This is a genomic window from Streptomyces sp. NBC_01707, assembly GCF_041438805.1.
GTDB lineage: Bacteria > Actinomycetota > Actinomycetes > Streptomycetales > Streptomycetaceae > Streptomyces.
This window is the reverse complement of record NZ_CP109190.1, coordinates 3,102,623-3,333,308: the sequence shown is the minus strand read 5'-3', so window position 1 is coordinate 3,333,308 and position 230,686 is coordinate 3,102,623. Positions and strand designations below refer to the sequence as shown.

The window sequence follows — 230,686 nt, the reverse complement described above, 5'->3', positions numbered from 1 at the left end:
TGCCGGGGCGTTCGCGCAGCTCATCGGAGAAGCGTGTGGCCCAGAGTGGGGTGGTCTTGTGCTGAGCGAGCATCTGATCCATGTCGACCGGCACGAACATGGCGAAGTCCGTGTGCTCGGCCAGCTCCGCGACGCGGAGCTGCTGGTCGGCGGTGAGCTTGGTGATGACCTCATCGGTGGTTCCCGATAGGCCTCGGAGGAAGCTCGCACGTGCCTCGCTCGGCTTTGCGAGAGTCTGCCGAAGAGAACGGGCGATCGCGGGAGCTACGAACACGTACTGCGTCGGCAGGATGAAGTGTCCCAGGACAACCCCGGCGAACATCTTCCGCATCTCCGCCGAGGCGGTACTCCAGCTCAGGGCACTCTTGTAGCGCTTGCACTGGTAGTTGTCCCACGGCCCTTCCAGGCCCTGCGGTGTACGGTAGCCGGCCACGTCGATCCCGTGGTCCCCGCTGCCGCCATGCCGCTCCACCCGCACGTACAGCGGGTTCAGCGCAGGAATCCACTCCTTGACAAACTCCTCGAACTCGTCCGGGTCATAGCCGAAGACGATCTTCTTGGGGCTAGGCATGGAGGGGAACTGCATGGCCGGACCCTTCAGTACCAGCGGCGGCTCTGAGGGACCGCCCTGTGGCGCGCGCTCCCGATCCGACATGCTTTCCCCTATATCCCCCGACGATCGCCGATCTAACGGCTGTGCCAACGGATATCACCATTGGGTCCCGCGCAAAAGAGCCCCATGCCGCCGGGCTCGCTGCCTCCGCGCTCAACCCCTGCGCCGCGGACCGCTGCGCCGGACACTGGCCCGACAACAGTGCCCAAGTCCCGCACTCGGGTGCCGGACCGCTCCTCGATCAGGCATGACACGAGGGATGGGTCGCGATGGCCGCAGCCGTCCCTGCCACCGCCACCGACCGCTAGGCAGCAGGCCGAAACCTGGCGGCGGCCGGTAAGGGATGGCGATGAGTAGGCCGTTCGCGAATTCCTGACCGGGTGTCGTTGCCCGGTGGGATGCTGTGGCGGTGAACATCGACACGATCGCGAAGATGCTGTTCTTCGCCACTGTTCGAATAGAGAACCACGGCGCGAAGAGTGCCAGCGTCGGCACGGGCTTCATCATGACCGCCAGCCTGGAGAACGGCGATCAGTGCCCAATGCTCGTGACCAACAAGCACGTCCTCGCCGGTGCGCAGCAGCTGGTGGCGCACTTCATCCCCAGGAAGCCGGAAGCGAATGTGCCGGATCTGGGTCAGGCCGTAGCTGTCGATCTGCCGCCGACCATGTACGTCGGGCACCCCGACCCCACGGTCGACATTGCGGTCATGCCCCTCGCCCCGACCCTCCTGCTGCTCGCAAACAAACTGTTCATCCAGGCCCTGCCCCTGTCCCTCCTCGCGACGGAGCTACCCGACCTCTACACCGACGCGATCGAGGAAATCACGTTCGTCGGATACCCCAACGGACACCGCGACCCCATGAACTTCACCCCCATCGCGCGGCGCGGCATCACCGCAACGCCCCTCCAACTGGACTTCGGCGGCAAGCCCATGTTCCTCGTCGACGGATCGGTCTTCGGGGGAAGTAGCGGCAGCCCCGTGTTCCTGTTCAACCAAGGGACCTACCGTTCGGGCCCGAATGTGATCACCGCTGGCAGCCGAATCGCACTGGTCGGAATCATCGCCCAGACGATGCTCCGGAACGCACAACTCCCGGTCGCCGAGGAGGTTGCAGCGACTGCGCACGTCAAGTTCGCCCAAGAGCTCAACATCGGTATCGCTTTCAATGCGAAGGCCATCAAGGAGTCCATCGAGCTCATGGTGTCGTCCGCTGGCCAGCATCTCGCCACGGCAGCAACCGGAGACGGAGTAACGGAACTGTCGCCCGCTTAGCCGTTTGGCCACCTGGCGAACCCGGCCCCACTTGACCACGGGTAGCACGCTCCCGCGCACGGTTGGAGCCCGTACCGCTGGGCAGCGTCCACGCCGCCCAGCCACGCAATCCCGCAGGGGCCGAGCGCTACCGAAGTCAGGCGAACACACCGCTACCCCGACCAGGTACCTCGACGACAACGAGCCCGTTAGCCCCGATCTGCCGCCGCGACCCGACGTTGAACTCCTCCTGCAAAGCTTTCTTACGGGCGTCCTTGGTGAACCGTGAGAGATTCCGGGGCCACGAACTCGACCACGAACGCGTTCTCCCCAAGGTCCGGCCTCTGCGTCGTGCACCGCTGGTGTATTGCCGCGTTGTACTCAGCCAACTCTTCGAGCCTGCGAGGCATCGGAGCAGTACGACTCATCTATCTCTCCCGTGTATGGCACCGGGTGCGATTGCGGCCGCCGACCTTGCTAGTGAACTGTGAGGAAGGTCACTAGAGACTCGGGAACCTTGTTAGTCGATCTTGCCTTGGCTTGCTCCGGTTGTGGATCTTTTCCTCCTCGCTATGTTCACGTCAAGATCACAGATGTGATGCCGTTGAATGTGTAGGAGTGCGAAAGACATGACGGTTCGTAGACCCGTGCGAAGACGGCGCGGACGACAGCGGTTCGGGAGGAGCCTGCCCTTCATAACGGGCAGTCTCGCCGTAGCCCTGACTGTCACACTGCTCGACGGTTCTTCTCCCGTGTTGGCCGCCGATCGAGGCAAGTCAGTCCCGTCCGCGACGAAGAAGCCGACGGCCACTCAAGCGGCGGACGTCCTGTCTGCCCGCGTGGCGGCGCGATTGTCGGGGAAGCGTGTCGAGGCGCTGTCGGAGCGCACCGAGACTTCGACGACGTGGGTGAACAAGGACGGTTCGCTCACGACCGAGCTGACGGCGGGACCGGTCCGGTTCCGGGACGAGGCAACCGGCGACTGGCGTGACGTCGACCTGGACCTGTTCAGCCATGCCGATGGCACGGTCGAGCCTAAGGCTCACCCCCGTGGTCTGAGGCTGGCAGGGAAGACTGGGGCCCCGGCTGCTTCCCTGAAGGCCGCTCAGGCAACCAAGGCCACCGATCTGGTGACGCTGGGTGAGGGTGATCGGCAGATCACCTTGCAGTGGAAGGGCGGCTTGCCCGCGCCGAAGCTTGACGGCACTCGTGCCGAATATGTGAACGCTGTCCCCGGCGCGGACGTGGTCGTCGAGGCGACCCGTACCGGGTTCGAGCAGTTCGTCGAAATCAAGCAGAAGCCTGTCATCGACGGCTACACCTATACGCTGCCGCTGAGGACCAAGGGTCTTAAAGTGGCGCAACAGGCGAACGGCAGCCTGCTCTTCACCGACAAGAAGAGCAAGAAGCAGGCCGTCATGCCAGCTCCGGTGATGTGGGACGCCTCGGTCGACAAGGTGTCCGGTGAGCACACCAACCGGGCCAAGGTCGCCATGAAGGCCGTCAAGGCCAAGGGCGGGGTCGACCTCGTCATCACGCCGGACGCGGGCTTCCTGGCTGATCCGAAGACGAAGTATCCGGTGACAGTGGATCCTTCCACCTCTTCGCTGGGCAACGTCTTCGACACCTATGTTCAGCAGGGCGAAACCGTCGACTGGTCAACCGACGTCGAGCTGGACCTCGGCAACCCGGGAACGGTCAACGGCGACGGGACTCCGCGTATCGCGCAGTCCTTCATCTCCTGGGACACCGCACCGATCCAGGACGCGCTGATCCTGGACGCGAAACTGAGCCTGTGGAACTTCCACTCCGGCAATGTGGACTGCACGGCGCAGCCGTGGGAGGTCTGGTCCTCGCCCGCGGCGACGACCGCTAGCCGGTGGACGAACCGGCCGGTCATGACGGCGAAGAAGGCCACATCCACCGAGACCAAGGGCAATCCCGCCTGCACCTCGGCCCCGGACGGCTGGATCAATGCCGACGTCGACACCTTGGTGCAGGAATGGGCATCGGCCAAGGCCACCCGTGGGCACATGGGCCTACGCGCCACCAGCGAGACGCCCACCGCGCAGTGGAAACGAGTGAATTCCGCCAACGCCGCGTCCAACCCGCCCAAGCTGGTCGTCACCTACAACTACCGGCCCCGCACGGGCACAAAGCAGGAGGCCGGCCCGCCGTATTTCTCCTACAGCGGCTCGTATGTGGTCAACACGCTGAGGCCGACGCTGCGGGATACCTTCGTCGACGCCAATGGTGACAAGGTCAATGGCACCTTCCAGATCTTCGACAGTGCCACTGACACCCAGGTCGGCGACGTCATCGTCTCGCCGTACGTCCCCTCTGGCCAGGTCGCCTCGGTGACCGTCCCGGCCGGGGTGCTGACCAACGGCAAGACGTACAAGTTCCGCACCTCGCCCTACGACGGTGCGCACTACAACCTCGGCTGGTCGGCCTGGAAGACCTTCATGGTCGACACGACGGCGCCGTCCGCCCCGACCGCGGTCACATCGACGGACTACCCGTCGAACGCGTGGGTCAAGGGTGCAGGTCAGGCTGGCGTGTTCAACGTGACTCCGCCGACCGGCGGTGATCACAACTGGCTTGAGTGGTCCCTGGACGGGACGACCTGGACCAAGGTCGCCACCGGTGGTGCTTCTGGAGCGAAGGCGATATCCATCGCCCCACCCAAGGACGGCACCCATACCCTGCAGGTCCGCGCGGTCGACAAGGCGGACAACAAGTCCGAGGCCATCGACTACACCTTCCACGCGGGCCCCGGCGGATTCGTCCAGCCGAGCGAGGGTGAGATCTCGGCGCGGCGGCTTCCGCTCGTTGCGGAGGCCGATGGATCCAAGTACGACAAGGTTTCCTTTTCCTGGCGCCGCTCCGAGGCTGACGCCTGGACCGTGATCCCTGCTGGGGACGTCACCTCCGGCGGTACGCCACTGACGAACTGGCCTGTCCCGCTCACGGCCGGCAAGAACGCTGCACTGGTCTGGAACGCCACTGACACCGTAGACCCCGACGGCACAGTCGAGATCAAGGCCGACTTCACCGGTCCCAATAGCGCCGCGGGCAGCACCCAGCCGCTCACCGCGGTCATCGACCGCAACGCGGAAGGGGCCGACACGGATGAAATCGGGCCCGGCTCGCTCAACCTGCTGACCGGCGACTACGCCCTCTCCGGCGACGACGTCTCGGCCTTGGGTCTGTCGGTCTCCCGTACGGCCTCCTCCCGTACCCCCGGACAGGGGTCCGAGCAGGAGGGCCAGGCGGCCATCTTCGGCAAGGAGTGGGTCTCCGGAGTCACCGCGGAGCGGGTCGAGTCCGACTACACCTACGTCCGCAGGGTCTCCGACACCGCGGTCGATGTAGTGACGGCTGGAGGCGACTCGGTCCACTTCACTGCGAATGCCGCCAAGACCGGCTGGATTTCCGAACCGGGAGCGGAGCAACTCGTGCTCACCGGCAGTGTCGCCGGGTCCTTCACGCTCACCGACAACCAGGGCACGGTCACTTCCTTCACCAAAACCGACCCAGACGTCGCCACCTGGCAGGTCTCCAGCATCGTGCAGGACGGCCTGACCAACTCCACGACGACCACGCTCTCCGAGACCATCGTCGTCGGCAGCGAGACGTATGCGCGTCCCAAGCGCATCACATCGCCGACCTCGGCGGCGAGCGCCGGCTCCTGCACGTCGGATCCGGCCACAAAGGGCTGCCGGGTGCTGGAGTACGTCTACGCGAACTCCACCACCGCGACCAGTCTCGTCTTCGGCGACTTCACCGGCCAGGTGAAGGAGATCCGGCTGTGGTCCACCGAGCCCGGCGCGGCCACGGCTACCTCCAAGACGGTGCAGACCTACGCTTACGATATCGATGGCCGTCTGCGCCAGGCTTGGAACCCGCAGATCAGCCCTGCTCTGAAGACCGAGTACAGCTACGACACGGAGGGCCGGGTCACCGGGTTCACCCCAGCGGGCGAGCTCCCCTGGACCTTCACCTACGGCAAGGCGGGCAACTCCGCCACAGCCGGTGAAGGCATGCTGCTCAAGGCATCGCGTTCCGGCCTCAAGCAAGGCACCGCGAATGTCGAGGAAGGCACCGCTACCACCGCTGTCGTCTACGACGTGCCGCTGACCGGCGCGAAGGCCCCGTACGCCATGGGTGCAGCGGATGTCCGTACCTGGGGTCAGCTGGAGGAACCCACTGACGCCACTGCTGTCTTCCCTCCCGATAGCGTCCCTTCGGCGCACTCGGGCGACGCCCTCACCGCGACCGCCTACGACCGTGCCGGGGTGCACTATCTTGGAGTGTCCGGCCAAAAGGTGAACACGGCCGCCCCCGGCGGCCACGTCACCAGCATGGAGGAGGACCAGTTCGGCAACACCGTGCGCGAGCTGACCGCGGCCAACCGTTCGCTGGCCCTCGGCCTGACCGCCTCGGACCGCACCAAGCAGGCCGAGCTGGGCATTGCTCAGCTTCCGGCCGCTGAGCGCGCGGACCTGCTGTCCACCGCCACGGTGTTCGACAGCAGCGGTACCCGTGCCCTTGAGGTATTCGGCCCGCTGCACCGGATCGACCTCTCGGCCGACCTGAAGTCCGGCTCGACTGTCCTGGTCCCCGCCGGTACCTCCGTCACCGCCCGCTCCTGGACGGTCAACGAGTACGACGCGGGCCGCCCCACCGACGGCACCGCCAAGGTCAAGGACCAGATCACCAAGGTCACCACGGGCGCCCAGGTGCGTGAGCACCCGACCGTCCAAGGAGAGACCAAGGTGACGCAGACGGTCTACGACTGGGCCAAGGGTCTGCCCACCCAGAGAATCAAGGACCCGGCCGGACTGGCCATCACCGAAAAGACTGAGTACGACGCCCAGGGCCGTACTACCAAGCAGCTGCTGCCTGGCGCTTCGGGTACGGACGCTGCGACCCGGGTGACAACCTATTGGTCCGCGACCGGCACCGGCACCTGCCAGGGCCGCCCCGAGTGGGCCGACCAAGTCTGTTCGACCGGCCCGGGCGGTGCCATCACCGGCGGCGGTTCCAACCCGTCACAGCTGCCCACGACCACCACCGAGTACAACTGGTGGGGCACCCCGGCCAAGGTCACCGAGACCGCCAACGGGACAACCCGCACCACCACCACCGCCTACGACGAGGCGGGACGACCGACCAAGGTCACGATCACTGCCGGGATCGGCCAGGTCGTACCCGAGGCGACCACCGAGTACGACGCATCCACCGGCCGCCCTGTGAAGACCACATCCTCGACCGGGGGCACGCTGACCCGAACCTACGACAAACTGGGCCGCCAGATCTCCTACACCGATGCCGACGGCGGCATCACCACGACGGACTACGACCTGCTCGGCCTGCCGGTCAAGATCACCGACAACACGCCGTCAACCACCACTCTCACCTACGACCACGCGGCCGAGCCTCGCGGCATGGCCACGGCAACCAGCGACTCCGTCGCCGGCGCCTCCCAGGTGACCTACGACGCGGATGGTCTAGTCAGCACTGAGAAGCTACCCGGCGGGTACACCCTCAGCATCGGCACAGACCCCACCGGTGCCACCGCAGCCCGTACCTACACACGGGACAGCGACGGCACGACCGTCTACACGGACGTCGTGACCCAGACGGCAGACGGCCAGGTCGCCGCCCACGCGGGCTGGTCCGACCAGTCCTACGGCTACGACGCGGCCGGCCGCCTGCAGAGGGTCGACGACACCGCCGACACGGTCTGCACCCGGAGGACGTACGGCTTCGACAGCCGGAGCAACCGCAAGACGCTCACCAGCGCGGTCGCCGCCCCCGGCACCGATTGCCCGACAACGGGAGGCACCACCGCCACATCCACGTACGACAGCGCTGACCGCATCGTCAACGCCGGCTACACGTACGACAACCTGGGCCGCACCACGGTCGCCCCGGGCAGCACCACCGCCTACTACGCCAACGATCTCGCCTACCAGCAGACGGCCGGCACCCAGCGCCAGACCTGGCAGCTGGACTCCGCTCTGCGCTACCGCTCGTGGAAAACTGAAACCGGCAGCGGCACCAGCTGGACCCAGACCGGCTCCAAGGTCAACCACTACAGCGGTGACGGCGACAGCCCGCGCTGGATCACGGAGGACACCGCCGGCACGGTGACCCGCAACATCACCTCCGCGACGGGGACACTGGCGGCCACCACAAGCAAGACCGGTAACGTGGTTCTCCAGCTCACCAACATCCACGGCGATGTGGCAATGCTGCTCCCGCTCGACACATCCAAGGCACCGGTGGCCCTGGACGCCGACGAGTTCGGAAACCCGCGCACCGGTCAGCAGTCCGCGCGCTACGGGTGGCTCGGCGGCCAAGAGCGCTCCTCGGAGACAGTGTCCGGCACCATGCTGATGGGCGCTCGGATGTACAACCCTGCCACGGGGCGCTTCCTCACCTCGGACCCGGTGTACGGCGGTTCGGCGACGGCGTACGACTACGCGAACCAGGATCCGGGCAACCAATTCGACCCCTCCGGTCGGGCAGCGTACGTACGCAAGTGCGGTACCAACTGGGGGTGGAGCGGCTACACGTTCTCGTGCAAGTTCTACGTCACCCGCTTCCACACCAAGATCCTCAAGGAAGACATCGGCACGATGGGTGGAGCTGGTGTGGCACTCGCCGAGGCGTTCCTGTGCAGCCGGCTCACCCACCCCGTTGCGATCGGCGTGTGCGTCGTGCTCGCCTGGGCCTACACATGGTGGGCAATCCACCATGTCAACGCCGCGGCGGAGCGGGGCGGGTGCTTCACCTGGCAGATGGGTGCCACCGTCGGCTGGGGTGGCGTCTGGGGCTGGGCACGGCCCGGCAACGTGAGTAAGAGAAACCGCAACTGCAAGAGATAACTGAATAGGACGTGGGGGTGGTCCCGGTCGGGACCACCCCCACGTCCTACCGCCCCGAGGAAGGATGTGATGCCGCGTGCGGCACACGGATGAAACCATCGATTTCCGGCTGAGTTCAGCGCAGGTCGCTGTCCCAGTCCTCCTGGGGATGGCCTTGGCAACGGGCCTGCTCTACCTGGGGCTGCGGTGGACCGCCGACCCCATGACGGCCGGGGAACTGCGCACATGCGCCTATGCGGTTGGCGCGGGTGTCATCGGCGTTCTGATCCTGCCACGCAGCAGGGGCGCGCGGCTTACCCCAGAGTGCCTGGTGACCTTTTCGCCGTTCGCTCAACGAGAGCGCCGCATCCCATGGGCGGACATATCGAGCATCGACGTTCGGCGCAGCGTCGGAGTGCGCCGGGTGAGTATCTCGCTGGTGACGGGCGGACGCCTGCCCCTGGCGGCCCCCATGTCGTTCCTCGACCGTCACTTCGATGCTCGTGTCGAGGAGTTGACCGGGTGGTGGGACACCCACGGTCGTTGAACCGTTGCCACATGTACTGACGGGATCGGGCTCTTCGGATTGCCGCAGGCCTGCGAGGACCAGCCTCAGCTGAGTGCGCCGACACGGCTGGCAAGAAGCCTCAGGCACAGCGCCTTCGAGCATGAATCCCTGCACACCGCGCGGCAGCTGTAGGGCACCCGTCCGCCTGCTCCGCGACGTGATCGAATCGCGCATCCGCAGCCTGATCACGGAGATCGTCTCCACGTCGTAAGGGCCTCATGCCCACGGCGCGGGGGAGTTGGTGATCAGGCTCATGGCTCGCCCCAGAAGTCTGACCGCTCGCCGACACGGTGAGCGGTCAGAGACGTTCGACGGGAGCCCGAAGTACAGGATGAGCCGGTGGGCTGGCACAAGCGCCTGACCCATCCGGTGCGCCGCGCTCCGCAGCTCGACCAGGACCCGCAGTACAACTGGGCCCGCTGCGTCCATGTCCCGTACATCGAAGAGGGCTGCCGAACCGTGAACTGCCCCGAAGCGCCCCGGGGGAAGCCCACCCACCCGGCCGGCTACGCCCCGGCAGCCGCGTCGTGATCGTCCCGGACAGCATCCGGACATGTCCACGGACACGCTGCCCGCCCGGGCCGAGGTTGTCCGGACACCCCGACTGACCGGCGCGGACACCGTCCGGACAGCCCCGGACACGGACAGCCTGACACGTCCGGACACCCGCAGGAGGGACCCGAGCCTATGACGCCCGAGGAGGCCAGCGCACGTGCCGCGCTGCTGCTCATCGCCCGCCTCGTCGAGCGCCACGAGATGACCCCACAGGAGGCGTCCGTCGCCGTTGAACAGGCCCGGCGGAAAGAGACCGGCCCGCGCACCCACCTCGTCACCCTGGAAGCGATGCAGGTCCTCCGCGAAGCGACCGCCCCGATCCGCGCGACCCTCGAAGCGCTCCGCCCCAGCGCTGAGGCCGCCGCCGCGATGGCCGAACTTGCCCGCGCGCTCGCGCCCGTCGCCCAGCAGACCACCGCGGCGCGCCGCGACCGCCCGGCCTGGGCCATCCCGTACTGGCCACCGCCACGCCGCCGATAACGGACAACGCCCGTGACCAGCCCGGACACCGTCCGGACATGGTCAGCCGGACGCGGCGGACAGGATCACGTCCACAAGCCTGTCCGCCGCATCCGGTCGCCCGTACCCCCGGGCCCGCTTCGCCATCACGTCCCGCCGACCGGGGTCCGTGAGGAGCGGGCCCACCGCGTCACGCAGGCTCGCCCCGGTGACCTCGCCGAGCAGAGCCACAGCGGCCCCGGCCGCCTCCAAGTGACGGGCGTTGTGCGCCTGCTCGCCCCCGGCCGAGGAGGCGAGCGGAATGAACACCGCCGGTTTACCAAGGGCGGTGAGCTCGGCGATCGTGCCCGCGCCGCTCCGGGAGACCACGACATCGGCAAGAGCCAGCACGTCGGGGAGCTCCGGGCCAACAAACCCGGTGAGGTAGTACCGTCCGGCCAACTCCGAAGGCATGACCGTCGCGAGCTGTTGCAGGGCTCCGACGTTCGACGGGCCGCACTGATGGATCACGTTCGCGTTGCTCAGCAGCCACGGCAGCGAGTCACGAACAACGTCGTTGATCTGCTGGGAACCCTGGGCGCCGCCGGTGACGTACACGGTCGGGAGGCGCCGGTCGAAGCCGCGCAACCCAAGCACCTCGACCGCCTTGTCCGCGTGCCCCGCCAGCACCTCCGGGCGGACCGGATTACCAGTGACGACGGCGGCACCCCGCACCGACTCCGGCAGAAGCGGCACCGACGACTCCGACGACACCGCGATCTTCGTCGCCGAGCTCGCCAACTTCCGGTTGGCCAGGCCCAGGCGCACAGTCTGCTCGTGGAGAACCAGCGGGCGCCGGCACAGGCGGGCGGCCAGCCCCGCAGGGACAGCGACGTACCCGCCGGTGGCGAGAACGACGTCCGGCCGGAAATCGGCGATGATCTTCCGAGCCTGCGCCACACCAAGCGGCACCCGGGCCATGTCCCGCACGTTCGCCGGACTGACCATCTTCAGCGGGTTGCTGGAACGGCGGATCTTGCCCGTAGCGACCGTGGTGAACGCGATGCCCTCAGCTGGGGCGACCCGCGCCTCCAGGCCATCCGCCGTGCCGATCCACAGCACATCGAGCGTTCTGCCCTCGGCGGCCAGCCTGCCCCGCAACGTCCGGATCGCAGTCAGGGCGGGGTATGTGTGACCGCCGGTCCCACCCCCCGTGACGATCAAGCGGAAGGTGCGCGAGAGAGGGGAAGCACTATTCATTCGGCGCACGCTACTGGCTGCCAAGAGCCCAGACGCACACATCCGGCCGCTCATCGGCGTGACGTCACAGAGCTACGCTGACCCACAGAAAGCCGCGAGGCCCTTCCCGTAGTTCGAGCACGGGAAGGGCCTCGCGGCGTTTCAGGCCGCCGTCACAGACCGCGAGCCCTGTTCCAGCGGCTCACGTGCATCGCGTACAGAACGTTGCCGATACCCACGGTGAACATGAACAGCCAGAAGTGCGCCCAGAACGACTGACGCCGACGCCCCAGCCGGCCATAGCCCCCGACGACCGCCGCGGCCGACGCCGAAGCGGAAGAGCTGGAAGTGTTGTTGATGATGATCGTCGGAGGCTGCCCGACCTGGGCAGGCTGCTGATCCGGTGCTGTCGTCATGACGCGTCGGCCCCTCTGTGTGGTGTGCAAGAGCGGGCCGCACCATAGGGGCACATACCTGATCACCGAGGCTGAATCCGACGCACGTCACCCGGACGTGGGCGCGGCGGCCAGGTAGGCTCCCGCGCGAAATGCGGGCGTGAGATCCCGGGCCGGGCGGCCGTCCACGCCGCCCGGCCGCACGCTGGGAAGGTGCCGGACGCTACCGAGGCAAGGCGATACCGCGCCTACTCGGCTGCGTCTCCGTTATTGGCCTTCTTCCTGGTCGACTTGGGGCGGTCCTTGCCCGACCCGGAGTAGCCGCTCTCGATGGCCTGCACGGTAGCGAGCGACACGCCCAGCGCATCAGCGATCTTCCGATAGGGGACTTTGGCGGCTCGCTGGGCTTTGACGTAGTCCTGGCGGATCTTCTTGAGCCGCTTGTTCCGATCCGGTTGGTCCTTCAATACCCGTGTGATCGCTCGGGCTTGAGCCTCCGGATCGTCCATCGTCACGAGCTCATCCAGTGCCTCAAACACCCGTCGAGCCTCCTCCTGTACCGCCTCTTCTTCGGCCATCCCGTCCCTTTTCTCCGGGTTGCCGGTTGCCTGAATGTATGGGATCCCGTACATTCAGGCAAGCAACCCCAGTTGCTCAACAGAAAGCCCCAACCGCCGTGGTTGCACACGCGGTCGGGGCTGCTGAAAGCGGCGGTGCCCGGTGGTTGCACACCGGGCACCGCCTCAACCCCGATCCGTGGTTGCACACGGGCCGGGACGCCAGACACCTGCCACTAACAGGAGCTGACGCAGTGAACTCTACTGACCGGGCCGCGGGGAGTACCCCCGCCCAGGCCGAAGACCCGAGGGTGACGGCCGGCCGCGTGCTGGCCATGGTCGCCGCTCACTTCACCACCAAGGACCCGTCCGACGTCCTGGAGCCGCATTCGCTCCTGGTGTGCGTCAGCGCGGAGGCGTACAAGCTGTCCGACCGTCCGATGTTCGTTGGGGCGGCCCAGATGTCCCGGGCTGCGCTCGCCGAAGCGCCGGAGGCCCCGGCAGGGATCACCCGTGGCGAGTTCGCGCTGCTGCTGCTGAAGGCCGCCACGGCCTGCGGCTTCGACTGGCGCAGCGAGGACAGCGAGCAGACGCGCGCGCTTCAGGCGGGGGGACACGCCTGATGGCGAACGAGACCGCTGCCGAACTCCTCGCCCAGGCGAAGAAGGACTACGGCACCCCGACCGAGCGTGCTGAGCGCGCCTCGGATGCCCGGATCGCCACCGGCTTGGCGAAGGCCCGCGGCAACGAGGCCGCCGGAGCTCCGAGGGGGCGACGCGCATGAAGGGCTTCGGATGGCTCACCGGCGGCAACGACCGCCAGCTCGCGGAGACGAGGTACGCGGGTCGCGAGTCCGCCAGCGAAAAGGCGGACCGCAAGAAGAAGGACAAAGACCGGGCGTCCCGAGCCCGTGATGTCCGCAAGGCCGCCCGCGCCGGTCAGGCGTGGGAGGACGAAGATCGCCGTCGCGAGCGTGCCCGGCACGGCTGACGGCGGCACACCGGCCGGCCCGCCCCCTTGTCCTCGGGGGCGGGTCCGCCATCCCTGTATCGCCCCACAGAGAGGCAAGTGCGATGGACGAGGCCACCGAGCAGCCGCGCACCCCAGGAGTGAAGTACCGCAAGGTCACCCGCCATCGGGAGGAGACGACCGTCATTGACGGTGTCCCCTCGACCCGGAACGTGGCCTACGACGCGTGGGAGCCGGTACCGCCCCGTGAGTGGGACGAGATGATCCTGCGCGGCGCGACCGGCGTGATCGTCGGCGTCACCGGAATGGCCATCGTGGCGACGACCGCCAGCCTCGGAGGGCTGCTCTCCGCGATCGTGCCTGACGTCGTCGCGTACGGCGCGGGCGGCCTATTCACCGCGGCTTGGGTCACCGCGATGGCCTTCGAATGGCTTGACCGCATCGACCCGGAGCGCGGCAAAGCCGCCCGGATCGCCGGATGGTTCTTCCTCTTGCTCAGCATGGGTGCCGTCTTCACGTACGGCTTCACGCTGAACCAGCCGTGGGCCGGTGGCTTCGGCGCCTGCATCGATCTGCTGTCCAAGGGCCTGTGGGCGCTGCTGATCCGGCACCACGCCGTCCCGCTCGACGAGGGTGTCGCGCACTGGGTCACCCAGCAGGAGCAGAAGCTGGCCAGCCGCGAGCTGTTGTCCGGCCGTCTGCTGCGCCTCAACCGTCGGGCCGCGTACCAGCGGGCGGTTGGGGGCGTCGAGTACCAGGCTGCCGGGGCGATCCTGGCCAGCGCCCAGACGACGAGTCTCCCTCCGGCCGAGCAGGCGCCCGAGCCCGCCCCGTCCGCTCCGGTCCCCCCCGCGGCCGGCCAGGGCGGCGACGAGCAGAAGGCGCCCGTCCCGACGGTCACGGAGATCGACCGCCAGTCGATCGCCGCGATCGTCCGCGAGGTCATCGCCCACAACCCGAAGGTCAGCGACGCCGACCTCGTCACCGCGGTCAAGGAGGCGGGTCACCCCGACCGGCCGAACCTCGCCGACACCGTGCGGCGCACCGCGCTGCGCGTCGACCCGTCCCGGAAGGCATCGTGACTCTCGCTCACGTCGTCGTCGTGGCCGCTGCCGTCGCCTGGTACCTCCAGCACTTACGGCGGCGGCCCGGCGCCGGGTCCTCAGCCGCAGCCCGAGCCCGCCGCCTCCGCAGTCCACTGGTCCGCCTCGCCGACCTGATCGGCATCCAGACCGCACGCGGTCGACAGGCGAACCAGTGGGCCGCCGGGGCGGCAGGGGAGAAAGCCACCGCGGCCCGCCTCAAGCCGCTCGCCCGCGAGGGCTGGACGGTCCTCCACGACCGCGCACTGCCGACCGGCAACGCGAACGTCGACCACCTGCTGGTGAGCCCGCACGGTGTCGTGATCGTCCTCGACAGCAAGAAGTGGTCGGCCCGTTGGCCGCTCAAGGTCGAGTCCGGCCGGCTCATGCACGGCAACCGCGACGTCACCCGGCGGCTGAACGGCATCCGCCACGAAGCCCGGACCGTCGCCCGCGTCCTCGGCTGCCCCGTGATCCCCCTCGTCTCCATGGACGGCGCCCCGCTCGTCGGCGGCGAGCTGGTGCTCGACGGCATCCGCATCGTCCCCGCCGACCGCACGGTGCCCGTCCTGCGCTCCCTGGCCCGCCGTCACCGCGCAGTGGGGGAGCACCCCGGCCAGCGCGCCGCCCACCTCTTCCCAAGGAAGTGACCCGATGGACCTCCGCCCCCGCGCCCTGATCCAGCGGCTCAACAGCTCGACGACCGTGACCGAACCCGACGACACCGACGAGACCGGCACAGGCCCGGTGGTGACCATCCCGGCCCAGCCGGTACGCGGTGGCGGACGGCTGCCGAACTGGTGGGAGCCGAAGCGCGACGTCGTCGACCTGGACAAGCAGGCCCCCGAAGAGGAGCCGTGCGAGCACCCGCACGCGGTCCACGCCAGCCTCACCGGCCAGCTCGTCGCCTATTGGTGCGAGGACTGCGACACGCAGCTCCCCGTGCCTGAGGACATGGAAGACGACGAGGACGACGAGGAAGAGGAAGACGAGACGGGCGGAGGCAAGGTCCCGGCCCGGATCCGGCGCGGCTGGAGCATGAGCGGCTCCGGCAAAAGGGTCTACAGCCGCCCGACGTACAACCGCGGCAAGTCGCCCAAGAAGTCGTTGGCCGAGGCGTGGAATGGGATGTCACCGCCGACCCGTCACGGCCTCTACAACGGCAGCGCCTTGGCCCTCGGGTTCGGGCTCGGCATCCCGCAGTTCTTCACCGCAGAGACCGCCTACTTGGCGGCGACGTACGACTCGTGGACCGATTTCTACGTGTGCGTCTGGTACGGAGTCGCCGTCGCCATCTGGTGCTTCGACCAACGCACCCGCAACTGGCTGCCGCCCCTCGCGCTTGCCGCCCGGGTGCCGCTGGTCTCAGTGATCGTCGGCGTCCTGCTGCATGGCAACCCGGCCTGACCGCCACCCCGATCCCGGAAAGGAACGCGAAGCATGGACTTCCTCCCCGCCCTCGGCGCCGTCGGACTCGCCGGTGCCCTGACCGCACTCCTGTGGTTCGGCACCAGCAGCGGCGGCAAGATGAAGCCCCTCGGCTGGGGTGTCTGCCTGGTCCTGTCGATGATCGCCGGGGCCGCCTACAACGCGGCTGGCCCGCCCTTCGACATGGTGTCGAGCCTCGTGCGCGATGGGATCGGCATGTTCACCAGCGTGTTCCCTGGCTACACCATGGCGAGCCTCGCACTCACGCTGCTGATCATCATCCTCTACAAGAAGCTGACCACCCGTGGCGTGTCCATGCTCGGCATCGTGTTCTGGTACGTCGCGTCCGGTGCGGGCGGCGGGTTCGCCATCGTCGCCACGAAGATCGCCGTGATCATGCGAGGGCTCGCATGAGCGCCGCCCCCCTCCGCTCGGTCCCCGACCCCGCCGACGGCGACGGGCTCGAGGCTCCTCTCGTCGACGGTGGCGAGGGGGTCGAGGCCGACAAGACCGAGGAGGAGGTCGGCCTCCTCGGCGCGCTGTTCACGGGCGTGTGCGGGCCGGCCAGATGGCTCACTGACCGCGCTGGCTGGAAGGCGCCTTGGGTGGTCCACGGGATCACGCTGTACGCCGCCATCCACTACGGCGGCTGGGCAGCCGTAGTGATCGCCGTGGCGTGGGCGACAGCGGTCGCCCTGTTCATCCCCCGCGAGTACCTCGAACGCGTTGCCCGGAGGATCGAGCAGCGTGACGCCCCCGAGCGCGCCGAACCGGACCACGATCAGCCGCCCGCAGCCACCCCCGAGGAGGTGTACGCGGCCACCATCGACTGGATACGCAGTCGGATCGCCGACAGTAACGGTGTTCACCTCTCCGATCTCCTCGCCCACGCGCACGCTCACGGCTTCCATACAGACCTCGATGTGGGGGCCTTCCGGGCGGTGCTGGAGAGGTGGGGTATTCCGGTCCGTCAGCAGCTGAAAGTGGGGGGTCGTAACCGGCCCGGAATCCACCGCATCGACCTGCCGATCCGGCAGCCCGCAGACGCCGCTCCCCTGAAGAACGCAGAAGCGTCTACCTCGCTGAACTACCTGCCCTGACCTGCGCATCTACCTCGCCTGCTACCTCACCTACCTGGACAACTACCGTGGCTACCAAGTGCTTCGTCTACCGCCTGTCCGACCCCCGAGACGGGACCGTCCGGTACGTCGGTCAGACCACCAAGAGCCTCCAAGAGCGGCTCGTCGGCCACCTCGCGTCACCGACCAACCCGGCCATGCGAGCGTGGATCAGCCTGCTTGGGAAGCAGGGCCTGATCCCCGCGATCACCGTGGTGGCCACTGTCGACAAAGCGCAGCTCGACGCCGAGGAGAAGCGACACATCGAGGAGCACATCAGGAAAGGGCACCGGCTGTTCAACGCCCCGCACTACCACCAGCATCTGAGAGATCTCGCCGTGGTCCGTACAGGGAGAGAAGACCGCTTCGGCGCGTTCATGCGGCGGCAGTTCGAGCCGATCGCAACAGCGCACCTCGCAGGCCGAATGTCCTGGAGGTCCGCAGCATGGCGAGTAGCCGTCAAGTCGGTCCTGATCGCCCTGTACCTGCCGTGGAGTTTTCGAGCAGTGCGGTTCCTGGCCGTCGCCAGCGCGGCTAGCTGGTACCTGTGGGACATCGGCTTCGACGACCTCGTGCGCAGCGTGGTCCTGCCCCACATCTCAGCCGCCGAGCTGGCGGTCCTCTGGCACGCCTACCTCGCGGATCCGCTGGTGAGCGTGGCCCTGCACTTCGGCGTGACTGTTCCGCCACTGGCGGCGCTTGCCTACTTCGGTGTGCGGAACAACGTGCTGACGCGGCAATAGCGAACGCTACGCTCGGCTTGCGGCCCGGTGCATTCCGTAGTCAAAGGACCGGAAAGTCCGCCATGATGGGAAGTGATCTGAAATGAAGGAGGGGGCAGGGATGTACGCCTACCGGTGCGAGCAGTGCCGCACGACCTCGCCGGCTGTCGTCACGCGCCACGGCCTGAACGAGGAGCGGGCCAAGCACCGGCACCTCTTCCACGGCGGGCACGTCCCGGACGGCGAGCAGGTCATGGAGCCGGACAAGTTCAACGTCTTCGACGTCCCCCGGGAGCAGTGGATCGTCGGCACCCTGATGATCGGCGTCATCGTGGTCGGCCTCCTGGCCCGCTTCCTGTAGACCCCGCCGTCACGCCGCCTCATACCGGTGGGCCCGCCTGTCGCGCCACTCGACCCAGTGCGCGTCGTCGAGGAGATCCCAGGCGCCGTCGAGGCCGGCCCGCCTCAGGAATTCGACGAGGTCACGGTCGTCGTGGGCGAGCCCGACGATCTGCCCGTTGATGGTGACCGTCCGGGGAGTCTCCCGGTGCTGACGGCATTGATCAGGGCTTGGAGTTGGGTGGGAGGGGGCTCCATCGACCAGGCTCGCCAAGCCCCGGACGGCCTGGATGGCTCGGGACCGGCAGGCCGGCTGGGGCTGGTGGGACGCCGGAATGCCCCCACACGCGCCGTCGCACCTTCTCCAGTGCCACCAGGACGTCATAGGTTCTGTGTCGGGGTGCCGGCGCGCTCTGCAGCGCTCTCCGCGATCTCGATCCTGGTCGCCCGAGCCCTGAGAGTTCGGACGCCTAAGATCGCAGATGGCTCGCGCTTGACTCCGGATCCAGTAGATGCGCCGCCACGGTGCGGGAAAACCGCTCCGGCTTGACGCGCCTGTCGACCGGAGCGCTGACCGCCACCGCCCATCGCCTTAGATACCCGGCGCGAACGTGCCCGATGATCTCCTTCAGCCGTTGACGGGAAGGACTGAGGTCGGGTAGTGGCTGCTCCAGCAGGGTCGTGAGTTCCTGGCGTAGCTTACGGTTCGCCATCCCCCGTGCCGACACCAGAACCCACCAGCCTGCGTTGCCTCTGTCGGCAAGAAGCACGGACGTCAGCGGGCGACGAGCAGGGCAAGGCCCAGGACGCAGGTCACCACGCCCAGGCCGGCTGTGACGGCCGACAGACAGCGCCTTCTGAGAAGTCGATAGCGAGTGGCGTAGTCGATGGCGATTTCGGCCGACCGAGCGGAGACCCGGGCGTCGATCGCCCGCGAAGCAGCTGCCCAGTCGGCGGCAAAGGCACGCTCGACGTCGGCCCGCTGAGCAGCCGTCAGCCAGGGCAACTCTTCGGCGAAGTGAACGGCTCGGCGGCGTGCCTCCTCGTCCTGCGCACTCGACAGGAGGAGGTTGTCGAGCCCGGCGAACAGGCCATCTTCGTCCATATCAGCCCCTACGAACACGCTGTTCTCCGGCACGTGTCCTCACTCCTGTTTGTCTCCCGGTGCCGCTGCCACCGAGGCGACCGGACGTCTGTCGATCTCCTCGATGGTGCTGATCTCGGGGTGATGGAGGTCGAACGCCGGGGATTCGGAGCGGATCCGCGGCAGGGTGAGGAAGTTGTGCCGCGGCGGCGGGCAAGAGGTCGCCCACTCCAGCGAACGGCCGTACCCCCAGGGGTCGTCGACCTCGATCTTCTTGCCGTATTTGGCGGTTTTCCACATGTTGTAGAAGAACGGCAGCATCGATAGGCCGAGCAGGAACGAGGAGATCGTCGAGATCGTGTTGAGCGCGGTGAAGCCGTCGGCGGCGAGGTAGTCCGCGTAACGGCGCGGCATGCCCTCGGCGCCGAGCCAGTGCTGCACCAGGAACGTGCCGTGGAAGCCCACGAACAGCGTCCAGAACGTCATCTTGCCGAGTCGTTCGTCCAGCATCTTGCCGGTGAACTTCGGCCACCAGAAGTGGAATCCCGCGAACATCGCGAAGACCACGGTGCCGAAGACGACGTAATGGAAATGTGCGACGACGAAGTACGAGTCCGAGACATGGAAGTCCAGCGGGGGTGAGGCCAGGATGACGCCGGTCAGACCACCGAAGAGGAACGTCACCAGAAAGCCGATGGACCAGAGCATCGGTGTCTCGAAGGACAGCGAAGCTCCCCACATCGTGCCGATCCAGTTGAAGAACTTCACACCGGTCGGCACCGCGATCAGGAACGTCATGAACGAGAAGAACGGCAAAAGCACACCGCCCGTGACGTACATGTGGTGCGCCCACACAGTCACCGACAAACCGGCAATGGCGATCGTCGCGGAAATCAGACCGACGTAACCGAAGATCGGCTTGCGACTGAAGACGGGGAGGATTTCGGAAACGATCCCGAAGAACGGCAACGCGATGATGTACACCTCCGGATGGCCGAAGAACCAGAAGAGGTGCTGCCAGAGCAGCGGGCCGCCATTGGCCGCGTCGAAGACGTGTGCACCGAACTTGCGATCCACTTCCAGCGTCAGAAGCGCCGCGGCGAGGACCGGAAATGCAAGAAGCACCAGAAGCGATGTAAGCAATGCATTCCATGTGAAAATCGGCATCCGGAACATAGTCATTCCGGGTGCGCGCATGCAGATGATCGTAGTGATGAAATTGACTGAACCGAGGATCGTACCGAAGCCTTGAAAGGCCAGGCCCATGATCCACAGGTCGCCGCCGACCCCCGGCGAGCGGACCGCGTCGGTCAGCGGGGAGTAGGCGAACCAGCCGAAGTCCGCGGCCCCCGCCGGGGTTAGGAAGCCTGACACAGCGATGATCGAGCCGAAGAGGTACAACCAGTACGCGAACATGTTGAGCCGCGGAAACGCCACGTCGGGCGCACCGATTTGTAGCGGCATGATCCAGTTCGTGAACCCGACGAACAGTGGCGTCGCGAACATCAGCAACATGATCGTGCCGTGCATCGTGAACAACTGGTTGAACTGCTCGTTCGACATGATCTGCGTGCCGGGACGAGCCAGCTCGGCGCGCATGAAGAGCGCCAGCAGACCGCCGATGCAGAAGAACGCGAATGACGTACACAAGTACATCGTGCCGATGGTCTTATGATCGGTGGTACTCGCCCATTTTACGACGATGCTGCCCGGCCGCTTCCGCTTCGCCGGCAGTTCGTCCTCGTATGACTCGTCGGAATCAAGCGGCCCGACGGCGACCTTGTTCACCACTTCAACGCTCCTTCGGCCGGTGGCATACCGGCCACGCGCACTGTAGGTGAGAGGGTCCGGGCTAACGAAGTGAGCCACTGGACATTCGGCCGATCGGAGCAAAGGCCAGGGACGCGCCCGGGGTGACTGCAATTTCATATGACATCACCCGCGCCATGGAGCAGGCCTTCGAGGTCCTCTACGCGAAAGCCAAAACGCCCTCTTACTGATACCTCATACGGGTGGCGCGGTCGACCGCGGCCGTTCGAGGGCGGATGCTGAACGACAAGCTCAAGAGCGCGCCCTGTCACAGGTCACCGCCCCCAAGCCGGCTCCGACGAGGTCAAGATCTGGCCCGCCACGCAGTCGACCAAGAACGGAACGTAACCAGAAGCGAGCGTCGTCGTTCCTAGGAGGTGGTGAAGCAGTCGGCGAGGTCGGTACGGCGAGCAACGGCGGCGACCCGTTTTCTCCATCCGGCGCAGTTGATCACGGGCGGGTTCGCGGCTGCCGTGGCGGTGGGCACGGGCTTGCTTTCGCTGCCGTTCGCCACAGCGTCCGGCGAGCGGGCAGACCCGTTCGTCGCCCTGTTCACCGCCACTTCTGCCGTCTGCCTCACCGGCCTGACAACAGTGGACACCGGCAGCTACTGGTCGATGTCCGGCGAGATTGTCATCCTTCTGCTGATCCAGGTCGGCGGCCTGGGCATCATGACGCTGGCGACGCTCTTCGCTGTGCTGTTCTCCCACCGGCTGGGCCTGCGCGCCCGCCTGCTGGTGCAGGCCGAGACGAAGGCCCTGACCCTGCGGGGCCTGCGCCGGGTCGTTCGCAACATTGCCCTTTTCAGCCTCGCCGGCGAGGCGATCACGGCCGTAATGCTGACGGTGGCGCTCGGCATCGCCCACGATCGCCCATGGGGCAACGCAGCCTTCGAAGGGATCTTCCACGCCGTCTCGGCCTTCAACAACGCCGGCCTTTCCCCTTACGCCAACAACCTCCACCCGTACGTCGGTGATCCGTGGGTGTGCCTGCCTGTCACAGCGGCCGTGATCGTGGGCGGGCTCGGCTTTCCCGTCGTCTTCGAACTGGGCCGCGCCTGGCGGCGCCCGCGCACCTGGTCGGTGCTGACACGGATCACCCTCGTCCTGACCGTGACGCTTCTCGCTGTAGGTACGGTCGCGCTCACCGCGGCCGAGTACGGCAATCCACGGACGTTGGGCCCCCTGAGCGGACCGGACAAGTGGCTAGCGGGCTTCTTCGCCTCCGTCGTGTCTCGCACCGCAGGGTTCAGCACTGTCGAGACCGGGGGCCTGAGACCGGAGAGCGTGCTGGTCATGGAAGTCCTGATGTTCATCGGCGGGGGAAGCGCGAGCACGGCCGGCGGCATCAAGGTCACCACGTTCGGGCTGCTGGCCTTCGTGATGTGGGCGGAGGTCCGCGGCAAGCCCAGCGTGGAGGTGGGGCGCCGGCAGGTGCCGGTCACCAACCAGCGTCAGGCGCTGTCGATCTCGCTGATGAGCATCGGCGTCGTGGTGGTCGCCGCTTTCCTCCTGCTAGCCCTGAGCGACCATCGGCTGCACGAGGCGCTGTTCGAGGCTGTCTCGGCCTTCTCGACGGTCGGACTGACGACCGGGATCACCGGCGACCTATCCACCGCGGCACAGGTGGTGCTGCTCGTGGTGATGTTCACAGGTCGTGTCGGGCCGCTCACCCTCGCTTACGCACTGGCGCTTCGGGAGCGGACACGCCGCTACGAATTGCCCGAGGAGAGGATCATCGTTGGCTGAGCACAGGGACCGCGGGGACAGCAGAGGCCAGCCTGTTCTGGTAATCGGTCTGGGACGCTTCGGCAGCTCGGTGGCGCTGGGACTCACCAGCCGGGGCACCGAGGTTCTCGCCATCGACAACCGGGCCAAAGTAGTGCAAAGCCTAGCTGGACAGCTCACCCACACCGTCATCGCCGACGCCACCGACATCGAGGCCCTTCGCCAACTCGGTGCCGATGAGTTCTCCCGCGCTGTCGTCGCCATCGGCAACGACCTCGAATCGAGCATCCTGACCACCTCGCTCTTGGTCGAGCTGGAGATCGATGACATCTGGGCAAAGACGAGCAGCCTGCAGCACGGCCGCATCCTGGAGCGGGTCGGCGCCCACCATGTCATCTTCCCCGAACACGACATAGGCGAGCGCGTGGCGCACTTGGTCTCCGGCCGCATGCTCGACTTCTTCGAGGTCGACCACAACCATGCGATCATCAAGGTCAGGCCGCCGAGGCAGTTCATCGGCAAACCGATGCGCGAGACGCGTATCCGCGCCCGCTTCGGCCTGACCGTTGTCGCGGTCAAACCAGCCGGCGGCGACGTCACTTACGCCACCCCGGACACCGCCCTCGCCGAACACGATGTCGTGTTCGTCCTCGGTAAGATCAGCGACATCGAGCGCTTTGTCGAAAACTGGTGAGCTGAGGCGCATGACCAGCGCGATCGTCCAAAGCGAGCCCTCGAATGAGGACCCGATTGAGTAGGGGTGCTGGAGTCTGCCGCCCGCAAACTGACCCGCCGGTGGCCGAATGCGGGGCGGGGGCGGAGCACCGGCCACTTGGCAGCCTCCAGGGCCAACAGTGTGGCGAGCGAGCCGAAGCCACCCAGGACAACGATGGAACGTCGGCTACAGCAAGCGCAGTTCCCGCTCCAGCCATGGTCGGCAGGTGGACCGCTCGAGGGTTGCGGGCTGGTTGACCGGAGGGTCGCCGTGCACGGGGTTCGCCGAGTTGTATGGAGTCGGCTGGGAGGGCAGACGGAGTGAGGGCGGCGGACGTCTCCGGAGCGGTCGCCGGTGACTATCCGGCCGGTTCTGGGCGGGAGTCCATGGCGGCAATCGAGGGCAGCGTCCGAGAGCCCGAACCCGGGCGACCTCAGTACTCCCACTCTCGAAACACGTTTCGCTCGGTCTGGTCTCCGCCTGCCCTACTACGCGGTCTTCGTCGCCATCGGTACCGAACAGGGCGTGAATGCGGCCGAAGACGCATCCCGGGCACCAGCTACAGCGCCCCTCATATCGCGCTGCTCGAAGCACCCGGCTTCCTCATGCTCAACTACGGGCTCGGCACACCCGCGGTCACGCTCGCCGCACACGCCAGGCTGAGGACCTGTGGCCGCGCCTCTCAGGGACCCGTGGCACGTTTCCTGCGGGTAGGACACGGTCCCGGTAGCGTGGAAACCGACCGCCCAAAGAACCCTCGTGTCGCAGTCGAAGGCGGAAGGGGCCCTCATGGCCTACCCACATGAAGCGGCGTCCTCCGGCCCGCACCCTGCGCAGCTTCCACCGGATTCGGAGATGACCGGTAGCGGACCGGATGTACGCGGGCCCCGGCTGGCCTCGGTCGTGGTGTTTGTCCGCGACCACGACGCCTCGGCGGACTTCTACGAGGAGCTGCTGAATATGGAGGTCACTGTACGCACCGCCACTGCCGCGCTACTCGTGAGCCGCAGCGGCTTCCAGGTGTACCTACGCGCCGTGGGACCGAGAGCCTTCCACCCGTCGGGCCATGTCGGTGCCCAATACGTGATCTGGACGGCGGACGGCCCTGACGACTTCCAGCGGTGCGAGCGCGTGCTCAGAGCCCGCTCCGACCGCGTGGACATTAGGGAAAGTGAGGGCTTCACCCTCATCGAGGGCCGGGATCCCAGCGGCCTGCCGGTCCTGGTGGCCTATCCCGGACCAGACGAGGTGGCGCGGCTCGAGATTATCTCTCGCTACTACGTATGACGCGGGCAGAAGCGGAGTACTCCCCGGAGATCCCTCCATGGCCAAGCGAACAGTGCACGTTCGTGCGTCTACGACACACCCGCGCACACCGACGGCACAAGAGGGCTGGTCGACCGCATCTGGCCCCGGCCACGGACCAACACACCATGCTTGAAGGGGCCGAGAGCCCGGTGGTCTTGCCGGTGCAAAGCCGTTCACGGTGTTCGGCCAGCAGCTTCGCGAAGGTCTCGGCGGTGGCCGTGTCGACATCGAGCACGCCGGTGTAGATGACCCCGAGGACAACGAGTTCTGTGTCCTACGCAACCTGTACCGCAGAACTGGGCCGCGAGCGGGCAGCGAGAGGACCTCACCGTGCGAGGGGGGATCTGCCCTGGGGTAGGCGATCACACGTTGTGTAGGCACCGTGGTGGAACCGGCTTCAGTCAACCCGGACCCGCCTGCTGGATCTGTACCGGCCAGCCGGCAATGGGTCGAAACACTGACGGGTAACTCAGTGTGCCGACGCAGGACACGTTGTGAACTCGCTCAGCGTTCCCTCGCATAGAGCGCGATAATGGATGAATCGGCTCCGCGAGATGTTCGTCGCGTCTTGAGGCTGCATATGAACGAGCAATTCACGCAGATGTATGGTCCCCCGCCCGTCGTGGGAATGGTGGGCGAACGGCTTGTACCCCTCACCGATGAGGCGGAGTGGGCGGCCGTGTCTCCGCGGGAGATCACGCCCGAAGAGTGGCAGCGGTTCGAGGGCTACATGAGGGAGATCTTCGGTGCGCTGGGCCTGGCCGTTGGGTCAGAGGCCACGGTGGACACTCCCCGCCGCTTCCTGCGTGCGATCTTCGACGCGACCAGCGGCTACGAAGGCGACGAGAAGCTGGTCACCGCGTTCCAGACCGAATGCCGTGGCGGGTCGGACTGCCGGATCAGCCAGATCGTCGAAGGGCCGATCCCGTTCTTCGCCCTCTGTGAGCACCACGGCCTGCCGTTCTTCGGGAAGGCGTACATCGGCTACATCGCGCATGAGCACATCCTCGGGCTGTCCAAACTGACGAGGCTGGTGCGGCTGTTCGCCCGCCGGTTCTCGATGCAGGAGCGCATCGGCCGCCAACTCGCCGAATCGTTGCAGCAGATCCTGCTGCCACACGGCGTCGCGGTCCACTTGGAAGCGGTGCATCTGTGCACGCAGATGCGCGGAGTGCGGGAGATCGAGTCAAGCACCCGCACCACCCACTGGCGAGGCACCTACGACGAGGATCCGCAACTGCGTGGCGAATTCTTCACGCTGTGCGGCCAACGGGGCCTGGCCGGACATGGCTGAGGACAGCGCCGCCCACCCCCTTAGCGGGAGACAGACAGGCTCGTTGGAACCCCTGGATCTGCTGTACGAGGAGGCCGGGCAGCCCGGCTCTGGTCTGCCGCCGGCACTCGCCACCGTCTACGGCGGCGATCTGGGTTTCACCCCACCGTGTGTGTACGCGAACTTTGTCACTTCCATCGACGGCGTTGCAGCCCTCGGCCCCGAATTCCTCTCCTCCGGCTCGGCGATCAGTGGTCGCAATCCCGCGGACCGATTCGTCATGGGACTGCTGCGTGCATGCGCCGACGCCGTACTCATCGGAGCCGGCACACTCCGAGCCACACCCAGCCACAAGTGGACACCCGACCACGTCTGCCCACAAGCAGCCCCCGACTTCGGTGAGCTACGACGCAGCCTGGGCCGCGCTACCCAACCGGAACTAGTCGTGGTCACCGCGAGCGGAGACCTCCCGACAGAACACCCAGCCCTGCAGTCGGGCGCGCTCGTGGCCACCACCATGGACGGCACCCGCCGACTGGACGGACGCCTGCCGCCAGCGTGCACCGTACTCCCCACAAGGGAAGGCTCGACCGTCCGTATGGCCGACATACTCGCGGCTCTACACGCTCACGGACATACCACGGTGCTCACTGAGGGCGGGCCGCACCTCATCGGCAACCTGCTCGGTGAGGGCTTGCTGGATGAACTGTTCCTCACGACATCCCCGGTACTCGCCGGCCGTGCCGATACCCCCCGCCCCGGGTTGATCGCCGGACTCGAACTGTTGCCAGAGCAACCGGCATGGATGGATCTGATCAGCGCCCGGCGACGGGATTCGTATCTGTTCCTTCGCTACCGACTTCACCTCTCAAACTCGCGCGTCGGCCTGCGCTCCGCGGTGGCCATCTGATGTGCGCCGATTCGGGCAACCAAGTCGTCGGCTGGCTTGCTGTTATGTAACGCCCATGTGCCCCACACCCTTAGCGAGGCAGCACGTGCTACGACCCCAGACCTCCGTCGAGAGCCCTGACCATGTGCTCGGCCTCTCCGTAACCGTGACCCACGAACGTCGTCGGCGGGATACGACTACCGCGAGACCACCTCCCCCACTTTCTGCCTCCAGCCTCGCGCGATGACCGGTGCCCCCGTGCTCTCTTCAGCTCCACGCGGGTGAGCGTCCTTCCCTCCGCAGACAGCGCCTGAGCTGCGCTAACTGCGCCGCGATGACGTCGACAGGATGCTCGCGATTTACGGCGACGCCCGCGCCACCGAGCTGTGAGCGGCCATGCTGGCAGGAGGTGGTCGCCGACCGAACTTTTCCCACTTGAGTCGCTGACCAGGCGTTGAGTTGATCGCCGTGCGGGTGTGCGGCTGTCCGAAGACGTGAAGAGGGATGGCAATGCGAACCAACATCATCCGGGACGAGCACGTGACCGTGAGTTACGACGTGGTGAACGGCTGGACCGTCGTTGAGGTCGACGGCGATGTGGACCTCCGTACCTCTCCCATGATCCGCGAGGCAGTGATCAGGCTTCTCGGTGAGGGACACCGTCACTTCGTTCTGGACCTGTGCTTCGTTCCCTTCATGGACTCGATGGGACTGGGCATGGTCGTGGCGATCACGAAACGCATCCGTGAACACGGTGGCTCACTGCGTATCACGTACACCCCTGGCCCGATAGTCAGGGTCTTCGAGATCAGCGGCCTGCACGCGACTTACCAGATCTACCACTCACCGGAGGAGGCAACGCAACGTACTCCATCGCCCGACGGCCTGGCGGACTGGCCACATTCTCCGTCTGTGAAAAAAGGGTCTTAAGAGCTCGCGCGGATAGGCGGCGTGGGGCCCCACAAGGTGGCACAGGCCCCGGTGATCATGGATTTGCAATGCTCTGTGACCCCTGGGGGAGAGCTGTGCCCGTCCTTCCATCATGCGCGACCCGCTACCCAAGCGCCCTACGGTCGATCGGCCCACCCGTTGGATTGCCACCGTAGCCGTATCAGCGACTGGATCAAGTGGATCCGGCTCGGCGTCTTCGCCCGGCTCAAACTGATCGCGCACGTGTGGCAGAACGCCTTCCACCGGCTCCGATCGGGTGGTCTCGAAAGGTAGGCATGCTTCACCGAGCCCGGCGGCGTGGGCGGGGCGGAGACAGGAGCCCCGCCGTGCGGGGCGGGCTTTTGGTGTCAGCGGCCGTGTTGTTGAGGCTGGATGAGGAGCAGGGCGATGTCGTCGTTGCGGGGGGCGACCCGTTGGGCGTGGTGGATGAGGGTGTCGGCGAGGGCGTCGAGGGTCTGGTCCCGGGCTTGTGCGAGTTGGTCGGCGAGGTCGGCGGTGGCGTCATCGATGTCGATGCCGGGGGTTTCGACGAGTCCATCGGTGTACAGGGCGAGCACAGCTCCGGGCGGTAGGGGGATGTTGGTCTCTGGGTATTCGGCGTCGGGGTCGATGCCGAGCAGGAGTCCGGGTATCAGCGGGAGGATCTCAGTGTGTAGGTCGGGGTGGCGCAGGAGTGGGGGCGGGTGGCCGGCGGTGGCCAGGCAGACGCGGTGGCGTGCCAGGTCGAGCTGGACGTAGAGGCAGCTGGTGAACAGGCCGGGGTCGAGGTCGGTGAGCAGGCGGTTGGTGCGGGCGAGGACTTGGCCGGGCGATGCGCCAGCGGTGGCGTGGACGGCGGTGCGGACCTGCCCCATGAGGACGGCGGCGTTCACGTTGTGGCCTTGGACGTCGCCGATTGTTGCGGCGGCGAGGTCGGTGTCGAGATGCATGAGGTCGTAGAAGTCGCCGCCGACGTCCATGCCGTGAGCGGTGGGGAGGTAGCGGGTGGCCACGTCCAGGCCGGGGATGCGGGGCAGCGCTTGAGGCAGCAGGCTGGCTTGCAGACTGTGGGCGAGAGCCTGATTGGCGTCGTAGAGGCGGGCGCGGTCCAGAGCCTGGGCGATCAGTCCGGCGGTCGCGGTGAGGACAGCTCGTTCCTCGGGCGTGAAGGGATGCGGCCGGTCGTACGCGAGGACCAGCGAACCGACGGGGCGGCCGGAGGCGATCAGGGGCAGGAAGGCCCAGGCGGCCTTGCCGTCCTGCAGGACGGCGGGGGGATAAGCGCGCTTGAGGTCCGTGAAGGTGGCGTAGAAGCTGGGGAGGCCGCTGTTCAGGACATCCACGGCAGGGGTGTCCGAGGTCAGGGGGATGCCGTCGAAGCGGTCCATGAGTGCGGCGGTGTAGCCGCGGTATCCGATGATCCGTAGCCGGCCCTCCTCGGCGATCATCAGGGCGAGGGCTTGGGCATGGAAGGCGGTCGGGATCAGGTCAGCGATCCGGTCGATCACGTCCGTGACCCCGGCGGCGTCGGTCAGCGTGGTGGCGAGGTGCATCAGGTGGTGGTGGGCGGTCGACCGGCCTGGTGCGGCCGGCGGTGCGGGGTGCAGAACTTCTGACGTCTCCGAGGCAGGGGCCGGCGAGGCCGGGGCGATGCGGACGCTGATGCCGAAGACGTCCGGGTAGAGGTGGAAGGACAGCCACTGGTCTGGTGGGCGCAGGGCGGTGAAGGAGGTTGGCTCGTGGCTGAGTACCGCGGCCCGGTAGCGGTCTTCGACGACTGGGTCGTCCAGCCATGGCAGGACCTGCCTGGGCAGGACGCCCAGCAGGTCGACGGCGCTGGCGCCGAGGAGGTCGGCGGCGGTGGTTGTGATGAAGGTGATCCGGCCGTCAAGGTCCAAGGTGCAGCATCCTCCGGGCAGGCGTTCGGCGAAGTCCGCCGCTGCCGCCTGTTGGATTGGCCCGCGAGCGCGGGCACGCAGGGGGGGCAGGACCTGCGGCTCGGACCCGGGCAGCAGCGGGTGGCCGCTGTCGGCGGCCTGCCGCAGGAGAAGGCCCAGGCGGCGGCAGGACGTATGGATCGCGTTGCGTTCGTGTCGGGTCAGCTGCGATGGGTGCGAGCTGGGCCACCGCACCACCAGGGCGCCCCAGACGGTGGTGCCGGTGGTGATCGGGGCAGCGGCTGCCGAGAAGGGGTAGGGCAGCGCGAGCGCCATCTGCGGGTAGTGTCGCGCCATCTCTTCCTGGCTGCCTATCCACACCAAGCGCCGCTCGCGCACGGCGTCGGTCGCCGGGGTGCGGGCCGCCAGCGGCACCTGAGTCCAGTGCGCGGCGATCTGCCGGGGAACCCCCGCGAGCACCGTCAGCCGGAGCACCCGCTCGCCCGGCTGCAGCAGGTACACCAGACCCCCGGAGGCGCCTGCATCCCGCATGAACTGGTCCAAAGCGGCGTCGAGTAGATGCGTGCCGGAGCCTGTGCCAGTGCCGAAGCCGGCAAGGTCCTTCGTGCTCTCACCCTTCCGAGCGGCACCAGGCAGGGAACCCTCCAGGCGCCTGAAGCGATGTCTGGCCGCCTCCGCGCTGATGCCCAGGCCAGCACCGATCTGCGCCCAGCTGGCCCCGGTTCGTCGGTCCGCCAACACGGCCCAGCGCACCAGCTGATCGGCCAGCCCGGGCACCTCCGCCACGGCGGCAACATGGCAGACCTCCGCTCCTCGCCCCGGGCGCGAGTCGCTCGCCTGCGGGGTTGCGGCCTGCACCTGCGTCAGGAGATCCGCTTGCGCGAACTCCAGCGCCTGCCGCGCCTCTGCCGCCGCCTGCCAGCGACGCCTGGCTCGCCAGGCCGCCTGCCGATGCGCCTGATGGCAATACCGCCGACCCGGGCCTGCCGACTCCGGCAGTGGAGCTTCGCACCAGGCACACCGATCGTCGCCCATATACCGATCGTCGCCCATATAGGGAAAATACGCACTGCTGCCGTGACGGCCTGCTAGACACGTCCGCGGGGCGATGGCGGCTGTACCTATAGGCATACGTACCGATCATGTCGGCATTCAACACACCAGACGTTCCGGAAATAGGCACGCGCTCAGGGGCGACGGTTCGGGTGGTTGCCCCAGCAGTGGGTCGTCCACGCCTTGCGGAGCAGGCTACGGACAGTGATCGTCTTGGCGAGGTCGAGAAGGCGTCGATGACCGCGACGCAGCGTTCGTAGCATCGGGCGAGCCGGTGGAGGCGTTGTGCCACGCGTGGGTGCGCTCGACGTGCGAGCGCTGGCCCGGCTGGATCGGCACCTTCTCACCCTTGTGCGCGATGCGACCGTGCAGACTGCGCGCGGCGAGTTCGGCACGGGTCTTGGCCGAGTCGAAGCCGGCGTCCAGGCGCACGGTGACGCCGCCTATCTGCGCGAGCTCCAAGCGACTTCGTCACGCCGCAGTTGACAGCGAGTCGGGTGTGCGCAGGGCGAGCAACGCAACATCGTCGTCGAATACTTGGTCCTGCCCTGCGACGAGGTCGGCGCACAGCTGGGGCAGGGGTGCCGTGGCCAGGCGGGCGGCGTGGCCGGCCAGGGCGGCAAGGCCCGTGTCGATGTCCTGGTTGCGGCGCTCCACCAGCCCGTCGGTGAACAGCAGCAAGGTGCTGCCGGGCGGGAGCGGGTGCTCGTGGGTGAACCGGGGGATGGAGGGATCGATGCCCACCGGAATGCCGTGCTGGGTGGGAGCGAGGTAGCCGGTGTCACCGTCCGCGCCGATCAGCAGGGGCGGGAGGTGTCCGGCGTTGCTCCAGCGGAAGGTGTACCCGTCACGGCCCTCCTCGATGCGACCGCAGACCAGCGTGGCCGTGGGGGGATCATCGAACATGGTCAGGGCGTGGTCGAGTCTCGATACGATCAGGCTGGGCGGCCCGCCGTGGTCGTAGGCGAGGGCGCGCAGCATGTTGCGGATCTGGCCCATCAGGGGGGCGGCTTCGACGTCGTGGCCGGTGACATCTCCGATCACGACGCACGTGGCGCCATCCGGCAGGAGCAGGGCGTCGTACCAGTCCCCGCCGAGCCGGGGGAGGTCGGAGGCCGGTTGGTAGGCGCCTTCGACGGCGAGGGGGCCCAGGTCGGGCAGGGTGGGCAGCAGGCGGCGCTGGAAGTTTTCGGTGCTGCGTCGGAGGCGCTCGTACAGGCGGGCATTTTCGATGCTGACGCTCGCGGCACTGGCCAGCGCGGTCAGCAGCGCCTGGTCTTCCTCGCTGAACGGTGTGCCGTCGTGTTTGTCTGCGAGGTAGAGGGTGCCGTAGAGGGTGTCGCGGACAGTCAGTGGGACACCCAGGAGTGTTGTCATCACCGGGTGGTCGGGCGGGAAGCCGGCCGAGCGGGGGTCGGCGGCGATCTCGTCGACCCGCAAGGGCTGGCATTCAGCGATCAGGCCGCGCAGCAGACCGTGCCCTTGTGGGAGACCGGAGGCGGCCCTGAGCTTCTCGTCGTCCACCCCGACGGTGATCAGGTCGACGATGTCTCCGCTGTCCCCGAGCACCCCCAGCGCGCCGTAACGGGCGGCGATGAGATCGGCGGCGGTTTCCACGATGTGCTGGAGTACGGCACGGGGGTCCATGTCGGCGCTGATGGCCACCACCGCGTCCAGCAGGCGTCGCAGCAGGCGCTGATCCATGGTCAACTGTCGTACCTGGGTGTTCAGTTCCTCGGAGGACTGCTTGTCGGGCAGTCGGCCGCTCTCCTCCAATGCGGCGGTGACGTGCCCGGCTGCCTCTTCCGGTGGCTCTGGATCAATCGACATGGGGCACCTCCCGGCGGGTCGGGAGCCGATAGGGCTGTGGCCGCCTTCCCTGCATGGCCACCGTACTGCGAGCGCCAGACAGGTGCGCGTCGCGCTACGAGGATCTCGCCTCCCACCGCTGGGCTGCCATTGGCCCGGATCGGATCACGGGACCACGATGAGAGGGAAGTGGGCGGTCCCGGGCCATTCGTGCGGGCACCGAGCCGATCAGACGGTGCAAGCGGTGCTCTGGGCCGCCAAGTACGAGTGCGTCGGCTTGATGCTCTCAGGCGCGTCGGCCTGCGGGGCTGCAGGGGCCGGAACTGTGAATCCTGGGTAGTTGAGGGGAGGGAAGCGGGCTGATGTAGGCGACCAGCAGGGGCATTCCGGCAGCCCAGGCCAGGCGCCGCTGGCCATGGGGTCGTCGTAGCCCACCAACCAGGTGGAGCGGGCGAGCGCTGCGCTTGCTGGACCTCAGCATGTGTCATGACGGTGTCGCAAGCTCGATGGCGGCATACTCGGCAGGCTTTGCAGGAACCCTGGTCAGGCCGTCGGCATTTGGGCCTGGGGCGCAAAGAGTCGGACTTCGTCGATGACCACCGCAGCGCTTGTCGAGCACCTGCGTCACGCGGCACTGCCCGGACTCCGGCCTCAGCTTCATCTGCGCGCAAATGAACCCGCAGGCGCAGGATGGGGTGGAGGGAGACGGTGGGAGGTGCCGAATGAGCGTCGAAGAGGCGTCGAGCGCACGCATCGTGGTGGGTATCGATGGTTCCGAACCGTCGAAGGTTGCCCTGCGGTGGGCGGTCAGGCAAGCGGAGTTGACAGCGGCGTCAGTGGAGGCGGTTACCGTCTGGGAAATGCCCTTCACCTGGTACGGAATCCCTTTTGCGCCGGATCGGACCCCGTACATAGAGCGGGCTGGCACGCTTTTGCACGAAGCCATCGACGCAGCCATCGGACCGGAGCACCCGGTCGAGATCCGATGCCGCGTGCTCGAAGGGAATCCCGCGGGCGCGTTGGTGGACACCTCGCGGTCGGCGGAAATTCTGGTCGTGGGGAACCGAGGGCATGGTGGATTCTCCGAGGCGCTGCTGGGATCCGTGGGGCAGCATTGTGTTCACTACGCGACCTGCCCTGTGGTCGTCGTTCGCGGCCCGAAGGCGGCTGAGATGACGGTAGGTATTTCACCGCCTGGTCGGATCGTGGTCGGAGTCGATGGCTCGCATTCGTCCAAGGCCGCCTTGCGGTGGGCCGTGGACCAGGCTCGGCTCCGGCGGGGCATTGTGGACGTGGTGATCGCCTGGCAGTACCCGCCGGCCTACGGGATGAGCGACGCACTGGTCACCGGCGACTTCGACAGGCTGGCTGCCCAGGTGCTGCGTGAGAGCATCGACGAAGTCGTGGGGCCCGAGCCGCCGGTCGAGATCCGTGAGAGCAAGCAGTTCGGTAACACCGTTCAAGTTTTGCTGGACAAGGCGCAAGGGGCGGAACTGCTCGTTGTCGGAAACCGTGGGCACGGGGGATTCGCCGAGGCGCTGCTCGGCTCGGTGAGCCAGCACTGCGTCCACCACGCGACCTGCCCGGTGGTCATCCTCCGTGACGACGTGAACAGCAGACCACCCGTCACCGTCGAGCCCAATGGACCGTAGTCCTTGGCCGGGCAGTTGCAACTGGCTGGAGGCCGGGCATCCCGTTTCGTGTACTCAAGCCCGGAGGGGTCATGAACGCGCTTTCTCCGGGGTGAGCACGGCGACCGGTTGCCGGCTTCGGGGCGCCGCGGCTTGAGTGGTGAGTGAACGCCACGTCGCCAGCAGTTTGCCGGGGTGGACGGACTGCGAGACCCTGAATAGTATGTTTTGTCGGCGTATGTCGCTACGCGCACCCCGTCCGCCGCTTGCACCGCGTGCCGGGCGCGTGGACGAACTGTGTGACACAGGCACCGTCAAGGCCCCGATGGTATATGTGGTCGTATTGACCGTTCCGATAGTGCTGCTGGAACTGGTAATCGATGACCAGACGGTGCGGCTCGCCCCCCTCCTGGTCCTACTGCCCGCTTTCCCGGCGGTGATCGGCACGGTGCGTCAGACTGCCTACGCAGTCGGCTGGATGTTGATCTGCATCACAGGTGTGCTGATCTACCGGCCGCTTCCCTCCTGGTACGACTCCGTGATCGTCATGGTGTTGGCCGTCGTCCTCGGTGTGTTTTTTGTCCTGATTTGCTGCAGACGGGTCCGGCGCGAGCGGGCTCTGCGTCGGGTCCGATCTACGGCTGTCGCCTTGCAACGGCAGGTGCTACGCCCCCTCCCAATAATCACCGACCAGGTGGTGGTTGACGGGCTGTACCTGCCGGTGGAGGAGGACCGGCTGGTTGGAGGAGACATTTACGAGGTGGTGGCCTCGCCTTTCGGTACGCGTCTACTCCTCGGTGACGTCCAGGGTAAGGGGCTACCTGCGATAGGAGCTGCTTTCGCCACGCTCGGAGCGTTCCGCGAGGCCGCCCTACAAGAACCGACGCTCACCGCCGTCGTGGAGTCCCTGGAAAGCGCCGTCGCCCGACACAACGCCTTCGCCCAACAGATGGGCGAACCTGAGCGGTTCGTCACCGCCCTCGTTCTGGGAGTCGACGCTTCGACTGAAACACAAGCCGTCAACTGCGGCCACCTCCCGCCCTATGTGCTGAACGAGGGACCAGTCACCCCCGTGCTGCTCGGGGACCCCGGCGTGCCACTCGGTCTTGCGGACCTTGCCCTGGAACCGCGGACCGTCGTGTGGTTCCCGTTCCCACTCGGCGCCACCCTTCTTGCCTGCAGCGACGGAGTTACACAGGCCCGCAGCAGCACCGGGGCGTTCTATCCGCTCGAGGAACGCCTACAGGGCTGGACGGATGTCTCTCCCTGGGAGGTCGTCGACTGCCTAGCAAACGACCTGAGCCGACACTCCGAAAGGAAACAGCGGGACGACATCACCGCGCTCGTAGTCCGCAGGTCACCAGGCACTTTCGGTTGAGGGAGCAGAGGAGGGAGACGGTGGATGGGGGACGCTCTGCGCTTGACCTGGGAGACCCTCCATGCGCCAACCAGCCGTGGACAGGCTCGGCAGTGACCCTGACTTCCATCCTAGTGACGGCGCGCATCCGCGGGCCGTCACCGCCGGGACGTTCGGATCCTCCGGCGTGGGCGGCGGTGCCTCAACCGCCGCCAGGATGGCTGACCTGAATGCTCTCGTCCGTCTCGCCGAATGCTCGCGGGAACCGCTCGGTCGGCCTACGACCGGCCCTGACGGTCAACCCTCGATAAAATGGGTGAAGAAAGGCCACCGAATGCCTTGCGGCGTAGTGGCCGGAAACTGACCGACGGTCGCGTGAACTCGGACGACCCGTCCCGAAGAGGTGTGGTCATGGCCAAGCAGATCACCTACCGCAGAGTCTATGAGGAGACCTCCGCCAAGGACGGCACGCGGGTACTCGTCGATCGTGTTTGGCCGCGGGGCATGCGCAAGGAGGATGCGCATCTGGACGAATGGCTGCGTGACGTTGCTCCCTCCACCGAACTGCGCAAGTGGTACGGCCACGAGCCCAGCCGCTACGTCGAGTTCCGCCGCCGCTACCTCGCCGAGTTGCGTGACCCCAGACACCAGCAGGCTGTGGGACATCTGCGTGACCTGGCTGACCAGGACAAACTCACACTGCTGACCGCCACCAAAGACGTGGACCACAGCCAGGCTGCCGTCCTCGCCCAGTGGCTGACCGGCGCCAGGCCTTCGAAGGTCTGAACCGCCTCCATCCCGGCAATAGGGAGACGCAGATCCTGGCGGCCACGCACCGGGGGACCCGGCGGCTGCCGCGTCAATCCAGGCATCCGACACCGGTACGCACGGCGTTTTCGACGTGAGTTGGTCGAACTCGCAGGCCGCGTCACGAGATGGCGACGAATAGGAGTAAAGGCAGCTTGGACCGCACCTGTCGTCGCTGTCTGGAACCAGCTCGCGGTAGGACTCCGGGCTATCGGTAACCCCCTTGACAGGCATCGGCCTGGCCAGCCTGCACCTGCACCCGCCGACCCTTCCTGAGGAGACGCTTCCATGTCGCTGAACAGCTTTGCCGCCCGCGGCACACTCGACGCGGCCGGGACCGAGTACTCCATCTATCGGCTCAACGTGCTCGCCGATACACAACGGCTGCCGTACAGCCTCAAAGTGCTGTTGGAAAACCTGCTGCGACGGGAGGACGGCCGCTCGGTGACCGCCGACCAGATCACTGCGGTGGCTGAGTGGGACCCGCAAGCCGAACCCGTCACCGAGGTCCAGTTCACCCCGGCGCGCGTGCTGATGCAGGACTTTACCGGGGTGCCATGCATCGTGGACCTGGTGGCGATGCGCGAGGCGATGGCCGTGCTCGGCGCCGACCCGACCCAGATCGACGCTTCGAGGCCGGTGGAACTGGTGATCGATCATTCTGTGATCGCCGACCACTACGGGACTTCGGACGCGTTCGAACGGAACGTGGAACTGGAATATCGGCGCAATCGGGAGCGGTATCAGTTCCTGCGCTGGGGGCAGAGTGCGTTGAGGAACCTTCGCGTCGTACCGCCGGGGACCGGGATTTGCCACCAAGTCAACCTGGAACATCTGGCCCGCGTGGTGTTCACCGAGGACGGCACGGCCTTCCCCGACACCCTGGTCGGCACGGACTCCCACACCCCGATGGTCAACGGGCTCGGTGTACTCGGCTGGGGAGTGGGCGGCATTGAGGCGGAAGCCGCGATGCTCGGCCGACCGGTGAGCATGCTCATCCCACGAGTCGTCGGCGTGAAGCTCACCGGTGTGCTCCCTGAGGGCAGCACCGCCACCGACCTGGTCCTGACCATCACAGAGCGGCTGCGTGCCCGGGGCGTGGTGGGGGCCTTCGTGGAGTTCTACGGCCCGGGCGTGGCCAACGTGCCGCTGGCGAACCGGGCCACCATCGGCAATATGAGCCCGGAGTACGGCGCAACGTGCGCGATCTTCCCGATCGATGAGGAGACATTGTCCTACTTGCGGCTTACGGGCAGGGGCGACGACCAGGTCGCGCTGGTGGAGGCGTACGCCAAGGAACAGGGCCTGTGGCACGATCCCGAGCACGTACCTGACTACTCCGAGACCCTCGAGGTGGACCTGTCGGCTGTCGTCCCCTCGATCGCGGGGCCCAAGCGTCCGCAGGACCGCGTTCCCCTGGCCACCGCGCCGAGCAGCGTTCTCGCCTCGCTAGACGGCGATGTGACGGGTGGCGCGGTGCCCGGCGGGCTGGACGAGGGCCTTGAGGAATCTTTCCCTGCTTCCGACCCCGTAGCTATCGCCAGTGGCTGCTGCCCCACCAGTGACCGGCCGGTCTCCTACGAAGTGGCCGCGCCGGCTGGGGAGCGGAAGCTCAGGTCCGTCCCGGTGGCTGGGGAGGACGGCACATCCTACGAACTCAGTGACGGAGCCGTCGTGATCGCCGCGATCACCTCCTGCACCAACACCTCCAACCCGCAAGTCATGGTCGGCGCCGCGCTGCTGGCCAAGAAGGCCGTCGAAAGAGGACTACGGTCCAAGCCGTGGGTGAAGACCACCCTGGCGCCCGGATCGGCGGTGGTCATGGACTACCTCCGACGCGCCGGCCTCGTCCCCTACCTGGACGCCCTCGGCTTCGATCTGGTGGGCTACGGCTGCACCACCTGCATCGGCAACTCCGGCCCACTGATCGGCTCGGTCTCCCAGGCTGTCGAGGATGGCGACCTTACGGTGGCATCCGTGTTGTCCGGCAACCGCAACTTCGAAGGACGCATTCATCCAGAGACGAAGCTCAACTACTTGGCCTCCCCACCGTTGGTGGTCGCCTACGCCCTGGCCGGGTCGATGACCGTCGATCTCACCCGAGACGCGTTGGGCACCGACAACGACGGCAGGCCCGTTTACCTGCGCGACGTCTGGCCCAGCCAGCAGGAGATCGAGCAGGTAATCTCCTCCAGTCTGCAGCCGGAGATGTTCACCAGGCGCTACGCCGACGTGTTCGCCGGAGACAAGCGCTGGCAGGCACTATCCACCCCCGTGAGTGATCTCTTCGCCTGGGACCCGGCCTCCACGTACGTCCGCCGACCGCCCTACTTTCAGGACATGCCCCGTGACCCGCGACCTCCGGGCGACATCGAGGGAGCCCGAGTACTGGCGCTGCTCGGAGACTCGGTAACCACCGACCACATCTCCCCAGCAGGAGCGATCAGATCCAACTCCCCAGCGGGGGAGTACCTTCGCGCCCACGGCGTGGAACCGGAAGACTTCAACTCCTACGGTTCGCGCCGAGGGAACCATGAAGTAATGATCCGCGGCACCTTCGCCAACATCCGGTTGCGCAACCTGCTGGCTCCCGGTACTGAGGGCGGCTTCACCCGGCACCTTCCCGGCGGCGAGCAGACCACCATCTACGAAGCGGCCATGCAGTACGCCGCCGACGGCGTCCCGTTGCTGATCATCGCAGGTAAGGAGTACGGCGCCGGATCATCACGGGACTGGGCGGCCAAAGGAACGGCACTGCTTGGCGTCCAGGCAGTCCTGGCCGAGTCCTTCGAGCGCATCCACCGATCCAACCTCATCGGAATGGGGGTCCTGCCACTGCAGTTCGCACCCGGCCAGAACCCCCAGTCGCTCGGCCTGACCGGCGAGGAGACCTTCTCGGTCGGGGGCCTGTCCACTCCGACGGGCGTACCTCGGGAGGTCACTGTGACGGCCGACGGGCCCGACGGCCCCAAGCGGTTCACCACGCTGGTACGCCTCGACACTCCCACTGAAGCCGACTACTACCGTCACGGCGGCATCCTGCCCTACGCCCTGCGTGCCTTGCTCCCCACGTGATGAGCATGCGGTGAACGAGCCGCTCCGTTGGAGCCACCGGGATCCGCCGTCCGCCCGTGCCTCACCGGCGAGACGACGGCCGCCGCCTAGTTAGAGGAGACCGCCCGTCGCGCCCGCATGTCGCCGAACTACCTGGCATACCTGGAGGACAATCCTGCCGACCCGAATGTGGCGACGGTCATCAGGCTGGCCGACGCGCTGGGAATTACCGTCGCGGCCCTGCGCGGGGGAGGCGTTGATCTGGCCCCCGTGCCGGGGCCACGCGCTGCTGCATCCTCAGCTGCGGGACCGTCTTCCCCTCAGCCCCGCCCAGTGAGCGGCCTACCTCGCCACAGCGTTCGCCGTGGTAATGGCCGGGCATGTCTGGAGTGGCGGGCGGGCAGGGTTTGGGCCACGGGGCGGGTGTGAGCCAGAGGGACTGACCCTGCGCGGCACCACCCAGGCGCCCATCGCAGGACCGAACAGCCTGGGGGTGGCACCGTGGCCCCATGAACGGCTATTGGATGGACCTCGTGCTCATCGCCGTGCTGATCGTTCTCAACGCGCTGTTCGCCGGCAGCGAGATCGCACTGATCTCCTTGCGCGAGAGCCAGTTGCGCCGCCTGCGCCGCGGGGCGGGAGCCTCCGCGATCCGGCTGGTACGTCTCGTTCAGGAGCCCAACCGATTCCTGGCCACCGTCCAGATCGGCATCACCCTGGCCGGATTCCTGGCCTCGGCCACAGCTGCGGTGTCCCTGGCCGAGCCCCTGGTGCCCGTGCTGGACTTCGCAGGCCAGGCCGCCAGGCCGCTGGCCATCGCCCTGGTGACTCTGACGCTGACCTTCGTCATCCTGGTGGTAGGCGAACTCGCACCCAAGCGCCTGGCCATGCAGTACGCGGAGCGGTGGGCCCTGCTGGCGGCTACCCCCCTCGACATCCTCGCGACCATCTCCCGTCCCGCCGTGTGGACACTCAGCCAGGCCACGGACCTGACCATCCGCCTATTCGGTGGCAACCCGCGAGAAGCCCGGCGGCCTCCCAGTCCCGAAGAGCTGCGCGACATGGTCATCAGCCATCGCGGCCTGACCGCCGAACAGCGCACCATCATCTCCAGCGCCCTGGAAATCCACGAGCGCTCCTTGCGCGCCGTCCTCGTCCCGCGCCGCGCGGTATTCACCCTGCCCGACGGAATGCCGGCCGCCCAGGCCCGCCTTGCCCTGGCTCGTTCCGGCCACTCCCGTGCCCCGGTCCTCCGCGCCGGTCACCTCGACGAGGTTCTCGGCATCGTTCACCTGCGCGACCTGACCACCGCCGAGGACACCGCCTCCGTCACCGAGGTCGCCCGCCCCGCTTCCTTCCTCCCCGACTTCATTACGGTCTCCGACGCACTGCGGCGCCTGATGGCCACCCATCAACAGTTCGCCCTCGTCGTCGACGAATACGGCTCGGCCGAGGGCATCGTCACCATCGACGACCTCCTGGAGGAGATCGTCGGTGAGATTTACGACGAGACCGACCCGGACACACTGACTGTGCAACCCCAGGCGGACGGCTCGCTGCTCCTGCCCGGCACCTTCCCCGTCCGTGACCTGTCCGGTCTCGGAGTCGACCTCGGCGACCTTGCCGACGGCCCCTACACGACCATCGCCGGCCTCGCCCTGGCCCAGCTGGGCCACATGCCACAGTGCCCCGGAGAGAGCATCCAACTCCCGGGGGGCACTATAGAGATCACCGGCATCCACCGACATGCCATCACGACCGTCCGTCTCCGACCACAGCGGCGACGATAGCCAGGCAGCGCCGCCCGGCACTCCTGGGACAAGCCCACCCCCGGCTCTACGCGAACCGGGTCGGCTCGACCAACGACGCCACCGCCCTGGCCGCCGCCATGTCCGTCGTGGGCCCGGCAAGGACCAGCTCCCCGCTCTCACGGTCATCTGCACCTACGACTCCCTCGACAAGTCGAGGCGGCCACCCAGCACACCGACCTGGACGAGGCACACCGCATGTCCGCGCCCAGTGATCATGTGTGTTTGGTAGCTGTCTGAGCTGGGGTGTTCAGATAGCTGGTTGTCGCTACGGGAGTTGCGTGTTGAGGGACGGTTGCGGGCATGAAGGCGGAGTAGTGGCTTGGACATGGGGCTTCGTGCTGTTTGTGGCTGGTGCTCAGCTCTTTTGGTTGCTGCTCACTTTGGATGGGTCGCTGATGGGCGCTCGTTCGTGAGGTTGAGGCCGGCGGAGGTCAGGAGCGTGCGTTGGTCGGGGTGGAGCGTGTGCCAGTTGGTGTGCTGAGTGGTGAGCCAGCGGCGTTGGCTTGTTGACGGGTGCTGGTCTTCGGTGAGGGAGCGGAGACCGGTGTAGGTGTGTTGCCAGCTGATTCTCCAGGGCGGGTTCCACCAGGGGTCGAGTGCTGCGAGTGCGTGTTCGTGGGGCCAGGGTTGGCCGGTGCGGCGCACGTGGGCGTTGGCGCGTTTGCGTTGCTCGTACATCACCAACAGCGAACGGCGGGCGAATTCCAGGGGGCGCGGCGCCAGTCCGCCGGACGTGCGGGGCCAAGATCGCCGCGCTGACTCCCTGGACTGAGGACACCTTGCGCGGCATCGCCCGCGAGCCGCGTCGCCCCGACGCGGAGGCCGACCGTCCGATCCATCAACAGCCGCTGGTCCTGAGCGGCCCGCTGGGCATCATCATGGTCGGGTGTAGCGCAGGCCGTGGATTGGCAGACCGTGTCGAGGGGCGCTCCTGGGCCCGGTGTGCGAATCTGCGGGGGAGGTGATGTACACGGCGAAGCCAGCCCGGCCCATGGCCGTCTTGCCAGGCTCGGCCGCTCCGGACCCCACCAGGAAGGCACCCTCATGGAGACTGATGTCCTGACTTCCGACATGCTGCGTGACCTGCGGGCTGCCAGGCCCTACCCGGCAGTCTCTCTGACGATGTCGACGCACCGGCGTGAGCCGGATAACGCCCACGACGCGGTGCAGCTACGCAATCTCCTTGCGGAAGCCGAGCGCCGGATCGATACCGACCCGCAGGCATCGCGCCAGGACCGCATCGACCTGCACGCCCAGCTGGAGCGAGCGGTGGCCGACGTGGATCTGCGCCACGTAATGGACGGCCTGGTGCTCTACGCCACCACTGAGGAGCACCAGATCTGGACCGTGCCGCGTCCCGTCCCAGAGCGGGTCGTCCTCAGCGACACCTTCCTGACCCGCAACCTGGTCGCTGCAAAAGCCCAGGCCCACCCCTACTGGGTGCTGATCGTCGCCGCCGACAGGGCAACCCTGTGGAGCGGCTCAGGTGACACCCTCCACCAGCACGAGGGGAACGGATTCCCCGCCGTGCCACCCGAAGGCGAGTGGGACGTCCAGCACAAGGAACGCGTCGGCGACCAGCCGAGCACTTTCAGCGATGAGCACACCCGCCACTTCATGCGCACCGTCGACACCTCGCTCGCCGCGATACTGACAGCCGAGCCCCGCCCACTGCTTCTCGTCGGACTCGCCGAGGCCGTGGCCCTTCTGCAGGAAGTCGGCACCGCAGCCGGCGCCCCGGCCTCCACCATCATCAAGGGCGGCCTCACCGAGGGCCCCGAAAGCGTCCTTCTCCAGGAACTCGAACCCGCCCGCGCCGCACTGGCAGCCCAAGAGACCAACCGGGTCGACACGGCACTGGACGACGCCCGCAGTCGGCGAACCTTCGCCGCCGGGCTTGACGAGGTCTGGGAAGCTGCCAACGCCGGGCGCGCCGCGATGATCGCCGTCGAGGAGCACTTCCAACCCACCGTACGGCTGACCAATGGCCACCTCGCCCCACTGAACGGCGAACCAAAGGGCGGCTGGGAGGACGGCGTTCGCGAGGACATCGTCGACGAACTTGTCGAGACCGCCCTGAACCACGGCACCGAAGTGGTCTTCCTCCCCGACGACCGCCTCACCGAACACAACCGGATCGCCGCAGTGCTGCGCTACTGAACCCCACAGAGCAAGCCGAGCCGCGGGCACTGCGGGTCTACAGCCGCCGCGCGACGCAGGCAGCGGAGCGCATACAGGAACGCCACCTCTTGCCATGCGCGATCGGCCGGGGTGACGTCGCCTAGTCCATCCACCGCAGCGCCTCGCCCGACGGTTTGACCCCCTGGGCGGGGCAGCTTCCGGGGCGTGCAAGGCCTGCCACAGTGGTCGCATGGGCATCACCATGAATCTCGGGAGTACGCGTGTGACCGTCGATGACCGGCAGTCGACGCACCTTGTGTTCACTCATGGTGTGGAGACGCCGGCAGTGCGAGTGTGTTCGCGGGCCGGGCACAAGCCGCCTTCAGTGGGACGGTACCCGTCCGGGCCCACGGTGTTGCGACGCGCCCGGCACGCTGGACGCCGCCGTCTGGGAGATCAGCGAACGGCGAGGTGTGGCTGCCGGAATGTGGGCTGACATGCGGCGCTACGCGGAACAGGCCTCCACGGAGGCGGCCGGCAGGTGGTCACGGTGGCGTGCGACCTCGGTTGACTCCTTCGGGCATCTGCCGCGGTGGAGCAATCGCACGAGCGCCTGTGACCGGCGGCCCGGCCCCGTCTGGACCTCCCGGACTGCGCGTACGGTGCGGTCGGCGTGAGGCTGGAGGCCGAGCCCAGTGGCGGCGGACCGCGGGCCCGTACGGTCTTCCTCCGCCATCGAGCAGAGGAGGAACCGTGGCTGACCAGCGCGAGGAGACAGGCCGCATCGTGGTCGGGGTGGACGGATCGGACTCATCGAAGCAGGCTCTTCGCTGGGCCGTGCGCCAGGCGCAGCTCACCGGCGGTGTGGTGGAGGCGGTGACTGCTTGGGACTTTCCGCAGTTCCATGGTGCCCTCGGCTGGTTGCCCCCGTCGAGCAGCGACGAAGCAGCTGTGGAGGGCCGGGCACGCAGAGAACTCGCGGAAGCCATTGAGGAGACCGTGGGATCGCAGCCGCCGGTGGAGGTGCGTACGGAGGTGCGCTACGGCACCGCCGCCGGCGTGCTGCTCGACGCGGCCCGCGGCGCGTCCATGCTGGTGGTCGGGAGCCGCGGTCTCGGGGGCTTCTCAGGGCTGCTGTTGGGATCGGTGGCGCAGCACTGCACTCAGCACGCTGCTTGCCCGGTCGTCGTGATGCGTGACGGGGGCCGGTGAGCCCGCGGCGAGCCGCACCCATTTCCGTGCCGGCTGGTACGGGGCCCGAGAGCGCGGAGCGTCAGCTGGCTCAGGCACTCGCCGGCCGCGCGGAGAGCTATCCGGACGTCATGGTCAGGCACGACGTGTTGAGCGGCGAAACCCGCGAGACAGCGATCGAGGCGAGCGAGACAGCCCAGCTCATGGTCGTCGGAGCCAGGGGACGCGGCGGTTTTGGTGGCCTGCTCTTGGGTCGGTGAGCCAGGCACTGCTGCACCACGCGCACTGCCCCGTCATCGTCGTCCGCGGCAAGGCATGACCAGACCCACGGCGTGGTGAGGGATGCCCGTCGCGCCCACCGTCAGACGAAGACAACGTTATGCGCGGTCAAATCGCGGGCCGGCGGAGCCCTTGAGACAGTGGCAGGAGTGAGCGGATGGTAGCGGCCGCCCAACACCAGGGGTCGATTGGGCCGGCCTGCCGTTGTTGCGTCCTGGAGGAAGGACAGCAGGTGAAGGCATTCGTGATGAGGGAGATTGGGCGGGTGGGTTTCATGGAGAAGCCCGTACCGCAGGCAGGTCCGGGCGACGCTGTCGTACAGACGATCAGGGCCCTCATCTGCACGTCCGATTCCCACACCGTCCAAGGTGGCATCGGTCCGCGGGAGAACCTGACGCTGGGCCACAAAGCGGTGGGCGTCGTGCATGCCGTGGCAAGCGAGGTGAAGGACTTCCGGCCCGGCGACCGTGTGCTGGTCGGTGCCATCACTCCCGAATGGGGTGACCGGGCATCTCAGAACGGGCTCCCATCGCAGTCAGGAGCACCGCTCGTAGGCTTTAAGTTCGTAAACTCCAAGGACGGGGTCTTTGTCGATTACTTCCACGTGAACGAGGCCGACGCCAACCTCGCGAAAATCCCCGACGCCATCAGTGATGAATGGCGGTCTACCGCGCAGACATGCTCTCGACCAGCTTCATGGGGGCGGAGAAGGGGAACATCCCGATTGGCGGAACCGTGGCTGTCCTCGCCCAGGGCCCGGTGGGACTGATGGCGACCGTAGGAGCCAGGCTCCGGGGCGTCGGCCTGGTCATCGGAGTCGAATCCGTTCCCGATCGGCAGAAACTCGCGCACACATACGGTGCGGGCGAGATCGTCGACTTCACCAGCGAGGATGTTGTTGAGCGGATCCTTGACCTGACTCGGGGCGCGGGAGTCGACACCGCCATCGAGGCCCTTGGCGCGGATGTGACGTTCCAGACCGCGGTCAAGATCACAAAGCCCGGGGCACGGTCTCCAACATCGGCTATTTCGGCGAGGGAGAATTCGTGCGCATCCCCGGGTCGAGTGGGGCGTAGGAATGGCCGACAAGGCGATCGCGATAGGCCTGTGCTCTGGCGCCAGGCTACGCATGGAGCGACTGCTACGGGTGCTGGAAACACAGCTTGTCGACCCCTCGCAAATGACGACTCATGAGTTTCGTTTCGACGACATGGAGCGGGCCTTCGAGGCCTCCGACAAGAAGCTGGACAACGTCGTTAAAGTAATGATCGCCTTCTAGCTGAAATTTCGGTGGCGGGCTGATGGCGCTGTGGGAAGAGAGACGGCATGCACGATCCAGATCCCCCTTTCCGGCCGGTTCGCAGTCGGGAGGGCTACTTGCCGCTTGAGGATTTCGGCCTCATCGGGGACGGTGCGACGGCTGCACTGGTCGGCCTGGACGGTTCCATTCCGTGGATGTGCCTTCCCCGGTTCGATGCGGAGCCTCTGTTCTGCGGCTTGTTGGATCGCGCACGGGGCGGGCATTTCACCCTGGCTCCAGAGGACCTGGTCGAGGCGCGGCAGCGATACGAACCTGACACCGGCGTGCTGACAACCGAGTTGCGCAGCGCCACCGGTCTGGTCCGTGTCACCGATGCGATGATCCTGCGCTCTGGGGCCGATCTCACCGATGACGCCCCTGCTGACCGAGGCGAGCTCGTCCGTTCGGCTGTGGTCTTGGGCGGGGACGTACGCCTGCGGGTGGGCTTGGAGCCGAGGGGCGGCGGGCAGGCGCAGGCGTTGTTCAGCGGGCTGGAGGTACGACCGTCCCGGCGGCCGGACCTGCGGCTCCACCTGCGGTCCAACCTCCCCCTGACCGGCCTGAACAGCACTCATGACCTCCGGCGGGGCGAACGGCTCGATCTCGTGCTGTCCTGGGGCCGCTTCCATCGTCACCATCGGTTCGACACTGACGCGATGCTGCGGGACACTGCCGATGCGTGGCGCCGCTGGATGCATAATTTCCAGTACCACGGTCCGGAGGGGCCCCTGGTCGGACGCGCGGCGATCACACTGAAGCTGTGCGACGACTGGGCCAACGGCTCACTCGTCGCGGCCCCCACATCCTCCCTGCCTGCACCGATCGGCGGGAGCCGCAACTGGGATTACCGCTACGCCTGGATCCGGGACGCGGCCTTCGCCGTGTTCGCGCTGCGTCGCGTCGGCTTCGGGGGTGAGGCCGACGCCTTCCTCGGATGGGTCCTCGACGCCTTCGAGTACAGCCGGAGGCCCAGGATCATGTACGCCCTCGACGGCAGCCCGGTGCCGGACGAGGTGGAGGGCGCCGAGCTGGAGGGCTATCAGCGCTCTGCTCCGGTGCGATGGGGCAACGGCGCGGCCGACCAGCGCCAGCATGACCTCTACGGCGAAATCCTTGACTGCGCCGACCAGTGGCTCCGCTCCGGCGGGGACATCGAGCCGCCACTGTGGGCCAGCCTGGCGGGGCTGGCCGACGCCGCAGGACAGGCGTGGCGACAGCCGGACCAGGGGATCTGGGAGGTGCGCAATGAGGGCCGGGTGTTCACGTACTCGGCCGGGATGTGTCAGGTGGCCCTGGACCGGGCTGCGACGATCGGTGCGCGGCTCGGCCTGCCCGGAAATGTCGCCATGTGGCGAGCCTCGGCCGACGAGCTGCGCCGGATCATCCTGGACAGGGCCTGGGACGAGGAGGCACAGACCCTGAGCGCGCATCTCGACGGCGGCGGCGCCCTCGACGCCAGCCTGCTCGCGCTTCCGCTGCGCCAGGTCGTCCCTGCTGACCACCCGCGGATGGTGGCCACCGCCACGGCCGTCGCCGAGCGCCTGTCGGCCGGCAACGGGCTGCTCTACCGCTACCTGCACAAGGAGTCACCCGACGGTCTGCCCGGCGACGAGGGTGCCTTCGTGCTGTGCAGTTTCTGGATGGTCGACAACCTCGTCGGCCAGGGCCGGATCGAAGAGGCTGAGGAGCTGTACGCCTCGCTGTGTGCCCGCGCGAGCCCACTAGGGCTTTTGTCGGAGCAGATCGACCCGACCACAGGAGAGTTCATGGGCAACTTCCCTCAGGCATTCAGCCACATCGGGATCATCGCCAGCGGTGTGAACCTCACCCGAGCGAAAGCAGGCGTCAACGCATGATCAACCGGCTCGTGATCTTCGGGGCGACAGGTGACCTCAGCGCCCGCTACCTGCTGCCGGCACTGGCCGCGCTGAGGGCTGCAGGAGAGCTCGGCGACCACTTCCAGCTGACCGGCGCGAGTCGGGGAGAGTGGGACAGCGAACGGTATCGGGATTGGGTGACCGCCCAGATCGACCGCCATGGTGGGCATTATCCAGCCGACGCCAAGGCGGCGATCGCGGACGCGGCCCGCTATCAACGGGCCGATGTCACCAACCCCGCTGACATCGCTTCGGCCATCGCCGGTGAGGGTCCCGTCGCCGTCTACCTCGCCCTGCCCCCGGCACTCTTCCCCGTCGTGGTCACCGCGCTGCACCAGACCGGCCTTCCCGCAGGCAGCCGAATCGTGCTGGAGAAGCCCTTCGGCGAAGACCTGGCCAGCGCGCAGGAGCTGAACCGGCTCCTGGCCGACCTCGTCCCCGAGCAGGCCGTGTTCCGCGTCGACCACTTCCTGGCCATGACGACCGTCCAGAACGTGTTCGGCAGCCGACTCGCCAACCGCGTGCTGGAGCCCATCTGGAACAGCACCCACATCGCCGAAGTGGACATCGTCTGGCACGAGACCCTCGCACTCGAAGGCAGGGCCGGCTACTACGACACCGTCGGAGCGCTCAAGGACATGGTGCAAAACCACCTCATGCAGTTGCTCTGCCTGGTGGCCATGGAACCGCCCATCACCCTCGGCGAGCGCGACCTGCGCGACCGGAAGGTCGACGTGCTGCGGTCCGTACGGCTCCTCACTGAAGACGACGTCGTATGCCGCACACGCCGCGCACGCTACCTGGGCGGCCGGATCGGAGACCATGACATTCCCGCCTATGCCGACGAGGAAGGCGTCAACCCGCAGCGCCGTATCGAGACGTACGCCGAGGTGGAGCTGGAACTGGACAGTTGGCGCTGGTCGGGAACGACCTTCCGGCTCCGCAGCGGCAAAGCACTCCGTGCGGACCGCAAGGAGGTCGCCGTACATTTCCGGTCGGTGCCCCACCTGCCCTTCGGCCATAGCGGAGCAGCCCTTCCCAACGTGCTCCGCTTCGGGCTCGAACCGGAAGTCCTGACCTTCGACCTCACAGGCATCGGCTCCCACACCAACAGCCTCGCCCCACTGTCCCTGACCGCGCAGATGGAACCGCCCCACCTCCCGGCCCACGGCCGGGTCCTGCTGGACGTCCTGAACGGCGATCCCGCCATGTCCATCCGCGGCGACGAGGCCGAAGAGGCCTGGCGGGTCCTGACGCCGGTACTCTCCGCCTGGGAAAGGGATCTGGTTCCACTGGAGGAGTACCCGGCCGGCTCCGACGGGCCGGCTCTCCGGCTGAATGGAGGCGGACAGCAGCAGTGTGGTGACCTGCTGCACACTGAACCTGCGCCCCCGGGTGTCGCGCCCTGACACCCGGGGCACGACCTGCCAGCGAGCCGTGGAGCTGCTGCCGTGGCCGCTCTTAGGGAGGAAGGCACTGCGATGCCCCTCAGCGCTGTGCGTCGATCCCCGTGCATCGTGGTCACAGGTGTTGCCGGGATCGGCAGGACCACGGTGGCTCGCCTGCTCAAAGACTGAGCCTCCCCTTGGCGGAGGGAGACGACTTCCACTCCCCGGCCGAGATCGCCAAGATGTCCGCCGGCACTCCGCTCGATGACGCCGACCGTCAGCCTTGACTGGAAAGCATTGGCCGCTGGCTGCACGAGCGCGACGCAGCGGGCAACGGCGGCGTGGTGAGCTGCTCCGCGCTGAAACGACGTTTTACCGGGACACACTGCGAGCGGCCCGTCCAGGCGTCTTCTTCTTGCACCTGACAGCCAGCCGCGAGTTGCTGGCAGACCGATCAGCCGGTGCACCGACCACTTCATACCGACGTCGCCTCGACTTGCAGCTTGCCACGCTCGAACCGTTCGGACCCGACGAGCAGGGGGCCTCGCTGGACGCCGGCTCGGATCCTCACACCGTTGCCAACACGGGCGGACCTACTGCCGTGGCCAGCCCACGGCAAACCCGATTGATCCTGTGGACAAGACCGGTCCGACATGTTGGCGGATCTCGTGGAATGGCGCCAGGACGGCCTGCCACCGGCCCCACCCCGCGAGGCCATCGCGGAGTTCCGGCTGACTGCCGGCAGTGCAGTGCAGTGCAGTGCAGTGCATAGGCCCGCCGACTCAGGGCCCAAAGCGATCCAGCAGGCGCGTCCGCACGGACAGAAGCCGGTTCCCGACCACCTCGGCCACGCCGCGGGTGAGCGCTTGACCCAGCACCGGGTCCTCCTCGCACAGTGTGCGCACGGCCGCCGCGTCGAATTCCAGTGCCCGCACTGGGCTTTGCGCCTCAGCACCGAGCTGCCAGGCGTGCGGCGGGATCAGCCACGACCAGCCGAGCAGTTCGCCGTGGCCAATCGTGTCGACTACGGTCGCGGGGCGGCCGGGAACGTGCACGTCTAGGGTGACCGATCCGGTATGGATGATCCAGAACCGGTCAGCCTTGCTGCCTTCCTCGAAGATGCGGGCGCCCGCAGGAAAGGACACCTCGGTCGCGAATTCCAACAGCCGGTCACGGTGAGCGGCTGAGAGAATGCCGAGTGGGTTCGTCCTCGTGGTCATGACGGTCCTCCAACCTTCTGTGCGGAGCGGCGACCGAACCCCTGAGCGTCTGGCAGGCGCCGCCGAATTCTGCGAATACTCGGGATCGCGTGTGTCATACGCCCGGATTCGTACACCGTCCCGCGAGCGTGGGCGGCCGGGGCTCTCAGCCCAGTCACGCGATAGACGCCGGCCGTGGCGCCTTAGGTGAGGTGCTTTCCACCCTCCATCATCAAGACCACCTGCAGTTGATTTTCCGTACAGGGACTAGAGCGCGCGAATCAGCCATTTCTGCCTGGTTCCTCTCCGCTACAAGGCCTGTCGTCGCTGCCTCGCGCGTCGGCGGACAATAATCAGTAGATCGGCCGCCGTCATCACGGCCAGCGCGGCGCAGACGACGACAAGAACGAGCAGCAGTGAGGTATCAGGCGTGCTGCGGGGGCCGGACGCCGCCCATACGGTGAATAGGACCGCTCCTGCCACGAAGACGGGTAGCGCGATCACACACAGTGCGAGACGTAGTCCCAGCGCGGACTGTGCAGTAGCGGGCTCCGTCCCGGTCCGTTTCATTCGCCCCCTGGACAGGCGTGGTGTTGATCGCGCCCGGGAGTCGGCCGAACCGTTCGGATGCTGTTGTCCGTGCATTTGTGCCTCCAGCCGGTGCTTTCCTGGTCGTTTGCCCCCTGCGTCTCGTATCGGTGATCAGGATTTGCGTAAAGGTCATCAAGTGCCGTAGATATCAAATTCACGCTTTAATGACGTCTGGAGCGCTTCTGCACCCCAAGGCGCCGCGTGCCGTCCCCGTGGGCGAACACATGGGTTGGGATATTCGCGCCTGCTTGCAGCGGGCTGCGGTGGCACGCTCGCGCATTCAGTCCATGCGACATTCACCGGCCGCGCAAGCCCTGCAGGCTGCAAGTACTTATGGTCAGGTGCCGGGTACCGGGGGTGGTACGACGGTGACGGGGAGGTGGGCGTGGTGGACGACCTCAGTGCTGGTCGACCCGAGCGCGAGCCGCCCCCAAATGCCCGCGCCCCGACTGCCGACCACTAGGAGGCAGGCTCCATCGCTCGCCGCCAAAAGGACCTCCGCCGGACGCCCCTGCTCGGCAAGGATCTTCACCTCTACATTAGACCCCCCGAGTTTCTGTCCCAACTCCTCGACCATGTCGGCCATTCCCTGCATGGCGGTATCGCGCAGCTGTTCGTAGAGGGTGCCGTCGGTCTCCATCAGAGCCATATATCGGTAGTCGAGGTATCGGCCTGCAGTTGAAAAGAGGTCGTAGGCGCAGACGACCCGCAAACTAGTCTGGCGTAGTTGTGCTTCGCGAAGGGCAAAGAGCATGGCACGCCGAGCGTGAGGGGAGCCGTCCGAGCCTACGACGACCGGGCCGGTCGGATTGTATGAGGGGACGGTGTCACCCATCGGGTTCATCTCCTTTAAGTCTGCTCACCGTTTGGTTGCTTAACCGGCACGGTGTCTGTACCGGCCGAGCCGAGACGCAGCCGTGGCCTGTCTCAATGACATTAGGATGCAGGGATAGGGCTGCCACCCACCAGGCGCCAGCGGAGGCTTCACTTCACCTCATCGAGGTGTCCAGTGCTGACATCGAAAACGAACCCGCGCACCGCCTCGTTGTGCAGGATGTAATTACTCGACTTGACGCGGCTGATGGAGCGGCGCAGATCGATGGTGACGTCATGGAAGGACTCCTCTGGCCATAGGGGCTTCAGGTTGTCCTTCCCTCGGATTGGGTCCTTGAGTGAATAACCTGGAAAAGTCAACATACGACAGTCGGTGTGATGAATGAGAATTATTTCACGGGTTCCCAGCAGTTGCTGACTTACGGCCAGTGAACGGATGACGTCATCGGTGATTACGCCGCCAGCGTTTCGTATCACGCTCGCCTCACCCTCCTTGAGGCCAAGGATCGCATAAATATTCAGTCGTGCATCCATACAAGCCACGACAGCAACATGCTCGGATGGTTCCATCGGCTTCTGCTCGGCGAAATGAGAAGCGTAGAAATCATTATTCCGAATGTAGCGATCCGTAGCTGACATTGCTAGGTCTTCCTTTCGTGGCGGCCGCGCGTACGCAGTCGCAGTACGGGTTGTCGCCGCAAATCGCTCGACCGACGGTGATCGAGCGGCAGATGACACTTTGCATCGTCGTGCGCCCGTGACCGTTTCTTCATCTACTGTGACCGCTCCAGCCTGGCCCTTTCTCAGTCCATTCACGCTCCCACTCACGCATGTGGAGCCGGAAGAATGCCCTTTGGATTGTGAACCGGACGAGGAGGAACAGCAGGCCAACTCCCAAGGCAGCCCCAATGCCGCCCTCGATGGCGGTGACCGTCCCCTGCGTCGGGCTTGGCGGCCGGGACACGAGCCGGGTAGCGTGATCTCCAACCCACACCCTGATGGTTCCGCTGCCCCCCGGTTTCCAATCGAAGCGAGCGGTACCGGTGTGCATTGAACCGTCCTCCGCTTTCCAACGTACCGACACTCTGCCCAAGGCGGTGTCCTGTTCCGGGACGACTGACTGCAGCACCGCCGTGACGCGGTACGCCGCCGCTCGCTTACGCGCCGCAGATTCCTGGAGGCTATGCGCCGTGATTAGGCTTCCTACCGTAGCGGCTACTGCGAATATGAGAGAGGCCAGCATCAATACGCACAGTTGCACGACGTCCGAGCGGCGCCTTAGCGGACTGTGCTTCAAACGCTGCGGGCTGGCAACGGGCCACAGGTGCATCACTGCCCCCTCCGCCGAGTCGACGGCGTCACCATTGCGGACGCATCCTAGGGGTGAATGAGTCACCGCCCCTGCGGTGGGCGCCACCTCGTCAGGTTTTCCTCGGCCACCGCGGGAGCAACGTGCCGTGAAAGCTGCTGCCTGGCTGTGCTAGACGCCTCGGTGGCGCTGAGCAGTGTCACCCAGCCTTTACCCGGCGAGTTCGTTTGAGATGGAACGCCTCCTGCGTGCTTGGCATCGCCAAGGTTCTCCAAAGTGGCGCCGGAACTTTTTTGTGCGCTCAATAACGTGGCCGCGCCCGGTGGCGAAGCTCCGTGGGCAGTACAATGCAGCCATTCGTTGAGGTGAGCGCCGGGGTTGCCACACCGCGCGCCGCGGCCCGGTCGACAAGATGCGACCCGTCCTCGGAGAACACGTCATAGAACCGGTGGTAGATGCGTCCTTTCTCACATGCCCTTTGCGTGCAAACAATCAGCTGCATCCGACAACTGCCTTGCATCCCGGGTAGTGCGAGCGCCTCTATCCACAGTAGGCCCCCCCTTGCTGAGATGCCTGGCGAGGCTTCAGGCGTCGTGTGTGCCGCTGTGTGACAGCGGAGGCAGGAAGCAGTGCAGGGGATGGCACGAATGCCCGGGCGTTTATGTGGCAGTCACGTACAGCGATCAAGCCGTGGGATGCCGGCCGGCCCTTCTACCGCTTCCGAGAGCTGACGGCCCGGACTATTTGGTGCGGCGTGGCCTGGCTCGCGGGCTCTTGAGAAGAAGCCGGGCTTAAGACGGTGTCCTATGTGGTGAGTTTGAGGAAGCGTTTGTAGCAACAGAGGACTGCGGCGAGGCCGAGAAAGGCCAGGTAGTTGCGGGGATCGCGTTCATAGCGGTGGTTGAGTCTGCGGTAGCCGGTCAGCCAGGACGCATGGTCCGCTCGATGACCCATCGTCGGCGTCCTAATCGTTCGCTGGACTCGATGCCTTTGCGGGCGATGCGCACTCCAATGCGTTTGCCCCGCAGCGATTTTCGCAGGTGGGGGATGTCGTAAGACTTGTTCGCGTGCAAGCGCTGGGGCTTGAAGTACCTGCCGCGGTGGGGGTCGTGTCTCCTTACGTTGTTGCTGGGTTGATTCCGGTCACTCGTAGGATCGGAAGGCCCAGGGATGCTGGGTGTGGCTGCGTGTCTCCAGCCCAGTGGTGGCTTCAAACGATTGGCCGCCTGGCATCCCGCGACGACTCGACCACTCATTGGGATGCGCGCGACAGGATCGCTCGGTAAGGACATGCTGGCGAAGTCGTCTGCTGGGGCAAATACAGGCAACGATTTCGGAGGTGGCCGTGCCCGAGCTGTGGGCCGGTACGGACGCGGGCGAGGCCGAGCATCACTGTGTGGTGATCGACACCGACGCCGAGCGGAAGCTGTCGCGGCGGGTGGCCAACGACGAGGCCGCACTGCTCGAACTGATCGCGGACGTTCTCGCGTTGAGCGTGGCGAGCCGGTGACCTGGGCGATCGATCTCAACGCCGGCGGGGCCGCTCTGATCATCGCGCTGCTCACCGACAACGGACAGCGGGTCCTGTACATTCCCGGCCGTACTGTCCACCACGCAGCAGGCTCCTATCGCGGTGAGGGGAAGACCGACGCGAAGGATGCATTCGTCATCGCGGACCAAGCCCGCATGCGTCGTGACCTGAAGATGATGCGCCGTGGTGACGAAGTCGCGGTGGACCTGCGCATTCTCACCTCGCGCCGCCTGGATCTGGCCGCTGACCGCACGGGGGCGATCAAGCGGATGCGGGCCCAGATGCTGGAGTACTTCCCCGCCCTGGAACGCGCTGAAGGCCGAATCCGTCTAGCAGCGCACATGGCCCCACGTAGATCGTCCGTGTGGGCCGACGGCACGGACGGGAGCGCTGTCAGGCCCGTGGGAGGGGCAGTCGGACCTGCTGTCGGGGAATGTTCTGAAGTCGCGGCGTGCGCCGTCCTGAGCTAGCTCGTCGGGTGACACTCAGCGTTGTGCAGGAGCGATTCGATGGGCACCTGTGGGTCGGCGAGTTTGCCGATGTCAACCTGTTGGCCGGAGCGTACGAGGGCCTGGATCGGTTCGGTGACGTCCCAGATGTTGACATTCATGCCCGCCAGCACCCGGCCGCGTGCGAGCCAGAACGCGACGAACTCGCGCGCGCCGATATCGCCGCGGAAGAGGACCTGGTCGTAGCCGCCGGGCTCAGCGTATCCGGCGTACTCCATGCCCAGGTCGTACTGGTCGGTGAAGAAGTACGGCACCCGGTCGTAGGCCCCTTCACGGCCGAGCATCGCCTTGGCGGCGGTCTGTGGCTGGTGCAGCGCGTTGGCCCAGTGCTCCACGCGGATGCGCCGGTGCAGCAAGGGGTGGAATGCGTTGGCGACATCACCCGCGGCGTAAATGCCGGGCGAGGAGGTGCCTAGACGCTCGTCGGTGAGAATGCCGTTATCGACCTGGAGACCCGCGGCCTGCGCGAGCCCGGTGTTGGGCACAATGCCGATGCCGACGATGACCGCATCGGCGTCGATGCGGGTACCGTCGGACAGCCGCACGCCGTCAACGGTACCCGCGCTGCCGGTGATCTCGGCGACCTGCACGCCGAAACGCAGGTCCACCCCGTGGTCGCGGTGCAGGTCGGCAAAGACCTGTGCGACCTCGCGGCCAACGACGCGGAGCAACGGCAGCTCAGCCCTCGCCAGCAGGGTGACGTCCACACCGGCGGCGCGAGCCGCGGCAGCAGTCTCCAGGCCGATCCAGCCTGCCCCCACGATCGCCACCCGTGACGCGGAGGAGAAGGCGTCCTTGATCCGGTCGCTGTCCTCGACCGTGCGCAGGTACAGCACCCCGTCCAGGTCCGTGCCCGGCACTGGCAGGCGGCGCGGCGAGGAGCCCGTGGCCAGCAACAGTTGGGCGTACCCGAGGCGGCTGCCGTCTGCGAGCGTCACCTCGTGCGGGGCCGGGTCAAGCGCGGTGACGGCTGTCCCCAGGCGCAGTTCGACGTCGTGCTCGGCGTACCACTGGGGCGGATGGACGTAGATCTGCTCCCGCGCGTCCTTGCCCATCAGGTAGCCCTTGGACAGCGGCGGGCGCTCGTAGGGCCGCTCACTCTCGTCCCCGATCAGGATCAGCGGGCCGTCGAAGCCCTCCTCGCGCAGCGCCTGCGCGGCCTTCGCCCCGGCCAGACTGGCTCCGATGATCACATACGCGCTGTTGTCAGTCATGATCAGCCCCTGGTCCGCACTGGGCGCGCGGTGCTGAGAGTGTCGGCGAGCTGTTCGGCGAGCTTCTCCCAGCTGGCGTCGAACTGCGACACGCCCTCGTCCTCAAGGGCCTGGACGAGGTCGACGTAGTCCACACCGACTGTTCGCAACTCGAGGAGTACCCGCTGAGCGTCGTCGTAGTGGGCGCGTACCGAGTCGGCTGGCACTTGGCCGTGGTCGGCGACCGCGCGCAAGGTGGCCACCGGCATGGTGTTGACCACGCCGGGTGCGACCAGTTCGGTCACGTAGCGGGTGTCGGGGTAGGCGGGATCCTTCACAGAGGTTGAAGCCCAGAGCGGACGCTGCGGGCGGGCCCCGGCCTTCTCCAGGGCCTGCCAGCGGTGCGAGGAGATCACCCGCTCGTAGTGCTGGTAGGCCAGCCGTGCGTTGGCGATCGCCAACCGGCCGCGCAGCTCGGCCGCCTGCGCGGTGCCGGTCTGGTCCAGGCGTGCGTCCGCCTCGGTGTCGACCCGGGAGACGAAGAACGAGGCCACCGAGCCGATCCCGGACAGTTCCCGGCCCGCATCGCGCGCGCGTTCCATCCCATCGAGGAAGGCGACCATAACCTCGTCATAGCGGGCGAGCGAGAAGATCAACGTGATGTTGATGCTGATCCCCTCGGCCAGGCACGCGGCGATCGCCGGCAGGCCCTGCCGGGCGGCCGGGATCTTCACGAATAGGTTGGGCCGGTCGACCAGCCACCACAGCGCCCGCGCCTCCGCAATCGTTGCCGCGGTGTCGTGCGCGAGCCGGGGGTCGACCTCGATGGAGACCCGCCCGTCGACGCCTTCCGTGGCGTCGTAGACCGGGCGCAGCACATCGCACGCCCATCGAACGTCGAACGTGGTCAGCGCCCGCAGCGCCTCACCGACCCCGACTCCGCGGGCAGCCAAGTCAGAGATCTGTGCGTCGTACGCGTCGCCGCTTGTGATCGCCTTGGCGAAAATCGACGGATTGGTGGTCACCCCAACTACCCGGTCCCGCGCAACGAGTGCCGCCAGGCTCCCGGACACCAGCATTTCTCGGCCCAGGTCGTCCAGCCAGATCGACACTCCAGCTTCGCTCAGTGCGGACAACGGATTCATGAAACTCCCGCTCCTCTCCGCCATGCGGCCGAGGCTGTGCATCCGACGTGTGCTCGGCTCGACGCTGGGCGGGGGCGCGGGCATACACCAGGCCCGTCACGGGGCCTGCGCTCCTCATCGAGACCATGTCCCCCTACCAGGTTGGACTGGGGCGAGCCCGTCCGCCACTGGTGGACCAAGCAACCCATCGCACGGCCGCTGCGCGGCTGCTCCGCGTCCCAGCCGGGCGCCGAAGTTCAGTTCCGGAGCAGGCCAGCGAGGACTTCGGCTCCGCTGGCCTCGGGCCAACTGATCGTGGTGAGCAGCATCAGCGTCCGGCACTTTGCCGGCTCGCGCAGGTCCGCAAGCGCCTCAGGCTTCGGGGCCTCCGGCTCGCTGCGCTATCACCAGGGGCATGCGGTATCCACAAGGGGGCGGGCTGGCCGCCGAATGCCAGTAGTTTCGCGAGTGGTTACGGCTCCAGACGGCTGAGCGGTTCGCGCAGGACGAGGCGAGTGCGGTGTCCGGCAGGACACACGCAGCGTGTTCAGCAGGAGGGTGGGAGAACGCCTCGATGTTCGTCGCCTTTGCCGCCGTGATCGTGCTGCTCGTCGTCATCGTCGAGATGACGGACGCCTGCACGGCTTCTTCACCACGACTAACCTGACCGCCAGTCAGTGCCTCGTATGCGCAGCCGTCGGCTCGACCGTCCTGTGCGGCGGCGAGCTGGTCAAGTCGGTGCTCCGGTCTCGTATCCGCCGCCGCACACGCTCACGGACCACGCAGCCGCCCATTTCGGCATCGTGGACTGCTCAGCCATTGGCCGCGGGTGGGCACGCGGCCCGTGCGATCACAGGGTTCGCGGCGTATCGACCTGCTCAGTGCTCGTCGTACACCAGCAGGCCGTCGTCACGCAGCCGAGCACCAACCGTCGGCCGGTGTTCGGTGAGCCGCCCGTCATGGGACAGGTGCAGCACCGGGGTTCTGCGCGCGAGCACCGCGAAATCGGCGATGATCCGTCGGTGACAGCGCCACCACACCGCCTCCGCGCACATGACCGTGGTGCGTACGGCCGCGGCTTGCATGAGCAGTTCGTCCATTGCTGCCACGAACTGCGGGTCCCGCGTGTACCCCGCGTATCCGCGGAACGAGGCGTTCTGCCAGAACGTGTCGGGTGAGTCCGGCGCGGTCTTGCGGAAGCCCCCGAGTCGGGGTTCCCACCGGTAGGCGATCCCTTGACGCGGCATCCACTGCTCCAGTACTTCTCGGTTTGCGTCCGGGTTGTGGCGGCTGCCCGGAGCGGTACGGACGTCGATCACGGCCAGCACGTCGGCGTCGTTGAGGAGGGTGGCCATTTGTTCTCTGGTGGCGGTGCTGTGCCCGAAGGTGAGCAGCTGCCTGCTCCCCTTATCTGTGTGGTTCACCGGTCAGCCGTCTTTGGCGACGGTGAGGAGCACCGCCGCGTCGTCGATCGCCTGGAGGCTGTTGCGGGGTGGGGGATGACGATCAGGTCGCCGCGGTGTCCCTCCCAGGTAGTGGTGTCGCTGGTGAGGCGTACGCGTCTGCGCCGTACCAGCAGGGTTGCCTCCCCGGGGTTCTCGTGCCGGCCAGCGAACTGCCGACGGTCAGGGCGAGGATGCTCTGGCGCAGTGTGTGCTCGTGGCCGCTGTAGATGGCTGGCGCTGCGCCCGCTGGAGGTGGGGGCGGCGCGTTCCAGTTGCTCGCGAGCCTGAGCGGCTAGGGAGATCTTCTGCATGTGTGCGGTCTCCGGGGATGTGTGGTGGCACGCGCTGGTGCGCCGTTCGGACAGTGGTCAGTAGCGGGCGCAGGCTGTGCGGCAGCAGTTGTGAGTCGGGCAGGCGTCGAGCCGGTGGAGCGAGTAGGAGGTGCCTTCGGCGTCGAGTGTGCCGCAGGCTGCGAAGCTGGCCAGGGACATGTGAGTGCCGCCTCAGTACGGATCGGCGGCGGACGAAACGCTGGCCGGGGCGGCCACGCGTACAGGCGCAGGGTCCGTGCCCGGATCGGCCGGGCGGAACTAATAATGATCAAATGATGCAAAACGGGAACCCGGGGCAGGGGTGCGGAGGCTGCCTAGGCTCATCCCGCCTGCGCGCGGAGCAGAGGGGTGATAGGACGGATCGGGGACCTCGTTCGTATTTGACCGGAATCGGTGGGAAGGAGGCGCCGTATGGCGAAGATCGCGATCAACGGGCTCGGACGCATCGGACGGGCCGCCTTCAAGATTCTCCACGACCTCGACGGGGTTGAGGTGGCTGCGGTCAACGACCTGGTCACCGCCGAGAACCTGGCCTACTTGCTCACCCACGACACCGTCTACGGACGCTACGGGAAGACCGTCACTGCTGCCGGTGACGCGCTGGTCGTCGACGGACGCACCGTCCCCCTGTACAGCTGCCGCGACCCGGCCGAGCTGCCGTGGCAGGAATTGGGAATCGACCTCGTCCTGGAGTGCACGGGTGCCTTCCGGCGCAAGGAGGAGCTGACCCGGCACCTGTCGGCGGGCGCACGGTTCGTGATCCTCTCGGCGCCCGCCCGCACTGAGACGATGGCCACCGTGGTCCACGGCGTGAACATCGCCCCAGCCGGGCAGCAGATCGTCTCCTGCGCGAGCTGCACGACCAATTGCATCACCCCGGTGATGGAGGTAATGGACCGCAGAATCGGCGTGGAGCGGGCTGTGATGACTACGATCCACGCCTACACCTCCACTCAGCAGCTCATCGACGGGCCCAGCAAGGACTTCCGGCGCGGCCGGGCCGGAGCCGCCAACATGCTTCCCGCCTCCACCGGCGCCGCGCTCGCAACCACCAAGGCACTCCCAGAGCTGGCCGGACGCTTCGACGGCGTGGCCGTCCGGATCCCGATCACGGTCGGATCGCTCGCGGATATCGTGCTCGTCACCGCCCGCCCGACGTCCCCCGAGGAAGTGAACGACCTCTTCCGTGCGGAGGTCACCACCGACCGCTACCGCGGCATCCTCGGCGTGTCGGACGAGCCGCTCGTCTCCAGCGACATCGTCGGTGACTCCCGGGCCTCGATCGTCGACGCGGCGATGACCCGGGTCGTGGACGGCACCCTGGTCAAGATCATGAGCTGGTACGACAACGAATGGGGCTTCACGCACCAGATGATCCGCGAGGCCCTTTCCGTGCTCGGCATCGCTCAACCGCGGTGAGACGCCCCACCGCAGTCGGGCGGACCGGCCGTTGCACCCACCGACGGGCACCGAATCAGCGCCGTGCCGGTCTTGGACACCGCCAGCGCGGTGGTCGGCTTGGTCAGGCTCACGCCCTGGCCGACAATGCCCGCGCCGGCCGCCTGGCGTTGGAGGACATCAGCGGCGGCACCTTCACCATCAGCAACCTGGGCACCTACGGCGTCGAACACTTCACCGCCGTCATCAACCCGCCCCAGGCCGCGATCCTTGCCGTTGGCGCCGCGCAATCCCAACCCGTCATCCGCGACGGCGAACTCAGCGTCGGCACCACCATGGCGCTGACCTTGTCCATCGACCACCGCGTCCTGGACGGCGCCAGCGCAGCAGCCTTCCTCGCCGACCTCCAGGAACGCCTCGAGTACCCCCTGGGCATCGTGCTGTAGCCGATGACGCTGCTGCCCGCTCAGTGTCCGGACGTCGCCTGTGCCGCCGACCTGCGTCGCCCGCTGGCCGTGCGACTACGGCATCGCCGCACCACGCGGACAGATACGCCAGTACAGCGAGGAACGCGACGGGCCCGACCACCGCTGCCCCCAGGCCTTCTGCACCGTCCACGCTGTCCAGCCAGCCTCTCCCGGCGCGCCGCAACAGACCAGCGGCAGTCGGGGCAAGCGGCCCGATCGTCCGCGACTGTCATCGAGTGCCGGAGGCCCGACATGATCACCCATCCTGCGTACACCGTCGAACCGTGGTGCCTGCGCGAGAGCGAACTCGACATGGACGTGCTTGAGCAGAGCGAGTCGGTGTTCGCACTGGCCAACGGTCATATCGGCTGGCGCGGCAACCTGGACGAGGGCGAGCCGCACGGGCTACCGGGGACGTACCTCAATGGCGTGTTCGAGTTCCGTCAACTGCCGCACGTGGAGGCCGGCTACGGATACCCGGAGTCCGGACAGACGATCATCAACGTGACCAACGGCAAGGTGATACGGCTGCTGGTGGACGACGAGCCGTTCGACCTGCGCTACGGACGACTGCACCGCCACGAGCGGGTGCTGGACTTCCGCGCTGGGGTACTGCACCGCACGGTCGAGTGGACGACCCCCTCAGGGCGCACGGTGCGCATCCGCTCGACCCGGCTGGTCTCGCTCACCCAGCGGGCGATCGCCGCGATCGCCTACGAGGTCGAGGCGGTGGACGAGGAGGTGCGAATCGTTCTCCAGTCCGAACTAGTCGCCAATGAACAGCTTCCGAAGCGTGAGGGCGATCCTCGGGCCTCGGCCTCCTTGGACTCGGTCCTGCAGGCCGAGGAGGACTTCGCGCAGGACAACATGCTGCGACTTGTGCACCGCACGGCCCGAAGCGGGCTACGAGTCGCGGCTGTGGCCGACCACCTGATCGCGGGCCCTCACGGCACCACCGCCTCCGCGGAGAGCGGCCAGGATCTCAGCCGGCTGACGGTGACCTCGCTGTTGCGGCCGGGCCAGCGACTACGGGTCGAGAAGACGGTCGCCTACGGATGGTCGGGTGCCAGGTCGCTGCCCGCCGTCCGCGACCAGGTCGACGCCGCGCTGGCCGGGGCGGCCAGTACCGGCTGGGAGGCCCTGCTTGCCGAACAGCGCGGGTACCTGGACGCCTTCTGGGCTCGGGCGGATGTCGAGCTGGAAGGCGACACCGAGATCCAGCAGGCCGTCCGGTTCGCGCTGTTCCACGTGCTCCAGGCAGCGACCCGCGCCGAGGAGCGGGCCATCCCCGCCAAGGGCCTGACCGGCCCGGGCTACAACGGCCACTGCTTCTGGGACACCGAGACGTATGTGCTGCCGATGCTCACTTACACGGCACCGCACGCGGTGGGGCCCGCGCTGCACTGGCGGCACACCACGCTGCCCGCTGCACTGGGACGGGCCCGCCAGCTCGGCCTGGCGGGGGCCGCGTTTCCCTGGCGGACCATCAACGGCGACGAGTGCTCCGCCTACTGGCCGGCCGGTACCGCGGCGTTCCACATCAACGCGGACATCGCGGATGCGGTGGTGTGCTACACCGCTGCCACCGGTGATCTGGTCTTCGAACGGGAGACCGGACTGGAACTGCTGGTGCACACCGCCCGGCTGTGGCTCTCGCTCGGCCACCACGACCCGCACGGAGTGTTCCACCTGGACGGCGTCACCGGGCCTGACGAGTACAGCGCGATCGCCGACGACAACAGCTACACCAATGTGATGGCCCAGCAGAATCTGCGCGCGGCCGCTGACGCGGCCGAACGCCACCCAGACCTGGCCGCCTCGCTCGGCGTGGAAGATGAGGAGACCGCGGCCTGGCGCGACGCTGCCCGGCGGATCGTGCTGCCGTTCAACAAGGAGCTCGGTGTGCATGAACAGTCCGCGGGCTTCACCTCCCACCAGGTGTGGGATTTCGCCGGCACACCGGCAGACCGCTACCCGCTGCTGCTGCATTTCCCGTACTTCGACTTGTACCGCAAGCAGGTGGTCAAGCAGGCCGACCTGGTCCTGGCCATGCACTTGCGCGGCGACGCGTTCACCAAGGAGGAGAAGGCCCGCAACTTTGACTACTACGAGCGTCTCACTGTCCGGGACTCCTCGCTGTCCGCCGGCAGTCAGGCCGTGATGGCCGCCGAGGTTGGCCAGCTGCGCCTGGCATACGACTATCTCGGCGAGGCCGCGATGATGGACTTGGCTAACCTGGAGCGCAACACTCGCGACGGCCTGCATATCGCCTCGCTGGCCGGGACCTGGACCGCGCTGGTAGCGGGCTTCGGCGGGATGAGACACCTCGGCGACGCCCTGTCCTTCGCCCCGCGGCTGCCCGAGCAGATCAGTCGGCTGGCTTTCGCCGTGCAGTTCCGCCAGCGTTGCGTGCGCGTGGACATCTCCCACCAACAGGCCACGTACACTTTGCTAGCGGGCAGTGAGCTCGAGATCCACCACCATGGCAGCCCGTTGAAGGTGACCAGGGATATCGCTTGCAGCGGGCCGCTACCCGATGTCCCCGATCTGCCGGAGCCACAGCAGCCTCCCAGCCGTGGTCCGGCCCGCCGCAGATGAGCAGGGCCCAGCGACTGAGTCTACGTCCGGGCAGCATCGAGATCAGGGCATCGAGATCGCAACGACGCGTCGCACCCGCAGCCCCACACAGACAGACGGCATGCCGTAGTCGTCTTGGATGCGTCAGGACGGGATGCCGCTTCGGCTGGCACGACGATGGGCAGCTGAGCCTGGTGCACGACTCGCTGCTGGTCGATCCGAGCGTGAGGCACCCGAACCGCGGGTGCCGACCACCAGCAGACATGAGTCCTTGCTCGCGTACAGCAGCACCTGTGCCGGTGTCCCGCTTCGGCGATGATCTTCACCTCGACATAGGGCCCGCCGACCTGCTGCCGTAGTTCGTGAGCCGTGTCGGTCACCGCCCGCTGGGCGACATTGTGGAGCTGTTCGTACAGGCCGCGGTCGCCCTCCAGCACGGCTATCCATCCATAGCCCGTGTAGGGATGTAGGCGTAGGCACAGAACGTCCGCAGAACGGAGGACGGTTCACCTCTGCCCGTGACCTGACGTTCGTCCGCCCGCGGGCAGACCTGCCGCACGCGCGGCCTCGACGAGCACCTCGCGCAGCATGGCCGGAGTGAGCCGACCGGTGAAGACGTTGTGCTGGCTGACGTGATAGCAGCCGAACACCGTCACCAGGGCGCCCGACTCGTCCACGGCTGGCAGAGTTGCCTGTACCCCGTGGCTGAACGCCGGGCGCGGCCGGGGCACACTCCATCCCGCTGCTTCCAGGGCCGGCATCGCGGCCTGCCAGCCGAAGGCGCCCAGGACGACGACGGAACGCACCGTCGGCCGCAACAGCCGCAGTTCCTGAACCAGCCACGGGCGGCAGGCGTCCCGCTCACCCGGCGTTGGCCGGTTGTCCGGCGGCGCGCAGCGCACGGGCGCGGTGACCCTGACCCCGTTCAGCTCCAGCCCGTCGTGCCGCCGCGTCGAAGCCGCCTGGGATGCGAGCCCGAGCCCGTGCAGCGTCGCGTACAGCAGGTCGCCGGCCCGGTCGCCGGTGAACATCCGGCCCGTCCGGTTGGCGCCGTGTGCCGCGGGTGCCAGCCCCGTGATCACCATGGCAGCGTCCGCGGGACCGAAGCCGGGCACCGGCCGCCCCCAGTACTCCCAGTCCCGAAATGCCGGACGCTTGACCCGGGCGGCCTCCTCCCGCCACGCAACCAACCGCGGGCACGCCCGACATCGCACCAGCTGCCCGTCCAGTCCCGCCAAAGTGCGCGCCCGGGCGGCTGCGCGGAGCGGGAAAGCCTCGGCATCAGGCATGATCCACCCGCTTTCACTCTCCAACGCTTGGTCCAGGCGGCGCACCACCTTGTCCGGCGGGCCAGGATGGTTGAGGACGAGGGCGGGGCGCACGTGTCGCAACTGGCTCGTCCGGACAGTGGCCCGCAGGACACCGGCCACGTCACCCAGGCTAAACCAAGGTCCCCTCCCGATGCGTATAGCGTCATACCAGTCGACACCCAGCTTCGCGTACGTGCGAGCCGGGGTACCGGGCGTCGAGATGAAACGGTGGGCATCAAGCAGAGTGTCCGGCAGCAGAGAGCGCTGAGATGTCGCGTCGCTGAGCGTACAGACGCGCGTTGTCCACCACGAGCCTGCCCTTATGCGCGAGGCTTTCGATCAACGGGACCTGAGCTTCGGTGAAGGGACGACATGCGCTTCGGCGCGGGGGGGGACGACGCTGATCCCCCGAAGACGCGCCCACCGACTTCCAGCGGGCGAGCGCGGTAGTCGCGCCCAACCCGCCAACAACTCCAGTTGTGGGCGTTCCCAAAGGACCGCTGTTTGTTTCAGGTGACGGCACGTCGGGTCAGCACCGCGGTGTGTTCGGCGCAGGGCCTGGGCCAGCGGTGCGGCAGAGTCCTGTGGCCCCGACGGAGCACCGATTGCCTGCCGCCACCGGCGGCCCAGATAGGTGCCAGGCCAGTCCTGCGGCGGGACGGTCCCAGCCGGGCTGAGCCCGGAACGTCCGGGGAAGGGCGTCCCCTGTTGGCGGGCCTGCCAGGCAGGAGAGGTGGTCCAGCAGGCGGCGGTCCGGCCTAGGCTGTGGCCCAGAGGTTGTGCCGCCCTAGTCTGCGGCTGGCGTAGCCATACGCGGCGGCGCCGATCAGGGGGACCGTCATAGCGGGACGGACGGTGCAGCCCATGGAGCGGTTGCGGACCTGCTCAGTGGTGAGAGGCGGCTCGATGATCTTTCCTGCCGCGCTTACCGAAATGCGGACGGTCCTGTCGGCGGGAGAGCTGCGGGTGCTGACGCGGGGCCGCCTCGGCGGAAGGAGCCCGGCCAGGATGCGCTGCACGATGACACCGGTCGTCCCGTACTCGGTGACGCCGACGGCCGGACGACCAGGTCACGCGCGGTGTGCAAGGCAGTGGTGAAGCCGCAGCGGTCCGGATCGGTGCCCGGCCGCGACTCGGCGGCCTCCACCATGACCGTTCGCAGGGCTTGGTAGAGCGCGAGTTGAGCCCACAGCTCCTGCTCGACACCGGCGGGGTCGGCCGAACGCAGCATCCGGCCCCGCAGGAGGGTGTGCCGCAGCGCGTAGTAGGTCGATTCATGCTCCCACCGCTGGTGATAGAGCGCGATCAGTGCCCCGGCCGGGTAGCGGCGAGCGTCGGTCAAGGTGGTGGCGAGGCGGTAGGAGCCGGTGAACGAGGTGCCGTCCTTGCAGGTCACGACGATCTGCGCCTCGACGATGCGGACCGGGACGGAGCCGAGGACGGACAGATGGGAGCCGTCCGCGAGACGGACAAGGACGGGGGTGCGGCGGTTGGCGCGGATCCGGCCCAGGAACTGGGCGCCGGTGCCGGCCACGGCGGCGAGGAAGGCGTTGGCGTCGAAGCCCTTGTCCCATAGGACCAGCATGTCCGGGCGCAGGTGGTGCAGCAGCCGGCGGGCATAGTTGGTCTCGCCCTCTCTGGTCGGGCCGAACACCGCGCCGATCAGGGCCCGGGTCCCGGTCTCCACCAGGGTCATTACTCCAGCATCGGGTAGCCGCCGCGGCTTTGCGGTCCGAAGCGGTCGGTGTTGCGGCTGCTGTCGGGGATCTTGATGGAGCTGCAGCCGTCGAAGGAAACCGTGCGGAGCGGCCCGAACCTCACCCCGCGTGTCGACGGCTGGGCCAGCGTCCCGGCGAACACCTCGAACAAGCGCTGCAGTGGCGTGGCGCCGACCCGGCGGCGCAGGTCTGGCAGGGCTTTCGTGCTGGGCCTTGCCACGTCGACGTCGATCAGGCCTGTGATCAGTTTCTGCCACACCAGCCGGTAACCGACCTCGGGGAACAGGCACATCGCGAGCATGAAGTACACCCCGACGCGGGAGGGCAGGTCCCGCAGCCTGCGCTGCACACTCCGGGTCTCTTCCAGAACCGCGTCGACCAGCTCGAACGGCAGAACCTGGGGCAACTCGCCCAGATGACCGGGAGCGAGGCGGCCCCCGGCCACCGTGAGGCTTCGGGCCACGGTCGCCAGACGGGGCGGCAGGACACAATGGCGTGCAGGCAACGGAGCTCCGTAACGGCAGAAGTCATGGCGGACTACCTGCTCCAACGGGACTCCGTTGCCCTTGTTCCCCGCTCCGTCACGGAACACCCGCCAACTCGCTTGCCACCCGCGTGAATCCGTTAACTACCCGGCCTTGGATCAAGCCCAGCCCGGGACAGCAAGCGCATGACACTCCCGAATGGAGGCATCCCTCAAGCCTCGTGGATGCCACGCTATAGAGGTTGTCAGACACACATGACCGCTATCCGGAGGAGTGTCACAGTGACAACATGGGGCAGTGCCGGAGCAACCGCACCCGAAGCCGAGCGCCGTCCCGACCGGAAACGGGGCGGCAAGGCCGTGGTTGCATGGCTCACCACCACCGATCATAAGACGATCGGCTCGCTGTACCTGATCACATCCTTCACGTTCTTCATCATCGGCGGAGCGCTGGCGCTGCTCATGCGTGCCGAATTGGCCCGCCCGGGCACGCAGATCCTGTCGAACGAGCAGTTCAATCAGGCGTTCACGATGCACGGCACGATCATGCTGCTGATGTTCGCGACGCCGCTGTTCGCGGGCTTCACGAACTGGATCATGCCGCTGCAGATCGGTGCGCCCGACGTGGCGTTCCCACGGCTGAACATGTTGGCCTACTGGCTGTACCTGTTCGGTTCGCTCATCGCGGTCGGAGGCTTCCTCACCCCGCAGGGCGCGGCCGACTTCGGTTGGTTCGCCTACGCGCCCCTGAACGATGCCATCCACTCACCGGGCATCGGCGGCGACATGTGGATCATGGGCCTGGCCTTCTCCGGCTTCGGTACCATCCTCGGTGCGGTCAATTTCATCACCACGATCATCTGCATGCGCGCGCCGGGCATGACGATGTTCCGCGTGCCGATCTTCACCTGGAACGTTCTGCTCACCGCGGTGTTGGTGCTCCTGGCGTTCCCTGTGCTGGCCGCCGCACTGCTGTGTCTGGAGGCAGACCGGAAATTCGGGGCGCACGTCTTCGACGCCGCCAACGGCGGACCGTTGTTGTGGCAACACCTGTTCTGGTTCTTCGGGCACCCGGAGGTGTACATCATTGCGCTGCCGTTCTTCGGCATCGTCACCGAGATCATCCCGGTCTTCAGCCGCAAGCCGATCTTCGGCTACGTTGGCCTGATCGGCGCCACCATCGCGATCGCTGGCCTCTCGGCGACGGTGTGGGCACACCACATGTTCGCCACCGGTGGCGTCCTGCTGCCGTTCTTCTCCTTCATGTCCTACCTCATCGCCGTCCCAACAGGCGTGAAGTTCTTCAACTGGATCGGCACCATGTGGAAGGGGTCCCTGAGCTTCGAGACTCCGATGCTGTGGGCGGTGGGCTTCCTAGTCACGTTTCTCTTCGGCGGCCTGACCGGTGTTCTGCTAGCCTCCCCACCACTGGATTTCCACGTCACGGACTCGTACTTCGTCGTTGCCCACTTCCACTACGTCGTCTTCGGTACAGTCGTCTTCGCCATGTTCTCCGGCTTCCACTTCTGGTGGCCGAAGATGACGGGCAAGATGCTCGACGAACGCCTAGGCAAGATCACCTTCTGGACGCTGTTCACCGGCTTCCACGGCACCTTCCTCGTCCAGCACTGGCTGGGCGCAGAAGGAATGCCGCGCCGGTACGCGGACTACCTGGCAACGGACGGCTTCACCGCGCTGAACACTATCTCCACGATCAGCTCCTTCCTCCTGGGCCTGTCGGTGCTGCCGTTCTTCTACAACGTGTGGAAGACGGCCAAATGCGGCAAGAAGGTCGAAGTCGACGATCCGTGGGGCTACGGCCGATCCCTCGAATGGGCGACGTCGTGCCCACCCCCGCGCCACAACTTCCTTACCCTGCCGCGGATCCGCAGTGAATCGCCGGCCTTCGACCTGCACCACCCGGACATCGCCGCGATCGATAAATCGCGGGACCGCTCTGCGGCGCAAGCACCCCTGGGACACGGCAGGGTCGCTGAACGGTGAGCGGCGCGGCCTGAACGAGCTGGAGGGCTCTCCAGTGGCTCAGGCCGAAGTGACCAACGCACTCAAAAGCGCCGAGGCCTTCGCCGCGCAGATGCACTGGCTGACGACCGCTCAACGCTACGAAAAGGTCGTCCGCCTCTACACCACCGACCGGCTCCAACATCGCAGTCGATGAGCAGGGTGCCGTAGTGCTGTCCGCGGCGGGTGGCGAAATCATCGACGCACAGAACTTTCGGAACGGTGCAGGCGGGATCGGGCAGGGCCATAACCACCCGCAATAGTGGCGTCCGGCTCACCCGCGTGTGCAGGACGGCGACAAGGCGGCCTCCTGCCCTGCCGACGAGCGTGACGGCGACAGCCTCCAGAACCCGCCGGGACATAATGAACCCGACCAGCGCGTCGACCAGCACACCGCGAAGATCAGCGAGGAGTCCATGGGCTCACCCGACGCCGCAGTGATCGCGCCGGTTGTGAGGAAGACGTAGATCAGCGGATGGGGGAAATGGCGCAGGATCCGCCACCACAGCCCCGCCTGCTGTGGTGGGCAGCACGTTGGCACCGAAGCGCTCCAGACCCCGCGCCACCTCGTCGCCGCTCAGCCCACGCCTGTCGGTCGCCACGAGCAGCAGGACCTCATGAGCGGACGATCCATGGTGCGCACTGACCGCGAGGGCCGCCCTGGGTGCCCCGGCACGCGGGGCGGCCTCACGGCCGGGAATCAGAGCCCCGTACAACAGCGACAGGACAGTGCGCATGGTGCAGCAGGGCCTGGCTGACCGATCCGAGCAGCAAGCCGGCAAATCCACCGCGGCCCCGGGCGCCGAGAACGAGCAGCCCGGCCTCCCTGCTCGCGTCGATGAGCACTTCACGGGTTGCGCCCCGCACCACTTTGTGCTCGACGGCGACGCTTGGATACCTCTCGCTGTGACCTGCAAGTGCCTCTGTCACCAGTCGCTCCTCACCGTCTGCGAGCATGCCCGGTTCATATGAGTACGGCATCGCCGGATCCTGCGGAGGAGGTGCTGTTGTATTCCAGGGGGTCCATGCGCGCAAGGCGACAATGCCGACACCGTGCAGGGCGGCTTCCGCGAAAGCGAACTGGACCGCCCCATCGCCGGCCGGCGAGCCGTCGACACCCAGGAGGAATTGACGGGCGGGACGTACCTGCTTCCGCACCACAAGGACCGGGCACTGGCCGTGCGCGGCCAGATGCACTGCCGTCGACCCCAGCAGCAACCCTACGAAGCCTCCCATGCCCCGGCTACCGACCACGACCAGCTCGGCCTTTCGCGACTGGGCCTCCAGCACCGTCAGCGGCTCACCTGTGACCACAGCATTGGTGATCTCCAACTCCGGCTCGGCGGAACGCGCACGCTCCACCGCCTCGGCCACCATCCGGTTGGCTATGTTGCGCAGCCCACCCTCTGGCGGGCCCAGCGACGACGGGCCGAGCGGCACGTGCATCATCGGCCAGATGAATGCGTGCACCACCTTCAACCCACACCCGCGCAAACGCGCCTCACGGGCCGCAAGATCCACCGCGTCCAGACTCGACGCCGAACCATCCACACCCACCACCACAGGCACACTCATGGCGAACCTCCGATCCCCGCCGTCGCGCCCGACAAGCAGAAGTCGCAGCTGGCAACCTTCCGCTCTCACGCCGTCGCGAAGGGGAACGCTGCGGCGCCACAGTCAGGGTTCTGGCGGTCAGCACCTATCCAGCTTCCTTCCACCACAGTTGCCCAGACTCGCTCGTCACACCAACGGGCAGTCACCCCCCGAGGTTGCTATATCGTGTCAAGCTGCTTGAGCAAATTCCTTGATGCTCCCGATCTTGGTTTGGTCGGTCCGTTCGAGGATCTTGAAGATCTGGCGACAGATCGCGCGCTCGAGTCATCGCTGCGCGTCGCGGGAGGTCTTCCCTTCGGTGATTCTGCGGGCGACGTACGCCTTCGTGGTGGGGTCAAAGCGGCATAGGCCAATGAATCACACATCCAGCGTCCGCAGGCCACGGGCAAATTCCGGGCACACGCGGCTTGTAAGCACCACCTCCATTCGTCCGGCCCACATCGGCTACCTCGCCGGACAGTGCCTTCTGGGCCTGTCGAAACTCGCCCGCGTCCCACGCCGGGGGGTCGAATAGCCTCTTCTTCTCTGGCGTCTACGTCTTCGGGCCTGCCGTAAATGGGTGCTGCCGCCGATGGTGTTCCGTGACCGGGCCGAGCAGTGTGGGAGCCATGGACCACACGGCTGCTCCGACGCCCCGGCCGCGGGCAGCCGTGGCCCGCAGCCCGCCGCCACGACAGACATCGCCCGGCCGCTCCCGAACACCGACCTCTGAAAGGACTGCATCCCCATGTCGCCCGATGCCGCCCGACCCGAATCCCGCCCCAACCGTGTCATGGGGCATGAGGCCCGCCAGCGTCGTGCGCATGACTCGCGGCTTCTCCAGCTCGCTCGCGCGAGGCATGAAGAAGTGGACAGGTAGGCCATCGGCGTCGACAACGCGGGTCTGAGCCCTGGGAACGTTGCCGCGTTGCGCGAGAGCCTGCAGGAGCAGCGCCTCTTCCGTCAGGGGCAGCTGCAGCAGATCGGAGAGGTCTCGCAGGCGCGGGCAGACAAGGTGCGCGGGCAGCAGTGCGCTTCGCAGATTGAGGTCCACATCAAGCTCGCCGCGTCCGCGCGCATGGTCCTCGCCGATGTGGAGGCGGCATTGCAGCGCATCGATCAAGGCCGGTACGGCAGGTGCCAACTGTGTACACGGCCCATCGTTCTGGACCGGCTTCGCATCGTGCCGCAAGCCCGCCACTGCACCCGCTGTCAGCAGGTCAGAGAAGTAGGACGGTGACCAGCATGGATACGAGGACCCGCCTCCGTGCGCCGCTCCAAGGTATAGACGGCAGGCGGGCTGCGCGCGGGAAGTGGGCAGCTCTAGCCGGCCCTGGACCGGCCCGCGAATCATCCTCGACGTTCCCACCGCGATTTTTTCGGGTACCGGAGCCGCCTACCCGGCAGTGAAGACCCGCCCGGGCCCGCCAGGACTGGCTCGCTTTTGACGCGTGGTTACGCAGGCAGTTTCGCGGTACCGACTGACCCACCGGGACACGCCAGGCACGGAGTACCGCGCTGCCGGGAGGTGGCGATCGCGTCGGCCTCGGGCGCTTCAGCGGGGCTTCGTTCACCCCCTATGGGGCGGGGGATCACATCTCAGTCGCGGGTACATCACCCATGGTGGGACCGAGTTGGACGCAGCATTCCCCCGGGCGGGGTGCCAGGACGGCCTCCATACCGCTGACCTCCAGGCCCTGCAGGTAGCCGGCGATGAAGGCGTGGTTCATGCCGCACACCAGATCGGGGGCCTTGGCTGCCAGGGGGTGGAAGGGGCAGTTGTGCAGCCGTAGCTGGGTGGGGGTTTCACGGAAGGGCTCGAAGCCGTGCTGGTCGAGCATCCGCTCGCAGACGCTCAGTCCGCGTTCTGCGCCGAGCCGGCCGGGGCGTGTCTGCTCCCGTTCACTCTCGCCCAGTTCCCGGCCGCGCTGGCCGGCCGTTCGCACGGCGGCGTGAGTCGCGGATTCCCCCTCATTCTCGGTCAGCACGGCCTCCAGTAGGAGGTCGGCCAGTAGCTCGTGGCGGCGGTCGGGGATGCTGACGCGGATCTCGCTGTCAGTGGGCTCGTAGACCTTGGGCTGGCGGCCGACCTTTCGGATCCCGCCGGGTGAGCCGTACCGGGCACGCAGAAGACCGGCATCCACAAGCTTGTCGAGGTGGAAGGCGGCGAGCTTGCGCGAGATGCCAACGCTGGCCGCCGCCTCGTCCCGGGTCACGGGACGACGCTGACTTCGGATGAACGCGAACATCTGCCGTCGGGAGTCCTCGCTGAGGACGCTGACGGACTCGATCGCGGCGTCACCTGCGGGAGTCTGCGGCGTTGCATCGGAGGTCACCTTTCCACAGTAACGCGCACGCCAATAGGTGCAACCAGCGAATCCTCGTTCAGATCGGCGTGTGGCCAGGTCTCTTGACGCCCCAGCTGAATAAGACCAAGATTCGTTAGTGAAACTGGAGGTGGTCGGCATGATGGATCCATCGCACGAGCGGGCCAAGCAGCCGGTGAGTGCTGCGCTGGCCGGACCGTACGGGCACCCCTTCCATCCGATCCTGGTCACTGTCCCGATCGGGGCATGGGCGGGCAGCTTGGTCTTCGATATCGCCTCGCACCTCGTACATGACCCGGCGTTCCTGGCCCAGGGAGCGATGTGGCTGATCGCCCTCGGGGTGCTCGGCGCTCTGGCCGCAGGGGTGGTCGGCTTCCTGGACCTGTTCGCGATTCCGCCGGGCACCCGGGCGTTCCGCGTCGGCCTCGTCCACATGACGCTGAACCTGCTGGTGACGGTCGCCTACGCCGCCAACTTCCTGTGGCGGCACGCCGGCCACGCACCTGGTGCCGGCGTGGGAGGCGGGATGCTGACGCTGAACGCCGTGAGCTTCGTGGTCCTGGGCGTCTCGGGATACCTGGGCGGGAAGCTCGCCTACCGCTACGGCGTACGGGTCGCCGATGAGGCCACCCAGGCCGAGGGCTTTGTCTCCACCCACCGCCCCCCTGGCCCCACCGACTGATCACATCCAACAGCGTGGTCGCGCACAGTTGTGGCCGCGGTGGTACGCATTTCACTTCGAGGAGTTCTCATGGACATCGCCGCACTGATCACTTGGGTGATCACCGCTCTCGGCGGCTTCTACATGCTCGGAATCTGGCTCTCACGCGGTGGCGCACGAGGCGGCGGCGGCCGGCTGCCCGTCCCCGTCGTCTTCGGGCACTTCGCCCTCGCAGCGATCGGCCTGGTCGTCTGGATCATCTACGTGATCGCCGACAAGGATGCACTGGCCTGGACCGCCTTCGGCCTGCTCGTGCCCGTCGCCCTGCTCGGCTTTACGATGCTGGCCCGCTGGCTCCCTGTGTACCGAGCTGGTCAGGCCACCCCGGCCGCCGCAGGAGAGCAGTCCGAGCCTGCCGAGCGGTACTTCCCCGTGCCAGTGGTCGCCGGACACGGGCTCTTCGCCGTCGTCACCGTCGTCCTGGTGCTACTCACCGCCCTCGGTATCGGTGGCAGCTGACATGACTCAGCATCCCCACACCGCCTTGCATCTGACACCGGGCGAGCCGGAGATACGCACACCTGCCCCGGTGGCACTGCGCGTCGTCCATGAAACCGACAGCATCGACCTGGTCGCCGCCAAACGCGCTGCCGAACAGTTCCTGCAGGCTCTCGGCATCAGCACCGACACCGAGAGCCTGCGCGGCACCCCCTGGCGCATGGCACGCGCCTACGCCGAACTGTTCAGCCCCCGCCCATTCGACCTGACCACGTTCCCGAACGACGAAGGCTACGACGAACTCGTACTGGCCCGCGGCATTCCTGTGCGTTCGGTGTGCGAGCACCATCTACTGCCCTTCGTCGGCATTGCCCACGTCGGCTACCTGCCCGGTCACCGGATCCTCGGCCTCTCGAAACTGGCCCGGGTCGTCGAGCACTTCGCCTGTCGGCCTCAACTCCAGGAGCGTCTCACCAAGCAGGTCGCCGACTGGCTGCAGACCCAATTGGAGCCCAAGGGGGTCGGCGTCGTCATCGAGGCCGAGCACACCTGCATGACGCTGCGCGGCGTCCAGGCCACCGGGGCGAGCACGTTGACCTCCACGCTCCTCGGCACGCTGCGCAGCGACGCCCGCTCGCGCAGCGAATTCCTCGCCCTCGCCGGCCTGACTACCTGACGCGTCCGGGCGGGGCGCTCCGACCCCACGGAACCGAACGATCGAAAGTCCGAGAGAGATCATGGAAATCTGGATCAACCCTGCCTGCTCCAAGTGCCGGTCCGCGCTGTCGCTGCTGGACGCGGAGGATCAAGAACGCGGGGAGCAGACGGGCAACCCTCATGGCGGTGGGGTCCATGTTGGCGGCGATGGTGGGCAGCATGAGGCGTCACTTCCTCCGGTGGGCGGACAACGATGAGGCAATCGGCCTGCGTCCTGGGATGCGCAGCCTCCGGTGGGAGGAGGTGTGCTAGGCACCGCTGCGTGGACTTTGCCCAAGTTGCTGAGTGACGTGACGCGGGGAGTGCTCGGCTGGGAGTGAACGAATAGGTCGCTGAGCTTGTCCTATTGCTGCGTTACCAATCGAATTATGTATGAATTTTCAGGTTTGTCTTGGCTTTCCCTCAGGAGGGCTGGGTAAACACCCAGCTCGCTTATCGGTCCGTCCCGAAGGGGGAAGTCAGTGGATCGTCGGCGGCATCATGATGCGCGTCATCGTCTTCGGCCTGCTCTACCGCTTCGGGTAGATCACGCCGCTTCGTACCGGTGGGCCCGCCCACCGCGCCATTCGATCCAGTGCGCGTCGTCGAGGAGATCCCAGGCGTCGTCGAGACCGGCCCGCCTCAGGAATTCGACGAGGTCGTTGTCCGTGTGGGCGAGCCCGACGATCTGCCCGTTGATGGTGACCCTCCGCCCGCCGGTGGGGGAGAGGCCTTGGACGACTATCGGCGTGCTCATCCCTCAAGCGTGGCCCGGGGTGATGGCGGGCGCATCCGGCTGGCCGGGGTGCGCAGGGCCCGGTCCGGCGTAAGGATCGCTGTACGGGCGGTGGCCCAGATCTCTCTCTGCCGCGGCCTGGACTGCTGCCCGACCGGTTCGCAGGGGGGTCCTGGAGGTATGCATGCCGTCGACGATTTGGAGCGGGGCCATCAGCTTTGGCCTGGTCACGATCCCTATCAAGGTGGTCGGTGCCACCGAGGATCACTCGATCCGCTTCCACCAGGTCCACCTGGAAGACATGGGCAGAGTCCGTACCCGGAAGGTGTGCGAGATCGACGGCGAGGTCGTACCGCAGGAGGAGATCGGCAAGGGCTACGAGCTCACCAAGGACGAAACGATCCCGATCACGGACGCAGAGCTCGACCAGATGCCCCTGCCCACAGCCAAGGCGATCGAGATCGTGGCGTTCGTGGATGCCGACACGATCGACCCAGTGCGAATCGGTGACAGCTACTACCTGGCAGCCGACGGGCAGGTAGCCGCGAAGCCGTACATCCTGCTTCGCAAGGCGCTGGAGCGCTCCGACAAAGTCGCCATCGCGAAGTTCGCCTGGCACAACCGCGAACGGCTCGGCCTGCTGCGGGTCCGCGACAACGCCATCGTGCTCCACGCGATGCGATGGCCGGACGAGATCCGCGACCCGGCGGAGCTGGCCCCGAAGAAGACCGAGTTGGACGAGGGTGAGATCGAGCAAGCCGTGCAGCTCGCCGAGAGCATGACCGTCGACGACATCTCGGGTTTCCGCGACGCGTACCGGGACGCCCTGGAAGAGCTGATCGAGGCGAAGAGCGAAGGCAAGGAACCAGCCCAGCCGGCCGAGGGCGAAGCGCAGCAGCCCGGGCAGATCGTCGACCTGATGGCAGCCCTGAACGCCAGCGTGCAAAGGGCGAAGGAGTCCCGCGGCGAGACGGACGAGCACGCCACGGTCCACGAGATGAAGCCCCGCAAGAAGACGGCCGCAAAGAAGACAGCGAAGAAGGCACCTGCCAAGAAGGCCGCAGCGAAGAAGACCACGGCAAAGAAGACTTCCAGCCGGAAGCCACGCAGCGCCTGACTACCCGAGGACCCCGAGCTCGGTATCGGGCCGGCAGTGGATGCAGGCCCGGATCCCATCGGCGAGTGCGGCGAGCGCCTGCTCGCGAGTGATGGCGCGGCGCCGCTTCCCGGCGGCGTGGCACCCGCCGACGTGGACCTCGATGGGCCGGGAGCCGACACCGATGCCGAGCTCCATGATCCAGTCCGGAGTGGGCGGCCGGGCCCGCTCGCCCTGCTCGCGCTCGGCCTCGCGGCGCTCCTCGTCGGCGATCCAGCGGTCGATCTGCTCGACCTGCTGCACGGCGATGCGGCGAGCGAAGCGCAACATGGCCAGGCGCGACGGACTATCGGACATGTGTTCGGGTCTACGCCGGGTGCTGAGTACCATCGGGCGGCGTAGGTTCCCGGAAGCCGAGGAGGAGGAGCTGCATGAACGACGCTGACCTGCTGCGATCCCTCGGCATCGACCCGGCGGATCTGGACCCCGCCCCGCCGTGGGCGCCACGCCAGAGCGCAGGCGTCGAGCGGCTCGACGGCAGTCATCCGTGCGTGCGCTGCGGCGATCCCGCGAGGGTGACCGGGGTCGTCGACGTGCCCGGGCATGGCCGCCGCTGGCTGGACCGCTGCATGCCCTGCCTCCTCGCCACCACTCCCCGCGGCGGGCCTCGTGCACCACTGGCGGACACGCTGGCCGTGCTGCGCGAAGCGGCCCGCGAGGCGGGGGTTGCCCTGACGATCGTGGCCGACGGGTCGTAGCCTGCCGTCGTGGGCACCCTGCGATTTCACCTGACCCTGTTGACCGGCGACAGGCCCGTCATGCACGGCTGGTGGTCCGACCTGCCGACGGCCGAGAAGAAGTACACGCGGTGGATCGGCGAGCGCGGAAGCCGCGCCGGTGCCCGCATCACGCTCACCGACGAGGCGGACGGCGGCCGACTGCTGAAGTCATGGCCGGACGGGGGTGCCTGATACCGCCCGCGCCGTCGGTTCCGTGAGGGTATGCTCCCCGGCCGGTGAATTCGGAAGGTGGCGGCATGGCGGGTACGACAGCGTTCGTGTGGGTGCTCCTCGGTGGCTGCGGTGTCGCAGTCGTCACGGTCGTCGCCCGGGCCAAGGTGGACATCGCCCGCATTCAGGCAAAGGTCGGCGGCCGCGAATCGGCCCGGCGGAGCTGACCGGCGTCAGTCCTTGATGGAGCGCACGGTCGGCTTCCGCTTCGGGGCGACGCCGTGCTCGCGGGCGATGCCGCGCACGGTCTCCTCGGTCCACGGCGTCAGCGCGGCGATCTTGGCGTGAGACAGGCCAGAGGCTCGCAGTTCGTCGGCGACGGCCTTGCGTGCGGCCTGCCTCTTCTCCTCCAGTAGCGCCTCGGCCTTGGCCAGCTCATCGAGGGCGTCGGTGAGGTTCTGGCTGGGCTCGTGAGGCTCGGCGTTCTTTCGCGTGGTCATGGGGCCGAGTCTTCCACAAGGAGGGTTGGGCAAACCCGTTAGCCGTGTCCGGTTGGTGTTTTCCGCACTCGCCCCTCCCCGCGTGCTCGCCAGGTCGGCCGTCGGGCCCGTCCGCACGTGGTCCGGACGTCGCTGGAAGCCCCGCTCTCCGCTGGTGGAGGGCGGGGCTTCTTGCTGTCCGGACGCGCCCCGATCACGTCTCTGACCTGCACACTTTGCCAATACTTTGCGAACCCTCTTTACCCAAACTCGGTTACCCAAGTCGATTTGGGAAAGAATGGTGGATGTAACCACAAACCACCAAGAAAGAGGCGGACATGAGCACACCGGCCAGCGCGACCCACCCCGTCCGGTGCCTCAAATGCCGCAGGATCCTCCGCCGACCCAGCCCGGACGGCTACGGCCCCAAATGTCGACTGGCGATCCGCCGCGAAGCGCCCGCCCGACTCCCGGACTTCAAGCCGTACCAGGTCGCCAAGGCCGTCGAACTCCTGGAGCTCGGCGGCCTGGTGCCCCTCCGTCAGAACCGCATCTTCCTCGCCGTCTCCGACGACGGCAGCGAGGTCTACCGGACGGCCGCGACCGGACAGTGCAACTGCCCGGCCGGCCTGCGCTCCTCGGCCTGTTACCACGCGGCTGCCGCCCGCCTCGTCTGCGCCGCCTGACCGCCCCGAAGGGATCCCCGACATGAACACGCACGCGAACGCCGCCACCCGCGCCCAGCTCCTCGCCGAGATCGTCCGAGGCCGCGCCCAGGACCACCCCGAGGCCAACGCGCTCCGCACCATCGCCCGGAACCTGAAGCGCGCAGCCACAGAGCTCCGCAAGGCGACCGGCACCGACCGCCTCCCCGACGAGGCCGACCAAGCCCTGTGGCGCGCCCGCATGGCCGCCGCCCGAGCGGAGACGGGCATCCCGGCCGCGGTCATCGACCACGTCTCGGCGCTCGCCACCGGATACGCGCCCGACCTGCCCGACCTGCTCCCCGCCGACCCCGAGCACGTCCGCCAGGAGAACGAGCTGCGCGCCCGCTTCCTCGACCTCTCCCGGCACCTCGACGCCCGCGACGAAGACGTAGCCAACGCCGTGCTCGTCGCCCTCATCCGCCTGCACAGCGACTACGACCGCCTGGCCGCCGAGGTCGCCGTCCACGGCCGCGCCGACCAGGCCCCGACGACCTACCGGCCGCACGAGGGCTCGCGCACGGCCGCCCACCTGCCGGGCCACCTGACCGTGTTCGACGGCGGCCTGATCCTCACCGAGCTTGCCGTCCCCTTCGACATCACCCCCGGCGAGATCTGGCAGCTCATCAAGACCGCCCAGCCCGCCCGCGGCACGGCCGCCGCGTTCATCGCCGACCTCGGCGCCGAGCTCGCAGCCGCCTGACCCACAGCCCGTCCGGACACGTCCGGACGTGCGCCGACCTGCATGAGCGCCAGCAATCGGACACCGGCCGGACAGCCATCCGGACAGTGTCCGGACAGAGAGGACCGAGACGATGAGCGCCACTGCAACCCCCCAGCCCGTCGAGGCCAAGTTCACCGGAGCGCCGCTGTACGACCTGCCCTACGACTACCGGCAGACCGTGCGCGCCTTCACCGTGGCCGTCGCCGGACCCGGCAGGCACATTGGAGAGCTGCCCCACCTGTTCGTGGTCGAGAGCTACAGCACCGAGAGCGCGTGGGCCAAGGTGCTGTCCTGGTACATGGTCGAGCACGAGACGGTCGACGCGCTCGTGGTCGCGGGGGAGTCCTTCGAAGGCACCCCGCCCAAGGTGGGCCCCTACTGGCACGACCTGCGCCCGGAGTACGCACGACAGGAAACGCTCGACGACCTCGCCGACCAGGCGGCGGAGATGGTCGCCGGGTTCAACGAGGGGACCCGGGACCTGGCCGACCAGCCCGCAGAGCACGAGAGGGCGATCGGCGACGCGGCGTTCTCGGCCTGGCCGCTCGTGCTCCAGCTCGCCGAGAACGACGGCCGGGACTGACCCCCGGACAGGCGGCCGGACACTGTCCGGCCGCCCCCCGGACACTGTCCGGACGGGCCTCTGACCTGCACTTTTCTTGTCCGGACCCCGGAACCTCAGCGTGTCCTCAGCGTTAGTCATAGTGAGTACCCACTACGAACCTCCCTCGACCACCGAGAGGCAGCCATGAGTCCCACCGCGCCCCCAAGACCCCGACCGTGACCATCGCGCGCATCCTGCGCGGCCTCGGCCTCGCCCAAGGCGATGACTTCCGCGTGACTGGCGACTACCGCAACGGTGAGCGGATCGGCACGTTCGTCCTGCCCCTCACCCGGCACGCGGACGAGACGATCGCCGCCAACGCCGACGAGATCGAGCGCCTCGCCGATGAGGGCCCGTACGCGTTCCGCGTCTCGGTCCGCTACCCGAGCGGTGACCGCCCGATGACCGGCGTCGCGAACTACGGCTCGCGAGTCCGCGAAGACCCGCCCACGCCCGAGCCCGTCGAGCCCCCGGCGGCCGAGCCCCAGCCGGAGCCCGCGCCCGAGCTGCCCCCGGCCGGCTCCGTCGCGAGCAGGTTCCTCGAGGGAGCCCGCGAGCGGGCGTGGCAGTCACAGCAGGTGCGAGCGCTCGGCTGGTCGACCGGACAGGCTGAGCTGATGGCCGCCGCGGCTGCCGTGCAACTCCTCTTCGACCGGGACGGCGTCCTACGCCACTACCCGCGGCCGGGATGGGCCGGGCAAGCAGTCGCGGACGGCCGCCTCGCCCCGCTGGTGAACGCCGGGTTCCTCGTCATCACCGAGCCGCACGGCCCCGGCAGCAAGCGCGTCAGCGTCACCACCGACGGCCGGGACGCACTCCTCCTCTGGCGACGCTTGCAGCCCGCACCAGTCGTGAAGAACCGTCAGGAGGACCGCGAACCGCTCCGGCCGCTCCTCGGCGGAGCGCAACGGGAGGTGCTCTACGCGGCCATCGATGAGCTGCACGCCTGGGAGGACCGGGACGACCGGCTGTGGGCCGCGTGGGCGAAGGTGCAGGACATCACGCACCGCCTCGGCCGTCAGCGCCCCATCGGGTGGGTGCCCACCGAGGAGGAGATCGAGGCGCACCGCCTGGACCCGGAGGTCGTCGCCGAGCTCCGCGCGGAAGCCGGATGCCCCCAGCTCCGGCCGGTACTGCCCAAGGGGTCTCAGCTCCGACTGATGGAGCTGCCACCGCTCGCGGCCGCGCCGGACACGGTGGTCCAGCTCGGCCTGTTCGACGAAGCGGACGGGTCAGGCGGCCGGCTTGGTGCGCTTGGCCTTGGAACGGCCGTGGCCGCTGGCAATGTCGGCGACCCGCTGCGGGCTGATCTCCAGGCGCGGGGCCAGGTCTTCCTTGGTGAGCGGGCCGTCAAGGAGGGCGCGGAGGGTGAGCTGCCTCTGCTCACGGAGCCAGGCTTGGAGGTCGGGCACGGCCTTGAGCGCGCGACCGAGGGCCTGCGCCCGCTCGATGGTGGGCTCGCCCGCCAGGTCGGCGAGGTCGGCGAAGGGCGCGGGGAGTTCGAGGCGATCCATGCACGCAGTGTAGGGGGTACCCACTACGAGGCGCGTGTCACCTCGTACGCCTGTTGACCCCGCAGGGCTCTGACCTGCAATCTTTCTCGATTTCTTCCCGATACCCCGGTACCCCAAGGAGTGTCCGGCGTTAGTCATAGTGTCTACCCACTAAACACATCACCCCACAAGGAGCCAGCCATGGACGCCAGCACCGCCCTCAAGCACCTCATCACCCGCGCGGACCGCGTCTTCGAGGAAGCCGCCGCGACCCGCGCGAGCCTGACCGACGCGCTCGCGATCCAGGGCGCCCAGTTCGATCACCTCATGGACGCCGTCCTGGTCGCCGAGGGCAAGGCCAAGCCCTGGATGCACCTCATGAAGCGCATCGACCGCCACGGCGTCCGCGCGGGCCTGGCCAAGCAGCGCGAAGAGTGCATGGAGGCCCTGCTCATGTACGGGTTCTCGATGAGCACGAGCCTGGTCACCAATGCGGCCCGGTTCGCCGAGCAGGACGGCCTGCGCCGCTTCCTGGACGCCACGGACACCCTGGAGATCGAAGAGGAGTCGGCCGAGCCCGCGCCCACCGTGGTGGCCATCCCGGAGACGACGCAGGAGCAGAGGAACGCACTGCGGACCATCCGGGACACCTTCGTGAAGCGCCAGGGCTTCAAGGCCCGTGAGGGCTGGAAGTACGTCACCAGCGTGGATGGCGCCCGACTGGACACGGAGCTGGGTGACTTCCTGATCGGCCACGGATGGGCGCAGGTCGACACCGAGGCCACGCTCACCGAGGGCCAGCCGGTGTCCCTGACCGCGACTGGCCGCCACATCCTGGCCGCCTGACAGCCAACCGGGCGGGGCCAGCCGGCCCCGCCCTCCGGTCGACCGCGCGAGTGGCGAAGGCCGGACGGCAGGGCCCTGACCTGCAAACTTTCCCGATCTCTCCCCGTCACCCCGGTACCCCCAGGAGAGATCAGCGTTAGTCATAGTGTCGACCCACTAAACCACCCCCATGGGAGAGCGACATGCGCATCGAGACCCTGATCGAGGACATCACCCTGGTCGCCGAAGCCGGAGACGCCGAGGACGCCCTCGACCTCTCCCGGCAGCTCATCCGCGAGGGCAACACCAAGCGCGCGATCGACGTCCGGCGCACGGTCGTGCGAGGCGTGCTCGACAGGGACGCCCTCCGCAAGCTCGCCGTGACCGTCGCCGAGGACGCCGCGAAGCACCAGCGGTGGGTGCAGGCCGAGTGGAGCTCGCTCGCTCGCGAGGCCCGCTCCCTCAACCTGCCCGCCCAGCTGACGGCCGCAATCGGCCAGATCGCGCGCACCGCCTGACCGCCCACCCGAGCCACGCACCCCAGAAGGAGGTTCGCCAGATGGCGGACGTCACGATCACCGAAGGCGACCTGCTGCGCGCCGCACTCGCGAAGGCCGGACGGCAAGCCTTCCTCGCCGGAGAGGGCGGCATGAGCTACCTGATCCTGGCCGTCGCCCCGACCGGCCAGGACAGCGAGCAGCGTGCCTACGGCGGCCCGCACCTCCTCATGTACGCCGGTGAGCAGGCCGACCGACCGGCGGCCGAGCACCGCGAGCCCTGGTCGGCCCACCTGCACGGCGCCTACGGCGACTACGTCGCCACCGTCTTCGACGGCTCACCCGTCCCGCTCGACGCGGCGGCCGACGCCGAGCTGTGCGCCACCAAGGTGCTCGCCTGGCTCGGCAAGCACCTGGGCGACGTCACTTCCCGCCCCGAGCACGCCTGACCACCCGACGAAGGAGTCAACAGATGGCAGACATCACGATCACCCACACGCGGGCGGAAGGCACGCTCCTCGAAGGCTCCCAGAAGGGAGACGGTGCTTTCGAGCTGGTGCGTTCTTTCGGCTTTTGGTTCTCGCGGTCGCTGGACGGCTTGTACATCCGGCACTCGCGCGACAAGGAAGCGCAGCACTGGCGGATCAACGGTGCGGCGACCGCGCTGCGCGAGGCCGGTCACGACGTCACGATCGGGATCGACGAGGACACGCGGCGCACCTTCGCGGAGGCAGAGGCCGACCGCGAGGAGCGGGCCGACGACCGGGCCGAGCGGTTCAGCGACCGCGCGGACCGGGCCGTCGCCTCGGCTGACGTCCGGCGGGCGACCGCAGACCAGATCTCGAAGCGGTTCGAGTTCGGGCAGCCGATCTTGGTCGGCCACCACAGCGAGGGCCGCGCCCGCCGCGACGCCGCGCGGATCGACTCGAACATGCGGAAGTCGTTCGAGGACCGCGACAGGGCCGGGTACTGGGCAGACCGGACCCGGGCGTCCGAGAACTACACGGCGCACCGGAACAACCCGCAGCGCACCCTGCGGCGACTGGAGCGGCTGCGCGCCGACCTGCGCCAGCAGGAAAGGGCCCACGCCAACGCGGTCGAGAAGGGCTGGGTCTCGGTCGGCAGGCACGCCCGGCTCATCCAGGACCTGACGGAGGAGATCGCCCACTGGGAGCAGATCGTCGAGAAGGCCAAGGCCGACGGCGTCAAGCTGTGGGGCCCGGACGACTTCGCGCCCGGCGACTACGCGCTGTACGCCGGCTCCTGGTACGGAGTGGCCCGGGTCAACCCCAAGACGCTGTCCATCGCCTGGAACCTGCGGCTGGCCCCCAAGCAGGTCATGAGCCTGGAAGACGCCACGCTCAACGGGCGGGTCTCGACGCACCCGGCCGACTACACCCAGGTACAGGGCCGATGCCCCGGAGAGGCGATGAACGCCTTCCTCGCCGACGGGAAGGTCCCCGGCAAGAAGTCGGCCCGCGAGGCCTCGGAGGCGGCACCGGCCGACGCCATCCGCGAGGCACAAGCCAAGGCCAAGGCGAAGGCGCCGAAGAAGCGCACCGACCCGAAGATCCCGAAGCGCGTCAAGGTCGAATGCCGGTGGGACGCCACCGAGGCGACGCTCACGTGGCTCAACGGCAACAACCAGCCGCACAAGGGCCACCCGCCCGTGACGATCACCGCGCCGGACGGGGTGAAGTTCACCGAGTCCGTGTGGTCGGAGTCGCTCCTGTCTCAGGTGACCGCCCTCCTGACCGGGGCCGGGCTGACCTACGGGGCAGGGGCCTGGACTGGCGGCCCTGGGCGCGGCATCGTCCGCGTCATCGAGCCGGTCCCGGAGGCAGAGCCGGAGGCCCTGGCGGTCGACGAGCAGCCGACCCCGGAGCCCCCGACCGAGGCGACCCCGGCGGCCGACGTCCCCTCCGAGGTGCCCGTCGAGGACGCGGCCGGAGGTGAACAAACCGCCTCTGACCTGCGATTTCTTTCGAATCACCCGGTACCTCACGGAGAGTCACGCGTTAGTCATAGTGTCGACCCACTAAACACCACACCGCACAGTGAGAGGCCGGACGCCATGAGCGACACCACCGCCACCGCCCAGATCGACGAGGTCACCGAGACGGCCCCCGCGAAGAAGGCCCCGGCCGCCAAGAAGGCCTCCGCGAAGAAGGCCCCCGCCAAGGCGGTCGCGAAGAAGACCCCGGTCCAGAAGACGGCCATCGAGCCCACCCGGGTCAGCAAGCGCCGCGAGATCGTCGCCGAGAAGGCCGCGCCAACCGCGGCCGAGGTGAAGTCGGTCCAGAAGACGATCCCGATCGACCGGATCGACCGCGACCCGAACCAGCCCCGCGAGATCTTCGACCAGGCCAAGCTGGAGGAACTGGCCGGCTCCATGCGGGAACTCGGGCAGCTCCAGCCGATCACCGTCCGGTACATCCCTGGTACGCGCAGGTACGTGGTCATCATGGGCGAGCGCAGGTGGCGCGCGGCGGGCATGGCCGGTCTCACAGAGATGACCGCCCTCGTCATGCACGGCATCGAAGCCGACTCCCGCGAGATCCTGGCCATGGCCGTGGCTGAGAACGTCGGCCGCGCGGACATGACGCCCATGGAAGAGGCCAAGGCGTTCAAGCGGCTGGAAAAGGGTGGCTACACGATCGACGAGATCGGCGGGGTCTGCGGCAAGTCCCCGGCCTATGTGGGGTGGCGGATGGACCTGCTCAGGCTGTGCGAGCCCGCGCAGGAAGCGGTCGCCAAGGGTCACCTGTCGCTGAACCTGGCCTGGTACGCCTCCCAGTTGAGCTGTGACAACCAGCTGCGGTTCCTGGCCAAGTACGCGCGCGGCGCCTTCAACAGCGACCGCGACGCCGAGGCGTTCGTGAAGGCAGCCCGCATCGAGGAGGAGCGCCGAGAGTCTCAGGGGTCGTTCTTCGTCCTGGCCGACGAGACCCCGGCCAAGCCGGGCGACGTTCAGGAATCGCTCCCCGGCGCGCACGACGTCCCCGAGGAGGAGCGCGAGCGGATCATCGCCGACCGCTCGAAGCTCACGAAGAAGATCGACAAGCTCTCGACCGCCGGAGAGATCCTGTCCGAACTGGCCACCGCGGACCCCGAGGAGCTGGCCCTGCTCCTCGCCGGAGTCGCCGGGGGAGTCGGCGCACACCAGCACCGCATCGAGCACCTGCGGAACCTGACGACCAAGGTCATCAAGAACCTGCGCGACGCCCAGGCCATCGCGGCGGTGCGGGCCGGTGCGATCGAGATCAACCCGGACGCGGTCGCCCCGGCGGCCCCGGCCGAGGCCGACGCGGCCTGACCTGCCTGCTTCCAGGCCCGGACTTTAGTGAGGACCCACTACGGCCAATGGGTGCCCACCCCGAACCCGACAGCGAACCGAAGGAGCCTCATGCGATTCCCGACCGACGTCCTCCGCGTCCTGACCGACCCACGCACCGTCATCAGCGGCGACCTGGTGCGGATCCCGTTCGAGATCGACCGCGTCGTCTACGAGCAAGTGAACTCGGTGCTCAAGGCGATGAGCGGGAAGTGGGACGGCCGCAAAGCAGTCCGGGGCCACGTCTTCCCGTACCGGATCGAGGAGTTCATGCGGCACTGCCTCGCGGCCGGTGAGTACCCGTCGAAGAACGAGCAGGGCTGGTTCCCGACCCCGCCCAGCCTGGTCACGCAAATCGTGGACCTCGCAGGCGTCCACGCCGGGATGACCGTGCTGGAACCCTCGGCCGGCTCAGGAGCCATGACAGCCGAGATCGCCAAGCGCGGCGGAGTCGTCGACGCCGTCGAGATCGACTCCCGCCGGGCCGACCTGCTGCGCGAACAGGGCGACAGCCGCCGGGTCATGCAGGGTGACTTCCTCGACCTCGACCCGCTCGACTACGCGGAAGGATTCGACCGCGTGGTGATGAACCCGCCGTTCTCGAACGGACTCGACCACATCAAGCACGCGATCGGGTTCATGAAAGACGACGGGATCCTCGTCTCGATCATGTCCCAGGGCCTCATGTGGTGGTCGGACAAGGCCAGCACCGAGTTCCGCGAAGTGGTCGAAGAGGTAGGCGGAGAGATCGAGGTCCTGCCCGACGACTCGTTCGCCGCGTGCGGGACGTCGATCCGAACGTGCCTGGTGTTCCTCCCCGGCTACGCCGGTGGCCCGCTGCGGACCCACGACTGGCTGAGCCGCCAGCCGTGCCAGCTCGACCTGTTCGCCGCGTAGACCTCCCGCAACACACCCTGGATCTAGGGTTGTTCAACTGGCCGCCATAGTGGGTAGCCACTAAAGTTGATCTTGTACCCACCAACCCACACGAAAGGCAAGTGATGGAGCCCATCCGCCTCGCGACCTGCTCCTACTCGGAGTTCAGGCCTGACATGGGAACCGCAATCCGCACCACTGCGGGCGGCGCCCGCTGGTTCAGCCACCAGCTCGGCGGTCACGCGAAGCTCGTGACCCCCACACGGGAGCTGCTCGCCGCGAACCTGCCCAAGGACGCGTACGAGTTCAGCTACCGACGGATGCTGAACGACACCGGGATCGAAGCCATCCGCGCCGAACTCGCCAGGCTGGCCGCCGCGAACGGTGACAGCCGACTCGTCCTCCTCTGCTTCGACCGCATGAACAAGCCCGAAAACTGGTGCCACCGCAGGATGCTCGCCGCCTACTACCTGGAGCAGACCGGCGAAGCGATCCCCGAGCTCGGCGACAACGTCTTCGAGCAGCCGTGGGACCAGGGCGGTCTGTTTTGAAGACCTGCGCGAAGTGCCGGGAGCTGAAGCAGCTCAGTGACTTTGGCCAGCTCAAGAAGTCCACGGACGGGCGGCGCGACACCTGCCGCATGTGCAGGGCAGTCGACCCGGTCAAGTACCGCCCGGCAGGGGCTCCGCCCCCCGAGACCAAGACGTGCACGAGGTGCCTCGAGGAATTTCCGATGGCTGAGTTCACCTACCCGGGCGGCGCCCGAGCGAGCCACTGCCGGCCGTGCTTGAACGCGGTGGCCAAGGAGCGATACGCCATGGACCCGGAAAGGGTCAGGGAGATCAGCCGTTCCTACCGGCAGCGGAACCTGGACGCTTGTCAGGCCAGGAAGCGCGCCCACTACCACGGCAACAAGGCGTACTACGCGGCGAAGAACGCGCGGTGGGTCAAGGACAACCCGGAGGCCAATCGGGCTCGCCGCGCCCGGTACCGCGCCCGCAAGGCCGCGGCCCCCGGCGGAGGCGTCAAGCTCGCCGACTGGATCGCCCTCCGCGACTCCTACGGCTGCTGCATCGCCTGCCTGCGAGTGGACGTGGGCCTTGAGCCCGACCACGTCATCCCGCTCGCCCTGGGCGGCCGGGACCACATCGACAACATCCAGCCCCTCTGCCGATCGTGCAACTCGTCCAAGAAGACGCGCTGCAGGGACTACCGGACGTACTTCACGGACGACCTGATCGGCCAGCCGGCCTGACCGCCACACCCCGGGTGGGCGGGGGCGGGAATCCCCGCCCACCCGGGAGCCAACCGAACTCACCTCACAGCACGCAAGGAGCACCACCATGGCCCGTACCGGCGAGACCATCGAGACCCGCGTCTGTATCGACGACATGCTCGGCCCGTTCGACTGCAAGCTGAACCCCAACAACCGCTGGAACGGGTGGCTGAGCCCGTACTTCACCCTCGACACCGCCCGGGAGCTGTCCGCCCAGACACTCCGCATCGCGGATGAGTACGGGTACGACTGCGCGGACACCGTCCACGTCATCGACGGCCGCGAGGACAGCGGGGACACCGTCCACATCATCGAGGGCGGCACCAACCCGTACAGCGAAGAGCACGAGCAGGTCGCGATCGCCGTCCGTATCCGGTGGCGCAACGTGGGCCGGAACGTGACCACGGCCGTCAGGGTCGCCCACGCCACACCGAACGACCGCAAGGCGGCCCGACGGCGCAAGGCCACCGGCCGCGGCGCCCGGCGCACGGTCATCGTCAAAGCCGCCTGGCAGTGGCTGTACGAAGGCAGTGCCACGGCCGCCGACGTCATCGCACCCGGCCGCGATGGCCTGTACGGCATCGGCGGCTGGGAATGGACGTGGGCCTTCGCCTCTTGGTGGTGCGCGTGCGGTGAGGGCATGGACTGGCACGAGTACGACTGCACCAACTGCCACCTGAATCGCGACAGCAAGAAGGACGGCAAGCCGTGCGCCTGCGGCTGCGACGCGCTCAGGGAAGGCGTCCGCAAGGCCGGTGACATCCTGCGCGAACTCGTCCCCAACGCCACCGCAGCCGGCCTCATCGTCGAGGACGGCCACCCGCGCCTGATCTCCGTGGCCACCGCCGACGCGATCGTCTGGACGAACGACGAGCAGGACTATGGCGCGTTCGACTACGAGCGGATCGGCGGCGCTGACGAGGCCCTACGCCAGGCACTGCTGTCCAGCACCGGCCTCGAATCGCTTCGGACCGGCGGATGGAAGGCCATCCAGAACGACCAGGGCTCCGAGGCGTACGCGATCAAGTTCCCGGCCCTGCACCGCGAGTGGTAGCACCAGCCCCCTCCTCCACCCCATCCGAACCGATCGAGGGCGTCCCATGACCACTCACGACCCCCAGACCCGGGCCTACGAGCTCTCCGACAGCGGCGCCCTGTCCGCCGCAGCCCAGGCGGCCCTGGACGCGTACCACGCGGCGGCCGAACGACTCGGCCGCGTGATGGCCGTCGTCACCGCGGTGGCCGTGCGGGACATTCTGACCGGCAACGACAGTGCGGATGTCCCCTTCGACGCCACGCACGCGGAGCTCGTGGAAGCGGCCGACGGCTCGCTGTGCGCCACCGGCCGGTACTGGACGGCGGACGGCACGGAGACCTCGTTCACCGCCACGCTCGGCACATACGCCGGGGACGAGATCTTCGACATGAACGAGTGGGTGCCCTACCTGAACTACGTCAACGAGCGTGTCTGGAAGCCCCTCGTCACCAAACTGCCCGAGCGCGACGGCCAGGCGGTCTACCGCATCGACCTCGCCAAGGCAGTCGGCCTACCCCTCGACTGACCGCACGTCACCCCTGGCCCCGGGATGGGCGAGGGCGGGAATCCCCGCCCGTCCCGGGGTCGCCCCATGCGCACCGACCGAAACGACCTCACGGAGAGCCTCATGATCGAAGTCATCGTCTGCTGCAACGACCGCGACCGCTACCCGGCTTGGATCGACCCCGACGACCAGCGCGACGGCTTCGTGAAGCCGTGGTTCGACCTCGACACCGTCCGGCGGATCGCGGACGACACCCAGGCCGAAGCCGCCCGCCTCGGGCACGGCTCGGCCGACACGGTGCACGTCGTGGACGGCACGGTCGACGGCGACAGCCACGCGGTCGTGCTCAGCATCTGCTGGATGTACCTCGGCGGCGAGCGCCACCAGGAGGCGACCGAGATCGCCCAGCCCAACGACGACGACCGGTACGCCATCGGCGGCCACGAGTGGTGCTGGTACGTGGTCGCGGCCGACCTTTCGCCGCTGATCCCCTTCCAGTTGAAGCGGACCCCGCTGCCGCCCCTCCCGGAGCAGCGCGCCCTCTGACCTGGGGTTCCCACCGGGGCGGGCACCGTGCCCGCCCCGGCTCCCCTCATCCCACCCGAGCCGATCGAGGACGCCACATGACCACTCACGCCCCCCAGACCCCCGGCCACCCCCTGCCCACCGGCTTCCCGGCGGGGACGATGATCCTCATCCGTCGCGGCCTCGTTCCGATCGAGGACGTCATCGCGGGCGACGAGGTGTTCACGCATCAGCGCCTGTGGAGGCCGGTGGCGGCCACTATGCGGACGACCGCGCCCACCGTCCGAGTCCACTGCGCATCCCTGGCCAGCGACCTGGCGGCCACTGCCGATCGTCCGTTCCGCACGCGTGTAGCGCGAGTCTTCCTGGAGGGTGGCGAGGCGGGGGAGTTGTCGTCTGCGGGATGGACCAGGGCGCGGGACCTGGCCGAGGGGCACCGCCTCGCCTCGCCCCTCGACTTCGGAGAGCCGCAGCCGGTCCCTGGCCTGCCCGCATCCCTCACGGGAATCGACCCGATCGACGTCCTCGGCACAGCTGGGAACATGATCAGGCTCAAGGGCGAAGCCGCGGCAGCGCTCTGCCCCGAACTCGTCGGCTGGCTGGCCGAGCACTTCGGTGGGTACGGAGCCGGTCGCCGCTTTCCCGCCTGGGCACTGGCGATGCCCGATGAGTCCCGACAGGCGTTCCTGGACGGCCTGGTCAACGATGGCCCCCACCGCGACCAGTTCGCGGTGCGTATGTACTCCAAGTCGTTCATGGTCGGCCTGCGGCTGCTCGTCTGCTCGCTGGGATACGCCGGAGGCCTCAGCGACCAAGGAAAGCCCGGCAAGCCGGGCTGGCTGCTCTCGTGGAAGCGCGAAGGCGGCCGGCGTCCCGACCACGACGGGTTCCGCTGGCACCCCGTCACGCGCGCCGAACACGGGCGGGAGGCTGAGGTGTTCAGCCTGAGCGTCCCCGAGAGCGCGTCGTACATCGCCGACGGCATTGCCGTCCGCAACTGCACGAGGCGACTGATGGGCCTCTGACCTGCGGTTTTCTCCGAAATCCCCTGTTCCACCCCGGTACTTCACGAAGAGTCACGCGTTAGTCATAGTGTCTACCCACTAAGCATCTCACCGGCCAGCGAGCGGGGGCGGGAATCCCCGCTCGCCCGGCCAGCACCGACCGACCTCACCCCAAGGAGGGTCCGCGATGGCCTACAAGCACGATGGCAACGTGATCACACACAGTGACTGGTTCTGCGGCGGAGGCGGCTCGTCTCAGGGAGCGGAAGCCGTCCCGAACCTGAAGGTCACTCACGCGGCGAATCACTGGCGGCGGGCCATCGAAACGCACCGGCTGAACTTCCCCGGGGTCGCCCACTACACGGGCGACATCCGCAAGGCCCCGGTGTGGTCGTGGCCCGTTACCGACATTTTTTGGGCGAGCCCTGAGTGCACCGAGTGGAGCGTGGCCAAGGGGATGAAGCGGTCGTTCGCGAAGGCGGTGCAGGGCGATCTCCTCGACCTGTACGCCGACTTGGAAGAGGAGAAGTTCACGACCGGCGGGGAGGAGAGCGGCCCGACGAAAGAGGAGGAAGCCTCGCGGGCCCTGGTCGAGGAAGTCCCGCTGTACCTGCGCGGGGTGATCGAGCGCGGCGGCCTGGTCAAGGCGGGCGTGGTCGAGAACGTGGTCGACCTCCGGTCGTGGTGGGAGTGGGACCGGTACGTGGCCGAGTTTCACAAGATGGGATACGAGACGCGCCTGATCGCCCTGAACTCGATGCACGCCGACCCGCGGTCGGTGCACGCAGCACCGCAGTCGCGTGACCGGCTGTACCTGGCCTACTGGCACAAGAGCCTCGGCCGCACGCCCGACTGGGACAAGTGGCTGAGGTCGAACGCGTACTGCACCGAATGCGACGAGATGGTCGCGGCCCTCCAGTCGTGGCGGAAGCCCGGCAAGGACATGGGCCGGTACAAGGCGTCCTATGACTACCGGTGCCCCAAGTCGGACTGCCGCGCACTGGTCGAGCCGGATGTGTTGCCCGCCGCGGTGGCGATCGACTGGTCGATCCCCGGCACGCCGATCGGCAGCCGGCCCAAGAGCCCCGAATGCCCCGAGGGCCTGGCGCCGAAGACGATCGAACGCATCCGGGCCGGCTTCGAGCGGTACTGGCCGAAGCTCGCAGCCCAGGACGAGCAAGGCGCCCTGTTCGGCGACGGCCAGGCGCAGGGTGACCCCGCCCCGTTCCTCGTCCCGACCGGCGGCACCTGGCGCACCGGCGCGTCCAGCATCCTCAGCCCGATGCCGACCCGCACGACCACCGAAGGCGACGCGCTCGTGGTCCCGCCCCTGCTGATCCCGTGCGAGGGCCGCGACGGCAAGAAGGCGATGCCGATCGACAGGCCGCTGCGAACCCAGACCACGCGCGCAGAAGTGGCCCTCGCGTACCTGCCGTACGTGATCCCGATGCGCGGCGGCGGCGACACCGGCAAGGCGCGGCACATCGACAGCCCGCTGCACGCGGTCACGGCCGGAGGAAACCACCACGGCCTGGTGACCCACCCGGAGTCGCTCCTCGTCCCGTACTACGGCAACGGGCAGGCCAAGCCGATCAGCATGCCGGTCGGCGCGCTCACGACCCGCGACCGGTACGCGTTGGTCAACGGCGACTGGGACATCGACAAGGTGCTGTTCCGGATGCTCCGGCCGAAAGAGATCAAGCGGGCGATGGCGTTCGCCGACGACTACGACCTAGTCGGCTCGAACAGGGACAAAGTTCGACTCCTGGGCAACGCCGTGACACCCAACGCGGCCGAGGTGCTGCTGTGCGCACTGGTCGAGTGCGTGACCGGCGAGGAGATCGACCGCTACGCCGACCCGGCCCGTATGGCGCTCGCCGTCTGACCTGCGAGTAAATACCCCAAATCCATCTTCCAAAATGGGTTACCCCAAATCGACTTTGGAAATGATGGTTGTAGAACAACTCACCATCCGCCACCCCCCAAGGGAGTCACCATGCGCGCCACCATCCGGCGAACCAACCTGGACGTCCTCCACGGAGACGTGGACGCGGCAATGCCGCAGCTGGAGATCGAAGACCACGCCATGTACTACCAGCTGCTCGTCATCGCCCAGCCCGGCGAGCCCGACTCGATCGGCGAGGACGTCATGCCCGGCAGCGCGGTCCGGGAGCTGATCCGCACCCAGCTGCAGGTCGCCATGCACGAGGTCGAGCAGACCGACCGGGACGAGATCACGCTCCGCTGGACGCGCAAGAGCAAGCGGAACAACTACCGCACGCAGAGCTGCACGTACTCGAAGGTCTGCTAGCTAGCGGCGGCCGGTGGGGCGCGTAAGCGATGGGAATCCCACCGGCCGCCAGACGCAGCCCAGCACCGAAGGGCCTCACAACCCGACCAGGCGCGCGAGGCCCACCGTACCCCCCGTTCAGATCACTGGAGGAACGCGTGAGCACCGAAACGACCACCGAGACCCGCGAGTTCATCATCGTCGGCCAGGACCAAGGCGGCAGCTACCTTCTGTGGGACGTCGCCCCGGCCCCGGCCGACGCCACGAAGCGCGCGATGGCGCTCGAGGAAATCGAGATCGACGCGCACGACGCGTTCGGCTCGGTCCACCTGGAACACGCCACCAGCGCCCGCGCGGCCGTCGACCAGCTGCTCTCGGCCCTGCGCGAGCAGTCCGGCCTCGACGACTACCCGTTGAGCCCGGCCAGTCAGTTGGAGAGCTACCAGGCGGACCCCGAGCCCCAGCCGGCCACCGAGCCCGAGCCGTACGGCAAGGCGCACGCACTGTCGGCGACCCGGGACGCCGGATACCAGGTCAACGCCAGCAGCGTCCCCGGCACCGCGACGTTCATCGTGGACGGTCTGCCGGTCAGGAGCACCACCTCGACCCGCGACCGCGTACGCGCCGGAGTCATCAACAGCGGCCTGGACTGGCCGATGTCCAACGTGCTCGTGAAGATCGCCCCGATCGGGACCGATGGCGACGACGCCACCAGTGTTGGGACCAGCGGCCTGGACCTCGCCATCGCCTGCACCGTCCTCGCCGCAGCCGGACAGCTCCCCAGTGACTGCCTGGCCGGAGTCGCGATGGTCGGCGAACTCGGCCTCGACGGTGGGGTGCGCGTTCCGTTCGGCCTGCCCGGCACGGTCCGCGCGATCGCTGATGGTGGCACGACGACCGTCCTCGTCCCCAACGACGCCGTGGACGACGCGGCCACCGCGGGCGTCCGGGCCATCGGGGTCGGCTCGCTCGACGAGGCCCTGGCCGTGCTCGCCGGTCACTGGCACCACCCCCAGGGCTGCGCCCACTGCGAGTCCGGCCCGGTGGCTCCCCACCAGCCGTGCACCCCGGCCGGCTTGTGCCCGGCCTGCTCCGCCTCGGCCTGACCGCGGGCGCCGGGCGGGGCTCGCGCAAGCCCCGCCCGGCATCTGCCCTCCATCACCCGCACGCGATAGAAGGACGGCACCACCATGAGCGTCACCACTGATCAGATCCAGCTTGACGCGTACGGCCCCGAGCGGTTCGCGGAACACCAGCCCTTCGGCCGGGTCGGCTACCTGTTCACCGTCCCGGGCGACTTCCCCACCGACGTCCCGCCGAGTCTGAACGTCACCGACTGGGAGATGGCCGTCTACCGCACCCGCGCCAGCGCCGCCGAGTGCTGGGAGGTCCGGGACGTCAACGGCCACCGCAAGGTGTGGGCCGAGGCCGACACCCGGCGGGAAGCGGTCGGCCTCGCGTTCAACGAGATCGCCCGGATCCGCCGCGAACGCGCGGCCGAGACCGCCGAACGGCGCGTGAACATCCTCGGCCTGGCCCCGGTGGCCGTAGAGGCGCCTCCGGAGGACACCGACGAGAGCGGCGGCCTGGCCACCGACCCGGTGACTGCCGCGTTCTCCGCCATGTTCGAGGACGCCTACATGCAGGCGAAGCAGACCCGACAGGCAGCCCTGGCCGCCGCTGCCGCCTACGCCGCCCACCTCATCCGGCCCCACCTGCCCACCGCTGCGGCCCTCACCGTCGACGTCACCAACGGCGGACTGCGCGCCATCCTCGACAGCGACCGCAAGACCCTCTGGTACGCGCCCGCCAGCCCGATCGGCCTGGACGACGCAACCGTGGAGGAAGTCGAGGGCCTCATGCGCGATGCCTTGGAATTCGGTGCGGACGAGAAGTCACTCGAACAGGCCGGGTGGCACAACCCGGGCGCGCACGACGACACGTACGACCTGGAACTGCCGCAGCAGTAGGCACCTGCCCGCCCGTGGGGCCGTGACCAGCACCAAGTCACGGCCCCACAAGCGTGTCCAAGCCGTCCACCGCCCCCAGCTCACTGCCCCCCAAGAGTCGCAATGAGACGCCCACAGCCCCGACCACAGGTCCCTGTGATCATGCCCTCACCACCACCGGCTGGTTTTGTACGTGAGAACGGGTTCTGACCCAACTTCTGTTATCGGTCACGCGGGTAAGCCGGTCGCGGGAGGAGGACCTGTTTGCGCAGGAGACCATGCATGCCAACTGTGCTGAACGGTGCGACATGCCGCCTTTGGGGTAATCGGCACGTTGGGGCCATTGGCGGTGTCAGGCTGTAGGGGGTGATCACTGTCGTGCGCGGAGCCCCGTGTGCACGGGGCGCGTGAGCGCTCTTCGAGTGGATCGCCGTTGACTGCCCGATAGATCCGATTGTGGCGGAGCGCTGTGAGCAGGCCATCCCCATCCTGGCTGGCATTGCCTCGCACCGGCGCTTGGCCACTGAAGGCGAGCACCAGGCCACCTGGCGAGCGCCTCGGGACAGCCACCCGGTGAGTTCCCCGAGGCAGCGGAACGAAAAGGATGCAGGCAGCGATGACCGAAGGCGGGCGGGACCGGAGCAAGTCTGGGGTGGACCGGTCGGAGGGGTTTGGTGAGCGGTTGCTGGGTGTGCTGCTGGACCGCGCTCACGAGATGCCGCCGCAGTTGATCGCCCCGCTCGTTGCGGAAGAGGTGGCCAGGGTCGGTGGCCGGGACCTGTCGATCCTCTTGCAGGACTACGAACAAATGCTGCTGGTACCGCTGCCGGGCCGTCGGCTGACGGTCGGTGACCCCCAACCTGTCGAGGACTCCCCCGCCGGCGAGGCGTTCCTGAGCCGCAAAGCGGTGGAGGTCCCGCAGGACGGCAGCGTGCGGATGTATCTGCCGCTGCTGGACGGCAGCGACCAGATCGGCGCGATGGCCGTCACCCTGGACAGCGCCGATGACGACGACCGGCGGTTGCTGCGCAGACTCGCCGGTCTGATCGCAGACATGATCGTCACCAAGGACGCCTACACCGACCTGTTCTTCCAAGCCCGACGCCGCGCCCCGATGAGCGTGGCCGCGGAGATCCAGTGGTCATTGCTGCCCCCGCTGTCGATGACCGTTCCACAGGTTGAGGTGGCCGGAATCCTCGAGCCCGCGTACGACGTGGCCGGCGACAGTTTCGACTACGCCCTCAACGGCGACATCCTTCATGTGGCCATGATCGACGCGATGGGCCACGGCCTGGACGCGGCGACCATGGCCACGGTGGCCATCGGCGCCTATCGCCACACGCGACGGGCCAACACCGGTCTGTCCCAGATGTACGCGTGCATGGACAAGGCCATCGACGAGCAGTTCGGCCCCGACCACTTCGTCACCGCGCAGATGATGTGTCTGAACATCGCCACGGGCCGGCTGCAGTGGGTCAACGCCGGCCACCCGGCACCGCTGCTCATCCGTGACCGTGCCGTGGTGGACCGGCTGGAGAGCCCCACCACATTGCCGGTCGGCTTCGGCGGTGAGCAGCCGGTAGTGAGCGATCGGATCCTGGAACCCGGGGACCGGTTGCTGTGCTTCACCGACGGCCTGTTCGAGGAGCACCAGCCCGGCGGGGAACAGTTCGGTGAGGAACAACTCATCGAGTGCACCAACCGGATCCTCCGTGACCACACCGCGGTGCGGCCGGTGGTGCGCGCACTCTCCCACTGCCTGAAACAGGAACGCGGCAACGTCACCAGCGACGACGCGACCATCTTCCTCATCGAGTGGCGGGGCGGCGACGCCGATCATCTCGCCACGTTCGATTGAGCCGACAACCACCCGCCCCGACGGCGCCGAAGTCGCGGCTGCACGGGGCGGTAGCCGCAACCGCGGTACTCCGCTTCTGTACTAGGCAGGGCTTCGAGCTGCAGGAACTCCCGTACTGCCCGCAGTACGGTGGCTAGGACCCGCCCCACAGCCACCAAGGCGAGAGGATGACGACATGCTCACGCCCCAAGGGATCGCGTTCGCCACCCCGGACGACCTCGGCGACCTAACGAGCTACCGCCGCTTCTGCCGGGCCGCCGGCCTCAGCCCTGTACCCGACGGCTACGGCCTCCTCCTCGTCACCGACGAGTGGGGCAACAAGAAGACGCTCGTCACCGGCGACGTCGAATACGTGCGGGCGATCGTCGGGGCCACACCCGAGGTGCTCAGTGGACTGGAACTCCCCGAGGACAAGTTCCTCGTGCGCGACGGCTGGCCCGACAGCTGGACCTGACCTCGGATCGCTTCGGGGCCACTTCAGCCACATGAACGCCGCCGGGGCTATTGCTCTCAGGGCCCCGGCGGCATCTCACGCGACCATCTTCCTCATCGAGTGGCGGGGCGGCGACGCCGATCATCTCGTCACGTTCGATCGAGCCGACAACCACCCGCCCCGACGGAGCCGACGGGTGAGCCTCCTGGCGCCGATCTCCCTTGTCAGCACTGTGGACCCATCCCTTGCGGGCATTCGTCGCTTATCGTGCACACTCCCTAGAAGTCATGACAGAGCCTGATAACGGGCAGCAATTCGACAGCAGTTCGGGCAGTGGCCAAGCGTCACTTCCGGCCCTAATGCTCACGAGTTGCGACAGCAGTGGAGCTGCTTGTCATTTGCAGCGAGAGGTCGCTCTGTGTGGGTGTATCGTTCCGTTCCGTGAGCGGCTGTCCTGAGCAGCGGTGCAGCCGACCACATGCGTCAGTAGTGCAACAGCAGCACACCTGCCTTCCGGGCGGGAGGTCCTGGTGCAAATCCAGGCTGGCGCTCAACCACGAAGCCCCCGAACGGCCCCGGCCGGTCGGGGGCTTCGCTGTGCGCCCTGGCCTGCGCTGATGCCCCCAGAGCGGCCCCGTCGGTTCGGCTACCATCGCCGCTCGCCTCAGCGGAACCGTCACAGGAGCGGCCCATGTTCCACGGCTCGATCCCCGCGCCCCTTCGGTCGATCATCTACGAGCACGCCGGTACCTGGCCCGGCAAAGACATCTACGTCGGGTGCTCCGGCAACTTCACCATCGAGCGGGTCCTCAGCTCCCGCTTCGGTGCGGAGCGGCGCATCCACGGCAACGACATCACCGCGTACTCGTGCGCCCTCGGCTGGTACCTCGCCGGGGAACCGCTGGAGTACACGCTTCGCGAGGAGTACGAAGACTCTCTCGGCTGGCTGCACCCGTACCTGGAGGATCGCACCGACCTCCTCGCCACCCTGATGCTCGGCACCCGGTTCCTCCAGTACGTCGGGAAGGAAGCCGTCTACTACCGGCGGATGATGGATGCCACACAGGACCAGTGGCCCCGCATGCACGAGAAGACCGCCACCAAGCTGCGGAACCTGGAGACGAAGCTCGGCTCGTTCTTCGCCGGCGACGTCCGCGACTACCTCGACCAGGCCCCGGCCGACGCCCCAGTTGTCCTTTTTCCGCCCTTCTACAGTGGTGACTACACCAGCCAGTTCGCGCCGATCGACTCGGCTTTTGCCTGGCCGGAGCCGGAGTTCGGCGAGCTCGACGAGACCGGCAAGGAACGCATCATCGAGCAGGTGCAGGACCGGCCGAACTGGGTCCTCGGCCTGCACATCGAGCGCCCCGAGCTGCGGGACCAGTTGGCCGGTGTCGTCCAGACCGCGAACCGCGGCCTGCCGATCTACGTGTACGCGGCGGACGGGCCTCGGCGCATCGTCCGCCCCCGGCAGCCCATCGAGACGATCCCCATGCCGAAGATCGGCAAGGACGAGGAACTCGGCGACCGGATGAGCCTGCACATCCTGACCGGCGGCCAGTTCGCGTCGGTCCGCTCACAGTTCATGTCGAAGACGATCAAGCCGGGGTCGCCGCTCATCGCCTGTGGTGTTGCCGTCGACGGGAAGCTGATCGGTGCGTTCGCGTACCTGCCGCCGAAGTTCGACCCGAACACCGCCTACCTGATGTCGGACTTCCCGGTGTCTTGGACCCGGTACCGGCGCCTCGCCAAGCTGATCGTGATGGCGGCCTCCACGAAGGAGGCACAGCTCCTGATCCAGCGGTCCCTGTCGAAGCGGATCACCGGCTGGGCGACCACCGCGTTCACCGACCGGCCCAACAGCGCCAAGTACGGGCGGGGCATCCCCGGCGTGAAGCTGCAGAAGCGCTCCGAGCCCGGTGATGCCGGTGACGGGATCCACCGCTACCAGCTCCAGTACGGCGGCCCCCTCGGCTCCTACGACCTGCAAGAAGCCCTCACCCTGTGGAAGACCAAGCACGGATCGGACGCGCGATGACCGCCACAACCCGCAGCACCCGCCTCAAGCCGCGCCTGGTCCGCCGCGACCCGCGGCTCCTCACCCGCCTCCCCGTCAACGCCCGCTACATGACGAAGGAGGAGTACGACCGCCTCGTCGAGAACGTCCGCGCAGACGGCTGCCTCACCAGCGTCCCCCTCGTCTACGGGGCCGGCGAGTACGAGGAAGGCCGCGAGCTCGTCCTCTCCGGGAACCACCGCACCGACGCGGCCGTGGACGCCGGTCTCGACGAGATCGACGTGATGCTGATCGACGATCCGCAGGAGAAAGACCAGCTGATCGCCCGGCAGATCTCGCACAACAGCATCGCGGGCAAGGATGACCCGGCGACGCTCAAGCAGCTGTACGACGAGATCGAAGACGTCGACTGGCGGGCCTACTCCGGCCTCGACGACGACCAGCTTCAGCTCCTCGCCGAAGTCAGCCCCGAAGGCCTGTCGGAAGCCAACCTCGACTTCGCGACCGTGAGCCTCGTGTTCCTGCCCCTGGAGCTCGAAGCGGCCCGCGAAGCCTTCGACCAGGCCCGCCTCGGGCAGAACGCCTCATGGCTCGCCGCACGCGCCGACTACGAACAGACCCTCGACACCCTCGCCTCCACGCACGCAGCCCACAAGGTCGGCAACGTCGCGACCGCGCTCCACGCCATCCTCACCATCGTCGAGAACCACCTCACCGACCTCCAGGCCGGCTACCAGTCCCCAGATGGCACGCCCCTGCACTCCGGCACCGTCGGGCTTGAGACCGTCCTCGGCGCCCGCTCACTCCCAGCACCAGCAGCCGTCACGATCAACAAAGCCATCTCCGCAGCAGAGGGGCGTGGGGAGATCGAGCAGGGGCAGGGATGGCGTCTCCTTGAGCGCTTGGCAGAGGAGTATCTGTCCGGCGAGAACTACGTCAGCAGCAGCGCGGACGGTCACCCGTGACCACCAACGACCCCATCACACTCGACCCCGCACTCGACCCCTGGGAACGCCAACCCAAGGAGTCAGCCCGCAAACACGGCCAATTCGCCACGTACCGGGACCTCGGCCGCGCCAGAACCTTGGCCAAGGCTGCGGAGAGCCTGACACTCGCGCAGGGGCACGTGAGGAACGTCGCCGCCGAGTTCCGGTGGCGGGAGCGCGTCGAGGCGTACGACCGGCACCTGGACCGGCTGTACGAGGCGACGTGGGTAGAGGAGCGCCGCAAGGCAGCCGAGACTGACTCGAAGATCCTTGGAGCAGCGATCGGCAAACTGGCGCAGCGCCTCGGGACGCTGAACGCCGCTGAGCTGTCGCCGGGCGACTTCATCCGGCTGATGGACGTGGCCATGCGCCACCGGCGCGTCCTGTTCGGCGACCCCACGGAGACGATCGCGGTCACCGGCCAGGGCGGGAACCCGCTTGCGGTACAGCTTGCCGAGTTCGCCCAGATGCCCGAGGAGCAGCGGCGCGTACGCCTCGCCGACCTTGCTGCGTCGGTGAACCGGCGGCTCCGTGCGGTCGACGGCAGCGACGACGACGATGACGAGCCCACGCCTCATGCCAATGATGATGACGAGCCCGGGCCCCACGTTGACGATGGCGGCGACGAAGGGTGACGGGACAGCCGGCCGCCGATGACCTGCGGCACCTGGACGACGCCGGGGTACTCCAGCAGTTGGAGGCGGCCAAGAAGTCGATGAGCCGCGACCTGCTGCGCGACCCTGTGGTCCTCGCTCGCGGGCTGGACCACACGTACCGGATGCGCCCGCACCTGCGGGTGATCGGTGAGGCCCTGGCGGGTGTCCAGCGCGGCGACTACGACCGGCTTCTCATTTACACGCCGCCGCAGGTCGGGAAGTCGACCACGGTTGCGGAGTGGTTTCCGTTCTGGTGGCTGTGTCTGTACCCGATGGACCGGATTGGGGTCACGTCGTATGGCGACGACCTGGCGCTCCGGCGTGGCAAGACGATCCGTGGCTACGTGGAGGAGTACGGCGCCGAGTACGACCTGCACATGCAGGCCGGGTCAGGGGCAATGCAGGACTGGTCACTGACCCGTGGTGGCGGCGTCCGGTCAGTCTCCGTAGGCAAAGGGCTTACCGGCCACCCGCTCAATGTGCTGATCGTCGACGACCCGCACAAGGACCGGGCTGACGCCGAATCGGAGGCGTCGCGCCGGGCGTTGCACGACTGGTACTCGTCCACCGCCCTCAAGCGCCTCCAGCCGGACCGGAACGCCGTGGTCGGTATCCAGACCCGTTGGCACCCCGACGACTTCGCCGGGCGACGGCTCACCGAGGAAGGACGGCTGGAGGAAGGCGGCCGGTGGAAGGTCGTGCACCTTCCCGCGGTCGCCGACGCCAAGTTCGGCGACGACCCGCTCGGCCGCGCCCCTGGCGACCCGCTGCCGCACCCGAAGATCCCCACCCGGGATCGGAAGGCGCTCAAGGCGTGGTGGGCGGACATGAAACGCACGTCGATCGTGCGGGACTGGCACAGCCTCGCCCAGGGGGACCCACAGCCCGCCGAAGGTGCGCTCGTCTCGGAGGAACTGCTACGCCTGCTGCGGGACTCGACGACCAAGGTCGAGCCGCAGAAGATCGCCGTTGCGGTCGACCCGTCCGGCGGAGGCCGGGACGTCGCCGGCGTCGTCGGCGGTTTCCTCGGCGACGACAAGCGCGTATGGATCACGCACGACGTGTCGGCCGCGATGTCGTCGGCGGACTGGTCTACCGCGGCCTGCCGTCTCGCGTACGAGACGAACGCGGCGATCATCTACGTCGAGCAGAACTACGGGCGGGACATGTGCTCGCTCGCGATCCGTACGTCGTGGGAGACGTTGCAGCGGGACGGGGACATCCCCCCGGAGGTCCTGATGCCTGCGATCGACCTTGTGCAGGCCAAGCAGGGCAAGTTGCTGCGCGCGGAGCCGGTGGCCCAGCAGATGGTTCAGGACCGGGTGCGGCTGCGCGGGCTGTTCGTCGACCTTGAACACGAGTGGTCGCACTGGATGTCCACCGACCCGGACAGCCCCGGCCGCATCGATGCCTCGTGCATCCTCACGTACGGCCTGATCCCAGAGGCGAACAAGGGCGCCATCGTCCACGCCCCGTTGTCGCAGGCGCCGGTCTCTGGCGGGCGTGGGCCGTCACAGGTGGCGGGCGCGTACAGGCGCAGGATCGGGAAGTGACTGCGAATAGCGTGCTGCTGCAGGTCTTCGAGGCTGAGCAGGCCCCGGCCGGATGTCCTGGACTGTGATGCTGAACCATTCCGCGGGATAAGCCCCCACAGTTCACCTTCACAATTGCTTCGGTGTGTGGCGGGCAATACGAAAACAGAAATTGGTCCCCGGCGCCCGAAGTCAATCCGGGCACCAGGGACCACGTCTGGGGTGCAGTGCGCACCTCTCAGTGTGGTAGTGGGAGCCTAACTAATGGCCGGCACCCTCACTACCGCACTTTCCGCGAGGGGTGAGCCTTTACCCTCGCCAGGCCTCTACCATCACTACAATTCGCACCACTCGCCCAGCTCCTCAAACGCCCCTGTTCGAACGAAATTCCGTACAACGTCACACGCGTGATCGACACTCAGTACGAAGTCACCCGTGAACGTAGACATTTCGCTCATGATTGGGACGTCAATTGTCACTTCCGATGAAACGGTGCCATCTCCAGAGAGAAGGGACATGCTTTCTTCAGAAGTGAAGAGATGGATGATGGCGTGATCACTTTGGAAGCCCAGGGTCAATTGAGGAAATTCGTTGTCTGGCAAACGAACTTCCAAATACCCCTGACCGTGTGAGCGCAGTTCATTGAACTCGTCCGTCAGGTCACGCAGTTCCGAGCGCCTCTCACCTGGATGGAACACCCCAGATTCCGGTGACGTCATCGACCAGACCACACTCATCTTTCAACCTCCGAAATATCTCCGTCACCTAGGCCACGGCTTGGGGGCCCGGTCATTCCCAGTAAATGTCCTGCTTGCACTCCACCGCGACGAGGGGATCACCGTTCCCGCCGGGGTACCGACTTCCAGGACCGCGTTCTCGGGAAGCAGCGTGGCTACCTGCGACTTACAGTAGCCACAGATTCCGCTCGGGTTGTCAATCAGGAGCCTGCCGCTTTTTGCACCGAGCCCTCGCATGATCAGAGCTGCTTGCCCTTCGACGTGTCCGCTCGCCGCATAGTTGGGCAACGACGACTTCCCCGATACCAACGGGTAAAGCGTACCGTCGATCTCGAGAACGCCGGCCGTCTTACCCTCCTCACCGATGGAAGCGAGCAACCGCTGCGCAGCAGTGAGGGTCCCGCGGCTCTTAGCAAGGTTCGTGCCGGCCGCGATCACCCTGCCACCACCCGCAGCGGCTGCACTCCCCACTAGCGCGCTTCCGCCGGACGCGCCGCCGTTCAGCGTTTCTGCGATCTCCGCAGCACACACCGGGAGGGTGGCCAGGCATCCCTCCGCGAAGACTGCAGCAACGGGCGCAACGGCTACAGCCAGCCCCACGACGGTGACGACGCCCAGGAGAACCTTCTGCAAGGTTGAGAGTTTCCCTGTGTCTGGTAGGTCGTGGGCGGCCGGGTTGTACTGGGGATTGGTTCCCATGGCCCAGCAGGAGTGGCATTGGCCGTCACTCCGCTTGGGCTTGGGGTCGGGCCCCTTCTTGAACACGATCTTTGCTGTGGTCGCGCCGACGGTCTTGGTGACCGTGGTGGCCATGGTGCCGCTTCCGACGGTGCCGTCGCTCTTTGTGTACTGAAACTTCTGGGTGTAGGTCTTCGTGTATGACCAGTCCCAACCATCGTTGCTCTTGGTCCAGGTCTCGGTGCCACCGTTGCAGGAGCTCGAGGCACCGCCGCACGCGCCATCGGGGCGGAGTCCGGTGGGGTCGGACTTGGTGACGGGGGTGTTGTTGGCGTAGGCGTAGCCGTTGAGGGACTCGTGGTCGTCGGGCGCGAGGACGGGGTCGACGGAGAGGAAGCGGCCGGTGGCCGGGTCGTACTCGCGGGCGCCTATGTGGGTGAGTCCGGTGTCGGCGTCGGCGGGTTTGCCGAGGAAACCCTTGTCGTCGGGCCAGGTCGACGGTGCGGCTCCGCGGCTCTCGCCGAAGGGCTTGGTGTAGCGGCGGGTTATGGCCTGGGTGGTGGCGTCCACCGTCATCGAGGCGGTGCCGTGGTGGTCGTCGACCATCCAGGACAGGCCGGTCTCGGTGCGGACGGCGGTGGCGTCGCCGGCCGGGTAGTGGCGCTGGGCGGTGAACTTCTTGGCGGCCGTGTCGTAGTGGAGTTCCTGACTGCCCAGGTAGAGAACGGTCTTGACGGGGCCGCGGCGGATCAGAAGTTCGCCGTTGGCGTCGTAGAGGTAGTCGGTGGTCTTGGTGCCTTCGGTGAGGCGGGTGAGTTCTCCTTCGATGTCCCAGATCAGGCTCTGCGCGGTGCCGGTGGGGCCGTAGCGCTTGGTGGTGTTGCCCTGATCGTCGTAGGTGTAGGTCTTGGCGGTGCCGCCGTTGACGGTGAAGGAGGTCAGGGTGTGGGGCTGGCCGGTGCCGTTGGCGTTGACGGCGGGGTAGCCGTAGTCGGTTTTGGTGTCACCGGTGGCCTTGTGTTCGGTCTGGGTGTCGCGCAGGCCGCCGGGCTTGTAGTTCCAGCTCGTCCAGTACGGGGCCGGTCCGCCGAGGGCGGATGCCGAGCGGGCGGTGTCGCAGTTGTTGGAGGACGGGGTCCAGGCCTCTGTCAGACGGCGGTAGCCGTCGTAGAGGAAGCACTGGGTGTCCTTGCCGTTGGCGTTGTCGGCGATCGACTTGACGTTGCCAGAGGTGTCGTAGACGTAGTCGGAGTCGCTGGTGTTGCCGGTGTTGGTCTGGTCGACGGTGTGGGTGTTGGCCAGCCGGCGGGTGCCGTCCTCGTAGCGGTTGAATATCTGGAGCTGCTTGGCACCGGTGGAGGTGCCCAGGCGGGTCTCCTCGATCTCGCCGTACGGTGAGTAGCCGATGTTCTGGACGTAGTCAGTCATGCCGTCGGTGCCGGTGAGCATGCCGAGGCCGTTGTAACTGTTTTCCACGGTCTCGGCGGGAAGTCCGCCCACCGCAGGCAGCGAGGTCGACTGGACGGTGCCGTCGATGTTGTAGACGGCGGTAGTGGTGAACGTCTGCGGTGCACCGGCGACGGCGACCAGGGAGTCGGTGGCGGCGATGACGGTCTTGGTGCCCTTGGGGCGGCCGAGCGCGTCGTACCCGGTGACGACCTGGGAGTAGATCTTTCCGGTGGTGCCGCCGACGTAGCGGATCGAGGCTGTCGGCTTTCCCTTGGCCAGCGAATCGTAGGTGAACTTGGTCAGCTGGTGGGCGTTGTCCTTCACGCCGTCCCAGGTGCCGATATTGCGGCCGAGCTCGTCGTAGTCGGTGATCAGGGTGCGGGACACGCCATTGAGGGTCGTGGCGACGGTCAGTGGCTGGTCGGCGTCGTTGTACGTGGTATCGATACGGCCCTTGTCGGGGTCGGTGGAGGTGGTCGTGCGGCCGCGCAGGTCGTAGCCGTACGTCCAGACCGCCCCGTCCGGACCGGTCATCTTCTTGAGCTGGCCGCCGGGGGTGTACTCGTACAGGGTGCGGGTGTAGTCGCTGCCGGTCGGGACGGGGCCGCCATACTCTCGGCGCTCGGTGATCCGGCCTCGGGCGTCGACGATCGTCACGGCGCCGGTGCCGCCCTCGGCGGCGGTGAAGGTGGTGCGGTCGGCCTGCTCGTCGGTCTTGGTGAGCCACCTCTCCTGGTCATAGACCCGGAAGATCGATTCGGTGGCGCGGCCGGCGGCGTCGAAGACCGTCTCGGTGGAGGCGGGGACGGAGCCGGGATAGGTGTTGGCCAGGGTGCCCGAGGGCGCGTTGTTGTCGTGGACCTGCGCGTTGGTGATGTAGGCCAGGCCGCGGTCGTCGTAGAGGGTTTCGGAGATCACCCGGCCGCCGTTCGGCGAGGGGACCTGCGTCTGGCGGGACCGTAGAAGGCCGTCGAAGATCTCGTAGGAGCTGTTGTAGGTCTGTCCGTCGGCCTTGAGGGCGTCGGTGCGGACCCAGGTCTCCTTGTCGTTGTTAATGCTGTACGCATAGACGATGCTGGCGGCGTCGCCGAGCGCGTGGGAGCGGTCCGGCTTCCAGACCGACCGCAGGCGGCCGAGCGCGTCGAAGGACCACTCGGTGAGATTGAGGTTGGCGTCGGTGGACTTGGTGGCCGTGCCCCAAGCCGGGTCCACCTCGGTGGTGGAGGTGTAGAGCTTGGGGTCGGTGGTGGTCTTGGACGTCAGCGGGCCGTAGCCGGTGTCGTCGGGGACGTAAGTGGTCCTGACCGTGCTGTTGACGGCGTTGGTCGCAGTGAGCGGGCGGCCCAGCTTGTCGTAGGTAGAGCTGGAGACCTGCTGGTAGACGGGCTTCTTATCGAGCTCGCCGTAGCTCGCGACCCGGTAGGAGGCGGTGAGTTCGCCCTTGGTGGGCGCGCCCCCGACCGCCTGGCCGTCGTAGGCCGTGGTGATGTCGGAGACGACGTCGTCGGGGATCACCGGGGTGGTTGCGCAGGAAACCGAGTATGTCTCGGTGCGCGAGACCGCGTTGACCAGCCAGGCGGAGGTGTTGCGCGCGTAGGTGGTCCGCACGCACGACTCGTCGCCGGTTATAGCGATGTCGCCGGTGTCCTCCACGGTGATCGGCATGCCGTACGTGGTGTCGTACGTGGTCTTCTGCTTGACCGTGCGGGTGCCGGTGGAGGTCTTGGCGCGGGTGGTGGTCTCGTCGGCCTGGACGATCCAGGAGTCGGTGGTGCCCCAGCTGTAGGTGTGGCTGCCGGTCTTGTGCGACCAGGGGTTGTTGATGGTGCCGCTGACTTCTTCGGTGCCGTTGTAGGCGATGGTCTCGCGGACGAACCCGGTGTACTGGCGGGAGTCGTCGATCGCGGTGCCGGTGGAGTCGGTGACCTTTTCCACGCGTGCGCTGCCGTCGAGTTCCTTCTCACCGTTCAGGCCGCGCATGTAGAGCATCAGCTTCTTACTGCGCGGGCCCTCGGAGTCGCCGGAGGTCTCCACAACCTTGCCGTAGCCGCGCCACTGCGACCAAGTGCGGTTGGAGGTCTTGGTCAGGCCCTCGTCGTCGGAGTACGCCCAGCCGGCGCCGCCCTGGTAGTCGTAGTACTTCTCACCGGTGTCGCCGTGGCCGTAGGGGTCGTCCTGGAAGACGGAGGTGACCACGTACTTGTGGAACCAGTCGATGACCGGGGTGGCCCCGGACTGGGACCACTTGACGGGGAAGCAGCGACGGGTGTTCTTGTCGATGTCCGCCGGCATGCTGGTGCCCCAGATGCAGTCGGGGTCAGAGTAGTTGACGGTGAGGGTGGAGCCGGTCTCGGACTTAATGGTGCGCACGCGCCACTTGATGTAGCGCAGGGTGTCCGGACCGCTGCCCTCGACGTGGTTGGACAGCTGAATGCCGCCGAAGACGACCGGCGGCATGGCGGCCGCAGTGGTGTTGGCCTTACCGGTGTTCTGGATGGACTTCAGCCACAGGCTCGCCGAGGAGGCGTCACCAGTGTCGGGGAAGTCTTGGTCCAGGTGCCAGGTGTCCACGTCCCGGCGGGTAGTGCCAATGCCGGTCCACACCGAGGTGGTGATGTCGGTGAGGCGCTTGCGGGTGAAGAAGGCCGGGCCGATCTGGGTGGTGCACTTGGTGCCCGACGCGCAGATCATGTCAAACGGCACGTCAGGCCAGTTGGCCTTGGTGGTCGCCGTCAGACTGGCGCAGCCACCCGAGGTGACGCAGCGCTCGGCGTAGGTGAAACTGACCTGCTGCGCGGCGGGCTTGGAGTAGATCCATTCGCTGCGCAGGCCGTAGTCGATGCGGTCGAGGTAGCCGCCGCGGGTGTAACCGGTGCCGTTGACAGTGGTGTCGGCGTTCTTGGAGTAGTAGTTCGTCTCCTTGCTGTACCAGTAGGTGGAGGCGTTGTCGTGGGTGTCCACGACGTAGTCCAGGTTCCAGCGCCATGCCTGGTTGCAGGAGGAGTCGGCGAATCCGGTGGACTTGTAGCAGGGCTCTCCGGAGTCGTCGCCGAAGACCGGCACGGTCCACACGGAGTTGGTGACGGGGTCGTCGTCGGTAGTGGCGGTAGTGCCCTTGTCGCTCCAGCCGGGCATCCGGTGCTTACCGAAGAAGTACTGGGTGCCGGACGCGTCCGTGACCTTCCAGTACTCGGTGTTGTCGTCGCCGTTACCGGTGGCGCCAGTCAGGTGCTCGACGCGGGTGCCGTCCTCGTTCTTCAGCTTCCACGAACCGCCGGACGCCTGCGAGAGGGCCGCGGTGTCGCAGGCCGCCTTGTCGGCGCAGGTGTTGACCAGTTCGACGGCCTTGCCGTTGAGGACCAGGGTGGCGTTGGCGTACTTCCAGCACAAGTCGCCCTTGCCGGACTGGCCGTCGTCCTTGCAGGATCCGTACTTGCGCTCAATGTAGGACTCGGTGATCGAGAAGCCCTCGCCGACCACCGAGGTCTGATTATTCTCCCCGGCCGTGCGGCCGTCCACCGAGGCCGAATTGTAGGAGATGGACAGGTTCGGGGACGGGCCGGCCGTTGCCGGGGGAACCCGCAGCGGGTAGTTCCAGGTGAAGTCACCCGTACTGCCACCGGCCTCCCAGGTCGCGGTCGGGGACAGCGGGGTGGAGGCGTAGTCGCCTCCGCCGCCCGAACTGTCCGCCGCCGCTGCCAGCAGCACCGGGGCGCCGGCTGCGAGGGTGCGGGCGGAGACAGTGCCCGTCAGGGTCTGGGACTCTGCGTCGTTGTCCGCGTCCGCCACCGGGGTCTGGGTGCGGCAGGACTTCTTCTCCGGGGTGGTCAGCGCACACGCCGGAAGTGCCACCAGGTGCAGGCGGGGGCCGAAGTTGCCGCCGTAGACGTCGTTGAAGGTGGAGTAGTCCAGGGAGATCCGGAGCTTGTCGGTGTCGCGGGCGGAGTCTCCGGATGCGGTTTCCGCCGGGTCGACGGTGAGCAGGACGCCGTTGACGCCCGCCTTCTTCGCGGCCGACTGGGAGTGGACGCTGAGCGCCACCTCGTCGGCCGGACCGGTGGCGTTCGCCTTCGTCTTACTCTTCGCCAGTTTGGGTGCCGGGGCTGCGGGTTCCTGGGCCAGCTCCACGGCGAGCCCGCCGACGGTGACCGGGGCCTTGCCGGTCGCCTCGACCTCGGCGGTGGCCTTCCCGGCCTTCGGCCATGCGGCTTTCTTCAGCCGCTCACGGGTCTCGCGGGAGGCGGGGGCGGCCTTGTCCTTCGGGGCCTTGGACGTGCTGGGCTTGAGCACGCCCACCTTGTCGATTTTCGCGTCGGGCCGGTCCTCCAGCTGCTTGCGGGCTGAAAGGGACTGGGCCTGGGCGGCGAAGTCATAGGCCGAGGGGACCACGACTTGGGGCAGGAGGGAGAGGGAGATGACGAGCGCGCCACGGCCGAGCCAGCGGCGTATGACCGCCCCTGGCAAGCGTGTGCGGAAGGGTGATGAAGACACGGTGATTTCCCGGTTCTCGGATATGGGCAGGAGGCGCTCGGGCGGCGACGCCCGAGTACGCCGGATCTCGACGGCGCGTCCGCAGAGACGCGCAGCGTGTGTTTCGAGCAGAGCGGGACAGGACGGGCAAGGAGCCCCGCCCTGTCCCGCTCGCTTTTGCTACTGCTCGGTGTTGCGCCGGTTGGCGATCGTGTCGGTGGAGGTGGCTCCGGCCCAGACGCGGACGTTGTCGATCGTCCCGGGGAAGTAGCGCGCGGCAGCGCCGTTGATCTTCGCTCGGCCGATCTCGAACACTCCGCCGCCCTGCCAGGGGGCCGAGTACGGCACGCCGTCCTCGTCGCCCATCAGGGCGCTGTCGACGTAGAGCTTCAGCGCGCCGAGCTTGGATGTGTCGTCAGGGTCGGCTGCCGACTGGGCGTCATAGACGACCGACAGCATGACCGGGACGCCCAGCTGGGCCGTGGTGAACGCGGTGGACTCGCTCTCGGTCCAGACCGCCCCGGTGCCGTCCTTGTCGGGACGGCCGAACGTCCACCGCCCCTGGGTGCTGCCGGCCGGCTGCTCGTACCAGACACCCCAGGAGGACTGGCTCGTCCCCGACTGGCCGAACACCTGCACCGCGTACGACTTGCTGGTGTCGGCGAACTTGGCGGGGTCCAGAGTCACCCAAGCGGTCGCGGTGAACGAACCGGAGTCATCGACGACCGGGCCAGTGGCAGTCGCATACGCGCTGGTGCCGTTCAGGGTCATCGTCTGCCCGGGCTTGACCTCTTCGCCGATATCCGGGTCGCCGGTGGTGAACTGGGTGAGCACGGCCCCGTTGAGCGTCAGATTCCGGGCGAAGCCGCTGGTGTCCTTCACCGTGGTGCCGGTCGCGTTGACCATGTCCGTGGCGTCCCACTTGGCGACGAGCGTCGGGACCGGGTCGCCGGCGGTGCCGTCGCTGATGTCCTCGTCCTCCAGCCAGGCGTCGTGGGTGACCTCGGTGTCCGCGAGCGCGCGGGACCAGACCTTTACCTCGTCAATGGTTCCGGCGAAGTTCTCCTTGCCGGTCGCGGTGAACCACAGCCGTCCGACCTGGAGGCCGCCCGACGCCTTCCACGGGGTGGCTGTGAACGGCACCGGATTGCCTTGCGGGACGCCGTTGACGTAGAGCTGGAGGGTCTGCCCTGCCGCGTCGTAGACGCCCGTCAGATGGGTCCAGGCATTCAGGACCGGAGGCTTGGTGCCGAGCGAGCGGATGATCACGGGGTCGACGACATCCGTCTGGTGGCGGTTGAAGATCCAGGCGTTGAAGGAGCTGGAGTAGTACAGCTGGAACCCGGAGGCGTTCGTTCCCGCCTGGGACAGGACGGTGTAGTTGACGTCCTTCTTCGTCAGACGCGCCCAGGCCGAGACGGTGAAGGACTTGGTGGTGTCCAGTACCGCACCCGGGGTGGAGAGGTAGGCGGTCGTGCCGTTGAACTTCGCCGCGCCGGAGCCGCTACGGGCCAGGGTGTCCCAGGTGGCCCCCGAGGAGGTCAGCGGGTGCTGGGTGCTGGTGGTGGAGTCGGTGAGGGCGTTGTCCAGGTGCCAGATCCCCGAGGGCTTCTCGGCGCCCTGCACCAGGAAGCTGTAGTAGCCGGTGAGCGAGCTGTGCCCGGCGGCGTCGAAGCCCCAGACCTGAATGGTGTTCTCACCGGCTTGGTTCGGCGTGATCGTCTGGGTGGTGGCCGTGCCCTTGGCGACGGTGATCGGGGCGGAGAGCGCGCCGCTGTTCAGCTTCCACTTGTAGCTGACGACGTCCGACTGGATGCCGGCCGTGGTGGAGTTGGTGTCCGCGGGGGTGAAGGTGAACTTGCCCGGCGTGCCCACCCCGCCCGCGGCCGGATCGGTCTCGGCCGGCTTGTAGAGGCCGTCGGTGCTGGTCACCACCGGGGGCGGCGGCGAATCGGTGTCGACCCGGAAGTAGCACCAGGAAGACCAGTCCGAGTCCAGGACACCGGTCGCGCCCCGGTCCGTCTTGTAGTACGCCTGCGTCTTGACCCGCATCCGGTAGTCCGTCTGGGCCGTCAGCGTGCTGGAGGTCGCGTTGCGGGGGGCGTTGTCGGCCACCCAGGCGTCGTCCGGCGAGGCCGCGTACCAGGCGCGGCTGGAGCCGTCCGCCTTCCACACCTCGAACATGGCGCGCAGCTGGGAGCTGGAGCCGTCGGCCGACTGCACCGTGGCCAACATCTTCGGCGTGGTATCACTGGTGGCGAACGACAGCGAGGAGGCGTTGCAGGCCCGCCCGGTCGTGCCCTGCTGGACACCGTACGAGGTCGGCTTGTCCGGGTAGGAGACGTAAGTCACCGACAGCTTCGCGTCGTTGCGGAACCGCGCCCAGGAGGCCGCGTCGGACTCGTCGTGCGCGGTCAGCGAGAAGGTGATCTGCGACTCCTTGTTCGCGGCATAGGACGCGAGGGTCGTCGTCAGGTTCTCGTTCGTCTCCTCATCCACGTTGTCGCTGAAGCGCACCCAGTCCGCCGGCTGCGACGGGCTGCACAGAGCGCCCCGCCCATAGGCCACGCTCCGATCGCCCATCAGGTCCACCGCGGTGGGGCGGGACGACCAAGTGGTGCTGGAGGAGATGCCCTTGTCCACGCGGCTCAGGTCGTACCAGTGCGGATCGCAGGTGAACGTCCACTCCTGGTACACCTCCATCGTCACGTCCAGGACCTTCTTGCCGTGGATCGACGAGAGCGGGTACTCGAAGTACATGCGCTGGGTGTACGGGCTGCTCGAGCAGAGGTAGCCGGCGTAGTTGGAGCAGCGCCCCACGCCCTTGTCCCCGTCGAACTCCCAGAACTTGTCACCGTCCGAGGAGAGCGCCGTCCAGTCGCCCAGCGCGATGCCCTTGGTCGGCGGGTCGATGTACAGCGGGAAGACGGTGTCCTGGCCGTGCAACAGGGCCGGATCGGGCGTGATCTCCAGCGTGGCGTCGGTGACCTTGAGCGGGACCTCGGCCGAAGCGTCACCGCTGCCGGGGCCCTCCGAAGGGGCCGGCTCGCCCCCGGCGGCTGGCAGCGGCACCGCGTCCGTCGCCTCCGGCGCACCCTCGTCCTCCGCCGCTGCTGAAGAAGCAGTGCGGGCGGATTGCGTGGTGACAGTGGCGGGGGTGTCACCGGCCGAGTCCCACATCCGCCCCGCCGGGGTCTCGAAGACCGGGGTGCCGTCGCCGTCGCATGCAACGAAACCGCCGTCGGCCGTCGGGACGATGTCCAGGCCGCTGCCGGAGACGGTCATCTTGATCGTCGCGAGTGCCGGGTTCTCCGCCGCCTCCGCAGTCTTGACCACGAGCACCGAGGTGTAGCCGGAGCTCAGTGCAGTCAGTTTCAGATCGACATCCGGGAGGACCCCGGCGTAGGTGGCTGTGGCGCCGTCGAGTTGGGGCTCGGGGAGCGCGGTGGGCCAGCCGAGCTGCAGCTTGTGCCCCTTGTCCTCCAGCGTGACCAGTCCGTCCCCACTCCCGCCGCCCGAGAAGGTGAGACCGGCCGTCGTATTCTTCGCCCGCGCGGAGCCGTCGGCCTCGCGCATGAGGGTGGTGTCGATGGGGGCCCAGGCGCCGTCGGCCTTCCGGGCACGGACCGGAGCCGCGTTCATCTCCTGTGTGAAGGTGCCGTCCGGGTTGGCGAAGATCTGGGATGACTCGGTGGTCGCCGCGTCCACGGCCACCCGCTCACCGGTCTCCGCCGCGAGTGCGCTCGCCTTCGACTCCAGAGTCCTGTCAGCCGCTACCGAGGCCGCCCCGTCATTGGCGAGTGCCGGAGTCGCCCCGGCCCCGACTACCGGAACCGCACTCGCTAGGAGTGTGACGGCTACCGCCCAACTCCGCGCCACCTGACGCCGGCTGTGCCGCCGTTTCTGCGTAAACACGCCCCCACCCGCCCTTTAATTTTTCATTACAAACAAGCTGTGAGGATCATGTGTTGATCAAGCGTGCTGGTCAATAGTGTCGCGTATCACGTTGGCCTTTTTCCGCCCTGGAAGTCGCACGTGCTAATGGGGGTGTGACTGACGTAGATTTGCTGGCAAAAGCCTCGCGTGTGCGTGTATTCCGTCAGTGATCGTTCTGTTTACCGTGCATCTGCACCACACGCCCGTTATCTGGCCGCGTATCGGCTGCGTGGCCGGCGCCTCGCATTGAGGTGGCAGGCGCTGCTGGTGTCCGGGCCGGTACCCGGCGACTCCTCGCCTCGCCACGGCGCTCAGCGGCGGTGGCGGCCTACTGGTCTACCGCGGCTTGTCGGCTCGCGTACGAGACGAACGCGGCGATCATCTACGTCGAGGCGAACTATGGGCGCGACACGTGCTCGCTCGCGATCCGGACCTCGTGGGAAACCCTCCAGCGTGACGGGGAGATCCGGGAGAGCGTCCTGATGCCTGCCATCGACCTCGTGACCGCCAAGCAAGGGAAGTTGCTGCGCGCGCGGAGCCGGTGGCACAGCAGATGGTGGAGGACCGGGTGCGGTTGCGCGGTCTGTTCGTCGACCTGGAACGGGAGTGGTCGACGTGGATGTCGACCGCCCCGGACAGCCCCGGCCGTATCGACGCGTCGTGCATCCTCACGTACGGCCTGATCCCCGAGGCGAACAAGGGTGTCATCGTCCACGCACCGCTGCCGCAGGCACCTGTCCCCGGCGGCCGTCAGCCGTCAGCAGCGGCGGGCGCGTACGGGCGGAGGATCGCGAAGTGATCGGGGCTCGGAGAGTGGCGGAGCGGAAATGCCGGGACGGTGGGTGTTCTGGGTATCAGCGTTTGATGCGGCTGCGCATGGCGAGGACGGCCAGGGCGAGCAGGGCGGGTTCCGTGAAGCGGCTGACCATCTCCGTGTAGGTGCCCCAGGTGGTGAGGTCCTGGCCGCTGGTGCGGAACGCGACGGAGTTCAGTACCACTTGCATGGACTTGTCGAAGCGATCGACGGTGAACCGGTCAGCGACGGGCAACGTCAGCCGCGGGTCCTCTTTGTCGACGACCAGCGTCACCTTCCCGCCGCCGGCGGGGACGGCACCCGTGGCGACCTGCTGGGGTGAGGAGTCGGGGAGGCCGAGGCCCATCATGAGCACGATGGTGGCCGCCACGGCTGCGACCAGCCAGCCGAGGGCTCGGGAGGCGCGCAAGCCGTAACCGGAGAGCAGCCAGTACCCCCGGAGCAGGGCCCGCTCGCCGGGCGGGGTGTCGGTCCGGTCGTGGCGGCGCATCTCCATCTCGCCGTAGTAGAAGTCAGAGGCTCCGGGTTCGTTCTTGCCGTCCTCGAACGCCTTGCGCAGCTGCCGGTAAAGCGTGGCCACGTCCTCCGGGTCGGGGGTGAGGTCGGGGTCGGGGTGGTGCGGACCGGTGCGCCAGTCCCGTGGAGAGGGGGTCTGACCCGGCGCAAGGGCGGGTTGGCCGGCCGTCTGCGCCCGCCAGTGGTGCTCCTCGGCCAGGGTGCGCCGACGGGTCCACCGGTAGGGCCATATGAGGTGGCGGCGGTGAAGGCCGGTGGGGGCGGGGGCGAACGTGCAACGGCCTTCCAGGCGGAACTGGTCGAGATGGAAAGCACCGGAGAAAAGACAGTCGCTCAGGTCTGTGTCCATCAGGACCAGGTGCGCGGCGTCCACCCCCCGCACCGAGACCACCCGCACCCTGTACGTGTGGCCGGTCAGCAGGCTCTCCTGCAGCATCGCACCGGTGGTAGCGGTGAAGGGGGCGGGGTGGGTGGTCACCGCCACGGGGCACGACAGTACGGCGTGGCTGAGGTCCACGGTCGCGTAGCGCAGGCGCAAGGTCGCCGTCGACTCCCAGCGAGTCCTCTCGCAGCGCACCTCACGCGCTGCGATCTCCAGCGTCACTGGCACCTCGAACACCGCACCGGACACATCCACCGCCCCCGCACACGCCACCGGCCCAAACTGCGACGTCACCGCGAACCGAGAACCGTTGAACTCGGCGTCGCCGGAGAACTGCGCCTCGCCGAACCGGGCGTTGCCGGAGAACTGGGCCCTGTCGAACAGGGCGCTGCCGGAGAACTGCACCCCGTCGAACCCGGTGGCGCCGGAAAACTGCGCCGCGTTGAACCAGGCCTCTCTGGAGAACTTCGCGTTGCCGAACAGGGCGCCGCGAGAGAACCGCGCCTCGACAAAGTCGGCCTCGCCGGAGAACTGCACCTCATCGAACGTGGCGTCGCCGGAGAACTGCGCCTTGGCGAACGTGGCGTCGGAGAAGTGTGCCCTGTCGAACCTGGCTTTGCCGGAGAACTGTGCCTCGTTGAACCAGGCGATGCCGGAGAACTGCGCTCCGATGAATAGGGCAGTGCCGAGGTGGGGTCTTCCGGTGATGGGGTCGTCGAGGGCTTGGAGGAGGGCTTGGAGGAGGAGTTCGGTGAAGGGAGTGCCGCAGTGGTCGATGTCGGCGCCGGGGGTCAGACCGGTGAGGTAGGCGTCGCGGTCGGTGTCGTTCAGGTGGGCCAGGCACGCAGTGTGGCTGGGAACAAGGGTGTCGGGGCAGCCGATGAGATCGGTGGCGGGGTCCGCGCCATGGCCGCAACGCTGCCACGGCGGCAGGATGGGTGCGGGGGCCGGTGCGGTGCTCATGACAGCGACTCCGTGGCTTGTCGGCTGATGACGGTCTGGGGCATTGTCTGACCGCCGAGCCCCCGGCGGCGCGGCATACCGGGTGAGCGGCCGGGGGCGCTACTCGTCATCCGGTTGGTCGAGCTCTCGTTCCCGCAGCCGACTCAGCAGTTCGATACCTGCCTGGCGCAGGGTTTCGGTTTCTCCGTAACTCAGCTGCGACCGCAGCAACTCCTCAATGCGACTCAGATCGGCGTCCGGTGGCTGGAGCGACTCAGCGAGCCAGCGAAGGGCTTCCTGATTGGTCGGCGGCGAAGAGAGTTGGATGGCGACCCGGCGAAAGATCTCCGGGTCGATCTGCGTGGCCGCGAGGAGATGCCCGATCCGACTGGCTTGATTGGCCAACTTCGCCGCGTCTTCGAGGAGCAACGGCTCGTCCTTCGGGATGCTGGCCGTCTCCTCGTCGGTGAGCGGGACGGGTGGCCGCGCCCGCAGGACGGTGACCCCCTTCTCGGGAGCGGTAGTACTCAGGAGGACCCGCGTTGTCCACGCTGCGTACGTCCTTGCGCCGTCGATATCTCGGCCGACCCCGCGGCGACGTCCAGAAAGCAGCCAGCGTGCCGTGGCCGTGCACCACTTGTGCCCGTCGATCTCGTACCCGCTGATCTCGCCCACCGTGCTGAGCACTGCTGCCGGCGTGTTTATCCAGAGGTCCACCCGCCGCTGTGACGGCTCGTTTGCGCCGTTGAGGATGACCGTGGCCGTGAAGGGGCGTGATCTACGAGCCTGCTTGGCGAGAGAGGACCGCCCTTCCTGCGCTTTCAGAAGGCTCCTCACCTCCTCTTCCGAGACCTCCACTTCGGTGGCGATTTCCTCGACGACCCCGTCAACGGAGGTGTAGAGCGCGAAGCGGTCCTCCAACCCGTCGAGGTCTTTCGCCATGGCAGGCGGGAATTCGCTTCCGTCGCCGAAGTCGGCGGTGTTGTTGCTGATGAAGTAGACCTTCTCGGAAGGATGCGCCTTGGCGTACTCGATGGCGGTCAGCCAGATTGCTGCGTCACGGGCTCCGGTCTTGTGCTTACCGCTGTTGACCGTCTTGCAGGGCGCGATGAGGTTCGCCTCGCGGAACATGGCCTGCTCATAGACCTGGGGACTGGTTTGAAGGATGTCCGCGATCTGGGCGTACTGCTCGCGCCAATACTCACGGACGCGATCCAGTTCGAGTTCTCGCGGGCCCCTCGGACTGCTCCAGGGGGTGGCCTTCCTCAGTGCCTCCATAGCATCTACGGCAGCCGCGTACTTGACCTCGTAGGCCACGGCCTGTTGGGCGGCGAGCTCCTCCATGGCGATCCATGGAGCAACTACTCGCTCAGCCCCGGATGCTCGGATTGTCCGGAGCAAGTCGGCAACGGGACCCCGAAGTGATATCCCCTTGAGGATGTTCGCGTCCAGAATGATCACGGTGAGCTGCTCCGTCTCGCTCGATCCGATTCGTAGGGCACCACTCTCTCAAGAACTGATCACCGTTCGCGGCGAATTGGCCGGTGCGCCCCGTGACCGGGCTGGCTGTACGTAAGCGGCTGGGAACGGCCACACTGGGTGCCGTGAAGCTTCCGCGTGTGGAGTGCCAGAGCTGTGGGCGTTCGATCGCCGCCGGCCCTGTCTCCGGCAGCCTCAGTAAGGGCCGTATCTGGCGCCACGATGCCCCAGGCGCCCGCCGCGACCTGGACGGCTCCCTGGTCTCCTGCCCCGGCTCACTGGCCGTCGTCGACATCCCCGTGCCGTCCCAGCAGCTCGCGTTCGACGTCGACGAACCGCAGCCCGAGGCCGACGAGGCGACCCCCGCCCTGTTCATGATCTGAATACGGGGTCTGACCTGCGAAGATTCGGCCCGGATCTGATCTCCTGAGATGGCCTATCATCCCCCGCTGAACTCAGCCGGATGATCTCCACGTCAGGGGACGGAAATGATCGGTCCCGTAGAACTCACCCTCCTCGCGCTCGCTGGATACCGAGGGACCCAACTAGCTATTCATGACTCGATCCTCGACCCGGCGCGCGACCGGGTCCACGCCTGGCACCTGAAGCGTCTCGAGTCCACCGCCCGCACGTTCGTGGTGACGCTGATCTCCTGCGTCTACTGCACCGGCTGGTGGGTGTCCGGCGCCCTGCTGCTGACCTATCTCCTCGCCACCGGCCAGTGGCATCAGGCGCCGTTGCTGGTCCACGGCATCGAGTGGCTGGCGGTCGCCGGCGCGGCCGTCCTGCTGAACCGCTGGGACGACTCGCGTAAGGACGGCGCCTGATGGCACGTAAAGCACTGACGGCCTCCGCGTCCCGGTACACGTCCCGCAAGATCCGGGGCCAGGGCGCGGGTAACCAGCCGTGGCAGGCCCGCGCCTACGACATGTACCACCAGGTCCCTGAAGTGCGGTTCGCCGCCTCGTGGATCGGTAACGCCATGTCGGGGGCGCGCCTGTTCGCCGGGCGCCGCGCCGACGACGGCACGATCGAACCCGCCCCGGCCGGACACCGCGCCTCGGAGATCGTCTCCCAGATCGCCGGTGGCCCAGACGGCCAGGCGAAGATGCTCGGCGCGTTCGGGAAGCACCTGACGGTCCCCGGCGAGGGTTGGATCGTCGTACGGCCCAACGCCGAGGTACTGAGCCCGTACAGCCCGGCCGACGGCCACGACTGGCGTGTCCTGTCCGTCAAGGAGATCAAGCAGCAGTCCGGGAAGCTCACCGCCGAGATCGACGGCGAAGACGTCGCGATCCCCGCAGGCGACCCCGACACCATGGACCCCGAGGGCCCCGTGGCGCTCCGCGTGTGGGAGCCGGACCCCGAGCGCGCCATCGAGGCCGACAGCCCCGTGCGCTCCAGCATGGAACTGCTGGAGGAACTCCTCCTGCTGAACGCCGCGGTGAAGGCGATCGCCCGGTCCCGCATCACCGGACGTGGGCTGCTCCTCATCCCGAAGGGCACCCGCTTCCCGTCCTCCGGTGCGAACGGTGACGCCGAGGACGACCTGATCGAGGTGTTCATGACGATCGCGGAGACCGCGATCCGTGACCCCGAGTCAGCCGCCGCGACCGTCCCGATCGTGCTGGAACTCCCCGCCGATGCGATCGCCGACTTCAAGCACCTGAAGTTCGAGTCGGAGTTCGACGACCTGGCGTTGAAGCTCCGCGAGGAAGCAGTACGCCGCTTCGCTACCGGCCTGGAGATCCCCGCCGAGATCCTCCTCGGCCTCGGCGACGTGAACCACTGGGGCCAGTGGGCCCTCACCTCCGAGGCGATCCGCCTCGGTATCGAGCCGAAGCTCGCCACCGTGTCGTACGCCCTCACACAGCAGTGGCTGCGCCCGATCCTCGAAGCCGAGAACGTCGAGGACTGGCACCGCTGGCTCGTCTGGTACGACACCAGCCCGCTCCGGGTGCGCACCAACCGCAGCGAAACGGCACTGCAGGCGTACGACCGAGGCGTCATCAGCGCCCAGGCCCTGCGCCGCGAGACCGGGTTCGACGAGTCCGACGCCCCCGACGCCGAGGAACAGCAGGAACGCGCCGACGAGCAGGACCAGGCCGACGAGACGGAAGACATCCCGCCGACGCCGCCGAACCTGCCGGTCGACGAGTCAGAAGCGGAACCGGCCACCCTGCCCGCCTCAGCCGGCGTACGCCACGGCGAGGGACTGCTCGCCGCAGCTGACGGCCTGATCTGGGGTGCGCTCACCGCGGCGGGCGAGAAGCTCCGGAAAACGCCCGCGTGCCCCCGCAGCGAACGCGGCAAGACCCGCGACATCGAGGCGGCCCGCCTGCACACCCTCCTGCCGGTCGACTCAACGCAGGTCGAGCAGTGGCGGCTCCTCGATGGCGCCTGGACCCGCGCCTCCGAGATCGCCGGGCGCTACGGCCTCGACCCGGAGTGCCTGACCGCATCGCTCGACAACTACGCCCGGGAGCTGATCGCCGCCGGTGTGGAGCACGAATTCAGCCTGGTGCCGACCGTCCTCACGTCCTGCTCTGGGACGGCCGCATGACGTCCCGGCCCGCGCGGCAGGCCCGCGCCACGGTACGGAAACCCGCCCCGTACGGCCTTGCGCTCCACCCCGGGACGCCCCGGACCGGCTGGTGCACCACTTGCCGCGCGTGGACCCACATCAGCGTGGACCTGTTGCTCTTCGCCCCCGACGGCCTGTCGACCGTCGGGACCTGGGCGTGGTGCGAGGTCTGCGAGGACCCAGACTCACCCCTCCCGGTAAGGCGGATCGACCGTGGCTGACCGAAACGCCCAGCTCGACCAGGCTGAGGCCGACTTCGCTGAAGCGGTCGCTCTGGCGCTCACCGAGACCGCCGACGAGTTCGCCGACGCCGTCCAGGACGCGACCGAGCTCGTAGCCGCCCGGTTCTCCGTCGGCCGGATCACCCGCATGTGGGGGAACCGCACCAGGAGCCTGGTACGCCGTCTCCTGGGCACGGCCGAGACCGCCGCGGTGGCCGCCGCCGAGGACGTCGACGCCGAACTCCCCGACGGGTGGGACGACCTGCCCGGCCGGTACGACGACGACACCCTGCCCGAGGGCATCGGCCAGTACGTCACCACGACGGAGCACCTGCTCGGCGCAGTTGGCGACCGGCTCGCCGAAGCCGCCCGCGCGGAGCTCGCTGCCGGCGTCGACGCGGGCGAGGACATCGACCAGTTGCGTGCCCGGCTCCGTGCCGCGTTCACCCGGGAAGGTGCGGAGCTCGGGGAGGTGCGGGAGGAGCGCATCGCCCGCACCGAGTCCGCACGCGCCTGGAACATGGCCACCCTCGCCGCAGCCCAGGCCGCCACCGGCCCGGACCGGTCCGTGGTGAAGCAGTGGGTCACCCGCCACGACAAGAAGGTGCGCAGCGCCCACGACAAGGTCGACGGGCAGATCCGCCTGCTCTCCGAGCCGTTCACCGTTGCCGGTGTCGAGATGCAGACCCCCGGCGACCCGGCAGCCCCGCCCGGGCTCGTCATCAACTGCCGTTGCCGCCTTGAGGTAGCCCCCGAACTGCAGGCCGCTGCCATGGAATCTCAGGAAAGCCCGGTGGTGGAACTTTCAGACCCAAGGGAGACCCGTGTGGAAGTCGCACAGTCCGTGACCGCCGCCGCCGACGGCAGCCACCTCAAAGGCGCGATGATCGCGCTCCTCCCCACCCAGGAGGAAGCGGCCCGCCTCGCCATCGAGGGCGGCGAGAGCGCTGAGGAACTGCACCTGACGCTGTTCTTCCTCGGCGACAACGGCGACGACTGGACCGACGAGCAGCGCGACGAGCTGATCGGCAACGTCCGCACCGCCGCCGAAGGCATCGACGGCCCTGTCACGGCCCGCGCGTTCGGCGCCAACCACTGGAACCCCGACAGCGACAGCCCGTCATGGGTCTGGGCCATTGGCGACGACCGCGACCGCGAACCCGACGCCCCGACGCTGGACGCCGTGCACCACGCCGTCACCCACGCCGTGGAGGACACCCACGGACAGCCCGAGCTGCCCGTCCAGCACTCGCCGTGGCAGCCCCATGTCTGTGCTGTCTACAGCGAGGAGTCGTGGCCGCTGGACGTGCTCGTGGAACGCCTCGGCCCCCTCACGTTCGACCGGATCCGCGTCGCCTTCGCAGGCGAGCACACCGACATTCCCCTCGGCACCCAGGAGGAACCCATGGCCGAAACAACCGCGGCAGGGCTGCCGGCCCGCCCCTGGTCCACCCCCGACGACTGTGCGATCGCTTTCGAGAACCAGCAGACCGGCGACGGCCGGATCTTCTCCGCCGGGGCCCTGTACTGGAGCGGCCCGGGCCCGTGGCCGCTCCAGTACGCCGACGAGATGCTGATGGGACACCAGGGCGCCGAGCTCGCCGGTGCGATCCAGGAGATCGGCCGCAGCGGCGACCGCATCACGTCCAGCGGGGTCCTGTACTCCACCCGGTATGCCGGGCAGGACGCGATCACCCTCCTGGAAGAGGAAGCCCCGCTCGGGATCAGTGTGGACCTCGACGACGTCGATATCGAGTTCGTCGACAAGACGCTCAGCGAGGAAGACGCCGGGTGGTTGTTCGCCTCCGCGACCTTGTCGAGCGTGAGCCTGCTGCCCATGGATGACGGGGCGTTCATGCTGTCCGCGTCGACGAGCGCCGAGTGGACAGCCTCGGGTGGGATCCCTTCCCGGAACCGGTTCGACGTGCAGCTCATCACCGGCCCCGGCGGGCAGGTCAGCGCCGAAGGGCTCCACGCCGCGTTCGCCGGCACCAGTGTGCTCACCGCGGCGGCCGGTGACGCGGACGACGACACCGGTCTCGTCGTTCACTCCGAGAGCAGCGGCGACTTCCTGGTCCGCATCACCCGCGCCCGCCTCCGTGGCGCCACCCTCGTCGCGATGCCCGCGTACGACCGGGCGCGCATCGTCCTCGACCCGATCGAAGAGAGCCAGGAGCCCCTTGCCGTGGCCGCCGCTGCTCCGGTCGCCGCCGCAACGAGCGACACCCACCAGCGGGTTGTGACGTACGTGTCCTCCTCGCCGGTCGCGGTCGGCGCCCGCGAGGTCGCCACAGCCGTGGAGATCAGCATGTCGACGGCGCGCGGCCACCTCGTCCGCGCCGTGAAGGCCGGACGCCTGATGCGCCTCGCCCCCGGCCTGTACGTCGGATCGTCGACTCTCCCCGAGGGGGAAGCGGTCGCGTCCGCTGGCACCGAGGACGACGACAGCGACGAGCTGGTGGCATCCGCATGGACCGCGATGCGCGACACCGACCCGATGCCGGCCGCCTGGTTCCAGGAACCCACGGAGGACGAGCTGCCGCCCGGCTCCGGCGGCGTGCACTACTCCGGTGGCCGGGTCTTCGGTTGGGTTGCCCAGGCTGGTGAGCCGCACGCCGGATACCCGGGCAGGAACCTCACGATCGAGTCCCTCGGCCAGCTCGACCTGTCGCACTTCATGCGGGCGCACTTCCGCCTCGACGACGAATCCACCGTGCGCGCCGGGGCGTTCACGATGAACGCAGGACACCACCGCGACGGCGCCGAGTGCGAGACGTCCAGCTGCCAGTTCGACGACACCAGGACTGTCGCGGGCATCGTCACGGTCGGCATGAACGAGCGTGGTCTCTGGTTCTCCGGCGCAGCCGCCCCGTGGCTGTCTGAGTGGGACCGCCAGGTCTTCCAGGCCTGCCAGCCCAGCTACCACATGAAACAGGGCGGCGACGGGCGTTGGCAGCTCCGCGCCGTGCTGTCCGTACCGGTGCCCGGGCACTCCTCGCCGCTCCTGGCATCGACGATCGCCGAGCGGTCCAACCTCGCCCTCGCGGCATCAGCAGCGGACGCCCTGACCGCCCCGGACGCGGTGTCCGGATACGACCCGGACAACCCGGCCGAACCGTCAACGGACACAGTCCCTGACCTGCCCGGACAGCGTCCGGACAGCGCACCCGGACAGCGTCCGGACAGCGTGTCCGCGCAGTCGGCCACCGACGTCGAGCTCCTGGCCGCCGCCCTCCTCGAAGGGCCTTTCATCGACGGCCTTCTCGCCGCCATGGACCGGCGGGAAGCCGACCGGCGGGCGGAGATCGACCAGCTCGCCGCATCCATTGCGCTTACCCCTGAAGAGATCACCGCCAGCGCCAACCCGAAGGGAGCCAACTGATGGCTTGCTCCTGCCAGAACAAGAACCGTGAGACGCACGAAGTCGTGACCGACGCCGGGAAGGTCGTCTTCTCCTCGTCCTCGAAGCCGACCGCCGTTGCCGTCAGCAAGCGTTACCCGAACAGCGAAGTCCGGACGAAGCCGAAGGCGGGTGCGCAGGCTGCCAAGTAGGCGTGCGGAAAGCCCCGGCCGCAGCGGCCGGGGCTTTGCCGAGCTTGGCTCAGCCGGACTGGCCGCGCACGATGTCTACGACGTCGAATGCGCTGCGGGCACCCCGCCCGTAGAGGATGGACACAGCCACGAGCCCTGCAGTGCCTAGGAGAGCCGTAATTGCTGGGTCGGGTAGGTCGAAGAAGGCAACCGCTACAGCGGTTCCGGCCATGAACGCGGCCGCTGCGATCATTCGTAGTGGTTCCCAGTCCCGGGCCGGCGTGAGGCCCTGTAGGTCTTCCTCCGGGAGCAGGGCGGCGTTCCATCCCTTTGTGTGCCGGTCTGCAATCTTCAGCACCAACTCGACCAAGGGGGTCAGCGCGCTGAGAGACGCCTGATCCAGCTGGCTCTCGGCCTTCTCTACCGCAGCGACCACAAGGCGCTGATGCTCCCTCAACCGTCGTGCTCGGCGTGTGAAGGGGGTCACTGCATAGCTCTGATGTGCCCGTCCGATCTGCCTCTTCAGGGCACTAAGCGTTCTGAACAGTTCGTTCACGTTTTGGGCTTGCTTGCGAGATCCCTGGGTGCGCACTCGGTTGGCAGCCAGGATCACGGTGTGTACACGTCCGATGAGCGCAGTCTGGCGGAACACGGAGGCTTTCAACCTGCGGCGATTTGCGCCGAACCTCCAAACTCGTGCTGCGATGCCGTAAGGAATGGCAGCACACACAACGAAGGCCATCCAAAAGGCTGAGAGGCCGATGAGAGCCACCAAGAAGACGAACGCGAAGAGTGCGATGGGGTTTACGGACACCTGATGGGTCATGTAATTGGCGCTGGACTCCCTCGTCGCTGGGTCTGGGCGACCGAGTCGGTTGACGAACAGAGTGGTCTCCGCGAACCAAACGGCTATGCGCGCGTACACGACAAGTGCCGCTACCACGAGGGACATCTGTATCAGCGCCAGCGGAACCAGGTAGTCCCGCGACCAGTACCGGCGGCGTAGGGCGATACGTACGTGCACCCCGGGAGGGGGCAAGCCGAGTCCTGCCAGCGCGTCAGTGCACCTCTTCAGGCTCTTATTGGCTGCCCTCACTGCTGCCCGATTGCGCCGCACGCGGGTCCCCTCCCTGTTCTGCTGGCTGCGTCAGCGTAGAGGTGAAAGGGCGCCTGCGAGGCAGGTTGTAGTCCTTGCTGACCCCTGACCTGGCGCAGCTAAGAATCCGCGTCCCTGTCATCTGGCTATGCTTTGTGGCAGCGTCGCTGGTTCTGGGCCGGACACTCCGAGATCGATCACAGGAGTGCCCGCCCATGGCTGATCAGTTTGAGCTCCCCGAGGACATCCGCGCCCTCAACGACGAAGAGTTGGCCGCGACCCTCGACGAGGCTCGTGCCGCATTCGCCGCCCTCTCGGCAGAGAACACCATCGACGACCAGGGCATGACGCGGATGCGAGCCCTCGCCACCGGTGTCCAGGACATCCGCCAGGAGCAGGCCAACCGGCTCCAGGCCGCCCAGCAGGCCGCCACCGAGATCGAGCAGCTCGCCGCCCAGGTGCGGGGCGACGACCCGGCCGCCGAACCGGTCGAGGAGACCGCGGAAGAGCCCACCGCAGCAGCCGACCCGGAGCCCGAGCCCGTCGTCGAGGCGCCGGTGCAGCCGGCGACCGCCACCGCTTCCCTGGTCGCCCGCCCGGCCCTGAACCTGTCCAACGTGCGGCGGCACCAGCCGCGCGTCCTCCCTGAGCCGCCCGCGCCGACCACATCGATCACCGCGGCGGTCGACGTCCCCGGCTACACCCCGGGCAGCCCGCTCGGCTTCACCGAGATCACCGCGGGCATCATCGGCCGCGCGAACGCCCTCAAGACGGCGGGTGGCGGTGTGGGCCAGGTGATCAGCTACCGGCACCCGTACCCCGAGGACCTCATCGTCACGGACTCTTCGAGCGCACCGGAGGGCACGAACGTTGCGCTGCGGGCGTCGGACCAGAACCGCCTGCCGCAGGGCAACCTCGTTGCCTCCGGCGGCTGGTGCGCACCCTCCGAGACGGTCTACGAGCTCACGTCCGTGTCCTGCCCGGACATGCTGTGGGACGCCCCCGAGATCCAGCTCGCGCGCGGCGGCCTGCGCTACTACAAGACGCCGTCCCTGGACGTCGCGGCGATGACGTGGGTCCACACCGAGGCCGACGACATCAGCGGCGCGACCAAGCCCTGCTTCCGGATCCCTTGCCCCGACCCGGTCGAGGTTCGCTGTGACGCGGTCGGCGTCTGCCTCGAGGCGGGCATCCTGACCCAGCGGCACTTCCCGGAGCTCGTCTCCTGGTACCTCCGCAACTCGATGGTTGCGCACGAGATCCGGCTCCGGCAGGTCCTGTTCGCGCAGGCCGTTGCGTCGGCCACCGCGGTCACCCTACCCGCCACGTTCGGTGCGCTCTCCCCGGTGTTCGCGGCCGTCGCCCTTCAGGCCGCCGACATGATCGAGCGCCACAGCTTCTGTGACTCGATCTCGCTGGAGGTCGTCTTCCCGTGGTGGTCGCGGAACCTGTTCCTCGCCGACCTGGCCCGCCGTAACGGCGTCTCCATCGACGAGGTGACCGAGGCGCAGGTACAGGCCCTGTTCACCCCGCTCGGGGTGCGCATCCAGTGGGCGCGTGGACTGTCCCCGGCCGTCCCGACCGACATCGGTGCTGCGACCCCGGCGACGGCCTGGCCCGAGGAGATCCAGTTCCTCATCTACCCGGCCGGCCAGCTCCAGATCGGCCGTGGCGAAGAGGTCAACCTCGGCGTGATCCACGACTCGACGAAGTTCTCGACCAACGACTACACGGCCCTGTTCGCCGAGGAGTGCGTCGCCCTGGTCGACCGGTCGGTCGACACCCGCGTCGTCACCGTCCCGGTCTGCCCCACGGGTGAGACCGGTGCGCAGACGCTCATGACCTGCCCCGCAGCCTGACCCCTCCCGCCCCCCACCGTGCCGGGCCCGTGACCTGAACACGGGCCCGGCACACCCCGATTGAGAACGGAGGCGAGCGATGGCCGCAGGGCTGCGGAAGTACGTCGAGGCCATTCCAGGCACCCCGCTACCGCACGGCATCCTCAACGCCTGCACCGACGTCCGCGACGTAGACGACGTCCACGAGCTGCTGGGTGTCGAGTGGATGGCCCTCGGCTGCTGCCCGGTACAGGTATGGCGGGACCCGTGCCTGAACGACGAGAGTCTCGGAGACGAGAGCCCGGGCGCACCAGTGCAGAAAGAGTTCTGCAGGCCGTCCGTAGAGCACGCCGAGCCCATCACGGTCTACGCAGGCTCCGAGTGCTCCACCATGGGCTGGACGTACACCGAGGCCCGTGAGCACGCCGAGGCCTCCCTCGAACTCGGCGAACAGCAGGCCGTCGAGGCCGGGTTCTGGTCCGCGAAGCTCGCCATGACCGCAACCGACCTCACCCCGGCGGAAGGCCCGGTATCCATCGCCCAGGGTGTCGCAGCCCTGGAAGGGTGCCTGGCCGAGCAGTACGGCGGGGTCGGTGTTCTCCACGTCCCGGCTGGCGCCGCCGCTCTCCTCGGCTGCTGCAACCTCGTCCAGTCGGACCCGGCCACCGGCAGCTTGCGGACCCTGGCCGGTAACTGCGTGATCATCGGCGCCGGGTACAGCGCGATGAACACCGGCCCGGGCAACCTGCCCGCCGAACCGGGCACCGCCTGGCTCTACATCACCGGCCCGGTCGTCGTCCGCCGCGGCCCTACCGAGACCGTGCCCGACCAGCCCGGTGCGTCGGTCAACATCCGCAACAACGACCGCAGGGTCCTCGTCGAGCGGACCTATGTGGTCGCTACGACCTGCACCGTGTGTGCCGTGCAGGTGACTACATGTCCGTGATCAGCCTCATCCGCGTCCAGCCAGGTCCAGCGCTCCGCGGCGGCGAGTTGGGCGACGTAAGCCGCCGTGATGCCGAACTCCTCAGCGATGGCTCGGGAGCTGCGGAGGTCCGGGTAGATGGCGCGCTTCAAGAACCGCTCGCGGATCGTGCGAACGTCGTCCCGCGTCAGCTTCGCCGCGGGCGATGCTTCACCGCGGTTGGCCTTCGTGGCTCGACCGGCCTCGACCATGTCTCGCATGTTCCGAGTCGCGTCACCGAGGTACAGGTGTCGGACGCTGATGCATCCCTTGTCGCCTCGGTGACAGGTGTGGAGCACGAAGTCACTCCCGGGGTCGCGGCCATTCGCGATGATCCACACAGCGCGGGCCGCGTTGATCTGTTCTCCCTTGTAGGTAGCGGTCCAGCGGTAGGCGAGGCCGTCGAGGATCAGGCACTCGTCGCCGGTGGCCTGCGCCGCACGGCGCAGTTCGGCGAGCACCTTGCCGCTGCTGCGCACGTACAGGCGCCCCATCGGGCTCCTGCCATGCTCGCGGGACCACTTCCAGCAGTTCACGCACCAGCCGGGCGCGTAGCGCGCTTGACGGCCGCAGGCAGCCCCATTGGCGAACGTCACCACGCAGACCGTGGACTCCACGCGGCGGTGCGGCACTCGGCCGGACGGGTCCTTGCCGTGGTTGCGGCGGGACCAAGCGTCACAGGGGGCGCACCAGCCGTTCGCGTACTTCCGGCGCCGGGTGCAGTGGGTGCCGTCCGCGAACACGGCGACACACGTAATCTGGGTCATGTCGACTCCTACTCAGTCGGCAGAACCCCGGGAAAGGCGCCCACCGCCACCCGGGGTTCATTGCGCCCTCATTCTACCGGCGAAATGCCTGGTCAGAGCAGCTTTGGGGGTATTTCGTGTGAGTAGCGACATGATCCTTATCCAGCCGACCAGGGAGCAGCGGCGGGCGTTCGCGCAGTGGGCGGTCGCTCAGGTGCCGAAGGTTCGCACCGTCGGCACCAACGTGTTCGCCGTCCCTGCCGCTCTGTTCGTCGAAGCCCCCGAGAGCGTCCTCGTCGGGTCCCTCGTTGACGGCACCCGGTACGTGTCCCCGGACGAGGACGCCGCCCGCCAGGCGCGGCTCCTCGACTGCGGCTTCTGCCACGAGGAGGCGGGCGAAGAGGTCCACCCGCACCCTGAGTGCCCGCAGGGCGGGGCGCAGGAACCGGAGCCGGAGCCGCTGCCGGAGTTCACGCCTCTGGAGGACGCCCCCGCTGATGAGGGCGAAAGCGACCCAAGCGATTCAGGTGCGGAAGTACCGGACGAAAGCGGGCCGTTCGCGTGCGACGTCTGCGGGCGTGAGTTCACCAAGGTTCGCGGCCGGGACACCCACCGCCGCCAGGTCCACGGCACGCAGGGGGAGTAGCCATGCCGGTTCAGTACCTGCCGTGTGCGCCGGGCGGCGGCAACCCGTCACCGGGCGAATCCTGCTGCTCCCCGGCTATCACCTCGACGTCGCTGTGCCAGGCCGACGGCAGTCCGGTCCTGCTCCTGGTGCGCTCGCCCTGCGTGTGCGGCACCACTCCGCCCGGAGACCCCGAAGTCGTTGGGTGGATCGACCCTACGACCGGGGCGTTCACCGCGGGCCCGGCCCCCGCCGGATCGGGGCCGTGCACCCAGGCCGGCGGGTGCGGCAGCGTCGCCGTGGTCGAGCTGTGCGACGTCCAGCCCGACGGGACTCAGGTCCGGTTCCTGCGGCACCTGGTCCACGACTGCGACGGCACAGTCACCGGCACCACGGACACCGCCACCGACGGGACGACTACCTACACCCCGACGGGCGAGGTCGGCGAGTGCACCGAGTGCGAGCCGGTCCCGATGTGCCCGCAGCTCCTTGGAATCACCGGCCCGGACACATGGACGGTCCCCGCCGGAACGGAGTCGCTGGCCGTGACGGTGACGTGCGGGCCCGTCACCATCACCGACTGCTCGGGCAACGCGACCGTCGTCAACGAGTGCGGGACGTCCTTCAACTGGGCGGCCACCGGCACCCGATGTGAACCCGGTGAGCTGTGCGGCCCCGTCACGGTCGATGTCGCCGACGGCGCGACCGTCTACGTCCAGTGGATCAGCCCCTGCGGACAGGGAGACGAGTCGTGATCACCGCCTGGCCGCCCCGCACCTTCCCCTCTTCCCCCCATTCCCGACCCGGCTTGACCTGATCTCACAAGGGAGACACCCCCCCATGGCTGGTAAGAGCTGCTGCAGCGGCGGTGGCGCGTCCACGGTCAACGTGACGATGCCCGCAGACAACGAAGTGGTCGTGCTGTGCGACCAGGCCACGGACGGCACAGTGACGCCGTTCCTGCGCCGCTACTCGGTCGCTTCGGACGACACGGTCACGGCGACGGACACGGCCCTCGACGGCACCACCGCCTACGCGACCGCGGGCACGGTCACCACGTGCGGCGGCGGCGCGGCGGAAGACGAGTCGCCCGGCGCGGTTCCCTCCGGAAAGCAGATCATCGAGCGCTGCGGCTGCGATGACACGGACGGCGACGGCGTCGGCGACGTCCAGTACACGGAAATCTGGGCGATCGACCCGGACGGCGTGGACGCCCCCGTGCTCCTCGGCACCTACCAGGACGGGGACCTGACGCAGCCTTACACCCCCGTCGCGCCAGTCGACTGCACTACCGACGGCGACGTGTCCACGCCGACCACACCGGTCACCGTGCACTCTGGCGGCGCGAACCTCGCCGCCTCCACCGCGGCGGCCCTGCCCGCCTCAGGGCTTCAGTCCGTGACCGTGACGACGCTGACCGGGAACACGGTGGTCGTCACGGACTCCGGACCGGTCACCATCCCCGCCGGAGCCACCCTGACCTGGTCGGTCACCCGCGACCAGGACCAGGCCCTCACCGTCACGTCCGTCACCACCGGGCCCGTTGCTACCGCCCTTGTGGCGTGGACCAACGTCTGACCCTCCCTTCGACTGCCTCGCGACCCGGCGCACTTCAGAACCGGGCCGCGAGGCCCCATCTCTCTGACCACTGCAACACGGGAGCGGATCACATGAGCGGAACCTCAGGCGGCTACAGCGTCCAGCACGACCACGACAGCACCGTCCTCGCGGATGACTTCGACCTGCTGCCGACCGCCATCAACACCTGGACGGGCGTGGGCATCAACGTCACGCTGCCGACGGCGGGCACCTACCGCGTGGAGGCGGAGGTGAGGGCGAACGTCGCGGGCGGCGGCTTCGTGACGTGCCGACTCTTCAACGCGACTGCCTCGGCGGCGGTCGCGGAGACGCTGCGTCTCGTGGAGCAGCTGAACGGGGCCGCGCCCAACCAGGGGCAGAACAACACCGCACCGATCACGACCTTCATGACCGTCACCGGGCCGACGGTGGTCCGGCTGGAGGGCATGCGCGGTGACGCCACCGGCGCCATGACGCAGGCGCAGATCGTGACCGGCGCGGGCGGGCAGACGTGGATGGGCTGGGAGCGCATCGCGTGAGCGGCACCGCGGGCTCCGTCGCGGCGTCGCAGCCCCACGGCGAGACGCTGGGGGCGGACGTGGACCTTCAGGCCGTCGCGACGGACACGTGGGTGGCGACCACCGCCCAGGTCGTCCTTCCCGAGGCGGGGACGTACGCCCTGTCCGCTGACTGCTTCTCCAGCCTCGCCGCGACCACGCCGTGGGCCGTTGCGGTCAACGCCCGCCTGTTCAACGTCACCGACGGCACACCGGTGGGTGTCGAGCGGCGGATCCAGTTCGGAAACATCAACGACGGCGGCGGCACGGTGATGTCGCTGCAGAACGCCGGCAGCTTCAGCACGTTTCTGACCGTCACCGGGCCGGCGACGGTCCGCGTGGAAGGCAAGCGGACGCACGTCGGCTTCAACGACTCCACGCAGGCGATCCTCGCCGCTCCCCGCTTGGGGTTCATGAGGGTGGCGGGCTGATGGCAGGCGCCTCCGGCGGCTACACGGTGCCGCACATGGGAGCGGATCGCATGAGCGGCTTGACCAGCAACCATTCTGAAAATGTGAGGGTTTGACTATGGCCGTCGGAGGCAACTTTTCCGCGTGCGGGTGTGGCGGCGGCTCGGACTGCCCGTCACTGACTACGCCGATCGCATCCACGGGGCTGTGCCTGCCTGACGGCACGCCCCTGGCCGTCGTCATGGAGCGGGACTGCTCCGGGAACGTGGCCCAGACCGGGTGGTTGAACCTGACCACCGGTTCCTACACCACGGGCGTGCCCCCGGCCGGGACGGCCGCCTGCGGCGACTCCCGCAGCATCACTGTCAGCGGCGTGTTCTGCGACATCGCCTCCGACGGCACCGTGCACGGCCTGGTACTCGTGGAGTACCACTACGCCGACGACGGATCGATCGATTCGGCGCGCCTGGTCGACGCCGCCACCGGCACCACCTACACGCTGCAAGGGCAGCTGACGGTCTGCCCCTCGGGCGGAGACGACGACGAGTCTCCGGGTGAGGCACCGGCCGCCCGCCAGGTCGTCGAACGGTGCGGCTGCGACGACAGCGACGGCGACGGTATCGGCGACATCCGGTACGTCGAGCTGTGGTCCGTCGACACGACCGGTCTGAGCCCGGCGTTCCTCATCGGCACCTACATCGACGGGGACTTCGACCAGCCGTACACCCCGGTCAACCCCGTCGACTGCCAGGACACGGGCGGCGATGAGTCGCCGGGCGAGCCCACCCAGACATGCGCCCCGCAGATCGTGGAGCGCTGCGGCTGCGACGACAGTGACGGCGACGGTATCGGCGACGTCCGGTACACGGAGCTGTGGGCGATCGACCCATGCGGCGGAGACGCGCCCGCCCTCCTCGGCGCCTGGGTGGATGGGGACTTCGACCAGCCGTACACGCCGGTCGCTCCGGTCGACTGCATCGGCGGAGACGAGTCGCCGGGCGAGCTCGCGGCCGGGTTCGAGGTGGCGCCGGTCCCGCTGTGCGTCATCGACGACGCGACCGGCAACGTCCTGCAGAACGTGCTCGCCGAGGTCGTGTACGACCAGACCACCGGCGACCGGACCGGCGTGCGGTACGTCGACCACGTCACCGGCGCCCCCGTCGCGCTGCCGGGCGGCACGCACCTGGGGGTATGCCCTCAGACCGGAGCGTGCTCGAACTGCGAGACGCTGCTTCTGTGCGACGTAGACCCGACGTCCCCGTCCACGATCGCCGGGACCGCCGCGTCCGGGACGCTGTCCAACGGCGTCGGCTGGACCGCGACGGGCCCCGCACCGTTCGCCCCGTCCCGACAGAGCGACGGCGCGGCATGGTGGGGGCTGGGCCTGTTCCCGAACACGACCACGCCCGTCACTACGTGGACGTTCAACCAGCCCGTGACGGCCGAGTTCAGCGTCGCGATGTCGTACGTGGCCGGCACGGCAGCGGGCGCTAACACAGTCCAGCTTCCGGCCGGGGCGCAGCCGCTCAGCCTGCCGCCCGGCTACACCTTCGACCGGGCCACCGCCGTTCTGTCTGCGGATGCCACGGTCACGGGCTGTCCCCAGATCCGGACCCCCAGCCGCGAGACTTCCGCCCGCTTCCGCGTCACCGGAGTGACGTCGTTCGCTCTTCAGTACCTGGGCGTGCGGGCCCTCGTCCTGGAATGCCAGGTGTTCGGGAACTGGGCCTTCGGCGCTGTTGACGTGTCCCTGGGCGGGCAGTTCCTGCGCACCACGTGCCGGGACTGCCAGGGCGAAGTCCTCGACGTCACCGACACCACCCTGGACGGGACCAGCCCCTACACCCCGACCGGCATCGTAGGGGTCTGCCACCCGCCGGAGGCGGAACCCTGCGCGTCCACGGTGCAGATCCTGCGGCTGTGTGACCTGGACCCGGCCGTCGAGCCGGGCGACGACGGCAAGCGGTGCGCGGTCCCGTTCCTGCGGCACCTGGTCCACTCCTGCGACGGCGCCCTGGCCGAGACCCGCGACACGGAGATGGACGGCACCACGGCGTACACCCCGGTCAAGGTCGTCGACTGCGGAAGTGGCGGCGTCCCCGCCCTCTCTGAACTCCTGTGGCCGCAGACCGGCATCGCCGAGGACCCGGCCGGGGTGGCGCGGCAGGACTTCGTCTACACCGTCACCAACCCGGAGACCGGTGAGGTCGCCGAGGTCAAGCTGCACGCGAGCAGCGCCTCGCCCGGCGGGTGCGGCGCGTACGACCCGGCGAACCCTGTCTTCAACAACCCGACGGTGTACACGCTCACCCTGGACGATGCCGCCCAGGAGATGAGCACGTTCCGCCTGGACTTGCTCGACTTCGACACCTTCGAGGGCGTCACCGGCCTTAGCCCGCTCCCGTCCCGCGTCGAAGGAGACGTCACCTGGAACGGGTCGACGATCACGGCGAACCAGAGCAACAGCACGGCCTACGTCTACTTCGACAGCCCGCCCGCGCAGATCGCGTACCGGTACGGCAACACCGGCGGCGGCCTCGCCTGCACCTCCGTTCGCTTCCAGGGCATGACTCTCGTCCCGGACGGCTGCTGCGGGTGCGGCACTGGGGATGAGACGTGTCGGAACGCGTCCACGCTGCTGATGTGTGACCTCCCGCAGGACGGGGAGCCGGCGCTGACGGTGACGGACACGGACCCCACGCCGTACTACTCGGACCCGGTGGCTGCGCCCGTGACCGGGGCTCAGGCCTTGTGGGCGGGCGGAACGCTGGACCTGCCGCCGGGGACGGCGCCGCAGCCTGGGACGCTCGGCACGGTCAATACTCTCGCCGCCACGCTGACCGCGGCGCGACCGGCCTGTGACGACGGGACCGCCACGGTCACCGTGTCGGTTCTGGTCGCCCAGACCGGCCCGGACGACGCGTGCGGGGCCGCGGGGCACCTGCGGCTGTTCAACGGCACCCAGCAGGTCGCCCTGGTGGTCGTCCCGAACAACGCGCCGGTGGGCTGGTCTGCGACGCTCACCGCCGCCGCTACCGTCCCCGCGGCGGACGTCGCGGCCGGGAACGTCGCCGTGGTGATGGCGCTTGACGCCTACGACTCCGGCTCCTGCACTCCTGACCCGCGCACCACCGGCTGGAACCTGTCCCAGTTCACCGCCAGTACCGTGTACGACCAGGACACATGCGCGCAGCAGGTCCTGGCGAACGTCGTGTCCGACTGCGACACGGGCGAGGTTGTCGGGATCTCGTACACCACCCTGGACGGCCAGGCGTACGAGCCGGCGGGCAGCGTGGGCCAGTGCCAGCCCACCGGCGGCACGACGGAGCCGTGCCGGGACGTGTCGTCGACGCTGCTGTGTGACGTCGCGTCGCAGTCCACGATCACGGTGTTCGACCCGCTGAACGTCCCGGGGGCGGACGGCTGGCAGGTGACCAGTTTCACCGGGTTCAACCTGGACGCGCCGCCCCAGGCGGCCATGCCGTACGACGCCACGCACCCGGCCGGGAACTCGGCCTACATGGGTGCTCGGGACGACCTGTCTTCCGGGACGGCCACGGTGCTGTGGACGGACTACGATGCGGCGCCCGTGCGGTGGGTGCTGACCAAGCAGTTCACGGCGCCCGAGGACGGGATGGCGGTCGTGGAGGCGGCCGGGTTCCGTGGTGACGGTGGCGCCCGGGTCCGGATCAACGGGCAGGACGTCGGCCTGTACGGGCAGTGGAACCAGCCGGCCGTGGGCGGCAGCTCACAGGTGCCGGTGACGGCCGGGCCGAACGTGATCGAGATCGAGGTCCGCGACACCGGGGGCCCGAACACCGTGCAGGGCCGTCTCGACGTCACGATGACGCAGACGAATCAGTTCTTCCGCCAGCAGGTCACGGACTGCGAGACGGGCGCGGTGATCGCCCAGACGGACACCACGCTGGACGGCCAGCCGTACACGGTCACCGGCACGGTCGGCCAGTGCGAGCAGGTACAGACGTGCTGCCCGCCGCCGGCGCCCGAGGCGCGCGTGGACCTGGAGACGCAGCTCCTGTGCATTCTCGACGCGGACGGGCAGTCGACCGGGCAGGTCATCGCCGAGTTCGTGTACGACGACCAGTCCGGCGACTTGATCGAGACCCGCTACAAGGACCCGACTACCGGGGATGAGGTGACGATCCCGGCGGGCACGACGCTGGGGGCGTGCCCTGCGCAGCCGTGCGGGGACACCGAGCTGGTGCAGCTGTGTGACCTGGTGTACTCGCCGCAAGCCCCGATCCCGACCCCGGCCGGCGACTTCACGCTGACCGGGAACGTGGTAGCAGCCAACGGCGGCACGACCCTGTGGTTCGCCCAGGCCAACCAGGTGGCCAACGGCGTGGCCGAGTTGACCGTCAGCGGGCTGCTCCCGGCCGAGATGTACGAGTTCCGGTTCAAGTCCGCGTGGGTCGGTCCCGGGGCCCCCGACCCGGCCGCCAACAACGCCATCTATCTGCTGGAGATCCTCGACGGGACCACGGTCCTCGCCACGAGGACCCGGAACACCTCCAACGGGTCGAACGCGTACCCGGGCGGTGCGCTGACCGACGATCTGCCGTCGCTGGCGTTCATCGCCCCCGCTACCGGCACGGTCACGATCCGGTTCACTGACCAGACGACCGGCGGTGCGATCAACAACCGTGACCTGTACTTGATGCCGATCGAGGTGCGGACGGCGGTGCTGACTGTCACCTCCACACCGTTCCTGCGGCGCTTCACGTTCGACTGCGACGGCGGCCTCACCTCGACCCAGGATCTCGGCCTGGACGGTGCCACGCCGTATGTCGTGCAGGGCGAGGTCGGCTCGTGCGGCTCGTCCGGCGACGGCAGTTCGGTGACCGCTCCGACCGGCGACGTCGTGGACTGCGAGGACGGCAGCCGGGCGCTGCTCGTGAAGGTGTGCGACGCCGGCGACGAGTCGCCGGGCGAGCCGACGCCGTGCCGGGACTCGACCACGATGCTGGTGTGCGACATCCCCGCGTCGACCACGACCGAGGTGGACGCGGACCTTACGGATTCGACCGGCGCAGCGGCCGGCGCTCCGGCCGGGTGGGGTGGCCCCGACCTGGCGGGCCCGTACACGGCGCTGTGGTCGGGCGGGACGCTGACGATCCCGGCGACGGCTGGCCCGACCGCGCAGACGACCGCGGTGGCCGGTGTGCTGACTGCGGATGTCCCGGACGGGTGCGACGCGGCGACGGGCACGCTGACGGTGTCGGTGAAGGTCACGAACAATGGCCCAGCCGCTGGGCAGGTGTGGGACGGCACGCTGCAACTCAAGAAGAGCGGCGTGATCCTCGCGGACGCTCCGTTCCCGCTCAGCGCGGCGGTGGGGCAGACGTTCGTGCGGACGGTGTCCGTGCCGGTCACGCTCGCTGACCTGGCGTCCGGTGAGCTGTACGTGCTCATGGGGTTCGAGACCTACCACCTCGGCGCCAAGGGCTGGACCGCGCAGGAGTTTTCCGCGGTGGTCGAGCTGGAGGGCTGCGAAGCCACCACGACGACGCAGATCCTCCGTACCGTGGTCACCGATTGCGAGACCGGGGAGGTCGTCTCCACGTCGGATACGACCCTCGACGGGACGCCGTACACAGTGACCGGCGAGGTCGGCCAGTGCATCCCGGCCGACACTCCGGCGGCGTGCTGCCCGACGGGCGAGACTCTGGCCCTGTGCGACGTCGCCGACGACGGCACCACCACGGCTTTCCTGCGGCGCCTGACGTACACGCCGGACAGCGTCACCCCGGCCGTATTCGACACCGGCCTTGACGGGGCGACGCCGTACACCGTGGCCGGAACGGTGGGAGTGTGCCCCGGGGCGCCTGACGAGCCGGTCAAGGTCGTGGAGCAATGCAGGTGCGACCAGACGGCAGACGGGGTCGTCGAATACGTCGAGCTGATCGCGGTCGCCGAAGACGGCACCCTGACCACGATCGGCACATACGACGAGGACTTCGCGCCCTACACGCCGGTCTCCCCGGTGGCCTGCCCGGTCGAGGGAGCGCCCCCGGCCATGGGAGTCCAGGCCCGCAGGGTCGAACTCGCCCCAGGCGGCTCGTGGTCAGCGGCCGGGGTGACGCTGCTCCAGTCGGTCACCGCTGTCAGCCACGCCGGCAACGGCACCGTCACCACCACGGACGGGGACAGCACCCTGCACGACGGCGAAAGCGTCACCTGGTCTGTGGCCAGGGACACGGATGCGGCCCTGACCGGACCTCTGACGATCACCGCAGGAACGGGCACGGTGACGATCGCGTTCACCACCGCGGTGACCCTGTGAGTTCCCTGAGTCAACCTCTATGCCGCCATAGGCGTGTCCGTGTCCTGTTTGATCTTGTTGCTGGCGCGGTGGATCTCGGGGTCGTAGCAGGTGCCGGTGCGCCAGCAGGCCCAGATCACGCGCAGCCAGGAGCGTGCGAGGATGCGGGCGGCGTGGGGGTGGCGTTTACGGTCCGCCCTGGCGTCGTTGTAGATCTTCGCGGCCCAGTCGCTGCCGTGTCGGCTGTTGTCCGCGTAACCCACGATGGCCAGTCGGGCGCGGCGGTTGGCCGCGTAGCGGAAAGTGACGACGCGAGACTTGCCGGAGGCGCGGGTCACGGGGACGACGCCGGTCTCGGCGATGAACTGTTCGCTGGTCCTGGAGCGTTCCAGGATCGGGCCGATCTCGCCGATGATCTGTCCGAGGTTGATCTTCCCGATGCGCGGCATAGTCGCGAACAGCGGTGCGTAAGGGTGGGTTTCCACGGCGCTCGCGATGGTCTCGTCCAGGGTGCGGATGGTGGCCCGGATGCTTCGCACGAGCTGGACCTGGACGCGGACGAGGTGTTCGATGACGGTCTCGCTGAGGCGGGAGGCGGGCGCCGGCGCGGAGCGCAGTCGCTCGATGAGCACGCTGCCGGGCCGCTTGCCGGAGTAGCCACGGCGCTTGCACCAGGCCTCCAGCCGTCCGGCGGTGAGCTTGGCGGCGGAGGCCGCGGTGGGGTACCGCTCCAGGAATGCCAGGGCGATGTCGCTGTCGAGGCTGGCGAAGACGGCCTTGCCGCCGGGCCAGTGCGCGTCCAGCAGGGCGGCGAGCTGGTTGACGGCCGCGACGCGGGCGGCGACGTGGTCGGCCCGCTGCCGGGTCAGGGCCTGGATCTCCATGGTGGCCTGCCCGGTCGGTTCCAGGCGGGGCAGGAAGTGACCGTCGGTGCGGAGGTAGTCGGCGAGCTTGAGGCTGTCGCCCGCGTCGGTCTTGGCCTTGGAGGCACCCCAGCGCGGGCGCATCGCGTGGAAGGCGTTCGGGTGCACCGGCACCACCGGATGTCCGCCGGCAAGCAGCCGGTCCACGACCAGGCCGCGGGTGGTCTCGATGGCCACCGGCAGATCCGCCGGGCTGCCGTACTTCGCCAGCTTGTCCAGGGTCCGGGCGATGCCCTCCTCGGTGTGCGCAAACTCCCAGCGGGCCACTCGGGCACCGGTGTTGTCCATGACCGTCACGTCGTGGGTCTCGGTCGCCCAGTCCCATCCGATGTACACGAAAGAAGTACTCCTGTGTCGTGCGCGGAGCACCTGCCCGGTGGTGAGGACGTCTGCCGGGAGCTCATTAATCGGCCCTCTGCGGGGCGTGTCCCTGATGCCGATCAGACGGCCTCGGCCCGGCGGGGCTGGCACAACTCACAGTGGCCGTCGAGCAGCTCGCGACACAAGCCATGCACCCACCGGGACCGAGAGGTCACAACCCTACCGAAGAGGGCTGCAGAAGGGATGGTCCTCTAATGAGCGGTACCGACGGCAGTGTCGGTACTCAGGGACCGGTCGGTCCCGCTGGTCCTCAGGGACTGGCGGGCCCGGCCGGGTCCCCGGGTGAGCCGGGGGCCCAGGGCGAGCCGGGGGAGTCGGGAGCCCAGGGCGCCCCCGGCACCCCGGGTGTCCCGGGCTCTCCCGGCACCCAAGGGGAACCCGGACCGGCCGGCGCCCAAGGCATCCCCGGAACCCCTGGCGCCCCCGGTGCGCCGGGGACGCAGATCGCGCGCGCGGTCGCAACGACCGACAGCTCTGGCCAAGCCGTCTTCACCTGGTTCCCGGCCTTCGCAGCCCCGCCGATCGTGACCCTCGCCGTACAGGCCGGCGCCGGGTTCCGATCGGTCCGGATCGTGTCCAACACCGCCACTACGACGACCATCCAGGCAACAGGGGCGGCCGTCGTCGAACTCCTCGGCATCCAGCTCCTGGCTGCGAGCATCGCGGCGGCCGGTGTCGTCATCCACGCCACTGCCGTCCCCGCCTGACCCCGTAACCGAAGGCGAAGTCCGCGAAGTGCACCGACGCTACAAGCCGCGAGACCCCATCAACGGCGGTCGCGCTCTCGCCGCCGAGTTCGGCGTCAGCCCTTCCACGATCAGCTGCGTTGTACGCGGAAAGACCTGGACCCAGACGAGTGCAGGACCCGGTTGAGCGCCCAGCCAGCGGCGCTATCACCTGGCTATGCTGGGCGGTAGCGCTGCTGGTTGTGGGCCGGGCCTGACCAACGCAAGTCTGTTGGAGGCCCCAAGATGTCCTGTCCCCTGATCGCGAATGCGGACACGATCCGCGTTACCCGGGTTGACGGCTGTGGCCGCCCGGTCTGCGGCGAAGACAACGGATTCGTGTTCGACTGCTTTGCGTCCCTCGCAATGAACCCGAATGTCGAGGACGGCGAGGACGTGGAATACAAAGCGGCCAACGGAAAGATCTGTGGTTTCAAGCGCGGGTGCCCCAGCTTCAAGGGCTTCGACACCGAGCTCAACTTCTTCAGCGTCAGCCCCGAGTTCATTGAGATCACCACGGGCAACCCGGTGGTCTACGGGTTCGACGGGAAGCCGATCGGCTACGACGACTGCTCGATTCAGTGCAACTCCGGGTTCGCTTTGGAGCTGTGGGCTGAGGTCCTCGGTGCGGAGGCGTGTGAGGCCACCGGCGCGGGCGAGGGCGCGTGGATCTACTTCCTCCTCCCGTGGGTCACCAACGGGATGCTCGGGGACCTGGAGGTCGGCAGCGAAGCCGCGTCGCTCACGCTGACCGGTGCGACCCGTGCGGGCGGCGGGTGGGGCACCGGCCCGTACGACGTCATGCCGCTCGACGCGGCTGGCACCGCCGGGCCGCTCCTCACCCCGCTCGGCGCGACCTGTCACCGCAGGACGTTCATCACGACCGTCGCTCCGCCGGAGCCCGTGTGCGACTACACCCCGGTCACCGGCGGCCTCTGCCTGGCGTCCTGACCATGGGTGCACCCGACATCGTGGTACCGGTGAGGGAAGGGGCCGTCAACGAGCAACTGCGCTACGCGCTGCGCTCGTGGGCGGCCCACCTTCCGCACGGCCGGGTGTGGCTTGTGGGGCACCGGCTGCAATGGGCGGCCGGTGTCGGGCACATCCCGACCCGGCAAGCGGGCACGAAGTACCAGAACACCACCGTGGCGGTGCGTGCGGCGTGTGAGCACCCCGACGTCTCCGAGCGCTTTTTGCTGTGCAACGACGACTTCTTCGCCATGCACCCCGTGGAGGAGATGCCGGTCTTCCACCGCGGGCCTGTGCGGAGGGTGGAGGCGTACTACGCCGCCCGCGCCTCGGGGAAGTACCTGCGCGGTATGCGGGAGACCAGAGAGCTCCTGGAGAGCCTGGGGCACCTCGAGCCGCTGTCCTACGAGTTGCACGTCCCGCTTCCTGTCGATCGGGCCGGCATGCTCAACGTGCTTGAGGTGGGACGCCACTTGGACGTCGTCCACAAGCGATCCCTGTACGGCAACCTTGCGCAGCTCGGCGGCGCGGAGATCCGGGACGTGAAGATCCTCCACCGGGCACCGCGCGGCTACGGGCGGGACAGCCCGTTCCTGTCGACGATGCCCGACTCATTCGCGCACGGGCACATCGGCCAGTTCATCCGCCGTGCCTTCCCCGAGCCGAGCCGCTACGAGACGAGGAGGCGCTGATGCCGCTCCAGACAGGCGTGTGCGACGCCTGGCCGACAAGCCTGTGCTGCGACATCCCCGAGGGGATGGAGCAGGAAGAGGTGGACCGGTGGACACGCGTTGCCTCACAGATCCTTTGGGGACTGTCCGGAAGACGCTGGGGCCCGTGTCCGGTCACTGTGAGGCCATGCAGGCGCTCGTGCACCGACGACGACTTCTTCAGCTTCCAGGCCGGCACAGGCACCGGCCCGTGGATCCCGTACATCGGCACGGATGGGGCGTGGCGGAACGCCTCGGCGTGCGGCTGCAAGTCGGACTGCTCATGCGGCGAGCTGTGCGAGGTCTATTTGCCTGGTCCGCTGTACGACGTCGTCGAAGTACTCGTTGACGGCGAGGCCCTGGTCCCGGAGGCCTACCGGGTCGACGCACCCGGCAAGTTGGTGCGTACCGACGGCGAGTGCTGGATGGACTGCCAAGACATGGCTGCGCCGACCAGCGAGCCAGGGACGTTCGCGGTGACGTACCGGTGGGGCCTGCCGCTCGACGACGCGGCGATCGCCGCCGTGTCCGACCTGACGTGCCACCTTCTCAAGGGCTGCTCCCCGGGCGGCTCCTGCGGCTGCAAGGCGAACCGGAACCTGACGCGCATGGTGCGCCAAGGCGTCGAGATGGAGATGCCCGACCCCACGCTGCTCTACAGCGAGGGCCGGACCGGGCTGCCCATGGCTGACATGTGGTTGGCGATGGTGAACCCCTACCGGATGACCAGCCCGTCCCGCGCCTACTCGCCCGACTACAAGCGCCCGCGAGTGACGACATGGCCCTGAGCCCCCTGGCGATCCATGAGCTGACGGAGGCTGTCCTCGGCTGTGTGTGCGTCGCCCTCGACCGCACCGCGGCCCAGGTGGACGGGCAGCCCGGTTGCCCTTCCTGCCGAGCGTGCGTGGTGCCAGGTGCCGTGGCCTGGGACTCCTGTGACGACCCGTGCGGCGCGGAGTCCACGGGTGGTCAACTCACCGTGTCGGTGGCGCGGATCTTCCCGTCCACGGATGCGGACTTTCCCGCCGAGGCTCGCGTCGTGCAGGGAGTGCGTGGCTGTGCGCCGCCGACGGTCACCGGCCTGGAGCTGGTCGTCACGCTGCTGCGGTGTGCCCCCACGTTCACCGAGACCGGCTGTCCGCCCACCTGCGACGAGCTGTCGGTGGCGGCGCAGGTTCTCCACGTCGACATGACGACGGTCTTCAACGCACTGCTGTGCTGCCTGCCCGGAACCGAGCAGCGGCCGCGCGGCCGACGGTTCGTGATGGGCGTCCAGCGGACCGTTGGGCCGGAAGGCGGCTGCGTCGGCCTGGAGCAGCGCGTCACCGTGGCGTTGCCGGGCTGCGGGCAGTGCCCCGACGACGAGGAGTCACCGTGAGCGTCGAGGTGCGGATCGACACCGGCAAGATCTCCCGCCTGCTGAGGCTGCGCGGCGGCCGTACGGCGCGGAAGCTGGCCGAGAGGACACAGAGGGTCGCCCGCATCGCCGAACGCGAGGCGCCGGGCTCCATGGGCAACTACATCACCTGGAAGGTCACCGACGGGCCCAAGGGGCTCCAGGGCGTGATCGTGTGCGATCACCCCAAAGTGAGGTTCGTCCTCGACGGCACGCGGCCGCACATCATCCGGCCGCGCCGGAAGAAGGTGCTGCGGTTCGAGATCGGCGGCCGCGAGGTGTTCGCCGCGTACGTCCGGCATCCAGGCACGAAGCCGAATCCGTTCATGGCCAGAGCACTTCGGCAGGGCCGCTGAGCCGGGCTGGTCAGAGTTACGGGGCTGGATCCGGGTCAGGGCCTGGGTCAGGTGGCGGGGTTGACGGGGGCCGCCTGGCCTCAGCGATCAAAGCGTGCAGTTCCCGGCGTTCTTGGTCGGTGCCACTCATCGCATAGCTCATTCGGTGCGCATGGGCTTGGCTGAAGAAGGACACCACTGAGGCGGCGAGGGCCTCCACGATGAGCAGACCGACGGCGACAACCGCAACCGTGAAGGCACGTTTGGCTAGTTCGGGATCAGGCTCGGGCTTGGCCGATCCAGACCACTGCAAGACGCGCTTCGTCGTGACCAGGATGGACAGGCACACGGACATGTAGACGAATGATGCAAGGCCATAGACAATGCTCCGACCGGGTCGAAACCGGTACAGTCCGAGCAATTCGTCGACTGGGGGGTCCGCACCGCCTCGTCTGGTTTCGAGGAGATGCTCCCAACGAGCCTCGTGTGCGGCGTCACGAGCGGCACTCGCTTGCAGGGCTTTCCGGGACAGCGTTCCGTACTGGATCGTCGCTACCAACAGGACAGCACCGTTCACGCCCATGATGATCGCTGCATAGTCCTGGCTCATGGCCCAGGCCATTCGTCCCCCTGAATGCGGATCGGGTTGCTGCGCGTCTATGGATACCGGGTCCGGTGCGGTTGTGGCCGAGGATTCGTGAAGTTGCCGACGTGCCTGGTGCGGGCACCGTTAGACGGCGCTGCTCTACCCTTCCCCGTACGCCGCTGGTTTTGGGCCGGGCGACCGCGCGGGAGACAAGGGCACACCCGTGAAGAAGACGTTCGCGCTGAACACTGACCCCCACGTCGCCGATGTCGGCGGCGTCGAGCTGCTGTTCCAACCTGAGGTCATGGGCGATGACTTTATGGATGCGTACCAGTCGCTCATTGATGCCCAGAAGTCGAGCGGCGTGAGCCTCGACGACCTGTCTGGCGTCGACCCCGCCCAGCTTCGCAACGTGTCCCGTGCGCTGCGCGACTTCCTCGCTCGCCTCATGCTGCCGGAGTCCGCCGAGCTGTTCACTCGCCTCGATGTCGTCGTGGACGGGAAACCAGTGGAGTCGTTCGCGGATGGGGCTGAGGCCGAGGCGTACGCGGCGGAGATCGCGAACGCTCGGGTCGTTGACGGGCTGCGCTTGCCGGACCGTGTCCTGGTCGAGCTGCTGGAGTGGGTTGTCGAGCTGTTCGGCGGTGGCAATGGCCAGCGCCCTCCTACGTCGTCTGGCGGCTCTGCAGCAGCATCGCCGCCGCCTGGGAGGCGTGGGACGGGAGTCTCGCCCTCCATGGGATCGACCCGCACACGTGGCCGCTGAAGCGGATGCTCAACGCGGCTGAGGCGGCTATGGACGCGGCGGCCGAGGATGACGCCGAGAGGCAGCGGAACCGGGCCAAGCTGTACGCGCCGCCCGGCGGCCGGCGCCGCACTCCGGCGGGGAGGCAGGTTCGTCCGCCCGGTGCGGGTCTCGACATGGCCCGGGCGCAGTCGCTTGCCGCGCAGCTCGCGGCCGAAGACGCCAGGCTTGGCGGAGGGCCATAAACGGGCGCTGACCTGCGATTTCACACCCAAGTGGGGAACCATATGGGGCGTTTCAGGCGTCTTTATAGGTGAGGCCACCAGTGCACGAACACCGGTGGCCTCGACCGAACCCCTTGTGTGAGAAGGAGACGGCCAGTGGCCGAGATTACGGCACCCCCTGCCCAACTGCCCAAGGTGAGAACCGCAGCTTCCTTACGTGCCGAGGCGGCGTTCCGCGACAGCGTGGCCGAGGCGGGCGCAACGCTGCTTGAGCCGGAGTGGCTCGGTGCGCTCAAGCCTCATCGCGTGAGGTGTGCGAAGGGACACGAGGGCGCGCCCTACCCGTCGTCTATCCGGAGCGGTCAGGGCGTCTGCCGCCTGTGCGGCGTCAAACGTCGCTCTGTGCCCAAGGCTTCGGATGCAGAAGCGAAGTTCGGTGCCCGGCTGGCGGAACTCGGCGCCACCCTTCTTGAGCCAATGTGGCTGGGCACTGAGAAGCCGCATCGCATCGTCTGCGCCGACGGTCACGAATCTGCGCCGTGGCCCAGAAGTGTCCTGAGAGGGCAGGGCGTTTGCCGCGTATGCGTGGGGCACGACGCGAAGATCGCAGAAGCCAAGTTCAAGGCATGCCTCGCAGAGGCTGGAGCGACCCTCGTTGAGGCGTCGTGGCTCGGCGGGAATACGCCTCACCGGATCGTCTGCGCCGTGGGCCATGAGTGCCGCACAAGGCCCACTCACGTTCAACAAGGGCGTGGGGTGTGTCGGCGGTGCTCGGGGAAGGCCTGGGATGCCTTCTACGTCGTCCTGGACGGCGAGGAGTCCATTGTGAAGTTCGGCATCACGTCTGGCGACCCGCGCCCCCGCCTCCAGGACCATGCGCGGAGCGGACTGCGCCGGGTCGTACGGCTTCACACGGGCCTACCGGACACCACCGCGCCGGATCTTGAGCGGCTGATCTTGTCCGCCTTGCGCGAGGCCGGCGAAGTGCCCATGCGGGGTAGGGAGTACTTCCCGGCACGGGTGTTGCACCAGGTCCTGGCGCTCGTCGACCAGCAGCTCACGGCGTAGGAGGCACGGCCCCCAGGCTGCCCTAGCGGCTAGTCTGGGGGCGCTGCTGGTTCTGGGCCGGGCGATCTACGCACTTGCGTGAGGTTGCCCGATGGCCGGTGAGGACGAGGACTACGGCTCAGCTCGCATCACGATCGTCCTCGACTCTGCGGACGCCGTCAGTGATGCCCGTGATCTCGGGCTGAGGATTGAGCGGGCGCTGCTGCGTGCGACCCGCAACACCGGCGATCTGCTCCGCCGCAATATTCAGCGGGGCCTGAACAACGCTGCTGTTTCGGTTGAGGTCGTGGCGGACCTCTCCCGGTTCGATGCGTCGATCGCCGGGCTTCGCTCTCTGGATTCCGTCGCTATCCCGGTGACTCCGGATCTGACCGGGTTCCTCGAGCGCATCCGCGCGTTGCTCGCGGGTGAAGAGGTCTCGATCCGCGTCGTTCCGGATCTCGACGATTTCGATGCCCGTATCCGGGCGCACAGCCCTCCTGACGTCACGGTCAACGTCAACACGGACGTCGACAGCGACCGGTTCAGTCGGGCCCTGTCCGGTCTCGCGGGGATCGCGGGCAGGGTCGGGTCGGCGCTGACGGGTCTGTTGAAGTTCGGCGCTATCGGCATTGCCGCGGCCGGGGCTGCACAGGGCGTTCTCGTGCTCGGTGCTGCTCTCGCTCCGGCGGCCGGGATCATCGCCGCGTTTCCGGCGGTGATCCTCGGGTTCCAGGCGGCTCTTGGCGCGCTGCGCCTGGCGCTCACGGGCGTCAGTGAGGCGTTCGGGGCGGCGCTGACCGGTACCGGCGAGGAGTTCACCAAGTCGCTGGAAGACCTCTCCCCGGCGGCGCGTGCTGCGGCGAGGGAAGTCCGGGCGATGAAGCCCGCGTTCGAGGCGCTGCGGAATAGCGTCCAGGATGCGTTCTTCTCCCAGTTCGAGGGGCAGCTCACCGCGGTCGGGAAGGCGCTGAGCGGGCCGCTGCGCCAGGGGTTGACGAACATCGCCGCGCAGTGGGGGCGTGCCGCGCGCGGGGTTACTGGCTACCTCCAGAGCGCGAAGGGCGTCTCGAATGTCAAGAGCATCCTCGGTGGCGCGGAGGCGGCGGTCGGCGGCCTCGCCACCACCACGAACAAGCTCACGGCTGGCTTTCTTCAGGTCGCGGCCGTCATCTCCGACCGGTTCGGTGCCGAGCTGGCGTCGGGGATCTCGAACGTTGGCGAGCGGTTCGGAGAGTTCCTCCAGAGGATCGCCTCGGGTGGTGACGCGGTGCGCTGGGTCGACCAGGCGCTCACGGTCTTCGCTCAGCTCGGCGGCATCCTCCAGAACGTCGGGTCGATCATCTCGAGCGTCTTCAACGCGGCCAACGTGTCGGGTGCCGGGTTGCTGGCGAACATCCAGAAGATCACCGGGTCGTTCGCTGCGTTCGCGAGCAGCGCCAAGGGTCAGGAGGCCATCGGGAACATCTTCCGGACGGTCGGCACGATCGCGGCGCAGCTAGGCCCGATCCTGGCGGCGCTGGTCACACAGATCGGTGCGATTGCGCCCGCTCTCGCCCCCGTGTTCACCGCCCTGGGACCGGCACTCACCGGGTTGATCAATTCGCTCGGCCCGGCGCTCGCAGCGATCGCCCCGGCGCTGCAAGGTGTCGCTACCGCACTCGCCCAGGCATTCGCCGCCATCGGCCCGTCACTTGGCCCCCTCGGAGCCGCGATCGGCGCCGTGGTCACTGCGCTTGCCCCGCTCCTGCCGCTCGTCGGCGAGCTCGTCGCCGTCATCGCGCAGATGCTCGCCCCGGTCCTGCAGAACCTGGTGGCACTGTTCGCGCCGATCATCCAGGCGCTCGTCGGTGCCTTGATGCCGGTCCTTCCACGGGTCGCCCAGGCGTTCACGATGCTGGTGACTGCCATGCAGCCCTTGTACGCGGGCGTCGGCCAGGCGGTCGCGCAACTCGTCGCGAGCCTGGCGCCGGTGCTGTCGACGCTGGGGGACGTCCTGGTGCGGGTAGCGGCTGCGGTCGTGCCCGTGCTCACTGCCCTGGTCGACGGGCTGCTCCCGGTCCTCCCACCGATCGTCGCGGCGTTCGACGCTGTCGTGCAGGCGCTCATCCCGATCCTGCCGCCGCTTGCCCAGCTCGCTGAGGCGCTCGCCCCGCTGAACGCCCTCGCGATCCAGCTGATCGGCTCGATCCTTCAGGTCGGTGTGGGGTTCGCGTCGTGGACGATCATCCAGGGCGTCGTCCCGATCATCCAGGGCGTTGTGACCGTGCTCGCCGGCCTGATCAGCGGGCTTGCCTCGACAATCACGTTCATCACCAACCTGCCGGGCCAGATCCTTGCCGCGCTGTCGTCCCTCGGGTCCACCCTCGCGACGTTCTTCACGAACCTGTGGACGAGCATCACGACGGGTGTCTCCACCGGCATCAGCGCGGTGATCGGGTTCTTCACCGGCCTACCCGGCATGATCATGGCCGCGCTCGTAGCGCTCCCCGGACTGCTGATCAACCTGTTCACGTCGGCCGTCGCCGGGGTGGCCATCGCGATCCTCACCGCGATCGCCGGGGTCATCTTCATCTTCACCGAGCTGCCCGGCAAGATCGGATCCGCTCTGGTGTCCCTGGGCGCCTCGATCCTGACGGCGTTCCAGAACGCGTTCACCGCCACGACGACCGCGGTCGCGGGGTTCGTCAGCCAGGCCGTGGCGTTCTTCGCGGCGCTCCCCGGCAGGATTGGGGCGGCCTTGGCAGCTCTGCCCGGCCTGATCACGGGGGCGTTCCGGTCGGCCGGGACCAGCGCCCTGGCAACGGCGCGGAATATGGGCGCGTCCGTCGTGACGTTCTTCGCCGGACTTCCCGGCCGCATCGGCTCCGTCCTGGCGGGGCTGGGAGCACGCATCGTCGGGGTGTTCAGCAGCGCGAGAGGGGCCGCGACACGAGCCGTAGCCGGATTGATCTCCTCCATCGTCGGCCTGTTCTCCAGCCTGCCGGGACGGATCGTTGCCTCGCTCGGCAATATCGGCGCGCAGATCGTCGGGAAGATCAAGGGAGGACTCCCGTCGTCCGTCCGCAGCCTCCTGCCGTTCGCGAACGGCGGCATCGTCACGGGCCCGACTCCGGCCCTCGTCGGCGAAGCCGGACCCGAGGTGATCATCCCGCTCACCCGTCCGCAGCGGGCCCGGCAGCTGGCGGAGCAGTCCGGGCTCCTGGACCTGCTCGGGGCCGGCAAGCCCTCCGCAGACCGTGCGGCAAGCAGCCCGCGTACGACGTCGGTCACGAATCACTTCACCATCAACGAGGTTGGCGACGCACACATGACGGCAAACAGGGTGGTCAACCGCATGGTCCTGTCGGCGGTGATCTGACGTGCTGGAGCACTACCTGACCCTCGGGGGCACGGAGATCGCTAACAGTGCGCGGTTGGCCGCGTATCTGGAATCGGTGGGCAGCCCGCTGGACTCTGTCGGCGCCTGTGCCTGCGAGACGTTCACTGCGGACCTCGTCGGCGATGCCCCGTACACCAGCCCGGAGGGCGACGGTGCCCCCTGGTACGACCCGAACGTCCCGGAGTCCGCCGAGTTCGCCGGCCTCCTCGTGCTGACCGTCGATGGCCTGGACGAGCACCCTATGCAGCGCACCGTGACGCGGTCCGCGACGGGGAGCGCCGCGTTCGGTGCGGCGCGGGTGCTGCCGCGCACCATCACGGTCACGGCCCTCGTCCTCGGCGTGACCTGCTGCGGGGCGAACTACGGCTTCCGCTGGCTGGCGCAGGCCCTCGACGGGGGGCCGTCCACCCGGTCTGGGTCGGGGACGGGGTGCACGGGTGGCGCGTGCGGTGGTGACGAACTGGTCCTCTACAACTGCTGCCCCGCGGAAGCCGAGGACCCGGCCCAGTTTGCGGCTAGGCACCGGCGCACGTTGCGCCGTGTCGCGCTCGTCGAAGGGCCACGGGTCGTCGCCCGAAACGGCAACGGCTGTTCGGGCAGGGGCGGCTGCTCGTCGGGGGCGGACATCCTCACCGTGGAGTTCGTCCTCTCGGCCGGTACGCCGTGGCTTTGGACCGACCCTGTGCCGGTGCTCGACGTGTCGGTGCCGACAGATGACGGGACGGAGTGCATCACGTGGTGTGTGCACCGCAGTGCCGACGAGCCGGTGAACCCGGTGTGCCTCGAACTGGGCGATACCTGCCCGCCCGGCGCCGTGTCCGTCGAGCTGACCGACGCGGCCTGTGGCGATGTGGTGTGGCCTGACCGCGAGACGCTGAATCTGCCCTGTGGTGAGCCGTGCCGCCTGGCGGCCTGCCCCGACCTGGGGGCCCTGTGCAGTGACCCGACGTGCCGCACGCCGGCACCGTCGGTCGCGCCTCCTCCAGAGACGTGCTTCTGCAACGCGATCGCGGTCAACAGCGAGGTCTACGAGCTGGATCTCAGTACCTCCCCGGTGTGGTTCGGCGCTGCGCCGATCATCACGGTGAACGCCGGGAGCGGGGACCTGCGGCGGTTCACGGTCTCGTTCTTCGAGCGGCGGCCGGAGCATGACGGGCTCACGTGCGAGGAAGTCGTTGCGATGGAGCGGTGCAACCCGCACAGCGTCTTCAACGTCGCCTACGTGCCGGTGGGCGGGACGATGGTCCTGGACGGGCAGGTCGGCCGGGACACGGTCGAGTGCGCAGGCAGTTGTGAGCCGTCGCCCGACGCGTACGGCCGCGACGGCGGGCCGCTGGACTTCCCGCTCCTGAAGGGCACCCGCTTCTGTGTCGAGGTGACCGCAGACGCCATCTTCATGCCTGCCGACGACGCCACGGTCACAGTGGCGCTGTCCGGCCGGGAGTTCTGAACCGGCGGCGACGAGTGTAGGGTCTCAGCTTTCTTGGCAGAATTTCACGGCTGTTGGCAGAAGGATGGCTGAAATGCCACGGCTGTGAGATTCACAGTTCAGGGGTGTAGGGTCTCAAAACTCGCTGCATAATCTCAGCGAGAACTGCACGGAGGCGGCATTTATGCCGCCGCCGTGAGACTCGCAGGTCGGAGTGTCACCTATTCGGGTGACGAGAACAGTGATCCATCCCGCCCGCGTTCGCTGAGCTGGGACCTTGGCTGCACAGAAAGTTGATGTGTGGCTGGGGGTGTGCCATTACGTCCTCGCGGCGGCGCAAGCCATGACGAGAGCCTCCGCATCCGGGAGAAGGCCAGACAGGCTCCCCGCTTGCTGAGACCCGCACTCAACGGCCTCGCCGCCGAAGAGCGACTCCGGCGGTTCGTGAAGGCCTCCGCCTACCCCACCCTCGGCGCGGAAGCCCGGGACATGGGCGTCAACGGGCCCACTCTCGTCACTCAGATTAACCGTCTGGCCCGCGAACTGGGCGGCCCACTGCTCGAACGAGCCGAACGAGGCCGCCCCATGAAACTCACGCCACTCGGCAAGCGGGTCGTCAGGGCCACAACGGGTTGGCTATCCGCACCGTGACTCCGATGGGACTCCGAATGCAGGGTCGCCTTGGCCTCCACCGTGATCACGGTGGAGGCCGTCCACCCCAACAGGAGCCGTTGTCAGACCCAACTGGCAGAGTGCCCAGCCATGGACACCTCTGAGTTCTGGACCATCATCGAGGCCGCCCGTTCGGCCGGCGGGCCAGACAGGCCTTTCGCCGAAGCCCTGGTTGATGAGTTGGCCGCCCGCACCAAGGACGGCATCCTCCGCTACCAGGAACGCTTCGACGAGGTGCATGACGCGGTGTACCGATGGGACGTGTGGGCCGCCGCCTACCTCATCGGCGGCGGCTGCTCGGACGACAGCTTCATGGACTTCCGCGCCGGCCTGATCGCGCTGGGCCGCGACTGGTACGAGAAGGCAGCGGCTTGCCCAGACAGTCTTGCTGAGCACCCGGTAGTGATCGCCGCCGCAGAGGTGCACCGTGACGAGGCTCTCTTCTACGAGGAGGTCAACTACGCCGCCAGCGACGCGTTCAAGCGCATCACCGGCGATGGAGAGGACTTCTACGAGGCATGGGACGAGTACAGAGCCTCACGGGACAGTTCCGAACAAGACTCCGAAGACATGGGCGAAGACTTCGACTTCGGTGACCCCGGTGAGATGCGACGTCGACTCCCGCAGCTCGCTGCCCTCTACCTCCGTGACACTCCATGACAGACCTCGCCAAGCAGCGACTCCGCATTGCGATGTCCGCCCTCAGCGGCGCCATTCCTCACGACCTTCGCCGCCCTCCCCTTGGCTGGACCGGTGTTCGGGCATGGGAAGCCGAACATGTTCTTGAACTGCCTCAGCCATACCGCACGTTCGTCGCGGAAATCTCCAACGGGACCCGGGAAGGCCCCTCCTCCCCACATGGGCTGCTCCCATTGGGACATCTCCCCGAGAGCTGGCAGCGCTGGGAAGCCGAGTGCTGGCTGAGCCCCGAACCATTCGATGGCACGGCGCTGCGGAAGCCCGCGGTGCCATTCCCCCTCAAGGAGGAATGGCAGTGGGAGTACGACTACTACGACCACGACCAGCACTCGCCCATACTCCATGGCATCTATCAACACGGATCGATCCTCCTAGGCAGCAACCGCGGCCGTGAGTTCTGGATACTCATCGTGACTGGACCTCAACGCGGCCGGGTCTGGTGGCTGGGGGACGGATGCGCGGCCCCTTATGCCGATGCGGGAGAGGAAGCAGAACCGGAAGTCGACTTCGTGTCCTGGCTCCAGGACTGGCAGGCTGATCGAGGGTGGTGGTCTCAGGACCTCGAAGACCTGGACTGAGTGCACCTGCGGTGGGCCAGGAACGTGAGAATCAGGGGATGACGACGCTCTGTGAGGTCGGGCTCCGGGGTATGTGCGTATCAGGCGCCGGGTTCGTCCTGGCCGGCGGAGATCGCTTGCCGGTGCGAGAGGGTGATGCGGCGCTGGGTCGGGTCGATGTCCAGGATCTTCACGGGGAGTGCGTCGCCGACGTGGACGGCCAACTGCGGATGGTCCGGGTGCCCGTCTCCCAGTTCGGTGTTGTGCACCAGCCCCTCGAAGCCGTTCTCCTTCTCTTCGATGCGTACGAACACGCCGAACGGTACGAGCTTGGTGACGCGGCCGATGATGGTCTGGCCGATCTGCCCGGCGAGCAGTGGCATCGGGTCTTCGTGCAGGGCCTTGAGTGACAGTGACACCCGTTCGCGGATCGGGTCGACGTCGAGAATTTCGGCGCTGATCTCCTGGCCGACGGCAACGACGTCGGAGGGGTGGTTGAAGGGGCGCCATGACAGCTCGGGGATATTGATTATTGCCTCGAAGCCGCCGATGTCCACAAAAGTGACCCAGAAATCAGCGATCCGGGTCACCCGGCCGGCGACGATCTCACCTCGGTGAAGGGTCTTGAGGAAGGCCCAGTTCCGGTCGCTCGGCGTCGGCTCGTTCTGCCAGCGGGCCCGTACCACTCCGTCGCTGTCAGGCATGACAGCAGTGAACACAGGGACGCGGTCATCGGCATACACGGGCAGTAGCGATGCAGCGTCAGCCTCGGCGACTTGGGCGGCCATCTCTGCGAATTCGCTCTCGTCAGCGAGAGCACTGTGGATCCGGCCGTCCTTGCCCTGCCAGACACACTCGACGAGGCCCTCAGGCGGGAGCGCGCCGAGGACCGCATCGATGTCGGAGGACAGATCCGGCCACACGGCCAACCGGGCGCGGGGAGCGATTCCGGCGCGAATCACGTCGATGTTGTCGCGGGTGAGGCGGTGCCAGCGTGAGGCGCCTTCGATGTACGTCTCTTCCAGGATTCCGGCGCGACATGCGGAGACTGCCCAGTGCAGAGCGGTCCAGAATTCGTCGTCACCCGGCCGCTGGACGTGTTCCCCGTCGGCCTCCGCGTCGTACGGGGATGCAGTGATGCGCTCCGGAAACAGTCCGAGCGCGCGGGTCCGGGCCTGGGCATCCTCGCAGGGGCGGATGCTGCCGATGTAGAGGTACTGGTCCCACCCCACGTGTACCGCGAATGTGGCCTCCGCCTCCAGCCGGCACCACGCACCACCGTCGCGCAACATGCCCCGTACCAGCTCCAGACAGATGTCGAGCGACACCTCCGCTCCGTCGTAGAAGCCGGGCAAGCCGGTCGGGAAGAGCTCGTTCAGCCCGAAGCCGTCCAACGGCCGCTCGATACCGAAGTGCACGAGAGACGGAACCTGCGGCTCGCGCACGGCCAGGTGGTCGATGCCGGTGTCCGAGGCGAACGCCTCGATCGCTTGAAGGTAGGCATCCTCGACCGGGCCGTGGTCGCTGACCGTTTCCTCGGCGCCGGTGTAGTGGCCGTGTTCATCACGGTCGGCAGGGTCGTACTTGGTGACGCGATAGACGTAGGGCAGCACGCCCCCATCTTCCCGTACGGGTCAGACGCGGCCCGAGGAAATGCCACTACGCACTGAGTGGCCAAGCACTCAGATCTCGAATTCCGAGCCGATGTTGTTCCACATGAACTCGCCCCTCCAGTCCGCCTTGCCGGCAGCCCAGCCGAGCAGGGCGGTCAGGACCTTCTCCTGGGAGATCGTCCGTGTTTGATAGTGCTCGGCCGCCACGCCGTCCCGGAATTCGAGTTGGTACGTGTTGTCGTCACGAAGCAGCACCTGGACATACCAGCTGCCCTCCAGGGCATCCTCCGCGCGCTCCAGGACCAGATGCGCGTTTCCGCGCTGGAGGTTGGCCAGCATCCTGCCTATCGCCGGCTTCGAGGGCTTCTTCACCACGCGCCCTGCCTCATCAGTTGCAATCAGCATGGCGTGATCCTCCAACACGGCATCGGCCTGCCGCTGCCGTCGCGCTTCAGCCAGGTCGAGGTCACCAACAAGGTCTGTGACCTGCTCTGCACCCTCGGCTGCCGTCTCGTGCTCATCGACGAGCTGCACAATCTCGACATCGGTACGCGGGTCGGCGCCGAGGCATCCGACCAGATCAAGTACCTGTCCGAGCGCATCCCGGCGACCTTCGTCCTGGCCGGCGTCGACGTCGAGGGAACGGGGTTGTTCGCCGGGCGCCGGGGCGGACAGATCGCCAGCCGCTACACCCTCATTCCCACCAGTCCGTTCCGTCACAAGACCGGGGAACAGCGCGACTCCTGGCGATCACTCGTGGCGACGCTGGAGGAGTCCTTGCGGCTGCACGCCCACCGGCCGGGCACCTTGCTGAAGCTGAGCGCCTACCTGCACGACCGCACCGGCGGCATGATCGGCAGTCTGTCCCACCTCGTCCGCGAGGCCGCCCTGGACGCCATCCTCGACGGCAGCGAGAAGATCACCAAAGCCTCGCTGGAACGGGTCGACCTGGACGAGGGCGCGGAACAGCAGAACATTCCTCGCGCACGCCGGCGACGGACTCGCGGCGAGAAGCGCATCGCGTGACCACCGGGCTGCGGTCCCTGCCGCTCGCGCTGCCGCCCGTCCATCGCGAGACCATCGGCTCCTACCTGAACCGGCTCGCCGACGCCAACCACCTCACCATCGGCTACCTTTCCTCCCTGATCGGCCCGTCGCGGCAGCACCGCCGCGTCGACAACCGAGTCGGTTACTGGACCCCAGATGGCCTCTCCCGGCTCGCTGTGCTGACCGGCCGGAGCCCGTCCACCCTGATCCGCGCGATGCCGTCGCTCGGCTTGATCGGCGACCCGGTCCGGCGGCTTCCGTTGTCCGCCACCGAGGAGGTCGTCGAGCCGCGGCGCCGCCCGGCCTGCCGCCTCTGCATGGCCCGTCGGCACATCCGCGGTCTCGTCGTCCGCAGCACGCCCCACCATGAAGGCGTCTGCCATCGGCATCACCGCTGGCTCCTCGGCGATGAACAGCACGACCTGACGCGGCTGCCGGAGGTTCTGCGGGCCAATCTCCGGCACCGCCGGATCGTCCGCCGGGGCACCCATCCCTCCACCGCGCTGGCCTACATCGACGCCCGTGACCGACTGAACAGGTGGTTCACCAGCGATAGCGGCGGTGAGTCCCTTCGTCAGTGCTGGAAGCGTCGCCTCGACGTGCTGGGCGAAGATCCGTTCGGTGATCCCCACCGTCCCTCCGAGGCCCGGATCGAACTGGTCACCTACCCCGAAGCCGTCGTTCTCGCCAGCCTGTTCTCCTCGGCACACTGGCGAGACCACCCCCAACTGCCCACCGAAGCGGCACAGCGCCTCAGCATCGCCCCCACCAGCTTCCGCTGCGGGAGATGGCCGTGCCCATGATCGAAAAGATGCCACGATCTCACTCCCCGCTTGTCAGTGGTGATCGCCATCATGGGGATATGACCAACCCGAACCTGACCACCGGCAGTATCTGGCGGCTCCACCACGGCGACCAGGAGATTGCCCGGCTGACCGTGACCGGTGCCGACATGCCCTGGACCCACACCGAAGTCGAGACACTTCCTGGCTTTGAAGAGTTCCGTCCCCTCTTCGCTGAGCAAGAGCGGGCTGTCGACGAGGAGGAGTGGGAGCAGGCAGACGCCTACTACACCCAGATCCGAAGTGCGCTCACCATGACGTTTCCCGACGGCAGCCCGGTCGCTGAGTTCATGCTGCACATCCACGACGACGGCACCGCCGGCTGGCGCTGGCACGACGAGCCCTTCGACACGGTGAACCAGTGACACGCTGGGTTCGCTGCTTCTGGGACGAGGAAGCCGTCTGCTTCTACTTCGAGTTGGACACCGATGGGTACGTGATCCGGCAAGTCGAGTTGCAGGAGCCCGGGAGCAAGGCATTTGCCGCTGCCTCGCTGGCCGAGTGGCAAGAAGCCCAAAGGGACGGTCGGCTGGCTGAATACGAGAGTGTCTACGGCCTGACCGCGGAACCACCCATCTCTGAGTGGGAAGGGCACGACCCGCAGTGGCTGTCAGCCAATGAGTTCGACATCGTTTGGTCGACCGCCCGTCGGCAGCTTCAGGATCGGCAGCGGCGACATCCTTCCTGAGCGCATCCACTGCTGCGGCCCCTGATCAGGAAACTGCCATCTGCAGTGCGAAACCGGCCCTCAAGCGTCTCGCCGTCCTGACAAGGCCCTGCTCAGGCGGCAGCACCCTCGCCATGATCCATGAGACACCCCATAGGCACCGCCCACGGGGCTTCCGCGACGCCTCGTCATTCCACCAGGAAGTCGCGATTCAACCTGTCACCCCGCAGGTCAACGGCGCCGCCCCTGCAAGATCTAATGAGACGGGACAAGGGGCTTCACTCGGTTGGATTCGCTCAGGAAGGAGTGAGGATGGCGGAGACGTCCAGAGAGCAGGTTCGCCGGGCGACGCTGGAGGGGTTGAAGGCGGGCCAGGTCTGCAAAGGCGTCGTTTCAGCGATCGAACCGTTTGGCGCGTTCGTCGACATCGGAGGTCTGGACGGCCTGGTCAGCGTGGCCGAGTTGACCTGGACTCATGTCGAGGCGGTGTCAGACATCGTGGAGATCGGCCAGGAGGTGACCGTCGTCGTCCCGGATGTCGATCTGGACCGGGAGCGGTGCGCGCTGTCGCTCAAGGCGCTCCACGCGGACCCGCTGCCAGAGTTCGCTCGGACGCAACTCGGCTGTGTCGTCATAGGTCGAGTGGAGAAGCTTGTGAAGATCGGCGCGTTCGTCCGAGTTAATGAACACTGCGTGGGGCTGGTCCCGTGGCCAGACCTTGCAGGCCGCACTACTGATCCCCCGGAAAGCGCCGTGCAGGTCGGCGACGAGGTCGCGGTGGAGGTGGTCGCCATTAACCTCGTGAAACGTCGGATTCTACTGTCCCTTCGCCCGTGAGATTCGCATTCGTACGGGTCAGGACGTTGTCGAAGCCACCTGTTGCACGAGCACGGGACAGGCGGCAGGAGTCGGTGCCGGTTTCGATTCGAGAAGCCCGGACCCGCGCCCGCCAGCAGATCGAATCCCGGCTCCGCTCACCGCTCGGCATCGCCACGTCTTCCTGCCATCATCACGCCATGGCCTCAGCTCTGCCCCGCACTGTCCGAGCCGTCGACACCAACCAGCTTCTCGACCTCGAAAAAGAGGCCGCCACGCTCGGCTTCAGCCAGCGGCTCCCCGTCCCCTGGCTACGGAAGCACCTCGCCGCAGAAGCGACGCACTACCTCTTCCCCACGATCGTGCACCAGCTGCGACACCGTCCCGAAGTGTCGCCACAGTGGCGGTGCCAGCTGCTTCTGACCGTCACCACCGGCGAAGAGATCTGGGGGCTCCTCGACGTTCTCCCGGACACCTTCGACCGGCTTCCAGAGACCTTGGACGCGGCCTCAAAGAAGGAGATCGTCAGCCGCATCAACCGAGCCACGACTCAGGCCGAGTGGTCAGCGCGGGTGGGGCCTGAGGAAATGCCAAGAAACTGAGACACAGGAACGCGGACGAAAGCTGAGACGGCTCAGGGACCCGCTGGTCAGAGGGCTGCTCTCCGCCACGGATCGCGAGATCCTACAACGAGGCACGCCGTAGGCTGGTGGCGCCGCTGGTTCTGGGCCGGGCGCCCCTCCGCAAAGAGGAGTGCCTCCATGCTCGGGTGCGGCCGGCATACGGCGAGGATCGTCGACCGGGATGGCGCGGTCGTTGCGAACGCTGATGTGCTGCTGGAAGTGGAATGGCAGCGCACGTTGGACGACGTGTCCGAGGCGAGGATCGTTGTTCAGCCCGACGGCGACTGCTGTGAGGCCATGGGCCGAGTCCGCAGTTGGCGGCACGACCTGGTCATCTACCGCAATGGTCGGGCCTGCTGGGAAGGACCGTGCGTTGTCCCGGAGTGGAACGCGGACGGCACGGTCGGGGTCCGCGCCTTCGACATCCTTGCCTGGCTGGACCGGCGAGTACCGCACGAGTCGCGGGAGTTCATCGGCCGGGACTTGTCGAACATCGCTGAGTGGCTGATCGAGGACGGCTTTCGTCCCGACGATCCCGGGCACAGTGTGCAGGTCGTCGCCCCAACCCGAATCCGTGGCAATCGGGAGTACGAGCAGAACATCGGGCAGACCGGCGACCACCTTCGGGACCTGGCGGCGACCGGCCTCGACTACACCGCGGTGGGCTCCCGCATCCTGCTGATGCCAGAGGACTTCTGCGGCCGGGTTGGATCGCTGACAGATGCGGACTTCCCTGACGGGCTGGTCATCGTCGAGGACGGTCTCGCCCTCGCGACGCGATGGATTGTCCAGGGCCGGGACGACGTCCTGGCCGAGGCCGGCGGCAAGCACTCGTACTACGGCCTGCTGGAGCGGTACGTCGAAGAGACGTCGATCCTGGACTCCCCGTCGGCGGAGGCCGCCGCCCGGTCGCGGCTGCGGACCTCCTCGCCGGCACCGGTATTCGTCGACTCCCAGCAGACGACGCTCTCGCCGGAGGCCGCGGTCGACATCGCCTCGCTGGTACCCGGGTGGTGCGTGGACGTGATGACCACCTCGACGTGCCGGAACATCGGGCAAGCGCTCAAGATCCTCGGGCTGAAGGTCGTCGAGGACGGCGACGGTGAACGGGTGTCCGTGCAACTGACACCGGCTGGGGCGTGACATGGCGCTGAGAGGGTCGGCGACGAGGCGGACAACGGCGAGTCCGCTCACCGGGGTCCTGCGGGACCTGGACCGGCGTACGAGGATGCTGCAGTACGGCAAAGGGCGCCGTGGCGCCGAGGGCCTGCCAGGGGTGGAGGGGCCGCGCGGCAAGACCGGCCCGACGGGTCCGCCCGGTGGTCCGCCGGCCGTCACGATCGTGGTCACCGGTGAGGACGGCCGCGCCCTGTGGGCGCTTGCGGAGCCTCTGCCCGGACAGCCGGTCGTCACAGCGCTCCCGGTCGACCAGGGCGAGACACCGGCGCTCCTCACCACGGTCATCGAGGAGGCGACCCCGTTGCGGGTGGCCGTACGGATGTGGCTCTGGTCGGCAGGGGAGGCGGTCCCTGCGGGCGGGATCGCGGTCCACCTGACGGCTACGCCACGCCCCGACAGCCTGGGCTAACCTGCTGGGGCGCCGCTGGTTTTGGGCCGGGCCCGCTACGTGAGTGTGGAGTGGTTCTGTGGCCCAGGTGTGCGCGTGCGGCGAGTACTTCGAGGTGAACGACGAGGGCGAACTGTGCCTGGTCCCCGGGACTATGGGGCCCCGTCAGGTCGTGACCTTCGGCAGCCCCGGGACCTTCCAGTTCGAGAAGTCCGACTACCCGTGGCTGGCCCGGGTCAGGGCTCACGTCCAGGCCGGGGGCGGAGGGTCGGCCGGTGCAGACAGCGACCCGGCCGAGGCCATCTTCCGACCGGGCGGCGCGGGCGGCGGATATTCCATGTCGCTCATCGAAGCGTCGCTCCTCGGCGCTGTGGAGACCGTTGTGGTCGGCGCTGGGGGTGCAGGAGGGAACGGCAACAACCCGGGTGTGGCGGGCGGCGGCTCCTCGTTCGGTGGCCTGGTGACTGCGACCGGTGGTGACGGCGGCTCGGCGGGTATGACGACGGGCACCGGCGCCACCACTGCGAGCGGTGTTGCCGGGGCGTTCGGAGGGGCCGGCACGATCGCGATGGGCGGCGGCGCTGGTGAGGGCGCTATTCGGCTGAGTGGCACGTCGGGCCTGGCGGGGATGGGCGGTGCCTCCCATCTCGGCCACGGTGGCTATGGTCGCGCGACGAACGGCGTCGGTGGCACCTCGCGCGGCTGGGGCGGCGGCGCAGGCGGGGCGGTATCCATCAACGGCACAGCGCAGCCAGGGACCGACGGCGGCAACGGCCTCGTGTTCATCGAGCTGTACGGCTGACATGTCCGGACAGTGTCCGTGCAGGTCCGGGCCGTGCAGCCAGCCGGTGTCCGGACACAGTGCGGACGCCTGGACAGGAGCTGTCCGGACAACGGTGAACGTGTCCGGACAGCCCTGATCTAGACTTGCGTCGCTGCTGGTTGTGGGCCGGGCGGACCTCCGAAGAGTGCGGAGATGATCCCCTTGTCCCGATGCGGATGCGTCAGCAGATGCGCGTGCACGGTCATCGCTGGCACCGGCGTAACCGTCGACGGCAACGGTCAGCCGAACACCCCCTACGTGATCAGCGCAGGCGGCGGTTCCTCGACCGTCGAGGTCGCTGACAGCACCTGCATCACCTTGGCGGGCGACGGTTCCGCCAGCGCCCCGTTGACCGCCACACCGGTCATCGACCCGGACCCCGGGAATCAGCTCCAGTGCGGCCCGACCGGCCTGATGGTGCCCGCCGCCGTCCCCGCCCCGGTCGAGGTGGCTGACGGAACCTGCATCACCCTGACCGGCGACGGTACGGCCGGTGACCCGCTCACTGCCGCCCCGGTCCTCGACCCCGACCCGGGCAACCAGCTCCAGTGCGGTCCGACGGGTCTGCTGGTACCGGCCGCCGCCGAGGTGACGTGTGACGACGTCCGGCCGTGCATCTCAGCCGGCCCGGGTGCGGCCTACGACCCCGCGACCGGCGTCGTCACCGCGCACCTGTCGACCGACGCGGGCAACACCCTCGTCGTCGGCGGCGATGACGGGCTGTTCGTACCCGCGGCTGCGGGGAGCACAGTCGTCGTCGCCGACGGAACCTGCATCAGCCTCACCGGTGACGGAACGGCCGGTGACCCGCTCACTGCGGCCCCGGTCCTCGACCCCGTCGCAGGCAACCAACTCCAGTGCGGTCCGGACGGCCTGGTCGTCCCGGCTGCTGCCGGGCTCGAGGTCGGCCCTGGCCTGACTGGTACCGGCGTTGTCGGCGACCCCGTCGAGGCCGCCGTCAGCGCGTGGCCGTACGCGTGCGACCTCGACGACAACGCTGGCCTTGTGTACGCCGACAGCGCGGGTCGGCTGCGGTCGGAGCAGCGCGGCGGGATCGTCCGCTACGTCTCGTTCTTCGAAGAGCGGTACTACAACAACCTCACGGTGCCAGCGGGATTCGACCAGCCCGGCGCCAACTTCGAGACGACGATCACGAACCCCGACCCGTGCCATGAGGCGCTGGTCGTCGTGATCCGCGAGGCGGACGTCGACTTCAACCTCCCTGCCGGTGCTGGTGCCGCGTACGGCAACGGCAGCGACGAGATGTTCTACTTCCGCAACTCCGGGTCGAGCACGAGCACGGACATTCACACCCAGACCGTGAAGCAGTTCCACAACGCCGTCCCCTTGGGACCGGGCGCTTCTGAGGTCATCCCGTTCGACGTCACCCTCGGCCGCGGGTCTGGCGGAGCGACCTACAACCGCATCCAGATCAACATCCGTTGCTTGATCATCAGCCTCCCCGTAGTCCTCTAAGGAGCCCCCATGGCTGACGCATCTGTGCTCGATGAGCAACCGGCCGGAGAGCCGCGCACGTACTGGGTCCTGTACGAAAACGGGGCACTCGCCCGCATCGAAGCCACCGGCGACGAGGTCAAGGTGCCGGAAGGCGGACAGCTCCTCACGGAGGAGGAGTACGAGCAGCGCCTCCAGCAGTGGCAGGAGGACAACGACGCTCACGTCGCCGCACTCAAGGCGGCGGACCAGGCTCGACAGACCGAGGACTACGAGGCCCTGCTTGCGGCCGGTCTGCCTGAAGCGACCGCCGCCCGACTCGCGGGCTACGAGGCCCCGCAGGTCGACGAGCCCTCGGAGGAGGATCACTGATGGCGACCCCGATGAGCGCAAGCGAGCTGCTTGCCGCGCTGCTTGCCGAAGGTCTCACCGTTGTCGAGGAAGGCAACTGGCGGACGCACAACCGGAACAGCAAGGGTGCGTGGGGTCCGGTGAACGGGGTGATGATCCATCACACCGTGACCAAGGGCACCGCGGCCACGGTCGGGATCGTCCGCAACGGGTACGCGGACCTGCCGGGGCCCCTGTGCCACGGCATGATCGCGAAGGACGGCCGGATTCACCTGATCGGCTACGGCCGGACCAACCATGCGGGCCTCGGCGATGACGACGTGCTCCAGGCGGTCGTCGCGGAGAAGCACCTGCCGTCGGACAACGAGGCGAACACCGACGGGAACAGGCACTTCTACGGCTTCGAATGCGAGAACCTCGGCGACGGCAAAGACCCTTGGCCGGACTGCCAGCTCGAAGCGATCGAGAAGGCCGCCGCCGCGATCTGCCGCCACCACGGGTGGAAGGCAGCTTCGGTGATCGGTCACAAGGAGTGGCAGCCCGGCAAGATCGACCCCCACGGCTTCGACATGGGCGAGATGCGTGACGGCATCGACAGCCGCCTCGGAGCCAGGCCGGCCAAGCCGAAGCCGCCCGCGCAGAAGCCGCCCGCACGGCCGCCCTTCCCCGGCCGGGGCGCGTTCGGTCTCGGCCAGTCGAACGGATCGATTCTGCTGCTCGGTCAGCAGCTGGTCCGCCGCGGCTTCGGCAAGCACTACCGGGTGGGGCCGTCGAAGTCGTGGGGCGAGGCCGACCGGCTGAACCTTGCCGACTTCCAGCGCTCCAACAAGCAGCTGGCCGGCGACGCCGACGGCTACCCCGGCCCCCTCACCTGGCACATCCTGTTCTCCTGAAAGGCCCGAACAATGCTCACTCTTGCCTTCTGGCGCGCCACCGCGGAGCGCGCTGTACGTACGGCCGCGCAGACGCTCGTCGCAGGCCTCGGCCTCGACAGCGTCGGTGTCCTCGACGTCGACTGGAGCCAGGGTTTCTCGCTCGCCGGGAGCGCTGCGCTCCTGGCGGTCCTCACCGGTCTCGCCACGTCCGGGGGCGGTGAGGGACCGGGGGTCACGGAGACTGTCCGGACCCGCACGTGACTCCGGCGAGCGGCGACCGGGTCGCTGTCGAACTGGCTGAGATGCGCGGCGAGATCCGAACCGGGTTCGCCGAGCTCAACGGCCGGCTCGACCTTGCGTTGCAGCGGACGGAGGTCGCCGAGTCGGACATCGGCGAGCTGAAGGATCGCGTTGCCGCTCTGGAGCGTGGCCGCTGGCCGCTCCCGGCGATCGCCGCAGTGACCGGCGTAGCCGGGGCTGCAACTGGCATCGTCGCGCTCTTGCGCTGATCTACCACCGGATACCGGCCCCTCCCGAGTGCGGCGGCGAGGGGGCCTTCCGTGCCGGAAGCACGTGGTGTATGCCGATAGCGACGTATGTGACAGAAATGTCCTTATTTCGTAACACGTGTCGGTGCGTCTCTCGTGACTCGGGCAATCAGGCCACAGTGTGCGGCAACAGACCGAGACCGAACAACGCTCGGACCGCACGGTCCGGGCCCGCATCCGAAGGGGTCTTCATGTCCCGTTCCGCAGGGCGGTTCGCCGCTACCGTTATTGCTGCTGGCGCGCTGGTGGCCGCTGTCGCTCTCCCGGCCGCCGCCGCCGACAACGACCGCGGTCCTGGCCGGTCGAACTCGCATTCCGGCGTCGTCCTGGGCAAGACCCACTACGACAAGCGTGGCCACGACCAGGGTGGCTACGACAGGTGGGGCTTCGACAAGCGTGGCTACGACAGGTGGGGCTTCGACAAGCGTGGCTACGACAGGTGGGGCTTCGACAAGCGTGGCTACAGCAAGTGGGGCTTCGACAAGCGTGGCTACGACAGGTGGGGCTTCGACAAGTGGGGCTACGACAAGCATGGCTACAACAAGCGTGGCTACAACAAGCATGGCTACGACAAGTGGGGCCACCACGGTCGTCGCTGACCCGACCGGCGACCGCTCCCCGTTGTCGGAACGGCCACCAGCACCCTGAAACGCGGCGCCCCGCGGCCAGCCCGGCCGCGGGGCGCCGCACGTGTCAGCGATCGTCGGACCGCCGGGCGGAGCGCTCCGCCCCGTGCCCTGCTCCGGCGGCGAGGGGGCCTTCCGCTGCCCTGACAGGCTGGGCTGAGGGCGTTGTCGGACCCTGCGGATACGTTGGTGGGGTCCTTATCCAGCTAGCTGGCTGCTTGCCGCGACTCGGACTCGCCTCGCCCGATCAGCGCCGGGCGAGGCACCGTGCGGGTCAGTCGGTGTCAGGCTCGGGGTGCCTCACGACCCGCTTCAGTTCCCGCTCGACGTCGTAGCGGTTCTGCTCCGTCGCCTCAGCGTGGGCGGTGATCGCCGCCTGCACGCGGGCCGCGGTCTCGACCGTCAGCCCGTCCTCCTGCTGCTCGGCCCAGGCCGTGCGCTCCAGCTCAATCAGTTCGTCACTCAGTTCAATTGCCACGGGGCGGGATCGTACCGGCGGAGTCTGGGCACCGATTCACGGCACACGGGACTCGCTAGTTCCTACACTCGGCGGCATGACTGAATACGTGCAGGTATCCACGGCAACGGAGACGAAGCAGCAGGCTATCGACCTGGCGGGTCCGGCAGTCCAGCAGCGGCTTGCCGCAGGTGCTCAGATCATCGGGCCGGTCACGAGCGTGTTCTGGCACCTGGGCGAGTACGGGACAGGCGAGGAGTGGCAGCTCCTCCTCAAGACGACGACGGACCGCTATCCGGAGCTGGAGGCGCACCTCCTTGAGCATCACCCGTGGGAGAACCCGGAGCTGTGCGCAGTGCCGATCGCCTTGGGAGCCGAGGGGTGCAAGAAGTGGATCGCTGACTCTGTAGCTCCCTAACCGACTGCGTGCTCCAGAAGAAGGTCCCGGACCACGGGGAGATCCGCGTGGGGGCGTAGCTGGTCGAGTAGCGACGCGATGCGCTGCCGGGGCCTGATGGAGGCGACACCCGTGCAGAGTTCGAGCGCGCGACCGGTCGTCACGGCCGCGTGCTCGACCTCGCCGGCCGTGAGGTAGGCGGTGGCTAGCCAGGAGAGGTAGAGCGCTTTGTCGCGTGCGTGGTCGTCGGAGTACAGGTTGAGGGCGTTGGTGAGGACGGGCACGGCGCGGAGAGGACGACGGAGTTCGGTCCAGCAGCGGCCGGTCATGATGTCGAGCTCGGTGTCGTCGACCCAGACGGACCAGTCGGGTTGAGGCTCGCCGTCCTGCGCGTCGGCCAGGGCCTCCCGCGCGGCAGTCAGGGCGTCTTCCGTGCCGGCGGGCTGGTTGTCGACGGCGCAGGCCCAGGCGAGCCGCTCGTAGAGGAGGGCGCGGACGGAGGACGGCGTCCGGACGGTGATCGTGGCGCAGGAGGCCTCAGCGAACGCAACGGCCGCGCGCCGGTTGTCCGCGATGGTGTTGTAGGCGAGGAAGGCCAGGCTGTTGCCGTAGAGGTCGGAGTCCTGTGCGTCGCGCGCGAAGTCGCGGCTCTCCTCGTAGAGGGATTCGGCGTCGCGTGTGCGGCCACCGTCGAATGCGGCCCATCCTGCTTGCTGGGCTTGCTCGGCGAGGAGCGCGGTGAGTCGGCGGCGTGATGCGTCGGTGAAGGAGGCTCGGCGCAGGAGGCCCTTCGTGTACTGGACCTCGCCGAGGTACACGGGGTAGGTGTCGCCACCGCCAAGGATGTCGTCGAGACGCCGTAGGCGGGCGGTGCGTTTGCGGAGCCGGTCGACGTAAGCACCGGTGATGCGGCGCGGCGGGTCGGGCCGGTGAAGAGCCGGAAGGGCGGCAGCGAGGCCGGTAGAGGTTGCTGCCTGGAGGATGGTTCGGCGACGCACGTACGGTCCGTTCTCTGTGCTGGATGTTCCAGCAGGAGCGGCGTCTGTCTCCCACGGGCGGGGAGCAAGGCCGAGCACGCGTCCAGGGACGCGTAGAGCATCCGCGATCTGCACAATCTTCTCGAAGGTCGTGATCCGGCCTTGGCCCCGCGCGAGCGTCCCGACCCGGTCAGGCTTGATGTCGCACTCGGCGGCGATCTTCGAGTAGCTGATCCCAGCCCGTTCGCGTGCGAGCCGGAAGACCTTCCCGAAGTCATGGCCGGTCAGCGCGCGCTGCATGTCCTCGTCGTTGAGGAGATCCCTCGGCAGGGCCGTGGGTGGCTGGTAGATCATGCGGCACTCTTCCTGCTCGCCTGAGTCTGCGGGTTGGTTGTCCACTCTGTGTACCCATCATGGGTATACCCCGCGCCAGGAGGCAGCGGTTTCGCACGAATACCACCCTGAACGCCAAGGCCCCGGGGGCGGTGCTGTCCGCTGACCCGGGGCATGGACGACTGGTTAGGAGTCGCCGTGCTTGAGCGTACCCAACTCACCTGCAGCGAAGGAGAGTTCAAGGTGGCCGCCTGTTGCGTTGCCTCGGAGGTGGCGCGGTGAGCGGCGTAAGAGGCCCGGTCGAGTCGAGCCCTGGAGTGCTCGTACATTCGAGGGAGGACCGGGAGCTGGCGGTAGGCCACTGGCTGCTCAGCGCAGCCCCGGACATGAAAGAGGCTCGCGACCAGTGGGCGACAAGGGGTATCGCGCTCCTCCGCTGCGGCGGAGTGTTCGCAGCGGTCCGCGTCCCGGGCGACATCGTGCGAGCCGCTGCCGGCACTGACGACCCCGAGCGCATCGGCGCCTACCTGAAGGAAGCACTCCAGGGCGGCCCCGTGTTCGTCGACACGTCCTCCCAGCGGTACTACGTGCTCGTACCGGCGAGCACGTCACGGTTACCGCAATGGGACGGCCAGGCGGTACCGGACACCGAGTGTCTCGGCTCCGGGTCCTTCCTTGGCGTTCCGCGCCCGCAGCGGAACGAGCCGGAGCAGTCCCGGTCGTACTGGTGCGTGCCGATGGACGGCCCCGGCTCCCTCTGTAGTCCGGCTGCGGTCTCGCAGCTCGTCGCCTACGGCCGCTATCGGCGAGCCGCCGGGGAGCGCCTGGCTGCGGAGGCGGATGAGGGCGATCGTGGGTAAGCGCGGGTCCGCGAGCGACCATCCCGATGGCACGGAGGCTGCCTTCACGGAGCCCACAGACCAGGGCCATAAGCCGGTAGAACGCGACGACGCCAAGCCGAATCCGGAGGCTCGCCGTCTGCTCGTCACCGCTTCCGTCGTACTCGTACTCGTCTTCGCGACGATCGTGTTCGCCGCCACGCACCGCCCCATCTGATGACCGGAGCCGCCCACCGCTGGGTGGCAAGCAGACCGACCTCATGGAGGAGTTGAGATGGAGAAGGTGATCGTTACCGGCGGTGCCGGTTTCATCGGCTCGCACTTCGTCAAACGACTGCTGGCGGCGCAGGACATCGCTGAGGTGACCGTCCTCGACGCGCTGACCTACGCCGGCCACAAGGAGAACCTGGAGCACGAGCTCGTCTCGCCGAAGCTCAACTTCGTGCGAGGGAACATCCTCGACGCGGCACTCGTCGACGACCTGGTGCAGCGACACGATGCGATCGTGCACTTCGCCGCAGAGTCGCACGTCGATCGGAGCTTCTTCGAGGCCGCCACGTTCCTCGCCAGCAACGTCGTCGGCACGCACACCCTTCTGGACGCGGCCAAGCGCCATGGCATCCAGAAGTTCGTGCACGTCTCCACGGACGAGGTGTACGGGCCACTGGTCACCGGCCACGCCTCGGAGCGCTCCCCGCTCAACCCGACCGTGCCCTATGCCGCGTCGAAGGCGTGCAGCGACATGGTGGCCCTGTCCGCCTTCCACACTGACGGCGTGCCCGTCTGCGTCACCCGATCCTCGAACAACTTCGGACCGAACCAACACCCCGAGAAGATCATCCCGCTGTTCGTCACAAAGCTCCTCGCGGGACAGGGCGTCACCCTCCACGGCCAGGGTCAGCACGTCCGGAACTGGCTGCATGTCGAAGACAACTGCCAGGGCATCGAGCTGGTCCTCCGCCGCGGCATCCCTGGTGAGGTCTACAACATCGGCGGCGGCACCGACCTCACGAACAAGGAGCTGACCGGGCGGCTACTCGAACTTTGCGGGGCTGGCTGGGACGCGGTCACCTATGTCCCGGACCGAAAGTCCAACGACATCCGGTACGCCATGGACTGGTCGAAGATCGCGGACGATCTCGGCTACCGGCCCGCCTGGCCGTTCGATGACGGCCTGGCCCAGAGCGTGGCCTGGTACAAGGAGAACTCCTTCCAGTGGGCGCCTGCCGAACGTGACGAGGACGCGCCCATGGCTGAGATCACCGTCCGGCCGACGGCCGAGGGGTGAGCACCATGGCCCCCCGGACCCGCATCCTCGTCACCGGTGTCGGCGGAGCACCAGGACTCGATCTCGCCCGACACCTCATGCGGATGGGCTGCGAGATCATCGCGGCAGACGCCGACCCGCTTGCCGCCGGCCTCCTTCTGGACGGCGTCACCCCTCACGTACTGCCTCTGGCAGCGGACCCGGACTATTCACAGCGCCTTCTCGATCTATGCCGGGACGCACGCCCCGACGCCCTGCTGTCGACAGTCGAGCACGAGCTACCGAGACTCTCGGGTCTCCTCGATGACCTCAATGCCCTGCGCGTACGCACCTGGCTCCCGGAAATCGAAACGCTGAACGCGTGCATCGACAAAGCCCGGTTCCACGCCGTGCTCAGATCCAAGGGGGTGCCCACTCCTACCACGGTCCCCCCGAAGGATCTCGACAGGATGCCTTCCGGCTCCCCGCTCGTCGTCAAGCCGCGTCGCGGTCAGGGCACGCAGAACGTCTACTACTGCGACTCGCGCCGTCAAGCGCGAGTCCTGTGCGAGCTCGTCCCGGACCCGATCGTCCAGGAACGCATCACGGGACGGGAGTTCACCGCGGACTGTCTCGTGGACCGCTCGGGCCGCGCGTCGACGGTCCTGCGGTACAGGGACCTGGTGAAGGCGGGACTGTCCGTGGTCAGCAGCACATTTCATGACGATCAGGTTGATACGCAGGTGAGGCGCACCCTGGCCGCGATCGGGGCGACTGGCCCTTGCTGTGTGCAGGGGTTCATCTGTGACGAGGACCCGGGCGTGATCGTGACCGAGGTGAATGCTCGGTTCGCCGGCGGGTTCCCGCTGTCCGAGGTGGCTGGTGCCGCGCTTGTGGAACAGACCCTCAACGGCCTGTTCGAGCTACCCATCGACCACGACCGTCTCACGTACAAACCGGGCGTCTTCCTCACGAAGTACTTCGAGACGCTGGCCACCGGCGAACAGCTGCCCGTGGCCATCCCGAACCCCAAGACCAGCTCGGCCAGCGCGAGAGAAGGACTATCCGATGTCCCCCACACCGACCGAAGTCACTAAGAACGCGCGTCCATACCTCCACGGACCGGAACGCGATGCGATGGCCGTGGCCCTGCAAGCGGGGCAGTACGGACACGGGGTGATCGTCGAGGAATTCGAGCGGGAGATCGCCACGTACCTCGGAGTCCCGGACATGGTCGCAGTGGCCTCGGGCACCGCGGCTCTCCACCTCGCCTTGCTGGTCGCTGGAGTGGGGCCGGGTAACGAGGTCGTTGTTCCGTCCCAGACCTATTGCGCCACCGTGCACGCGATCCTTGCGTGCGGTGCCCACCCCCGTTTCGTGGAGATCAACCCGGCGACGCTCTGTATCGAGGCCGACGAGGTGCTGGCGGCTATCACGTCGGCCACCCGCGCCGTCGTGCCGGTCCTCTACGGCGGCCGCGCGGTGGACCTCTCCGGCATCCGGGATGTGCTCGACGCCCGCGAGATCACGGTGGTCGAGGATGCAGCCCACGCCTTCGGCTCGTTCTGCGGAGACACTTTCGTCGGCGCGCAGCCGGGAGTACTCACCTGCTTCTCCTTCGGCCCGATCAAGAACTTGACCTGCGGGCAGGGGGGCGGCGTCATCCCGCGGACTTCTCTGGAGGCCGACGACCTGCGAAGGCTGCGCGCGCTGGGGATCACCCAGTCCCAGCAGCAGCGCGGTGCGACCACCTCGTATGCCGTCGAGGGGTACGGCCTGCGCGCCACTATGTCCGCCCTGAACGCCGCGGTCGGCCTTGTGCAGCTGCAACGGTTCAGCACCGTGGCGGCAAAGCGGCGCGACCTCTGGCGGGCGTACGCGGACGGCTTGCACACGCTCGACGCCGTATCTGTGGTGGACGTGGATGTGGACCGCACGGTCCCCTTCAACTGCGTCGTCCACGTCCAGGACCGCGACCGCATCTTCGAAGAGTTGCGCTGCTCTGGCATCGGGGTCGGCGTGCACTACCCCCCGAACCACACACAGCCGGCGTTCCGGAGATGGCACCGGCCTCTGCCCCTCACCGAGCGGTCGGGACAGCAACTCATGAGCCTTCCGTTCCACCCGGCCATGAGCGACGGCGACGCCAGGTACGTGGTTGACGCCCTGGCGCGCGCCTTGGAGGGCACATGCGCATCCTGACCGTGTGCCTGGGCAACATCTGCCGCTCCCCGTACGCCGCCAGCGTGCTCTCGCACCACGGCGGCGGATCTGTGGAGATTCGCTCGGCGGGCCTGCGCAGCAAGTGGGCCGGCATGCCCGCGCACGAACGGATGCTCGGACTTGCCGCCGCCCGGGGATACGACCTCACCGGCCACCGCGCCGTCCGGGTGGCCCCGGACCTGCTTGAGTGGGCGAACGTCATCCTGGCGATGGACCGGGCAGTCCTAACCGAACTGCGGGGCCAGATGGACGCCAACACCCCCCGCAGGTTCGCCCTCGCCCTGTACCTCGGTGACCGGGACGTGCCCGACCCGTATGGAGGCGACGAGGCCGCGTTCGCCGCGTGCGCCGACATCATCGAAGCAGGAGCTCGGCAGCACATTGCGTGACGCCGCCAGCAGCCGGGCCCTATACCCCGGCTGCTGAGAGCACGACGTCGACCAGGCGCTCGGCGGCGTCGGGGCGCCCGTACGACCGGGCACGCTCGGCCATCGCCGTGCGTTGCTGCGAGTCCGTCAGCAGCGGTGCCACGGCCGTCCAGAGCCGCTCGGCGGTCACGTCACCCACCAGCGTGACGGCGGCGCCGTTGGTCGCCAAGTGCTCAGCGTTGTGGACCTGCTCATTTCCGGCCGCCGTGGCGAGGGGAACGAATACGGCGGCCTTGCCCAGGGCGGTCAGCTCGGCGATGGTTCCGGCGCCGCTGCGGGAGATCACCACATCGGCCAGGGCGAGTACGTCGGGGAGCTCGGCGCCGACGTACCCGGTGAGGTGATAGCGCGCCGCGCTTTGTGCGGGCAACTGCGCCGTGTGCTGGCGCAGCCCCTCGACGTTGTCCGGGCCGCACTGGTGGATCACGTTGGCGTGGTCGAGCAGCCACGGCAGCGCGTCGCGCACGACGCTGTTGATCTGCTGCGCACCCTGGGCACCGCCGGTGACGTAGACGGTCGGCAGCCGCCGGTCGAAGCCGTGCCAGTTCAGAGCCTCGATCGCCTTGTCGGCCTGCCCGGTGAACACCTCGGGCCGGACCGGGTTTCCGGTGACCACCGTTGAAGCGCGTACCGCTTCCGAAAGGAGCGGCACGGTCGATTCGGAAGAGACTGCGACTCGGGTTGCTGCGACAGCCAAGGTCTTGTTTGCCAGGCCCAGCCGTACGGTCTGCTCGTGCACAACCAACGGGATTCGGCACAGCCTCGTAGCGGCCACACCCACCGGGACCGCTACGTAGCCTCCCGTGGCCAGCACGACGTCGGGACGGAACGCATTGATCGCCCTGCGTGCCTGGAGGACACCGAGGGGGACGCGGCTCATATCTGCCACGTTCGCCGGCGAGGCCAGCTTCAGCGGATTCTTCGAGCGGCGGATCTTGCCGGTCGCGACGGCTGTGAACGGGATCCCCTCAGCTGCGGCGACGCGTGACTCCAGGCTGTCGGCCTTGCCCACCCAAAGGACTTCCAGCGCACCGCCCTGAGCCGCGAGTCGGGCCTGCAAGGTGCGCACCGCTGTGAGAGCCGGGTACGTGTGCCCGCCGGTGCCACCGCCCGTGACGATCAGGCGGAAGGTCCTTTCGACCCCGAACGAGGGGCGGTGAGCGTCGCTGGTCACAGGGAATGCTCCAGTCTTATTCGATCACTGTGCAGCCCCTGAGCCTGCCACATGCAAGGTGATCCCGGACTGCACTCGTAGAAGCCGCGCGGCGGTGGAGCACTGGCGTATTCGGTCAATTTGGCGACCGGCGCGGGCTCGTGGCGCGCCGGAGCGGATATCGGCAGGTCAGGGCATGCTTCGCCCTCGTGCTCCCACGCGGTGCTCCCACGGGAGCACGGGAGTGGAGGAAAGCGGGCTAGGGCGGGCCGAGACGGGTCAGGACGGGTTGAAGCGCTCCGCGTTCGCGCAGGTCAGAGTAAAGTTGCAGGTCAGGGCGCTGCGAGGGGCCCACTGTGCGGGGGCTCCGGCCGTTTCTGCTTCCCACCGCCACCCGGCCCGACCGCAGTTCGCGAGTTGAACGTGCCACTGGAGTGGCTCGCGACCCGATCGGCGTCGGAGGGCTGGTGAGGGCGTCAGGAATCGGGTACATACGGACGAGTAGCACCGGTTGGTATGCCTCGGCAGGCGCGCATGCGCGCTCGGCGCGGACCGGCCGGGTCCGCCCACCGACAACGCGGCGAGGTGAGCTCCTCATGACCGCACCATCCGCTCCAAAGAACACGCCCAAGGTCACCGAGCGTGAAGCGCGTCAAGTGGCCGAAGCCGCACGCGAGCAGGACTGGCGCAAGCCCAGTTTCGCCAAGGAACTCTTCCTCGGCCGCTTCCGGCTGGACCTGATCCACCCGCATCCACTGCCGGCCGCCGACGACGTCCGGCGAGGCGAGGCGTTCCTCGCCCGGTTGCGCGACTTCTGCGAAACCAAGATCGACGGCGCCGTGATCGAGCGTGAGGCGAAGATCCCCGACGAGGTCATCAACGGCCTCAAGGAGCTCGGCGCCCTCGGGATGAAGATCGACCCGAAGTACGGCGGCCTGGGACTGACCCAGGTCTACTACAACAGGGCGCTCTCCCTGGTCGGCTCCGCCAACCCGGCGATCGGCGCGCTGCTCTCCGCCCACCAGTCCATCGGCGTACCGCAGCCGTTGAAGCTCTTCGGCAGCCAGGCGCAGAAGGACATGTTCCTGCCGCGGCTCGCCCGCACCGACATCTCGGCGTTCCTTCTCACCGAGCCCGATGTCGGCTCCGACCCTGCCCGGCTCGCCACTTCGGCCGTTCCGGACGGTTCCGACTACATCCTCGACGGTGTGAAGCTGTGGACGACCAACGGTGTCGTCGCCGACCTGCTGGTCGTCATGGCCCGTGTCCCGAAGTCGGTCGGCCACAAGGGCGGCATCACCGCGTTCGTCGTGGAGGCGGACGCCCCGGGTGTCACCGTGGAGAACCGCAACGCCTTCATGGGGCTGCGCGGGCTCGAGAACGGCGTGACCCGCTTCCACCGCGTCCGGGTCCCGGCCGCCAACCGCATCGGCCCCGAAGGCGCCGGTCTCAAGATCGCCCTCACCACCCTCAACACGGGACGGCTGTCCCTGCCCGCCATGTGTGTCGGCGCCGGGAAGTGGTGTCTGAAGATCGCCCGTGAATGGTCGGCGGTCCGCGAACAGTGGGGCAGGCCTGTCGCCCGGCACGAAGCCGTGGGCGCCAAGATCTCCTTCATCGCCGCCACCACCTTCGCCCTGGAGGCCGTTGTCGATCTCGCCTCCCAGATGGCGGACGAGGACCGTAACGACATCCGCATCGAAGCGGCCCTGGCCAAGCTGTACGGCTCCGAGATGGGCTGTCTGATGGCTGATGAACTGGTCCAGATCCGCGGCGGTCGGGGCTTCGAGACCGCCGACTCCCTCGCCGCCCGGGGCGAGCGTGCCGTCCCTGCCGAGCAACTCCTGCGGGACCTGCGGATCAACCGGATCTTCGAGGGCTCCACGGAGATCATGCATCTGCTGATCGCCCGTGAGGCCGTCGACGCCCATCTGAAGGTCGCGGGTGACCTGATCGACCCCGACAAGCCGCTCTCCGCCAAGGCGAAGGCGGGAGCGAACGCGGCCGGCTTCTATGCCCGCTGGCTACCCAAACTGGTCGCAGGCCCAGGGCAACTCCCGCGCACCTACAACGAGTTCCACCCATCCGGCCACCCGGACCTGTCCAGCCATCTGCGTTACGTCGAACGCTCCGCCCGCAAGCTGGCCCGCTCCACCTTCTACGCGATGTCGCGCTGGCAGGGCCGCATGGAGACCAAACAGGGCTTCCTCGGCAGGATCGTCGACATCGGAGCGGAGCTCTTCGCGATGAGCTCCGCCTGCGTCCGTGCCGAACATCTGCGTACCACCGGTGATCACGGCCGGGAGGCCTACCAACTCGCCGACGCCTTCTGCCACCAGTCCCGCATCCGGACCGAGGAACTCTTCAACCGCCTCTGGTCCAACACGGACGACCTCGACCGGCGTGTGGTCGACTCCGTCCTGAACGGTGCGTACACCTGGCTGGAGGAGGGGATCGTCGACCCGAGCGGCGAAGGCCCCTGGATCGCCGATGCCACCCCCGGCCCGGCCACCAGGGAAAACGTTCACCGCACCATCCGCTGACGGTCGGACGACCGGACCGGCCGGGCGGGGTGCGTCCACTCGCTGGACGCACCCCGCCCGGCCGCGCGCCGCACGGCAGGATGGGGACCCGTGACCGTCATCCACATCCCCGGCTCCAAGTCCGTCACCGCACGCGCCCTCTTCCTGGCCGCCGCGGCGGAGGGCACCAGCACCCTCGTACGTCCCCTGTGCTCGGACGACACCGAGGGTTTTGCCGAAGGTCTCGCACGCCTCGGCTACGACGTCGCGAAGGAAGCGGACCGCTGGCACATCGAGGGCCGCCCGGCCGGACCCGCCGCCACCGAGGCCGACATCCACTGCCGCGACGGGGCCACCACGGCGCGCTTCCTGCCCACCCTCGCCGCGGCCGCCGCCTCCGGCACCTACCGCTTCGACGCCTCCGCCCAGATGCGCCGCCGGCCCCTCGCCCCGCTGACCGAGGCCCTGCGCACCCTCGGTGTCGATCTGCACCACGAGGCAGCCGAGGGCCACCACCCGCTGCGGGTCACCGCATCCGGGATCAAGGGCGGCGAACTCACCCTGGATGCGGGGGAGTCCTCCCAGTACCTCACCGCACTGCTGATGCTCGGACCGCTGACGGCGGAAGGGCTCCGGATCACCGTCACCGACCTGGTCTCCGCTCCGTACATCGAGATCACCCTCGCGATGATGCGCAGCTTCGGCGTCGAGGTGACCCGTGGCGGTCACGACGACAACGTCTTCACCGTGCCGCCCGGGGGCTACCGGGCCACGCCCTACGCCGTCGAACCCGACGCATCCACCGCGAGCTACTTCTTCGCCGCGGCAGCGCTCACCGGCCACGAGGTGACCGTCGCCGGCCTCGGCAAGGACGCCCTCCAGGGCGACCTGCGGTTCGTCGACGTACTGCGCCGTATGGGCGCCGACGTGCGCAGCACCGCGGATTCCACCACCGTCCGGTCCCGTGGCACGCTCCGCGGCCTCACGGTCAACATGCGCGACATCTCCGACACCATGCCGACGCTGGCCGCGCTCGCGCCCTTCGCCTCGGGGCCGGTACGCATCGAGGACGTCGGCAACACCCGGGTGAAGGAGTGCGACCGGCTGGAGGCCTGTGCGCAGAACCTCCGGAGGATGGGCATCACCGTCGAGACCGGTCCGGACTGGATCCGGATCCACCCCGGTACACCGCGCCCCACCGAGATCGCCACCCACGGCGACCACCGCATCGTGATGTCGTTCGCCGTCACGGGCCTGAGAGTTCCCGGCATCACGTACGACGACCCCGGCTGCGTACGGAAGACGTTCCCGCAGTTTCACGAGGCGTTCGCGGAGTTCGCGGAACTCACGAACCGTTAGGGTTCCTGGGCCCACGTCGTTCCCGGGAGTTCTCATGTCCACGCCGCCCCATCACCCGCTGCCTCCTTTCGGATCCGTGGTGTCGTGCCACATCTGCGGTGCGATACCCGCCGTCCACACCGTGGTGCGCGGGCACCAGGGTCTGGTCGTCACGCTCCGCTTCCTGACCGAGGAAGGCGCCTTCTGCCGTACCTGCGGAACCGCCACCTACCGCAGGATGACGTCCGACACCCTGTGGCAGGGCTGGTGGGGCCTGCTGTCCGTGTTCGCTGCTCCGGTCACCATGCTGATGAACATCGGTGCCCGCTCCCGGATCCGCTCCCTGCCCCATCCGGTGGGGAATCTGCGTCCTCAACTCGCCCCCGGCCGCCGGGTCCTGGCCCGTCCGCCCGCGCTCGCCATCATGACCGTCCTGGTCCTGGCGCTCGCCACTCTCGTCGTACCCGGGCTGATCCCCGACACCCGGCCCACGTTCACGGCCGGAGACTGTGTCCGCAACAACGCGGAGTGGCCCGAGCAGGACCTTGAAGAGGTCGGATGCAGCTCACCCGAGGCCGAGTTCTGGATCTCCGCCGGAGACAAGTGCTGGGGCCAGGACTGGCTGCTGTACGTGGACTACAGCGCCGAGAACAAGGCCCTGTGCGCGCACCCGATGTCGAAGTAGGCGCGCTCGGCAGGACCGGGACCGTGGGCATGCAGCACAATCGGGGGTGTCGATCAAGAACGACGGATTCCAGCACGACCTGCAGAACCTGCGGAAGAGCCGGCATCACCAACAGCGAAATGGGGGCAGGGATGTTCGGGGTGGGTATCCGGCGCGGACAGGGACGCCGAGCCGCGGCCGTGACGATTGCAGTCGTGTTGGCTCTGGGAGCGGCCGCGTGCAGCAGCGACAAGGACAGTTCGGGTGGCGCGCGCGGGTCCGGCGGCTCAGGGAAGGACGACAAGCCCTCGGCGGCGGCCCACGGGCCCAAGGCGCTCAGCGAGGCACAGCTCGAGGCTGCTTCGTTCACCGACGGGCAGACCGTCGGCAAGTACACGGCCTCCGAGTACACCCTCGACGGTCCACTCGGCGACGCCTACACCGCGGATCCCGCCGGCTGCCAGCCGCTGGTCAGCCTCGCCGGTGACGTCAGCGACCCCGCCCCCGCGGCTCAGGTCCAACGCAAGGTGGACATCCCCGACGAGATGCTCGGCGTCACCGTCGATGTCACCCTCCGGTCGTACCGGAACGGCGCCGCGGCCGAGGTCATGAAAAAGCTCGACAAGGCCGGAGAGGACTGCGCCGGCGGATTCACCGAGGAGCGGGCCCTGGCGAACGGGAAGTATCTGAAGGTCGAGCCCGCCGCGGCACCCGACTTCGCGGCCGAGGCCGACGAGGCCGAGGCCTACCGCTTCACCATCCTCGACGTGAAGGGCAAGCTGAAGCTGTACGAATACCTCACCGTCGTCCGCTCCGGCTCCACCACTCTCGCCTTCCGTGGCGAGATCCCCGGCACCAAGGACATGGGCGGCATCCCGCAGGACGTCATGACCGCGCAGTGGACCAAGTTCCGCGCCGCATGATCGCGGCGCTCGCTCAGCTGCTCCGGTGCGCCCCGTACACGATCGCCTCCGCCCCGGCGGCCCGGATCGAGCAGCGGTGCGACGAACTCCTCGTGGACCGAGCCGCCCGGTGGGCCCTGGCCCGGCGGCTGCCGACATTCACAGGAACGCTGCCGGAGCTGCTCCTCCCGGAATTCTCCGGGACGCGCTGTCAACCCGCTGGGCCGATGCGGCAACAATGGGGGGCATGAGCGACAGCCCTGCCCCCCTCGCCGACCCGCATCTCGTCTTCGACGCAGCGGAAGGCCGCCGGGATCTCGTCATCCTCGGCTCCACCGGGTCCATCGGTACCCAGGCCATCGACCTGGTGCTGCGCAACCCCGACCGCTTCCGCGTCACCGCGCTCTCCGCCGCAGGCGGCCGGGTTGCCCTCCTCGCCGAGCAGGCGCGGCAACTGAAGGTGCGCACCGTGGCCGTCGCCGCCGCGGACGCGGTGCCGGCCCTTCGCGAGGCGCTGCGCGAGCAGTACGGGGCCGGGGAGCCGCTGCCCGAGATCCTGGCGGGTCCCGACGCCGCCACGCAGCTCGCCGGGAGCGACTGCCACACCGTGCTCAACGGAATCACCGGCTCGATCGGCCTCGCCCCCACGCTCGCCGCGCTCGAGGCGGGCCGTACGCTCGCCCTCGCCAACAAGGAGTCGCTGATCGTGGGCGGCCCGCTGGTGAAGGCACTGGCCAAGCCCGGCCAGATCATCCCGGTCGACTCCGAGCACGCCGCGCTCTTCCAGGCGCTCGCCGCCGGCACCCGTGCCGACGTACGGAAGCTTGTCGTCACCGCGTCCGGCGGCCCCTTCCGGGGACGGACGAAGAGCGAGCTGGCGAACGTCACGCGCGAGCAGGCCCTCGCGCACCCGACCTGGGCCATGGGCCCGGTCATCACGATCAATTCCGCCACCCTCGTCAACAAGGGCCTGGAGGTCATCGAGGCCCACCTCCTCTACGACATCCCGTTCGACCGGATCGAGGTCGTCGTCCACCCTCAGTCGTACGTTCACTCCATGGTGGAGTTCACCGACGGCTCCACCCTCGCCCAGGCCACCCCGCCGGACATGCGCGGGCCGATCGCCATCGGCCTCGGCTGGCCGGAGCGCGTCCCGGACGCGGCGCCCGCATTCGACTGGTCGAAGGCCTCCTCCTGGGAGTTCTTCCCGCTCGACGACGACGCCTTCCCGTCCGTGGGACTGGCCAGGCACGTGGGCACGCTCGGCGGCACCGCCCCGGCGGTGTTCAACGCCGCGAACGAGGAGTGCGTGGACGCTTTCCTGGCAGGACAGCTGCCGTTCAACGGAATCATGGATACGGTCACGGCGGTGGTGTCCGAACACGGCACACCCCCGACGGGAACTTCGCTCACGGTCGCAGACGTCCTGGAAGCGGAGACCTGGGCGCGGGCCCGGGCTCGGGAACTCTCGGCGAAAGCGACAGCGGAGGCGCGCGCATGAGTATTACGACGGTCCTGTTGACGATTCTGGGCATCGTCGTCTTCGCCATCGGTCTGCTGTTCTCGATCGCCTGGCACGAGCTGGGTCACCTGTCGACCGCGAAGCTCTTCGGTATCCGCGTCCCGCAGTACATGGTCGGCTTCGGACCGACTGTCTGGTCGCGGAAGAAGGGCGACACCGAGTACGGGTTCAAGGCGATTCCGGCCGGTGGCTACATCCGCATGATCGGCATGTTCCCGCCCGGTCCGGACGGGCGGCTGGAGGCGCGCTCCACCTCGCCGTGGCGCGGCATGATCGAGGACGCCAGAGAGGCCGCCTTCGAGGAACTCGAACCGGGTGACGAGAAGCGTCTCTTCTACACGCGCAAGCCGTGGAAGCGCGTGATCGTGATGTTCGCCGGACCGTTCATGAACCTGGTCCTGGCCGTCGCGATCTTCCTCGGGGTCGCGATGAGCTTCGGCTTCCAGACCCAGACCACCGAGGTCGCGGGTGTCCAGAAGTGCGTGATCGCACAGAGCGAGAAGCGCGACACCTGCGAGAAGAGCGACCCGGTCTCGCCGGCGCAGGCCGCCGGACTGAAGAAGGGCGACAAGATCGTCGCCTTCGACGGCCGGAAGGTGGACGACTGGGCCACCCTCTCCGACCGGATCCGCGAGACCATCGGCCCGGCCACCATCACCGTCCGGCGCGACGGTCAGGAGAAGACCCTCCACGCCGTGCTGCAGAAGAACTCGGTGGCCCAGAAGGACTCCGACGGCGAGGTGGTCCCCGGCAAGTTCGTCCCGGCCGGATACCTCGGATTCGCCGCGCGCACGGACATCGTCCCGCTCTCCTTCGGCGACTCGGTCGTCCGCATGGGCGACATGATCGAGAACGGCGTCGACTCGATCATCGCCCTGCCGTCCAAGATCCCGAGCCTGTGGAACGCGGCCTTCGGCGACGGGGAGCGAGCGGCGGACTCCCCGGTCGGCGTGGTCGGTGCGGCCAGGATCGGCGGCGAGGTGATGACGCTGGACGTCCCTGCGACGAACCAGATCGCGATGATGCTGTTCCTGCTGGCGGGGTTCAACCTCTCGCTGTTCCTCTTCAACATGCTGCCCCTGCTGCCGCTCGACGGCGGGCACATCGCCGGAGCGCTCTGGGAGTCCGTGCGACGCAACGTCGCGCGGGTCTTCAAGCGCCCCGACCCCGGCCCGTTCGACGTGGCCAAGCTGATGCCGGTCGCCTACGTCGTCGCCGGTGTCTTCATCTGCTTCACACTGCTGGTCCTGGTGGCCGACATCGTCAACCCGGTCAAGATCTCCTGACCGGCCGGGTGCGCGGATCGCTCCGCGCGCCGCCCGCTTCGCGTGCACCACAGGTGGCGGCCGGACGTACACACGGTGTCCGGCCGCCCACCTTCGGGCTGGGTCGGGGATGCGTGTGCTCCGGGATCTCACCCGTGGCGTAACCTCGAAGGCCGGAGCCCGCTGATCTCGGGACCTTGATCCACACCTTGGGGATGCTCAGCGCATGACTGCGATTTCTCTCGGAATGCCGTCCGTTCCGACCAAGCTCGCCGACCGAAGGGTCAGCCGCCAGATCCAGGTCGGGTCGGTGGCGGTCGGTGGGGATGCGCCGGTGTCGGTGCAGTCGATGACCACGACCCGGACGTCGGATGTCGGTGCGACGTTGCAGCAGATCGCGGAGCTGACGGCGTCGGGCTGTCAGATCGTGCGGGTTGCGTGTCCGACGCAGGATGATGCGGATGCGCTTGCGACGATTGCGCGGAAGTCGCAGATTCCGGTGATCGCGGATATTCATTTCCAGCCGAAGTATGTGTTCGCGGCGATTGATGCGGGCTGTGCTGCGGTGCGGGTGAATCCGGGGAACATCAAGCAGTTCGATGACAAGGTGAAGGAGATCGCGCGGGCGGCGAACGATGCGGGGACGCCGATCCGGATCGGTGTGAATGCGGGTTCGTTGGATGCGCGGTTGTTGAGGAAGTACGGGAAGGCGACGCCTGAGGCTCTGGTGGAGTCGGCGTTGTGGGAGGCGTCGCTGTTCGAGGAGCACGGGTTCCGGGACATCAAGATCTCGGTGAAGCACAACGATCCGGTGGTGATGGTGAATGCGTACCGTCAGTTGGCGGCTCGGTGTGATTACCCGTTGCATCTGGGGGTGACGGAGGCGGGGCCGGCGTTCCAGGGGACGATCAAGTCTGCGGTGGCGTTCGGTGCGTTGTTGAGTGAGGGGATCGGGGACACGATCCGGGTGTCGTTGTCGGCGCCGCCGGCCGAGGAGGTCAAGGTCGGTCTGCAGATTCTTGAGTCGTTGAATCTGAAGCAGCGGCGGTTGGAGATCGTGTCGTGTCCGTCGTGCGGTCGTGCGCAGGTGGATGTGTACAAGCTGGCGGATCAGGTGTCCGCGGGTCTTGAGGGCATGGAGGTGCCGTTGCGGGTTGCCGTGATGGGCTGTGTCGTCAATGGTCCGGGTGAGGCCCGTGAGGCGGATCTGGGTGTGGCGTCGGGGAACGGCAAGGGGCAGATCTTCGTCAAGGGCGAGATCATCAAGACGGTTCCCGAGTCGAAGATCGTCGAGACGCTCATCGAGGAAGCCCTGAAGATCGCCGAGCAGATGGAGAAGGACGGCATCGCCTCCGGCGAGCCCGAGGTCTCCATCAGCTGAGGCCCGTACCCACTCCATGACTGTGCCCCGCCCGGCGAACGAACCGCCCGGCGGGGCACAGTCGTGAGAGACCTCACGGTGGGCCGAGGTACCGGTGACAGCCATGGGGCGGCGTCTCCCAGCCTCTTTGGGTACAGTGCGGAAATCAGCAGACCGCATGGTGAGGCCCCCTCGTGTTGACGCAGACCACCACCCGGGTCCTCGAACCCAGCGACCTCGGCGCAGCGCTCGCCATCCTGGAGAGCGAGCCCGTCGCCAACGCTTTTGTGACGTCCCGGGTTCAGATCGCAGGACTCGACCCATGGCGCCTCGGCGGCGAGATGTGGGGCTGGTACGCCGACGGCCGGCTGCGGTCGCTCTGCTACTCCGGCGCCAATCTCGTCCCGATCTGCGCCACCCCCGAGGCCGTCAGGGCCTTCGCCGACCGGGCCCGCCGGGCGGGCCGCCGCTGCTCCTCCATCGTCGGTCCCGCCGAAGCGACCGCACAGCTGTGGCGGCTTCTCGAACCCGGCTGGGGACCCGCCCGGGAGGTCAGGGCCAACCAGCCGCTCATGGTCACCGAGAGCCCCGCCGCCGATGTGACACCCGACCCTCTCGTACGTCGCGTTCGCAAGGACGAGATAGACGTCCTGATGCCGGCCTGTGTCGCGATGTTCACCGAGGAGGTCGGCATCTCCCCGCTGGCCGGTGACGGCGGACTCCTCTACCAGGCACGCGTCGCCGAGCTCATCGGCGCCGGCCGCTCCTTCGCCCGTATCGAGGACGGCAAGGTCGTCTTCAAGGCGGAGATCGGCGCGGCCACCCCGCAGGCCTGCCAGATCCAGGGTGTCTGGGTCGCCCCCGAACACCGTGGCCGCGGCTTGTCCGAGACCGGAATGGCGGCGGTCCTGCGCTACGCACTCGCCGACGTCGCACCGGTAGTCAGCCTGTATGTGAACGACTACAACACCGCGGCCCGCAAGGCCTACACCCGGGTCGGCTTCCGTGAGGTCGGCGCGTTCATGAGTGTGCTCTTCTGACCTTGCCGGAGGGAGCCGCTCCGGCGGGCTCCGGCCGGTCGAAGGTTCGCCCGACCGTCCCGGGCACGTATCCCGCAGCCCGGCGCGGACAGTAGGGTTCGGCGCATGGCAGCAGTTTCCGGGGGCGGTGCCCACACTCCGAGTGTCCTGGTCGGGCCGATCGATCTGGCCGCACGTGTGGACGAGGCGCTTGCCGTGCAGGCCGTCGCCTTCGGCCTGGGGCGGAACGAGGTCGACGTACGTCGGCACATCGTCCTCAGACACCTGGAGCACCCGTGCGCCCGCGCCCTCGGAGCCACCACCGCGGCCGGCCGGCTCATCGGGTTCGTGTACGGCATGCCGAACGAGCGCGGCCATTGGTGGTCCACCGTCGTCGAGCCCTATCTGCGCGCCACCGGCTCCGAGGACTGGCTCGACGACTCGTTCGTGATCACCGAACTGCATGTCCACCCGGAGTTCCAGAACCAGGGCGTCGGCCGCTCTCTGATCACCACCATCACGGACGCGGTCGACCAGCCCCGTTCCATCCTCTCCGCCATCGACACGGAGAGCCCGGCACGTGGTCTGTATCGCACGCTCGGTTACCGGGACCTGGCACGACAGGTGCTGTTTCCCAGCGCTCCCAAGCCGTACGTGGTGATGGGAGCGCCTCTTCCGCTGCGCCGCCGGGCCTAGGACGGCGGCAATCGATTTCCGCCCGCCCGTACCACCCGGCTAACCTCCTGCACATCACCCTTCCGAGCAGGAGTTCATCATGGCCCAGGTCCAGCGCATGTCCCGATTGATGATCAAGACACTGCGCGACGACCCGGCGGACGCCGAGACGCTCAACCACAAGCTGCTCGTCCGGGCCGGTTACGTACGCCGCACCGCCGCCGGAATCTGGACCTGGCTGCCCCTCGGCAAGAAGGTCCTGGAGAACATCACGCGCGTCGTGCGCGAGGAGATGGACGCCATCGGCGGCCAGGAGGTCCTGCTGCCGGCGCTGCTCCCCAAGGAGTCGTACGACGCGAGCGGCCGCTACGACGAGTACGGCGACCTGCTCTTCAGGCTCAAGGACCGCAAGGGCGCCGAGTACCTCCTCGGCCCCACGCACGAAGAGATCTTCACCCAGGTCGTCAAGGATCAGATCACGTCCTACAAGGACCTGCCCGTGATCCTCTACCAGATCCAGACCAAGTACCGCGACGAGGCCCGCCCCCGCGCCGGTGTGCTGCGCGGCCGCGAGTTCCAGATGAAGGACTCGTACTCCTTCGACACCACCGACGAGGGCCTCATCGAGGCCTACCAGCTGCACCGCGCCGCCTACATCCGCATCTTCGAGCGGCTCGGCCTCGACCACCGCATCGTCTCCGCGGTCTCCGGCGCGATGGGCGGCTCGGCGTCCGAGGAGTTCCTGGCGCCCGCGCCGGCCGGTGAGGACACCTTCGTCGACTGCCCCGCCTGCGACTACGCGGCCAACACGGAGGCCGTGACCTTCAAGGCCACCCCCGTGGACGGCTCGGTGCACGGCCCCGTCGAGGAGCTGGACACCCCGGACACCCCGACCATCGAGACGCTCGCCGCCCACCTCGGGGTCCCGGCCTCCGCGACGCTGAAGAACCTCCTGGTCAAGGTCGACGGCGAGATCGTCGCCGTGGGCGTCCCCGGCGACCGCGAGGTCGACCTCGGCAAGCTGGGCGAGCACCTGGCCCCGGCCGTCGTCGAGCTGGTCACCGGCGACGACTTCGTGGGCCGTCCCGACCTGGTCCGCGGCTACGTCGGCCCGCAGGGCCTGGAGAAGGTCCGCTACATCGCCGACCCGCGCATCGCCCCCGGCACCGCCTGGGTCACCGGCGCCAACAAGCCCGACACCCACGCCAAGAACGTCGTCTGCGGCCGTGACTTCGAGGTCGACGACTACCTCGACGTCGTCGTCGTCGAGGCGGGCGACCCGTGCCCCAAGTGCGGCACCGGCCTCAAGCTGGACCGTGCCATCGAGATCGGCCACATCTTCCAGCTGGGCCGCAAGTTCGCGGACGCCTTCCAGCTCGACGTGCTCGGCCAGAACGGCAAGCCCGTCCGCGTCACCATGGGTTCGTACGGCATCGGCGTCTCCCGCGCCGTCGCCGCACTCGCCGAGCAGACCGCCGACGAGCAGGGCCTGTGCTGGCCCCGCGAGATCGCCCCGGCCGACGTCCACCTCGTCGCCGCGGGCAAGGCGCTCCAGACCGAGCTGGCGCTCGAGGTCGCCGAGAAGCTCGGCGCCGCGGGCGTCCGGGTCCTGGTCGACGACCGCGCCGGTGTCTCGCCCGGTGTGAAGTTCACCGACGCCGAGCTGATCGGTGTGCCGAAGATCCTGGTCGCGGGCCGCCGCTCGGCCGAGGGCGTCCTCGAGCTCAAGGACCGCCGTACGGGCGAGCGCGAGGAGCTGACGGTCGACGAGGCGATCGCCCGTCTCACCGTGCAGGACTGACGCCCGCTCAGAACGACGAGGGCCCCCGCGCTGTCCGACAGCGCGGGGGCCCTCGCCCGTTCGTGACAGGGCGGCTCCGTCGTGACCGCTACAGCCAGCCGGCGAACTCCAGAGTCAGCTCGCCTTCCCGGCGACGGCCGACCGCCAGCGCGCGGGTGCCCGACTCCACCGCACGGAACAGCGTCCAGCCATGGAGCCGCTCCCGGTCCACGTCCAGTGAATCCGCGAGCTTGTTGACCCGGCGACGGGCGGTCGCCGCGCCGCCCGGGGACGCGATCAGGTCCTCCACCCGGTCACGTACCAGTCGCGCCAGGTCGTAGGCACGCTCGCCGACCAGCGGCTCCGGCCCGACCGTCAGCCAGGGCGCCCGTTCGCCCGCCAGCACCTTGCTCTGGCGGAAGTTGCCGTGCAGCAGCAGTACTTCGGGGGAGTGGGCGACCAGCTCCTCGCGAGCCGCCAGGGCCGCGGTGACCAGCGGTTCCAGCATCGGATCGGCCTTCGCGGCAGCCAGCATCGGTTCCGTCCGGCGGCCCGTCCGCTCCTCGACGGTCTCGAAGGAGTGTCCGGCAGGCGGCTCGACCCACAGCCGCCGCACCGTCCCCGCCGCCTCCAGCAGCGCCTTCGCCTCCGGGAGCGAACGCAGCGAGACCTCGGGATGCAGTCGCTCCAGCAGCAGAGCGCCGCCGTCGGAGCCCATGAGCTGCACCGCACCCCAGCCCTTCCAGTGCGCCAGTGCCGCGCTCTCCAGCTCGGGCGCGGCCCCGGACGGAGCGATCTTCAGCGCCGCCGGGGTGCCGTCGGAGCGCCGCACCAGCAGAACCAGGCTGCTGCGCCCACCGGGCGCGGCCACCCGCTCCACAGCCAGCTCCGGTCCGTGCGCGGACAGTGCCTCGGCGGTCAGTGCGGGAAGCCGCGCGAGCCAGTCGGCGGCGGCCGGATCCCCGTACATCTCGCCGAGCGCTCGCACCAGACGCTGCGGCGGTTCGAAACCCATACGTGCCGTGTTCCCTTTCAGAGCCTTCTTCAGTGCGTCGGACCTGCCCCGGCCTTCGCAGTGGTCCCTGCCGTCGCAGCGGTCCCGGTCGGCCGGTCCGTCCCGGTGGTTCCGTCGGCGGACCGTTCGGCAAGCCCGGGAAAGGCTACGCCGCTGCCCCGCCAGCGGACCGCACGCACCGCGGCCTCCCGCAGCGCATCCGCGGCCTCTCGTCTGAGCGGCCCCCCGGCAGCCCGTACGAGATCGGAGTAGACGCCCGCGATCCGGTCCTCCAGAAGTGCGGCGAGTTTCACCGCCGCCGCCGAGTCCGGTACCGCGAACGGCAGAGCGTACGCGGAATCCGCAGCGACCGGTTCACCGCCCAGGTCCCGCACGGTCCGCACCAGCGCGTCACGCCGGGCCCGGTGCGCGTGATAAGCCGCCGTGGCCTCCGCCCGGCGTCCGTCGGCGACCCGGCCGCCGACCACCCCGTACCCGTACACCGCCGCGTGTTCGGCGGCCAGCGAGGCCTGTGCCGCCTGCAGCGTCTGCGCGCTCATGACGAGGTCTCCTTGGCCATCTCGGTCAGCAGGTAGGCATGGGCGGCGCCCGCCGCGGCGATCGACGCCAGCAGCCGGGCCAGCTCCGGAGGGGCCTTCAGAAGTGTCGCCGTATGCGCGTCGGCGGTACGGCGCTCCGCCGCGGCCAGCTCCTTGACGGCAGCCTTCGCGTCGGTGGCGGGCGGGTGCGAGAGGGGGAGCGTCCCGCCCTCGCCCTGCGACAGCGCTGTCGTGTGTGCCCGTACGGCGTCCCGCAGCGGTGCGAGTCCGGCCGCGGTCCCCGGATACGCCTTGACGACCTGGTCGTACCGGACGAGCAGCTTCCGGCTCGTGGTGGCGGCCGTCAGCCGCAAGGTGTTCTCCACCTGGGCCGCAGCGGCCCGCGCGTCGGCGATCGTGGAGTCCTCCCGGCCGTCATCGCCCCCGCACCCGGCCAGCGTCGCGCCCAGGACGGTCGCCCCCGTCGCGGTGAGCGCACCCCTGCGCGTCGTCCCCGTGCGCCGCACCTGTTCTCCTTCGGGTGTCGATCTGTCCTGACAGGATCTGTCCTGAAGTGATCACCGCAGGCGAGCGTACCCGCGGCTGAGCGGTCGGCGGACGGCAACACCCCTCGGGACCGGATACCCTTTGACCTGACACGCGACGAACCACACAACAGCACACGCGGCCGAGGAGTCACCCGGATGAGCACCACCCAGAGCGAGAGGCTGCGCGGGCTGCTCGAACCGCTCGTCAGCGCCAAGGAGCTGGATCTCGAGGAGATCGAGGTGTCCCGGGCCGGCCGCCGTCGTGTGCTGCGCATCATCGTGGATTCGGACGAGGGCGTGGAGCTCGACGCCTGCGCCGAGCTGAGCCGCGCGATCTCCGAGAAGCTCGACGAGACCGACGCGATGGGTGAGGACGAGTACGTCCTCGAAGTGAGCTCTCCCGGTGCCGACCGTCCGCTGTCGGAGCACCGCCACTACGTACGCGCCACCGGCCGCCTGGTGAAGCTGCAGCTGACCGCCGACGGAGCCGCCGGCGAACTGGTGGCCCGCATCATCGCGGTCGACGACGACGGGCTGGACCTCGAAGTGCCGGGCGTCAAGGGCCGCAGGCCCACGTCCCGCCGGGTCGCCTTCGACGAGATCGCCAAGGCGCGCGTGGAGATCGAATTCAACCGCAAGGACAAGAAGGAAGAGGAGGCGTAGCCGTGGACATCGATGTGAAGCTCTTGAGGGGCTTGGCACAGGACAAGGAGATCCCCTTCGACGTGCTCGTCGAGGCGATCGAGTCGGCCCTCCTCATCGCCTACCACCGCACCGACGGGAGCTACCGCCGCGCGCGCGTGGAGCTCAACGAGCGCGGCCATGTGACGGTGTGGGCGAAGGAGGACCCGGCCGACCTCGAAGAGGGCCAGGAGCCCAAGGAGTTCGACGACACCCCGTCCGGCTTCGGCCGGATCGCCGCGACGACCGCCAAGCAGGTCATCCTGCAGCGGCTGCGTGACGCCGAGGACGACAAGACGTTCGGTGAGTACGCGGGCCACGAGGGCGATGTCGTCACCGGCGTCGTCCAGCAGGGCAAGGACCCGAAGAACGTCCTGGTCGACATCGGCAAGCTGGAAGCGATCCTGCCGGTGCAGGAGCAGGTACCGGGCGAGGAGTACACGCACGGTCTGCGGCTTCGTTCGTATGTCGTACGGGTCGCCAAGGGTGTGCGCGGTCCGTCCGTGACCCTGTCCCGGACCCACCCCAGCCTGGTCAAGAAGCTCTTCGCGCTGGAGGTCCCGGAGATCGCCGACGGTTCCGTCGAGATCTGCGCGATCGCTCGCGAGGCAGGCCACCGCACCAAGATCGCGGTCCGCTCGACCCGCTCGGGCCTGAACGCCAAGGGCGCCTGCATCGGCCCGATGGGCGGCCGTGTCCGCAACGTCATGGCCGAACTGCACGGCGAGAAGATCGACATCGTGGACTGGTCGGACGACCCGGCCGAGATGGTCGCCAACGCGCTGTCGCCCGCGCGGGTGAGCAAGGTCGAGGTCGTGGACCTCGGTGCGCGGTCCGCCCGGGTCACCGTCCCCGACTACCAGCTGTCCCTGGCCATCGGCAAGGAGGGGCAGAACGCCCGCCTCGCCGCCCGCCTCACCGGATGGCGCATCGACATCCGCCCGGACACCGAGACCGACGCCGAGCGGGACATCGCCGACCGGGAGCGGGCCGAGCGCGCCCGCGACCGGTCCGACCGGTACTGACCCGGTACGGAATCGGCCGGCGCCGGTCCGAGGACTGGACCGGCGCCCGTCCGGACGGCGGACCCCTCCGGTCCGGGAAATGGACCCGAAACGGTCAGGAGCACGGGCCCGACACGGGCCCCGGGGAATACACCCACGCTCCGTGACGCTGAGAACACGACAACATCCGTTCGATTTTTGCCCCAAAGGGGTGAGGTCGGTGCGGGGAGGTAGACTTAACCGTGTCTGGCCGGACGCACGCCCGCGCTTGCCCTGAGCGAACCTGTGTGGGATGCCGGGAGCGAGCGGCCAAGAGCGAGCTGCTGCGCATCGCGGTGGACGAGGATGCTTGCGTCCCCGATCCTCGCGGTACGCTGCCCGGCCGGGGTGCATATGTGCACCCCGTCACTGTCTGTCTGGACCTGGCGGTTCGCCGCCGGGCATTCCCCCGGGCCTTCAAGGCCAAGGGGCCGCTCGATTCCGCGGAAGTGCAGCGGTACGTCGAGCGGGTGACACCGTAAGAAACGAGAACGGCACGGGACCCCGTGCGGTCAGGTACCTCGCGAGTTGGAAGTAGGTCGAGATTGCGATGAGCACTCGATGAGTACGCGATGAGTACGCCCATGAAGTAGCGACGGTCCGGCGGTAACCCGGACCTAAAAGGAGCGAAGTGGCTAAGGTCCGGGTATACGAACTCGCCAAGGAGTTCGGCGTCGAGAGCAAGGTCGTCATGGCCAAGCTCCAAGAACTCGGTGAATTCGTCCGTTCGGCGTCCTCGACGATCGAGGCGCCGGTTGTACGCAAGTTGACTGACGCACTGCAGGGGCCCGGCGGCAACGCCGGCAAGTCCGCTGCCAAGCCTGGCGCGCCCCGCAAGGCCGCGCCCTCGAAGCCCGCAGCGCCGTCCCCGGCTGCTGCGGCACGTCCCGCTGCCCCCAAGCCCGGCGCCCCGGCCCCCAAGCCGGCCGCAGCCGAGGCCCCCAGCAGCACCCCTACCGCTGCCGCGCCTTCCGCGCCGTCGGCGGGCCCGCGTCCGGGTCCCAAGCCCGCGCCGAAGCCCGCTCCGGTCACCCCGGTGCCCGCAGCAGAGTTCTCCGCTCCGGCCCCGGCCCAGCCGGCCGCGCCGCAGCAGGCCCCGCGTCCCGCGGGTGCCACCCCCGGTCCTCGCCCCGCCCGTCCGGCTCCGGCCGGCGGTCAGCGTGACGGTGGCCGTGGCGGCGAGCGTGACGGTGGCCGTGGCGGCGACCGTCCGGCCCGTCCCGCAGGCCAGGGCGCCCCGCGCCCCGGCGGCTCCCGTCCGGCGGGTCCCCGTCCGGGCAACAACCCCTTCACCTCCGGTGGCTCGACGGGCATGGCCCGTCCGCAGGCACCCCGTCCCGGTGGCGCCCCGCGTCCCGGCGGCGGCCAGGAGCGTCCGGGCGGTGCGCGTCCGCAGGGCGGCCCCGGCGGCGCCCCGCGTCCGCAGGGTCAGGGCGGTGCCCGTCCGACTCCGGGTGGCATGCCCCGTCCGCAGGCTCCGCGTCCGGGCGGTGCTCCCGGTGGTAACCGTCCGAACCCGGGCATGATGCCGCAGCGTCCCGCTGCCGGCCCGCGTCCCGGTGGTGGCCCCGGCGGTGGCCGTGGTCCCGGTGGCGGCGCAGGTCGTCCCGGTGGCGGTGGCGGTGCAGGTCGTCCCGGTGGCGGCTTCGCCGGCCGTCCGGCCGGTCCCGGTGGCGGCGGCGGCGGTTTCGCCGGTCGTCCCGGTGGCGGCGGTGGCGGTGGCGGCGCAGGTCGTCCCGGTGGTGGCGGCGGCGGCTTCGGCGGTCGTCCCGGCTTCGGTGGACGTCCCGGCGGCCCCGGTGGCCGTGGTGGCACACAGGGTGCGTTCGGCCGTCCCGGCGGTCCCGCACGTCGTGGTCGCAAGTCGAAGCGGCAGAGGCGCCAGGAGTACGAGGCCATGCAGGCCCCGTCGGTGGGCGGCGTCATGCTGCCTCGCGGCAACGGACAGGCTGTCCGGCTGTCGCGCGGTGCCTCCCTCACCGACTTCGCGGAGAAGATCAACGCCAACCCGGCGTCGCTCGTCGCCGTGATGATGAACCTCGGCGAGATGGTCACTGCCACGCAGTCCGTCTCCGACGAGACTCTGAAGCTGCTGGCCGAGGAGATGAACTACATCCTCGAGATCGTCAGCCCGGAGGAGGAGGACCGCGAGCTGCTCGAGTCCTTCGACATCGAGTTCGGCGAGGACGAGGGCGGCGAAGAGGCTCTGGTCTCGCGTCCGCCGGTCGTGACCGTCATGGGTCACGTCGACCACGGTAAGACCCGACTGCTGGACGCGATCCGCAAGACGAACGTCGTTGCGGGCGAGGCCGGCGGCATCACGCAGCACATCGGTGCGTACCAGGTCTCCTCCGAGGTCAACGGTGAGGACCGCAGGATCACCTTCATCGACACCCCGGGTCACGAGGCGTTCACCGCCATGCGTGCCCGTGGTGCGAAGTCCACCGACATCGCGATCCTCGTGGTGGCGGCGAACGACGGTGTGATGCCCCAGACGATCGAGGCGCTGAACCACGCCAAGGCGGCCGACGTGCCGATCGTGGTCGCGGTCAACAAGATCGACGTCGAGGGCGCCGACCCGACCAAGGTGCGCGGTCAGCTCACCGAGTTCGGTCTGGTGGCCGAGGAGTACGGCGGCGACACGATGTTCGTCGACATCTCCGCGAAGCAGGGCCTGAACATCGAGGCCCTTCTGGAGGCCGTCGTCCTCACCGCCGACGCCTCGCTCGACCTGCGGGCCAACCCGGAGCAGGACGCGCAGGGTATTGCGATCGAGTCCCACCTCGACCGCGGCCGCGGTGCCGTTGCGACCGTCCTGGTCCAGCGAGGCACTCTGCGGGTCGGCGACACGATGGTGGTCGGCGACGCCTACGGCCGAGTCCGCGCGATGCTCGACGACAAGGGTGAGAACGTCGAGGAAGCGGGTCCGTCGACCCCCGTCCTCGTCCTCGGTCTCACCAACGTCCCGGGCGCCGGCGACAACTTCCTGGTGGTCGACGAGGACCGTACGGCCCGTCAGATCGCCGAGAAGCGTGCCGCCCGTGAGCGCAACGCCAACTTCGCCCGCAAGGGTGTCCGGTTCTCCCTGGAGAACCTGGACGAGGCGCTCAAGGCCGGTCTGGTCCAGGAACTCAACCTCATCATCAAGGGCGACGCGTCCGGTTCGGTGGAGGCCCTCGAGTCCTCGCTGCTCCAGCTCGACGTCGGTGACGAGGTCGACATCCGGGTCCTGCACCGCGGTGTGGGTGCGGTCACCGAGTCGGACATCGACCTGGCGACCGGCTCCGACGCCATCGTGATCGGCTTCAATGTGCGCGCCGCAGGGCGTGCGCAGCAGATGGCCGAGCGCGAAGGCGTGGACGTCCGGTACTACTCGGTCATCTACCAGGCGATCGAAGAGATCGAAGCGGCCCTCAAGGGCATGCTCAAGCCGGAGTACGAAGAGGTCGAGCTCGGTACGGCGGAGATCCGCGAGATCTTCCGCTCGTCCAAGCTGGGCAACATCGCCGGTGTGCTGGTCCGGTCCGGCGAGGTCAAGCGCAACACCAAGGCGCGCCTGCTGCGCGATGGCAAGGTCATCGCGGAGAACCTCAACATCTCCGGTCTGCGCCGCTTCAAGGACGACGTCACCGAGATCCGCGAAGGCTTCGAGGGCGGTATCAACCTCGGAAACTTCAACGACATCAAGATCGACGACGTCATCGCGACGTACGAGATGCGCGAGAAGCCGCGAGGCTGACCCGTACCTCAACAGTCGGGGCCGGTCGACGGGTCGTATTCCCGTCGATCGGCCCCGGCCGTTCCGTGTACGGTTCTTGTGTCCCTGCCAAGCACTGGCGGGGCGCGAACCCGAACCGGCGGGACATCCGGACATACATGTATGTGGGGACACTGTCCTTCGATCTGCTCCTCGGCGACGTACGGTCGTTGAAGGAGAAACGCTCCATCGTCCGGCCGATCGTCGCCGAGCTGCAGCGCAAGTACGCGGTGAGTGCGGCGGAGACGGGCGGACAGGATCTCCATCGCAGGGCAGAGATCGGCCTTGCCGTGGTCTCCGGGGACACCGGACACCTCACAGATGTACTGGACCGGTGCGAGCGGCTGGTCGCCGCCCGGCCCGAGGTGGAGCTGCTGTCGGTTCGACGGCGGCTGCACAGCGACGAAGACTGAACAACGTCAGAACTGTTCGACGCGGCACCGTCCGACGCGCAGGCGTCGGACCCCGCAGGCGTCGGACCGTAAGCAACCCAGAAGGAAGAGTGACGGACCGGTGACCGACAACGCGCGGGCCCGCAAGCTGGCCGATCGCATCCAGGTCGTGGTCGCGGAGACCCTGGACCGGCGTATCAAGGATCCGCGGCTCGGATTCGTGACCATCACGGACGCCCGGGTCACCGGCGACCTGCGGGAGGCCACGGTCTTCTACACGGTCTACGGCGACGACGAGGAGCGGGCGGCCTCGGCCGCTGCGCTGGAGAGCGCCAAGGGCGTGCTCCGCTCCGAGGTCGGCCGGCAGACCGGGGTCCGGTTCACGCCGACCCTGGCCTTCGTCCCGGACGCCCTGCCGGACAACGCCCGCACCATCGAGGACCTCCTCGACAAGGCGCGGGCCAAGGACGCGGAGGTCCGCGAGGTGTCCACCGGCGCGAAGTACGCGGGTGACGCCGATCCGTACCGCAAGCCGGAGGACGAGGCGGACGAGTCCGACGAGAACGAGGGCTCAGCCTCCGAATGACACAGCAGAACAGGACGCCGGACGGCCTTGTCATTGTCGACAAGCCGTCCGGCTTCACTTCGCACGACGTCGTCGCCAAGATGCGCGGCATCGCCCGCACCCGCCGCGTCGGGCACGCCGGCACGCTGGACCCGATGGCGACCGGCGTTCTCGTGCTCGGTGTCGAGAAGGCCACCAAGTTGCTGGGCCATCTCGCACTGACCGAGAAGGAATACCTCGGCACGATCCGGCTCGGCCAGGACACCGTCACGGACGACGCCGAGGGCGAGATCACCTCGTCCACCGACGCGTCGGGCGTCACGCGTGAGGGCATCGACGCCGGTGTCGCGGCGCTGACCGGGGCGATCATGCAGGTGCCGTCCAAGGTCAGCGCCATCAAGATCGACGGCAAGCGCTCGTACGCGCGGGTGCGCGGCGGCGAGGAGTTCGAGATCCCGGCCCGGCCGGTGACGATCTCGTCCTTCAACGTCTACGACGTCCGCGAGGCGGTCGCGGAGGACGGGACGCCGGTCGTCGACCTGGTCGTCTCCGTCGTCTGCTCCTCGGGCACGTACATCCGTGCCCTCGCCCGTGACCTCGGCGCCGGGCTGGGTGTCGGTGGGCATCTGACCGCTCTGCGGCGCACCCGCGTCGGTCCGTACGGTCTCGATGCGGCGCGCACGCTGGATCAGCACCAGGAGGAGCTGACGGTGATGCCGGTCGCGGAGGCCGCCGCCGCAGCGTTCCCCCGCTGGGACGTGGACGAGAAGCGGGCCAAGCTGCTGCTGAACGGGGTGCGGCTGGACATGCCCTCGTACCCGCCGGGCCCGGTCGCGGTCTTCGGGCCCGACGGCACCTTCCTGGTACTGGTCGAGGAGCAGAAGGGCAAGGCCAAGAGCCTCGCCGTCTTCGGCTGACGGCAGGCCACCGGCGCCGGGATCGCGACCGGACACCGGAGCCTCATCGTGGAGCGGGCAGCCCCCCGCCCGCTCCACGATCCCCCTAGGGGTGTCTGTCCACCGGAACCCACGAATTCACCCCCACGAGCAGGCGCTCGGAGTGAATCAGGGGTGCACTCGGGGGCGCGTTTGCTCCGAGTGGTTCTCGCGCTGATCACTGCCGACCTAACGTCGGACCATGGGAAGCGGGGACCGGTCGACGCTGGTACGTATCTGCGATCCGGTCGGCCGGCCGCGAGGGACGGGGTTCGTCGCGGACGACCGCGGCACGGTCGTCACCAGTCACGAAGCGGTCGACGGCCTGCTGCGACTCGTACTGCACGGGACAGGTGATCGCAGCTGCCGCGTCGAGGCCGATGCGATCACCACCCTCCCGGAGCTGGGCCTCGCGCTGGTGCGTACCGGCGGACTCGACGTCCTCGGCGTGGAGCCGCTGCCGATCGTCCTGCGGGACCGGATCGAGGCCGGTACGTACGTACGCATCGCCGCCCACGGCTGGCGTGAGGCGCGTGTGCTGGGCGTGGCCCCGGTGACGTACACCGCGACCGACCGCTCCTACCGGGTCGGCGCCGCGATGGAGCTGGCGCTCGGCACGGACGGCCGAGACGCCCTGCGGCTGCGCGGGGCGGCGGTCGGCGGGCCCGTGGTCGATCCGGACAGCGGTGCGGTCATCGCCGTGGTCGGCACCGCCCTGCGCGGCGAACACAGCGCCGCCGGGTTCGCCGTGCCGCTGGTGGGCGCGGAGACCGTCGAGCCGCTCGGCGAGCTGCTGCGGCGCAATGCGACGACCGTCCCCGGATACGGACGCGACCTCAACCTTGCCGGTGCCCTGCAGCTCGCCGCCATGTCCATCGGGGCCGCGGGAGGTCCGAGCGCCTGGCCCGATCCGGTCGAACGCCCGGACATCACTGCGGAGTTCACGGCGTTCACGGCCGCCGGGGAACGCCCTGCGGTCGTGTTCGGTCTCGTCGCGGAGCCCGGCACCGGCCGCACCACCGAACTCGCCGCGCTCGCCGCCCGCCGGGCCCGCGGCTGCGACCCCGCCCTGACCCTCTGGCTGCGCGGCGCCGATCTACTGGCCGACGATGGCTCGGTCGCCGACGCGATCTCCCGCGCTCTCGGGGAGGCCGGGCGGATCGTCACGGCGTCCGGGGCCGGCGGCGACATGGCGACGGCCACCCCCGAGCGGGTGGCCCGGCTCGCCGCCGATTCCGGGCGCCCGCTGCTCGTCCTGCTGGACGCCCCCGAGGAGATGCCGCCCGTACTCGCTCACCGGCTGGACCGGTGGACGGCGGGAACGGTCGACTGGCTGCGGAGCAACCGGGCACGGCTGGTGGTCGCCTGCCGGCCCGAGTACTGGGAGACGGCCGGTGCGCTCTGCCCGCCCGGAGCGCTGCACCGCCCGGCAAGGCCGGCCCGCCGGCTGCCGTCCGCCGTCCGGCTCGCCGACCTCACCGCGAGCCAGGCCGAGGGTGCCCGGGACCGATACGGCATCCCGGCCGACGCCTTGGCCCCCGGCCACGACCGGCATCCGCTCACCCTGCGGCTGCTCGCCGAGGTACGCGCGGCGCTCCCCGAGGACGTGGCCGGACGGCCGGACACGGACGACGTCTTCGGCGCGCACCTGGACCTGATGTGCCTGCGCATCGCGGTCCGGATCGCCGCGGCGTCCCGTCCGGTGCTCAGGGGCACGGCGGTGCGGCGGCTGGCCGCCCGGGTGACGGGACGGGTCCACGAAGCGGCGCGCCGCTGTCTCGGGCCGGGGCAGGGGGAGCTGGACCGTGCGGCGTTCGAGGAGGTCTTCCCCTGGCGCACGGGATGGGCGTCGGCGGTCCTCACCGAAGGCCTGCTGGTCCCGGCGGGTGGGGGCTATCGCTTCGCGCACGAGGAGCTGGGGGACTGGGTGCAGGGCGTCCATCTGGACCTGGACAAGGCGCTGCGGTCTCTGGTGCACCGGTGGCACGAGGAGGTACCGGGCGGTGGTGGAGCCAGGACGGCGGGGGAACGCGTTCCGGTCCAGCGGAGCCCGCGGACCGGCCGCCGGACGTCGGTTGCCTCCGAGCAGGGGCCTGTACGGGGGCATGTGCGGGAGGCCGACGCGGCTTCGGGAGCGAGGTCCGCGCACGAACCCCACACGCTCCCCGTACCGCGCCATCGAATCGGCCCGGTGATCCAGGCCCTCCTGCTCCTGGGCCGCAGGCAGGGCGCTGCCGCGCTGTCCCGCCGGCTGACCGATCTGATCGACGCCTTGGACCGGCTGGCCGATCTGATCCAGGCCGTCGACCGGCTGTCCACCGGGACGGACTCCCCTGGCCACGGCGTCCCGACGGCAGGGCACCGCGAATCCGGCGGCTGCGGCCGGTCCGGACGAGGGCGCCGCCCGGCCCGGCGGGGCCGAGGACGCCGGCCCGCTGCACGACGCCTCCTGGTGGGCGGCTCATCTCCTGTCGCAGACACTGCTCCGGGTGCCCGATGCCGGGCCGCACGTGGAAGTGCTGCGGCTTCTCGCCGGTCGTATCGTCCGGCGGTCCGGCGCGCAGGGAGGGACGGGGAAGCCAGGAGGCGCCCGCGATGTCCCGCCCGGCCCGGGACATCGCCGACACTCCCTGGGGGCGTACGCCGAGTTCGGCCCGTGGTTCTGGCGCCGGCTGCGGCTGCCCGAGGCGGACCGGATCGACCTGCTGCGCCGGCTGGTGCCTGCGGACGGCCCGCCGCGCGGAGACCGGTGGGACGGCGACCGCGACGGCCGACGGGGCCGGGTCGTCGCCTGTCGTGACGGGGGCGGGGACAGCGGCGAGGAGCGGTTCCTGGATGTGGTGGCCGGACGGCTCGTCGCCCGGCCCCGGATCGTGCAGCCCCTGCTCTGCCTCTGGTTCACCGATGAGCGCCCGCTGCCCGCCGAGGACGGTGTGGCGATGCGGCCGACCGTCGCCGCGGCCGCGCAGGCGCTCCTGTACGCCCGTCGTGCCCTCGCCGTCGACGATCTGACCGACGCCCTCGTCGCGACCGGCCAGCCGCGCGCCGACGAACTGCTCACCGCGCTGGCCGAGGACGAGCCGGCCGCGCTGTGCCGGGCTGTCGAGCGCTGGGCCCGCGATGCCGGCCGGCGGGTCCTTCGGGGCGCCGCCGCCACGTACGGGCTCGTCACCGCACCGCATGCGACCGCCGAAGCCGATCGTGCACTGCTGCGGCGCTCCGCGCTCGCCCTGCTGGCCCACCCCGCCGACGCCGACCTGCACGGAGCCGCGCTGACCCTCCTGGTACGCGATCCGCGGACCCGGGACCGCTATCTGCCGCAGGCCCTGCGGATCTTCGTGCAGGGCGATCCGCATCTGTCCGCGGCCGAGCTCGTCGTCGCCCTGCCGACCCATCACGAGCCGGTGGTCGCCGCGTTCCGGGAGGCGATCACCCGGCCCGGTGACGGTGCGGGCAAGGTGCTGCGCTCGCTCGCCGGGATCGACGCCCCGGCGCTGGCCCTGCACGCGGCCGGTCTGGTGCGGGCGTACGTCGACAGCCATCCTGAGGACGGCGCGCACGCTGCCGCGTACGTCGACCGCAGGCTGGAACGCGGGCCCGCCGCCCGCGCTCTGCTGCTGCCCCTGATGAGCGGTCTGTTGCGGGACCGTCCGGCCCCGGCATCCGTGCGTGGCGCGCTCGCCGAGGTGCTGGCCGCGCCAGGCACCCCGGCTTCGGGGGCGCTGCGCGCCGAGCTGCTGGAGATGCTGCTGGAGTTCGAGCAGGGGGCCCACCGCGACCCGGTCGTGCTCGATGCACTGCTCTGTGCGGCGGCGACCGGATCCGCACGGCGTGCGCCGGCCCGTACCCGAGCGCTGGTCCACCGCACCGGGATGCTGCTCGTCCGCACCCCCGAAGGGGCGGCCCGCTTCGACCGCCGGCTGGTCGAACTGGCCCGTGACGTGCCCGGATTCGCCCGGCTGGTCACCGGATGGCTGGCCGAGGCGCCGCAGGAGTGGGCGGCCGTCGTCGGCCCCGGTGCGCGGCGGACCGTGGAGACCCTGTCCACCGCGATGACGATGCCGATGCAGGCCCCGGGCCGGGGGCATGGCAGTCTTAGACCTGCATAAGAGGTAAACCCACGTACACAGGTTCGGGCGAGGAGCGGTCACAGTGCAGCGCTGGCGTGGCTTGGAGGACATCCCCCAGGACTGGGGACGCAGCGTCGTCACCATCGGCTCCTACGACGGGGTGCACCGCGGACACCAGCTGATCATCGGCAGGGCCGTGGAGCGCGCGCGCGAGCTGGGAGTGCCCTCGGTCGTCGTGACGTTCGACCCGCACCCCAGCGAGGTCGTCCGGCCCGGCAGCCATCCGCCGCTGCTGGCCCCGCACCACCGGCGCGCCGAGCTGATGGCCGAGCTGGGAGTGGACGCGCTGCTGATCCTGCCGTTCACGACCGAGTTCTCGAAGCTGGCGCCGGCCGACTTCATCGTGAAGGTCCTGGTCGACAAGTTGCACGCGCAGCTCGTCATCGAGGGTCCCAACTTCCGTTTCGGCCACAAGGCCGCGGGGAACGTGCAGCTTCTCACCGAGTTCGGTGCGACGTACGACTACAGCGTCGAGGTCATCGACCTGTATGTGAGCGGCGAGGCGGGCGGCGGGGAGCCGTTCTCGTCCACCCTCACCCGCCGGCTCGTCGCCGAGGGCGATGTGGCGGGTGCCGCCGAGATCCTGGGCCGTCCGCACCGCGTCGAGGGCATCGTGGTGCGCGGCGCACAGCGTGGCCGCGAGATGGGTTTCCCGACGGCGAACGTGGAGACCCTGCCGCACACCGCGATCCCCGCCGACGGCGTGTACGCGGGCTGGCTGAACGCGAACGGCGAGACGATGCCCGCCGCGATCTCGGTCGGCACGAACCCGCAGTTCGACGGCACGGAGCGGACGGTGGAGGCGTACGCGATCGACCGCGTGGGTCTTGACCTGTACGGACTCCATGTCTCCGTCGACTTCCTCGCGTACGTCCGAGGCATGGCGAAGTTCGACTCGCTCGACGACCTTCTCGTGGCGATCGCCGCCGATGTGAAGCGGGCCGGCGAGCTGGTCGCGGCGTACGACCGGGGCTGATCCTTCGCTCACCTACGGCTCCGGCCGGGACCGCGCAGAGCGGGTCCCGGCCGGAGCCGTAGGTGCATCGGGAGGCGGCTCAGGAGTTCAGCTCCTCCAGCGTCCTGCCCTTGGTCTCCACCGCGAACAGTGCGATCACCGCACCGACCACGGCCATGCAACCCAGCTGGGCGAAGACCATCGTCAGGCTGCCCCCCGAGCCGATGATGGCGCCCACCACGATCGGTCCGAGGATGACACCGAGCCTGTTCCACACCCCGCCGAACGACGCCCCGCGCGCACGGCTGCGGGTCGGGTACAGCTCCGGTGTGTAGAGGTACAGGCTGACGTTGGTCGCGAAGACGAAGAGTGTCGCGACCGACGCCCAGACCGCGACCTGTCCGCCCGAGGTGGCACCGGACACGGCCAGCGAGAGCAGGGCGACCGCCGCGCCGCCGAGCCCGATGGTGAGAGAGATCCGGCGGCCCACCCGGTCGATGATCAGGGCCACGAGGAGACAGCCGATCAGCCCGGTCACATTGCTCAGCAGCGAGTAGTTCAGCGCGGTGCGCAGATCGAGGCCGAACGTCTTGGTGTAGAGCGAGGGCAGCCAGGTCGCGATGCCGTGGTTGACGTAGTACGCGACGAACCACAGACCCGAGACGACCACCGTGCGCCGCAGATAGCGGCCGGTGAACAGGTCGCGCAGGCCGCCGCGGGTTGTCTCGACGGCTGTCGAGGGGCCGGGCTCCGGCAGCTGCGCGCCGATGGACTTCTCGACGTCCTGCTCGATCCGGGCGATGACCTGCTCGGCCTCCTCGACCCGGCCGCGGGAGAGCAGCCAGCGTGGCGACTCGGGGACCTGGCGGCGCAGGACGACCACCAGCAGCACGGGCAGGGCGCCGATCAGGAACATCACACGCCAGCCGAAGCTGGGCACCACCCAGCTGGCCACCAGGGTCGCCGAGGCCAGACCGGCCGGGAAGATGAGCTCGTACAGGAGCACGAACCGGCCGCGGTGGTCGGCGCGTGCTATCTCGTTGATGTACGTGGCCGCGACGGGCACGACGCCGCCGATGCCGAGCCCCTGGACGAACCGGAAGGCGGTGAACAGGGCGAAGCCGGGCGAGACGGCGACGGCGAGGCTGGCCAGCGCGGTCACGGCCACGCCGAGCGCGACGGTACGGACCCGGCCGATGCGGTCGCCGAGCCAGCCGGCGACGAGTGCGCCGAGCAGCATGCCGACCGAACCGCTGGTGACGATCAGTGTGCCCTGGCCGGTGCTCAGCTTCCACTGTTCGGTCAGGACGGGCAGTGCGGAGGCGGTCAGCAACTGGTCGAACGCCTCGAAGAACGTGACGGCGCCGATGAGCGTACGGACCTTGATGTGCCAGCGAGAGCTCGGCAGGCGTTCGAGCCTGGCCGAGATGGAGCTCACGGTGGGGCCGGTGGCCACGATTGACATGGGGATCCTTCCGCGAACAGAGGAGTTGCGGCGACCCTAGAAAGAAGTGTCTTAGGGGTCAACAACTAAGCACTTAAATTTCATAACGAAGTGAACCCCGTCTGAACAGGCATTTTGATAGTGAGCGAGCTACAGGCATGACTCACCGGCCCATGGCGGATGAACCATGGGCCGGTTGGGGCGATGCGGGTCAGCGCGGCTGTGTGTACTCCCGGGGCAGTGCTTGCAGCGCGTCGAAGACCCGCTCGGGGGTGAGCGGCAGGGTGGTCACCCGCGCGCCCGTGGCGTCCTGCACCGCATTGGCGACGGCCGCCGCGACCGGGACCATCGCGCCCTCCCCGGCCCCCTTGGCGCCGAACGGGCCGGGCCCGTGTCCCTGCTCCTGGGTGATCGACACGAAACGCGCGGGGAGGTCCTCGGCCATGGGCACCCGGTAGTCCAGCGCCTCACCGTTGAGCAGCGCGCCGTCCTCGTACCGCATCTCCTCGAACATCGCCTGCGCCAGCCCCATCACGGCAGCGCCCTCGTCCTGGCCGCGGCAGAGCAGCTCGTTGACGGCCCGGCCGACATCGCCGCTCGCGACCAGCTGCAGGACCGTCACCTTTCCGGTGTCCGGGTCGACCTCGACCTCCGCGCCCGCCCAGCCGATCTCCCAGAAGAGGCAGGGGGACTCCAGCGGGGCGTCGGAGGAGAGCGGCGCCTTGAAGAAGCCCTCGCCGTGGAACTCGTACCCCGTGCCGCCGAAGACCCTCGCCACCAGGCCCGGCAGCGGAACAGGCGTCTCTTCCCCGCGCCGAACAGTCCAGTCCTGCAGGGTCAGTTCGGCCGGATCGCAGCAGAGCTGCCCGGCCGCGAAAGCGAGCACCTTCGACCTGGCGTCCTGGGCCGCCCTGAGTACCGCGGTGCCCATCACCGTCATCCCGGACGAGGCGTTGGTGCCCTGGTCGTAGGGGGTGACATCGGTGTCGACCGGCGCGTAGCGCACCCGCTCCAGATCCGTGCCGAGCACCTCGGCCGCGACCTGGCAGAGCGAGGTGGAGGCGCCCTGGCCGATCTCGACCGTGCCGGAGCTGACATAGACCGAACCGGTGGCCGTTATCTTCACCCGGGCCTGCGCGGGCTTGTTCACCCCGCCGCCGTCCTTGAAACCGATGGCCAGCCCCATCCCGCGACGGGGTACGCGCTCGCGCCCCCGATAGCCGAGCGCATCGGCAACCGCGTCGAGGCCTTCGGCGAGATCGCTGTCGATCCCGCTCTCGCCCGGCACGAACGGCTCCCCGAGCCGCTTGAGGTTCTTCATGCGCAGTTCGTACGGATCCATCCCGAGCCGTTCGGCGATCATGTCGACCTGGCTCTCGGACGCCCAGGTGGCCTGCGTCGCCCCGAAGCCGCGGAACGGGCCCGCCGGTGTGGTCGTGGTCATCACGCACGACGAGGAGGAGCGGATGTGCTGCCAGCGGTACGGCCCCGGCATCCGGTAGCAGGCCTTCTCCGCGACGAGCGGGCTGCCGTCGGAGTACGCTCCCGCGTCCAGCAGCACCTCGCTCTCGCGTGCGACGAACGTCCCGTCCGCCATGACGCCCGTCCTCACCTTCAGGACGGCGGCGTGCTGGCTGAGCGTGAGGAAACCTTCCTCCGTCGTCAGGCAGTAGCGCACCGGCCGGCCGGCCGCCCGCGACAGCAGGATGGCGATCGGCTCGGTCTTGCAGTTGTGCTTCGAACCGAACCCACCCCCCACATACGGCACATGGACGTGGATGCGGCTCTCCGGGGTACGCAGCACCCGCGCCAGCTCCTTGCGCAGCGGGAACGGGTTCTGGGTGGAGGTCCAGATCTCGATCTCCTCGCCGCGCACATCCGCGACCGTGACGAACGGCTCCAGATGGAAGTGATTCATCCGGGAGAAGGTGAAGGAGTCCTCGAAGACGTGGTCGCATGCGTCCCAGACGGAGTCCGGGCCGGTCTCGTACCGGAACTCGTAACAGACGTTGGGCCGCGGCCGGAGGTGACCGGAGGCCCCTGTTCCGTACGGAGGGACGATGCCGGGCGGAGCCTGCTCGAACAGCTCCGGGGCGTGGGGTGCGAGAGCGGTTTCGATGTCGGGGACGGCCGGCAGCGGCTCGTACGTCACCTCGATCAACTCCAGCGCGTGCAGCGCCACCGCCTCGGACTCGGCGGCGACGGCCGCCACCACGTCGCCCGCGTACCGCACCCGGTCCAGGGCGACGATCGGCTGGTCCTTGATGAAGTAGCCGTAGGTGGGGTCGAGTCCGTCGAGCTCGTCGCGGGTCAGCACGGCGTGCACGCCCGGCAGTGCGCGGGCCTTGACGCTGTCGACCGACACCAGGCGGGCGTGGGCGTGCGGGCTGCGGAGCACCTTGGCGTGCAGCATGCCGGGGAACCGGATGTCGGCGGTGTACTGCGCGGCGCCGGTGACCTTGAGGGTCGCGTCGGTGCGGCGGTCGCGTGTGCCGATACGGGATCTGCTCATCGGGCGTCCTCGATGTCACGGGCCGGCTCGTCGTCGCGGATCAGCTCGGCCGCTCTGCGCACCGAGTCGATGATCATCTGGTAGCCGGTGCAGCGGCACACGTTGGAGGAGATCCAGGAGCGGATCGTCTCGTCGTCCGGCTCCGGGTCCTCCCTCAGCAGCGCGGTGGTCAGCATGATCATGCCGGGGGTGCAGTAGCCGCACTGGAAGCCGCCGCACTCCGCGAAGGCGCGCTGCACCGGGCTCAGTTCCCCGCCCGCGGCCTGTCCCGCGACGGTCTCCACGTCGCGGCCGTCGACGCTGAACGCGAAGACGCTGCAGGAGGCGGAGGGTGTCCCGTCGATCAGCGTCGTGCAGGCGCCGCAGACGCCGCGCTCGCAGGACGCCTTGACACCGGTCATGCCGTAGCGGTCGCGGAGCAGATCGAGCAGGACCGTGTTGGGCGCGATCCGCTCGGTGCGCGGCCGGCCGTCGACGGCGAAGTCGATCGTGAGCCGGGTGCCCGTGTCGCCGGTCATGTCGCTGTTCATCGGGGGGTTCCCTCTCCGGTGGTGCGTCGTTCCAGCAGCCGTCCGAGAAGCACGGCGGCGACATGACGCCGGTAGCGGGCGCTCCCGGCCGCGTCGCCGATCGCCTCGGGCAGTGCGGCCGCGATCTCGGTGGGGTCGGTGCCCAACGGGGCGCCGACGGTGTACGGACGGGTGTACTCGGAGCCCACCGCCATCGTGACCGTCCCCGTGCGGACCGCTGCGGCCACCGTCATCAGCGGGCGCATCGAGCGCTCGTACCCGAACCACACCTGACGTACGTCCGTGATCCTGATCGCGCGGAGCAGACCGCCCGGCGGCTCCGCCCGGTCCCACAGGGCGGCCGGCGAGACGGTGACCGTCCCGTCGAGTGTCAGGAAGTCCAGCTCCGCGTCGAGCGCGCCCAGCATCACCGACATCTCGTACCGGGTGCGTCGCGCCATCAGATTCCCGCCGAGGGTGGCCCGTCGCCGGATGCGCTGGGTGGCGATGCTGCCCCAGCCCGCGGCCAGGCCCGGCAGGGCGGCCTGTATCCGGGCGTCGTGCGAGCCGGTGTGGTGATCGACCCCGGCGCCGATCTCCAGCGTCGAGCCGTCCCACTCGACCGCGGCGAGCTCGGGTACGCGCTCCAGCGATACGAGAGTCCGGCAGTCGAGACCCTCGCGGAACTGCGCGAAGAGGTCGCTGCAGCCCTGTGCGTAGACCGCACCGCGCGTCGCCCCCGCCATCACGGCCTCGGCCGCCGTCACGGGACGTTCCAGGACGAAGTCGGGGAGGGTGCGCTGGGTGGGCGCCACCATCCCGGTGGGGAGCAGGAGCATGCGGACCGTGCCTCCTGGAGCGGCGCAGCGGTCGATCGCCGATGTCGCCACGGAGAGTTATCTAAGAACTGAAACAGCTAATGCTGAGATTTCTAGCACTTGGCGACAGCCGCCACAAGGGTCCGGCTCCCGGCGCCGGTTGTATCGTGGGCGGTCACTACCGCACCGCACGCTCCATTCCCGGAAGGAGGCGCGGGGTCCCGGCGTCGACGCCGTCCTCCCACCGCACATGACTCGTAGAGCTTCCAGCAGCCCCGACGCGGTCGACCTCATTCTGGAGCAGTGGAAGCGGGAGCTCCCCGGTCTCGACGCCTCGCCGATGGAGGTCCTCGGCCGGCTCCACCGCAGCTTCCTGCGCTACCAGGGGCTGCTGTCCGACCTCTTCGACTGCTTCGACCTGAACATGGCGGCCTTCGACGTACTCGCGGCTCTGCGCAGGTCAGGACCGCCCTACCGGCGGACCGCCGGTGAACTCGCCGACATATCCCTGGTCACCACCGGTGGCATCACGCTGCGTCTGGACCGGCTGGAGAAGGCGGGTCTGGTGACCCGGGAGCGCGATCCCGGCGACCGCAGGGTCGTGTACGCGCGCCTCACCGACCGGGGGATCGAGATCGCCGATGTGGTCGCGGTCGCGCACTTCGCCAACGAGGAGCGGATGCTGGCGGAGCTGACGGTGGCCGAGCGGAGTCAGTTGGGCCGGCTCCTCGGCAAGCTGGAACGCTCCCTGGAGACGGCGGAACGGACACCGCCCGACCTCGGTACGGTCACCGGTGCGGCCGGGCGGCCGACCCCGGGCGAAAAGCCGCCGGCAGTCAGTATCTGAGCACTGAGGCATCGACCGGGACGGGGCCGCGTCCGGACCGGAGCGGTCGGCCGGACGCCCGACCGGAGGGCCACCGCCCTACGACTGCGCCCCGATCACCGCGTGCGCCCAGTGGCACGCCACCTGTGTCTCCCCGCCCCCTGCGAGCACCGGAAGATCCTTCGTACGGCACGCGTCCGCCACCCCTGCCCGCTCCGCCTCGCCCGACGCGAGGATCTGGCAGCGCGCGTGGAAGCGGCAACCGGACGGCACCTTCGACGGGTCCGGCGGTTCACCCGTGAGGATCACCGGATCGCCCTCGGCCTCGGGCAGCACCGACAGCAGTGCCTGGGTGTAGGGGTGCTGCGGGGCCGTCAGGATCTGCTCGACCTCGCCCGTCTCGACGATCCGGCCGAGATACATCACCGCGACCCGGTCGGCGATGTTCCACGCCAGACCGAGGTCGTGCGTGACCACCAGGGCCGACAGGCCCAGTTCGTCCCTCAGCCGCAGCAGCAGGGCCAGGATCTCGCCGCGCACCGACGCGTCCAACGAGGCCACCGGCTCGTCGGCCACGATGAGTTCCGGTTCCAGGACCAGGGCGCCCGCGATCACCACGCGCTGGCGCTGGCCGCCCGACAGCTCGTGCGGGTAGCGCAGGAAGAACCGTTCGGGGGGTCGCAGTCCGGCCCGCGACAGGGCCTCCGCCACGGCGGCCCGTTCGTCACCGGCGTGCCCGTGGATCCGCAGGCCCTCCGCCACCGCCTCGTACACCGTGTGCCGCGGGTTGAGCGATCCACTGGGGTCCTGGAGAACCAGCTGCACCCGCTTGCGGTACGCCTTCAGCGCGCGGCCCGCGTAGTCGAGCGGCTTGCCGTCGAAGGTGACCGCCCCGGACGTCGGGGGCACCAGCCCCAGCAGGGAGCGGGCCAGCGTCGTCTTGCCGCACCCGGACTCGCCGACCAGTGCGACGATCTCGCCGGGCCGGATGTCCAGGTCGACGCCGTCCACCGCGCGCGCCGTGGCCGCACCGCGCCGGCCGGGGAAGGTGACCTTCAGTCCCTCCGCGCTGAGCAGAGGAATGGTGGTGGTCATGATGTGCTCCTTGCTTCCTCGGCGCCCTGCGGGAGCGAGGCGTCGGCCGCCCCCGGTTCCACCAGCACACAGGCCGCCCGCCGCGCCGCGCCGGCGTCCCGCAGCTCCTGGTCCTGCGTGGTGCAGGAGTCCAGTGCCACCGGACAGCGCGGATGGAACGTGCAGCCGGCCGGCAGCGCCGACGGGTCCGGCGGGTCGCCGGGCAGCCCGCGGGGCGCGAACCGGGAGGACCGGTCGCCGATCCGCGGGAAGGCGCCCGACAGGGCCTTGCTGTAAGGGTGTTGCGCGTTCTCGAAAACCGCGGCCGAGGGGCCCTCCTCCACGACCCGGCCCGCGTACATCACCGCGAGCCGGTCGCAGGTGTCCGAGAGCACCGCCAGGTCATGGCTGATCATGATCAGACCGAGGTCCTGCTGGGACACCAGCTGCTCGATCAGCCGCAGGATCTGGGCCTGGATCATCACGTCGAGGGCCGTCGTCGGCTCGTCCGCGATGATCAGCTCCGGGTCGCAGGCCAGCGCCATCGCGATCATCACACGTTGCCGCTGACCGCCGGAGAGCTCGTGCGGATACGCGTTCGAGCGCGCGGCCGGCAGCCCCACGTGCTCCAGGAGTTCACCGGCCTTCTTCTTCGCGCCGGCCGGTGTGGCCTTCTTGTGCAACAGGATCGGCTCGGCGATCTGGTCACCGATGCGGTGCACGGCGTTGAGCGAGTGCATCGCCCCCTGGAAGACGATCGAGGCACCCGCCCAGCGCACGGCCCTGACCTGGCCCCACTTCATGGCGAGGACGTCCTCGCCGTTCAGCAGGATCTCGCCGGCGACCTTCGTCCGGGCGGGCAGCAGCCGCAGCAGCGCGAGTGCGAGCGTCGACTTGCCGCACCCGGACTCACCGGCGATGCCGAGCTTCCGGCCCGCGTCGACGGTGAGGTCGACGCCCCGGACCGCCTGTGCTCCGCCGGCGTACGTGACCGAGAGGTCGCGTACCTCCAGCAAAGGGGTCTTCTGTGTGCTCGGTGTACTCAACGGGCCACCCCCAGCTTGGGATTGAGGACGGACTCGATGGCACGGCCGCACAGCGTGAACGACAGCGCCACCAGGGCGATGGCGATGCCGGGCGGTGCCAGGTACCACCAGTCGCCGGCGCTCACGGCGCCCGCCTCGCGTGCGTCCTGAAGCATGCCGCCCCAGGAGGTGATGGTCGGGTCGCCGAGGCCGAGGAAGGCCAGCGTGGCCTCGGTGAGGATCGCGCTGGAGATCACGAGCGTGGTCTGGGCGAGCACCAGCGGCATCACGTTCGGCAGGACGTGCCGCGCCATGATGTGCCCGTGGCCGCCGCCCAGGGCGCGGGCGCGCTCGATGTAGGGACGGGACTCGACGGCGAGCGTCTGGGCTCGGACCAGACGGGCCGTGGTCGGCCAGGTCGTCACGCCGATGGCGAGGATGACCGTCCAGATGGAGCGGTCCATCACCGTGGCGAGCGCGATCGCGAGAACGAGGGTCGGCATCACCAGGAACCAGTCGGTGACGCGCATCAAAACCGTCGAGTACCAACCGTGGAAGTGGCCCGCGACGATCCCGACGACCGTGCCGATCGCCACGCACAGGAACGCGGCGAGCAGCCCCACCGTGAGGGAGACGCGCGCTCCCCACACCAGCAGTGCCAGGACGCTGCGTCCGAACTGATCCGTACCGAGCGGAAATTCACCGCTGGGTGATTCGAGCGCGCCACCCGGTGCATCGGTGACGCTCTGCGAGTCGGCGCCGACCAGCGTGGGCGCGAACACCGCGATCAGCGCGATCAGGACGAGCCCGGCCAGCCCCCACAGGCCGCCCCGGTGTGTCCGGTACTCCCGCCAGAAGCGGGCCAGTGACTGGCGCTTGCGGGCCCGGGCCAGGGCGCGCGGGGTCTTGGTCACGCCCGCTTCGTTCTGCACGGGCAACGGTTCGGTCGTCATCGTCCCACCCGGGGATCGAGCAGCGGATACAGCACGTCGGCGAGGGTGTTCGCCAGGATCACCGCGGTGGCGAAGACGAAGAACAACCCTTGGACGAGGGGAAGGTCGGGCACGCTCAGCGCCTGGTAGAAGAGACCGCCGAGGCCCGGCCAGGAGAACACCGTCTCGACCAGGATCTGGCCCGCCACCACGTGACCCAGGTTCACGAACATCAGTGTGAACGTCGGCAGCATCGCGTTCGGGACGGCGTGCTTGCGCCGTACGACGTCGTCACGGAGCCCCTTCGCGCGGGCTGTCGTCAGATAGTCGCTGCCCATCTCGTCGAGGAGCGAGGAACGCATCACGAGGAGAGTCTGGGCATAGCCGACCGCGACCAGTGTGATCACGGGAAGCACCAGGTGATGGGCGACGTCGAGGATGTAGGCGACGCCTGTCTCGCCGCCCGACTCCAGGCCGCCCGTCGGGAACATGCCGGGGATCGGGCCGATGCCCACGGAGAAGACGATGATCAGGAGCAGGCCCAGCCAGAACGACGGCACCGAGTAGAGCGTGAGCGCGAACGCGGTGTTGAAGCGGTCGCTGCGGGAGCCGTTGCGCCAGGCGGTACGGGTGCCCAGCCAGATGCCGAGTGCCGTGTAGAGGACGTACGCCGTGCCGGTGAGCAGCAGCGTCGCCGGCAGCGCCTCGGTGATCTTGTCGATGACCGGGGTGTGGAACTGGAACGAGGTACCGAAGTCCCCGGTCAGGGCATCACCCACGTAGCTCGTGAACTGCTTCCAGAGCGGCTGGTCGAGGCCGAACTGGTGTCTGAGCGACTGGAGCTGCTCGGCGGAGACGCGGCGACCGCCGGTCATCTGCTTCACGGGGTCGCTGGGGATGAGGCGGAAGAGGAAGAAGCTGGTGACCAGAACGGCGAACAGGGAGATGACCGCTCCCGCGATCTTTGCCGCCACGTACTGGAGATAGACCTTGATGTTGCGCGCCCGTGCGTCGCGGGCGACCGACGGCCCGGCCGGAGCCCGGCCGTCGGTGTCCGCATCCGCGTTCTGCACGAGCGCCGGAGTGCTTTCAGCTGTCATGGGGAACTCTCGTTACTCGTGCTGCACTTGGAGGGACCGGCAGGGGGATGTGATGTCGTGGCCCCCTGCCGGTCCCTCTCATCCCGTTCGCGTGATTATTCGCGTTCCTCCGCCGTGCTGCGGCGGCGCCGCGCGAGGAGGAACCCGCCACCGGCGACCACCACCACGGCGACGAGGATGCCGATGACGACACCGGTGGAGCTGCCACCGTCGTCCGCGGCCGAACCGTTCTTGCCGTCTGCGGCCGCCGGAACGGCCGACCACCAACTCCAGTACCCGTCCTGGCCGTAGATGTTGCCGGCCGCCTCGGGCATGGTGGTGATGGACTTGATCTGGTCGGTGCGGTACGCCTCGACCGCGTTCGGGTAGGCGATGATGTTCATGTAGCCGGAGTCGTACATCCACGACTCCATCTGCTTGACGATGTCCGCCCGCTTGGCCGGGTCGTACTCGGCGAGCTGCTTCTTGTACAGCTCGTCGTACGTCTTGTCGCAGATGAAGTTGTCCGTGGCCGCGCTCTCCTTGGCCTTGGCGGGCAGTGCCGAGCAGGTGTGGATGCCCAGGACGAAGTCCGGGTCCGGGTTGACGGACCAGCCGTCGAAGGCGAGGTCGTACTCACCGGCGTACCAGGGCACCGAGACGTCGTCGCGGCAGTCGACCTTCAGGCCGATGCCGAGCTTGCCCCACCACTCCTTGAGGTACTTGCCGATCGCCTTGTCGTTCGGGTCCGTGGCGTGGCACAGGATGCGCAGGTCGAGCGGCTTGCCGTCCTTGCCGACACGCTGGTCGCCCTTGAGCTTGTACCCCGCCTGGTCGAGGAGCTGGGCCGCCCGGTCGGGGTCGTACGACAGCTTCTGGCTGTCGGACGGCTGCCAGAAGTAGTCCGAGAAACGCGGCGGAATGTAGCCCTGGCCCTCGACGGCGTGGCCCTGGAAGACCTTGTCGATGATGGTCTTGCGGTCGATCGACAGGAAGAGCGCCTGGCGGACCTTCTGGTCGAGCAGGGCCTTGTTGCCGTCGCCGAACTTCTTGCCGTCCTTGGTCTGCGCGCCCGGGTTGGTGGCCAGCGCGAAGAAGCGGCGGCCCGGACCCTCGTTGACCTTGATGTTCTTGTCGCCCTTGAGGGAAGCGGCCTGAGCGGGTGTGAGCGCGGGGGCGCCCGCGACGAACGAGACCTCACCCTTGCGCAGGGCGGCGACCGCGGCGTCCTGGTCCTTGTACGTCTTGAAGACCAGTTCGTCGAACTTGGGTGCGCCGCGCCAGAAGCTCTTGTTGGCCTTGAGCTTCACATACTGGTCGACCTTGTAGTCGGTCAGGATGTACGGCCCGTTGCCGACGATCGGGAACTTGGTGTCGTTGTTGAACTTCGAGAAGTCCCCGACCTTCTCCCAGACATGCTTCGGCACGATCGGCACATCGAGCGCCGCCATGGTGGCCTGAGGCTGCTTCAGCTCGATGACCAGCTTCTCCGGGCTGGGCGCCGTCACCTTCTTGAAGTTCGCGACGAAGCTGCCGTTCGCGGTGGCAGCGCCTTCGTCGGTCATCATCTTGTTGAAGGTCCACGCCGCGTCCTCGGCGGTGGCCTGCTGCCCGTCCGACCACTTGGAGTTGGACCGTATGGTGTACGTCCAGGTCAGCTTGTCGGCGGACGGCTCCCACTTGGTCGCGAGCCCGGGGACCGTGTGGTTGTCCTTGGGGTCGTAGTTGGTGAGGAAGTCGTACATGAGCCGGTGGACGCTGGTACTCATCAGCCGCTGAGCGAGGAACGGGCTCAGTGAGTCGACGCTCTGTGCGACCGCGACGGTCAGCGTCGTCTTGCCGTTGTCGGCGGCCTGCGCCTGCTGCGGGGCGGCGCCGAGGGGCATCCCGGGGACGATCGACCCGGCCGCCAACGCGAGGGCCGCGGCACCGGATGCCAGGAGGATACGCATACGTGAGCGTGGCTGAGCGGAGGGTGGTGGGACTCTTGTGACCATGGACAGGGACCTCGCGTCATGACTCGCACGGAGAAGGCGGGTTGATCTCTGGTTCGCCAACTGGTGAAGCGAAGGTCTACCAGCGCTGGTCGAGTCGCGTCAACGGTGCCCCAAACGGCGTGTGGGCTGCAGGAATACCAAAAGGGCCCGCACCGTCGAGACGGTGCGGGCCCTCATTGGTTCAGACCTCTGATGCCTTACTGCTGAGGCGCTGACGGTGGCTGCGGAGGGTGCTGCTGCCAGCCCGCGGGCGGGACGGGACCCTGCAGTTCGGGGTGGTCCTGCTGGGCCGGCAAGCCGGGCTGTCCGCCGTGCTGTTGCGGCGCGGGCGGGCCGGCCGGGCTCGCTGGGGACTGGGCCTGGGACGGCAGCGACTGCTGCCAGCCGTTCTGCTGCGCACCGGGACCGGGGTGCGGGGGATACGGCTGCTGTCCCCCGTACGGCTGATGGGGCGGGTACGGCTGCTGGGGCTGCTGAGGCGGATACGGCTGGCCCGTCTGCTGTGGTGCGTACGGCTGCTGACCGGGCATCTGATGCCCGGGCATCGGCGGGGCGTACTGCGGCGGCGGGTTGTTGCCGTCCGACGTCCACAGACCCTGCTGCTGCTGGGCGCGCGGGAAGTCCTCGGCGACCATCGCGGAGAGGTTGAAGTACGCCTCACGGGTCTTCGGGCGCATCATGTCCAGGTCGACCTCGGCGCCGGCCGACAGATGCTCGTCGAACGGTACGACGATCACACCCCGGCAGCGCGTCTCGAAGTGCTGCACGATGTCATCGACCTTGATCATCTTTCCGGTCTCGCGGACGCCGGAGATGACGGTGATCGAGCGCTGCACCAATTCCGCGTACCCGTGCGCCGACAGCCAGTCCAGCGTCGTGGAGGCGCTGGAGGCGCCGTCGACCGACGGCGTCGAGATGATGATCAACTGGTCGGCGAGGTCCAGCACTCCGCGCATCGCGCTGTAGAGCAGACCGGTACCCGAGTCGGTGAGGATGATCGGGTACTGCTTGCCGAGGACATCGATCGCGCGCCGGTAGTCCTCGTCGTTGAAGGTCGTCGAGACCGCCGGGTCCACGTCGTTGGCGATGATCTCCAGACCGGAGGGCGCCTGTGAGGTGAAGCGGCGGATGTCCATGTACGAGTTGAGGTACGGGATCGCCTGGACCAGGTCGCGGATCGTGGCCCCGGTCTCGCGACGTACGCGGCGGCCTAGCGTCCCGGCGTCCGGGTTGGCGTCGATGGCGAGGATCTTGTCCTGGCGCTCGGTGGCCAGGGTCGCGCCGAGCGCGGTGGTCGTCGTGGTCTTGCCGACGCCGCCCTTGAGGCTGATGACCGCGATGCGGTAGCACGACAGCACGGGCGTACGGATCAGGTCGAGCTTGCGCTGCCGCTCGGCTTCCTCCTTCTTGCTGCCCAGCTTGAAGCGGGCCGCGGCGGACGGCGCACGGCTGCTCTTGGCCTTCTGCTTGCCCCGGACCAGGCGGTCGGAGGACAGCTCCACGGCCGCCGTGTAACCGAGGGGCGCGCCCGGCACGGAACGCTCGCGCTGATCATGGGTGACCGGGGTGGGCCAGGCCGCGCCCGTGCGCGGGTCGACGGGCGGGCCCTGCGGCGGCTGCTGTTGCGGGTGCTGCTGGGGCTGTTGCCGGTGGGCGGGCGGCTGGGGCGCGACCTGTGCGGGCAGATTGGGCGCGCTCTGGGCCGGCGGCTGGTGGCCCTGGGGCGGCGGCGGGGCGCTCTGCTGTGCGGGCCACTGCGGTGACTGAGGCGCCTGAGGCGGTTGCGGGAACCCGTATGCGCCCTGCGCCGGCGGCGCAGGAGGAGCGGGGTGCTGCGGAACCTGCGGCGGCAGCGGCACTCCCTGGGCGGGCGCCTGCGGCTGCGGAGGGAATCCGTAACCGCCCTGCGGCGCCGGGGCGTTCCGCTGGGCGGGCAGCTGCGGCGTTTGCGGTGGCTGAGGCGCGTACGGCGCCTGCGCGGGGTTCGGGAACCCGTAACCGCCCGGCGCCTGGTTCGTCTGGGCGGGCGTGGCCGGCCACTGCGGCGCCGGCTGGGGCGCGTCGGGCTGCGGCGCGGCCGGCTGGAAGGCGGGCGGCAGCGGCGGCAGACCGCCCTGCGCGGGCGGTGCCGGGGTCCAAGGCGTCGGCGGCGCGGCGGCCGGCGGGGCGTTCTGCGGCACCGCATCCGAAATGGCGTCCGAGGGCGCGGGGCCGACAGGCTTGTCCGCGTCGGCAGGAACGTCGGCCGGAACCTCGTCGGTGACGGAGTCCCTGACCGCGTCGGTCACCGGTCCCGCATCGCCGTTGCCGTCGTCGGTCGCCACGTCCGCAGGCTGTACGGAGTCGGATCCGGCGGTAGCGCCCGCATCGGCAGCGCCGCCGTCCCCGCCGCGGTCACCGGCGCCGGCCCCGTCTGCCGGCGGGGCGGTTGTCGCGGCCGCAGTCGCGGCCACAGCGGCGTCCGCGGCCTCCGCGGCCGCAGCCTCCCGCTCCGCGATCTCCCGCTTCAGCGCGGCCGGCGAGAACCGCATGGTCGCGCCGCTCTCCAGGTCGCCGCCTCCGAAAGGAGCCGGCGTACCACTCGCCTCCCCCGCCCCTGCCCCGGGCGCGGGCGAGGAAGAGGGACCAGCGGCAGCGGCAGGGGGCGTCGGCTCGACCGGCGCCACCGGCGGTGCGGGCGCGGGCGGTGCCGGAGCCCAGGTGGGCTCGAAGCCGCCCCCGGCCGGCAACCCGGGCACGGACACCGGCGCCCCGTTGGGCGGCGGAGGCGGCGCCAGGTGCGATCCGGCCCCGCCCGACGAGTCCCCGGACGCGTTCTGCGTGTACCAGGCGGGCGGGGTGTAGTCGATGGTGAACTCACCCGTCATCTCGGCGGGCTCCGCGTCGGACGACTCGTCGACGGGCCTGCTCCAGCCCTCTCGGATTTCGTCCCGATCGCCGTTCACTTTGCCTCCTGGTGTGGTCGAGCACCCTTGTGCCGTGGTGGGTGGGGGCGACCGTTCCCGTATTCCGAACCGCCCGGCTCTCCCCCTTGGGACGCGCATTGCCTGCCCGCAGGTTCTTCTGCCGCGCCCCCACCCACCCTAATCGTCATCGGGCCCCCTCCGGCAGGCCGTAGGGCACCGCAAGAGCTGTCCAGTACGTCACGCGTAGCCCCCAAGTGAACCGAGTACGGCAGAGCATGAAGGGCGAAGCGGTCAAAGTCGCACATCTGCATACGGATATGTGAACATTCCGTGCACCTTGCCCGGGTCGGTGCTCACCTCGCACGCATGCGAGGGTCAGTCCATCCGTCGTGCGCCGCCCAGCAGCCCGGTCTCCGCGTCGGTGGCCTGCGTCATCACGAACTGCCGGTCCCGTTCCGTGCACCAGAGGGTGACCCCGTCCGCCAGCGTCGACAGCGACTGTGTCGCCGTCGTCGGCAGATGTGCGATCCGCCCGATCTGCGCGGCTTCGTCGGGAGACACCCGCTGAATCCCCACCAGGGACGCCTTCCTCATCAACGCGGGCGCCGCCGGACTCAGATACGGCAGCAGCGTCATCACCGACTGCCAGGGCGCGGACACCACTCGCCCGCGTGGCGGCCGCATCCCGCAGTCCCGCACCACGACCACCGGGCTGCCGGCCGAGGCGCCCTGCGGCGGCACCCGCCCCACCTCGTGCAGCGAGATGCACGGCTGGCCACCCCCGGCGGCCTGTGCGAGCCCCGTCCAGGCGTGGGCCCGCCCGGTCTCCACGACGATCCGGGCACCGGTAGCAGCCGCCCGCAGGGCCAGTACCTGCGCCGTCCACAGCCCGCCGATCAGTGTGACCTCGTACGGTGTCGGCCGGTTGATGCCGAGCACGGCGGGCCGCCCCTCGGCGTCCACGCCGATCACCATGCCGTCGTCGCCGACCGGCAGGGCCATCGAGGCCAGTTGCTCGACGGAGACCGTGTGCCGGATGCGACGCGGTCCGATCAGCCCGAAGCCCAGCCGGGCGCGGGCACTGGTGGGTACGGACATCAGCGGGTACCCCCGAGCGGCAGCGTGGCGAGTACGCCGGGCAGCTGCTCGCGGTCGAGTCGCACCAGCGACGTCTTCACGCCACGCGCGGTGCGCTCCAACTCATGGCGGGCAGAAAGCAGTTCCTCGTCGCTGCGGCCCGTTATACGGATGTGGCCGGCGATCGAGACCTCCTGTCGGTCGCCGTGTCCCAGCGTCAGGCTGAAGGTCGTCGCGAGCGCCGGGAGCGAGGTGAGCAGCGCGACCAGCTGCGGCATCGACGCCCCGCCACCGCTCGTCGCCCCGCCGAACTGCGGCCAGCGCCCCACCCAGTAGGTGGTGTGCCACCGGTCGTCGCAGCGCCAGGTGCGCGTGGTCTCCTCGGTGCGCCGCGCCGGTGTGTGGGTCCGGCCCGCCTGCTCCATCGCCGACGGGCTGACGCAGGCCGAGGTCGCGATCGCCGACGTCAACTCCTGCTCGGTCAGCACCGTGGCGCGGAAACCGGCCCCCGTCAGCCTGCTCGCCAGTTGATCGGCAGCGCGTACGAGACACTTCTGCGCCCCCTCGATCCCGCCGCCGCGTGCCTGTACGGCCTCCGGGCAGAGCTCCGGGTCCAGTTTGAGCGCGATCCAGGTGATGCGGACCGCGGGCGATCCCGTCCGGGCCTGCAGCGGTGCGTAGTTGCGCGCCGCGACGGACTGCGAGGGCAGATGCGGGGCTGGGGCGGGCTGGGTGTGCTGCACGATCTGCGCCGACTCCAGGCGGATGCCGTCGACGTCGAGCACATCCCGGACCAGGGCCAGCGGCAGCGGCTGCGCGGACCGGTCGGGCCGCAGCGCCGTGGCGTCCGACTCGATCTGCAGCACCGCCGTGAGGAACGTACCGTCGCCGATCATCCCGACCGGCCGCCGGTCACGGTCGCTGAACGAGTACGTACGCAGTGCCGGGTCGCACTCGACGGCGGGCGCGATGCCCGGCTCGGTTCCCGCGGGCAGCACCAGCGACGCGGCCCTGCGGGTACGCGCGCGCAGCGCGATCGCCGTGCCCAACCACTCGGGCAGCGACCGGCGGTGTCTGCGCAGGACGGCGAGCAGCACCAGCGCGGTGGCGGCCGCGCCGGCCGGAACGAGCAGCAGAGGCTCGATCACCCAGGCCACGAGCAGCAGCGCAGCCGCGGTCTCGATCAGTACGAGTTGTTGCAATCGGAACGAACCGAAGTGTCCGGGGCGTCCGTTCACCCGCGGGCGGGTCTGTCGGCCGGGGTCGTAGGAGCCGCGAGCCGGTCCGCCGGGCAGGTACGGGGAGGACGCGGCTCCGGTGGGTGTGTGGGTCGCGGAGGGCGGTGCGTTCCCGGCCGGACGTGTCCGCGTCGCGGAAGACATCATTCCGGCATTCCCCCGTTCATGAGGCCCCCGTTTCGACCCGATCACCCCTGTCCCGCCGGGGGCTTTGGCGGCTGGATCAGCCTACCCGCCCCGCGGCCGCCCGAGGTCGGCAGGCATAGTAGGGGCCTGTCCGGCAGCGCGGTCCGGCATCCGGGGGGCCGGCGCAGGGGTCGGGGGACGCGAACTCCTGGAGCCTCGCGGGGAGACACGGGAGACACGCAGACTCATGGCATCACGGCGGGATGAACTCAACGCGTACACCTTTGCGAAGAGGCGCACGGTGGCGGCATTTCTCCAACCCTCGCCCACCGGCACCGAGGAGGGCGCGCCGAGCCCGCTGCGCGCCGTCCTCCCGAGCGTGGTGGCCGGGGCTCTGATCCTCGCCGGCTTCGGCGCCTACGGCATGTTCAAGCCCACCGCACCCAAGGACTGGGACAAGCCCTTCACCAACGTGATCGTCGGCAAGCAGTCCACCACCCGCTATGTCGTGCTCACCACCGGCAAGGGCAAGAAGAAGAAAGCCCTGCTGCATCCCGTACTGAACCTCGCCTCCGCCCGGTTGCTCCTCACTCCGCAGCAGTACGACGTCATCCAGGTGCCCGACGACATCCTCGACGCGGGCAAGCCGCCGCGCGGACCGGTCCTCGGCATCCCGTACGCCCCCGACCGGCTGCCGGAGGCGAACGACGCGGGCACGGCGAAGCGGTGGGCCGTCTGCGAACAGCCCGGAGGCAAGGGCAACACCGTGCAGAAGGCCGCCTTCGTCTTCGCCGAACGCGACAACGAGCGGACCGAAGGCGCCCGTAGGCTCAGCGGCGGCGAGGTCCTGTACGTCAAGGGCCAGACCGGCGCCCGCTATCTCGTCGATGCGAGCGGCACGAAGTACCGCATCGACGAGACCGCGGCCGACAACGGTCACCTGACCGGCGCCCTCGTCGGCAGCCGGCAGCCGCAGTCCGTCACCGACGACTGGCTGGCCACCCTGAACGACGGCAGCCCGATCGTCTTCCCGCAGATCCCCGGCACCGTCGGCGCGGACGCGCACATCGACGGACAGCTCTCCAAGGAGGAGAACAGGGTCGGCATGGTCCTGCGGACCCGTACCGGTGAAGGCACCACCCACTACGTGGTTCTCGACGGCAAGGTCCAGCCGGTCTCCGAGTTCACGGCCTGGCTGCTGATCAACTCCCCGCAGACCGCACGGCTCGACCTGAACAGCGAGGCGCGCTCCGTCGGACTCCAGAAGTTCGTCCCCGACCCCGTCGCCTTCACCGGCCAGGCGGCACACTGGCCCAGGCGGAAGGCCGGCCAGGTGAACACCACCGAGGGCGGCAGCGGCGACCGGGACACCATCTGCAGCGTGCTGCGCAAGGTGGACGGCAACGGCCGCCCCACGCTCAGCACCTGGGCGGGCACCGCGTACCCCGCCTCCATCAGCGCCGGTGGCACCAGCACCTACGTCACCCCCGGCAGCGGCCTCCTCTACACCCAGGTGCGGGGGCAGCAGACCCGCCCCGACGGCTCACTCTTCCTGGTGACCGACACCGGACTGCGGTACGCCGTTCAGGCGAACGGCGACAGTGACGCCAAGCGTTCCGACATCGGCGCCGGCGAGCAGCAGAACGGGACGGACGGCCGCCCCGAGCCCAGCCAGGCGCAGATCAGGCTGGGATACGAGAAAGTGGCGCCCGCTCTCGTCCCGCTCGCCTGGTCCGAGTTCCTGTCCAAGGGCCCGCGACTCGACACCAACAGCGCGCGCCAGCCCCAGGGCTCGTGACCGCAGTATTCGCGCAAGGCCCGTAGAACTCGGGGGAGAGGAACGGATGTTGTACCGGAAGACGGCTCTGCTGACGGCGGCCACCGCCGCGCTGGCCGCGCTGGCGGCGCCCCAGGCGGCGTACGCCGAGGAACGCCCGGGCGGCCGGAGCGACGGCGGGATAGACGGCAGCGGCGAATGCGCCTTCCCGATGAAGAAGCAGTACGAGGGGCGCCCCTGGTCGCTGCAGCGGGTCCTGCTCGACGAACTGTGGCAGGACACCAAGGGCAAGGGCGTCCGCGTCGCGGTCATCGACACCGGTGTCGACAACACCAACCCGCAGCTCCGGCACGCCGTCGACGCCTCCGCGGGCGCCGACTACATCGAGGGCGGCAAGAGCGACGGCACCGTGGACGAGGTCGGCCACGGCACCAAGGTCGCCGGCATCATCGCCGCCCGCCCCCGCAAGGGAACCGGCTTCGTCGGCCTGGCGCCCGAGGCCACGATCATCCCGATCCGCCAGAACGACGAAAAGAACAGCGGCAAGGACACCACCATGGCCGCCGCGATCGGCCACGCGATCGCCGAGGGTGCCCAGGTCATCAACATCTCCCAGGACACGACGAAGGCGCTGACCCCGGATTCCACGCTGGGGAAGGCCGTGGCCGGAGCGCTCGCCAAGGACGTCGTCGTGGTCGCCTCCGCGGGCAACGACGGCATGGACGGCGAGCTGAGGAACACCTATCCGGCAGCCTTCGACGGCGTCCTCGCCGTCGCCTCGTCGGACCGGAACAACGAGCGCGCCGCCTTCTCCCAGGCCGGTACGTTCGTCGGCGTCGCGGCACCCGGCGTCGACATCGTCTCCACCGTCCCCGGCAACGGCCAGTGCACCGACAACGGCACCAGCTTCTCCGCGCCGTACGCCGCCGGGGTCGCCGCCCTGATGCGCGCCAAGTACCCGAAATGGACCGCGCCCCAGATCGTCGCCCGGATCGAGCAGACCGCAGAGCGCTCCGTCACCGGCCACGACGACTTCGTCGGCTGGGGCGTCGTCGACCCGGTCCGTGCACTCTCCGGCGACGACACACCGCAGGACGCCCCGCATCCCGACCCGGCTCCGCCCCGGGCCCAGGCTCCCTCGCCCGCGCATCTGTCGCTGTCGGAGACGTCGCAGGAACGCAACGAGCGGTACGCGACCTACGCGCTGGCCATTGCGGGCGTGCTGATCTCCGTGGTCGCCGGCACCGCGACGGTCGTCCGCGATGTCAGGCGGCGACGCGGTTTGCGATGACAGCACCACCCGGTGAAGTGGATCCCCTCCCATAAAGCGCAGTTGGGGTGAGATGGCGAAGTGACTAGGGTGGTAGCCGACTTCACGTGTGTGACGGGGGAACGAGAAGTGGTCGCATCCGATTTCGGGGCGTGGGAACACTGCCACGCCCTTCCCCGTCCCCGCCCTTCCCCGACTCCGCGACCGGAGCACACGGGGCAGGCGGGAACCCTGGCCGCGACGGGCGGACAGGACCGGGAACTCAGAGATAGGACCTCCGGATGACCAACCCCGCAGGTGGTTTCGGACTTGCCGACGATCCGATCGTCCAGGCGAAGAACAAGATCATCGAAACCGCGGAGCAGGTGTCCAAGCAGTCCAGGGAGCTGGCCGACATCCTCGCGACGGTCAGCGCGGGATGGACGGGTGTCGGCGCCTCGGGATTCACATCCGCACAGATCGTGATCAACGAGGACCACGACGAGATCCGCCGGCTCCTCAACGTGCTCCTCAACGCGGTGGGCCAGACCAAGAACCTCAGCAACGCCAACGACGACGAGGTCCGTGCGGCCTTCAACGCGGTGAAGGAGCCGGCGTCGTCCGGCAACACCTCCGGGCTGAACGGCATCTGAGCCGCGCCGCAGCACCCCTTCCGTACACACGCCGAGCACCGAGGAGCAGACAGATGGCGACCGACCCGAACACCAAGGTCAGGTACGAGAGCGTCCAGGAGATGGCGAACCGCATCCGTGTGGTCTCGCAGAACATCATCAAGGACCTCCAGGAGATGGACGCGGCACTGAAGGTCGTCACCGACACCTGGGACGGTGAGGCACACAGGGAGTACGTGCACCTCCAGTCCAAGTACAAGGGCAAGGCCGAGCACATGAAGACCCGCCTGGAACACGTCGCGAAGATCATCGAGTCCGGCAAGGACAGCTACCGCTCGACGGATGTGAAGGCCTCGCGCCTGTTCACCGAGGGGTACTGACCGCGGCACCGCACACGCAGAAGGGGCACGCTCGACGAAGCGTGCCCCTTGTCCTGCCCGTACGGCGTCCTACGTGAGGTCGAACTCGCCGTCCCGCGCACCCAGTACGAACGCCCGCCACTCGGCCTCCGTGTACCGCAGCACCGTCTCCGGATCCAGCGAGGACCGCATCGCCACCGCTCCGCCCGGCAGATGTGCGATCTCGACGCGCTCCTCGGCCTCTTCCGTACCGGGCGCACTCAGCCACTCGACCCCCGAGATGTCGAGTGCGTACAGCTCGTCCTTCTCCTGCTGCGTGCCCATCAGATGCCTTCCTCTCCTGCGGCGGAACATGTTCGTCGCCCGCGTGCAGACTATCCCCGCTCCCGCGTCCCACAGGCCCGGTATGGACAGCTTCCGACCCGCGGTGGTAGGGACCGCTCGCCCCACGGAATCCTCGGGACCAGGTACGCGACGCCGGTGCGGTTGCCGCGATGTCGATGAGGCACCGGTCCACCCCGCCGCCGGCGGGGAGGGGCTCCCGGTCCCGTCGGTCAGTGCTGCTCCGGCAGCCGCCCGATCTGCACCAGCGGGTTCCCCCGCCGGCGCGAGGCGAAGTACCCGCGTCCCGGCGGCATCGGATGCCCCCGCACCGGCCCGATCAGATCGCCCTCGGACGGATCGCCGGACAGCACCACGCCCTGCGCACCGAGCTCCTTGACGCGCTGCATGAACGACTCGTACATCGATCGCGAGGCCCCCGCAGAGTTGCGCGCGATGATGAACCGGACGCCCGTGTCCCGGGCGAACGGCAGATACTCCGCGAGCGGGGCCAGCGGGTTGCCCGCGTTCGTCGCCACCAGGTCGTAGTCGTCGACGATGATGAAGATCTGCGGACCGGTCCACCAGCTGCGGTCGCGCAACTGCCGCGGCGTGACGTCCGTCGGCGGCTGCCGCCGCGAGAACACACCGGCCAGCGCCTCCATGTGCATCTGCATGGAACTCGCCATCGGCGCGTACTCCAGCAGATGGCTCTCCGGCAGCGCACCCAGCAGGGCCCGCCGGTAGTCGCCGACGACGAGCTTCGCCTCGTCGGGGGAGTAGCGCTCCGCGATCTGCTTCGCGATCAGACGCAGCAGATTCGTCTTCCCCGATTCGCTCTCCCCGAAGATCAGGAAGAACGGGTCCGTCTCGAAGTCGACGAACACCGGTTCCAGATCGGTCTCGTCGATACCGATCGCGATCCCGCGCTGCGGGAACTCGAAGCCCTTCGGCAGCTGCTCGGCGGGCAGTTTCCGCGGCAGCAGCCGTACGGCGGGCGCCGAAGGGCCCGCCCAGTTGGACTTCACCGTCTCGACGAAGGCCGCCGTGCCGTCGGAGAGATCCGCCGCGCTGCTGGTGGAGTCGATACGCGGCAGTGCCCCCATGAAGTGCAGCTTCTCCGGCACCTGACCGCGTCCCGGTACGCCCTGCGGAACGTTCACCGCAACCCTGCGGTCGAACTCGGAGTCCATGACGTCACCGAGCCGCAGTTCCAGCCGGCCGAGGATCTGATCCTTGAGCGCGGCACGTACCTCCATGTACCGGGCGGCCGTGATCACCACATGGACGCCGTACCCGAGACCACGCGAGGCGATGTCCGTGACGACCTGCTCCAGCATCTCGTACTCGGCGCGGAAGCCGCCCCAGCCGTCGACGACCAGGAACACGTCGCCCCACGGCTCGCCCGGCAGCTCACCGAGGGCGCGCTTGCGCCGGTATGTGGCGACGGAGTCGACGCAGTGGGCGCGGAAGAACTCCTCGCGCCGGTTCAGCACCCCCGCGACCTCGGCGACCGTACGCCGCACCCGCTCCGGATCCAGCCGCGACGCCATCCCGCCCACATGCGGCAGGTCCGCCAGTGAGACCAGTCCGCCGCCACCGAAGTCGAGCCCGTAGAACTGCACTTCGTGCGGGGTGTGGGTGAGCGCGAACGAAGAGATCAGCGTCCGCATCATCGTCGACTTCCCGGACTGCGGACCGCCGACCACCAGCATGTGGCCCGCCGCACCGGAGAAGTCCCGGTACAGCACTTCACGCCGCTGCTCGAACGGCTTGTCGATGAGGCCGAGCGGAACGGTCAGCCCGCCCGGACGCGTGTACTCCGTCGCCGTGAACCCCCGGTCCGCGGTCGGCGCGAGCCCCGGCAGCAACTGGTCCAGCGTCGGCGCCCGGTCCAGCGGCGGCAGCCACACCTGATGGGCGGGCACCCCCTGCCCCTCGAGGCGCCGCACGATCACATCGAGCACCGTGTCCGCGAGCGCGTCGTCCTCCGCACTCGTCCGCGAGGCGACCACATGGGCAGGGTCCGGCGCCGCGTACACCACCGGCACCGGCAGTGCGCTGAACACCGCGGGACGCCGGTCGACCGGCAGTGCCCCCACCGACAGATCCGGCCCACCCGTGCGGTACGTCCCCGACACGTACGCCGCCTTGAACCGGGTCATCTCGTCCGTACCGAACTTGAGATAGCCGGAACCCGGCACCGACGGCAGGTGATAGGCGTCGGGCACCCCCAGCGCGGTACGCGACTCGGCCGCCGAGAAGGTCCGCAGCCCGATCCGGTACGAGAGATAGGTGTCCAGACCGCGCAGCTTGCCTTCCTCCAGGCGCTGCGAGGCGAGCAGCAGATGTACACCCAGCGAGCGGCCGATACGGCCGATCTGGATGAACATGTCGATGAAGTCCGGCTTGGCGGTGAGCAGTTCGGAGAACTCGTCGATGACCAGGACCAGTGAGGCCAGCGGTTCCAGCGCCGCGCCCGCCGCCCGCGCCTTCTCGTAGTCGTGGATATTGGCGTAGTTGCCGGCCGACCTCAACAGTTCCTGCCGCCGCTGCAGTTCACCGCGGATCGCGTCACCCATGCGGTCGACGAGCGTCAGATCGTCCGCCAGGTTGGTGATGACCGCCGCCACGTGCGGCATGTGCGACATCCCGGCGAACGTCGCACCACCCTTGAAGTCCGCCAGCACGAAGTTGAGCGTCTCCGAGGAGTGCGTGACCGCGAGCCCCAGGACCAGCGTCCGCAGCAGCTCGGACTTGCCGGAACCGGTCGCACCGACACACAACCCGTGCGGACCCATGCCCTCCTGCGCGGCCTCCTTCAGGTCCAGCATCACCGGTTGGCCGTCCTCGCCGACCCCGATCGGCACCCGCAGCCGATCGGAGACCGACCGCGGCCGCCAGGTGCGCGCCACATCGACCGCACCCGCATCACCGAGGTTCAGCAGATCCGTGAAGTCCAGGTTGGCGAGCAGCGGTTCGTCGTCGTCGCCCCCGTCCATGCGCAGCGGTGCGAGCTGCCGGGCCAGCGCCTCGGCCGCGGGCAGCGACAGCCCGTCCGGCACGCCCTCGTACGCCAGCCCCGCCCCCGACTCCAGTCGCAGCAGGCCTGGCCGCACCACCACCGACAGGCCGCCGCGAGGCTCGTCCAGCTCCCCCGGGACGACCTCGACGATCGTCACACCCTGCAGTCCCTCGGCCGCCGCGAACAGCGAATCCGGCGGCACCATCCCGCCGTCGAGAACCACCACGATGTGCGGCTGGTCCAGCAGCGGCTGACTCTCCCGTCCGAACCGCGGCCGCCCCTCCAGCCGGCCGGCCAGCAGCTGCTCCAGCTCGCCCAGGTCGTCGCCGAACAACCGCTTCGTACCGGCCCCGTCGACCTGCCCCGGCACCTGTGCATGCGGAAGCCACTTCGTCCAGTCCCAGCGTGCCACCGCACCGGGTGCCGCCACCACGGCGACCATCAGATCCTCGGGGGAGTGGAGCGTCACCAGTTGTGCGACCAGCGCCCGCGCCGCCGACTGTGCCGCCTCCGGCTGACCGGAGACCGTCACGTGATAGAAGGCCCGCATCGACACGGCCATCGGCAGGCCGTCCAACGACCCGTGCACCGCGAGGAATTGCTGCATCGCCCCCGCACACATCGGTTCCAGCTCATCCACCGGCGCGGTGTCCGGGGCGATCAGCGGAGTCGACAGCTGCTGCGCCCCGAGCCCGACCCGTACCTGCCCGAAGTCGCCGTCCCCGACCCGCCGCTCCCACACCCGGCTGCCCTCGGCGACCACCGACCACAACTGCTCAGGAGCGGGCTGCAGATACAGCTGCACGTCGCGCTGGGCGCGCGCGGTCCGACGTACCGTACGCCGCGTCTGAGCCAGGTATCTGAGGTAGTCGCGCCGCACATCCGCCATTTGCCCCTGCGTACCGCGACGGTGCCGGACCAGCTGTGCGACCACCATGCCGACGGTCGAGACAAGCATCAGAACGCCCATGACGCGCATGAACGCAGGAGCCTGCGGCGAGAAGAAGAAGACCACCGACGAACCCATGCCGAGCACCGGCAGGATCTGCATCAGCATGCCCTCCTGCTGCCCGCGCGGCAGTTCGGGAGGAGCCTCCAACATCAAATCGTCCGTGGGTACTTCGGGCGGCAGGGACCGCGGCGGTCGTTTCACGACGATCTGGCTCACCGGAACATCAATCCCTCGGTACGGACGGGCGGAGGACCGGTCGAACCCGCACCGAAGCCCCCCGTGGCTGCGTTTGCTTGCGGACGTCCCTCCGCGCGACGGTGATCCTACTTGCCGATGACCTTTCCTCCTCCCGGTAGGGTGGCGCGCGCACCGTGCGCAACCGCGAATCAGGGGGACCAGACACGTGAGTACGACTGCAGCGACGGGCTTCTGCCGCGTCACTGTCGTGGCGCCCGACAGCCGTATCGACGTCGCCCTGCCGGAGGACATCGCAGTCGCCGACATCTACCCGGAGATCCTCCGGCTCACCGGCCAGACCCAGGCGGCCGGCAACCCCACCGGTTACCACCTGGTGCGGCGCGACGGCACGGTGCTCGACGGCGCGCGCACGCTCGCGGCCCAGCAGGTGCTCGACGGCGAACTGCTCAGCCTGCGCCCGTTCGCGCAGTCACTGCCGCCCGCCGTCTTCGACGACGTGTCGGACGCCGTCGCCTCGGCCGTCACCCGGGACCGACACCTGTGGAGCGACGAACTCCTGCGCGGCGCCGGTCTGCTGGGCGGCGTGCTGCTCCTCGTACTGATGGGCTTCGTCCTCTGGTTCGCCGACCCCGTCCGGCACGACATGCACAGCCTGCCCGGCATCATCGCGGGCTCCGCCGGACTGCTGCTCACCGCGTTCGCGGGGGTACGCGCCCGGGTCTACGGAGACCGGCCCACCGCGGTCGCGCTCGGCCTCGGCGCGCTGCCCCTCGTACTCATCGCAGGCTCCGGCATCATCGGCCCGGACGCCGGCCAGGGCCCCGGCCGGCTGCAGTTCCTGCTCGGCTGCGTGTCCGTCCTGGTCGCGTCCGTCGTCCTGGTCGCTCTGACCCCGAGCGGCGACGCCCCGTTCGTCGCGGCGACCTTCGTCGCCACCGTCGGCACCCTCGCCACCTTCGTAGCGATCCTCACCGAGGTCTCCGCCACCGGGACCGCCGCTGTCTGTGCCCCGGTCGCCCTCGGCCTCGTCGCCTTCCTGCCCGGTCTGTCCGCCCGCTTCGCCCGGCTGCCCATCGGTTACGCGTCGCCACGCACCGCTCCGGGGGGTTACGACGACGGCTTCGCGAACCCGAGCACCTCCCCGGAGCCCGAAGGCGTCCCCGTCGACGCCGACCGCATCGCCGCCCAGGCCCGCCGCGGCCACGAGATGCTGCTCGGCCTGGTCGGCGGCTGCGCGGCCGTCGTCGTCGGGTCCGCCGCCGTCCTGGGTTTCTCCGGCAACGTCTGGGGTCGCCTGCTCGCACTCGCCGCCGGACTCGCGATGCTGCTCCGCGCCCGCCTCTTCCGCTACACCTCGCAGGTCACCTGTGTGCTGGTGGCGGGCATCGGCGCGATCGCCCTGCTGATCCTCGGCGTCTCCCTGAACCCGCCGGCCGACCTGGTGAGGGAGCTGGCCCGGTACGGGGAGAGCGGCTCCCTGGACATCCGCACGGTCTGGCTCTCCGCGGCCGTGGCCGCGGGCGCCGCACTGTTGACGGCGATCGGCCTGATCATTCCCCGCAAGGGCCTCTCCCCGTTCTGGGGCCGCCTCCTCGACCTCACGGAGAGCGCCCTCCTCCTCTCCCTGGTCCCGCTCTGCCTGGCGGTACTGGACGTCTTCGCCAGAGCGAGAGCCCTCACCAGCTGAACCGATCCCTGCCGGGCATGACGGTCCCGTCAGGGATCGAGGACGAAGCGGCACCCTGCCGCCCACGCCCACCGGCCCCCGGCAACCCGGCTCTGCCGACCTGGTACGCTGTGTGACGGCCGTTTGTGTACGCGCCCCCGGATCATCCTGAGGGCTGCGCTCATCGGACCTTCGTCCTCGAGTAACGGAAGACCCCCTGAGATCAAGACCAGGGGCACTCGTGGGCGCATCGGAACATCAAAGAGGAGTACCGCGTGTCGCTCGACGCCGCTACGAAGAAGCAGATCATGTCCGAGTTCGCCACCAAGGAGGGTGACACCGGTTCCCCCGAGGTCCAGGTGGCCATGCTCTCCCGTCGCATCTCGGACCTGACGGAGCACCTCAAGACGCACAAGCACGACCACCACTCCCGCCGTGGTCTGCTGATCCTGGTCGGCCAGCGTCGCCGCCTCCTGCAGTACCTGGCCAAGAAGGACATCCAGCGCTTCCGTGCCCTGGTCGACCGCCTCGGCATCCGCCGCGGTGCGGCCGGCGGCGCCAAGTAAGACGCCGTGAAGGGAGCGGTTCCCACGACTGAGGGAACCGCTCCCTTTGTTGTACGTACAGGTGTGCGTGCATCAGCATGTACGGGACGTGACCGGCTCGCCCGGTCGACCGGAATGCCAAGCTGAGCCGAATCTCAGTAACCTGGTCCCGGAACGTCCCGCAGACGAGCGGAAGAAGCAAGCTCCCCGCCGCCGGTCCTCGGTAGTGGCCCCCGGACAGAGCAACCCGGGTGCTTCGATCGAAGACCGGCCCGCCGATGGAGCGCTTCTCCGCACCGTCCCCCGCCACACGGGCGTGGGGGCGAGAAGACGATATGTATCGGAGAAAACGCTAGTGGAGAACGAGACCCACTACGCCGAGGCCGTTATCGACAACGGAACCTTCGGCACCCGCACCATCCGCTTCGAGACGGGCCGCCTGGCCAAGCAGGCCGCCGGCTCCGCCGTTGCGTACCTGGACGACGACACCATGGTGCTGTCGGCCACCACGGCTTCCAAGAAGCCGAAGGACCAGCTCGACTTCTTCCCCCTCACGGTGGACGTCGAGGAGCGGCAGTACGCCGCGGGCAAGATCCCCGGCTCCTTCTTCCGCCGCGAGGGCCG

204 protein-coding genes, 1 tRNA gene and 7 pseudogenes (2 of these 212 cut by a window edge) are annotated in these 230,686 nt (G+C 68.4%); 153 read left to right on the top strand and 59 right to left on the bottom strand.

Annotated elements, in window-relative coordinates; genetic code table 11:
* A protein-coding gene (locus tag OG963_RS14820; RefSeq protein WP_371799095.1) for an ABC-three component system protein crosses the window boundary here: on the bottom strand, positions 1-586 show its 5' portion. It extends 443 nt beyond the left edge of the window; only the first 586 of its 1,029 coding nucleotides appear in the window; its start codon is at positions 584-586; the stop codon falls past the left edge of the window.
* Between the two features lie 436 nt (positions 587-1,022).
* Here OG963_RS14820 and OG963_RS14815 point away from each other — a divergent pair, with 436 nt between their 5' ends.
* The 5 genes from OG963_RS14815 to OG963_RS14795 all read left to right on the top strand — a co-directional run bounded on the left by OG963_RS14815 (position 1,023) and on the right by OG963_RS14795 (position 10,346).
* Positions 1,023-1,889, top strand: coding sequence for a trypsin-like peptidase domain-containing protein (locus OG963_RS14815; protein WP_371799094.1), 867 nt, complete (start codon positions 1,023-1,025; stop codon positions 1,887-1,889).
* 698 nt (positions 1,890-2,587) lie between these two features.
* Positions 2,588-8,764: an RHS repeat-associated core domain-containing protein gene (locus tag OG963_RS14810; RefSeq protein WP_371800297.1), complete on the top strand. Its 6,177-nt coding sequence runs from the start codon at positions 2,588-2,590 to the stop codon at positions 8,762-8,764.
* 76 nt (positions 8,765-8,840) lie between these two features.
* Positions 8,841-9,290 (top strand): hypothetical protein, encoded by a 450-nt coding sequence (locus OG963_RS14805; protein ID WP_371799093.1) that lies wholly within the window; start codon positions 8,841-8,843, stop codon positions 9,288-9,290.
* A 360-nt stretch (positions 9,291-9,650) separates the two neighbouring features.
* A complete protein-coding gene (locus OG963_RS14800; RefSeq protein ID WP_371799092.1) occupies positions 9,651-9,842 on the top strand; it encodes a hypothetical protein in 192 nt (63 codons plus the stop codon).
* A 156-nt stretch (positions 9,843-9,998) separates the two neighbouring features.
* Entirely contained in the window at positions 9,999-10,346 is a 348-nt protein-coding gene (locus OG963_RS14795; RefSeq protein ID WP_371799091.1) for a hypothetical protein, read from the top strand.
* Between the two features lie 42 nt (positions 10,347-10,388).
* On the opposite strand, the gene OG963_RS14790 is transcribed toward OG963_RS14795, so the two are convergent.
* The 3 genes from OG963_RS14790 to OG963_RS14780 form a co-directional block, all read right to left on the bottom strand.
* Positions 10,389-11,564: a glycosyltransferase gene (locus tag OG963_RS14790; protein WP_371799090.1), complete on the bottom strand. Its 1,176-nt coding sequence runs from the start codon at positions 11,562-11,564 to the stop codon at positions 10,389-10,391.
* A gap of 152 nt (positions 11,565-11,716) precedes the next feature.
* Positions 11,717-11,959, bottom strand: a complete 243-nt coding sequence (locus tag OG963_RS14785; protein WP_371799089.1) for a hypothetical protein — start codon at positions 11,957-11,959, stop codon at positions 11,717-11,719.
* A gap of 227 nt (positions 11,960-12,186) precedes the next feature.
* Positions 12,187-12,516 (bottom strand): hypothetical protein, encoded by a 330-nt coding sequence (locus OG963_RS14780; RefSeq protein ID WP_371799088.1) that lies wholly within the window; start codon positions 12,514-12,516, stop codon positions 12,187-12,189.
* Between the two features lie 233 nt (positions 12,517-12,749).
* On the opposite strand from OG963_RS14780, the gene OG963_RS14775 reads away from it, so the two are divergent.
* The 10 genes from OG963_RS14775 to OG963_RS14730 all read left to right on the top strand — a co-directional run bounded on the left by OG963_RS14775 (position 12,750) and on the right by OG963_RS14730 (position 18,175).
* Complete coding sequence (locus tag OG963_RS14775; protein WP_371799087.1) at positions 12,750-13,118, top strand: hypothetical protein; 369 nt, start codon at positions 12,750-12,752, stop codon at positions 13,116-13,118.
* Positions 13,118-13,279: a hypothetical protein gene (locus tag OG963_RS14770; protein ID WP_371799086.1), complete on the top strand. Its 162-nt coding sequence runs from the start codon at positions 13,118-13,120 to the stop codon at positions 13,277-13,279. Before OG963_RS14775 ends, OG963_RS14770 begins: the two co-directional genes overlap by 1 nt.
* Positions 13,276-13,485 carry a hypothetical protein gene (locus OG963_RS14765; protein WP_371799085.1) on the top strand — a complete coding sequence of 70 codons (210 nt, stop codon included), beginning with the start codon at positions 13,276-13,278 and terminating at the stop codon, positions 13,483-13,485. The genes OG963_RS14770 and OG963_RS14765 overlap by 4 nt, the downstream gene beginning before the upstream one ends.
* Before the next feature lie 83 nt (positions 13,486-13,568).
* A complete protein-coding gene (locus OG963_RS14760; RefSeq protein ID WP_371799084.1) occupies positions 13,569-14,546 on the top strand; it encodes a hypothetical protein in 978 nt (325 codons plus the stop codon).
* Positions 14,543-15,196, top strand: a complete 654-nt coding sequence (locus OG963_RS14755) for a nuclease-related domain-containing protein (RefSeq protein WP_371799083.1) — start codon at positions 14,543-14,545, stop codon at positions 15,194-15,196. Before OG963_RS14760 ends, OG963_RS14755 begins: the two co-directional genes overlap by 4 nt.
* A gap of 4 nt (positions 15,197-15,200) precedes the next feature.
* Complete coding sequence (locus OG963_RS14750; RefSeq protein ID WP_371799082.1) at positions 15,201-15,953, top strand: hypothetical protein; 753 nt, start codon at positions 15,201-15,203, stop codon at positions 15,951-15,953.
* Between the two features lie 33 nt (positions 15,954-15,986).
* Positions 15,987-16,388 (top strand): hypothetical protein, encoded by a 402-nt coding sequence (locus tag OG963_RS14745; protein ID WP_371799081.1) that lies wholly within the window; start codon positions 15,987-15,989, stop codon positions 16,386-16,388.
* Entirely contained in the window at positions 16,385-17,074 is a 690-nt protein-coding gene (locus OG963_RS14740) for a hypothetical protein (RefSeq protein ID WP_371799080.1), read from the top strand. The genes OG963_RS14745 and OG963_RS14740 overlap by 4 nt, the downstream gene beginning before the upstream one ends.
* 47 nt (positions 17,075-17,121) lie before the next feature.
* Positions 17,122-17,835, top strand: coding sequence for a hypothetical protein (locus OG963_RS14735; protein ID WP_371799079.1), 714 nt, complete (start codon positions 17,122-17,124; stop codon positions 17,833-17,835).
* Positions 17,836-17,935: 100 nt separating this feature from the next.
* Entirely contained in the window at positions 17,936-18,175 is a 240-nt protein-coding gene (locus OG963_RS14730) for a hypothetical protein (RefSeq protein WP_371799078.1), read from the top strand.
* Between the two features lie 753 nt (positions 18,176-18,928).
* On the opposite strand, the gene OG963_RS14725 is transcribed toward OG963_RS14730, so the two are convergent.
* Together OG963_RS14725 and ctaD (OG963_RS14720) are read right to left on the bottom strand one after the other, a co-directional pair.
* Positions 18,929-19,291, bottom strand: coding sequence for a hypothetical protein (locus OG963_RS14725; protein WP_371799077.1), 363 nt, complete (start codon positions 19,289-19,291; stop codon positions 18,929-18,931).
* Positions 19,292-19,297: 6 nt separating this feature from the next.
* A complete protein-coding gene (ctaD, locus tag OG963_RS14720) occupies positions 19,298-21,028 on the bottom strand; it encodes a cytochrome c oxidase subunit I (protein WP_371799076.1) in 1,731 nt (576 codons plus the stop codon).
* A 398-nt stretch (positions 21,029-21,426) separates the two neighbouring features.
* Here ctaD (OG963_RS14720) and OG963_RS14715 point away from each other — a divergent pair, with 398 nt between their 5' ends.
* The 6 genes from OG963_RS14715 to OG963_RS14690 all read left to right on the top strand — a co-directional run bounded on the left by OG963_RS14715 (position 21,427) and on the right by OG963_RS14690 (position 27,888).
* Entirely contained in the window at positions 21,427-22,794 is a 1,368-nt protein-coding gene (locus OG963_RS14715) for a TrkH family potassium uptake protein (protein WP_371799075.1), read from the top strand.
* On the top strand, positions 22,787-23,467 hold the full coding sequence (locus tag OG963_RS14710; RefSeq protein ID WP_371799074.1) for a TrkA family potassium uptake protein: 681 nt from the start codon (positions 22,787-22,789) through the stop codon (positions 23,465-23,467). Before OG963_RS14715 ends, OG963_RS14710 begins: the two co-directional genes overlap by 8 nt.
* An 876-nt stretch (positions 23,468-24,343) precedes the next feature.
* Positions 24,344-24,775, top strand: a complete 432-nt coding sequence (locus OG963_RS14705) for a VOC family protein (protein WP_371799073.1) — start codon at positions 24,344-24,346, stop codon at positions 24,773-24,775.
* A gap of 553 nt (positions 24,776-25,328) precedes the next feature.
* Positions 25,329-26,090 carry a GTP cyclohydrolase I gene (gene folE / locus OG963_RS14700; protein WP_371799072.1) on the top strand — a complete coding sequence of 254 codons (762 nt, stop codon included), beginning with the start codon at positions 25,329-25,331 and terminating at the stop codon, positions 26,088-26,090.
* A gap of 43 nt (positions 26,091-26,133) precedes the next feature.
* Positions 26,134-26,979: a RibD family protein gene (locus OG963_RS14695; protein WP_371799071.1), complete on the top strand. Its 846-nt coding sequence runs from the start codon at positions 26,134-26,136 to the stop codon at positions 26,977-26,979.
* A gap of 489 nt (positions 26,980-27,468) precedes the next feature.
* The gene (locus OG963_RS14690) at positions 27,469-27,888 is read left to right on the top strand and encodes an STAS domain-containing protein (protein WP_371799070.1); all 420 of its coding nucleotides are present in this window, start codon (positions 27,469-27,471) and stop codon (positions 27,886-27,888) included.
* A 368-nt stretch (positions 27,889-28,256) separates the two neighbouring features.
* On the opposite strand, the gene OG963_RS14685 is transcribed toward OG963_RS14690, so the two are convergent.
* The 3 genes and pseudogenes from OG963_RS14685 to OG963_RS14675 all read right to left on the bottom strand — a co-directional run bounded on the left by OG963_RS14685 (position 28,257) and on the right by OG963_RS14675 (position 32,669).
* Positions 28,257-30,422, bottom strand: coding sequence for a SpoIIE family protein phosphatase (locus OG963_RS14685; protein ID WP_371800296.1), 2,166 nt, complete (start codon positions 30,420-30,422; stop codon positions 28,257-28,259).
* 551 nt (positions 30,423-30,973) lie between these two features.
* Positions 30,974-31,277 (bottom strand): annotated as a pseudogene (locus OG963_RS14680) (IS5/IS1182 family transposase); the annotation flags it as partial.
* 33 nt (positions 31,278-31,310) lie between these two features.
* The gene (locus tag OG963_RS14675) at positions 31,311-32,669 is read right to left on the bottom strand and encodes a PP2C family protein-serine/threonine phosphatase (RefSeq protein WP_371799069.1); all 1,359 of its coding nucleotides are present in this window, start codon (positions 32,667-32,669) and stop codon (positions 31,311-31,313) included.
* 701 nt (positions 32,670-33,370) lie between these two features.
* Between OG963_RS14675 and OG963_RS14670 the strand changes: the two genes are divergently transcribed.
* The 14 genes and pseudogenes from OG963_RS14670 to OG963_RS14605 form a co-directional block, all read left to right on the top strand.
* Entirely contained in the window at positions 33,371-34,300 is a 930-nt protein-coding gene (locus OG963_RS14670) for a universal stress protein (RefSeq protein WP_371799068.1), read from the top strand.
* A gap of 337 nt (positions 34,301-34,637) precedes the next feature.
* Entirely contained in the window at positions 34,638-35,657 is a 1,020-nt protein-coding gene (locus OG963_RS14665) for a PP2C family protein-serine/threonine phosphatase (protein ID WP_371799067.1), read from the top strand.
* Positions 35,658-36,047: 390 nt separating this feature from the next.
* Positions 36,048-36,422: a DUF488 domain-containing protein gene (locus tag OG963_RS14660; protein ID WP_371799066.1), complete on the top strand. Its 375-nt coding sequence runs from the start codon at positions 36,048-36,050 to the stop codon at positions 36,420-36,422.
* A gap of 309 nt (positions 36,423-36,731) precedes the next feature.
* On the top strand, positions 36,732-39,518 hold the full coding sequence (locus OG963_RS14655; protein WP_371799065.1) for an aconitate hydratase: 2,787 nt from the start codon (positions 36,732-36,734) through the stop codon (positions 39,516-39,518).
* 117 nt (positions 39,519-39,635) lie between these two features.
* On the top strand, positions 39,636-39,926 hold the full coding sequence (locus tag OG963_RS14650) for a hypothetical protein (RefSeq protein ID WP_371799064.1): 291 nt from the start codon (positions 39,636-39,638) through the stop codon (positions 39,924-39,926).
* An 80-nt stretch (positions 39,927-40,006) separates the two neighbouring features.
* Complete coding sequence (locus tag OG963_RS14645; RefSeq protein WP_371799063.1) at positions 40,007-41,287, top strand: hemolysin family protein; 1,281 nt, start codon at positions 40,007-40,009, stop codon at positions 41,285-41,287.
* A 1,065-nt stretch (positions 41,288-42,352) separates the two neighbouring features.
* On the top strand, positions 42,353-43,468 hold the full coding sequence (locus OG963_RS14640; protein WP_371799062.1) for a chemotaxis protein: 1,116 nt from the start codon (positions 42,353-42,355) through the stop codon (positions 43,466-43,468).
* A gap of 714 nt (positions 43,469-44,182) precedes the next feature.
* Complete coding sequence (locus OG963_RS14635) at positions 44,183-44,641, top strand: universal stress protein (RefSeq protein WP_371799061.1); 459 nt, start codon at positions 44,183-44,185, stop codon at positions 44,639-44,641.
* The gene (locus OG963_RS14630; protein ID WP_371799060.1) at positions 44,638-44,880 is read left to right on the top strand and encodes a universal stress protein; all 243 of its coding nucleotides are present in this window, start codon (positions 44,638-44,640) and stop codon (positions 44,878-44,880) included. The genes OG963_RS14635 and OG963_RS14630 overlap by 4 nt, the downstream gene beginning before the upstream one ends.
* 251 nt (positions 44,881-45,131) lie before the next feature.
* Positions 45,132-45,668 (top strand): alcohol dehydrogenase catalytic domain-containing protein, encoded by a 537-nt coding sequence (locus tag OG963_RS14625; RefSeq protein WP_371799059.1) that lies wholly within the window; start codon positions 45,132-45,134, stop codon positions 45,666-45,668.
* A complete protein-coding gene (locus tag OG963_RS14620; RefSeq protein WP_371799058.1) occupies positions 45,557-46,093 on the top strand; it encodes a zinc-binding dehydrogenase in 537 nt (178 codons plus the stop codon). The genes OG963_RS14625 and OG963_RS14620 overlap by 112 nt, the downstream gene beginning before the upstream one ends.
* A gap of 132 nt (positions 46,094-46,225) precedes the next feature.
* Positions 46,226-48,055, top strand: a complete 1,830-nt coding sequence (locus OG963_RS14615) for a glycoside hydrolase family 15 protein (protein WP_371799057.1) — start codon at positions 46,226-46,228, stop codon at positions 48,053-48,055.
* Positions 48,052-49,485, top strand: coding sequence for a glucose-6-phosphate dehydrogenase (locus OG963_RS14610; RefSeq protein WP_371799056.1), 1,434 nt, complete (start codon positions 48,052-48,054; stop codon positions 49,483-49,485). The genes OG963_RS14615 and OG963_RS14610 overlap by 4 nt, the downstream gene beginning before the upstream one ends.
* Positions 49,486-49,557: 72 nt before the next feature.
* Positions 49,558-50,047: pseudogene (locus tag OG963_RS14605) on the top strand (gluconokinase); the annotation flags it as partial.
* 199 nt (positions 50,048-50,246) lie between these two features.
* On the opposite strand, the gene OG963_RS14600 reads toward OG963_RS14605, so the two are convergent.
* The 5 genes and pseudogenes from OG963_RS14600 to OG963_RS14580 form a co-directional block, all read right to left on the bottom strand.
* The gene (locus OG963_RS14600; protein ID WP_371799055.1) at positions 50,247-50,684 is read right to left on the bottom strand and encodes a Crp/Fnr family transcriptional regulator; all 438 of its coding nucleotides are present in this window, start codon (positions 50,682-50,684) and stop codon (positions 50,247-50,249) included.
* 288 nt (positions 50,685-50,972) lie between these two features.
* On the bottom strand, positions 50,973-51,233 hold the full coding sequence (locus OG963_RS14595) for a DUF6343 family protein (protein WP_371799054.1): 261 nt from the start codon (positions 51,231-51,233) through the stop codon (positions 50,973-50,975).
* 358 nt (positions 51,234-51,591) lie between these two features.
* On the bottom strand, positions 51,592-52,089 hold the full coding sequence (locus OG963_RS14590; protein ID WP_371799053.1) for a universal stress protein: 498 nt from the start codon (positions 52,087-52,089) through the stop codon (positions 51,592-51,594).
* Positions 52,090-52,238: 149 nt separating this feature from the next.
* Positions 52,239-52,727, bottom strand: coding sequence for a beta-class carbonic anhydrase (locus OG963_RS14585; RefSeq protein WP_371799052.1), 489 nt, complete (start codon positions 52,725-52,727; stop codon positions 52,239-52,241).
* A gap of 1,474 nt (positions 52,728-54,201) precedes the next feature.
* A pseudogene (locus tag OG963_RS14580) lies at positions 54,202-54,512 on the bottom strand (transposase); the annotation flags it as partial.
* 224 nt (positions 54,513-54,736) lie between these two features.
* On the opposite strand from OG963_RS14580, the pseudogene OG963_RS14575 reads away from it, so the two are divergent.
* Positions 54,737-55,242: pseudogene (locus OG963_RS14575) on the top strand (IS110 family transposase); the annotation flags it as partial.
* A 152-nt stretch (positions 55,243-55,394) separates the two neighbouring features.
* Here the strand turns inward: OG963_RS14575 and OG963_RS14570 are convergent.
* The 5 genes and pseudogenes from OG963_RS14570 to OG963_RS14550 all read right to left on the bottom strand — a co-directional run bounded on the left by OG963_RS14570 (position 55,395) and on the right by OG963_RS14550 (position 59,690).
* Positions 55,395-56,651, bottom strand: a complete 1,257-nt coding sequence (locus tag OG963_RS14570) for an NAD(P)/FAD-dependent oxidoreductase (protein ID WP_371799051.1) — start codon at positions 56,649-56,651, stop codon at positions 55,395-55,397.
* A 2-nt stretch (positions 56,652-56,653) separates the two neighbouring features.
* The gene (tal, locus tag OG963_RS14565) at positions 56,654-57,775 is read right to left on the bottom strand and encodes a transaldolase (protein WP_371799050.1); all 1,122 of its coding nucleotides are present in this window, start codon (positions 57,773-57,775) and stop codon (positions 56,654-56,656) included.
* Positions 57,776-58,632: 857 nt separating this feature from the next.
* Complete coding sequence (locus OG963_RS14560) at positions 58,633-59,109, bottom strand: DUF488 family protein (protein ID WP_371800295.1); 477 nt, start codon at positions 59,107-59,109, stop codon at positions 58,633-58,635.
* Between the two features lie 72 nt (positions 59,110-59,181).
* A pseudogene (locus OG963_RS14555) lies at positions 59,182-59,510 on the bottom strand (LuxR family transcriptional regulator).
* 57 nt (positions 59,511-59,567) lie between these two features.
* On the bottom strand, positions 59,568-59,690 hold the full coding sequence (locus OG963_RS14550) for a hypothetical protein (RefSeq protein WP_371799049.1): 123 nt from the start codon (positions 59,688-59,690) through the stop codon (positions 59,568-59,570).
* Positions 59,691-59,942: 252 nt separating this feature from the next.
* Between OG963_RS14550 and gap the strand changes: the two genes are divergently transcribed.
* From gap to OG963_RS14535, 3 genes are all read left to right on the top strand, one after another.
* A complete protein-coding gene (gap, locus tag OG963_RS14545) occupies positions 59,943-60,950 on the top strand; it encodes a type I glyceraldehyde-3-phosphate dehydrogenase (RefSeq protein ID WP_371799048.1) in 1,008 nt (335 codons plus the stop codon).
* Positions 60,884-61,375, top strand: coding sequence for a 2-oxo acid dehydrogenase subunit E2 (locus tag OG963_RS14540; protein WP_371799047.1), 492 nt, complete (start codon positions 60,884-60,886; stop codon positions 61,373-61,375). Before gap ends, OG963_RS14540 begins: the two co-directional genes overlap by 67 nt.
* 273 nt (positions 61,376-61,648) lie before the next feature.
* Complete coding sequence (locus OG963_RS14535) at positions 61,649-63,994, top strand: glycoside hydrolase family 65 protein (protein ID WP_371799046.1); 2,346 nt, start codon at positions 61,649-61,651, stop codon at positions 63,992-63,994.
* Positions 63,995-64,479: 485 nt separating this feature from the next.
* Here OG963_RS14535 and OG963_RS14530 read toward each other — a convergent pair whose 3' ends face one another.
* From OG963_RS14530 to OG963_RS14520, 3 genes are all read right to left on the bottom strand, one after another.
* Positions 64,480-65,262, bottom strand: a complete 783-nt coding sequence (locus tag OG963_RS14530; protein WP_371799045.1) for a uracil-DNA glycosylase — start codon at positions 65,260-65,262, stop codon at positions 64,480-64,482.
* Positions 65,263-66,208: 946 nt separating this feature from the next.
* Positions 66,209-66,979, bottom strand: coding sequence for a transposase (locus OG963_RS14525; RefSeq protein WP_371799044.1), 771 nt, complete (start codon positions 66,977-66,979; stop codon positions 66,209-66,211).
* Positions 66,979-67,464, bottom strand: a complete 486-nt coding sequence (locus tag OG963_RS14520; protein ID WP_371799043.1) for a transposase domain-containing protein — start codon at positions 67,462-67,464, stop codon at positions 66,979-66,981. Before OG963_RS14520 ends, OG963_RS14525 begins: the two co-directional genes overlap by 1 nt.
* Positions 67,465-67,740: 276 nt before the next feature.
* Between OG963_RS14520 and ctaD (OG963_RS14515) the strand changes: the two genes are divergently transcribed.
* The 3 genes from ctaD (OG963_RS14515) (at position 67,741) to OG963_RS14505 (ending at position 69,974) form a co-directional block, all read left to right on the top strand.
* Positions 67,741-69,489 carry a cytochrome c oxidase subunit I gene (gene ctaD / locus OG963_RS14515; protein WP_371800294.1) on the top strand — a complete coding sequence of 583 codons (1,749 nt, stop codon included), beginning with the start codon at positions 67,741-67,743 and terminating at the stop codon, positions 69,487-69,489.
* Between the two features lie 34 nt (positions 69,490-69,523).
* On the top strand, positions 69,524-69,664 hold the full coding sequence (locus OG963_RS14510) for a hypothetical protein (RefSeq protein WP_371799042.1): 141 nt from the start codon (positions 69,524-69,526) through the stop codon (positions 69,662-69,664).
* A gap of 127 nt (positions 69,665-69,791) precedes the next feature.
* Positions 69,792-69,974: a hypothetical protein gene (locus OG963_RS14505; protein ID WP_371799041.1), complete on the top strand. Its 183-nt coding sequence runs from the start codon at positions 69,792-69,794 to the stop codon at positions 69,972-69,974.
* 220 nt (positions 69,975-70,194) lie between these two features.
* Here the strand turns inward: OG963_RS14505 and OG963_RS14500 are convergent, their stop codons facing one another.
* Positions 70,195-71,082: a universal stress protein gene (locus OG963_RS14500; protein WP_371799040.1), complete on the bottom strand. Its 888-nt coding sequence runs from the start codon at positions 71,080-71,082 to the stop codon at positions 70,195-70,197.
* Between the two features lie 571 nt (positions 71,083-71,653).
* Positions 71,654-72,223, bottom strand: a complete 570-nt coding sequence (locus OG963_RS14495) for a hypothetical protein (RefSeq protein ID WP_371800368.1) — start codon at positions 72,221-72,223, stop codon at positions 71,654-71,656.
* Here OG963_RS14495 and OG963_RS14490 point away from each other — a divergent pair.
* The gene (locus tag OG963_RS14490) at positions 72,179-72,340 is read left to right on the top strand and encodes a TraR/DksA family transcriptional regulator (RefSeq protein WP_371800293.1); all 162 of its coding nucleotides are present in this window, start codon (positions 72,179-72,181) and stop codon (positions 72,338-72,340) included. The genes OG963_RS14495 and OG963_RS14490 overlap by 45 nt on opposite strands.
* A gap of 352 nt (positions 72,341-72,692) precedes the next feature.
* On the opposite strand, the gene OG963_RS14485 is transcribed toward OG963_RS14490, so the two are convergent.
* On the bottom strand, positions 72,693-73,436 hold the full coding sequence (locus tag OG963_RS14485) for a helix-turn-helix transcriptional regulator (protein WP_371799039.1): 744 nt from the start codon (positions 73,434-73,436) through the stop codon (positions 72,693-72,695).
* 130 nt (positions 73,437-73,566) lie between these two features.
* Here OG963_RS14485 and OG963_RS14480 point away from each other — a divergent pair, with 130 nt between their 5' ends.
* The 4 genes and pseudogenes from OG963_RS14480 to OG963_RS14465 form a co-directional block, all read left to right on the top strand.
* Positions 73,567-74,109 carry a DUF2231 domain-containing protein gene (locus OG963_RS14480; protein WP_371799038.1) on the top strand — a complete coding sequence of 181 codons (543 nt, stop codon included), beginning with the start codon at positions 73,567-73,569 and terminating at the stop codon, positions 74,107-74,109.
* A gap of 69 nt (positions 74,110-74,178) precedes the next feature.
* Positions 74,179-74,607, top strand: a complete 429-nt coding sequence (locus tag OG963_RS14475; protein WP_371799037.1) for a hypothetical protein — start codon at positions 74,179-74,181, stop codon at positions 74,605-74,607.
* A gap of 1 nt (position 74,608) precedes the next feature.
* Positions 74,609-75,262 carry a GTP cyclohydrolase I FolE gene (folE, locus tag OG963_RS14470; protein WP_371799036.1) on the top strand — a complete coding sequence of 218 codons (654 nt, stop codon included), beginning with the start codon at positions 74,609-74,611 and terminating at the stop codon, positions 75,260-75,262.
* A gap of 61 nt (positions 75,263-75,323) precedes the next feature.
* Positions 75,324-75,389, top strand: a pseudogene (locus OG963_RS14465) (arsenate reductase family protein); the annotation flags it as partial.
* Between the two features lie 440 nt (positions 75,390-75,829).
* Here OG963_RS14465 and OG963_RS14460 read toward each other — a convergent pair.
* Entirely contained in the window at positions 75,830-76,039 is a 210-nt protein-coding gene (locus OG963_RS14460; RefSeq protein ID WP_371799035.1) for a hypothetical protein, read from the bottom strand.
* 163 nt (positions 76,040-76,202) lie between these two features.
* On the opposite strand from OG963_RS14460, the gene OG963_RS14455 reads away from it, so the two are divergent.
* Positions 76,203-77,135 (top strand): Ku protein, encoded by a 933-nt coding sequence (locus OG963_RS14455; RefSeq protein ID WP_371799034.1) that lies wholly within the window; start codon positions 76,203-76,205, stop codon positions 77,133-77,135.
* Here OG963_RS14455 and OG963_RS14450 read toward each other — a convergent pair whose 3' ends face one another.
* Entirely contained in the window at positions 77,136-77,471 is a 336-nt protein-coding gene (locus OG963_RS14450) for a DUF6233 domain-containing protein (RefSeq protein ID WP_327123706.1), read from the bottom strand.
* A 74-nt stretch (positions 77,472-77,545) separates the two neighbouring features.
* On the opposite strand from OG963_RS14450, the gene OG963_RS14445 reads away from it, so the two are divergent.
* The 3 genes from OG963_RS14445 (at position 77,546) to OG963_RS14435 (ending at position 78,291) form a co-directional block, all read left to right on the top strand.
* Entirely contained in the window at positions 77,546-77,872 is a 327-nt protein-coding gene (locus OG963_RS14445) for a hypothetical protein (RefSeq protein WP_327123705.1), read from the top strand.
* A 9-nt stretch (positions 77,873-77,881) separates the two neighbouring features.
* On the top strand, positions 77,882-78,085 hold the full coding sequence (locus OG963_RS14440) for a hypothetical protein (RefSeq protein WP_327123704.1): 204 nt from the start codon (positions 77,882-77,884) through the stop codon (positions 78,083-78,085).
* Between the two features lie 65 nt (positions 78,086-78,150).
* Positions 78,151-78,291: a hypothetical protein gene (locus OG963_RS14435; protein WP_371799033.1), complete on the top strand. Its 141-nt coding sequence runs from the start codon at positions 78,151-78,153 to the stop codon at positions 78,289-78,291.
* A 6-nt stretch (positions 78,292-78,297) separates the two neighbouring features.
* Here the strand turns inward: OG963_RS14435 and OG963_RS14430 are convergent, their stop codons facing one another.
* Complete coding sequence (locus OG963_RS14430) at positions 78,298-78,564, bottom strand: hypothetical protein (RefSeq protein ID WP_371799032.1); 267 nt, start codon at positions 78,562-78,564, stop codon at positions 78,298-78,300.
* Between the two features lie 317 nt (positions 78,565-78,881).
* On the opposite strand from OG963_RS14430, the gene OG963_RS14425 reads away from it, so the two are divergent.
* The 26 genes from OG963_RS14425 to OG963_RS14300 all read left to right on the top strand — a co-directional run bounded on the left by OG963_RS14425 (position 78,882) and on the right by OG963_RS14300 (position 103,688).
* The gene (locus OG963_RS14425) at positions 78,882-79,229 is read left to right on the top strand and encodes a hypothetical protein (protein WP_327123701.1); all 348 of its coding nucleotides are present in this window, start codon (positions 78,882-78,884) and stop codon (positions 79,227-79,229) included.
* A 22-nt stretch (positions 79,230-79,251) separates the two neighbouring features.
* A complete protein-coding gene (locus tag OG963_RS14420; RefSeq protein ID WP_371799031.1) occupies positions 79,252-79,950 on the top strand; it encodes a hypothetical protein in 699 nt (232 codons plus the stop codon).
* Positions 79,951-80,062: 112 nt separating this feature from the next.
* Positions 80,063-80,554 (top strand): hypothetical protein, encoded by a 492-nt coding sequence (locus OG963_RS14415; RefSeq protein WP_371799030.1) that lies wholly within the window; start codon positions 80,063-80,065, stop codon positions 80,552-80,554.
* Positions 80,555-80,751: 197 nt separating this feature from the next.
* Positions 80,752-82,146 (top strand): hypothetical protein, encoded by a 1,395-nt coding sequence (locus tag OG963_RS14410; RefSeq protein ID WP_371799029.1) that lies wholly within the window; start codon positions 80,752-80,754, stop codon positions 82,144-82,146.
* Between the two features lie 123 nt (positions 82,147-82,269).
* Positions 82,270-82,914: a hypothetical protein gene (locus OG963_RS14405; RefSeq protein WP_371799028.1), complete on the top strand. Its 645-nt coding sequence runs from the start codon at positions 82,270-82,272 to the stop codon at positions 82,912-82,914.
* Positions 82,915-83,096: 182 nt separating this feature from the next.
* The gene (locus tag OG963_RS14400; RefSeq protein WP_371799027.1) at positions 83,097-83,411 is read left to right on the top strand and encodes a hypothetical protein; all 315 of its coding nucleotides are present in this window, start codon (positions 83,097-83,099) and stop codon (positions 83,409-83,411) included.
* A gap of 41 nt (positions 83,412-83,452) precedes the next feature.
* Positions 83,453-83,839 (top strand): hypothetical protein, encoded by a 387-nt coding sequence (locus OG963_RS14395; protein ID WP_371799026.1) that lies wholly within the window; start codon positions 83,453-83,455, stop codon positions 83,837-83,839.
* A 23-nt stretch (positions 83,840-83,862) separates the two neighbouring features.
* Positions 83,863-86,706, top strand: a complete 2,844-nt coding sequence (locus OG963_RS14390; protein WP_371799025.1) for a ParB/RepB/Spo0J family partition protein — start codon at positions 83,863-83,865, stop codon at positions 86,704-86,706.
* Positions 86,707-86,796: 90 nt separating this feature from the next.
* Positions 86,797-87,621 carry an rRNA adenine N-6-methyltransferase family protein gene (locus OG963_RS14385; RefSeq protein WP_371799024.1) on the top strand — a complete coding sequence of 275 codons (825 nt, stop codon included), beginning with the start codon at positions 86,797-86,799 and terminating at the stop codon, positions 87,619-87,621.
* 155 nt (positions 87,622-87,776) lie between these two features.
* Positions 87,777-88,151, top strand: coding sequence for a hypothetical protein (locus OG963_RS14380; RefSeq protein WP_371799023.1), 375 nt, complete (start codon positions 87,777-87,779; stop codon positions 88,149-88,151).
* A 182-nt stretch (positions 88,152-88,333) separates the two neighbouring features.
* A complete protein-coding gene (locus OG963_RS14375; protein ID WP_371799022.1) occupies positions 88,334-88,855 on the top strand; it encodes an HNH endonuclease in 522 nt (173 codons plus the stop codon).
* An 88-nt stretch (positions 88,856-88,943) separates the two neighbouring features.
* Positions 88,944-89,930, top strand: coding sequence for a hypothetical protein (locus tag OG963_RS14370; RefSeq protein ID WP_371799021.1), 987 nt, complete (start codon positions 88,944-88,946; stop codon positions 89,928-89,930).
* A 46-nt stretch (positions 89,931-89,976) separates the two neighbouring features.
* Complete coding sequence (locus OG963_RS14365; protein ID WP_371799020.1) at positions 89,977-90,438, top strand: hypothetical protein; 462 nt, start codon at positions 89,977-89,979, stop codon at positions 90,436-90,438.
* Between the two features lie 66 nt (positions 90,439-90,504).
* Positions 90,505-90,963 (top strand): hypothetical protein, encoded by a 459-nt coding sequence (locus OG963_RS14360; RefSeq protein WP_371799019.1) that lies wholly within the window; start codon positions 90,505-90,507, stop codon positions 90,961-90,963.
* 77 nt (positions 90,964-91,040) lie between these two features.
* A complete protein-coding gene (locus tag OG963_RS14355; protein WP_371799018.1) occupies positions 91,041-91,967 on the top strand; it encodes a hypothetical protein in 927 nt (308 codons plus the stop codon).
* A gap of 166 nt (positions 91,968-92,133) precedes the next feature.
* The gene (locus OG963_RS14350) at positions 92,134-93,831 is read left to right on the top strand and encodes a DNA cytosine methyltransferase (protein WP_371799017.1); all 1,698 of its coding nucleotides are present in this window, start codon (positions 92,134-92,136) and stop codon (positions 93,829-93,831) included.
* Between the two features lie 111 nt (positions 93,832-93,942).
* Positions 93,943-94,257, top strand: a complete 315-nt coding sequence (locus OG963_RS14345) for a hypothetical protein (protein WP_371799016.1) — start codon at positions 93,943-93,945, stop codon at positions 94,255-94,257.
* Between the two features lie 137 nt (positions 94,258-94,394).
* The gene (locus OG963_RS14340) at positions 94,395-95,342 is read left to right on the top strand and encodes a magnesium chelatase domain-containing protein (protein ID WP_371799015.1); all 948 of its coding nucleotides are present in this window, start codon (positions 94,395-94,397) and stop codon (positions 95,340-95,342) included.
* Positions 95,343-95,426: 84 nt separating this feature from the next.
* Entirely contained in the window at positions 95,427-96,206 is a 780-nt protein-coding gene (locus OG963_RS14335) for a hypothetical protein (RefSeq protein ID WP_371799014.1), read from the top strand.
* Between the two features lie 595 nt (positions 96,207-96,801).
* Positions 96,802-98,043: a PP2C family protein-serine/threonine phosphatase gene (locus OG963_RS14330; RefSeq protein WP_371799013.1), complete on the top strand. Its 1,242-nt coding sequence runs from the start codon at positions 96,802-96,804 to the stop codon at positions 98,041-98,043.
* A 175-nt stretch (positions 98,044-98,218) separates the two neighbouring features.
* On the top strand, positions 98,219-98,497 hold the full coding sequence (locus tag OG963_RS14325) for a hypothetical protein (RefSeq protein WP_371799012.1): 279 nt from the start codon (positions 98,219-98,221) through the stop codon (positions 98,495-98,497).
* Between the two features lie 459 nt (positions 98,498-98,956).
* Positions 98,957-99,027: transfer RNA gene (locus tag OG963_RS14320), tRNA-Gly, on the top strand.
* 140 nt (positions 99,028-99,167) lie between these two features.
* Positions 99,168-100,514 carry a hypothetical protein gene (locus tag OG963_RS14315; RefSeq protein ID WP_371799011.1) on the top strand — a complete coding sequence of 449 codons (1,347 nt, stop codon included), beginning with the start codon at positions 99,168-99,170 and terminating at the stop codon, positions 100,512-100,514.
* Entirely contained in the window at positions 100,511-101,458 is a 948-nt protein-coding gene (locus OG963_RS14310; protein WP_371799010.1) for a ParB/Srx family N-terminal domain-containing protein, read from the top strand. The genes OG963_RS14315 and OG963_RS14310 overlap by 4 nt, the downstream gene beginning before the upstream one ends.
* The gene (locus tag OG963_RS14305) at positions 101,455-102,114 is read left to right on the top strand and encodes a hypothetical protein (RefSeq protein WP_371799009.1); all 660 of its coding nucleotides are present in this window, start codon (positions 101,455-101,457) and stop codon (positions 102,112-102,114) included. The genes OG963_RS14310 and OG963_RS14305 overlap by 4 nt, the downstream gene beginning before the upstream one ends.
* On the top strand, positions 102,111-103,688 hold the full coding sequence (locus OG963_RS14300) for a hypothetical protein (protein WP_371799008.1): 1,578 nt from the start codon (positions 102,111-102,113) through the stop codon (positions 103,686-103,688). The genes OG963_RS14305 and OG963_RS14300 overlap by 4 nt, the downstream gene beginning before the upstream one ends.
* 314 nt (positions 103,689-104,002) lie before the next feature.
* On the opposite strand, the gene OG963_RS14295 is transcribed toward OG963_RS14300, so the two are convergent.
* The 3 genes from OG963_RS14295 to OG963_RS14285 all read right to left on the bottom strand — a co-directional run bounded on the left by OG963_RS14295 (position 104,003) and on the right by OG963_RS14285 (position 114,715).
* Positions 104,003-104,404 (bottom strand): hypothetical protein, encoded by a 402-nt coding sequence (locus OG963_RS14295; protein ID WP_371799007.1) that lies wholly within the window; start codon positions 104,402-104,404, stop codon positions 104,003-104,005.
* 24 nt (positions 104,405-104,428) lie between these two features.
* Positions 104,429-110,980, bottom strand: a complete 6,552-nt coding sequence (locus OG963_RS14290) for an RHS repeat-associated core domain-containing protein (RefSeq protein WP_371800292.1) — start codon at positions 110,978-110,980, stop codon at positions 104,429-104,431.
* Positions 110,981-111,181: 201 nt separating this feature from the next.
* Positions 111,182-114,715: a LamG-like jellyroll fold domain-containing protein gene (locus OG963_RS14285; RefSeq protein ID WP_371800291.1), complete on the bottom strand. Its 3,534-nt coding sequence runs from the start codon at positions 114,713-114,715 to the stop codon at positions 111,182-111,184.
* Positions 114,716-115,478: 763 nt separating this feature from the next.
* Between OG963_RS14285 and OG963_RS14280 the strand changes: the two genes are divergently transcribed.
* Positions 115,479-115,736 carry a hypothetical protein gene (locus tag OG963_RS14280; RefSeq protein ID WP_371799006.1) on the top strand — a complete coding sequence of 86 codons (258 nt, stop codon included), beginning with the start codon at positions 115,479-115,481 and terminating at the stop codon, positions 115,734-115,736.
* Positions 115,737-115,791: 55 nt separating this feature from the next.
* Here OG963_RS14280 and OG963_RS14275 read toward each other — a convergent pair whose 3' ends face one another.
* Complete coding sequence (locus tag OG963_RS14275; RefSeq protein ID WP_371799005.1) at positions 115,792-117,612, bottom strand: pentapeptide repeat-containing protein; 1,821 nt, start codon at positions 117,610-117,612, stop codon at positions 115,792-115,794.
* A gap of 99 nt (positions 117,613-117,711) precedes the next feature.
* The gene (locus OG963_RS14270) at positions 117,712-119,052 is read right to left on the bottom strand and encodes a PIN domain-containing protein (protein WP_371799004.1); all 1,341 of its coding nucleotides are present in this window, start codon (positions 119,050-119,052) and stop codon (positions 117,712-117,714) included.
* A 143-nt stretch (positions 119,053-119,195) separates the two neighbouring features.
* Here OG963_RS14270 and OG963_RS14265 point away from each other — a divergent pair, with 143 nt between their 5' ends.
* From OG963_RS14265 to OG963_RS14245, 5 genes are all read left to right on the top strand, one after another.
* The gene (locus OG963_RS14265; protein ID WP_371799003.1) at positions 119,196-119,453 is read left to right on the top strand and encodes a hypothetical protein; all 258 of its coding nucleotides are present in this window, start codon (positions 119,196-119,198) and stop codon (positions 119,451-119,453) included.
* 105 nt (positions 119,454-119,558) lie between these two features.
* Positions 119,559-119,897, top strand: coding sequence for a DUF1360 domain-containing protein (locus tag OG963_RS14260; RefSeq protein WP_371799002.1), 339 nt, complete (start codon positions 119,559-119,561; stop codon positions 119,895-119,897).
* Positions 119,897-121,633 (top strand): hypothetical protein, encoded by a 1,737-nt coding sequence (locus tag OG963_RS14255; protein ID WP_371799001.1) that lies wholly within the window; start codon positions 119,897-119,899, stop codon positions 121,631-121,633. The genes OG963_RS14260 and OG963_RS14255 overlap by 1 nt, the downstream gene beginning before the upstream one ends.
* 234 nt (positions 121,634-121,867) lie before the next feature.
* Positions 121,868-125,257 carry a phage minor head protein gene (locus OG963_RS14250; RefSeq protein ID WP_371799000.1) on the top strand — a complete coding sequence of 1,130 codons (3,390 nt, stop codon included), beginning with the start codon at positions 121,868-121,870 and terminating at the stop codon, positions 125,255-125,257.
* A complete protein-coding gene (locus tag OG963_RS14245; RefSeq protein ID WP_371798999.1) occupies positions 125,257-125,427 on the top strand; it encodes a hypothetical protein in 171 nt (56 codons plus the stop codon). Before OG963_RS14250 ends, OG963_RS14245 begins: the two co-directional genes overlap by 1 nt.
* A gap of 49 nt (positions 125,428-125,476) precedes the next feature.
* Here the strand turns inward: OG963_RS14245 and OG963_RS14240 are convergent, their stop codons facing one another.
* Positions 125,477-126,430, bottom strand: coding sequence for a hypothetical protein (locus OG963_RS14240; protein WP_371798998.1), 954 nt, complete (start codon positions 126,428-126,430; stop codon positions 125,477-125,479).
* A gap of 287 nt (positions 126,431-126,717) precedes the next feature.
* On the opposite strand from OG963_RS14240, the gene OG963_RS14235 reads away from it, so the two are divergent.
* Positions 126,718-128,361 carry a major capsid protein gene (locus OG963_RS14235; RefSeq protein WP_371798997.1) on the top strand — a complete coding sequence of 548 codons (1,644 nt, stop codon included), beginning with the start codon at positions 126,718-126,720 and terminating at the stop codon, positions 128,359-128,361.
* A gap of 79 nt (positions 128,362-128,440) precedes the next feature.
* Positions 128,441-129,286, top strand: a complete 846-nt coding sequence (locus OG963_RS14230; RefSeq protein WP_371798996.1) for a cupin — start codon at positions 128,441-128,443, stop codon at positions 129,284-129,286.
* Here the strand turns inward: OG963_RS14230 and OG963_RS14225 are convergent.
* Positions 129,229-130,071 (bottom strand): hypothetical protein, encoded by an 843-nt coding sequence (locus OG963_RS14225; RefSeq protein WP_371798995.1) that lies wholly within the window; start codon positions 130,069-130,071, stop codon positions 129,229-129,231. The genes OG963_RS14230 and OG963_RS14225 overlap by 58 nt on opposite strands.
* A 118-nt stretch (positions 130,072-130,189) precedes the next feature.
* On the opposite strand from OG963_RS14225, the gene OG963_RS14220 reads away from it, so the two are divergent.
* The 6 genes from OG963_RS14220 to OG963_RS14195 all read left to right on the top strand — a co-directional run bounded on the left by OG963_RS14220 (position 130,190) and on the right by OG963_RS14195 (position 139,524).
* Positions 130,190-130,696 (top strand): hypothetical protein, encoded by a 507-nt coding sequence (locus tag OG963_RS14220; RefSeq protein WP_371798994.1) that lies wholly within the window; start codon positions 130,190-130,192, stop codon positions 130,694-130,696.
* A 2-nt stretch (positions 130,697-130,698) separates the two neighbouring features.
* Complete coding sequence (locus OG963_RS14215; RefSeq protein WP_371798993.1) at positions 130,699-131,430, top strand: hypothetical protein; 732 nt, start codon at positions 130,699-130,701, stop codon at positions 131,428-131,430.
* 85 nt (positions 131,431-131,515) lie between these two features.
* Positions 131,516-132,253 carry a hypothetical protein gene (locus OG963_RS14210; protein ID WP_371798992.1) on the top strand — a complete coding sequence of 246 codons (738 nt, stop codon included), beginning with the start codon at positions 131,516-131,518 and terminating at the stop codon, positions 132,251-132,253.
* Between the two features lie 92 nt (positions 132,254-132,345).
* Positions 132,346-132,792, top strand: coding sequence for a hypothetical protein (locus OG963_RS14205; protein ID WP_371798991.1), 447 nt, complete (start codon positions 132,346-132,348; stop codon positions 132,790-132,792).
* Entirely contained in the window at positions 132,789-133,241 is a 453-nt protein-coding gene (locus tag OG963_RS14200; protein WP_371798990.1) for a hypothetical protein, read from the top strand. The genes OG963_RS14205 and OG963_RS14200 overlap by 4 nt, the downstream gene beginning before the upstream one ends.
* 262 nt (positions 133,242-133,503) lie before the next feature.
* Positions 133,504-139,524 (top strand): hypothetical protein, encoded by a 6,021-nt coding sequence (locus OG963_RS14195; protein ID WP_371798989.1) that lies wholly within the window; start codon positions 133,504-133,506, stop codon positions 139,522-139,524.
* 17 nt (positions 139,525-139,541) lie between these two features.
* Here OG963_RS14195 and OG963_RS14190 read toward each other — a convergent pair whose 3' ends face one another.
* The gene (locus tag OG963_RS14190; protein ID WP_371798988.1) at positions 139,542-140,762 is read right to left on the bottom strand and encodes an IS110 family transposase; all 1,221 of its coding nucleotides are present in this window, start codon (positions 140,760-140,762) and stop codon (positions 139,542-139,544) included.
* A gap of 239 nt (positions 140,763-141,001) precedes the next feature.
* Between OG963_RS14190 and OG963_RS14185 the strand changes: the two genes are divergently transcribed.
* From OG963_RS14185 to OG963_RS14160, 6 genes are all read left to right on the top strand, one after another.
* On the top strand, positions 141,002-141,514 hold the full coding sequence (locus tag OG963_RS14185; protein WP_371798987.1) for a hypothetical protein: 513 nt from the start codon (positions 141,002-141,004) through the stop codon (positions 141,512-141,514).
* A gap of 384 nt (positions 141,515-141,898) precedes the next feature.
* Positions 141,899-142,483, top strand: a complete 585-nt coding sequence (locus OG963_RS14180) for a hypothetical protein (RefSeq protein WP_371798986.1) — start codon at positions 141,899-141,901, stop codon at positions 142,481-142,483.
* 2 nt (positions 142,484-142,485) lie between these two features.
* The gene (locus OG963_RS14175; RefSeq protein WP_371798985.1) at positions 142,486-143,193 is read left to right on the top strand and encodes a hypothetical protein; all 708 of its coding nucleotides are present in this window, start codon (positions 142,486-142,488) and stop codon (positions 143,191-143,193) included.
* A complete protein-coding gene (locus OG963_RS14170) occupies positions 143,193-143,999 on the top strand; it encodes a hypothetical protein (protein ID WP_371798984.1) in 807 nt (268 codons plus the stop codon). Before OG963_RS14175 ends, OG963_RS14170 begins: the two co-directional genes overlap by 1 nt.
* Entirely contained in the window at positions 143,990-144,589 is a 600-nt protein-coding gene (locus tag OG963_RS14165) for a hypothetical protein (protein WP_371798983.1), read from the top strand. The genes OG963_RS14170 and OG963_RS14165 overlap by 10 nt, the downstream gene beginning before the upstream one ends.
* A complete protein-coding gene (locus OG963_RS14160) occupies positions 144,586-144,963 on the top strand; it encodes a hypothetical protein (RefSeq protein ID WP_371798982.1) in 378 nt (125 codons plus the stop codon). Before OG963_RS14165 ends, OG963_RS14160 begins: the two co-directional genes overlap by 4 nt.
* A 16-nt stretch (positions 144,964-144,979) precedes the next feature.
* On the opposite strand, the gene OG963_RS14155 is transcribed toward OG963_RS14160, so the two are convergent.
* Positions 144,980-145,552: a hypothetical protein gene (locus tag OG963_RS14155; RefSeq protein ID WP_371798981.1), complete on the bottom strand. Its 573-nt coding sequence runs from the start codon at positions 145,550-145,552 to the stop codon at positions 144,980-144,982.
* A gap of 199 nt (positions 145,553-145,751) precedes the next feature.
* Between OG963_RS14155 and OG963_RS14150 the strand changes: the two genes are divergently transcribed.
* The 7 genes from OG963_RS14150 to OG963_RS14120 all read left to right on the top strand — a co-directional run bounded on the left by OG963_RS14150 (position 145,752) and on the right by OG963_RS14120 (position 154,304).
* Positions 145,752-146,294: a hypothetical protein gene (locus tag OG963_RS14150; protein WP_371798980.1), complete on the top strand. Its 543-nt coding sequence runs from the start codon at positions 145,752-145,754 to the stop codon at positions 146,292-146,294.
* Between the two features lie 1,028 nt (positions 146,295-147,322).
* Positions 147,323-147,565, top strand: coding sequence for a hypothetical protein (locus tag OG963_RS14145; protein WP_371798979.1), 243 nt, complete (start codon positions 147,323-147,325; stop codon positions 147,563-147,565).
* Positions 147,566-147,656: 91 nt separating this feature from the next.
* Positions 147,657-150,905: a hypothetical protein gene (locus OG963_RS14140; RefSeq protein ID WP_371798978.1), complete on the top strand. Its 3,249-nt coding sequence runs from the start codon at positions 147,657-147,659 to the stop codon at positions 150,903-150,905.
* A gap of 1 nt (position 150,906) precedes the next feature.
* Positions 150,907-152,376: a hypothetical protein gene (locus tag OG963_RS14135; RefSeq protein WP_371798977.1), complete on the top strand. Its 1,470-nt coding sequence runs from the start codon at positions 150,907-150,909 to the stop codon at positions 152,374-152,376.
* Between the two features lie 369 nt (positions 152,377-152,745).
* The gene (locus tag OG963_RS14130) at positions 152,746-153,006 is read left to right on the top strand and encodes a LysR family transcriptional regulator (RefSeq protein WP_371798976.1); all 261 of its coding nucleotides are present in this window, start codon (positions 152,746-152,748) and stop codon (positions 153,004-153,006) included.
* Positions 153,007-153,036: 30 nt separating this feature from the next.
* Entirely contained in the window at positions 153,037-153,687 is a 651-nt protein-coding gene (locus tag OG963_RS14125; RefSeq protein WP_371798975.1) for a DUF4240 domain-containing protein, read from the top strand.
* Complete coding sequence (locus OG963_RS14120) at positions 153,684-154,304, top strand: SMI1/KNR4 family protein (RefSeq protein WP_371798974.1); 621 nt, start codon at positions 153,684-153,686, stop codon at positions 154,302-154,304. The genes OG963_RS14125 and OG963_RS14120 overlap by 4 nt, the downstream gene beginning before the upstream one ends.
* Positions 154,305-154,384: 80 nt before the next feature.
* Here OG963_RS14120 and OG963_RS14115 read toward each other — a convergent pair whose 3' ends face one another.
* Positions 154,385-155,896: a S1 RNA-binding domain-containing protein gene (locus OG963_RS14115; protein ID WP_319327310.1), complete on the bottom strand. Its 1,512-nt coding sequence runs from the start codon at positions 155,894-155,896 to the stop codon at positions 154,385-154,387.
* A 69-nt stretch (positions 155,897-155,965) separates the two neighbouring features.
* On the bottom strand, positions 155,966-156,301 hold the full coding sequence (locus OG963_RS14110) for a hypothetical protein (RefSeq protein WP_319327313.1): 336 nt from the start codon (positions 156,299-156,301) through the stop codon (positions 155,966-155,968).
* 3 nt (positions 156,302-156,304) lie between these two features.
* Between OG963_RS14110 and OG963_RS14105 the strand changes: the two genes are divergently transcribed.
* From OG963_RS14105 to OG963_RS14035, 15 genes are all read left to right on the top strand, one after another.
* On the top strand, positions 156,305-156,922 hold the full coding sequence (locus OG963_RS14105; protein WP_319327315.1) for a TniB family NTP-binding protein: 618 nt from the start codon (positions 156,305-156,307) through the stop codon (positions 156,920-156,922).
* The gene (locus tag OG963_RS14100; protein ID WP_319327319.1) at positions 156,919-157,746 is read left to right on the top strand and encodes a TniQ family protein; all 828 of its coding nucleotides are present in this window, start codon (positions 156,919-156,921) and stop codon (positions 157,744-157,746) included. The genes OG963_RS14105 and OG963_RS14100 overlap by 4 nt, the downstream gene beginning before the upstream one ends.
* Positions 157,737-158,150 carry a hypothetical protein gene (locus tag OG963_RS14095; protein ID WP_371798973.1) on the top strand — a complete coding sequence of 138 codons (414 nt, stop codon included), beginning with the start codon at positions 157,737-157,739 and terminating at the stop codon, positions 158,148-158,150. Before OG963_RS14100 ends, OG963_RS14095 begins: the two co-directional genes overlap by 10 nt.
* Positions 158,147-158,473, top strand: coding sequence for a hypothetical protein (locus OG963_RS14090; protein ID WP_371798972.1), 327 nt, complete (start codon positions 158,147-158,149; stop codon positions 158,471-158,473). The genes OG963_RS14095 and OG963_RS14090 overlap by 4 nt, the downstream gene beginning before the upstream one ends.
* 291 nt (positions 158,474-158,764) lie before the next feature.
* Positions 158,765-159,289: a S1 RNA-binding domain-containing protein gene (locus tag OG963_RS14085; protein WP_371798971.1), complete on the top strand. Its 525-nt coding sequence runs from the start codon at positions 158,765-158,767 to the stop codon at positions 159,287-159,289.
* Positions 159,290-159,468: 179 nt separating this feature from the next.
* Positions 159,469-159,870, top strand: coding sequence for a hypothetical protein (locus OG963_RS14080; protein ID WP_371798970.1), 402 nt, complete (start codon positions 159,469-159,471; stop codon positions 159,868-159,870).
* 159 nt (positions 159,871-160,029) lie between these two features.
* The gene (locus OG963_RS14075) at positions 160,030-161,034 is read left to right on the top strand and encodes a hypothetical protein (RefSeq protein ID WP_371798969.1); all 1,005 of its coding nucleotides are present in this window, start codon (positions 160,030-160,032) and stop codon (positions 161,032-161,034) included.
* Position 161,035: 1 nt separating this feature from the next.
* On the top strand, positions 161,036-161,479 hold the full coding sequence (locus tag OG963_RS14070) for a hypothetical protein (RefSeq protein ID WP_319327335.1): 444 nt from the start codon (positions 161,036-161,038) through the stop codon (positions 161,477-161,479).
* A 58-nt stretch (positions 161,480-161,537) separates the two neighbouring features.
* Positions 161,538-162,260 (top strand): hypothetical protein, encoded by a 723-nt coding sequence (locus OG963_RS14065; protein WP_371798968.1) that lies wholly within the window; start codon positions 161,538-161,540, stop codon positions 162,258-162,260.
* Positions 162,261-162,539: 279 nt separating this feature from the next.
* Positions 162,540-163,757, top strand: coding sequence for a hypothetical protein (locus OG963_RS14060; RefSeq protein WP_371798967.1), 1,218 nt, complete (start codon positions 162,540-162,542; stop codon positions 163,755-163,757).
* A 9-nt stretch (positions 163,758-163,766) separates the two neighbouring features.
* A complete protein-coding gene (locus OG963_RS14055) occupies positions 163,767-164,108 on the top strand; it encodes a hypothetical protein (RefSeq protein ID WP_371798966.1) in 342 nt (113 codons plus the stop codon).
* Positions 164,108-164,980: a peptidoglycan-binding protein gene (locus OG963_RS14050; protein WP_371798965.1), complete on the top strand. Its 873-nt coding sequence runs from the start codon at positions 164,108-164,110 to the stop codon at positions 164,978-164,980. Before OG963_RS14055 ends, OG963_RS14050 begins: the two co-directional genes overlap by 1 nt.
* A 12-nt stretch (positions 164,981-164,992) precedes the next feature.
* Positions 164,993-165,223 carry a holin gene (locus OG963_RS14045; protein ID WP_319327347.1) on the top strand — a complete coding sequence of 77 codons (231 nt, stop codon included), beginning with the start codon at positions 164,993-164,995 and terminating at the stop codon, positions 165,221-165,223.
* Positions 165,220-165,471, top strand: coding sequence for a hypothetical protein (locus OG963_RS14040; protein ID WP_319327349.1), 252 nt, complete (start codon positions 165,220-165,222; stop codon positions 165,469-165,471). The genes OG963_RS14045 and OG963_RS14040 overlap by 4 nt, the downstream gene beginning before the upstream one ends.
* Positions 165,472-165,701: 230 nt before the next feature.
* Positions 165,702-166,109, top strand: coding sequence for a hypothetical protein (locus tag OG963_RS14035; RefSeq protein WP_371798964.1), 408 nt, complete (start codon positions 165,702-165,704; stop codon positions 166,107-166,109).
* 301 nt (positions 166,110-166,410) lie between these two features.
* Here OG963_RS14035 and OG963_RS14030 read toward each other — a convergent pair whose 3' ends face one another.
* Positions 166,411-166,614, bottom strand: coding sequence for a hypothetical protein (locus OG963_RS14030; protein WP_371798963.1), 204 nt, complete (start codon positions 166,612-166,614; stop codon positions 166,411-166,413).
* A 76-nt stretch (positions 166,615-166,690) separates the two neighbouring features.
* Between OG963_RS14030 and cutA the strand changes: the two genes are divergently transcribed.
* Positions 166,691-167,011: a divalent-cation tolerance protein CutA gene (cutA, locus tag OG963_RS14025; protein ID WP_319327355.1), complete on the top strand. Its 321-nt coding sequence runs from the start codon at positions 166,691-166,693 to the stop codon at positions 167,009-167,011.
* Here cutA and OG963_RS14020 read toward each other — a convergent pair.
* A complete protein-coding gene (locus OG963_RS14020) occupies positions 167,008-168,321 on the bottom strand; it encodes a helix-turn-helix domain-containing protein (protein WP_371798962.1) in 1,314 nt (437 codons plus the stop codon). The genes cutA and OG963_RS14020 overlap by 4 nt on opposite strands.
* Positions 168,322-168,578: 257 nt before the next feature.
* Between OG963_RS14020 and OG963_RS14015 the strand changes: the two genes are divergently transcribed.
* Genes OG963_RS14015 through OG963_RS13990 form a run of 6 tightly spaced genes read left to right on the top strand, consistent with a single transcriptional unit; the run spans position 168,579 to position 172,997 of the window.
* Positions 168,579-169,160 carry a hypothetical protein gene (locus tag OG963_RS14015; protein ID WP_371798961.1) on the top strand — a complete coding sequence of 194 codons (582 nt, stop codon included), beginning with the start codon at positions 168,579-168,581 and terminating at the stop codon, positions 169,158-169,160.
* On the top strand, positions 169,153-169,356 hold the full coding sequence (locus OG963_RS14010; RefSeq protein WP_319327363.1) for a hypothetical protein: 204 nt from the start codon (positions 169,153-169,155) through the stop codon (positions 169,354-169,356). Before OG963_RS14015 ends, OG963_RS14010 begins: the two co-directional genes overlap by 8 nt.
* Before the next feature lie 57 nt (positions 169,357-169,413).
* Positions 169,414-170,427 (top strand): dTDP-glucose 4,6-dehydratase, encoded by a 1,014-nt coding sequence (rfbB, locus tag OG963_RS14005; protein ID WP_319327365.1) that lies wholly within the window; start codon positions 169,414-169,416, stop codon positions 170,425-170,427.
* A 5-nt stretch (positions 170,428-170,432) separates the two neighbouring features.
* A complete protein-coding gene (locus OG963_RS14000; protein ID WP_371798960.1) occupies positions 170,433-171,482 on the top strand; it encodes an ATP-grasp domain-containing protein in 1,050 nt (349 codons plus the stop codon).
* Positions 171,454-172,587, top strand: a complete 1,134-nt coding sequence (locus OG963_RS13995) for a DegT/DnrJ/EryC1/StrS family aminotransferase (protein WP_371798959.1) — start codon at positions 171,454-171,456, stop codon at positions 172,585-172,587. Before OG963_RS14000 ends, OG963_RS13995 begins: the two co-directional genes overlap by 29 nt.
* Positions 172,575-172,997, top strand: a complete 423-nt coding sequence (locus OG963_RS13990; RefSeq protein ID WP_319327372.1) for a low molecular weight protein-tyrosine-phosphatase — start codon at positions 172,575-172,577, stop codon at positions 172,995-172,997. The genes OG963_RS13995 and OG963_RS13990 overlap by 13 nt, the downstream gene beginning before the upstream one ends.
* Before the next feature lie 19 nt (positions 172,998-173,016).
* Here the strand turns inward: OG963_RS13990 and OG963_RS13985 are convergent, their stop codons facing one another.
* Entirely contained in the window at positions 173,017-174,210 is a 1,194-nt protein-coding gene (locus OG963_RS13985) for a UDP-N-acetylglucosamine--N-acetylmuramyl-(pentapeptide) pyrophosphoryl-undecaprenol N-acetylglucosamine transferase (protein WP_319327375.1), read from the bottom strand.
* Between the two features lie 575 nt (positions 174,211-174,785).
* Between OG963_RS13985 and OG963_RS13980 the strand changes: the two genes are divergently transcribed.
* The 10 genes from OG963_RS13980 (at position 174,786) to OG963_RS13935 (ending at position 187,257) form a co-directional block, all read left to right on the top strand.
* Entirely contained in the window at positions 174,786-176,732 is a 1,947-nt protein-coding gene (locus OG963_RS13980; RefSeq protein ID WP_093778551.1) for an acyl-CoA dehydrogenase family protein, read from the top strand.
* A gap of 90 nt (positions 176,733-176,822) precedes the next feature.
* Positions 176,823-178,070, top strand: coding sequence for a 3-phosphoshikimate 1-carboxyvinyltransferase (aroA, locus tag OG963_RS13975; protein WP_093929314.1), 1,248 nt, complete (start codon positions 176,823-176,825; stop codon positions 178,068-178,070).
* A 34-nt stretch (positions 178,071-178,104) separates the two neighbouring features.
* Complete coding sequence (locus OG963_RS13970) at positions 178,105-178,734, top strand: hypothetical protein (protein ID WP_051878885.1); 630 nt, start codon at positions 178,105-178,107, stop codon at positions 178,732-178,734.
* Between the two features lie 194 nt (positions 178,735-178,928).
* Positions 178,929-179,636, top strand: coding sequence for a hypothetical protein (locus OG963_RS13965; RefSeq protein ID WP_093778547.1), 708 nt, complete (start codon positions 178,929-178,931; stop codon positions 179,634-179,636).
* A 226-nt stretch (positions 179,637-179,862) separates the two neighbouring features.
* Positions 179,863-181,116 carry a 1-deoxy-D-xylulose-5-phosphate reductoisomerase gene (dxr, locus tag OG963_RS13960; RefSeq protein WP_037823070.1) on the top strand — a complete coding sequence of 418 codons (1,254 nt, stop codon included), beginning with the start codon at positions 179,863-179,865 and terminating at the stop codon, positions 181,114-181,116.
* A complete protein-coding gene (locus OG963_RS13955) occupies positions 181,113-182,423 on the top strand; it encodes an RIP metalloprotease (RefSeq protein WP_030928225.1) in 1,311 nt (436 codons plus the stop codon). The genes dxr and OG963_RS13955 overlap by 4 nt, the downstream gene beginning before the upstream one ends.
* A gap of 205 nt (positions 182,424-182,628) precedes the next feature.
* Positions 182,629-183,783: a flavodoxin-dependent (E)-4-hydroxy-3-methylbut-2-enyl-diphosphate synthase gene (gene ispG / locus OG963_RS13950; RefSeq protein ID WP_371798958.1), complete on the top strand. Its 1,155-nt coding sequence runs from the start codon at positions 182,629-182,631 to the stop codon at positions 183,781-183,783.
* A gap of 173 nt (positions 183,784-183,956) precedes the next feature.
* Positions 183,957-184,802 (top strand): GNAT family N-acetyltransferase, encoded by an 846-nt coding sequence (locus tag OG963_RS13945; RefSeq protein ID WP_093779644.1) that lies wholly within the window; start codon positions 183,957-183,959, stop codon positions 184,800-184,802.
* 105 nt (positions 184,803-184,907) lie between these two features.
* Positions 184,908-185,477, top strand: coding sequence for a GNAT family N-acetyltransferase (locus OG963_RS13940; protein WP_030933299.1), 570 nt, complete (start codon positions 184,908-184,910; stop codon positions 185,475-185,477).
* Positions 185,478-185,556: 79 nt separating this feature from the next.
* Positions 185,557-187,257: a proline--tRNA ligase gene (locus OG963_RS13935; RefSeq protein WP_030933296.1), complete on the top strand. Its 1,701-nt coding sequence runs from the start codon at positions 185,557-185,559 to the stop codon at positions 187,255-187,257.
* A gap of 88 nt (positions 187,258-187,345) precedes the next feature.
* Here the strand turns inward: OG963_RS13935 and OG963_RS13930 are convergent, their stop codons facing one another.
* Genes OG963_RS13930 through OG963_RS13920 form a run of 3 tightly spaced genes read right to left on the bottom strand, consistent with a single transcriptional unit; the run spans position 187,346 to position 189,296 of the window.
* Positions 187,346-188,251 carry an aminoglycoside phosphotransferase family protein gene (locus OG963_RS13930; protein WP_093779648.1) on the bottom strand — a complete coding sequence of 302 codons (906 nt, stop codon included), beginning with the start codon at positions 188,249-188,251 and terminating at the stop codon, positions 187,346-187,348.
* Between the two features lie 29 nt (positions 188,252-188,280).
* Positions 188,281-188,790 (bottom strand): ferritin-like domain-containing protein, encoded by a 510-nt coding sequence (locus OG963_RS13925; protein ID WP_319740916.1) that lies wholly within the window; start codon positions 188,788-188,790, stop codon positions 188,281-188,283.
* A complete protein-coding gene (locus tag OG963_RS13920) occupies positions 188,787-189,296 on the bottom strand; it encodes a hypothetical protein (RefSeq protein WP_093779652.1) in 510 nt (169 codons plus the stop codon). The genes OG963_RS13925 and OG963_RS13920 overlap by 4 nt, the downstream gene beginning before the upstream one ends.
* A 177-nt stretch (positions 189,297-189,473) precedes the next feature.
* On the opposite strand from OG963_RS13920, the gene rimP reads away from it, so the two are divergent.
* The 9 genes and pseudogenes from rimP (at position 189,474) to OG963_RS13875 (ending at position 201,796) form a co-directional block, all read left to right on the top strand.
* The gene (rimP, locus tag OG963_RS13915; RefSeq protein WP_093931589.1) at positions 189,474-189,980 is read left to right on the top strand and encodes a ribosome maturation factor RimP; all 507 of its coding nucleotides are present in this window, start codon (positions 189,474-189,476) and stop codon (positions 189,978-189,980) included.
* Between the two features lie 2 nt (positions 189,981-189,982).
* A complete protein-coding gene (nusA, locus tag OG963_RS13910; RefSeq protein ID WP_030979797.1) occupies positions 189,983-191,023 on the top strand; it encodes a transcription termination factor NusA in 1,041 nt (346 codons plus the stop codon).
* Between the two features lie 221 nt (positions 191,024-191,244).
* A complete protein-coding gene (locus OG963_RS13905; RefSeq protein ID WP_078879240.1) occupies positions 191,245-191,523 on the top strand; it encodes a YlxR family protein in 279 nt (92 codons plus the stop codon).
* Positions 191,524-191,672: 149 nt separating this feature from the next.
* A complete protein-coding gene (gene infB / locus OG963_RS13900) occupies positions 191,673-194,780 on the top strand; it encodes a translation initiation factor IF-2 (protein WP_078879239.1) in 3,108 nt (1,035 codons plus the stop codon).
* Positions 194,781-194,917: 137 nt separating this feature from the next.
* Positions 194,918-195,211 carry a DUF503 domain-containing protein gene (locus tag OG963_RS13895; protein ID WP_030933278.1) on the top strand — a complete coding sequence of 98 codons (294 nt, stop codon included), beginning with the start codon at positions 194,918-194,920 and terminating at the stop codon, positions 195,209-195,211.
* Positions 195,212-195,311: 100 nt separating this feature from the next.
* Complete coding sequence (gene rbfA, locus OG963_RS13890) at positions 195,312-195,776, top strand: 30S ribosome-binding factor RbfA (protein ID WP_030933275.1); 465 nt, start codon at positions 195,312-195,314, stop codon at positions 195,774-195,776.
* The gene (gene truB, locus OG963_RS13885) at positions 195,773-196,672 is read left to right on the top strand and encodes a tRNA pseudouridine(55) synthase TruB (RefSeq protein WP_030933272.1); all 900 of its coding nucleotides are present in this window, start codon (positions 195,773-195,775) and stop codon (positions 196,670-196,672) included. Before rbfA ends, truB begins: the two co-directional genes overlap by 4 nt.
* 220 nt (positions 196,673-196,892) lie before the next feature.
* A pseudogene (locus OG963_RS13880) lies at positions 196,893-200,799 on the top strand (trypsin-like peptidase domain-containing protein).
* Positions 200,800-200,842: 43 nt separating this feature from the next.
* Positions 200,843-201,796, top strand: coding sequence for a bifunctional riboflavin kinase/FAD synthetase (locus OG963_RS13875; RefSeq protein ID WP_030933266.1), 954 nt, complete (start codon positions 200,843-200,845; stop codon positions 201,794-201,796).
* A gap of 79 nt (positions 201,797-201,875) precedes the next feature.
* On the opposite strand, the gene OG963_RS13870 is transcribed toward OG963_RS13875, so the two are convergent.
* The 4 genes from OG963_RS13870 to OG963_RS13855 all read right to left on the bottom strand — a co-directional run bounded on the left by OG963_RS13870 (position 201,876) and on the right by OG963_RS13855 (position 207,079).
* Positions 201,876-203,240 (bottom strand): MFS transporter, encoded by a 1,365-nt coding sequence (locus OG963_RS13870; protein ID WP_030933263.1) that lies wholly within the window; start codon positions 203,238-203,240, stop codon positions 201,876-201,878.
* 190 nt (positions 203,241-203,430) lie between these two features.
* Positions 203,431-205,731 (bottom strand): xanthine dehydrogenase family protein molybdopterin-binding subunit, encoded by a 2,301-nt coding sequence (locus tag OG963_RS13865; RefSeq protein WP_371798957.1) that lies wholly within the window; start codon positions 205,729-205,731, stop codon positions 203,431-203,433.
* On the bottom strand, positions 205,728-206,261 hold the full coding sequence (locus OG963_RS13860; protein WP_256328326.1) for a (2Fe-2S)-binding protein: 534 nt from the start codon (positions 206,259-206,261) through the stop codon (positions 205,728-205,730). Before OG963_RS13860 ends, OG963_RS13865 begins: the two co-directional genes overlap by 4 nt.
* The gene (locus OG963_RS13855; protein ID WP_319330188.1) at positions 206,258-207,079 is read right to left on the bottom strand and encodes an FAD binding domain-containing protein; all 822 of its coding nucleotides are present in this window, start codon (positions 207,077-207,079) and stop codon (positions 206,258-206,260) included. The genes OG963_RS13860 and OG963_RS13855 overlap by 4 nt, the downstream gene beginning before the upstream one ends.
* A 229-nt stretch (positions 207,080-207,308) precedes the next feature.
* On the opposite strand from OG963_RS13855, the gene OG963_RS13850 reads away from it, so the two are divergent.
* Positions 207,309-207,905 (top strand): MarR family winged helix-turn-helix transcriptional regulator, encoded by a 597-nt coding sequence (locus tag OG963_RS13850; protein ID WP_093779662.1) that lies wholly within the window; start codon positions 207,309-207,311, stop codon positions 207,903-207,905.
* Positions 207,906-207,983: 78 nt separating this feature from the next.
* Here OG963_RS13850 and OG963_RS13845 read toward each other — a convergent pair whose 3' ends face one another.
* The 8 genes from OG963_RS13845 to eccE form a co-directional block, all read right to left on the bottom strand.
* Positions 207,984-208,979 (bottom strand): ABC transporter ATP-binding protein, encoded by a 996-nt coding sequence (locus tag OG963_RS13845; RefSeq protein WP_319330185.1) that lies wholly within the window; start codon positions 208,977-208,979, stop codon positions 207,984-207,986.
* Entirely contained in the window at positions 208,976-210,004 is a 1,029-nt protein-coding gene (locus OG963_RS13840) for an ABC transporter ATP-binding protein (RefSeq protein WP_371798956.1), read from the bottom strand. Before OG963_RS13840 ends, OG963_RS13845 begins: the two co-directional genes overlap by 4 nt.
* Positions 210,001-210,936, bottom strand: a complete 936-nt coding sequence (locus tag OG963_RS13835; RefSeq protein ID WP_030933238.1) for an ABC transporter permease — start codon at positions 210,934-210,936, stop codon at positions 210,001-210,003. Before OG963_RS13835 ends, OG963_RS13840 begins: the two co-directional genes overlap by 4 nt.
* A complete protein-coding gene (locus tag OG963_RS13830) occupies positions 210,933-212,015 on the bottom strand; it encodes an ABC transporter permease (RefSeq protein ID WP_030933235.1) in 1,083 nt (360 codons plus the stop codon). Before OG963_RS13830 ends, OG963_RS13835 begins: the two co-directional genes overlap by 4 nt.
* A gap of 95 nt (positions 212,016-212,110) precedes the next feature.
* On the bottom strand, positions 212,111-213,991 hold the full coding sequence (locus tag OG963_RS13825; protein WP_030933232.1) for an ABC transporter substrate-binding protein: 1,881 nt from the start codon (positions 213,989-213,991) through the stop codon (positions 212,111-212,113).
* A 197-nt stretch (positions 213,992-214,188) separates the two neighbouring features.
* Positions 214,189-216,936, bottom strand: coding sequence for an SCO5717 family growth-regulating ATPase (locus tag OG963_RS13820; RefSeq protein ID WP_371798955.1), 2,748 nt, complete (start codon positions 216,934-216,936; stop codon positions 214,189-214,191).
* Positions 216,937-217,272: 336 nt separating this feature from the next.
* Positions 217,273-217,995 (bottom strand): hypothetical protein, encoded by a 723-nt coding sequence (locus OG963_RS13815; RefSeq protein ID WP_093931596.1) that lies wholly within the window; start codon positions 217,993-217,995, stop codon positions 217,273-217,275.
* The gene (eccE, locus tag OG963_RS13810; RefSeq protein ID WP_362277342.1) at positions 217,995-219,356 is read right to left on the bottom strand and encodes a type VII secretion protein EccE; all 1,362 of its coding nucleotides are present in this window, start codon (positions 219,354-219,356) and stop codon (positions 217,995-217,997) included. Before eccE ends, OG963_RS13815 begins: the two co-directional genes overlap by 1 nt.
* A gap of 229 nt (positions 219,357-219,585) precedes the next feature.
* On the opposite strand from eccE, the gene eccB reads away from it, so the two are divergent.
* The 4 genes from eccB to OG963_RS13790 all read left to right on the top strand — a co-directional run bounded on the left by eccB (position 219,586) and on the right by OG963_RS13790 (position 223,376).
* Positions 219,586-221,136 (top strand): type VII secretion protein EccB, encoded by a 1,551-nt coding sequence (gene eccB / locus OG963_RS13805; RefSeq protein WP_371798954.1) that lies wholly within the window; start codon positions 219,586-219,588, stop codon positions 221,134-221,136.
* Between the two features lie 46 nt (positions 221,137-221,182).
* A complete protein-coding gene (mycP, locus tag OG963_RS13800; protein ID WP_093779674.1) occupies positions 221,183-222,406 on the top strand; it encodes a type VII secretion-associated serine protease mycosin in 1,224 nt (407 codons plus the stop codon).
* Positions 222,407-222,666: 260 nt separating this feature from the next.
* Positions 222,667-223,017, top strand: coding sequence for a WXG100 family type VII secretion target (locus tag OG963_RS13795; protein ID WP_030979817.1), 351 nt, complete (start codon positions 222,667-222,669; stop codon positions 223,015-223,017).
* Positions 223,018-223,070: 53 nt separating this feature from the next.
* On the top strand, positions 223,071-223,376 hold the full coding sequence (locus OG963_RS13790) for a WXG100 family type VII secretion target (protein ID WP_371798953.1): 306 nt from the start codon (positions 223,071-223,073) through the stop codon (positions 223,374-223,376).
* A gap of 69 nt (positions 223,377-223,445) precedes the next feature.
* On the opposite strand, the gene OG963_RS13785 is transcribed toward OG963_RS13790, so the two are convergent.
* The gene (locus OG963_RS13785; RefSeq protein ID WP_030933207.1) at positions 223,446-223,679 is read right to left on the bottom strand and encodes a DUF397 domain-containing protein; all 234 of its coding nucleotides are present in this window, start codon (positions 223,677-223,679) and stop codon (positions 223,446-223,448) included.
* A gap of 230 nt (positions 223,680-223,909) precedes the next feature.
* The gene (gene eccCa / locus OG963_RS13780) at positions 223,910-227,869 is read right to left on the bottom strand and encodes a type VII secretion protein EccCa (RefSeq protein ID WP_093779676.1); all 3,960 of its coding nucleotides are present in this window, start codon (positions 227,867-227,869) and stop codon (positions 223,910-223,912) included.
* A gap of 187 nt (positions 227,870-228,056) precedes the next feature.
* Here eccCa and eccD point away from each other — a divergent pair, with 187 nt between their 5' ends.
* The 3 genes from eccD to OG963_RS13765 all read left to right on the top strand — a co-directional run.
* Positions 228,057-229,538: a type VII secretion integral membrane protein EccD gene (gene eccD / locus OG963_RS13775; protein ID WP_093779678.1), complete on the top strand. Its 1,482-nt coding sequence runs from the start codon at positions 228,057-228,059 to the stop codon at positions 229,536-229,538.
* 254 nt (positions 229,539-229,792) lie between these two features.
* Positions 229,793-230,083, top strand: a complete 291-nt coding sequence (rpsO, locus tag OG963_RS13770) for a 30S ribosomal protein S15 (RefSeq protein WP_030933198.1) — start codon at positions 229,793-229,795, stop codon at positions 230,081-230,083.
* A 334-nt stretch (positions 230,084-230,417) separates the two neighbouring features.
* On the top strand, positions 230,418-230,686 hold the 5' end (the start) of the coding sequence (locus OG963_RS13765) for a polyribonucleotide nucleotidyltransferase (protein WP_030933195.1). It continues 1,945 nt past the right edge of the window; the window shows 269 of its 2,214 coding nt (coding positions 1-269); it begins with the start codon at positions 230,418-230,420; its stop codon lies off the right edge, out of view.

Excerpts from the sequence above, each read along its gene's own strand:
- OG963_RS14795 (WP_371799091.1), top strand. The coding sequence starts at position 9,999 with ATGACGCCCGAGGAGGCCAGCGCACGTGCCGCGCTGCTGCTCATCGCC.
- OG963_RS14790 (WP_371799090.1), bottom strand. The coding sequence starts at position 11,564 with ATGAATAGTGCTTCCCCTCTCTCGCGCACCTTCCGCTTGATCGTCACG.
- OG963_RS14785 (WP_371799089.1), bottom strand. The coding sequence starts at position 11,959 with ATGACGACAGCACCGGATCAGCAGCCTGCCCAGGTCGGGCAGCCTCCG.
- OG963_RS14780 (WP_371799088.1), bottom strand. The coding sequence starts at position 12,516 with ATGGCCGAAGAAGAGGCGGTACAGGAGGAGGCTCGACGGGTGTTTGAG.
- OG963_RS14770 (WP_371799086.1), top strand. The coding sequence starts at position 13,118 with ATGGCGAACGAGACCGCTGCCGAACTCCTCGCCCAGGCGAAGAAGGAC.
- OG963_RS14765 (WP_371799085.1), top strand. The coding sequence starts at position 13,276 with ATGAAGGGCTTCGGATGGCTCACCGGCGGCAACGACCGCCAGCTCGCG.
- OG963_RS14760 (WP_371799084.1), top strand. The coding sequence starts at position 13,569 with ATGGACGAGGCCACCGAGCAGCCGCGCACCCCAGGAGTGAAGTACCGC.
- OG963_RS14750 (WP_371799082.1), top strand. The coding sequence starts at position 15,201 with ATGGACCTCCGCCCCCGCGCCCTGATCCAGCGGCTCAACAGCTCGACG.
- OG963_RS14745 (WP_371799081.1), top strand. The coding sequence starts at position 15,987 with ATGGACTTCCTCCCCGCCCTCGGCGCCGTCGGACTCGCCGGTGCCCTG.
- OG963_RS14740 (WP_371799080.1), top strand. The coding sequence starts at position 16,385 with ATGAGCGCCGCCCCCCTCCGCTCGGTCCCCGACCCCGCCGACGGCGAC.
- OG963_RS14730 (WP_371799078.1), top strand. The coding sequence starts at position 17,936 with ATGTACGCCTACCGGTGCGAGCAGTGCCGCACGACCTCGCCGGCTGTC.
- OG963_RS14705 (WP_371799073.1), top strand. The coding sequence starts at position 24,344 with ATGACCGGTAGCGGACCGGATGTACGCGGGCCCCGGCTGGCCTCGGTC.
- folE (WP_371799072.1), top strand. The coding sequence starts at position 25,329 with ATGGATGAATCGGCTCCGCGAGATGTTCGTCGCGTCTTGAGGCTGCAT.
- OG963_RS14690 (WP_371799070.1), top strand. The coding sequence starts at position 27,469 with ATGCGAACCAACATCATCCGGGACGAGCACGTGACCGTGAGTTACGAC.
- OG963_RS14675 (WP_371799069.1), bottom strand. The coding sequence starts at position 32,669 with ATGTCGATTGATCCAGAGCCACCGGAAGAGGCAGCCGGGCACGTCACC.
- OG963_RS14670 (WP_371799068.1), top strand. The coding sequence starts at position 33,371 with ATGAGCGTCGAAGAGGCGTCGAGCGCACGCATCGTGGTGGGTATCGAT.
- OG963_RS14660 (WP_371799066.1), top strand. The coding sequence starts at position 36,048 with ATGGCCAAGCAGATCACCTACCGCAGAGTCTATGAGGAGACCTCCGCC.
- OG963_RS14655 (WP_371799065.1), top strand. The coding sequence starts at position 36,732 with ATGTCGCTGAACAGCTTTGCCGCCCGCGGCACACTCGACGCGGCCGGG.
- OG963_RS14650 (WP_371799064.1), top strand. The coding sequence starts at position 39,636 with ATGTCGCCGAACTACCTGGCATACCTGGAGGACAATCCTGCCGACCCG.
- OG963_RS14645 (WP_371799063.1), top strand. The coding sequence starts at position 40,007 with ATGAACGGCTATTGGATGGACCTCGTGCTCATCGCCGTGCTGATCGTT.
- OG963_RS14640 (WP_371799062.1), top strand. The coding sequence starts at position 42,353 with ATGGAGACTGATGTCCTGACTTCCGACATGCTGCGTGACCTGCGGGCT.
- OG963_RS14620 (WP_371799058.1), top strand. The coding sequence starts at position 45,557 with ATGGCGGTCTACCGCGCAGACATGCTCTCGACCAGCTTCATGGGGGCG.
- OG963_RS14615 (WP_371799057.1), top strand. The coding sequence starts at position 46,226 with ATGCACGATCCAGATCCCCCTTTCCGGCCGGTTCGCAGTCGGGAGGGC.
- OG963_RS14610 (WP_371799056.1), top strand. The coding sequence starts at position 48,052 with ATGATCAACCGGCTCGTGATCTTCGGGGCGACAGGTGACCTCAGCGCC.
- OG963_RS14600 (WP_371799055.1), bottom strand. The coding sequence starts at position 50,684 with ATGACCACGAGGACGAACCCACTCGGCATTCTCTCAGCCGCTCACCGT.
- OG963_RS14595 (WP_371799054.1), bottom strand. The coding sequence starts at position 51,233 with ATGAAACGGACCGGGACGGAGCCCGCTACTGCACAGTCCGCGCTGGGA.
- OG963_RS14590 (WP_371799053.1), bottom strand. The coding sequence starts at position 52,089 with ATGGGTGACACCGTCCCCTCATACAATCCGACCGGCCCGGTCGTCGTA.
- OG963_RS14585 (WP_371799052.1), bottom strand. The coding sequence starts at position 52,727 with ATGTCAGCTACGGATCGCTACATTCGGAATAATGATTTCTACGCTTCT.
- OG963_RS14570 (WP_371799051.1), bottom strand. The coding sequence starts at position 56,651 with ATGACTGACAACAGCGCGTATGTGATCATCGGAGCCAGTCTGGCCGGG.
- tal (WP_371799050.1), bottom strand. The coding sequence starts at position 57,775 with ATGAATCCGTTGTCCGCACTGAGCGAAGCTGGAGTGTCGATCTGGCTG.
- OG963_RS14560 (WP_371800295.1), bottom strand. The coding sequence starts at position 59,109 with ATGGCCACCCTCCTCAACGACGCCGACGTGCTGGCCGTGATCGACGTC.
- OG963_RS14550 (WP_371799049.1), bottom strand. The coding sequence starts at position 59,690 with ATGTCCCTGGCCAGCTTCGCAGCCTGCGGCACACTCGACGCCGAAGGC.
- gap (WP_371799048.1), top strand. The coding sequence starts at position 59,943 with ATGGCGAAGATCGCGATCAACGGGCTCGGACGCATCGGACGGGCCGCC.
- OG963_RS14540 (WP_371799047.1), top strand. The coding sequence starts at position 60,884 with ATGGGGCTTCACGCACCAGATGATCCGCGAGGCCCTTTCCGTGCTCGG.
- OG963_RS14535 (WP_371799046.1), top strand. The coding sequence starts at position 61,649 with ATGATCACCCATCCTGCGTACACCGTCGAACCGTGGTGCCTGCGCGAG.
- OG963_RS14530 (WP_371799045.1), bottom strand. The coding sequence starts at position 65,262 with ATGCCTGATGCCGAGGCTTTCCCGCTCCGCGCAGCCGCCCGGGCGCGC.
- OG963_RS14525 (WP_371799044.1), bottom strand. The coding sequence starts at position 66,979 with ATGACCCTGGTGGAGACCGGGACCCGGGCCCTGATCGGCGCGGTGTTC.
- ctaD (WP_371800294.1), top strand. The coding sequence starts at position 67,741 with ATGACCGCTATCCGGAGGAGTGTCACAGTGACAACATGGGGCAGTGCC.
- OG963_RS14500 (WP_371799040.1), bottom strand. The coding sequence starts at position 71,082 with ATGAGTGTGCCTGTGGTGGTGGGTGTGGATGGTTCGGCGTCGAGTCTG.
- OG963_RS14490 (WP_371800293.1), top strand. The coding sequence starts at position 72,179 with ATGGTCCTCGCCGATGTGGAGGCGGCATTGCAGCGCATCGATCAAGGC.
- OG963_RS14480 (WP_371799038.1), top strand. The coding sequence starts at position 73,567 with ATGATGGATCCATCGCACGAGCGGGCCAAGCAGCCGGTGAGTGCTGCG.
- OG963_RS14475 (WP_371799037.1), top strand. The coding sequence starts at position 74,179 with ATGGACATCGCCGCACTGATCACTTGGGTGATCACCGCTCTCGGCGGC.
- folE (WP_371799036.1), top strand. The coding sequence starts at position 74,609 with ATGACTCAGCATCCCCACACCGCCTTGCATCTGACACCGGGCGAGCCG.
- OG963_RS14460 (WP_371799035.1), bottom strand. The coding sequence starts at position 76,039 with ATGAGCACGCCGATAGTCGTCCAAGGCCTCTCCCCCACCGGCGGGCGG.
- OG963_RS14455 (WP_371799034.1), top strand. The coding sequence starts at position 76,203 with ATGCCGTCGACGATTTGGAGCGGGGCCATCAGCTTTGGCCTGGTCACG.
- OG963_RS14450 (WP_327123706.1), bottom strand. The coding sequence starts at position 77,471 with ATGTCCGATAGTCCGTCGCGCCTGGCCATGTTGCGCTTCGCTCGCCGC.
- OG963_RS14445 (WP_327123705.1), top strand. The coding sequence starts at position 77,546 with ATGAACGACGCTGACCTGCTGCGATCCCTCGGCATCGACCCGGCGGAT.
- OG963_RS14435 (WP_371799033.1), top strand. The coding sequence starts at position 78,151 with ATGGCGGGTACGACAGCGTTCGTGTGGGTGCTCCTCGGTGGCTGCGGT.
- OG963_RS14430 (WP_371799032.1), bottom strand. The coding sequence starts at position 78,564 with ATGACCACGCGAAAGAACGCCGAGCCTCACGAGCCCAGCCAGAACCTC.
- OG963_RS14425 (WP_327123701.1), top strand. The coding sequence starts at position 78,882 with ATGAGCACACCGGCCAGCGCGACCCACCCCGTCCGGTGCCTCAAATGC.
- OG963_RS14420 (WP_371799031.1), top strand. The coding sequence starts at position 79,252 with ATGAACACGCACGCGAACGCCGCCACCCGCGCCCAGCTCCTCGCCGAG.
- OG963_RS14415 (WP_371799030.1), top strand. The coding sequence starts at position 80,063 with ATGAGCGCCACTGCAACCCCCCAGCCCGTCGAGGCCAAGTTCACCGGA.
- OG963_RS14405 (WP_371799028.1), top strand. The coding sequence starts at position 82,270 with ATGGACGCCAGCACCGCCCTCAAGCACCTCATCACCCGCGCGGACCGC.
- OG963_RS14400 (WP_371799027.1), top strand. The coding sequence starts at position 83,097 with ATGCGCATCGAGACCCTGATCGAGGACATCACCCTGGTCGCCGAAGCC.
- OG963_RS14395 (WP_371799026.1), top strand. The coding sequence starts at position 83,453 with ATGGCGGACGTCACGATCACCGAAGGCGACCTGCTGCGCGCCGCACTC.
- OG963_RS14390 (WP_371799025.1), top strand. The coding sequence starts at position 83,863 with ATGGCAGACATCACGATCACCCACACGCGGGCGGAAGGCACGCTCCTC.
- OG963_RS14385 (WP_371799024.1), top strand. The coding sequence starts at position 86,797 with ATGCGATTCCCGACCGACGTCCTCCGCGTCCTGACCGACCCACGCACC.
- OG963_RS14380 (WP_371799023.1), top strand. The coding sequence starts at position 87,777 with ATGGGAACCGCAATCCGCACCACTGCGGGCGGCGCCCGCTGGTTCAGC.
- OG963_RS14375 (WP_371799022.1), top strand. The coding sequence starts at position 88,334 with ATGGCTGAGTTCACCTACCCGGGCGGCGCCCGAGCGAGCCACTGCCGG.
- OG963_RS14370 (WP_371799021.1), top strand. The coding sequence starts at position 88,944 with ATGGCCCGTACCGGCGAGACCATCGAGACCCGCGTCTGTATCGACGAC.
- OG963_RS14365 (WP_371799020.1), top strand. The coding sequence starts at position 89,977 with ATGACCACTCACGACCCCCAGACCCGGGCCTACGAGCTCTCCGACAGC.
- OG963_RS14360 (WP_371799019.1), top strand. The coding sequence starts at position 90,505 with ATGCGCACCGACCGAAACGACCTCACGGAGAGCCTCATGATCGAAGTC.
- OG963_RS14355 (WP_371799018.1), top strand. The coding sequence starts at position 91,041 with ATGACCACTCACGCCCCCCAGACCCCCGGCCACCCCCTGCCCACCGGC.
- OG963_RS14350 (WP_371799017.1), top strand. The coding sequence starts at position 92,134 with ATGGCCTACAAGCACGATGGCAACGTGATCACACACAGTGACTGGTTC.
- OG963_RS14345 (WP_371799016.1), top strand. The coding sequence starts at position 93,943 with ATGCGCGCCACCATCCGGCGAACCAACCTGGACGTCCTCCACGGAGAC.
- OG963_RS14335 (WP_371799014.1), top strand. The coding sequence starts at position 95,427 with ATGAGCGTCACCACTGATCAGATCCAGCTTGACGCGTACGGCCCCGAG.
- OG963_RS14330 (WP_371799013.1), top strand. The coding sequence starts at position 96,802 with ATGACCGAAGGCGGGCGGGACCGGAGCAAGTCTGGGGTGGACCGGTCG.
- OG963_RS14325 (WP_371799012.1), top strand. The coding sequence starts at position 98,219 with ATGCTCACGCCCCAAGGGATCGCGTTCGCCACCCCGGACGACCTCGGC.
- OG963_RS14315 (WP_371799011.1), top strand. The coding sequence starts at position 99,168 with ATGTTCCACGGCTCGATCCCCGCGCCCCTTCGGTCGATCATCTACGAG.
- OG963_RS14310 (WP_371799010.1), top strand. The coding sequence starts at position 100,511 with ATGACCGCCACAACCCGCAGCACCCGCCTCAAGCCGCGCCTGGTCCGC.
- OG963_RS14295 (WP_371799007.1), bottom strand. The coding sequence starts at position 104,404 with ATGAGTGTGGTCTGGTCGATGACGTCACCGGAATCTGGGGTGTTCCAT.
- OG963_RS14275 (WP_371799005.1), bottom strand. The coding sequence starts at position 117,612 with ATGAGCACCGCACCGGCCCCCGCACCCATCCTGCCGCCGTGGCAGCGT.
- OG963_RS14260 (WP_371799002.1), top strand. The coding sequence starts at position 119,559 with ATGATCGGTCCCGTAGAACTCACCCTCCTCGCGCTCGCTGGATACCGA.
- OG963_RS14255 (WP_371799001.1), top strand. The coding sequence starts at position 119,897 with ATGGCACGTAAAGCACTGACGGCCTCCGCGTCCCGGTACACGTCCCGC.
- OG963_RS14245 (WP_371798999.1), top strand. The coding sequence starts at position 125,257 with ATGGCTTGCTCCTGCCAGAACAAGAACCGTGAGACGCACGAAGTCGTG.
- OG963_RS14235 (WP_371798997.1), top strand. The coding sequence starts at position 126,718 with ATGGCTGATCAGTTTGAGCTCCCCGAGGACATCCGCGCCCTCAACGAC.
- OG963_RS14230 (WP_371798996.1), top strand. The coding sequence starts at position 128,441 with ATGGCCGCAGGGCTGCGGAAGTACGTCGAGGCCATTCCAGGCACCCCG.
- OG963_RS14225 (WP_371798995.1), bottom strand. The coding sequence starts at position 130,071 with ATGACCCAGATTACGTGTGTCGCCGTGTTCGCGGACGGCACCCACTGC.
- OG963_RS14215 (WP_371798993.1), top strand. The coding sequence starts at position 130,699 with ATGCCGGTTCAGTACCTGCCGTGTGCGCCGGGCGGCGGCAACCCGTCA.
- OG963_RS14210 (WP_371798992.1), top strand. The coding sequence starts at position 131,516 with ATGGCTGGTAAGAGCTGCTGCAGCGGCGGTGGCGCGTCCACGGTCAAC.
- OG963_RS14205 (WP_371798991.1), top strand. The coding sequence starts at position 132,346 with ATGAGCGGAACCTCAGGCGGCTACAGCGTCCAGCACGACCACGACAGC.
- OG963_RS14185 (WP_371798987.1), top strand. The coding sequence starts at position 141,002 with ATGAGCGGTACCGACGGCAGTGTCGGTACTCAGGGACCGGTCGGTCCC.
- OG963_RS14180 (WP_371798986.1), top strand. The coding sequence starts at position 141,899 with ATGAACCCGAATGTCGAGGACGGCGAGGACGTGGAATACAAAGCGGCC.
- OG963_RS14175 (WP_371798985.1), top strand. The coding sequence starts at position 142,486 with ATGGGTGCACCCGACATCGTGGTACCGGTGAGGGAAGGGGCCGTCAAC.
- OG963_RS14170 (WP_371798984.1), top strand. The coding sequence starts at position 143,193 with ATGCCGCTCCAGACAGGCGTGTGCGACGCCTGGCCGACAAGCCTGTGC.
- OG963_RS14165 (WP_371798983.1), top strand. The coding sequence starts at position 143,990 with ATGGCCCTGAGCCCCCTGGCGATCCATGAGCTGACGGAGGCTGTCCTC.
- OG963_RS14155 (WP_371798981.1), bottom strand. The coding sequence starts at position 145,552 with ATGAGCCAGGACTATGCAGCGATCATCATGGGCGTGAACGGTGCTGTC.
- OG963_RS14140 (WP_371798978.1), top strand. The coding sequence starts at position 147,657 with ATGGCCGGTGAGGACGAGGACTACGGCTCAGCTCGCATCACGATCGTC.
- OG963_RS14120 (WP_371798974.1), top strand. The coding sequence starts at position 153,684 with ATGACAGACCTCGCCAAGCAGCGACTCCGCATTGCGATGTCCGCCCTC.
- OG963_RS14110 (WP_319327313.1), bottom strand. The coding sequence starts at position 156,301 with ATGCTGATTGCAACTGATGAGGCAGGGCGCGTGGTGAAGAAGCCCTCG.
- OG963_RS14085 (WP_371798971.1), top strand. The coding sequence starts at position 158,765 with ATGGCGGAGACGTCCAGAGAGCAGGTTCGCCGGGCGACGCTGGAGGGG.
- OG963_RS14080 (WP_371798970.1), top strand. The coding sequence starts at position 159,469 with ATGGCCTCAGCTCTGCCCCGCACTGTCCGAGCCGTCGACACCAACCAG.
- OG963_RS14075 (WP_371798969.1), top strand. The coding sequence starts at position 160,030 with ATGCTCGGGTGCGGCCGGCATACGGCGAGGATCGTCGACCGGGATGGC.
- OG963_RS14070 (WP_319327335.1), top strand. The coding sequence starts at position 161,036 with ATGGCGCTGAGAGGGTCGGCGACGAGGCGGACAACGGCGAGTCCGCTC.
- OG963_RS14055 (WP_371798966.1), top strand. The coding sequence starts at position 163,767 with ATGGCTGACGCATCTGTGCTCGATGAGCAACCGGCCGGAGAGCCGCGC.
- OG963_RS14050 (WP_371798965.1), top strand. The coding sequence starts at position 164,108 with ATGGCGACCCCGATGAGCGCAAGCGAGCTGCTTGCCGCGCTGCTTGCC.
- OG963_RS14045 (WP_319327347.1), top strand. The coding sequence starts at position 164,993 with ATGCTCACTCTTGCCTTCTGGCGCGCCACCGCGGAGCGCGCTGTACGT.
- OG963_RS14035 (WP_371798964.1), top strand. The coding sequence starts at position 165,702 with ATGTCCCGTTCCGCAGGGCGGTTCGCCGCTACCGTTATTGCTGCTGGC.
- cutA (WP_319327355.1), top strand. The coding sequence starts at position 166,691 with ATGACTGAATACGTGCAGGTATCCACGGCAACGGAGACGAAGCAGCAG.
- OG963_RS14020 (WP_371798962.1), bottom strand. The coding sequence starts at position 168,321 with ATGATCTACCAGCCACCCACGGCCCTGCCGAGGGATCTCCTCAACGAC.
- rfbB (WP_319327365.1), top strand. The coding sequence starts at position 169,414 with ATGGAGAAGGTGATCGTTACCGGCGGTGCCGGTTTCATCGGCTCGCAC.
- OG963_RS14000 (WP_371798960.1), top strand. The coding sequence starts at position 170,433 with ATGGCCCCCCGGACCCGCATCCTCGTCACCGGTGTCGGCGGAGCACCA.
- OG963_RS13995 (WP_371798959.1), top strand. The coding sequence starts at position 171,454 with ATGTCCCCCACACCGACCGAAGTCACTAAGAACGCGCGTCCATACCTC.
- OG963_RS13990 (WP_319327372.1), top strand. The coding sequence starts at position 172,575 with ATGCGCATCCTGACCGTGTGCCTGGGCAACATCTGCCGCTCCCCGTAC.
- OG963_RS13980 (WP_093778551.1), top strand. The coding sequence starts at position 174,786 with ATGACCGCACCATCCGCTCCAAAGAACACGCCCAAGGTCACCGAGCGT.
- OG963_RS13970 (WP_051878885.1), top strand. The coding sequence starts at position 178,105 with ATGTCCACGCCGCCCCATCACCCGCTGCCTCCTTTCGGATCCGTGGTG.
- dxr (WP_037823070.1), top strand. The coding sequence starts at position 179,863 with ATGAGCGACAGCCCTGCCCCCCTCGCCGACCCGCATCTCGTCTTCGAC.
- OG963_RS13955 (WP_030928225.1), top strand. The coding sequence starts at position 181,113 with ATGAGTATTACGACGGTCCTGTTGACGATTCTGGGCATCGTCGTCTTC.
- ispG (WP_371798958.1), top strand. The coding sequence starts at position 182,629 with ATGACTGCGATTTCTCTCGGAATGCCGTCCGTTCCGACCAAGCTCGCC.
- OG963_RS13940 (WP_030933299.1), top strand. The coding sequence starts at position 184,908 with ATGGCAGCAGTTTCCGGGGGCGGTGCCCACACTCCGAGTGTCCTGGTC.
- OG963_RS13935 (WP_030933296.1), top strand. The coding sequence starts at position 185,557 with ATGGCCCAGGTCCAGCGCATGTCCCGATTGATGATCAAGACACTGCGC.
- OG963_RS13930 (WP_093779648.1), bottom strand. The coding sequence starts at position 188,251 with ATGGGTTTCGAACCGCCGCAGCGTCTGGTGCGAGCGCTCGGCGAGATG.
- OG963_RS13925 (WP_319740916.1), bottom strand. The coding sequence starts at position 188,790 with ATGAGCGCGCAGACGCTGCAGGCGGCACAGGCCTCGCTGGCCGCCGAA.
- rimP (WP_093931589.1), top strand. The coding sequence starts at position 189,474 with ATGAGCACCACCCAGAGCGAGAGGCTGCGCGGGCTGCTCGAACCGCTC.
- OG963_RS13895 (WP_030933278.1), top strand. The coding sequence starts at position 194,918 with ATGTATGTGGGGACACTGTCCTTCGATCTGCTCCTCGGCGACGTACGG.
- truB (WP_030933272.1), top strand. The coding sequence starts at position 195,773 with ATGACACAGCAGAACAGGACGCCGGACGGCCTTGTCATTGTCGACAAG.
- OG963_RS13870 (WP_030933263.1), bottom strand. The coding sequence starts at position 203,240 with ATGTCAATCGTGGCCACCGGCCCCACCGTGAGCTCCATCTCGGCCAGG.
- OG963_RS13865 (WP_371798957.1), bottom strand. The coding sequence starts at position 205,731 with ATGAGCAGATCCCGTATCGGCACACGCGACCGCCGCACCGACGCGACC.
- OG963_RS13860 (WP_256328326.1), bottom strand. The coding sequence starts at position 206,261 with ATGAACAGCGACATGACCGGCGACACGGGCACCCGGCTCACGATCGAC.
- OG963_RS13855 (WP_319330188.1), bottom strand. The coding sequence starts at position 207,079 with ATGCTCCTGCTCCCCACCGGGATGGTGGCGCCCACCCAGCGCACCCTC.
- OG963_RS13850 (WP_093779662.1), top strand. The coding sequence starts at position 207,309 with ATGACTCGTAGAGCTTCCAGCAGCCCCGACGCGGTCGACCTCATTCTG.
- OG963_RS13845 (WP_319330185.1), bottom strand. The coding sequence starts at position 208,979 with ATGACCACCACCATTCCTCTGCTCAGCGCGGAGGGACTGAAGGTCACC.
- OG963_RS13835 (WP_030933238.1), bottom strand. The coding sequence starts at position 210,936 with ATGACGACCGAACCGTTGCCCGTGCAGAACGAAGCGGGCGTGACCAAG.
- OG963_RS13830 (WP_030933235.1), bottom strand. The coding sequence starts at position 212,015 with ATGACAGCTGAAAGCACTCCGGCGCTCGTGCAGAACGCGGATGCGGAC.
- OG963_RS13825 (WP_030933232.1), bottom strand. The coding sequence starts at position 213,991 with ATGGTCACAAGAGTCCCACCACCCTCCGCTCAGCCACGCTCACGTATG.
- OG963_RS13815 (WP_093931596.1), bottom strand. The coding sequence starts at position 217,995 with ATGTCCGTACCCACCAGTGCCCGCGCCCGGCTGGGCTTCGGGCTGATC.
- eccE (WP_362277342.1), bottom strand. The coding sequence starts at position 219,356 with ATGTCTTCCGCGACGCGGACACGTCCGGCCGGGAACGCACCGCCCTCC.
- eccB (WP_371798954.1), top strand. The coding sequence starts at position 219,586 with ATGGCATCACGGCGGGATGAACTCAACGCGTACACCTTTGCGAAGAGG.
- mycP (WP_093779674.1), top strand. The coding sequence starts at position 221,183 with ATGTTGTACCGGAAGACGGCTCTGCTGACGGCGGCCACCGCCGCGCTG.
- OG963_RS13795 (WP_030979817.1), top strand. The coding sequence starts at position 222,667 with ATGACCAACCCCGCAGGTGGTTTCGGACTTGCCGACGATCCGATCGTC.
- OG963_RS13790 (WP_371798953.1), top strand. The coding sequence starts at position 223,071 with ATGGCGACCGACCCGAACACCAAGGTCAGGTACGAGAGCGTCCAGGAG.
- OG963_RS13785 (WP_030933207.1), bottom strand. The coding sequence starts at position 223,679 with ATGGGCACGCAGCAGGAGAAGGACGAGCTGTACGCACTCGACATCTCG.